Annotated in this window: 230 protein-coding genes and 1 riboswitch (2 of these 231 only partly in view); of the genes, 104 read left to right on the top strand and 126 right to left on the bottom strand. The window is 61.2% G+C overall.

Features of this window, described 5'->3' with window-relative positions:
• A protein-coding gene (gene rpe / locus ROSMUCSMR3_RS12445; RefSeq protein WP_008279475.1) for a ribulose-phosphate 3-epimerase crosses the window boundary here: on the bottom strand, positions 1-346 show its 5' portion. Its footprint begins 356 nt before the window's first position; only the first 346 of its 702 coding nucleotides appear in the window; it begins with the start codon at positions 344-346; the stop codon falls past the left edge of the window.
• A 63-nt stretch (positions 347-409) separates the two neighbouring features.
• Positions 410-1,264: a zinc-ribbon domain-containing protein gene (locus ROSMUCSMR3_RS12440; RefSeq protein ID WP_037296770.1), complete on the bottom strand. Its 855-nt coding sequence runs from the start codon at positions 1,262-1,264 to the stop codon at positions 410-412.
• Positions 1,265-1,426: 162 nt separating this feature from the next.
• Between ROSMUCSMR3_RS12440 and ROSMUCSMR3_RS12435 the strand changes: the two genes are divergently transcribed.
• The 3 genes from ROSMUCSMR3_RS12435 to ROSMUCSMR3_RS12425 are packed head-to-tail and all read left to right on the top strand — an operon-like array spanning position 1,427 to position 3,749.
• Positions 1,427-2,104: a cell division ATP-binding protein FtsE gene (locus ROSMUCSMR3_RS12435; RefSeq protein ID WP_037296773.1), complete on the top strand. Its 678-nt coding sequence runs from the start codon at positions 1,427-1,429 to the stop codon at positions 2,102-2,104.
• A complete protein-coding gene (locus ROSMUCSMR3_RS12430; protein ID WP_081507499.1) occupies positions 2,101-3,006 on the top strand; it encodes a cell division protein FtsX in 906 nt (301 codons plus the stop codon). The genes ROSMUCSMR3_RS12435 and ROSMUCSMR3_RS12430 overlap by 4 nt, the downstream gene beginning before the upstream one ends.
• Positions 3,003-3,749, top strand: coding sequence for a lysophospholipid acyltransferase family protein (locus tag ROSMUCSMR3_RS12425; RefSeq protein ID WP_081507498.1), 747 nt, complete (start codon positions 3,003-3,005; stop codon positions 3,747-3,749). Before ROSMUCSMR3_RS12430 ends, ROSMUCSMR3_RS12425 begins: the two co-directional genes overlap by 4 nt.
• 27 nt (positions 3,750-3,776) lie before the next feature.
• Here ROSMUCSMR3_RS12425 and ROSMUCSMR3_RS12420 read toward each other — a convergent pair whose 3' ends face one another.
• From ROSMUCSMR3_RS12420 to mdh, 8 genes are all read right to left on the bottom strand, one after another.
• A complete protein-coding gene (locus tag ROSMUCSMR3_RS12420) occupies positions 3,777-4,580 on the bottom strand; it encodes a glycosyltransferase family 2 protein (protein ID WP_157667297.1) in 804 nt (267 codons plus the stop codon).
• A 13-nt stretch (positions 4,581-4,593) separates the two neighbouring features.
• On the bottom strand, positions 4,594-5,982 hold the full coding sequence (gene lpdA / locus ROSMUCSMR3_RS12415; RefSeq protein ID WP_081507496.1) for a dihydrolipoyl dehydrogenase: 1,389 nt from the start codon (positions 5,980-5,982) through the stop codon (positions 4,594-4,596).
• A gap of 128 nt (positions 5,983-6,110) precedes the next feature.
• On the bottom strand, positions 6,111-6,506 hold the full coding sequence (locus tag ROSMUCSMR3_RS12410) for an MAPEG family protein (RefSeq protein ID WP_081507495.1): 396 nt from the start codon (positions 6,504-6,506) through the stop codon (positions 6,111-6,113).
• Positions 6,507-6,579: 73 nt separating this feature from the next.
• The gene (gene odhB, locus ROSMUCSMR3_RS12405; protein ID WP_081507494.1) at positions 6,580-8,094 is read right to left on the bottom strand and encodes a 2-oxoglutarate dehydrogenase complex dihydrolipoyllysine-residue succinyltransferase; all 1,515 of its coding nucleotides are present in this window, start codon (positions 8,092-8,094) and stop codon (positions 6,580-6,582) included.
• A gap of 3 nt (positions 8,095-8,097) precedes the next feature.
• On the bottom strand, positions 8,098-11,058 hold the full coding sequence (locus tag ROSMUCSMR3_RS12400) for a 2-oxoglutarate dehydrogenase E1 component (RefSeq protein ID WP_081507493.1): 2,961 nt from the start codon (positions 11,056-11,058) through the stop codon (positions 8,098-8,100).
• A 98-nt stretch (positions 11,059-11,156) separates the two neighbouring features.
• Positions 11,157-12,038: a succinate--CoA ligase subunit alpha gene (sucD, locus tag ROSMUCSMR3_RS12395; RefSeq protein WP_008279485.1), complete on the bottom strand. Its 882-nt coding sequence runs from the start codon at positions 12,036-12,038 to the stop codon at positions 11,157-11,159.
• 128 nt (positions 12,039-12,166) lie between these two features.
• The gene (gene sucC, locus ROSMUCSMR3_RS12390; protein ID WP_081507492.1) at positions 12,167-13,360 is read right to left on the bottom strand and encodes an ADP-forming succinate--CoA ligase subunit beta; all 1,194 of its coding nucleotides are present in this window, start codon (positions 13,358-13,360) and stop codon (positions 12,167-12,169) included.
• A gap of 225 nt (positions 13,361-13,585) precedes the next feature.
• Positions 13,586-14,548 (bottom strand): malate dehydrogenase, encoded by a 963-nt coding sequence (mdh, locus tag ROSMUCSMR3_RS12385; protein WP_081507491.1) that lies wholly within the window; start codon positions 14,546-14,548, stop codon positions 13,586-13,588.
• A 157-nt stretch (positions 14,549-14,705) separates the two neighbouring features.
• Between mdh and ROSMUCSMR3_RS12380 the strand changes: the two genes are divergently transcribed.
• Positions 14,706-15,452, top strand: coding sequence for a sulfite exporter TauE/SafE family protein (locus tag ROSMUCSMR3_RS12380; protein WP_008279488.1), 747 nt, complete (start codon positions 14,706-14,708; stop codon positions 15,450-15,452).
• Here ROSMUCSMR3_RS12380 and ROSMUCSMR3_RS12375 read toward each other — a convergent pair.
• A complete protein-coding gene (locus ROSMUCSMR3_RS12375) occupies positions 15,449-15,754 on the bottom strand; it encodes a hypothetical protein (protein WP_081507490.1) in 306 nt (101 codons plus the stop codon). The genes ROSMUCSMR3_RS12380 and ROSMUCSMR3_RS12375 overlap by 4 nt on opposite strands.
• A 210-nt stretch (positions 15,755-15,964) precedes the next feature.
• Between ROSMUCSMR3_RS12375 and ROSMUCSMR3_RS12370 the strand changes: the two genes are divergently transcribed.
• From ROSMUCSMR3_RS12370 to ROSMUCSMR3_RS12355, 4 genes are read left to right on the top strand one after another with little or no spacing between them, the layout of a single operon-like run.
• Entirely contained in the window at positions 15,965-16,825 is an 861-nt protein-coding gene (locus ROSMUCSMR3_RS12370) for an HpcH/HpaI aldolase/citrate lyase family protein (RefSeq protein WP_008279491.1), read from the top strand.
• 5 nt (positions 16,826-16,830) lie between these two features.
• The gene (locus tag ROSMUCSMR3_RS12365; protein ID WP_008279492.1) at positions 16,831-17,376 is read left to right on the top strand and encodes an NnrU family protein; all 546 of its coding nucleotides are present in this window, start codon (positions 16,831-16,833) and stop codon (positions 17,374-17,376) included.
• A gap of 3 nt (positions 17,377-17,379) precedes the next feature.
• A complete protein-coding gene (locus tag ROSMUCSMR3_RS12360; RefSeq protein WP_008279493.1) occupies positions 17,380-17,583 on the top strand; it encodes a DUF1737 domain-containing protein in 204 nt (67 codons plus the stop codon).
• A gap of 2 nt (positions 17,584-17,585) precedes the next feature.
• On the top strand, positions 17,586-18,617 hold the full coding sequence (locus ROSMUCSMR3_RS12355; protein ID WP_008279494.1) for a MaoC family dehydratase: 1,032 nt from the start codon (positions 17,586-17,588) through the stop codon (positions 18,615-18,617).
• 6 nt (positions 18,618-18,623) lie between these two features.
• Here ROSMUCSMR3_RS12355 and ROSMUCSMR3_RS12350 read toward each other — a convergent pair whose 3' ends face one another.
• Both ROSMUCSMR3_RS12350 and hrpB read right to left on the bottom strand, forming a co-directional pair.
• Entirely contained in the window at positions 18,624-19,085 is a 462-nt protein-coding gene (locus tag ROSMUCSMR3_RS12350) for an NUDIX hydrolase (protein WP_081507489.1), read from the bottom strand.
• 70 nt (positions 19,086-19,155) lie between these two features.
• On the bottom strand, positions 19,156-21,612 hold the full coding sequence (gene hrpB, locus ROSMUCSMR3_RS12345; protein WP_081508621.1) for an ATP-dependent helicase HrpB: 2,457 nt from the start codon (positions 21,610-21,612) through the stop codon (positions 19,156-19,158).
• 114 nt (positions 21,613-21,726) lie between these two features.
• Here hrpB and meaB point away from each other — a divergent pair, with 114 nt between their 5' ends.
• The gene (gene meaB, locus ROSMUCSMR3_RS12340; RefSeq protein WP_081507488.1) at positions 21,727-22,701 is read left to right on the top strand and encodes a methylmalonyl Co-A mutase-associated GTPase MeaB; all 975 of its coding nucleotides are present in this window, start codon (positions 21,727-21,729) and stop codon (positions 22,699-22,701) included.
• A gap of 4 nt (positions 22,702-22,705) precedes the next feature.
• Here meaB and ROSMUCSMR3_RS12335 read toward each other — a convergent pair whose 3' ends face one another.
• Positions 22,706-22,945 carry a hypothetical protein gene (locus ROSMUCSMR3_RS12335; protein WP_008279498.1) on the bottom strand — a complete coding sequence of 80 codons (240 nt, stop codon included), beginning with the start codon at positions 22,943-22,945 and terminating at the stop codon, positions 22,706-22,708.
• A gap of 123 nt (positions 22,946-23,068) precedes the next feature.
• Between ROSMUCSMR3_RS12335 and ROSMUCSMR3_RS12330 the strand changes: the two genes are divergently transcribed.
• The 3 genes from ROSMUCSMR3_RS12330 (at position 23,069) to ROSMUCSMR3_RS12320 (ending at position 24,464) form a co-directional block, all read left to right on the top strand.
• Positions 23,069-23,779: a M48 family metallopeptidase gene (locus ROSMUCSMR3_RS12330; RefSeq protein WP_008279499.1), complete on the top strand. Its 711-nt coding sequence runs from the start codon at positions 23,069-23,071 to the stop codon at positions 23,777-23,779.
• A 1-nt stretch (position 23,780) separates the two neighbouring features.
• Positions 23,781-24,137, top strand: a complete 357-nt coding sequence (locus tag ROSMUCSMR3_RS12325; RefSeq protein WP_081507487.1) for a YigZ family protein — start codon at positions 23,781-23,783, stop codon at positions 24,135-24,137.
• A 63-nt stretch (positions 24,138-24,200) separates the two neighbouring features.
• On the top strand, positions 24,201-24,464 hold the full coding sequence (locus ROSMUCSMR3_RS12320) for a DUF6455 family protein (RefSeq protein WP_037296779.1): 264 nt from the start codon (positions 24,201-24,203) through the stop codon (positions 24,462-24,464).
• Between the two features lie 43 nt (positions 24,465-24,507).
• On the opposite strand, the gene trhA is transcribed toward ROSMUCSMR3_RS12320, so the two are convergent.
• Complete coding sequence (gene trhA / locus ROSMUCSMR3_RS12315; RefSeq protein WP_081507486.1) at positions 24,508-25,158, bottom strand: PAQR family membrane homeostasis protein TrhA; 651 nt, start codon at positions 25,156-25,158, stop codon at positions 24,508-24,510.
• Between the two features lie 186 nt (positions 25,159-25,344).
• Between trhA and ROSMUCSMR3_RS12310 the strand changes: the two genes are divergently transcribed.
• Positions 25,345-25,725, top strand: coding sequence for a hypothetical protein (locus tag ROSMUCSMR3_RS12310; RefSeq protein ID WP_008279503.1), 381 nt, complete (start codon positions 25,345-25,347; stop codon positions 25,723-25,725).
• Between the two features lie 39 nt (positions 25,726-25,764).
• On the opposite strand, the gene ROSMUCSMR3_RS12305 is transcribed toward ROSMUCSMR3_RS12310, so the two are convergent.
• From ROSMUCSMR3_RS12305 to dctP, 8 genes are all read right to left on the bottom strand, one after another.
• A complete protein-coding gene (locus ROSMUCSMR3_RS12305) occupies positions 25,765-26,694 on the bottom strand; it encodes a 2-hydroxyacid dehydrogenase (RefSeq protein WP_420541232.1) in 930 nt (309 codons plus the stop codon).
• 23 nt (positions 26,695-26,717) lie between these two features.
• A complete protein-coding gene (locus ROSMUCSMR3_RS12300; RefSeq protein WP_081507484.1) occupies positions 26,718-27,056 on the bottom strand; it encodes a tRNA-binding protein in 339 nt (112 codons plus the stop codon).
• The gene (proC, locus tag ROSMUCSMR3_RS12295; protein WP_081507483.1) at positions 27,049-27,864 is read right to left on the bottom strand and encodes a pyrroline-5-carboxylate reductase; all 816 of its coding nucleotides are present in this window, start codon (positions 27,862-27,864) and stop codon (positions 27,049-27,051) included. The genes ROSMUCSMR3_RS12300 and proC overlap by 8 nt, the downstream gene beginning before the upstream one ends.
• A 42-nt stretch (positions 27,865-27,906) precedes the next feature.
• On the bottom strand, positions 27,907-28,407 hold the full coding sequence (locus ROSMUCSMR3_RS12290) for a YbjN domain-containing protein (RefSeq protein ID WP_008279507.1): 501 nt from the start codon (positions 28,405-28,407) through the stop codon (positions 27,907-27,909).
• Positions 28,408-28,607: 200 nt separating this feature from the next.
• Positions 28,608-29,393, bottom strand: coding sequence for an alpha/beta fold hydrolase (locus tag ROSMUCSMR3_RS12285; protein WP_008279508.1), 786 nt, complete (start codon positions 29,391-29,393; stop codon positions 28,608-28,610).
• On the bottom strand, positions 29,369-30,670 hold the full coding sequence (locus tag ROSMUCSMR3_RS12280) for a TRAP transporter large permease (RefSeq protein ID WP_081507482.1): 1,302 nt from the start codon (positions 30,668-30,670) through the stop codon (positions 29,369-29,371). The genes ROSMUCSMR3_RS12285 and ROSMUCSMR3_RS12280 overlap by 25 nt, the downstream gene beginning before the upstream one ends.
• 3 nt (positions 30,671-30,673) lie before the next feature.
• Positions 30,674-31,177, bottom strand: coding sequence for a TRAP transporter small permease (locus tag ROSMUCSMR3_RS12275; protein WP_081507481.1), 504 nt, complete (start codon positions 31,175-31,177; stop codon positions 30,674-30,676).
• 62 nt (positions 31,178-31,239) lie between these two features.
• Entirely contained in the window at positions 31,240-32,229 is a 990-nt protein-coding gene (gene dctP, locus ROSMUCSMR3_RS12270) for a TRAP transporter substrate-binding protein DctP (protein ID WP_081507480.1), read from the bottom strand.
• Between the two features lie 191 nt (positions 32,230-32,420).
• Between dctP and ROSMUCSMR3_RS12265 the strand changes: the two genes are divergently transcribed.
• Positions 32,421-33,305: a LysR family transcriptional regulator gene (locus ROSMUCSMR3_RS12265; RefSeq protein WP_008279514.1), complete on the top strand. Its 885-nt coding sequence runs from the start codon at positions 32,421-32,423 to the stop codon at positions 33,303-33,305.
• A 127-nt stretch (positions 33,306-33,432) separates the two neighbouring features.
• Here the strand turns inward: ROSMUCSMR3_RS12265 and ROSMUCSMR3_RS12260 are convergent, their stop codons facing one another.
• The 5 genes from ROSMUCSMR3_RS12260 to rimO form a co-directional block, all read right to left on the bottom strand.
• A complete protein-coding gene (locus ROSMUCSMR3_RS12260) occupies positions 33,433-34,692 on the bottom strand; it encodes a glycerate kinase type-2 family protein (protein WP_081507479.1) in 1,260 nt (419 codons plus the stop codon).
• 63 nt (positions 34,693-34,755) lie between these two features.
• The gene (locus ROSMUCSMR3_RS12255; RefSeq protein WP_008279516.1) at positions 34,756-35,133 is read right to left on the bottom strand and encodes a thiol-disulfide oxidoreductase DCC family protein; all 378 of its coding nucleotides are present in this window, start codon (positions 35,131-35,133) and stop codon (positions 34,756-34,758) included.
• A gap of 261 nt (positions 35,134-35,394) precedes the next feature.
• Positions 35,395-35,871, bottom strand: a complete 477-nt coding sequence (locus ROSMUCSMR3_RS12250) for a hypothetical protein (RefSeq protein ID WP_008279517.1) — start codon at positions 35,869-35,871, stop codon at positions 35,395-35,397.
• Between the two features lie 6 nt (positions 35,872-35,877).
• On the bottom strand, positions 35,878-36,081 hold the full coding sequence (locus tag ROSMUCSMR3_RS21575) for a hypothetical protein (RefSeq protein ID WP_151977135.1): 204 nt from the start codon (positions 36,079-36,081) through the stop codon (positions 35,878-35,880).
• 110 nt (positions 36,082-36,191) lie between these two features.
• On the bottom strand, positions 36,192-37,568 hold the full coding sequence (gene rimO / locus ROSMUCSMR3_RS12245) for a 30S ribosomal protein S12 methylthiotransferase RimO (protein WP_081507478.1): 1,377 nt from the start codon (positions 37,566-37,568) through the stop codon (positions 36,192-36,194).
• Positions 37,569-37,679: 111 nt separating this feature from the next.
• Here rimO and ROSMUCSMR3_RS12240 point away from each other — a divergent pair, with 111 nt between their 5' ends.
• Positions 37,680-39,617, top strand: coding sequence for an AsmA family protein (locus ROSMUCSMR3_RS12240; RefSeq protein ID WP_081507477.1), 1,938 nt, complete (start codon positions 37,680-37,682; stop codon positions 39,615-39,617).
• A 50-nt stretch (positions 39,618-39,667) separates the two neighbouring features.
• The gene (locus ROSMUCSMR3_RS12235; RefSeq protein WP_081507476.1) at positions 39,668-40,864 is read left to right on the top strand and encodes a class I SAM-dependent methyltransferase; all 1,197 of its coding nucleotides are present in this window, start codon (positions 39,668-39,670) and stop codon (positions 40,862-40,864) included.
• A gap of 55 nt (positions 40,865-40,919) precedes the next feature.
• Here ROSMUCSMR3_RS12235 and rplT read toward each other — a convergent pair whose 3' ends face one another.
• The 4 genes from rplT to pyk all read right to left on the bottom strand — a co-directional run bounded on the left by rplT (position 40,920) and on the right by pyk (position 43,348).
• Positions 40,920-41,285 carry a 50S ribosomal protein L20 gene (rplT, locus tag ROSMUCSMR3_RS12230; protein WP_081507475.1) on the bottom strand — a complete coding sequence of 122 codons (366 nt, stop codon included), beginning with the start codon at positions 41,283-41,285 and terminating at the stop codon, positions 40,920-40,922.
• A 14-nt stretch (positions 41,286-41,299) separates the two neighbouring features.
• A complete protein-coding gene (rpmI, locus tag ROSMUCSMR3_RS12225) occupies positions 41,300-41,500 on the bottom strand; it encodes a 50S ribosomal protein L35 (RefSeq protein ID WP_008279522.1) in 201 nt (66 codons plus the stop codon).
• 136 nt (positions 41,501-41,636) lie between these two features.
• On the bottom strand, positions 41,637-41,861 hold the full coding sequence (locus ROSMUCSMR3_RS12220; RefSeq protein ID WP_008279523.1) for a hypothetical protein: 225 nt from the start codon (positions 41,859-41,861) through the stop codon (positions 41,637-41,639).
• A gap of 41 nt (positions 41,862-41,902) precedes the next feature.
• Positions 41,903-43,348, bottom strand: a complete 1,446-nt coding sequence (gene pyk, locus ROSMUCSMR3_RS12215) for a pyruvate kinase (RefSeq protein WP_081507474.1) — start codon at positions 43,346-43,348, stop codon at positions 41,903-41,905.
• Between the two features lie 106 nt (positions 43,349-43,454).
• On the opposite strand from pyk, the gene ROSMUCSMR3_RS12210 reads away from it, so the two are divergent.
• The 4 genes from ROSMUCSMR3_RS12210 (at position 43,455) to ROSMUCSMR3_RS12195 (ending at position 46,776) form a co-directional block, all read left to right on the top strand.
• A complete protein-coding gene (locus ROSMUCSMR3_RS12210; RefSeq protein ID WP_087148875.1) occupies positions 43,455-44,216 on the top strand; it encodes an N-formylglutamate amidohydrolase in 762 nt (253 codons plus the stop codon).
• 23 nt (positions 44,217-44,239) lie between these two features.
• The gene (locus ROSMUCSMR3_RS12205) at positions 44,240-44,554 is read left to right on the top strand and encodes a DUF1244 domain-containing protein (RefSeq protein ID WP_081507473.1); all 315 of its coding nucleotides are present in this window, start codon (positions 44,240-44,242) and stop codon (positions 44,552-44,554) included.
• A gap of 53 nt (positions 44,555-44,607) precedes the next feature.
• On the top strand, positions 44,608-45,303 hold the full coding sequence (locus ROSMUCSMR3_RS12200; protein ID WP_081507472.1) for a glutathione S-transferase family protein: 696 nt from the start codon (positions 44,608-44,610) through the stop codon (positions 45,301-45,303).
• Between the two features lie 99 nt (positions 45,304-45,402).
• Positions 45,403-46,776 carry an L-serine ammonia-lyase gene (locus ROSMUCSMR3_RS12195; RefSeq protein ID WP_037296801.1) on the top strand — a complete coding sequence of 458 codons (1,374 nt, stop codon included), beginning with the start codon at positions 45,403-45,405 and terminating at the stop codon, positions 46,774-46,776.
• A 206-nt stretch (positions 46,777-46,982) separates the two neighbouring features.
• Here the strand turns inward: ROSMUCSMR3_RS12195 and arsC are convergent, their stop codons facing one another.
• The 3 genes from arsC to ROSMUCSMR3_RS12180 are packed head-to-tail and all read right to left on the bottom strand — an operon-like array spanning position 46,983 to position 48,714.
• Positions 46,983-47,330, bottom strand: coding sequence for an arsenate reductase (glutaredoxin) (gene arsC / locus ROSMUCSMR3_RS12190; RefSeq protein ID WP_198385519.1), 348 nt, complete (start codon positions 47,328-47,330; stop codon positions 46,983-46,985).
• Positions 47,321-48,379 (bottom strand): quinone-dependent dihydroorotate dehydrogenase, encoded by a 1,059-nt coding sequence (locus ROSMUCSMR3_RS12185; RefSeq protein WP_081507471.1) that lies wholly within the window; start codon positions 48,377-48,379, stop codon positions 47,321-47,323. The genes arsC and ROSMUCSMR3_RS12185 overlap by 10 nt, the downstream gene beginning before the upstream one ends.
• The gene (locus ROSMUCSMR3_RS12180) at positions 48,376-48,714 is read right to left on the bottom strand and encodes a DUF952 domain-containing protein (protein ID WP_008279531.1); all 339 of its coding nucleotides are present in this window, start codon (positions 48,712-48,714) and stop codon (positions 48,376-48,378) included. The genes ROSMUCSMR3_RS12185 and ROSMUCSMR3_RS12180 overlap by 4 nt, the downstream gene beginning before the upstream one ends.
• A 98-nt stretch (positions 48,715-48,812) precedes the next feature.
• Between ROSMUCSMR3_RS12180 and ROSMUCSMR3_RS12175 the strand changes: the two genes are divergently transcribed.
• From ROSMUCSMR3_RS12175 to rpsA, 4 genes are all read left to right on the top strand, one after another.
• Positions 48,813-49,421, top strand: coding sequence for a (d)CMP kinase (locus tag ROSMUCSMR3_RS12175; RefSeq protein WP_008279532.1), 609 nt, complete (start codon positions 48,813-48,815; stop codon positions 49,419-49,421).
• Positions 49,422-49,534: 113 nt separating this feature from the next.
• Positions 49,535-49,924, top strand: a complete 390-nt coding sequence (locus ROSMUCSMR3_RS12170) for a DUF4168 domain-containing protein (protein WP_008279533.1) — start codon at positions 49,535-49,537, stop codon at positions 49,922-49,924.
• Between the two features lie 72 nt (positions 49,925-49,996).
• Positions 49,997-50,425 carry a pentapeptide repeat-containing protein gene (locus ROSMUCSMR3_RS12165; RefSeq protein ID WP_008279535.1) on the top strand — a complete coding sequence of 143 codons (429 nt, stop codon included), beginning with the start codon at positions 49,997-49,999 and terminating at the stop codon, positions 50,423-50,425.
• A 226-nt stretch (positions 50,426-50,651) separates the two neighbouring features.
• Positions 50,652-52,331: a 30S ribosomal protein S1 gene (rpsA, locus tag ROSMUCSMR3_RS12160; protein ID WP_081507470.1), complete on the top strand. Its 1,680-nt coding sequence runs from the start codon at positions 50,652-50,654 to the stop codon at positions 52,329-52,331.
• Positions 52,332-52,644: 313 nt separating this feature from the next.
• On the opposite strand, the gene glmM is transcribed toward rpsA, so the two are convergent.
• Positions 52,645-53,985: a phosphoglucosamine mutase gene (gene glmM / locus ROSMUCSMR3_RS12155; protein ID WP_037296805.1), complete on the bottom strand. Its 1,341-nt coding sequence runs from the start codon at positions 53,983-53,985 to the stop codon at positions 52,645-52,647.
• A gap of 132 nt (positions 53,986-54,117) precedes the next feature.
• Between glmM and ROSMUCSMR3_RS12150 the strand changes: the two genes are divergently transcribed.
• Together ROSMUCSMR3_RS12150 and ROSMUCSMR3_RS12145 are read left to right on the top strand one after the other, a co-directional pair.
• Positions 54,118-55,458: a UDP-glucose dehydrogenase family protein gene (locus ROSMUCSMR3_RS12150; protein WP_081507469.1), complete on the top strand. Its 1,341-nt coding sequence runs from the start codon at positions 54,118-54,120 to the stop codon at positions 55,456-55,458.
• A 4-nt stretch (positions 55,459-55,462) separates the two neighbouring features.
• Positions 55,463-56,236 carry an SDR family NAD(P)-dependent oxidoreductase gene (locus ROSMUCSMR3_RS12145; RefSeq protein ID WP_081507468.1) on the top strand — a complete coding sequence of 258 codons (774 nt, stop codon included), beginning with the start codon at positions 55,463-55,465 and terminating at the stop codon, positions 56,234-56,236.
• A 157-nt stretch (positions 56,237-56,393) separates the two neighbouring features.
• Here ROSMUCSMR3_RS12145 and ROSMUCSMR3_RS12140 read toward each other — a convergent pair whose 3' ends face one another.
• From ROSMUCSMR3_RS12140 to ROSMUCSMR3_RS12120, 5 genes are all read right to left on the bottom strand, one after another.
• Positions 56,394-56,744 carry a RidA family protein gene (locus tag ROSMUCSMR3_RS12140; protein ID WP_037296808.1) on the bottom strand — a complete coding sequence of 117 codons (351 nt, stop codon included), beginning with the start codon at positions 56,742-56,744 and terminating at the stop codon, positions 56,394-56,396.
• Positions 56,745-56,812: 68 nt separating this feature from the next.
• On the bottom strand, positions 56,813-57,292 hold the full coding sequence (locus ROSMUCSMR3_RS12135; RefSeq protein WP_081507467.1) for a hypothetical protein: 480 nt from the start codon (positions 57,290-57,292) through the stop codon (positions 56,813-56,815).
• Positions 57,293-57,425: 133 nt separating this feature from the next.
• Positions 57,426-57,602, bottom strand: a complete 177-nt coding sequence (locus ROSMUCSMR3_RS21150; protein WP_157667296.1) for a hypothetical protein — start codon at positions 57,600-57,602, stop codon at positions 57,426-57,428.
• Positions 57,592-57,939 (bottom strand): antibiotic biosynthesis monooxygenase family protein, encoded by a 348-nt coding sequence (locus ROSMUCSMR3_RS12130; protein WP_008279542.1) that lies wholly within the window; start codon positions 57,937-57,939, stop codon positions 57,592-57,594. The genes ROSMUCSMR3_RS21150 and ROSMUCSMR3_RS12130 overlap by 11 nt, the downstream gene beginning before the upstream one ends.
• A 214-nt stretch (positions 57,940-58,153) precedes the next feature.
• Positions 58,154-58,465 (bottom strand): NIPSNAP family protein, encoded by a 312-nt coding sequence (locus tag ROSMUCSMR3_RS12120; RefSeq protein ID WP_081507465.1) that lies wholly within the window; start codon positions 58,463-58,465, stop codon positions 58,154-58,156.
• Positions 58,466-58,546: 81 nt separating this feature from the next.
• Between ROSMUCSMR3_RS12120 and ROSMUCSMR3_RS12115 the strand changes: the two genes are divergently transcribed.
• The 8 genes from ROSMUCSMR3_RS12115 (at position 58,547) to ROSMUCSMR3_RS12085 (ending at position 68,746) form a co-directional block, all read left to right on the top strand.
• The gene (locus ROSMUCSMR3_RS12115) at positions 58,547-59,230 is read left to right on the top strand and encodes an ArsR/SmtB family transcription factor (protein WP_081507464.1); all 684 of its coding nucleotides are present in this window, start codon (positions 58,547-58,549) and stop codon (positions 59,228-59,230) included.
• 107 nt (positions 59,231-59,337) lie between these two features.
• Complete coding sequence (locus ROSMUCSMR3_RS12110) at positions 59,338-60,813, top strand: PLP-dependent aminotransferase family protein (RefSeq protein WP_081507463.1); 1,476 nt, start codon at positions 59,338-59,340, stop codon at positions 60,811-60,813.
• Positions 60,814-61,052: 239 nt separating this feature from the next.
• A complete protein-coding gene (gene xsc, locus ROSMUCSMR3_RS12105; RefSeq protein ID WP_008279546.1) occupies positions 61,053-62,828 on the top strand; it encodes a sulfoacetaldehyde acetyltransferase in 1,776 nt (591 codons plus the stop codon).
• A gap of 3 nt (positions 62,829-62,831) precedes the next feature.
• Positions 62,832-63,992: an acetate/propionate family kinase gene (locus ROSMUCSMR3_RS12100; RefSeq protein ID WP_081507462.1), complete on the top strand. Its 1,161-nt coding sequence runs from the start codon at positions 62,832-62,834 to the stop codon at positions 63,990-63,992.
• A gap of 137 nt (positions 63,993-64,129) precedes the next feature.
• On the top strand, positions 64,130-66,949 hold the full coding sequence (locus ROSMUCSMR3_RS12095; protein WP_081507461.1) for a molybdopterin oxidoreductase family protein: 2,820 nt from the start codon (positions 64,130-64,132) through the stop codon (positions 66,947-66,949).
• Positions 66,946-67,095: a hypothetical protein gene (locus ROSMUCSMR3_RS21470; RefSeq protein WP_198133556.1), complete on the top strand. Its 150-nt coding sequence runs from the start codon at positions 66,946-66,948 to the stop codon at positions 67,093-67,095. Before ROSMUCSMR3_RS12095 ends, ROSMUCSMR3_RS21470 begins: the two co-directional genes overlap by 4 nt.
• The gene (locus tag ROSMUCSMR3_RS12090) at positions 67,092-67,874 is read left to right on the top strand and encodes a 4Fe-4S dicluster domain-containing protein (RefSeq protein WP_081507460.1); all 783 of its coding nucleotides are present in this window, start codon (positions 67,092-67,094) and stop codon (positions 67,872-67,874) included. Before ROSMUCSMR3_RS21470 ends, ROSMUCSMR3_RS12090 begins: the two co-directional genes overlap by 4 nt.
• Positions 67,874-68,746, top strand: coding sequence for a dimethyl sulfoxide reductase anchor subunit family protein (locus ROSMUCSMR3_RS12085; RefSeq protein WP_081507459.1), 873 nt, complete (start codon positions 67,874-67,876; stop codon positions 68,744-68,746). The genes ROSMUCSMR3_RS12090 and ROSMUCSMR3_RS12085 overlap by 1 nt, the downstream gene beginning before the upstream one ends.
• Positions 68,747-68,764: 18 nt before the next feature.
• On the opposite strand, the gene ROSMUCSMR3_RS12080 is transcribed toward ROSMUCSMR3_RS12085, so the two are convergent.
• Both ROSMUCSMR3_RS12080 and ROSMUCSMR3_RS12075 read right to left on the bottom strand, forming a co-directional pair.
• On the bottom strand, positions 68,765-69,346 hold the full coding sequence (locus ROSMUCSMR3_RS12080; RefSeq protein ID WP_008279552.1) for a DUF1523 family protein: 582 nt from the start codon (positions 69,344-69,346) through the stop codon (positions 68,765-68,767).
• 12 nt (positions 69,347-69,358) lie between these two features.
• Positions 69,359-69,625: a hypothetical protein gene (locus tag ROSMUCSMR3_RS12075; protein ID WP_037296811.1), complete on the bottom strand. Its 267-nt coding sequence runs from the start codon at positions 69,623-69,625 to the stop codon at positions 69,359-69,361.
• Positions 69,626-69,727: 102 nt separating this feature from the next.
• On the opposite strand from ROSMUCSMR3_RS12075, the gene ROSMUCSMR3_RS12070 reads away from it, so the two are divergent.
• Together ROSMUCSMR3_RS12070 and ROSMUCSMR3_RS12065 are read left to right on the top strand one after the other, a co-directional pair.
• On the top strand, positions 69,728-70,543 hold the full coding sequence (locus ROSMUCSMR3_RS12070) for a cyclase family protein (RefSeq protein ID WP_081507458.1): 816 nt from the start codon (positions 69,728-69,730) through the stop codon (positions 70,541-70,543).
• 107 nt (positions 70,544-70,650) lie between these two features.
• Positions 70,651-71,460, top strand: coding sequence for an alpha/beta hydrolase family esterase (locus ROSMUCSMR3_RS12065; protein ID WP_081507457.1), 810 nt, complete (start codon positions 70,651-70,653; stop codon positions 71,458-71,460).
• A 76-nt stretch (positions 71,461-71,536) separates the two neighbouring features.
• On the opposite strand, the gene ROSMUCSMR3_RS12060 is transcribed toward ROSMUCSMR3_RS12065, so the two are convergent.
• From ROSMUCSMR3_RS12060 to ROSMUCSMR3_RS12050, 3 genes are all read right to left on the bottom strand, one after another.
• The gene (locus ROSMUCSMR3_RS12060) at positions 71,537-71,779 is read right to left on the bottom strand and encodes a hypothetical protein (RefSeq protein ID WP_008279556.1); all 243 of its coding nucleotides are present in this window, start codon (positions 71,777-71,779) and stop codon (positions 71,537-71,539) included.
• 157 nt (positions 71,780-71,936) lie between these two features.
• Positions 71,937-72,794 carry a phosphotransferase gene (locus ROSMUCSMR3_RS12055; RefSeq protein WP_081507456.1) on the bottom strand — a complete coding sequence of 286 codons (858 nt, stop codon included), beginning with the start codon at positions 72,792-72,794 and terminating at the stop codon, positions 71,937-71,939.
• A gap of 155 nt (positions 72,795-72,949) precedes the next feature.
• The gene (locus tag ROSMUCSMR3_RS12050) at positions 72,950-73,909 is read right to left on the bottom strand and encodes a DUF808 domain-containing protein (RefSeq protein ID WP_081507455.1); all 960 of its coding nucleotides are present in this window, start codon (positions 73,907-73,909) and stop codon (positions 72,950-72,952) included.
• Positions 73,910-74,143: 234 nt separating this feature from the next.
• Here ROSMUCSMR3_RS12050 and ROSMUCSMR3_RS12045 point away from each other — a divergent pair, with 234 nt between their 5' ends.
• From ROSMUCSMR3_RS12045 to ROSMUCSMR3_RS12025, 5 genes are all read left to right on the top strand, one after another.
• Positions 74,144-74,635 carry an Lrp/AsnC family transcriptional regulator gene (locus tag ROSMUCSMR3_RS12045; RefSeq protein WP_037296997.1) on the top strand — a complete coding sequence of 164 codons (492 nt, stop codon included), beginning with the start codon at positions 74,144-74,146 and terminating at the stop codon, positions 74,633-74,635.
• A gap of 160 nt (positions 74,636-74,795) precedes the next feature.
• Complete coding sequence (locus ROSMUCSMR3_RS12040; RefSeq protein ID WP_081507454.1) at positions 74,796-75,938, top strand: glycine cleavage T C-terminal barrel domain-containing protein; 1,143 nt, start codon at positions 74,796-74,798, stop codon at positions 75,936-75,938.
• 28 nt (positions 75,939-75,966) lie between these two features.
• Positions 75,967-76,416 (top strand): OsmC family protein, encoded by a 450-nt coding sequence (locus ROSMUCSMR3_RS12035; RefSeq protein ID WP_081507453.1) that lies wholly within the window; start codon positions 75,967-75,969, stop codon positions 76,414-76,416.
• Between the two features lie 21 nt (positions 76,417-76,437).
• A complete protein-coding gene (locus tag ROSMUCSMR3_RS12030) occupies positions 76,438-77,238 on the top strand; it encodes an enoyl-CoA hydratase (RefSeq protein ID WP_081507452.1) in 801 nt (266 codons plus the stop codon).
• A 3-nt stretch (positions 77,239-77,241) separates the two neighbouring features.
• Entirely contained in the window at positions 77,242-78,888 is a 1,647-nt protein-coding gene (locus tag ROSMUCSMR3_RS12025; RefSeq protein WP_081507451.1) for an acyl-CoA synthetase, read from the top strand.
• Here ROSMUCSMR3_RS12025 and ROSMUCSMR3_RS12020 read toward each other — a convergent pair.
• The 10 genes from ROSMUCSMR3_RS12020 to ROSMUCSMR3_RS11975 all read right to left on the bottom strand — a co-directional run bounded on the left by ROSMUCSMR3_RS12020 (position 78,885) and on the right by ROSMUCSMR3_RS11975 (position 88,771).
• Complete coding sequence (locus ROSMUCSMR3_RS12020; RefSeq protein ID WP_008279564.1) at positions 78,885-79,736, bottom strand: ATP-binding cassette domain-containing protein; 852 nt, start codon at positions 79,734-79,736, stop codon at positions 78,885-78,887. The genes ROSMUCSMR3_RS12025 and ROSMUCSMR3_RS12020 overlap by 4 nt on opposite strands.
• Complete coding sequence (locus tag ROSMUCSMR3_RS12015) at positions 79,733-80,572, bottom strand: ABC transporter ATP-binding protein (RefSeq protein ID WP_008279565.1); 840 nt, start codon at positions 80,570-80,572, stop codon at positions 79,733-79,735. Before ROSMUCSMR3_RS12015 ends, ROSMUCSMR3_RS12020 begins: the two co-directional genes overlap by 4 nt.
• Before the next feature lie 4 nt (positions 80,573-80,576).
• Positions 80,577-81,494: an ABC transporter permease subunit gene (locus ROSMUCSMR3_RS12010; RefSeq protein ID WP_008279566.1), complete on the bottom strand. Its 918-nt coding sequence runs from the start codon at positions 81,492-81,494 to the stop codon at positions 80,577-80,579.
• Positions 81,491-82,498: an ABC transporter permease subunit gene (locus ROSMUCSMR3_RS12005; RefSeq protein WP_008279567.1), complete on the bottom strand. Its 1,008-nt coding sequence runs from the start codon at positions 82,496-82,498 to the stop codon at positions 81,491-81,493. Before ROSMUCSMR3_RS12005 ends, ROSMUCSMR3_RS12010 begins: the two co-directional genes overlap by 4 nt.
• 71 nt (positions 82,499-82,569) lie before the next feature.
• Positions 82,570-84,114, bottom strand: a complete 1,545-nt coding sequence (locus tag ROSMUCSMR3_RS12000; RefSeq protein ID WP_087148900.1) for an ABC transporter substrate-binding protein — start codon at positions 84,112-84,114, stop codon at positions 82,570-82,572.
• Positions 84,115-84,240: 126 nt separating this feature from the next.
• Positions 84,241-84,870 (bottom strand): helix-turn-helix domain-containing protein, encoded by a 630-nt coding sequence (locus ROSMUCSMR3_RS11995; protein ID WP_008279569.1) that lies wholly within the window; start codon positions 84,868-84,870, stop codon positions 84,241-84,243.
• 139 nt (positions 84,871-85,009) lie between these two features.
• Positions 85,010-86,125, bottom strand: coding sequence for a M24 family metallopeptidase (locus ROSMUCSMR3_RS11990; protein WP_081507449.1), 1,116 nt, complete (start codon positions 86,123-86,125; stop codon positions 85,010-85,012).
• Between the two features lie 128 nt (positions 86,126-86,253).
• Positions 86,254-87,054 (bottom strand): phosphonate ABC transporter, permease protein PhnE, encoded by an 801-nt coding sequence (gene phnE / locus ROSMUCSMR3_RS11985; RefSeq protein WP_087148874.1) that lies wholly within the window; start codon positions 87,052-87,054, stop codon positions 86,254-86,256.
• The gene (locus ROSMUCSMR3_RS11980) at positions 87,047-87,850 is read right to left on the bottom strand and encodes a phosphonate ABC transporter ATP-binding protein (protein WP_081507448.1); all 804 of its coding nucleotides are present in this window, start codon (positions 87,848-87,850) and stop codon (positions 87,047-87,049) included. Before ROSMUCSMR3_RS11980 ends, phnE begins: the two co-directional genes overlap by 8 nt.
• 63 nt (positions 87,851-87,913) lie before the next feature.
• Positions 87,914-88,771 carry a PhnD/SsuA/transferrin family substrate-binding protein gene (locus ROSMUCSMR3_RS11975; protein WP_008279574.1) on the bottom strand — a complete coding sequence of 286 codons (858 nt, stop codon included), beginning with the start codon at positions 88,769-88,771 and terminating at the stop codon, positions 87,914-87,916.
• A 116-nt stretch (positions 88,772-88,887) separates the two neighbouring features.
• Here ROSMUCSMR3_RS11975 and ROSMUCSMR3_RS11970 point away from each other — a divergent pair, with 116 nt between their 5' ends.
• Positions 88,888-90,012 (top strand): alpha-D-ribose 1-methylphosphonate 5-triphosphate diphosphatase, encoded by a 1,125-nt coding sequence (locus tag ROSMUCSMR3_RS11970; RefSeq protein WP_198385518.1) that lies wholly within the window; start codon positions 88,888-88,890, stop codon positions 90,010-90,012.
• A complete protein-coding gene (locus ROSMUCSMR3_RS11965) occupies positions 90,005-90,793 on the top strand; it encodes a GntR family transcriptional regulator (RefSeq protein ID WP_081507446.1) in 789 nt (262 codons plus the stop codon). The genes ROSMUCSMR3_RS11970 and ROSMUCSMR3_RS11965 overlap by 8 nt, the downstream gene beginning before the upstream one ends.
• Here ROSMUCSMR3_RS11965 and ROSMUCSMR3_RS11960 read toward each other — a convergent pair.
• Positions 90,775-91,812 carry a LacI family DNA-binding transcriptional regulator gene (locus ROSMUCSMR3_RS11960; RefSeq protein ID WP_008279577.1) on the bottom strand — a complete coding sequence of 346 codons (1,038 nt, stop codon included), beginning with the start codon at positions 91,810-91,812 and terminating at the stop codon, positions 90,775-90,777. The genes ROSMUCSMR3_RS11965 and ROSMUCSMR3_RS11960 overlap by 19 nt on opposite strands.
• 110 nt (positions 91,813-91,922) lie before the next feature.
• Here ROSMUCSMR3_RS11960 and ROSMUCSMR3_RS11955 point away from each other — a divergent pair, with 110 nt between their 5' ends.
• The 5 genes from ROSMUCSMR3_RS11955 to ROSMUCSMR3_RS11935 all read left to right on the top strand — a co-directional run bounded on the left by ROSMUCSMR3_RS11955 (position 91,923) and on the right by ROSMUCSMR3_RS11935 (position 97,898).
• Entirely contained in the window at positions 91,923-93,443 is a 1,521-nt protein-coding gene (locus ROSMUCSMR3_RS11955) for a tripartite tricarboxylate transporter permease (RefSeq protein ID WP_081507445.1), read from the top strand.
• Entirely contained in the window at positions 93,440-93,895 is a 456-nt protein-coding gene (locus ROSMUCSMR3_RS11950; protein ID WP_008279579.1) for a tripartite tricarboxylate transporter TctB family protein, read from the top strand. Before ROSMUCSMR3_RS11955 ends, ROSMUCSMR3_RS11950 begins: the two co-directional genes overlap by 4 nt.
• Before the next feature lie 47 nt (positions 93,896-93,942).
• Positions 93,943-94,902, top strand: a complete 960-nt coding sequence (locus tag ROSMUCSMR3_RS11945) for a tripartite tricarboxylate transporter substrate binding protein (RefSeq protein ID WP_081507444.1) — start codon at positions 93,943-93,945, stop codon at positions 94,900-94,902.
• A 72-nt stretch (positions 94,903-94,974) separates the two neighbouring features.
• Positions 94,975-96,384: an acylating sulfoacetaldehyde dehydrogenase gene (gene sauS, locus ROSMUCSMR3_RS11940; RefSeq protein WP_237183441.1), complete on the top strand. Its 1,410-nt coding sequence runs from the start codon at positions 94,975-94,977 to the stop codon at positions 96,382-96,384.
• The gene (locus ROSMUCSMR3_RS11935) at positions 96,381-97,898 is read left to right on the top strand and encodes an AMP-binding protein (protein ID WP_081507442.1); all 1,518 of its coding nucleotides are present in this window, start codon (positions 96,381-96,383) and stop codon (positions 97,896-97,898) included. The genes sauS and ROSMUCSMR3_RS11935 overlap by 4 nt, the downstream gene beginning before the upstream one ends.
• 17 nt (positions 97,899-97,915) lie before the next feature.
• On the opposite strand, the gene ROSMUCSMR3_RS11930 is transcribed toward ROSMUCSMR3_RS11935, so the two are convergent.
• The 7 genes from ROSMUCSMR3_RS11930 to ROSMUCSMR3_RS11900 all read right to left on the bottom strand — a co-directional run bounded on the left by ROSMUCSMR3_RS11930 (position 97,916) and on the right by ROSMUCSMR3_RS11900 (position 105,578).
• Positions 97,916-99,769 (bottom strand): heavy metal translocating P-type ATPase, encoded by a 1,854-nt coding sequence (locus ROSMUCSMR3_RS11930; RefSeq protein WP_081508617.1) that lies wholly within the window; start codon positions 99,767-99,769, stop codon positions 97,916-97,918.
• A gap of 124 nt (positions 99,770-99,893) precedes the next feature.
• Positions 99,894-100,691 carry a phosphodiesterase gene (locus ROSMUCSMR3_RS11925; RefSeq protein WP_081507441.1) on the bottom strand — a complete coding sequence of 266 codons (798 nt, stop codon included), beginning with the start codon at positions 100,689-100,691 and terminating at the stop codon, positions 99,894-99,896.
• A 2-nt stretch (positions 100,692-100,693) separates the two neighbouring features.
• Complete coding sequence (locus ROSMUCSMR3_RS11920; RefSeq protein WP_008279586.1) at positions 100,694-101,503, bottom strand: carbohydrate ABC transporter permease; 810 nt, start codon at positions 101,501-101,503, stop codon at positions 100,694-100,696.
• Positions 101,500-102,393 carry a carbohydrate ABC transporter permease gene (locus ROSMUCSMR3_RS11915; RefSeq protein ID WP_081507440.1) on the bottom strand — a complete coding sequence of 298 codons (894 nt, stop codon included), beginning with the start codon at positions 102,391-102,393 and terminating at the stop codon, positions 101,500-101,502. The genes ROSMUCSMR3_RS11920 and ROSMUCSMR3_RS11915 overlap by 4 nt, the downstream gene beginning before the upstream one ends.
• Before the next feature lie 75 nt (positions 102,394-102,468).
• Entirely contained in the window at positions 102,469-103,725 is a 1,257-nt protein-coding gene (locus tag ROSMUCSMR3_RS11910; protein ID WP_081507439.1) for an ABC transporter substrate-binding protein, read from the bottom strand.
• Positions 103,726-103,767: 42 nt separating this feature from the next.
• Positions 103,768-104,802 (bottom strand): ABC transporter ATP-binding protein, encoded by a 1,035-nt coding sequence (locus tag ROSMUCSMR3_RS11905; RefSeq protein ID WP_198385517.1) that lies wholly within the window; start codon positions 104,800-104,802, stop codon positions 103,768-103,770.
• Positions 104,802-105,578 carry a DeoR/GlpR family DNA-binding transcription regulator gene (locus tag ROSMUCSMR3_RS11900; RefSeq protein ID WP_037297008.1) on the bottom strand — a complete coding sequence of 259 codons (777 nt, stop codon included), beginning with the start codon at positions 105,576-105,578 and terminating at the stop codon, positions 104,802-104,804. The genes ROSMUCSMR3_RS11905 and ROSMUCSMR3_RS11900 overlap by 1 nt, the downstream gene beginning before the upstream one ends.
• A 300-nt stretch (positions 105,579-105,878) precedes the next feature.
• Between ROSMUCSMR3_RS11900 and ROSMUCSMR3_RS11895 the strand changes: the two genes are divergently transcribed.
• Positions 105,879-106,763, top strand: coding sequence for an HAD-IIA family hydrolase (locus tag ROSMUCSMR3_RS11895; RefSeq protein WP_081507437.1), 885 nt, complete (start codon positions 105,879-105,881; stop codon positions 106,761-106,763).
• 36 nt (positions 106,764-106,799) lie between these two features.
• Here ROSMUCSMR3_RS11895 and ROSMUCSMR3_RS11890 read toward each other — a convergent pair whose 3' ends face one another.
• Complete coding sequence (locus ROSMUCSMR3_RS11890) at positions 106,800-107,555, bottom strand: class II aldolase and adducin N-terminal domain-containing protein (protein WP_008279593.1); 756 nt, start codon at positions 107,553-107,555, stop codon at positions 106,800-106,802.
• Positions 107,552-107,995: a VOC family protein gene (locus tag ROSMUCSMR3_RS11885; protein ID WP_081507436.1), complete on the bottom strand. Its 444-nt coding sequence runs from the start codon at positions 107,993-107,995 to the stop codon at positions 107,552-107,554. Before ROSMUCSMR3_RS11885 ends, ROSMUCSMR3_RS11890 begins: the two co-directional genes overlap by 4 nt.
• Positions 107,996-108,057: 62 nt before the next feature.
• Here ROSMUCSMR3_RS11885 and ROSMUCSMR3_RS11880 point away from each other — a divergent pair, with 62 nt between their 5' ends.
• The gene (locus tag ROSMUCSMR3_RS11880) at positions 108,058-109,521 is read left to right on the top strand and encodes an AMP nucleosidase (protein ID WP_198385516.1); all 1,464 of its coding nucleotides are present in this window, start codon (positions 108,058-108,060) and stop codon (positions 109,519-109,521) included.
• 132 nt (positions 109,522-109,653) lie between these two features.
• Entirely contained in the window at positions 109,654-109,941 is a 288-nt protein-coding gene (locus ROSMUCSMR3_RS11875) for an HU family DNA-binding protein (protein WP_037270194.1), read from the top strand.
• Positions 109,942-110,044: 103 nt separating this feature from the next.
• Here ROSMUCSMR3_RS11875 and ROSMUCSMR3_RS11870 read toward each other — a convergent pair whose 3' ends face one another.
• Both ROSMUCSMR3_RS11870 and ROSMUCSMR3_RS11865 read right to left on the bottom strand, forming a co-directional pair.
• Positions 110,045-111,028, bottom strand: a complete 984-nt coding sequence (locus tag ROSMUCSMR3_RS11870; protein WP_008279597.1) for an NAD(P)H-quinone oxidoreductase — start codon at positions 111,026-111,028, stop codon at positions 110,045-110,047.
• Positions 111,029-111,044: 16 nt separating this feature from the next.
• Complete coding sequence (locus ROSMUCSMR3_RS11865) at positions 111,045-111,734, bottom strand: COQ9 family protein (protein ID WP_081507434.1); 690 nt, start codon at positions 111,732-111,734, stop codon at positions 111,045-111,047.
• 106 nt (positions 111,735-111,840) lie between these two features.
• Between ROSMUCSMR3_RS11865 and rpsU the strand changes: the two genes are divergently transcribed.
• Positions 111,841-112,047 (top strand): 30S ribosomal protein S21, encoded by a 207-nt coding sequence (rpsU, locus tag ROSMUCSMR3_RS11860; protein ID WP_008207378.1) that lies wholly within the window; start codon positions 111,841-111,843, stop codon positions 112,045-112,047.
• Between the two features lie 136 nt (positions 112,048-112,183).
• On the opposite strand, the gene ROSMUCSMR3_RS11855 is transcribed toward rpsU, so the two are convergent.
• The 8 genes from ROSMUCSMR3_RS11855 to ROSMUCSMR3_RS11820 form a co-directional block, all read right to left on the bottom strand.
• Positions 112,184-112,372, bottom strand: a complete 189-nt coding sequence (locus ROSMUCSMR3_RS11855; protein ID WP_008279599.1) for a hypothetical protein — start codon at positions 112,370-112,372, stop codon at positions 112,184-112,186.
• 105 nt (positions 112,373-112,477) lie between these two features.
• Positions 112,478-113,197 (bottom strand): gamma-glutamyl-gamma-aminobutyrate hydrolase family protein, encoded by a 720-nt coding sequence (locus tag ROSMUCSMR3_RS11850; protein WP_081507433.1) that lies wholly within the window; start codon positions 113,195-113,197, stop codon positions 112,478-112,480.
• Positions 113,194-114,147, bottom strand: a complete 954-nt coding sequence (locus ROSMUCSMR3_RS11845) for an amidoligase family protein (RefSeq protein ID WP_081507432.1) — start codon at positions 114,145-114,147, stop codon at positions 113,194-113,196. The genes ROSMUCSMR3_RS11850 and ROSMUCSMR3_RS11845 overlap by 4 nt, the downstream gene beginning before the upstream one ends.
• 4 nt (positions 114,148-114,151) lie before the next feature.
• Positions 114,152-115,330, bottom strand: a complete 1,179-nt coding sequence (rlmN, locus tag ROSMUCSMR3_RS11840; protein ID WP_081508616.1) for a 23S rRNA (adenine(2503)-C(2))-methyltransferase RlmN — start codon at positions 115,328-115,330, stop codon at positions 114,152-114,154.
• A gap of 115 nt (positions 115,331-115,445) precedes the next feature.
• Positions 115,446-116,414, bottom strand: coding sequence for an agmatinase (gene speB / locus ROSMUCSMR3_RS11835; protein WP_008279603.1), 969 nt, complete (start codon positions 116,412-116,414; stop codon positions 115,446-115,448).
• A complete protein-coding gene (locus ROSMUCSMR3_RS11830; RefSeq protein ID WP_081507431.1) occupies positions 116,411-117,160 on the bottom strand; it encodes a C40 family peptidase in 750 nt (249 codons plus the stop codon). The genes speB and ROSMUCSMR3_RS11830 overlap by 4 nt, the downstream gene beginning before the upstream one ends.
• Positions 117,157-118,536: a leucyl aminopeptidase family protein gene (locus ROSMUCSMR3_RS11825; RefSeq protein ID WP_081507430.1), complete on the bottom strand. Its 1,380-nt coding sequence runs from the start codon at positions 118,534-118,536 to the stop codon at positions 117,157-117,159. Before ROSMUCSMR3_RS11825 ends, ROSMUCSMR3_RS11830 begins: the two co-directional genes overlap by 4 nt.
• Before the next feature lie 79 nt (positions 118,537-118,615).
• A complete protein-coding gene (locus ROSMUCSMR3_RS11820; RefSeq protein WP_081508615.1) occupies positions 118,616-119,008 on the bottom strand; it encodes a hypothetical protein in 393 nt (130 codons plus the stop codon).
• Between the two features lie 146 nt (positions 119,009-119,154).
• Here ROSMUCSMR3_RS11820 and ROSMUCSMR3_RS11815 point away from each other — a divergent pair, with 146 nt between their 5' ends.
• Complete coding sequence (locus tag ROSMUCSMR3_RS11815) at positions 119,155-119,805, top strand: carbonic anhydrase (RefSeq protein ID WP_008279607.1); 651 nt, start codon at positions 119,155-119,157, stop codon at positions 119,803-119,805.
• Positions 119,806-119,917: 112 nt separating this feature from the next.
• Here ROSMUCSMR3_RS11815 and ROSMUCSMR3_RS11810 read toward each other — a convergent pair whose 3' ends face one another.
• The 9 genes from ROSMUCSMR3_RS11810 to ROSMUCSMR3_RS11770 form a co-directional block, all read right to left on the bottom strand.
• The gene (locus tag ROSMUCSMR3_RS11810) at positions 119,918-122,116 is read right to left on the bottom strand and encodes a 3-hydroxyacyl-CoA dehydrogenase NAD-binding domain-containing protein (protein ID WP_081507429.1); all 2,199 of its coding nucleotides are present in this window, start codon (positions 122,114-122,116) and stop codon (positions 119,918-119,920) included.
• Positions 122,117-122,131: 15 nt separating this feature from the next.
• Positions 122,132-123,343, bottom strand: a complete 1,212-nt coding sequence (locus tag ROSMUCSMR3_RS11805) for an acetyl-CoA C-acetyltransferase (protein WP_081507428.1) — start codon at positions 123,341-123,343, stop codon at positions 122,132-122,134.
• 15 nt (positions 123,344-123,358) lie between these two features.
• On the bottom strand, positions 123,359-123,994 hold the full coding sequence (locus tag ROSMUCSMR3_RS11800; protein ID WP_081507427.1) for a glutathione S-transferase family protein: 636 nt from the start codon (positions 123,992-123,994) through the stop codon (positions 123,359-123,361).
• Positions 123,995-124,280: 286 nt separating this feature from the next.
• On the bottom strand, positions 124,281-125,426 hold the full coding sequence (locus ROSMUCSMR3_RS11795) for an acyl-CoA dehydrogenase family protein (RefSeq protein ID WP_081507426.1): 1,146 nt from the start codon (positions 125,424-125,426) through the stop codon (positions 124,281-124,283).
• A gap of 5 nt (positions 125,427-125,431) precedes the next feature.
• Entirely contained in the window at positions 125,432-125,788 is a 357-nt protein-coding gene (locus tag ROSMUCSMR3_RS11790) for a hypothetical protein (protein WP_081507425.1), read from the bottom strand.
• A gap of 2 nt (positions 125,789-125,790) precedes the next feature.
• On the bottom strand, positions 125,791-126,003 hold the full coding sequence (locus ROSMUCSMR3_RS11785) for a hypothetical protein (protein WP_008279613.1): 213 nt from the start codon (positions 126,001-126,003) through the stop codon (positions 125,791-125,793).
• 28 nt (positions 126,004-126,031) lie between these two features.
• Positions 126,032-127,810: an acyl-CoA dehydrogenase C-terminal domain-containing protein gene (locus ROSMUCSMR3_RS11780; protein WP_081507424.1), complete on the bottom strand. Its 1,779-nt coding sequence runs from the start codon at positions 127,808-127,810 to the stop codon at positions 126,032-126,034.
• Positions 127,811-127,844: 34 nt separating this feature from the next.
• The gene (locus ROSMUCSMR3_RS11775) at positions 127,845-128,246 is read right to left on the bottom strand and encodes a MerR family transcriptional regulator (protein WP_037296838.1); all 402 of its coding nucleotides are present in this window, start codon (positions 128,244-128,246) and stop codon (positions 127,845-127,847) included.
• Between the two features lie 171 nt (positions 128,247-128,417).
• Positions 128,418-128,786: a MerR family transcriptional regulator gene (locus tag ROSMUCSMR3_RS11770; protein WP_008279617.1), complete on the bottom strand. Its 369-nt coding sequence runs from the start codon at positions 128,784-128,786 to the stop codon at positions 128,418-128,420.
• A gap of 118 nt (positions 128,787-128,904) precedes the next feature.
• On the opposite strand from ROSMUCSMR3_RS11770, the gene ROSMUCSMR3_RS11765 reads away from it, so the two are divergent.
• From ROSMUCSMR3_RS11765 to ROSMUCSMR3_RS11740, 6 genes are all read left to right on the top strand, one after another.
• Positions 128,905-129,327 (top strand): PaaI family thioesterase, encoded by a 423-nt coding sequence (locus ROSMUCSMR3_RS11765; protein WP_008279618.1) that lies wholly within the window; start codon positions 128,905-128,907, stop codon positions 129,325-129,327.
• Positions 129,327-129,836: a PaaI family thioesterase gene (locus ROSMUCSMR3_RS11760; protein ID WP_037296845.1), complete on the top strand. Its 510-nt coding sequence runs from the start codon at positions 129,327-129,329 to the stop codon at positions 129,834-129,836. The genes ROSMUCSMR3_RS11765 and ROSMUCSMR3_RS11760 overlap by 1 nt, the downstream gene beginning before the upstream one ends.
• Positions 129,829-131,181, top strand: a complete 1,353-nt coding sequence (locus ROSMUCSMR3_RS11755; protein WP_081507423.1) for an MATE family efflux transporter — start codon at positions 129,829-129,831, stop codon at positions 131,179-131,181. Before ROSMUCSMR3_RS11760 ends, ROSMUCSMR3_RS11755 begins: the two co-directional genes overlap by 8 nt.
• A gap of 55 nt (positions 131,182-131,236) precedes the next feature.
• The gene (arfB, locus tag ROSMUCSMR3_RS11750; protein WP_037296848.1) at positions 131,237-131,659 is read left to right on the top strand and encodes an alternative ribosome rescue aminoacyl-tRNA hydrolase ArfB; all 423 of its coding nucleotides are present in this window, start codon (positions 131,237-131,239) and stop codon (positions 131,657-131,659) included.
• A gap of 105 nt (positions 131,660-131,764) precedes the next feature.
• Positions 131,765-132,886, top strand: coding sequence for a beta-ketoacyl-ACP synthase III (locus tag ROSMUCSMR3_RS11745; RefSeq protein ID WP_008279622.1), 1,122 nt, complete (start codon positions 131,765-131,767; stop codon positions 132,884-132,886).
• 111 nt (positions 132,887-132,997) lie between these two features.
• Entirely contained in the window at positions 132,998-133,456 is a 459-nt protein-coding gene (locus ROSMUCSMR3_RS11740; RefSeq protein ID WP_008279623.1) for a phage regulatory CII family protein, read from the top strand.
• 16 nt (positions 133,457-133,472) lie between these two features.
• Here ROSMUCSMR3_RS11740 and ROSMUCSMR3_RS11735 read toward each other — a convergent pair whose 3' ends face one another.
• Both ROSMUCSMR3_RS11735 and ROSMUCSMR3_RS11730 read right to left on the bottom strand, forming a co-directional pair.
• Entirely contained in the window at positions 133,473-134,048 is a 576-nt protein-coding gene (locus ROSMUCSMR3_RS11735) for a HupE/UreJ family protein (protein WP_008279624.1), read from the bottom strand.
• Positions 134,049-134,187: 139 nt separating this feature from the next.
• Positions 134,188-135,585: an aspartate aminotransferase family protein gene (locus tag ROSMUCSMR3_RS11730; RefSeq protein WP_008279625.1), complete on the bottom strand. Its 1,398-nt coding sequence runs from the start codon at positions 135,583-135,585 to the stop codon at positions 134,188-134,190.
• A 427-nt stretch (positions 135,586-136,012) separates the two neighbouring features.
• On the opposite strand from ROSMUCSMR3_RS11730, the gene ROSMUCSMR3_RS11725 reads away from it, so the two are divergent.
• The 3 genes from ROSMUCSMR3_RS11725 (at position 136,013) to ROSMUCSMR3_RS11715 (ending at position 139,171) form a co-directional block, all read left to right on the top strand.
• A complete protein-coding gene (locus tag ROSMUCSMR3_RS11725; RefSeq protein WP_037296853.1) occupies positions 136,013-137,011 on the top strand; it encodes an ABC transporter substrate-binding protein in 999 nt (332 codons plus the stop codon).
• An 88-nt stretch (positions 137,012-137,099) separates the two neighbouring features.
• Positions 137,100-137,909 carry a taurine ABC transporter ATP-binding protein gene (locus tag ROSMUCSMR3_RS11720; RefSeq protein ID WP_008279627.1) on the top strand — a complete coding sequence of 270 codons (810 nt, stop codon included), beginning with the start codon at positions 137,100-137,102 and terminating at the stop codon, positions 137,907-137,909.
• Positions 137,906-139,171 carry an ABC transporter permease gene (locus ROSMUCSMR3_RS11715; RefSeq protein ID WP_081507422.1) on the top strand — a complete coding sequence of 422 codons (1,266 nt, stop codon included), beginning with the start codon at positions 137,906-137,908 and terminating at the stop codon, positions 139,169-139,171. The genes ROSMUCSMR3_RS11720 and ROSMUCSMR3_RS11715 overlap by 4 nt, the downstream gene beginning before the upstream one ends.
• 42 nt (positions 139,172-139,213) lie before the next feature.
• Here the strand turns inward: ROSMUCSMR3_RS11715 and ROSMUCSMR3_RS11710 are convergent, their stop codons facing one another.
• Genes ROSMUCSMR3_RS11710 through ROSMUCSMR3_RS11700 form a run of 3 tightly spaced genes read right to left on the bottom strand, consistent with a single transcriptional unit; the run spans position 139,214 to position 140,880 of the window.
• On the bottom strand, positions 139,214-140,059 hold the full coding sequence (locus tag ROSMUCSMR3_RS11710; protein ID WP_081507421.1) for an urea carboxylase-associated family protein: 846 nt from the start codon (positions 140,057-140,059) through the stop codon (positions 139,214-139,216).
• 1 nt (position 140,060) lies between these two features.
• Positions 140,061-140,276: a hypothetical protein gene (locus ROSMUCSMR3_RS11705; protein ID WP_008279630.1), complete on the bottom strand. Its 216-nt coding sequence runs from the start codon at positions 140,274-140,276 to the stop codon at positions 140,061-140,063.
• Between the two features lie 4 nt (positions 140,277-140,280).
• Positions 140,281-140,880, bottom strand: a complete 600-nt coding sequence (locus ROSMUCSMR3_RS11700) for a DNA-3-methyladenine glycosylase I (protein ID WP_081507420.1) — start codon at positions 140,878-140,880, stop codon at positions 140,281-140,283.
• A 108-nt stretch (positions 140,881-140,988) separates the two neighbouring features.
• Here ROSMUCSMR3_RS11700 and ROSMUCSMR3_RS11695 point away from each other — a divergent pair, with 108 nt between their 5' ends.
• From ROSMUCSMR3_RS11695 to phbB, 3 genes are all read left to right on the top strand, one after another.
• The gene (locus ROSMUCSMR3_RS11695) at positions 140,989-141,825 is read left to right on the top strand and encodes an EAL domain-containing protein (protein WP_081507419.1); all 837 of its coding nucleotides are present in this window, start codon (positions 140,989-140,991) and stop codon (positions 141,823-141,825) included.
• A 141-nt stretch (positions 141,826-141,966) separates the two neighbouring features.
• On the top strand, positions 141,967-143,142 hold the full coding sequence (locus ROSMUCSMR3_RS11690) for an acetyl-CoA C-acetyltransferase (protein ID WP_008279633.1): 1,176 nt from the start codon (positions 141,967-141,969) through the stop codon (positions 143,140-143,142).
• A gap of 170 nt (positions 143,143-143,312) precedes the next feature.
• Complete coding sequence (gene phbB, locus ROSMUCSMR3_RS11685) at positions 143,313-144,035, top strand: acetoacetyl-CoA reductase (RefSeq protein WP_008279634.1); 723 nt, start codon at positions 143,313-143,315, stop codon at positions 144,033-144,035.
• Between the two features lie 52 nt (positions 144,036-144,087).
• Here the strand turns inward: phbB and ROSMUCSMR3_RS11680 are convergent, their stop codons facing one another.
• Complete coding sequence (locus tag ROSMUCSMR3_RS11680) at positions 144,088-145,125, bottom strand: LacI family DNA-binding transcriptional regulator (protein ID WP_081507418.1); 1,038 nt, start codon at positions 145,123-145,125, stop codon at positions 144,088-144,090.
• Positions 145,126-145,261: 136 nt separating this feature from the next.
• Here ROSMUCSMR3_RS11680 and ROSMUCSMR3_RS11675 point away from each other — a divergent pair, with 136 nt between their 5' ends.
• From ROSMUCSMR3_RS11675 to ROSMUCSMR3_RS11635, 9 genes are all read left to right on the top strand, one after another.
• A complete protein-coding gene (locus ROSMUCSMR3_RS11675; RefSeq protein WP_008279636.1) occupies positions 145,262-145,441 on the top strand; it encodes a hypothetical protein in 180 nt (59 codons plus the stop codon).
• 25 nt (positions 145,442-145,466) lie between these two features.
• Positions 145,467-146,615 carry a TRAP transporter substrate-binding protein gene (locus ROSMUCSMR3_RS11670; RefSeq protein WP_008279637.1) on the top strand — a complete coding sequence of 383 codons (1,149 nt, stop codon included), beginning with the start codon at positions 145,467-145,469 and terminating at the stop codon, positions 146,613-146,615.
• 108 nt (positions 146,616-146,723) lie between these two features.
• Positions 146,724-147,230, top strand: a complete 507-nt coding sequence (locus tag ROSMUCSMR3_RS11665; protein WP_008279638.1) for a TRAP transporter small permease — start codon at positions 146,724-146,726, stop codon at positions 147,228-147,230.
• Between the two features lie 12 nt (positions 147,231-147,242).
• The gene (locus tag ROSMUCSMR3_RS11660) at positions 147,243-148,568 is read left to right on the top strand and encodes a TRAP transporter large permease (protein ID WP_008279639.1); all 1,326 of its coding nucleotides are present in this window, start codon (positions 147,243-147,245) and stop codon (positions 148,566-148,568) included.
• 9 nt (positions 148,569-148,577) lie between these two features.
• Complete coding sequence (gene hisD / locus ROSMUCSMR3_RS11655) at positions 148,578-149,885, top strand: histidinol dehydrogenase (protein WP_081507417.1); 1,308 nt, start codon at positions 148,578-148,580, stop codon at positions 149,883-149,885.
• Positions 149,878-150,636 (top strand): SDR family NAD(P)-dependent oxidoreductase, encoded by a 759-nt coding sequence (locus ROSMUCSMR3_RS11650; protein WP_081507416.1) that lies wholly within the window; start codon positions 149,878-149,880, stop codon positions 150,634-150,636. The genes hisD and ROSMUCSMR3_RS11650 overlap by 8 nt, the downstream gene beginning before the upstream one ends.
• Positions 150,633-151,616: a zinc-dependent alcohol dehydrogenase gene (locus ROSMUCSMR3_RS11645; protein ID WP_081507415.1), complete on the top strand. Its 984-nt coding sequence runs from the start codon at positions 150,633-150,635 to the stop codon at positions 151,614-151,616. Before ROSMUCSMR3_RS11650 ends, ROSMUCSMR3_RS11645 begins: the two co-directional genes overlap by 4 nt.
• A gap of 15 nt (positions 151,617-151,631) precedes the next feature.
• Positions 151,632-152,036, top strand: a complete 405-nt coding sequence (locus ROSMUCSMR3_RS11640) for a universal stress protein (protein WP_081507414.1) — start codon at positions 151,632-151,634, stop codon at positions 152,034-152,036.
• A gap of 8 nt (positions 152,037-152,044) precedes the next feature.
• Positions 152,045-153,157 carry an alpha-hydroxy acid oxidase gene (locus ROSMUCSMR3_RS11635; RefSeq protein ID WP_081507413.1) on the top strand — a complete coding sequence of 371 codons (1,113 nt, stop codon included), beginning with the start codon at positions 152,045-152,047 and terminating at the stop codon, positions 153,155-153,157.
• A 141-nt stretch (positions 153,158-153,298) separates the two neighbouring features.
• Here the strand turns inward: ROSMUCSMR3_RS11635 and ROSMUCSMR3_RS11630 are convergent, their stop codons facing one another.
• Complete coding sequence (locus ROSMUCSMR3_RS11630; protein ID WP_081507412.1) at positions 153,299-154,423, bottom strand: alpha-amylase; 1,125 nt, start codon at positions 154,421-154,423, stop codon at positions 153,299-153,301.
• A 242-nt stretch (positions 154,424-154,665) separates the two neighbouring features.
• Positions 154,666-155,094 carry a hypothetical protein gene (locus ROSMUCSMR3_RS11625; protein ID WP_237183440.1) on the bottom strand — a complete coding sequence of 143 codons (429 nt, stop codon included), beginning with the start codon at positions 155,092-155,094 and terminating at the stop codon, positions 154,666-154,668.
• A gap of 399 nt (positions 155,095-155,493) precedes the next feature.
• On the opposite strand from ROSMUCSMR3_RS11625, the gene ROSMUCSMR3_RS11620 reads away from it, so the two are divergent.
• Positions 155,494-156,258, top strand: a complete 765-nt coding sequence (locus ROSMUCSMR3_RS11620) for a Hint domain-containing protein (RefSeq protein ID WP_081507411.1) — start codon at positions 155,494-155,496, stop codon at positions 156,256-156,258.
• 2 nt (positions 156,259-156,260) lie between these two features.
• Here the strand turns inward: ROSMUCSMR3_RS11620 and ROSMUCSMR3_RS11615 are convergent, their stop codons facing one another.
• The gene (locus ROSMUCSMR3_RS11615) at positions 156,261-156,761 is read right to left on the bottom strand and encodes an Lrp/AsnC family transcriptional regulator (protein WP_008279648.1); all 501 of its coding nucleotides are present in this window, start codon (positions 156,759-156,761) and stop codon (positions 156,261-156,263) included.
• Between the two features lie 197 nt (positions 156,762-156,958).
• Between ROSMUCSMR3_RS11615 and trxB the strand changes: the two genes are divergently transcribed.
• On the top strand, positions 156,959-157,903 hold the full coding sequence (gene trxB, locus ROSMUCSMR3_RS11610; RefSeq protein WP_081507410.1) for a thioredoxin-disulfide reductase: 945 nt from the start codon (positions 156,959-156,961) through the stop codon (positions 157,901-157,903).
• Positions 157,904-157,963: 60 nt separating this feature from the next.
• Here the strand turns inward: trxB and yghU are convergent, their stop codons facing one another.
• Both yghU and ROSMUCSMR3_RS11600 read right to left on the bottom strand, forming a co-directional pair.
• Positions 157,964-158,824: a glutathione-dependent disulfide-bond oxidoreductase gene (gene yghU / locus ROSMUCSMR3_RS11605; protein WP_081507409.1), complete on the bottom strand. Its 861-nt coding sequence runs from the start codon at positions 158,822-158,824 to the stop codon at positions 157,964-157,966.
• A 112-nt stretch (positions 158,825-158,936) separates the two neighbouring features.
• Positions 158,937-160,049 (bottom strand): S-(hydroxymethyl)glutathione dehydrogenase/class III alcohol dehydrogenase, encoded by a 1,113-nt coding sequence (locus tag ROSMUCSMR3_RS11600; RefSeq protein ID WP_008279651.1) that lies wholly within the window; start codon positions 160,047-160,049, stop codon positions 158,937-158,939.
• 130 nt (positions 160,050-160,179) lie between these two features.
• Between ROSMUCSMR3_RS11600 and ROSMUCSMR3_RS11595 the strand changes: the two genes are divergently transcribed.
• The 3 genes from ROSMUCSMR3_RS11595 (at position 160,180) to ROSMUCSMR3_RS11585 (ending at position 162,797) form a co-directional block, all read left to right on the top strand.
• Positions 160,180-160,446 carry an I78 family peptidase inhibitor gene (locus tag ROSMUCSMR3_RS11595; RefSeq protein WP_008279652.1) on the top strand — a complete coding sequence of 89 codons (267 nt, stop codon included), beginning with the start codon at positions 160,180-160,182 and terminating at the stop codon, positions 160,444-160,446.
• 303 nt (positions 160,447-160,749) lie between these two features.
• A complete protein-coding gene (locus tag ROSMUCSMR3_RS11590) occupies positions 160,750-162,396 on the top strand; it encodes a Y-family DNA polymerase (protein WP_081507408.1) in 1,647 nt (548 codons plus the stop codon).
• 53 nt (positions 162,397-162,449) lie between these two features.
• Positions 162,450-162,797 (top strand): DUF2794 domain-containing protein, encoded by a 348-nt coding sequence (locus ROSMUCSMR3_RS11585; protein WP_008279654.1) that lies wholly within the window; start codon positions 162,450-162,452, stop codon positions 162,795-162,797.
• 51 nt (positions 162,798-162,848) lie between these two features.
• Here ROSMUCSMR3_RS11585 and ROSMUCSMR3_RS21145 read toward each other — a convergent pair whose 3' ends face one another.
• From ROSMUCSMR3_RS21145 to ROSMUCSMR3_RS11520, 14 genes are all read right to left on the bottom strand, one after another.
• Entirely contained in the window at positions 162,849-163,019 is a 171-nt protein-coding gene (locus tag ROSMUCSMR3_RS21145) for a hypothetical protein (RefSeq protein ID WP_157667295.1), read from the bottom strand.
• Between the two features lie 103 nt (positions 163,020-163,122).
• Positions 163,123-163,836, bottom strand: coding sequence for a ZIP family metal transporter (locus ROSMUCSMR3_RS11580; RefSeq protein ID WP_081507407.1), 714 nt, complete (start codon positions 163,834-163,836; stop codon positions 163,123-163,125).
• A 15-nt stretch (positions 163,837-163,851) separates the two neighbouring features.
• Positions 163,852-164,631, bottom strand: a complete 780-nt coding sequence (locus tag ROSMUCSMR3_RS11575) for a succinate dehydrogenase iron-sulfur subunit (RefSeq protein WP_008279657.1) — start codon at positions 164,629-164,631, stop codon at positions 163,852-163,854.
• Positions 164,632-164,645: 14 nt separating this feature from the next.
• Entirely contained in the window at positions 164,646-164,969 is a 324-nt protein-coding gene (locus tag ROSMUCSMR3_RS11570; RefSeq protein WP_081507406.1) for a succinate dehydrogenase, read from the bottom strand.
• Positions 164,970-164,973: 4 nt separating this feature from the next.
• Complete coding sequence (locus tag ROSMUCSMR3_RS11565) at positions 164,974-165,387, bottom strand: hypothetical protein (RefSeq protein WP_157667294.1); 414 nt, start codon at positions 165,385-165,387, stop codon at positions 164,974-164,976.
• A gap of 11 nt (positions 165,388-165,398) precedes the next feature.
• A complete protein-coding gene (sdhA, locus tag ROSMUCSMR3_RS11560; protein WP_081507404.1) occupies positions 165,399-167,201 on the bottom strand; it encodes a succinate dehydrogenase flavoprotein subunit in 1,803 nt (600 codons plus the stop codon).
• A gap of 12 nt (positions 167,202-167,213) precedes the next feature.
• Positions 167,214-167,585, bottom strand: a complete 372-nt coding sequence (gene sdhD / locus ROSMUCSMR3_RS11555) for a succinate dehydrogenase, hydrophobic membrane anchor protein (RefSeq protein ID WP_008279660.1) — start codon at positions 167,583-167,585, stop codon at positions 167,214-167,216.
• 10 nt (positions 167,586-167,595) lie between these two features.
• Positions 167,596-167,979 carry a succinate dehydrogenase, cytochrome b556 subunit gene (gene sdhC / locus ROSMUCSMR3_RS11550; protein WP_008279661.1) on the bottom strand — a complete coding sequence of 128 codons (384 nt, stop codon included), beginning with the start codon at positions 167,977-167,979 and terminating at the stop codon, positions 167,596-167,598.
• A 349-nt stretch (positions 167,980-168,328) separates the two neighbouring features.
• On the bottom strand, positions 168,329-168,889 hold the full coding sequence (locus ROSMUCSMR3_RS11545) for a F0F1 ATP synthase subunit B (protein WP_008279663.1): 561 nt from the start codon (positions 168,887-168,889) through the stop codon (positions 168,329-168,331).
• Positions 168,890-168,894: 5 nt separating this feature from the next.
• A complete protein-coding gene (locus ROSMUCSMR3_RS11540) occupies positions 168,895-169,428 on the bottom strand; it encodes a F0F1 ATP synthase subunit B' (RefSeq protein ID WP_008279664.1) in 534 nt (177 codons plus the stop codon).
• Between the two features lie 85 nt (positions 169,429-169,513).
• The gene (locus ROSMUCSMR3_RS11535; RefSeq protein ID WP_008279665.1) at positions 169,514-169,750 is read right to left on the bottom strand and encodes a F0F1 ATP synthase subunit C; all 237 of its coding nucleotides are present in this window, start codon (positions 169,748-169,750) and stop codon (positions 169,514-169,516) included.
• A gap of 100 nt (positions 169,751-169,850) precedes the next feature.
• On the bottom strand, positions 169,851-170,633 hold the full coding sequence (locus tag ROSMUCSMR3_RS11530; RefSeq protein ID WP_081507403.1) for a F0F1 ATP synthase subunit A: 783 nt from the start codon (positions 170,631-170,633) through the stop codon (positions 169,851-169,853).
• Positions 170,623-170,964 (bottom strand): AtpZ/AtpI family protein, encoded by a 342-nt coding sequence (locus ROSMUCSMR3_RS11525; protein ID WP_008279667.1) that lies wholly within the window; start codon positions 170,962-170,964, stop codon positions 170,623-170,625. The genes ROSMUCSMR3_RS11530 and ROSMUCSMR3_RS11525 overlap by 11 nt, the downstream gene beginning before the upstream one ends.
• 199 nt (positions 170,965-171,163) lie before the next feature.
• A complete protein-coding gene (locus ROSMUCSMR3_RS11520) occupies positions 171,164-171,577 on the bottom strand; it encodes a universal stress protein (protein ID WP_008279668.1) in 414 nt (137 codons plus the stop codon).
• Positions 171,578-171,715: 138 nt separating this feature from the next.
• Here ROSMUCSMR3_RS11520 and ROSMUCSMR3_RS11515 point away from each other — a divergent pair, with 138 nt between their 5' ends.
• Positions 171,716-172,060 (top strand): ArsR/SmtB family transcription factor, encoded by a 345-nt coding sequence (locus ROSMUCSMR3_RS11515; protein WP_375554773.1) that lies wholly within the window; start codon positions 171,716-171,718, stop codon positions 172,058-172,060.
• Positions 172,061-172,072: 12 nt separating this feature from the next.
• Here ROSMUCSMR3_RS11515 and ROSMUCSMR3_RS11510 read toward each other — a convergent pair whose 3' ends face one another.
• A complete protein-coding gene (locus ROSMUCSMR3_RS11510; RefSeq protein ID WP_081508613.1) occupies positions 172,073-172,966 on the bottom strand; it encodes a DMT family transporter in 894 nt (297 codons plus the stop codon).
• An 8-nt stretch (positions 172,967-172,974) separates the two neighbouring features.
• Positions 172,975-173,856, bottom strand: a complete 882-nt coding sequence (locus ROSMUCSMR3_RS11505) for a LysR family transcriptional regulator (protein WP_008279671.1) — start codon at positions 173,854-173,856, stop codon at positions 172,975-172,977.
• A 121-nt stretch (positions 173,857-173,977) separates the two neighbouring features.
• Here ROSMUCSMR3_RS11505 and ROSMUCSMR3_RS11500 point away from each other — a divergent pair, with 121 nt between their 5' ends.
• The 14 genes from ROSMUCSMR3_RS11500 to ROSMUCSMR3_RS11435 all read left to right on the top strand — a co-directional run bounded on the left by ROSMUCSMR3_RS11500 (position 173,978) and on the right by ROSMUCSMR3_RS11435 (position 187,374).
• Positions 173,978-174,526, top strand: a complete 549-nt coding sequence (locus ROSMUCSMR3_RS11500; RefSeq protein WP_081507402.1) for a hypothetical protein — start codon at positions 173,978-173,980, stop codon at positions 174,524-174,526.
• Between the two features lie 154 nt (positions 174,527-174,680).
• Positions 174,681-176,186 (top strand): signal recognition particle protein, encoded by a 1,506-nt coding sequence (ffh, locus tag ROSMUCSMR3_RS11495; protein ID WP_081507401.1) that lies wholly within the window; start codon positions 174,681-174,683, stop codon positions 176,184-176,186.
• A gap of 73 nt (positions 176,187-176,259) precedes the next feature.
• Positions 176,260-176,823, top strand: a complete 564-nt coding sequence (locus ROSMUCSMR3_RS11490) for a GNAT family N-acetyltransferase (protein ID WP_081507400.1) — start codon at positions 176,260-176,262, stop codon at positions 176,821-176,823.
• 34 nt (positions 176,824-176,857) lie between these two features.
• Entirely contained in the window at positions 176,858-177,154 is a 297-nt protein-coding gene (locus tag ROSMUCSMR3_RS11485; RefSeq protein ID WP_008279676.1) for a chorismate mutase, read from the top strand.
• A 49-nt stretch (positions 177,155-177,203) separates the two neighbouring features.
• Entirely contained in the window at positions 177,204-177,581 is a 378-nt protein-coding gene (gene rpsP / locus ROSMUCSMR3_RS11480; RefSeq protein ID WP_008279677.1) for a 30S ribosomal protein S16, read from the top strand.
• Positions 177,582-177,599: 18 nt separating this feature from the next.
• A complete protein-coding gene (gene bluB / locus ROSMUCSMR3_RS11475) occupies positions 177,600-178,229 on the top strand; it encodes a 5,6-dimethylbenzimidazole synthase (RefSeq protein WP_081507399.1) in 630 nt (209 codons plus the stop codon).
• A 70-nt stretch (positions 178,230-178,299) separates the two neighbouring features.
• The gene (gene rimM, locus ROSMUCSMR3_RS11470) at positions 178,300-178,809 is read left to right on the top strand and encodes a ribosome maturation factor RimM (protein WP_081507398.1); all 510 of its coding nucleotides are present in this window, start codon (positions 178,300-178,302) and stop codon (positions 178,807-178,809) included.
• Positions 178,806-179,609, top strand: a complete 804-nt coding sequence (gene trmD, locus ROSMUCSMR3_RS11465) for a tRNA (guanosine(37)-N1)-methyltransferase TrmD (RefSeq protein ID WP_081507397.1) — start codon at positions 178,806-178,808, stop codon at positions 179,607-179,609. The genes rimM and trmD overlap by 4 nt, the downstream gene beginning before the upstream one ends.
• Positions 179,610-179,856: 247 nt before the next feature.
• Entirely contained in the window at positions 179,857-180,240 is a 384-nt protein-coding gene (gene rplS / locus ROSMUCSMR3_RS11460; protein ID WP_008279681.1) for a 50S ribosomal protein L19, read from the top strand.
• Positions 180,241-180,251: 11 nt separating this feature from the next.
• Entirely contained in the window at positions 180,252-180,473 is a 222-nt protein-coding gene (gene rpmE, locus ROSMUCSMR3_RS11455; protein ID WP_008279682.1) for a 50S ribosomal protein L31, read from the top strand.
• Positions 180,474-180,928: 455 nt separating this feature from the next.
• A complete protein-coding gene (glmU, locus tag ROSMUCSMR3_RS11450; protein WP_081507396.1) occupies positions 180,929-182,284 on the top strand; it encodes a bifunctional UDP-N-acetylglucosamine diphosphorylase/glucosamine-1-phosphate N-acetyltransferase GlmU in 1,356 nt (451 codons plus the stop codon).
• Positions 182,284-184,107, top strand: a complete 1,824-nt coding sequence (gene glmS, locus ROSMUCSMR3_RS11445) for a glutamine--fructose-6-phosphate transaminase (isomerizing) (RefSeq protein ID WP_081507395.1) — start codon at positions 182,284-182,286, stop codon at positions 184,105-184,107. The genes glmU and glmS overlap by 1 nt, the downstream gene beginning before the upstream one ends.
• Positions 184,108-184,237: 130 nt before the next feature.
• A complete protein-coding gene (locus ROSMUCSMR3_RS11440; RefSeq protein ID WP_237183438.1) occupies positions 184,238-186,523 on the top strand; it encodes a glycosyltransferase in 2,286 nt (761 codons plus the stop codon).
• 11 nt (positions 186,524-186,534) lie between these two features.
• Entirely contained in the window at positions 186,535-187,374 is an 840-nt protein-coding gene (locus ROSMUCSMR3_RS11435; RefSeq protein ID WP_081507393.1) for a hypothetical protein, read from the top strand.
• Positions 187,375-187,416: 42 nt separating this feature from the next.
• Here ROSMUCSMR3_RS11435 and ROSMUCSMR3_RS11430 read toward each other — a convergent pair whose 3' ends face one another.
• Both ROSMUCSMR3_RS11430 and ROSMUCSMR3_RS11425 read right to left on the bottom strand, forming a co-directional pair.
• Complete coding sequence (locus ROSMUCSMR3_RS11430; protein ID WP_008279688.1) at positions 187,417-188,091, bottom strand: ABC transporter ATP-binding protein; 675 nt, start codon at positions 188,089-188,091, stop codon at positions 187,417-187,419.
• Positions 188,092-188,104: 13 nt separating this feature from the next.
• The gene (locus ROSMUCSMR3_RS11425; RefSeq protein ID WP_237183437.1) at positions 188,105-189,166 is read right to left on the bottom strand and encodes a sugar transporter; all 1,062 of its coding nucleotides are present in this window, start codon (positions 189,164-189,166) and stop codon (positions 188,105-188,107) included.
• A gap of 265 nt (positions 189,167-189,431) precedes the next feature.
• Here ROSMUCSMR3_RS11425 and ROSMUCSMR3_RS11420 point away from each other — a divergent pair, with 265 nt between their 5' ends.
• Entirely contained in the window at positions 189,432-190,232 is an 801-nt protein-coding gene (locus ROSMUCSMR3_RS11420) for an ABC transporter permease (RefSeq protein ID WP_008279690.1), read from the top strand.
• Here the strand turns inward: ROSMUCSMR3_RS11420 and ROSMUCSMR3_RS11415 are convergent.
• Complete coding sequence (locus ROSMUCSMR3_RS11415; RefSeq protein WP_081507392.1) at positions 190,222-191,274, bottom strand: hypothetical protein; 1,053 nt, start codon at positions 191,272-191,274, stop codon at positions 190,222-190,224. The two genes, ROSMUCSMR3_RS11420 and ROSMUCSMR3_RS11415, sit on opposite strands and share 11 nt — an antisense overlap.
• A gap of 112 nt (positions 191,275-191,386) precedes the next feature.
• On the opposite strand from ROSMUCSMR3_RS11415, the gene ROSMUCSMR3_RS11410 reads away from it, so the two are divergent.
• The gene (locus ROSMUCSMR3_RS11410) at positions 191,387-192,253 is read left to right on the top strand and encodes a sulfotransferase family 2 domain-containing protein (protein WP_081507391.1); all 867 of its coding nucleotides are present in this window, start codon (positions 191,387-191,389) and stop codon (positions 192,251-192,253) included.
• Here ROSMUCSMR3_RS11410 and ROSMUCSMR3_RS21140 read toward each other — a convergent pair.
• The 5 genes from ROSMUCSMR3_RS21140 to smc all read right to left on the bottom strand — a co-directional run bounded on the left by ROSMUCSMR3_RS21140 (position 192,240) and on the right by smc (position 204,966).
• Positions 192,240-194,627, bottom strand: coding sequence for a calcium-binding protein (locus tag ROSMUCSMR3_RS21140; RefSeq protein WP_157667293.1), 2,388 nt, complete (start codon positions 194,625-194,627; stop codon positions 192,240-192,242). The two genes, ROSMUCSMR3_RS11410 and ROSMUCSMR3_RS21140, sit on opposite strands and share 14 nt — an antisense overlap.
• Positions 194,628-194,770: 143 nt before the next feature.
• On the bottom strand, positions 194,771-196,606 hold the full coding sequence (locus ROSMUCSMR3_RS11400) for a matrixin family metalloprotease (RefSeq protein ID WP_081507390.1): 1,836 nt from the start codon (positions 196,604-196,606) through the stop codon (positions 194,771-194,773).
• A gap of 237 nt (positions 196,607-196,843) precedes the next feature.
• Positions 196,844-198,910, bottom strand: a complete 2,067-nt coding sequence (locus ROSMUCSMR3_RS21675; protein WP_237183436.1) for a calcium-binding protein — start codon at positions 198,908-198,910, stop codon at positions 196,844-196,846.
• Between the two features lie 212 nt (positions 198,911-199,122).
• Complete coding sequence (locus tag ROSMUCSMR3_RS11390; protein WP_081507389.1) at positions 199,123-201,318, bottom strand: mechanosensitive ion channel domain-containing protein; 2,196 nt, start codon at positions 201,316-201,318, stop codon at positions 199,123-199,125.
• Positions 201,319-201,510: 192 nt separating this feature from the next.
• Positions 201,511-204,966 carry a chromosome segregation protein SMC gene (gene smc / locus ROSMUCSMR3_RS11385; protein ID WP_081507388.1) on the bottom strand — a complete coding sequence of 1,152 codons (3,456 nt, stop codon included), beginning with the start codon at positions 204,964-204,966 and terminating at the stop codon, positions 201,511-201,513.
• Between the two features lie 211 nt (positions 204,967-205,177).
• Positions 205,178-205,404: riboswitch (cobalamin riboswitch) on the top strand.
• Between the two features lie 32 nt (positions 205,405-205,436).
• Here smc and ROSMUCSMR3_RS11380 point away from each other — a divergent pair.
• The 3 genes from ROSMUCSMR3_RS11380 to ROSMUCSMR3_RS11370 are packed head-to-tail and all read left to right on the top strand — an operon-like array spanning position 205,437 to position 206,832.
• Positions 205,437-205,601 (top strand): CbtB domain-containing protein, encoded by a 165-nt coding sequence (locus ROSMUCSMR3_RS11380; protein WP_008279701.1) that lies wholly within the window; start codon positions 205,437-205,439, stop codon positions 205,599-205,601.
• Positions 205,602-205,604: 3 nt separating this feature from the next.
• Entirely contained in the window at positions 205,605-206,285 is a 681-nt protein-coding gene (locus ROSMUCSMR3_RS11375; protein ID WP_008279702.1) for a CbtA family protein, read from the top strand.
• A gap of 55 nt (positions 206,286-206,340) precedes the next feature.
• Complete coding sequence (locus ROSMUCSMR3_RS11370) at positions 206,341-206,832, top strand: hypothetical protein (protein ID WP_037297028.1); 492 nt, start codon at positions 206,341-206,343, stop codon at positions 206,830-206,832.
• Positions 206,833-206,836: 4 nt separating this feature from the next.
• Here the strand turns inward: ROSMUCSMR3_RS11370 and ROSMUCSMR3_RS11365 are convergent, their stop codons facing one another.
• Complete coding sequence (locus ROSMUCSMR3_RS11365; RefSeq protein ID WP_081507387.1) at positions 206,837-207,166, bottom strand: DUF1636 family protein; 330 nt, start codon at positions 207,164-207,166, stop codon at positions 206,837-206,839.
• Between the two features lie 71 nt (positions 207,167-207,237).
• Between ROSMUCSMR3_RS11365 and cobW the strand changes: the two genes are divergently transcribed.
• Both cobW and ROSMUCSMR3_RS11355 read left to right on the top strand, forming a co-directional pair.
• Positions 207,238-208,323 carry a cobalamin biosynthesis protein CobW gene (gene cobW, locus ROSMUCSMR3_RS11360; RefSeq protein WP_081507386.1) on the top strand — a complete coding sequence of 362 codons (1,086 nt, stop codon included), beginning with the start codon at positions 207,238-207,240 and terminating at the stop codon, positions 208,321-208,323.
• Positions 208,320-208,769 (top strand): GNAT family N-acetyltransferase, encoded by a 450-nt coding sequence (locus tag ROSMUCSMR3_RS11355; RefSeq protein WP_081507385.1) that lies wholly within the window; start codon positions 208,320-208,322, stop codon positions 208,767-208,769. Before cobW ends, ROSMUCSMR3_RS11355 begins: the two co-directional genes overlap by 4 nt.
• 2 nt (positions 208,770-208,771) lie before the next feature.
• Here ROSMUCSMR3_RS11355 and ROSMUCSMR3_RS21465 read toward each other — a convergent pair whose 3' ends face one another.
• Entirely contained in the window at positions 208,772-208,933 is a 162-nt protein-coding gene (locus ROSMUCSMR3_RS21465; protein WP_008279707.1) for a hypothetical protein, read from the bottom strand.
• A 92-nt stretch (positions 208,934-209,025) separates the two neighbouring features.
• Between ROSMUCSMR3_RS21465 and cobN the strand changes: the two genes are divergently transcribed.
• Positions 209,026-212,742: a cobaltochelatase subunit CobN gene (gene cobN, locus ROSMUCSMR3_RS11350; protein ID WP_081507384.1), complete on the top strand. Its 3,717-nt coding sequence runs from the start codon at positions 209,026-209,028 to the stop codon at positions 212,740-212,742.
• A 44-nt stretch (positions 212,743-212,786) separates the two neighbouring features.
• Here cobN and ROSMUCSMR3_RS11345 read toward each other — a convergent pair whose 3' ends face one another.
• On the bottom strand, positions 212,787-213,380 hold the full coding sequence (locus ROSMUCSMR3_RS11345) for an NYN domain-containing protein (RefSeq protein WP_008279709.1): 594 nt from the start codon (positions 213,378-213,380) through the stop codon (positions 212,787-212,789).
• Positions 213,381-213,590: 210 nt separating this feature from the next.
• Between ROSMUCSMR3_RS11345 and ROSMUCSMR3_RS11340 the strand changes: the two genes are divergently transcribed.
• Complete coding sequence (locus tag ROSMUCSMR3_RS11340) at positions 213,591-214,346, top strand: DUF5131 family protein (RefSeq protein ID WP_081507383.1); 756 nt, start codon at positions 213,591-213,593, stop codon at positions 214,344-214,346.
• Positions 214,343-215,224 carry a three-Cys-motif partner protein TcmP gene (gene tcmP / locus ROSMUCSMR3_RS11335; RefSeq protein WP_157667292.1) on the top strand — a complete coding sequence of 294 codons (882 nt, stop codon included), beginning with the start codon at positions 214,343-214,345 and terminating at the stop codon, positions 215,222-215,224. The genes ROSMUCSMR3_RS11340 and tcmP overlap by 4 nt, the downstream gene beginning before the upstream one ends.
• A 77-nt stretch (positions 215,225-215,301) precedes the next feature.
• Here the strand turns inward: tcmP and hslU are convergent, their stop codons facing one another.
• From hslU to ROSMUCSMR3_RS11320, 3 genes are all read right to left on the bottom strand, one after another.
• On the bottom strand, positions 215,302-216,609 hold the full coding sequence (hslU, locus tag ROSMUCSMR3_RS11330; RefSeq protein ID WP_008279713.1) for an ATP-dependent protease ATPase subunit HslU: 1,308 nt from the start codon (positions 216,607-216,609) through the stop codon (positions 215,302-215,304).
• Positions 216,606-217,160 carry an ATP-dependent protease subunit HslV gene (gene hslV / locus ROSMUCSMR3_RS11325; protein WP_008279714.1) on the bottom strand — a complete coding sequence of 185 codons (555 nt, stop codon included), beginning with the start codon at positions 217,158-217,160 and terminating at the stop codon, positions 216,606-216,608. Before hslV ends, hslU begins: the two co-directional genes overlap by 4 nt.
• A gap of 61 nt (positions 217,161-217,221) precedes the next feature.
• Positions 217,222-217,829 carry the 3' portion of an amidohydrolase gene (locus ROSMUCSMR3_RS11320; protein ID WP_081507381.1) on the bottom strand. Its footprint extends 541 nt past the window's final position, so 608 of the gene's 1,149 nt are visible here — the last part of the coding sequence; the start codon falls outside the window, past its right edge; its stop codon occupies positions 217,222-217,224.

The raw sequence follows: 217,829 nt of genomic DNA, 5'->3' as shown, positions 1-217,829 counted from the left end.
CCGCCTTGCATCCAGCCCCACGAATGGCCTGCAAGGTGCGGTGGATATGCGGCCCCGCCTCAAGATGCGCGGTCAGCACATCAGCCCCCGCCTGCGCGAAGGCGTCGATATAGGGATCGACCGGCGAGATCATCAGATGCACGTCCATCACCGTCTTGATATGCGGGCGAATGGCGGCGCAGAGCGGCGGACCAAAGGTCAGATTGGGCACGAAATGCCCGTCCATCACATCGACATGCACCCAATCACAGCCCTCGGCCTCGATGGCGCGGATTTCAGCGCCAAAGTTGGCGAAATCCGCTGATAGGATGGACGGGGCGATCTTGATCGAACGAGTAAAGCTCATGGCAGGTCTCCACTAGGGCGCATGCACGGGACATGCGCCGCCCATAGCCAGAGGTCAAGACCCCTAGAACCAGCCTCCGACCAACTGATCAAGCCAAACCCGCGCCATATTGACCGCGCTCACGTATTGCGTCAGCGGTGCCTCGGCCGCGGGAATGGATGCGGCCAAACGCGGCGCCAGAGCATAGACAAGCGCCGCCAAGCCAAAGGTAATGATCGCCAGCCGAAAGCCGCTGCGAAAGCCGCCACGCCCAACCGGCAATTCGATATCCTCGGGCATCGGGCTTTGCGCGGGGTCTGCGCGGTCGCCGGTCGAGGTGAGCGACGAGTTGATCTCTTCGATATCAGGCAAGAGATTGCGCCGGGATGAGGGATCTATGCTGGCATGGGCATCGGGCATCTCGGGCGCGGTCGGCGCCGAAGGGCCAGAGGTGCCGCGCAGACGCTCCATCCGGGCACGGGCCTGACGCGTGCGTTCATCCTCGGTCAACTCCGGCTCTGTCAGGCCAAGGTCGGGCTGCATTTCAATGCCCCCCGGCGCGCTGCGCACCTGGCGCTCGCGCTCTGCCTCTTGCCTCAGGATATCGGCAACGCCCGGATCAATGCCACGCCGCGCAGGACGGGCGGGCGCGGGCTCTGGCTCTGCAAAATCTTCGTCCAACAGATCGTCGTCGTACTCGTCGTCCTCATAGGGCGCGTCGGATAGGTCCTCAGTGACCGGCGGCGCGGGGGGCGGCACATCTTCCTCACGCGGCGGAGGCCCCAGATCATCGTCGCCCGAGGCGTCGGGCGCATGCGACGCATGATGCTGAAACCACGTGTCCCCGCAGTTGGAGCATTGCACATCGCGCCCGCTCAACGGGATCACTTCGTCGGGCACCTCGTATTGTGCGCCGCAATTCGGGCAAATCAGCCTCATTCTGCCACCTGCTTCTTGCCGCCGTTGTCCGGCCCCTCTCGTTAGCCGTCAGCATAGGCGGTTCGCGGCTTTCGGAAAAGGCCAAAGCGAATCACGCGCAGGATCATTGCACATGTGTGGCCTCTGGGGCATTTAGGTGCTGTGAGTGACAAGGGGACAGCCGTGATCGAGCTGGAAAATGTGGCCTATAGTTATGGTGGCGGGGAATTGCTGGCAGATGTATCGCTGGCGCTCAGCCCCGGTTCGTTTCATTTCCTGACCGGACCGTCGGGATCGGGCAAAACGACGCTGCTCAAGCTGTGTTATGGGGCGCTTGTGCCCACGGCGGGACAGGTGCGCCTGTTCGGACAGGAACGGCGCACGATGGAGCGCGACGATATCGCGATGATCCGGCGACGGATCGGCGTGGTGCATCAGGATTGCCAGTTTCTCGATCATCTGAGCGTGTCCGAGAACATCGCCTTGCCGCTGGCCGTATCGGGGCGTGATCTTTTGGCTGAGGATGCCAATCTGCGCGAACTGACCGGCTGGGTCGGTCTTAAGGAACGCGCCAATGCCCTGCCGCCGGAATTGTCGGGGGGCGAACGCCAGCGCGCCGCCCTTGCGCGCGCGGTCATCATGTCGCCCGATGTGGTGCTGGCGGATGAACCGACCGGCAATGTCGATTGGGAAATGTCGCAGCGCCTCTTGCGCCTGTTGATCGAGCTGAACCGGATGGGCAAGACGATCCTGATCGCCACCCACGACCTTGCCCTGATCCGCGCCGCCAAAAGCCATGTTCAGGCCCGCGTCCTGCGGATTGCATCGCGCAAGCTGCAATTGGCGGGGGCGGATCTATGAAGCTCGATCTTACGCAGGTCAAGACCCTGCTGCGCAGCGATGGACAGGCCGACCGCGTAGTGCCGCCCACCGGCTTTACCGCTTGGCTCACGCTGTTCAGCGCGGGCGTCATGGCCTTTCTCGCGGTTTTCGCCCTTGCCTTGTCACTGGCAACCGGGCGGCTGGCGGATCGCTGGGGCGACGAGTTGGCGCGCACAGCAACGGTGCGGATTTCGGCCCCCGAAGGCCAGATGGCAGCGCAGACCGCAGCGGCGCTGCGCGTGCTTGAAACCACCGCCGGGGTGGACCGTGCCCGCGCCCTCACAGATGAAGAGCAGGCGGCGCTTTTGGCACCGTGGTTTGGCCCCGGCCTGCCCATTTCCGATCTTCCGATCCCACGCCTGATCGAGGTGATCGAAACCTCCGATGGGTTTGACGCCGAGGGCCTGCGCCTGCGCCTGAGCGCCGAGGTGCCGGGGGCGATGCTCGACGATCACACCCGCTGGCGGCAACCTCTCGTGCGCGCGGCCAGCCGGTTGCGCCTCTTGGGGTGGGTGTCGCTGATCCTGATCGGGGCGGCGGTCGGGGCGATGATCACGCTGGCGGCCAACGCGGCCCTTGCAGCCAATGCGCAGGTGATCAGCGTGCTGCGCCTTGTGGGCGCGCAGGATACCTATATCGCCCATGCCTTCGTGCGTCGTTTCACGCTTCGGGCACTCAGCGGCGCCTGCGTCGGCGTGGTTCTGGGCTGCGGCGCGATCCTGCTTTTACCCAGTGCGCAGATTGAGGGCGGTTTTTTGACTGGTCTCGGATTTCAGGGCTGGCACTGGGTCTGGCCCTTGATCATTCCGCTGCTGGCGGCGGCAGTGGCCTTTGCCGCCACCCGGCTTGCCGCGCAGCGTACCTTGAAGGATATGCCATGAGGTTTGCCGTTCAATGGGTGCGGTCGCTGCTCTTTGTGGCGCAGATGTATGTGATGCTGCCCGTGGTCGGGCTGGTTTACATGCCCGCCGCGATTGTCAGCCGCAAGGGGGCTCTGGCTGGATGCAAGGCCTATTGCCGCTGGGTCCGTTGGACCGCAGCCTGGATGGTGGGCCTGCGCACCGAAGTGCGCGGCACCCCGCCTGATGGCCAAGTTTTGATCGCCTCAAAACATCAATCCTTTCTCGATATTCTGTTGATTTTCAGCGAATTGCCCACTGGCCGCTTCATCATGAAGCGCGAAATTCTCTGGACGCCGGTGATCGGCCTTTACGGAATGCGGATCGGCTGTGTGGCTGTGGATCGCGGCAAGCGGGGCGCTGCGATCAAGAAGATGGTCGAGGATGTGGCGCGCGGGGCGCAGACCCCCGGCCAGTTGATCATCTACGCCCAAGGCACGCGCGTGGCACCGGGGGTCAAAATGCCCTACAAGATCGGCACTGCCGTGCTTTATGAGCAGATGGGAGTGTCCTGTGTGCCCGCCGCGACCAATGTCGGCGTGCTCTGGCCCAAGCGCGGCATTTATCGCAAGCCGGGGCTGGCGGTGGTGGAATTCCTGCCTCCTATCCCGCAGGGTCTGGACCGCAACAGCTTTATGGCGCGGCTGGAGCACGATATCGAAGGTGCGTCAAACGCGCTGATGCGCGAGGCGGGATTTGATCCAGAACAGCCCGCGCGCAAGTAAGGCGTTCCGGGTCGGCGCGCCCGACCTCTAGACCGCCAACCGGGTCTTCATGAATTGGTAAAAGAACTCGGCCTTGCCCGCCTGCGCATAGGCCCGGTTGAGGCGCGACTTGGCCTCAAAGGCGTGGTGCGCGGCGCGGCCATGCTGCGGCGCAATCCGGGTGCGCCCCGTCTCGATCGCGCGCATATGGTCGCGGTACGCCTGTTCAACCCGGCGGGCAAAGGCGGCCTGCGCCGTGGCACTCTGCGCGTTGAGATGCAGATTGTAGCTGGTTTGACCCAAGGGCGCGCGCCCGCCGACCAGCGAGAGGATTTCCATGGCGTGCAGCACATCCTGCGCGGGCCGATTGCGAAACGGTCCCACCAACCCGCGCCGCGCCACCGGATGAAAACTGGCCCCCGTGCGCCCCAGATCGGCAAAGCCAAGGGCGGTCTGCCCCCCGCCGGGCAAGTGCAACAGCGCCTCAGTCCCAAGCAGAATACGGGTCCGCCCAAAGGCGGCCCCATGCGACCGGGCCAAGGGCAGAAGTGTCCCCAGATAGCCCGGCTCCCATGTGTCATCCGCATCGAGAAAGGCAATCACCTGCGCCTTTGACGCCGCGATAGCACGATTGCGCGCAGGGCCCGCCCCGGTGGCCATGTGATGCGTGGCGCAGCGGGTGATGCGCAGCCCCAGATCAGGCAGATCGTCATAGCCCTGCCCATCATCCGGGGCGATCACTACCTCTATACGCTCTGGCGGCAGGCCAGAGGCCGCGATGGAGGCAAGGGCGGCGGGCAAACTGCCGCCCGCCTGAAAAGCGGGGATGACGACCGAAACGAGGGGCGTCATCGCGCCGCCCCGCTCACGCGTGGATCGCCCCATCGCCGCAAGCAAGTGCCGCTTCGCGCACCGCCTCGGAATAGGTGGGATGCGCGTGGCAGGTGAGTGCCAGATCCTGCGCAGAGGCCCCGAATTCCATCGCCACGCAAATCTCGTGGATGAGATCCCCCGCCGCTGGCCCGATGATATGCGCGCCAAGGATGCGGTCCGTTTCCTTGTCGGCGAGGATTTTCACAAAACCATCACCGGCAAAAACCGCCTTGGCGCGGCCATTGCCCATGAACGAGAATTTGCCAACCTTATAGGCACGCCCTTGGTCTTTCAGGCTTTCTTCGGTTGCGCCGACATTGGCAACCTCGGGATGCGTGTAGATCACGCCGGGAATGACGCCGTAATTCACATGCCCATGCTTGCCCGCCAGCACCTCGGCCACGGCCATGCCCTCATCCTCGGCCTTGTGGGCCAGCATCGGGCCTTCGATGGCGTCGCCAATGGCGTAGATGCCCTTGACCGAGGTCTGCCAATGGTCATCCGTGGCGATCTGGCCGCGCTTGGTTATCTCGACACCCAGATCGGCCAGCCCCAGCCCGTCCGTATAGGGTTTGCGGCCCGTAGCCAGCAGAACGGTATCGGCATCCAACTGATGCGCGCTGTCGTCCTTGCGCAGCTTGTAATGCACCTTGGCCTTGGTCTTGAGCGTCTCGACCGATTGCACGGCGGCCCCCATGACAAAGTTAATCCCTTGTTTCTTCAATATTCTCTGGAAGGTCTTTTGCACTTCAGCATCCATGCCGGGGGTGATCGCGTCAAGATATTCAACGACTGTCACCTCGGCCCCAAGACGGGCATAGACCGACCCCATTTCAAGCCCGATCACACCTGCCCCGATCACCACCAGCGATTTCGGGATTTTGCCCAGTTCCAGCGCGCCGGTGGAGGTGACAACGATCTTTTCATCAACCTCGACACCGGGCAGCGAGGCAGGCACAGAGCCGGAGGCGATGACGATATGCTTGGCCTCGTGGACATCATCACCCACCTTCACCTTGCCCGCCTCGGGGATCGAGCCCCAGCCCTTGAGCCAGTCTACCTTGTTCTTTTTGAACAGAAATTCGATGCCCTTGGTATTCTGACCGATGACGTCATCCTTATAGGCCAGCATCTGTTTCCAATCGACCGAGGGGGACTTGCCCTTGAGGCCCATGGCGGCGAAATTATGCTCGGCCTCGTGCAGCATGTGGCTCGCGTGCAAAAGCGCCTTGGAGGGGATGCAGCCCACGTTGAGACAGGTGCCGCCCAAAGTGGCCCGCCCCTCGACCACGGCGGTTTTCAGCCCCAGTTGCGCGCAGCGGATGGCACAGACATAGCCGCCGGGGCCAGCGCCGATGATGATTACGTCGTAAGAGGCCATGGGTCAGATCCTTTCGTTTTTCGCGGCGGGGCCGCGTCGGTATTCTATCGGTCTTGCGTCGGTGCGGGCCGGGCAGAGAGGGTGCGCTGCGCGCGCCTCCCCCGAGGTATTTTGAGCCAGATGAAACATCATAAGACCGCCGCCAGCAGCATAAGCAGCGTGGCCCCAAAGCCCACCGCCCAAATGAGCGAGCGCCACGGGCGCAGGCCGAAATAATAGGCGGGAATATAGGCCACACGGGCGGCAAGGTAGGTATAGGCGCAGGCGGCGGTGACGGGGCTCGATGTTGCACCGAGCGTGACGACCACAACCGCGATGGTAAAGAGGATCAGCCCCTCGAAATGGTTGGAAAGCGCGCGGCCAAGGCGGGCGGTTTTCGGCGAGAGTTGTTTGGACGGCTCGCGGTCGCGCGCGGACATGGTGTAGCCCGGCCCAAGCTCGAGATTGGCCGGGATGGCGTAAAGCACGAACTGCACGGCTTGCAGCAGAGCAGCGAGGGTGAGGGCGGTGAGTTCGGGGGTCATGAAGAGCCTCATGTGATAAGGCGCGCAATGAATGCGCGCCCTACGGGAAGGGTGCGCATGTGTTGCGCACCGATCACAAATCCATCAGCAACCGGCGGGGATCTTCGAGCGCCTCTTTGACGCGCACGAGGAAGGTGACAGCGCCTTTGCCGTCGACGATGCGGTGATCATAGCTGAGCGCCAGATACATCATCGGGCGGATCACCACCTGACCGTTGATCGCCATGGGGCGGTCCTGAATCTTGTGCATACCCAGAATGCCAGATTGCGGCGGGTTGAGGATGGGCGAGGACATCAGCGAGCCATAGACGCCACCATTCGAGATGGTGAACGTGCCGCCCTGCATTTCCGCCATGCTGAGCTTGCCATCACGGGCGCGGGCGCCTTTTTCGGCGATGGCCTTTTCAATCGCGGCAAAGCCCATCTGATCCACATCTCGGATCACCGGCACGACAAGGCCGGTGGGCGTGCCTGCGGCGACGCCCATATGCACGAAGTTCTTGTAAACGATGTCGGTGCCGTCGATCTCGGCATTGACCTCGGGTACTTCTTTGAGGGCATGCACACAGGCCTTGGTAAAGAACGACATGAAGCCAAGGCGCACGCCGTGCTTCTTGTAGAACTCGTCTTTGTACTGGTTGCGGAGCGCCATCACCTCGGTCATGTCCACCTCATTATAGGTGGTGAGCATGGCGGCGGTGTTCTGGCTGTCCTTGAGGCGGCGGGCAATGGTCTGGCGCAGGCGGGTCATCTTGACGCGCTCTTCGCGGGCCACATCCTCGGCCGGGGCGGGGGCGCGCGGCGCTTGGGCGGGGGCGGCAGCAGCGGCGGGGGCCTGTGTGGCAGCGGCTGCGGCGCGGGCCACATCCTCTTTCATCACGCGGCCATCACGGCCCGAACCCTGCACCTGATCGCGGCTAAGACCGGCCTCGGCCATGGCCTTTTTCGCGGCGGGGGCATCCTCGACATCCTTGCCACTTGCAGCGGCAGGCGCTGCGGCCTCTTCGGCCTTGGGGGCGGCGGCAGGGGCGGATGCCCCGGAACCGGACGACAGGATCGCAAGTTTGCCACCGGCCTGCACGGTCGTGCCCTCAGCGGCGAGGATTTCGGTCAGCGTGCCCGCAGCGGGGGCAGGCACCTCGACCGACACCTTGTCGGTTTCCAGCTCGCAGAGCATCTCGTCGGCGGCCACCTGATCGCCGACCTTCTTGAACCATGTCGACACGGTCGCCTCGGTCACGCTCTCGCCCAAGGTGGGCACCATCACGTCAACGCTGCTGCCGGTGTCGGCGCTGTCACTCTTGGCGGGTTTCTCGGCCTTGTCGGCCTTGGCCGGGGCGGCTTTGGCCTCGCCTGCGGAAATGGTGGCAAGCAGCGCATCGACGCCGACGGTCGTGCCCTCTTGGGCCACGATCTCGCCCATGGTGCCAGCGGCGGGGCTTGGCACCTCGACAGTTACCTTGTCGGTTTCCAATTCGCACAGCATCTCGTCGGCGGCGACGGGATCGCCGGGTTTCTTGAACCATGTGGCGACGGTCGCCTCGGTCACGGATTCGCCAAGGGTGGGGACGCGGACTTCGGTGGTCATGGGTTAGTTCCCTTCGATGGTCAGCGCGGCATCAACCAGCGCTTCTTGTTGTGCTTTGTGCTGTTTGGCGAGGCCCGTGGCGGGCGAGGCCGAGGCGGGACGCCCGGCATAGGTGGGCCGCAGATGCTTGGCCTTGATGCGGGTCAGAACCCATTCGATATTGGGCTCGATAAAGGACCAGGCCCCCTGGTTCTTGGGCTCTTCCTGACACCAGACCATTTCCGCACCTTTGAAGCGCTCCAACTCCTTGACCATGGACATGGCCGGGAACGGGTAGAACTGTTCGAGCCGCAGAAGATAGACATCGTCGATCCCGCGCGCATCGCGTTCCTCGAGCAGGTCGTAATAAACCTTGCCCGAGCACATGACGACGCGACGGATCTTGTCATCCGCCACCAGTTTGGTTTCGGAATTGCCGTATTGCGCATCATCCCAGAGCACCCGGTGAAAGGACGACCCGGTGGTGAACTCTTCGGCCTTGCTCACCGCCATCTTGTGCCGCAAAAGCGATTTCGGCGTCATCAGGATGAGCGGCTTGCGGAAGGTGCGATACATCTGGCGGCGCAGAATATGGAAGTAATTCGCAGGCGTGGTGCAATTGGCCACGATCCAGTTATCCCCGCCACACATGGTCAGGAACCGCTCGAGCCGGGCCGAGGAATGTTCCGGCCCCTGCCCCTCATAGCCATGCGGCAAGAGGCAGACGAGACCGGACATCCGCAACCATTTCGATTCCCCCGACGAGATGAACTGATCAAACATGATCTGCGCGCCATTGGCGAAATCGCCAAACTGCGCCTCCCACAGGGTCAGCGCGTTGGGTTCTGCCAGAGAGTAGCCATATTCAAAACCAAGCACCGCATATTCCGACAGCATCGAGTCGATGACTTCGTATTGCGCCTGCCCTTCACGGATATGGTTCAGCGGGTAATAGCGGTCTTCGTTGTCCTGATTGATCAGGCCGGAATGCCGCTGGCTGAAGGTGCCGCGCGTACAGTCCTGCCCCGAGAGGCGGACGCGGTAGCCCTCGGTCAGGAGCGAGCCAAAGGCCAGCGCCTCGGCGGTGGCCCAGTCAAAGCCGCTGCCCGTCTCGAACATGTTTGCCTTGGATTCAAGCAGCCGCTCAACCGTTTTATGAAGCGGTACGCCTTCGGGTGCCGTGCTGAGCGCGCGGCCCACTTCGGCCATGGTCTCGGGCTTGATCGCGGTCTCGCCGCGCTCATACTTGCCGCGATGGGCATTGAGATCGGCCCATTTGCCATCCAGCCAGTCGGCCTTGTTCGGGCGGTAATCCTTGCCCGCCTCAAACTCATCCGCGAGATAGGCCTGAAAGGCGGTCTTCATATCCTCGATCTCGCCCTCGGGGATGAGGCCATCCTTTACCAGCCGCTCGGTATAGAGGCTGAGCGTGGTTTTTTGCTGTTTGATCTTCTTATACATCACCGGGTTGGTGAACATGGGCTCGTCGCCCTCGTTATGCCCGAACCGACGATAGCAGATCATGTCGATCACCACGTCCTTGTGGAATTTCTGGCGGTATTCCGTGGCGACGCGGGCGGCATGCACACAAGCCTCGGGATCGTCCCCGTTGACATGGAAAATCGGCGCCTCGACCATCAGCGCGATATCCGTGGGATAGGGCGACGAGCGGCTGAAATGCGGCGCGGTGGTGAAACCGATCTGATTGTTCACCACGATATGAATGGTGCCGCCGGTGCGATGCCCCTTGAGGCCCGACAGGCCGAAACACTCAGCCACAACGCCCTGACCGGCAAAGGCCGCATCGCCATGCAGGAGGATCGGCAACACCTTGATGCGGTCGATGTCGCTCAACTGATCCTGCTTGGCGCGGACCTTGCCCAGAACCACCGGATTGACCGCCTCCAGGTGACTGGGGTTGGCGGTCAGCGACAGGTGCACCTTGTTGCCGTCGAATTCACGGTCCGATGACGCGCCAAGATGGTATTTCACATCGCCCGAGCCATCGACCTCTTCAGGCTTGAAACTGCCGCCCTGAAATTCGTTGAAAATCGCGCGATAGGGCTTGCCCATCACATTGGCCAACACCGACAGGCGGCCGCGATGCGGCATGCCGATCACGATATCCTGCACGCCCAATTGCCCGCCGCGCTTGATGATCTGCTCCATCGCGGGAATGAGGCTCTCGCCGCCATCCAGACCAAAGCGCTTGGTGCCCATGTATTTGACATGCAGGTATTTCTCGAAACCTTCGGCCTCGACCAGCTTGTTCAGGATCGCCTTGCGCCCGTTGCGGGTAAAGCTGATTTCCTTGTCATAGCCTTCGATCCGCTCTTTCAGCCAAGCAGACTGCTCAGGATCGGAAATATGCATGTATTGCAGCGCGAAAGTGCCGCAATAGGTGCGTTTCACAATGGCGAGAATCTCGCGCAGGCTGGCAATCTGAAGCCCCAGAACATTGTCGATAAAGATCGGGCGATCCATGTCGATCTCGGTAAACCCGTAGGATTTCGGGTCAAGCTCGGGGCGGTTCGGCGTCTCGCGCAGGCCCAGCGGATCAAGATCGGCGGCCAGATGCCCCCGGATCCGGTAGGCGCGAATAAGCATCAGCGCGCGCACGGAATCAAGCACGGCGCGTTTCACGTCTTCGTCGCTGACGTTCACACCCGTCTCAGCGGCCTTGGCGGCGATCTTCTTGCCCGCATCTTTCAACTCGGGCTCGGCGGGCCATTCCCCCGTCAGCGCCGCGGTCAGGTCATCCGACGGCATGGGGGGCCAATCGGCCCGCGCCCAAGAGGGGCCAGCGGCCTCGGCCTTTACATCGTCATCACCATCGCCCAGCGCGTCGAAAAAGCTTTTCCACGCCGCATCGACCGCGTTCGGGTCATTGGCATAGCGCGCATAAAGCTGCTCGAGATACTCGGCATTATGCCCCTGCATGAAGGAGGAGGCATGAAAGAGGTCGTTGGGGGATTGGTCGGTCATTTCAGATGTCCTTTTCGCAACATGCTCCGGGCCTGACCCGGAGCCACCCAGCCGCGCGGCGGCCCCGGGTCAGGCCCGGGGCGCGCGCGAACGGGCCTTTACCCAATCGCCTTGAGCACGGCCTCGCCGAGGCCAGCGGGGCTTTCGGCCACGGTGATGCCGGCGGATTTCATGGCTTCGATCTTGCTCTCGGCGTCGCCTTTGCCGCCCGCGACGATGGCGCCGGCGTGGCCCATGCGGCGGCCCGGCGGGGCGGTGCGCCCGGCGATAAAGCCTGCGACGGGTTTCTTGCGCCCGCGCTTGGCCTCATCCTTGAGGAATTGCGCCGCTTCTTCTTCCGCGCTGCCACCGATTTCACCGATCATGATGATCGACTGCGTTTCGTCATCCGCGAGGAACCATTCCAGGACGTCGATATGCTCGGTGCCCTTGATCGGGTCGCCGCCGATGCCCACGCAAGTCGACTGGCCAAGGCCCACATCCGAGGTCTGCTTGACCGCCTCATAGGTCAGCGTGCCCGAGCGGCTGACCACGCCGACGCTGCCGCGCCGGTGGATATGGCCGGGCATGATGCCGATCTTGCAGGCGTCGGGCGTGATGATGCCGGGGCAGTTCGGGCCGATGAGGCGCGATTTCGACCCTTCAAGCGCGCGCTTGACGCGCATCATGTCCAAAACCGGGATGCCTTCGGTGATGCAGACGATCAGCTCCATCTCGGCATCAATCGCCTCGAGGATACTATCGGCGGCGAAGGGCGGCGGCACGTAGATGACTGAGGCGTTGGCCTCTGTCACATGCTTGGCCTCATGCACCGAGTTGAACACGGGCAGGTCGAGATGCGTCGTGCCACCCTTGCCGGGGGTCACGCCGCCGACCATCTGGGTGCCATAGGCGATGGCCTGTTCAGAGTGGAATGTGCCCTGAGAGCCGGTAAGGCCCTGACAGATCACGCGGGTATGTTTGTCGACGAGGACTGCCATTTTGTTTGGCTCCTGAGTTCTGCGGCGGGGCCGCGTTATGGTATGGTCGGATGATCCGGGGCTCCGCCCGTTCGCGCCTCAAACGCTCCACCGGAGCGTTTGCCGGGGCCAAGGCCCCGGACCGGCGCTCACCCCTTGACGGCCTTAACGATCTTCTGCGCGCCGTCTTTCAGATCATCGGCGGCGATGACGTCGAGGCCGGAGGTGTTGATGATCTCCTTGCCCTTTTCGACATTGGTGCCTTCGAGACGGACCACGAGCGGCACTTTCAGCCCCACCTCTTTGACCGCAGCCACCACGCCCTCGGCGATCACATCGCAGCGCATGATGCCGCCGAAGATATTGACGAGGATGCCCTTCACTTGCGGATCAGAGGTGATGATCTTGAAGGCCTCGGTGACCTTTTCCTTGGTCGCCCCGCCGCCCACGTCGAGGAAATTGGCGGGCTCGGCGCCGTAGAGCTTGATGATATCCATCGTCGCCATCGCCAACCCCGCACCATTGACCATACAGCCAATCTCGCCATCGAGCGCGATATAGTTGAGGTCGTATTTCGACGCTTCCAGTTCCTTGGGGTCTTCTTCGGTCGTGTCGCGCAACTCGGCGATGTCCGCGTGCCGGTAAATGGCGTTGGAATCAAACCCCATCTTGGCGTCGAGGCATTTCAAATCGCCTTTGTCCGACACGATCAGCGGGTTGATCTCGAGCATCTCCATATCTTTGTCGAGAAAGAGCTTGTAGAGGATACCCATGAGGTTGACGCATTGCTTGACCTGACCGCCGGTGAGGCCAAGGTTGAACGCGATGCGGCGACCATGAAACGGCTGATAGCCGGTCGCGGGATCAACGCTGAAGGACAGGATTTTCTCAGGCGTCTTTTCGGCGACTTCCTCGATATCCATGCCGCCCTCGGTCGAGCAGACAAAAGACACGCGGCTGGTCTGGCGATCCACCAAGAGGGCCAGATACATCTCTGTCTGAATACCGGAACCATCCTCGATATAGATGCGGTTCACTTGCTTGCCCGCCGGGCCGGTCTGTTTGGTTACAAGAGTGCGGCCCAGCATGCGCTTGGCCTCTTCGGCGGCGTCTTCCACGGAACGGGCCAGACGCACACCACCGGCTTCACCGGCGCCTGCCTCTTTGAACTTGCCCTTGCCACGGCCACCAGCGTGAATCTGCGCCTTGACCACCCAGATCGGGCCATCAAGCGCACCAGCGGCGGTCTTGGCCTCTTCGGCGCGCAGAACCACACGGCCATCCGACACCGGGGCGCCGTAAGAGCGAAGCAGGGCTTTCGCCTGATACTCATGGATATTCATCAAACTGTCCCGTTTTGCTGCGATTGGGACAGGGTGTGGCATATATTCCGCGCATTTATAAATCGTTTTTTGCGGAATGACAGGTTTTGGCGCGAAAATCGTCATTTTGTGATCACACGGCTAAATCGTGTGATCACAAATCAGAAATTGGCCATAGTGCCGTGCCAGAAAGAATCAGGGCCGAACGTATGTCGGCCCTGATCCAGAAGCGTTAAAAGCAGGCGATCACACCAGCGAGGGGTCGATTTCCTTGCAGGCCTTGACCAGACCTTTGACCGCATCGACGGATTTGTCGAACATATCCTGCTCGTCCTTGGTGAGCTTGATGTTGACGATCCGCTCGATCCCGCCCGCGCCGATCACGGTCGGCACGCCGACATACATGTCCTTCAGGCCGAATTCGCCATCGCAATAGGCCGCACAGGGCAGCACGCGTTTTTGGTCCTTGAGATAGGCCTCGGCCATCTCAATCGCAGAGGTCGCGGGCGCGTAAAAGGCAGACCCGGTCTTCAAGAGACCCACGATTTCCGCGCCGCCGTCACGGGTGCGCTGCACGATGGCATCCAGCTTCTCTTGGGTGGTCCAGCCCATCTCGATCAGGTCCGGCAGGGGAATACCAGCAACGGTGGAATAGCGCACCGAGGGCACCATCGTGTCGCCATGACCGCCCAGAACAAAGGCCGTGACATCCTTCACCGAGACGTTGAATTCCACGCTGAGGAAATGGCGGAAGCGGGCGCTATCCAGCACACCGGCCATGCCACAGACCTTGCTTGCGGGCAGGCCAGAGAATTTCTGAAGTGCCCAGACCATCGCATCAAGCGGGTTGGTGATGCAGATCACAAAGGCGTCAGGTGCGTTGGCGGCAATGCCCTCGCCCACGGATTTCATGACCTTGAGGTTGATCCCCAACAGGTCATCGCGGCTCATGCCCGGCTTGCGCGGCACACCGGCGGTCACGATGCAGACATCGGCACCCGCGATATCAGCGTAGGATTGCGTGCCTTTGAGCGTCGCGTCGAACCCTTCAGAGGGGCCGGATTCCGCGATGTCGAGCGCTTTGCCCTCGGGGGTGCCTTCGGCGATGTCGAACAGGACGATATCGCCCAGTTCCTTGAGCGCGGCGAGATGGGCGAGGGTGCCGCCGATCTGTCCGGCGCCGATCAGCGCAATCTTGGGTCTGGCCATTGGATAGTCTCCATCGGTTGAAAAGTTGCGCTTGGGCGTAGTCCGAAATCTGCGCGCTTGCAAGGGTGCTGCACTGCGGCGGATTTTCGGCGTGACAGCGGGATGCGGTCGTATACCGTGAAAGTACAGGCAGAGACATAGGTTAGGAGCCGAAGCGATGAACGTCGAGGTGGTGGCAATCGGGGTGTTCGCGGCGCTGTTGGCGGGGGTGTCCAAGGGCGGTTTCGGCTCTGGTGCGTCCTTTGCGGGGGCGGCGATTCTGGCGCTCTTTGTTCCGCCGGCGATGGCTTTGGGCATCATGCTGCCAGTCCTGATGCTGATCGACGTGGCCACCCTGCGCCCCTATTGGCGGCAATGGGGACGGCTTGAGGTGACGATGCTGATCCTTGGCGGGGTGCCGGGGATCGGGCTTGGGATGCTGTTCTATCGCAGCGCCGATGCCGATCTCTTGCGCCTTTTGATCGGGGGGATCGCGCTGATCTTTGTGCTTTGGCAGACGGTTCTAAAGGCGCGGGTGATGCGCCGGGGGCAGGCCCCTTTGCCGGGGTGGAGCGGGGTTTTGGCGGGGCTGGTGGCCGGGTTCACCAGCTTTGTCAGCCATGCAGGCGGGCCGCCTGCGGCGGTGTATCTGCTGTCGCGCGGGCTGGACAAGACGCGCTATCAGGCGACCACGGTCTTGATGTTCTTTGTCTTCAACATCGTCAAAGCGGTGCCCTATGGCATGCTGGGGCTTTTCACGCGGGAAACGCTGATGATCGACCTGATCTTGGCCCCCTTTGCCCTTTTGGGGGCGTGGATCGGCGTGCGCGCGCACCGGATCATGCCGGAACGCGCGTTTTTCGCGGTGACCTATGTGTTGCTCACGATCACCGGGGCCAAGCTGATCTGGGATGGCGTATTCTAGGCCCCTTTGCCCGGTTTGGCTGCGGTGTCGGCCGTGGCCTCGAACGCCTGACCGCTGGCCACAAGGCAGGTGATGCCATCGCTGCCCGTTACCGTGATCGTCCAACTGCCAGAGGTGTCCGAGGCAAAAACCTCGACCACCATGTTATTGGCCCCAAGCCCCATGGAATGCCGCGTTTCGCCATAGGCATCGGCCAGACGCTCGACCACCCTGTCGCGCGGCGCGCATTGGCCCGATTGCGCCTGTGCCGGGGCATGTGCCAGCGCTACAGCGCTCAGACCGGCCATCACTGTCTTGATCATCCGTCACCCTTTCTCTTGGGTTGGTCCCCCGACCGTTGCAGGGCCGATCATGCCGAAACAAAGATGAACAGGGGGTTAACGGCCCCATCCGCCCCCTGTTGCGGCGGCATCGCTGCATTGCGGCGAAAAAGCGCTTGAACATTTCCGCCAAAAAATGCCATTCCTGCGCAAGATTATTACCGCAGTCAGAATCCATCAAAGGGCAGACCCATGGACAGCAGCATGCATCCCTACCGTTCGGTGCTATACATCCCCGGCTCGAAAGAGCGCGGGCTGGAAAAGGCGCGGGATCTGCCCACGGACGCGATCATCTTTGACCTTGAAGATGCGGTCGCCCCCGATGCCAAGGCAGCCGCACGCGCCACACTGGTCGAGGCCCTGCGCCAAGGCGGCTATGGCTATCGCTACAAGATCGTGCGGATCAACGCGCTGACCACCGAATGGGGGCTAGAGGATGCCCGCGCCCTGCGCGATGCCGGGGCCGATGCGATCCTCTTGCCCAAGGTCAATACACCCTCGGACATTGACAACCTGTCGGATGTGATCGGCACCGACCTGCCCGTCTGGACCATGATGGAAACCCCCGTGAGCGTGTTCAACGCCCGCGAAATCGCGGCCCACCGGCAGGTAACCGGGTTGGTGGCGGGCACCAATGACCTGATCAAGGATCTGGGCTGCCGGGTGCGCGCCGACCGGATGCCGCTCTGGGCCTCGCTTCAAATGATCGTGATGGCGGCGCGCGCGGCGCGGATCGTGGCGGTGGACGGGGTCTACAACCGCTTTCGCGATGGGGACGGGCTCAAGTTCGAATGTGAACAGGGGCGCGACCTCGGCTTTGACGGCAAGACGCTGATCCATCCCGCGCAGCTTGAAATCGCCAATACCGCCTTTGCCCCCACCAATTCCGAAATTGAACTGGCGGGACGTCAGATCGCAGCCTATGAAGAAAGCCGCGCCTCGGGTCAGGGGATTGCCGTGGTAGACGGGCAGATCGTCGAGAATTTGCACGTTGTGTCCGCGCAGCGCATCCTGGCCAAAGCACAGGCGATACGGGAAATGGCAGCGGAGTAACCCCCATGTTTTACCTCATCCTCGGGCTGATCCTTTGGATCGCGGCGCATCTCTTCAAACGGGTGGCCCCCGATCTGCGCGCAAGGATGGGGAACGCGGGCAAGGGCGTTGCCGCCCTCGGCATCCTTGCCGGTCTGGTGCTGATGGTGATCGGCTATCGGCAGGCAGATTTTATCAACGTCTGGTATCCACCCAGCTGGACCGTGCATATCAACAACCTGATGATGCTGGGCGCGGTGTTTCTCTATGGCATGAGCGCCACCAAAGGGCGGCTGCGCGGGGCCATGCGGCATCCGCAACTGACAGCGGTCAAGGTCTGGGCGGTGGCGCATCTGTTGGTCAATGGCGATCTGGCCTCGCTCATCCTCTTTGGCGGCCTGCTGCTCTGGGCGGTGCTTGAGGTGGTGGTGATCAACAAATCCGAGACGTGGAACCGCCCCAAACCGGGCGAGGCCAAGCGCGACATCATTCTCGTGGTCATTACGATCGTGCTGTTCCTCGTCATGACCGCTATTCACAACTGGCTGGGCGTCTGGCCGTTTCCGGGGTAATCCATGAAACTCTATCGTTTTCTCAGCGCCGATGACACGTCGGAGTTCTGTCACAAGGTGACGGCTGCGCTCAACAAGGGATGGGCGCTTTACGGCGATCCCACCTATGCTTTTGACGCGGCCAATGGCGTGATGCGCTGCGGGCAGGCCGTGGTCAAGGACAAGGACGGCACCTATACGCCCGACATGAAGTTGGGGGAACAGTGAGCATGGCCAAGACCAATCCGGGCCGGTTTTTCGAGGATTACACCATCGGGCAGGTGATCCGCCATGCGGTGCCGCGCACCGTATCGGGGGGCGAGCGCGCGCTCTATCACGCGCTCTATCCGGCGCGCCATGCGATCTATTCCTCGGATGAATTCGCTCAGGTCTGCGGCCTGCCTGCCAGCCCCATTGATGATCTGGCGGCGTTTCATATCGTGTTCGGCAAATCGGTGCCCGACATTTCGCTCAATGCCGTGGCCAATCTCGGCTATGCAGAGGCACGCTGGCTGCGCCCGGTCTATTCTGGCGACACGCTGCGCGCGCAATCCGAGGTGATCGGGCTCAAGCAGAATTCCTCGGGCAAGACCGGGGTCGTCTATGTGCGCACCACCGGCTTTAACCAACACGACCTGCCGGTGATGGAATTTGTCCGCTGGGTCATGGTGCGCAAGCGCGATGAGACGGCCCCGGCCCCCGCCGATACCGTGCCGCACACCGCGGCCTCAGTGGCCGCCAGTGATCTTGTCATCCCCGCAGGCCTTGATTTCACACAGTATGATTTCACCCTCGCCGGAGAGCCGCATCGCTGGGGCGATTACGAGATTGGCGAGCAGATCGATCATGTCGATGGCGTGACCATCGAGGAGGCCGAGCATATGATGGCGACGCGCCTCTGGCAGAACACCTCCAAAACGCATTTCGACGCCACACCGCGCGCCGATGGCAAGCGGCTGATCTATGGCGGGCATGTGATCTCGATGGCGCGGGCGCTGTCGTTCAATGGCCTTGCCAATGCGCAGATGATCGCGGCGATCAACGCAGGAAGCCACGCCAACCCGTGCTTTGCGGGCGATACCGTGCGCGCCTGGTCCGAGGTTCTGGACCGGGCCGACACATCCGCACCGGGGGTGGGCGCATTGCGGCTGCGGCTGGTGGCAACCAAGGGCGGCGCGCCCTTTGACCTGCGCGGCGCGGATGGCAAACATCTGCCGCATGTTCTGTTGGATCTGGATTACTGGGTCTTGATGCCGAAATAAACCGGCTCAGAACCGGCGCAAGATATCCTGCAACTCGGGCTCATCGACAAGTTTCGCCGCCTTGCGCGGCGTGACCCAAAGCCGCCGACGCTCGCGCGCTTCGGGGAAACGGTCGCGCATCTCATCGTCGCGCAGGCGCACCTTGTATAGCTCGGCCTCGACCGGCAGGGTGCGGCCATCGCGCAAACCCTTGTGATAGACAAAGCGCCCGATGAACCGCGCCTTATCGGCATCGGCGCGCACGCCCGCCTCTTCCCACGCTTCTTGCAACGCGGATTGCGCGGCGGTCAGCCCCTCGATGGGCCAGCCCTTGGGAACAACCCATCGGCCCGTGTCGCGGCTGGTGATCAGCAGAACCTCCTTGCGCCCCTTGTGCTTGCGCCAGCACAGCGCCGCCACCTGCCTGCGGGGCAGAACAGCGTCAGCATCGACCGCGCCGGGCGCGGTCTGAGGAAAGAGTTGGTTCATTGTGGTTTTGCTCTGCTCGGGCAAATTTATCTGCCTCAAGAATATAAGACATTTCACCACAGAATACAAATCACGGGATATTTCGGGGTTTGGCACGCAAGGTGGGATCAGCCTCGGTCGGGTCCTCGGGCCAGGGGTGGCGCGGATAGCGCCCGCGCATATCCTTGCGCACATCCGCATAAGAGCTGGACCAAAACCCCGGCAGATCAAGCGTGGTCTGCACCGGGCGATGTCCCGGCGACAAAAGCGTCACACGCAACGGTGTGCGCCCGACCGTGGGATGCGTGGTCTGGCCGAACATTTCCTGCAATCGCAGCGTAATTTCGGGATACTCGCCGCTATAATCAATCGGAATCTTGCGGCCCAGCGGCGTGGTGAACTGCGCCGGTGCCGCGCGGTCCAGCATCTGCATCTGGTCCCAATCCAGCCGCGCGCGCAGCGCATCAAGCATCTCGAACCGCTTCCACTCCGGCGCGCTGCGCACGTCCCGAAGATAGGGCAAGAGCCACTCGTCCAGCCCCGCCATCAGCGCCGCCTCTGACATATCCGGCAGATCCGCCCCCCCGTCGCGCACAAGCTGAACGCGCGCCACAAAACGCCGGGCGGGATCGCTCCACGCCAGCCCCAGATCGCGCACCCCGTCCAGCATGGCGCGCGCGATACGCTCCTCTGGTGCATCCAGCCAATGGCGATCATCCAGCACCAGCGCGCCAAACCGTTCCTGTTTGCGCGCGATCACCCGCCGCTCGCGCCGATCCCAGAGGCAGACATTCTGCCACGCGATCCGGTCCGCAAAAAGCCCGCGAATCTCTGCCTCGGAAATTGCGATAGCCTGCCGGATGCGCGCCTCGCGCGGGTCGCCATCCAGATCGGTGGCGACGATCAGCCGGGTCTGCGCCATCGGGTCGCCCTCGGGCAGAACAGCGCCCTTGCCCCCCGACAGCACATAGCGCGGAGCATCCCCTTTGCGGCGCAGCCCGATCCGGTCAGGATAGGCAAGGGCGGCACATTCGGCATCGCTGCGCCTGCCTTGGCCCCTGCCCTTGGCCTGCGCTGCCAGACGCCGCGCCTCGGTCTTGATCCGCTCGAGCGGACCGCGATTGACCACATGGACATAGCGCGCCTCAAAGGCGCGCAGGTCGCGCACCGCACTCAGCCGCAGCGCCAGATCAACCGGCGCACCGCGTCCCAACGGATCACGCTCGGCCAAAAGCGCCGCCAGCGCCGCCGCCTCTGGCCCGGCAGAGGCCAGCATATGCGCCAAGCGCGGATGCAGCGGCAACGCCGCCAACGCCTTGCCATGCGGGGTGATCCGGCCCGTGGCATCGAGCGCACCCAACATCTCCAAGAGCGCGCGCGCCTCGGCATAGGCGCCGGGATTGGGCGGCGTCAGCAGCGGCAAATCCTCAGGGGCAGCGCCCCAAAGCGCCAGCTCCAGCGCCAGCCCCGCCAAATCCGCCGCCTCAATCTCTGCCGGGGCAAAGGCCTGCAACGCCCCCTCTTCCCCGCGCGTCCAGAACCGGTAGCAGCGCCCCTCGGCCACACGGCCTGCGCGCCCTGTGCGCTGCGTTGCCTCGGCGCGCGTCACCGCCTCCGTCACCAAGCGCGACATGCCGGAACCGGGATCAAACCGCGCGCGCCGCGCCAACCCGCCGTCGATCACCACGCGAATATCCTCGATGGTCAGCGAGGTTTCGGCAATCGACGTTGCCAGCACGATCTTGCGCCCCTCTGAAATCGGCGCAATCGCGGCCCGTTGCGCCGCAAACTCCATCGCCCCAAAAAGTGGCCGCACCTGGCAATCACCGGGCAGGCGTGCGCGCAGCAGCGTTTCAAGGCGTCGGATTTCCCCCTCGCCGGGCAAGAACACAAGAACGCCGCCGGCTGTCTCGGCCACCGCCTCGCTCACCAGATCGGCCAACGCATCCTCGAACCGGCGCGTCTTGGGCCGGGGACGGTCGCGCCAGCAGATCTCAACCGGATAGTTGCGCCCCTCCGAGGTAATAACAGGCACATCCCCCATAAGCTGCGCCATCGGCGCGGCATCAAGCGTGGCCGACATCACCAACAGGATCAGATCGTCGCGCAGCGCCCCCGCCACCTCAAGACACAGCGCCAACCCCAGATCAGCATTGAGCGAGCGTTCGTGAAACTCGTCGAAAATCACCGCACCCACGCCGCGCAACTCGGGGTCCGATTGGACCATGCGGGTCAATATCCCCTCTGTCACCACCTCGATCCGGGTCTGCGGCCCCACTCGGGCCTCGCCGCGCACCCGGTAGCCCACGGTTTCACCGGGCTTTTCCCCAAGGCTCTGCGCCATCCGCTCGGCGGCGGCGCGGGCAGCAAGACGGCGCGGCTCCAACATCAGGATGCGCCCCTCCGTCAGGCCAGCTTGCAACATTTCAAGCGGCACCACCGTGGTCTTGCCCGCACCGGGCGGGGCCTGAAGCACGGCACGCCCCCGCGCGCGCAGCGCGTCGATAAGGGCAGGAATGGCCTCTTGAATGGGAAGATCGGGCGTCATGCCCGCGTTATCGGGCATCGGCGCGCCCTTGGCCAGAGGGTTGCCCGCCCTCACCTCTGGACAAGGGCCGGTGGCCCAAGGCATGAAGGCAGGCGACAGCAAGAAGGGCAGCGCATGGATACCGCCGACATCGCACAAAAGATCATCTCCGGCGACCGGCGGGCGCTCGCCCGCGCAATCACCCTGATCGAAAGCGCGCGGGCCGATCACAGAACGCAGGCCGCAGCCCTGATGGAGGCGTTGAAATCCGCCGGCAAGCAAGCGGTGCGTATCGGCCTCTCGGGCACGCCCGGCGTGGGCAAATCCACCTTTATCGAGAGTTTTGGCCTCATGCTGACGGCGCAGGGCCTGCGCGTGGCCGTGCTTGCGGTTGATCCGTCCTCGGCGCGCTCGGGCGGGTCGATCCTTGGCGACAAGACGCGGATGGAACGGCTCAGCCGCGATCCGGCGGCCTTTATCCGCCCCTCCCCCAGCCAGAGCCATCTGGGCGGCGTCGCACGCCGCACCCGCGAGGCGGTGGCCCTCTGCGAGGCCGCCGGGTTCGACGTGGTGCTGATCGAGACGGTGGGCGTTGGCCAATCCGAAACGGTGGTTGCGGAAATGTCCGATCTTTTTGTCCTCTTGCTTGCCCCGGCCGGTGGCGACGAGTTGCAGGGCGTCAAGCGCGGCATCATGGAAATGGCCGATCTCATCCTTGTGAACAAGGCGGATGGCGATCTCAAACCGGCGGCGATGCGAACCTGTTCGGATTACGCAGGCGCATTGCGGCTTTTGCGCAAACGACCGCAGGACCCAGAGGGCTATCCCAAGGCGATGACCGTTTCAGCCCTCCAAGACGAGGGGCTGCACAGGGCATGGGATGAGATGACCGCATTGGTGAACTGGCGGCGCGACACCGGGCATTTTGACGGTCGGCGGGCAGAACAGGCGCGCTACTGGTTCGGCCAAGAGGTGCGTCAAGGCCTTTTGGCGCGGCTCGAAACCCCGGCAGCCCGCGCCACGATGCAGGACTATGCGGCCCGTGTAGCAGCAGGCGAGATGACACCCACCATTGCCGCCGCAGAGGTCTTGCGCCAGATCGACAGCTGAATTTCTATTTGGCGTCCGGCGCTTGGATATAGACCCCCTCAGGCAGGTCCAGCGCCGCGCGCAAATCGCGCAACTGCCCCATCGACAGGGTGATTTTGTGCAGGCTATCAGTGCGCGGATCATATTGCTCGATCGTCACGCATTCCTCAAAGGCGTTGATGATCACATCCTCACCCAAGGGGGCTGCCCCCTCGTCAACAAGGGTGATCACAGTGGCGTCGAATTCGTGCTCGATGGAAAACATATCCCCAGCCTACCGCGTTGGCGGGTCTTTGCAAGCCCGGACTGGTGTGCTTGAAAAGACCTGTCAGAGGTGCGAAACCCTGCTAGAACAAGTGAATAGACGAGGGCTAGCAGAGGGTTTGGAATGCGTTGGATAACAGTGCTCGGGCTGGTCGCCTTGGTGGGCTGCGTCGAGGTGGTCGACCAAGGGCCGGTCAACAGGCCCGCACCGCAAGCAACACAACGCCCCGTGGCGGCGACCCCATCGCGCGCGCAGGTCCAGCAATTCATCACGGTTGTTCAAAGGGTTGAACCGGTGGCCGAACGCGAATGCCGCGCGCGCTCGCCGCAGTCCAATTGCGATTTCCGCATTGTCGTGGATGATCGGCCCGGGCAACCGCCCAATGCCTATCAGACCCTTGATCGCAACGGTCAGCCCATTCTGGCCTTTACCCTGCCTTTGATCGCGCAGGTGCGCAATCCGGATGAACTGGCCTTTGTCATGGGTCATGAGGCGGCGCATCACATCTCGGGGCATATCCCGCGCCAACAGCAAAACGCCGCAGCGGGCGCGATTCTTTTGGGTGGCTTGGCGGCGATCACCGGCGCAAGCCAGACAGTGGTGGATCAGGCCCTCGACATCGGTGCCGGGGTGGGCGCGCGCAGCTATTCCAAGAATTTCGAGCTTGAGGCGGATGCCCTTGGCACGGTCATCACCCATCGCGCCGGGTATAATCCGGTGCGCGGCGCAGAGTTCTTTAGCCAGCTTCCCGATCCCGGCAATCGCTTTTTGGGCACCCATCCGCCCAACGCACAGCGTATCGAAACCGTGCGCCGGGTGGCCGCCGGTCTGTGACATGCGGCAGTTAAAGGGCGTCGTCAGCGACCGGGGGTCGACCTATGCGGTCTCTGGCGGCATGGCACAGGACCGCGCGGAAGTAGACGATTTCCTCAAGGCCTTGAAGAAAGACAAGAAATTCGCCCGCGCCACGCATAACACCTGGGCTGTACTGCTCAGGGATGGCACCCCGCTCAAGGGCGACGACGGCGAGGCCGGGGCGGGGCAAGTGATCCTACGCATGTTGGAACGCGCCGATTTGCGCGATCATGTGATTGTCGTAACCCGTTGGTATGGTGGCAAGAAACTGGGCGGCGACCGGTTTCGCCACGTGCAGGACTGCGTGCGACTTTACCTTGAGGACGGGGCGATTTGATTCAGGTCAAAGCAGCCCCCCCAAACTCAGGGCACAGTGAGGGCGCAGCAAAGGGGCAATCACATGCAAAGCACTTCAACCTTGAAACGCCACGCGCAATTGGTGGATCGGATGGCCAATAGCTTGGGCGTCGATCTGGAACAGAAAATCATGGAAGGTCAGATGACCTTTGACACCTTGGGCGATGTGGTCTTGGCCTGCACCGGCTGCGTCAATCCCGAGACCTGCGAAAAATGGCTCCAGCAGAACAAGACCGCGACGGCAACGCCGGATTTTTGCCGGAACACTGATGTCTTTTCCCTGCTGATGGCGGGCAAGCACGCCTGAGCGCGCGCGCTCTGGCCCGGATCCAAAACGCCCTTGCGCCCCGTCAGAGGCGGGTCGCGAGGGCCGATGCGATGCCAAGGAAAAAGCACCCGCTGGCAAAGGCCACGAAGAGGTGCCAGATGGCATTGGCGAACCGCAGGCTCTCCCACCTGTAAAACACCACCCCAAACGTATAAAGCAGCCCTCCCGCCAGCAACAGCGCAAGGCTATGTGCCGGAAGAATCGGCGTAAGCGGGATAAACAGCGCCACGCCGATCCATCCCAGCGCCACATAGGGCAACCATCCCGTTGGCATCTGCCCGCGCTTGGCCCGGATCTTGGTCGCGGCCCCAACGATGGCCAGCACCCAGACCAACGCAAGCACCACATAGCCAAAGGCAGTGCCCAAAAGCACGCTGAGCGGCGTGAAGGTGCCCGCGATTTTCACATAGATCGCAGCATGATCCAGACGGCGCAAAATGGGCCGCGCGGCGGTATGGGCATAAAGGTGATAGGCCGCCGAGGCCCCCAGCATCATCAAAAGCGCACCGGAATAGACGATGGTCGAGGCCAGCGTCACCCCGTCCATGCGCAGCGCCCACATGGCGAATAGCACGGCAACACCGGTAAGCGCCGCCAGCAGACCAGCAATATGCACCGCCCCGTCAGCAAGACGTTCGGCACGGGAATAGGCAGGATAGGACATATCGATCATCCGGTCTGTTTGGCAGAAGAGTATTAATTTTTCTATGCGTTGTCTCACGATATGGCCGGAGTTTTCCGAAATTCTTGGCGTTTTGAGCGTGACGTTGCGGCAATCCCAAGACAGCGTGCCCTAGAATCGAGTCGCACCCCGCCGCAGGATTTGCGATACTAGCCCCCGAAATAAAGGAGTGTGATCATGCAACGCCGTCATGTTCTGGGTCTGGTGAGCGCCGGAATGCTCGCCCTTGGCTGGCCTGTCGCAGCACAGCCCACGCAGATGAACGCGGCCGAAATCACCGCGCTCTTGTCTGGCAACACCATTGTCGGAAGCTGGTCAGGCACTGACTATCAGCAGTATTTTGCTGCCGATGGCAGCACGGTCTATATGCTGGGCGATGGCCGCCGCGACGATGGACAATGGCGCGTAAACGCCGAAACCAACGACTATGAAAGCTGGTGGCGCAGCACCGGCTGGACCCCCTACGCCATGGTGCGCACCGAGGCAGGCGGCTATGCCTGGATCAATGGCGACCGGCTCGAACCCTTCGAGATTCTGAACGGGCGCCAGATCGAGTAAGCGCCCGCGCCCTAAAAGCGCGAGCGACCTTTCCCAAACTCAGTTCACCAGATTGGGCGGCGTTTCCCCGGCAAAAAAGGCGCGCAGGTTTTCGACCGCCATCAGCCCCATCGCCTCGCGCACCTCAAGCGCTGCGGTGCCCAAATGCGGCAGAAGCGCGACATTCTCCATCGCCTTGAGCGCGTCCGGCACAATCGGTTCACGCTCGTAAACATCGAGACCCGCCCCGGCGATGCCCCCCTCTTGCAAGGCCGCAATCAGCGCCGCCTCATCCACCACATCGCCCCGCGCGATATTGATGAAATGCGCGGTCGGGCGCATCGCGGCAAACACCTCGGCATTGATAAGATGCCGGGTTTCCGCCCCTCCGGGCACCGCCACAACAAGAATATCCGCCGTGGCCGCAACCTCTTCGATCGAGCCAAGCTGGCGCGCGTCGAAATCAAGCGGCTTGGCCGAGCGGTTGTGATAGACAACCGACATGCCAAACCCGAAATGGCAGCGCTTGGCAATCGCCTGCCCGATGCGGCCCATACCGATGATCCCCACCGTCTTGCCACTCACATGCAGGCCCAGCATCTGCGTCGGGTTCCAACCCGGCCATTTGCCAGCGCGCACCAGCCGCTCGCCCTCGCCCGCGCGGCGCGCGGTCATCAGCATCAGCGTCATGGCGATATCGGCGGTGGCATCGGTCACAGCACCGGGCGTGTTGCTGACCGCGATGCCCATGGCACGGGCGGCGGCGACGTCGATATGGTTATAGCCCACGCCAAAGTTGGCGAGGATACGACAGCGAGAATTCTCAGCCTCGGTAAAGACATCGGCCTGAAACATATCGCCCAGCGTCGGCAAGATGCCATCATAAAGCGCCAGCGCGCCCCGCATCTGGCCCGGCTTGAGAGGAGTATTGTCGTCGCGTATTTCTACGTCGAAATGGCGGCGGGCCTCTTCAAGCACGCGGTCGGGCATGGGGCGGGTGACAAGTATCCGTTTCAATGCAGTCTCTCTCCGATGGGAACATCTTGGTCAGGGCGTATCAGAACGATATCGCCATTGCTATCGCTCAGCCCCAGCACAAGGATTTCCGACCGGAACTTGCCGATCTGACGGGGCGGGAAATTGACCACCGCCAGCACCTGACGGCCAATCAGCTCCTCTGGCGTGTAATGCGCGGTGATCTGGGCGCTTGATTTCTTCTCACCGATCTCGGGGCCGAAATCGACCCAGAGCTTAATCGCAGGCTTGCGCGCCTCGGGATAGGGTTCGGCGCGGGTGACGCGGCCCACTCGAATATCGACGGCAAGAAAATCGTCAAAACTGATCTCAGCCATTGCGCAGCGCCTTGGACCGGTCGGTTGCGGCGGCAACGGTTTTAAGCATCAGGGGCGGCAGGCCCGTGTCAGGATGCATCAGCACCTCTAGCCCCGCCTGCGTCGTGCCATTGGGGCTGGTGACGTTCTGGCGCAACTGCGCCGGGGTTTCCTCGGCGGCCTCGGCCAAGGCACCGGCACCGGCCACGGTGGCCTGCGCCAATTGCATCGCCAACTCGCGCGCAAGCCCCTGCGCCTCGCCGGCCTTGGCCATACATTCGATCATATGGAACACATAGGCCGGACCAGAGCCAGAAAGGCCGGTCACGGCATCCATCTGATCCTCATGGTCAAGTCGCACTACTTGCCCCACCGCGCGCAACAACGCTTCGGCAAGGTCGAGATGCGCGGCGCTGGTTTGGGTATTGCCGATGATGGCGGTGATCCCGCGCGCCACGGCGGCGGGGGTGTTGGGCATGGCACGGATGATCGGGGTCTTGGCCCCCAGCACGGTTTCAAACCCCGCAATCGGCGTGCCTGCGGCCACCGAGATGAACAGCGTCGTGCCATTGCCCATCGCGGCAAGGCTGGGCAGGGCCGCGCCCATCATCTGCGGCTTGACCGCGACAAGAACGATAGCGGGTTGGCCGGGCAGGTCGGTGTTAAGATGCACGCCGGTGCCGCGCAGCCAGTCAGAGGGGTTGGGGTCACTCACCCAAACCGACGCGGGCGGCAGCCCGCCCGCGAGCCAGCCTTGCAACATGGCGCTGCCCATCTTGCCACAGCCCAGTAAAACAAGGCCTTTTTCGGCCAGATCGTCCATCGTCATGGTGGTGCCCCCGCTCATTCCCGTGGTTTGCGGGGGACAGTGTTACGCGCGACCGAAGGCCTCTGCAATGGCGACCTGCATCGCATCGCGGGGCGATTGATCGCCCCAGATCGCAAGTTGCAGCGCCGGGTAATAGCGCTCGGCGCTCGACACGGCGGCATGCAGCATCGTGTCGATCTGCTCGGGGCTGGCCACCTGCCCACCGGCAAGCACGAGGCCATAGCGATAGACCATAAGTTTCTGTTCGGCCCACCAGGTAAAGGCACCGGCCCAGCACTCATCATTGATTTCATTGAGGATTTCAAAGAGCACGGGCAGTTTCTCGGCGGGCGGCTCCATATCGAAGGTGCAGACAAGACGCAGGGTCTCGTCATAGCCGGACCACGCGAGGGTCAAGGAATAGGTGCGCCACTGGCCTTCAACAGCCATGGCAATCTGATCGTCGCCGATGCGGTCGAACTCCCAGTCATGGTGCTCTGCAATATGTTCAACAATATCAATGGGGTGTATGTCGTCATGCAAGAACTGCTCGGAAAGTGCCATGGCGCCGCCTCATTTGCTGTAGCGCGGGGGTGGCGTTGCACCCCTAGCGCTAGGTGCCTGCTCTACGGACGGGGGCCATTCCCCTCGTCCATACAATATATGGTGCGAGGTTTAGCGCCGCCTGTAAAGCTATTTGTTGAGGGGGGAAGCAATATATTGTGGATGGAATGGGAGGGTGCCGCAAGGGAGGGCAGTGCGTGTCACCCCCCAACGAAATCCTCGACCAGCGCGTGAAAGAGGCTCGGCTTTTCCAGATGCACCGCATGGGCGGTGCCCGGCACCACGGCCAGCACGGCATCGGGCAGCCCCTGCCAGAGGGTTTCGACCTGCGGCCAGCGATAGGACCGATCGCCGTCACCCCAAAGCACGAGGGTCGGCATGGTCAGGCGGCCAAGCGCGCCGCGCCCATCCCAATCGCTCATCGCGTCAAGCCCCGCCAGCGCTGCGGCCTCGGTGGCCTGCGCGCCCAGTTCGGCCACAATCTCGAACCCCTGCGCCGCGGCCCCTTTGCGAAACCACGTGGCCCCGATCCGCCGGATCGTCTGGGCCACACCATCGCAGCGGATCCGTGCCCGCGAGGTGTCGAGCGGCTCGAACCGATCCGGCATGGCCCCCAAGGGCCCTGTGCCATAGAGGATCAGCCGCGCGATCCGGTCAGGATGGGTGGCGGCTATTTCCTGCACGATCATACCGCCCATGGAATGCCCCAAAAGAGTGATCTGCCCCAGCCCCAGCTCGTCCAAAAGCTCGACCACCGCCGCGCCGAATGTGGCGATACGTTTCGCAGGCGGCAGGCCCGCTGACCCGGCATAGCCCGGCAGATCAGGGGCAATCACATCAAAGCGGTCGGAAAAGCGGGCAATCTCGGCCTGCCATTGCGCCGACCCGCCCAGATAGCCATGCACCAACACCAGCGGCGTGCCCGCCCCCGCCCGCCGATAGCTAAGGCCGTTGCGCGCAATCAGCGCATCTGTTCGGGCAACCACAACGCAATCTCCGGCATGAGGATGAGAAGGACAATCAAGAGAACAAGCGCCCCGATGAACGGCAGGCAGCCAATGATCACATCGCCAATGCTGACCTGCCCGCGCCCAATCCCTTGGATGACATAGAGATTGAGCCCCACAGGTGGCGTGAGCACCGCAATCTCCATGGTGATCGTATAGACCACCCCAAACCAGATAAGGTCGAACCCGGCGGCGGCCATCAGCGGAAAGATCGTGGGCAGGGTGATGAAGGTCATCGAGACAGGTTCAAGGAACATCCCCAGCACGATGTAAAAGATCAACACAATGGTCAGCACCACATAGGGCGAAAGATCGAAGCTCAGAAAAAGCTCGGTGAATTGCTGCGGCACGCGGTAGTAGGTCAGCACAAAGCCAAAAAGCACCCCCGCCGATAGAAGCAAGCCCAGATACCCCATGGTCCGCATGGTGGCAAAGAGCGAGTCCTTGAACCCCTGCCATGTCAGCCCCCCCACGCCAAAGGCGAGGATCACGGTCAAGAGCGCCGCCACCGCCGCCGCCTCTGTCGGCGTGGCGATACCGGCGTAGATCGCCACAGTGATCACTAGACCGATCAGGCCAATGGGCGCGATAGTGGCGGCAATCTGAAGGATTCCCATTTTCACCGCATCCTCGCGGTCGGGAATATCGCCCGGCTTCAAAATACCCCAGACCAACACCACAATCGAAAAACAGGTCACAAGGATCAATCCGGGAATAACGCCCGCGATGAAAAGATCCCCAATGCTCTGATCGGTGACGATGCCGTAAAACAACAGGATCAGCGATGGCGGCAACAGCACGCTCAGCGTGCCCCCCGCCGCCAGCACGCCAGACGACAGCCGCTTGCCATAGCCCAGCCGGAGCATCTCCGGCAAAGCCACGCCGCCAATGGTCAGCGCGCCGACCATGGACGAGCCACAGACCGCGCCAAACCCCGCGCAGGCCCCGATAGAGCCATAGGCAGCAGAGCCGCGCACGCGCACACCTTGATGCAGGAATTGATAGAGATTGGGGCCGATATTGGATTTGCCGATCAACTCGCCCAAGAACACAAACAGCGGCACCGCAAGCAGGATATAGTCGATCCAAACACCCCAGAGCTTCAACTCTGCCGATGCGATCGAGGTCTCAAAGGTCTGGATTTGCCACAGAAACGGCAGCGAGGCCGCCGCCAGCGCAAAGGGGATCGGCACCCCCGTTGCGATCAGAAACATCAAAAGACCCAAAAGGCCGAGGCCGACTTCATACCATTCCATCGTTCAGACCTCCGCCGCCGGGGTGCGCAACAGCCGCACCAGCCGCAGCACCGCGTAAATTGAGAAAAGCACCAGCGCCAAGGCCCCCGGTGCCCAGAACGCATAACGCGGCCAAAGCAGGATTTCCGACGACGCCCCCGAATTGAATGACCGGATCGTGGCGCTCACGCCCGCCAAAGAGAAAAACAGCCCCACCCCCAACATCACGCACAGATTGAACACCGCCACCGCCTTGCGCAGACCGGCGGGCAGGGTATCGGTCAGCATCGTGACCTTGGGATAAGCATCCTCGCGCATCGCATAGGCAAGGCCCGCAAAGGCCACCGGGAAAAGCAAAAGCGCTGTCGCCTCTGTCACCATCCGGTCCGGCGCGTTCAGCACATAGCGGGTAAAGACGCCGTAGCTGATCCACACCATCTGCACGAGCACCACCACGGCCCCCGCCCCCGCGAGCCAGATAACCGCGCGCTCCACATGGCCAATCCATCGGTCAAGACCGCTTTGCATGGCGTGCCTCCCTGTGCAAAAAAGGTGGACCCCCGCATGGATGACGCGGGGGGCCTGTCAGATCACGGCGCGTGCTGCGCAAAGAGGTCGCGGATCTTGCCAGCCAATTCCGGCCCGCAGGCCGCATCAACGGTCTCGTCCCACTTGCCCTGCACGCTCTCGATCAGCGCCATCCGCTTGTCTTCGGGGATCGCCACCGCCGCACCGCCGCCTTTCATCACCGCATTGCCAACGCGCTGATCCACCCAATCCTCATAACGGGGCTTGAGCCATTCCTCGGTTTCCTTGGCGGCAGCCATCACAGCGGCTTGTTCGTCGGCGGTCATGCCGTCGAACTTTTCCTTATTCATCATGTATTGGATATTGCCGTAAAACAGGCTCGCCTTGACCATATAGGGCATCACATCCCACAGCTTCCAACTGGAATAGGTGGCAACCCCCATGTTGATCCCATCAACCACACCACGCTCGGCGGATTGAAAAACTTCCTTGGGGGCCACAAACACCGGCGCGCCGCCCCATGTCTCGATCATCAGGCTGACCAGCGGCCCGATGGACCGAACCTGCTTGCCCGCAAGATTGCCCAGATCGTCAATCGCCTCTTCAAACCACCATTCTTGATCATAGGAATAATTCGAGTTGAACACCGGCACGAGGTTGATCGCCGCCGCCTCATCGCGCACCAGATCGGCATAGGCAGCGTCCATCTCGATCTGCCCCTCCAAATCCACCGCCACCGGATAGAGCGAGGTCACACGGTAACAAGGCAACCGCTCATCGGCAGGCATCCAGCTCATGTCCGACACACCGCCCTGCACCGCATCCACACCCTCAGACCAGCCATGCAGCGTGGCAGATGGGAAAATCTGCACCTCAACGCTGCCGCCGGTCTTTTCCGCGACCAATTCGGCAAAATGCACAAAGCCGTCATAGCGGATATCGGACTCGTTCACATAGGTGGATAGCCGGATCGTGGTCTCGGCCATGGCAGGCATCGCCACCGTCAGCCCAAGCGCTGTGGTGGCAATCAGTGCTTTCAACGAAGTTCTCATGTCTTTCTCCTTGTTGGATGCATCTTTTTTGGTGCAGCGCGAGACCGTTCTTGCGGTCTTCGTCCTTTGGTCTTGGCTGAAATGCTAGGACAGACCCCCACGAGTCGGCCAATTCAAACATCTCATAAAACTATTCCGATCTTGCATGGTTACCTCGACTGGCGCAGTCTGGCGACAAAAAGGGGGCGGAAATGGATATCAACTGGCTGCGCGATTTCGTCTGTCTGGGGCGCACACTGAATTTCACCCGCGCCGCAGAGGAACGCAACATCACGCAATCCGCCTTTAGCCGCCGCATCAAATCGCTCGAGGCGTGGATCGGCGTGCCGCTGATCGACCGCGCCAGCTATCCGGTGCAATTGTCCGAGGCGGGGCGGCAATTCCTGCCAGTGGCGCAACAAACGGTGGCGGATCTCACCGATACCCGTCAGGCAATCCGCGAACGCGCGCGGGGCCATGCCAGCTTTCAACGCTTTGCGGCATTACACGCCATTTCGGTCAATTTCCTGCAACCGCGCATGGCGGCATTGGAACGCGAGTATCCCGAAATGCGCACGCGCGTCATTTCCGACAGCCTGACCGCCTGCTGCCAGTTGCTCAGCGAAGGCGGCTGCGAATTCCTGCTCTATTACCGGCATCAGGACGTGGCCCCGATCCTTGACGAGACCCGCTTCAAGCGCAAGGACATCTGCGAAGAGCGTCTGATCCCGGTGGCCCAGCACGAGGCCGCCGCGCGCAACGGCTGGTCCCTGCCACCGCGCGCGGGGCAAGAGCTTCCGTATCTCAGCTATGATCCCAACACCTTCCTTGGCACCGTGGTCGATCAAACCATCGGCAACCGCCGCCCGGCGCTCGACCTGCGTTACATGGATGCCTTGGCCGAGGCATTGAAGCGGCGCACGCTTGCGGGCGCTGGGCTGGCGTGGCTGCCAGAGTTTTCGATCCGTCAGGAACTGGCCGACGGCACGCTGGTCCGCCTTGGCGGGCGCGACTGGACGGCGACGATGACGATCTCGCTCTTTTGCTCGCCCGAGCGGCTGGATAATCTGGGCCGCACGATCTGGGATCAGTTTTAGGGCCTGTCGCGCCCCATCGAAATCCCGCCCGTCCCGGGCTTGACCCGGGACCTCACCGAGACCGCGCAGAGGCACCGGCTCGAGGGCCGAGGCGATATGCACCCGATCAGACGCAAGGCGCTGTAACCTAAACAGGCGCAATCAGGATGGCGCGGAAATCGTTGACATTGGTCAGCGTTGGCCCTGTCACCACCTGCCCGCCAATCGCCCCGAAAAACCCATGCGCATCATTGATCGCCAGGGCCTGCGCGGGATCAACCCCGGCGGATTGGGCCTCAGCCAGCGTGTCCGGCCCGATCACCGCCCCCGCCACCTCGGCGGCCCCATCAACGCCATCGGTGTCACAGGCCAGCGCGTGAATGCCCGCCGCCCCCTCCAAGGCCAGCGCCAAGGCCAGCGCATATTCCGCATTGGGCCCACCCACACCATCGCCCCGCCGCGTCACCGTCAACTCACCGCCCGACAGCAGCAGCATAGGTGCCGCCCCCGGAGCCAAACCCGCCTGCACCTCACGCGCCAGCGCGGCATGATCGCGCGCCACATCGCGCGCCTCACCCTCCAGCGCATCGCCAAGGATTTGCACGCTGATCCCTTGGGCGCGCGCCACCTCTGCCGCAGCCTCCAGCGATTGCACCGGGGCGGCATAGATCACATTCTCAACCCGGCTCAGCCGTGTATCTCCCGGCGGCACCGCGCCGCTCTGCCCGGCCAACACCGCCCGCGCCGACGCGGGCAGATCAATGCCATAGCGCGCCACGATCTTCAGCGCATCATCGCCTGTGCTGCCCTCGCCCACCGTCGGCCCCGATCCGATCATCGCCGGATCATCCCCCGGCACATCGGAAATCAGCAGCGCATGCAGCCGCGCCGGATAGGCCGCCGCCGCCAATTGCCCGCCCTTGACCCGGCTCAGATGTTTGCGCAGCACGTTCATCTGCCCAATCGGCGCGCCCGAGGCCAAAAGCGCGGCATTGACCGCCTGCTTATCCTCCAGCGTCATCTCGCCCGCAGGCTGCACCAATAGCGACGACGCCCCGCCAGAGATCAGCGCCAGCACCATATCGCCCTCGCCCAATCCCTCCAGCAGATCAAGCATCCGCGCCGTGGCGCGCATCCCCGCCGCATCCGGCACCGGATGCGCCGCCTCGACAATCTCGATGCCCTGACAGGGGCGCGCATAGCCATAGCGCGTGATCACCAGCCCCTCGCACGGCCCCCATTCCGCCTCGACCGCCTCGGCCATGCGCGCGCTCGCCTTGCCCGCGCCAATCACCACGACACGGCCCTCGGGGCGCGCGGGCAGATAGGGGGCAAGGCTTTGCATCGGGTCGGCTACGGCCACCGCCCGGTCAAACAGGCGGCGCAACAGGGTCTGGGGATCGGTCATGTTTCTGGGGTCTCCGCGTCTCTCGCGCGCACCCTATCGCGGGGCGCGACCCTGCGAAAGCCCTCAGGACGCGGCGCGCTTGGCTTCTCGTGCCAGATGCTTGGCATAAAGACGCGGTGCCAGAACCCGCTCGTAAATGAGCGAGGCCACCTGCCGCAATCCCGGCAAGGCCACGATCCGCGCCGCCCAACGATAGCGCGGCAAAGCAGCCCAGAGCGCCGCAAACGCCTCGACACCAGAGAGCACGCGCCCATCCTGCCGCACATGCAACCGCCGCGCCGCCTGATCCGGGTCAATCCCCCACTGCTCCAACCCGCCCGCGTTGAGATCCTGAAAAGTCACAGGCAATCCCTTCGCCTCCACATACCCCGCATAATGCGCAATCTCCGCCCGGCAGACGGGACAGCGGGCATTATAAAGCACTTGGGTGTGTTGGGTCATCGCGGGCCTCCTATGGAGGGGAGGTAGGGTGACACGCAGGCAGGGGAAGAGGCGCAGAATGTCGCGCTTGCGAGCACAACCCTTTCACACGTCATTCCCGCGAAAGCGGGACTCTCCAGCCTCGCAAGAGATCCTCGGGTCAAGCCCGAGGATGACGGGGGCGAAGGGTGCGGGGTGATGACGCGCGCTCGGCGGGCCGCAGTCTGGCGAAGCAGCCCTGATAGAGCTACGAATTTTTCAGCACCCGGTTGCAAACTTCTGTCATGGCGAATGGACAGGCAGCAGTTCGCGCACGCCATCTATGACATCAATCCCGAACAATCGAATACCTATTGCCAAAAGTATCAATGCCGCTGTCGTTATCAGAGTTGATATCAGGCCGGAAACGATCTGCTGTTTAAAGGAGCTTTGTTGCTCAATGGATGCCGCCGCTTTCTCAATTCGCGTGGTAATGGCCCCAACTTCAATCTGCGGCGTTGCATCTTCGATCGACTGATTTGCGAAGGCAATCAATATATCCTGAGCGTCTTTCCTGTATCTTGCAAGCTGATCTGTGGTGCAAACGGCACGCGCGAACTGTGCATCATCCTCAGGAGTCGGTGGTTTACCATTTTCGGCCTCGAAGTCCTTGGCCCACATCCGCTTATGACGCTTATACAGCCCATAAGCCGCAAGAGCTTCAATGTCATCCTCACCATCCTGAGTGAGCAGGTCAAAGACCTTGTTCTTGAATGACATAAGGTATCATGCAGGCTGCTTGGCTTTGCTAAAAGCAGAAGCTGCCGCCCTTTTAGCTGATGCATAACTCCGCTTGCTCATTGAAACGACGATTTTACCTGACGGCGCCGTCCTACGAACGAATGTGCCATCTGTCGCATGACCAGTTTTTTGAACGCGGAAAACGGGAGTATCTGATTGTCGCTTTTTCATTTTGAAACTGCCCATCATGGATGCTCATGTAGATAATGTAGCGTCTGAATTACATGATTACACTTGAATTATTATCAAACACTTAATTGCCGAAAAGAATATCCCAGAACTGCCTACCCTCAGGCTCCCTACTCCCCCAACCGCCCCCACAAATCATACTCCCCCGCCTCATCGACCACGACCGAAACGATATCCCCGACCGACACCCCCTCTGTCCCCTCATCAATAAACAGGTTCCCGTCGATCTCCGGCGCATCCGCCTTGGTGCGGCAGGTGGCGATGCCGTCGGCGTCGATCTCGTCCACGATCACCTCCATACGCTGCCCCACCTTGGCCGCCAGCTTGGCCTCGGAAATCGCCTGCGCTTTGGCCATGAACCGATCCCAGCGCTCTTGCTTGACCTCAGCCGCCACATGATCGGGCAAGGCATTTGACCGGGCGCCGGCGACGTTCTCATATTGAAAACAGCCCACCCGGTCCAACTGCGCCTCATCCAACCAGTCCAGAAGCGTCTGAAACTCCGCCTCGGTCTCGCCCGGATAGCCCACGATAAAGGTCGAGCGCAGCGCAATTTCGGGGCAGTCCCGCCGCCATGCCGCGATTTCGTCCAATGTCTTGGCCGCCGCCGCAGGCCGCGCCATGCGCCGCAGCACCTCGGGATGGGCATGCTGGAACGGAATATCCAGATACGGCAGCACCAGCCCTTCGGCCATCAGCGGAATGAGATCGCGCACATGCGGGTAGGGATAGACATAATGCAACCGCACCCATGCGCCCAATCCCCCCAGATCCCGCGCCAGATCGGTGATATGCGCCCGGTGCCCCCGCTCTTCGGCGTGGCGGATATCAACGCCATAGGCCGAGGTATCCTGCGAAATCACCAAAAGTTCCTTGACGCCGCTCTCCACCAGCTTGGCCGCCTCTCGGATCACCGCATGGGCCGGGCGGCTCTGCAATTTGCCGCGCATATCGGGGATGATGCAGAATTTGCACTTGTGGTTACAGCCCTCGGAAATCTTGAGATAGCTGTAATGCCGCGGCGTCAGGCTGACACCAGAGGCAGGCAAAAGATCAATGAAAGGATCAGGGCTGGGCGGCACCGCCAGATGCACGGCATCCAACACCTGCTCATATTGATGCGGGCCGGTCACAGCCAGCACGCGCGGATGCACCCCGGTGATATACTCGGGCTCTGCCCCCAAGCAGCCCGTCACAATCACCCGGCCATTCTCGGCCAACGCCTCGCCAATCGCCTCAAGGCTTTCGGCCTTGGCGCTATCAAGAAACCCGCAGGTATTGACGATCACGGCATCCGCCCCGGTGTAATCGGGCGAAATGCCATAGCCCTCGGCGCGCAACCGCGTCAAAATCCGCTCACTGTCCACCAGCGCCTTGGGACAGCCAAGGCTGACCATGCCGATGGTCGGCTGGCCTGCGCGGGGCGTGTCAGTCAAACGCGCACGCGGCGCAAGATCGGGGCGGAGGGTGGGAGGGTTCTGAGCCATGGGCGCGATATAGCTTGCCCCCGCCCGCCCGCAAAGCCCAAAAGCGGTTGCCCCGCCCCATGCCACACGCCTAGACTATGCCCGAGACAAGCAGGCAAAGGGGGCGATGCCATGCGCTGGATATTCCGGGCCTTGGGGCTGGTCATGGTCATGCTGGCCATCGTCCTTGGTGCGCTCTTTTTCCTGCCGGGCGAGCGGATCGCGCGCATCGCCGCCGATCAGATCACCAAGGCAACCGGTCGTCAGGTCACAATGTCCGGCGACACCAAGATCAGCTTTTATCCCATCCTCGGCGTGTCCACCGGCGCGGTTGAAATCGCCAATGCCGATTGGTCCGACGCAGGCCCGATGCTGCGCGCCGACAGCCTCAAGATCGGGGTGGAACCACAGGCGCTCTTTGGCGGCGATATCCGCATCACGGGGCTAGAGGCGGTCAATCCCGCGATCCGTCTGGAACGCGCCCGCGACGGGCAGGTGAATTGGGAACTGGGGGTCGAGGGCGTGGCCCCCTCGGGGCAATCCGATGGCCCCCTTGCCACCTCCAACCGCCTCGCGCTCACGCTTGACCGCGCGCTCATCACCGGTGCCAGCCTCAGCTATACCGATCACGCCACGGGCACGGTGCAGGCCTTCTCGAACTTGGATTTCGACCTGCGCTGGCCTGATTACGATGGCACCGCCACCTTTGAGGCGGTGCTGCGTCAGGGCAGCGCCCCCGTCACCCTCGCGGGCCATCTCGATCAGGTGGGGCAATTCATCGACGGGGCTGTCACCGGCCTCTCGGCACGGCTATCGGGGCCGGGGGGCAGCGTGGGGTTTGCCGGGCGCGGCGGGGCACAACCGCAACTCCAGGGGCGGCTCGACATTGACCTTGGCGATACCGATGCCTTTCTGGCGGCCCTTGGCCTTGACCGGCTGGAATTGCCCCCCAGCCTTGGGGCCAGCATCAAGGGCGGCACGGATCTCACCCTCACTGATGCGCTCGATCTCTCGCTGCGCAATCTAACGCTGAACCTCGGCGGCAATGCCATTGCCGGGGCCGCCGATATTGCGCTTGGCGGTGACGTGCCACGCATCAACGCCCAGATCAACGCAGGCGCGCTTGACCTCTCACGCTTTGCCGGGGCCGACAGCACTGGATCGGCCAGCCCCGACAGCGGCTGGTCCACCAGCCCGATTGACGCCAGCGCCCTTGCCCTCGCCAATGGCGAAATCGCCCTCGTCGCCGATAGCGTCAATCTGGGCGATCTGAAACTGGGCAAGACCCGCAGCCTGATGACACTGGACCGCGCCCGCGCCGTGTTCGAATTGCGCGAATTGCGCGCCTATGACGGGCTCATCACCGGGCAATTCGTGGCCAATAACCGCTCTGGCCTTTCGGTCGGGGGCACGCTCAATGTGAGCGACCTCAACCTCGAACGGTTCTTGACCGATGCCGCAGGCATCACCCGCTTTGCCGCTGCCGGCAACGGCGAGGTAGAGTTTCTGGGCGTTGGCAATTCGGTGGATGCGATCATGCGCTCGCTTTCGGGCAAGGGCAGCTTGCGCACCGGGCGCGGCGTGATCTCGGGCATCGACCTTGACCGGCTTATGCGCGCGGGCGATGTGACGGGCGGCACCACGATCTTTGACGCCATGACCGCCAGCTTTACGATGGCGGACGGTAATCTCATCAACCAAGACCTCGCCATGAAATTGCCGCTCGCCCGCGCCTCGGGCCAAGGGCGTATCGGGCTTGGCGCGCGCGATATCGACTATCTCTTTACCCCCGTCCTGCTCGAGGGCGAGAACACGCGCGGCCTTGCCATCCCGGTGCGGATCGAGGGGCCTTGGGCCAATCCGCGCATCAAACCGGATCTGGAAAAGGCGGTGCGTATGAACCTCAAGGCCGAGCGCGACAAGCTGGAGCAAGAGGCCAAGGACCGGCTGGAACGCGAACTGCAAGAACGCCTCGACCTCGCCCCGCAAGAGGGCCAGAACCTTGAAGATGCCTTGCGTCAAAAGATCGAGGATAAGGCCGCGCGTCAATTGCGCAAGCTCTTCGAATGAGGCGCGCGCAGAATTGAGTATTTTTGCCAAGAAGAACGGGGGCCGCGCCCATGAGTGAGGTCAAGGCGCAATACGAAGCCTTCCCCTATCCCGCCCGCGATCCGGCGGATGAGGCCAAGCGCCTGATCACCGGCTCGCCCTCGCATGTGCTGGAAATTGACCATTTCCTGTTTCAGGGGCGGCGCGATTGGCGCAAACCGTTGCGCGCCTTGGTGGCAGGCGGCGGCACCGGCGACGGGCTGATCCAACTGGCGCAGCAACTGAAAAACGCAGGTCGCGCCGCCGAAATCACCTATCTCGATCTCTCAACCGCCTCGCGCGCCATTGCCGAAGAGCGCGCCCGCGTGCGTGGCTTGAGTGGCCTGCGCTTTGTCACCGGCAGCCTGCTAGAGGCCGCAACCCTCGGAGAATTCGACTATATCGACTGCTGCGGCGTGCTGCATCACCTGCCCGACCCGGCGGCAGGGTTTGCAGCACTTCTGGCGGCGCTGGCGCCCGGCGGCGGCTTGGGGTTCATGGTCTATGCCCCCTATGGGCGCGCGGGCGTCTACCCGCTGCAAGAGGCATTCGGCGCGCTCTATGCGGGCCTGCCGCCCGAGGCACGGCTGAAGGCCGCCAAAGAGGTGGTGGCCACCCTGCCCGAGGGGCATCCCTTCCGATCAAACCCCAACCTTGGCGATCACAAGGACAGCGACGCAGGCTTTTACGATCTGCTTCTGCATTCGCAGGACCGCGCCTTTGATGTGACAACACTGGTGGAGACACTCGATCAAACCGGCTGGGCGCTCTCAGGCTTTGCTCTACCGGTGCTCTATGACCTCAGCCGCATCACCACCGCGCCCGATCACCTGAGCGCCACCGCGCGCATGGCTTTGGCCGAAAAACTGCGCGGCACGATCAAAACCCATGTGGGCTATGCCACCCGCGCGAGCGAGGCGCGCAGCCCTGCAAGGGGCCAAGACCGCGCGCTGATCCCGCATCTCAAGGGCCTGCGCGCCCCGGATCTCGCGCGTGCCATCGCCCAAGGCCAGACGCCCAAACTCAGCTTCAACGGCATCGAGGCGCGGCTCAGCCTGCCAAAACACGCCGCCCCCCTTCTTGCCGCCATCGACGGGCGGCGCAGCCTCTCAGAAATTGCTCAGGCAACCGGCACCGATCCCATTGCCTTTGGCAGCCTCTGGGCGCGGATCGAGCGCGACTTGGCCGATCACGGCCTTCTGCTCTATTCCGGCATCCTGCGCACATGAAAAAACCGCCGCCCGGGCCAACCGGACGGCGGTTTCAATCACGATGTGAACCGGCTCAGGCGGCCAGCGCACCCTTGGCTTGCTCGACGATGGCCCCGAAAGCGGCGGGCTCATGCACGGCCAGATCGGCCAGAACCTTACGGTCCACTTCGACCCCGGCCAATGCCAGACCGTTGATGAAGCGCGAGTAGGTCAGCGATCCATCATGCGCGCGCACAGCCGCGTTGATCCGCTGAATCCACAGCGCGCGGAAATTGCGCTTGCGGTTCTTGCGGTCGCGGGTCGCGTATTGGTTGGCCTTGTCGACGGCCTGCGCGGCCACCTTGAAGGTGTTCTTGCGGCGGCCATAGTAACCTTTGGCGGCCTTGATGACTTTCTTGTGACGGGCGTGGGTAACTACCCCACCTTTGACGCGTGACATATCCTAAATCCTCCTTAGCGCGCGTAGGGCATCATTGGCTTGATGATACCTTCATCAGCCTTTGACAACGTGGTCGTACCGCGAGCGTTACGAAGGAATTTATTGCTGCGTTTGATCATGCCATGGCGCTTGCCGGCCTGTGCGGCCACCACGCGGCCCGAGGCCGTCACTTTGAACCGCTTTTTGCAGCTCGACTTGGTCTTCATCTTGGGCATTTCCGGCTCCTCTATTAGGTCGGTAGAACCGCACGACTCGGCATGCCACATCTGGCCGGTCCTGCGGGATGAGCGCGCCGTATACGCGGCACCGCTCAATTGTTCAAGAGGGTTTGGCAGGTAGAGTTTGCGCGCCTCAACTCACGTAGCGCGCAATCACCCGCACCAACACTTCGGGCAGATCACCAAAGCTGTAGCCACCCGGCTTGGTGCTGATCGCCCAGACCATCAGCCCCCCCGATGCCATAAGCGTAAACGTCGCCACACGCGGCGGATGTCCCTCGGAAAAGGCGGAAATGATCGAAGGTATGGAAAACACCCCCAACACCATTCCAATGGCCATCGCCAGATCAGGGTCCATCACATACCTCCGGGAAATACCTTGAACTCAACAGTCCAAGTTTAACCCGGATCGGTCGCGTAAATCAAACTTTCCTGACAAGGGGCGACGCGCAGGATATTGGTCGTGCCCGGTATGTTAAAGGGCACGCCCGCCGTGACCACGATCTGATCGCTCTCGGTCGCATAGCCATGCGCCCGCGCCGCCCGCGCGGCATTGATCACCGCCATCTTGAATCGCGTCAATTCGCCGGTCATGACGCAGGTCACACCCCAGGTCAACGCCAGCCGCCGCGCCGTGCCCAAAAGGCTGGTCAGCGCCAGAATCGGCACGCGCGGACGCTCGCGCGCAGTCAAGAGTGCGGTGGTCCCGGATTCGGTATAGCAACAAATCACCTTGATATCGGCGGTCTCGGCAATCTCGCGCGCGGCGGCAACGATCCCGTCCGCCACACTCTGCCGGTTCACACGCCGACTGGCCTCGATCACCTCGCGATAGGTCGGATCGCTCTCAACCTCGATCGCCACATTGTCCATCGTGCGCACCGCCTCGACAGGGTAATGCCCCGCCGCCGATTCCGCCGAAAGCATGATCGCATCCGATCCTTCGTAAATCGCCGTGGCCACGTCCGACACTTCGGCGCGCGTCGGCATCGGGCTGTCGATCATCGACTCGAGCATCTGCGTCGCCACGATCACCGGCTTGGCCGCAGCCCGGCAGCGCCGGATCAACCGTTTCTGGATCGGCGGCACGTTCTGCACCGGCAATTCCACGCCCAGATCGCCCCGCGCCACCATGATCCCGTCGCTGACCGCGAGGATTTCGTCAAACCGCTTCACCCCTGCCGGCTTTTCGATTTTTGACATGATCGCGGCCCGGCCGCGGACCAATTCACGCGCCTCGGTCACATCTTCGGGGCGCTGCACGAAACTCAGCGCCAGCCAGTCCACGCCCAACTCGCAGATGAATTCCAGATCCGACAGATCCTTTTCCGACAGCGCCGCCAAGGGCAGCACCACATCAGGCACATTCACGCCCTTACGATTCGAAATCGTGCCCCCGGCAATCACCTCGCAATCGGCAAACTCGGGTCCGCACGCGGTCACGCGCAGGCGGATCTTGCCATCATTCACCAGCAGGTTCGCCCCCGGTTCCAGCGCCGCGAAAATCTCGGGATGCGGCAGGCAGACACGGGTCGCATCCCCCTCTGCTTCGTCCAGGTCAAGCCGGAACGCCGCCCCGGCAACCAGATCCTCTTCGCCCTTGGCAAACACCCCAACCCGCAGCTTTGGCCCCTGCAAATCCCCCAGGATCGCAATCGGGCTGTCCAGATCCTCTTCGACCTGCCGGATGATCCGGTGCCGCTCGGCAATATCGGCCTGCGTGCCATGGCTCATATTGAGGCGAAACACATCCGCCCCCGCCTCGTGCAACGCCCGGATCGTATCATAATCGGACGAAGCCGGGCCCAGCGTGGCCACGATCTTCACATTGCGGTTGCGTCTCATCTCATGCGTCCTTCATCTTTGACATCACGGGTTATGTTAACGCTAACATCCCCCTTTTGCGCCTTATCGCGCAATTCACATTATCCCGCAACTGTTCTAAAGGACGATGACAGGAAAAACCAAGCCAATGATGTATCACCCCTTTCAGATTGTCGGCCAGGACCGCCCCGAACGCTGGCTCGTGACCTGCGATCACGCCAGCAATTGCGTACCGGACTTCGTCAACGGCGGCTGTCTTGGCGTAGCCCCTCAGGATATGGCCCGCCATATCGCCTATGATGTGGGCGCCGCCGGTGTGACGCGCGCGCTTGCCGAGGCCTTGGGTGGCCCCGCCATCCTCAGCAATTTCTCGCGCCTCGTGATCGACCCAAACCGGGGCGAGGATGACCCGACCCTCGTGATGCGCCTGTATGACGGCACGATCATTCCCGGCAATCGCCACGCGAAACCCGAGGATATAGACCGCCGCCTCAACCGGCTCTATCGCCCCTATCACACCGCCTTGGCCGAACTCGCCGCACGCCGCGCCGATACCGTCATTGTCTCGGTCCACAGCTTTACGCCGCAACTGCGCGGACGCCCGCCGCGCCCTTGGCATATCGGCCTGCTCTACGCCGCCGACCAACGCTTGGCCAAGCCGCTCATCGCCCGCCTCGCCCAAGAGCCCGACCTGTGCGTCGGCGATAATGAGCCTTACACCGGCCACCTGCCCGGCGATGCCATCGCCCGCCACGCCATCGCCTATGAGCGGCCCAATGTCCTCATTGAACTGCGCAACGACCTGATCGAAACCCCCGCGCAACAGACCGCTTGGGCGCTTCGCCTCGCCCCCATCCTGCAAGAGGTCGCCGCCCAAACCGGCCTTTGACCCCACCAACAAGGAGTATGATCATGGACGACCAGATCCGCATTGAACTCGAGGCCGCCGCCTTTCGCACCCTGCGTGCGCATCTGATGGAAAAACGCGCGGATGTGCAGAACATCGACATGATGAATCTCGCCGGATTTTGCCGCAACTGCCTCAGCCGCTGGATGCAAGAGGCCGCCAATGATCGCGGCATCGAGATGTCCAAAGACGCCGCCCGCGAACTCTTCTACGGCATGCCCTATGACGACTGGAAAGCGCAGAACCAGACCGAGGCCAGCGCCGAGCAAAAAACCGCCTTCACCAAATCCTTCGCCGAAAACGTCGACCCCAAGGACTGAGCCCGCCTTTCATCGTTCTCTAAATACTCAAATTCCCCGCCCAAGAGGACAGGATGACCACGCCCTATCGCCTGCATTACGCCCCCGACAACGCCTCGGTGATCATCCGCCTGACGCTCGAGGAATTGGGCATACCCTATGACACAGTCTTGCTCGAACGCTCCAAACAGGCCCATGCCGCCCCCGCGTATCTGGCGCTCAACCCCGGCGGGCTGATCCCCACGCTGGAAACACCCGAAGGGCCTATTTTCGAAACCGGCGCGATCCTGCTCTGGCTTGCAGACCGGCACGCCCGGCTTGCGCCTGCGCCGCAATCGCCCGACCGTGGCGATTTTCTCAAATGGCTGTTCTTCCTTGCGAACACCGCCCATACCGCCCTGCGCATAAGCTTTTATCCCGAGAAATACGTGGGGCCAGATCCCGCCGCACAGGGCCTTTTGCGCGCCACGATGCAGGCGCGCTTTGCAGATCATCTCGATATTCTGGAAACTCGCGCTGCCCCTTGGTTCTCCCCCGAAACCCCCTCGGTGCTGGATTACTATCTCGCCTGCCTGATGCGTTGGCGCGCGCTCTATCCCGAGGGCACGCGCGGCAGCTATGACGCAGGCGCTTGGCCACGTCTGCACGCGCTCTTGACGCATCTTGAAACCCGCCCCGCCACAAGCCGCGTGGCCACCGCCGAAGGGCTGGGCCCCCACCCCTTCACAGCCCCCCAGTATTGCAATCCGCCCGAGGGCAGCGCCACCTGATCCGATCACATGGCAAGGAGCCACCCTTGAAGCGTCGCTTTCGGACAAGTAGATCAAGGGTTAAGCAGCGATAAGACCCGCGATCAGGGAGCGCGCCACATGTTTCTATCCGTCTTCGATATGTTCAAGGTGGGCATCGGCCCCTCCTCCTCGCATACCATGGGGCCGATGGTCGCCGCCGCGCGCTTTTTGGACAAAATGCGCGCCTCCCCCTTCCATTATGCCGGATTGCGCGGCTCGCTGCATGGCAGCCTTGCCTTTACCGGCGTGGGCCACGCCACCGACCGCGCCACCATCCTTGGCCTCGCAGGCTTTCTTCCCGACACCTATGACAATGACAAGGCCGAGGCGACGCTAGAGCATATCCGCGACAGCCATAGCGTCACGCCCCCCGGCCTGCCCACGCTCAAATTCCATCCCAAAGAAGATCTGGTCTTTGATTTCGGCCCCAACCTGCCCGGCCATGCCAATGGCATGATCCTGATGGCAACAGACGCCCAAGGCGACGTGATCCTGCAGGAAACCTATTATTCCATCGGCGGCGGCTTTGTGCTGACCGACGCGGAATTGGCCGCAGGCAAGGCCACCGACGACGGCACGCCCATCCCCTACCCGTTCAAATCCGCCGCCGAGATGCTGGAAATGGCCGAACGCTCGGGCAAGAGCATCGCCCAGATGAAGCGCGCCAACGAAATCGCCCGTGGCGGCCCGGAAAACCTGCGCTCTGGCGTGGCCCGCATCTGGCAGGTGATGAACGACTGCATCGAACGCGGCCTCAACGCCGAAGGCATCCTGCCCGGCGGCCTCAAGGTCAAACGCCGTGCCAAGGGCATCCGCGACGCGCTCGTGGCCGAACGCGGCACCAACCTCACCGCCCCGCACAAGATCAACGACTGGATGAGCGCCTATGCCATGGCAGTGAACGAGGAAAACGCCGCTGGCGGGCAGGTTGTAACCGCGCCCACCAACGGTGCCGCTGGCGTGGTGCCTGCGGTGATCAAATACTGGCTCGAGCATGTGCCGGGCGCGCATGAGACCCAGATCGAAGAATTTCTGCTCACAGCCGCCGCCATCGGTGGTCTGGTGAAATACAACGCCTCCATCTCGGGCGCCGAGGCAGGCTGTCAGGCCGAGGTGGGCAGCGCCGCCGCCATGGGCGCGGCTGGCCTTGCCGCCGTCTTGGGCGGCACCCCCGCCCAGATTGAAAACGCCGCCGAAATCGCGCTGGAACACCACCTTGGCATGACCTGCGACCCGGTGCGCGGCCTCGTGCAGGTGCCCTGCATCGAGCGCAATGGCTTGGGCGCGATCAAGGCGGTCTCTGCCGCCTCCCTCGCCCTGCGCGGCGATGGCACCCACCTCGTGCCGCTCGACGCCTGTATCGAGACCATGCGCCAGACCGGCCTCGACATGAGCGAGAAATACAAGGAAACCTCGCTCGGTGGTCTCGCGGTCAATATCCCGAATTGTTGAAGGGGTAAGTCGCCCCACAGCCCCCGCGCGAATAGCACCGAAGGTGCCGCGCGGATCGCTGGGCCGTCCCGCGGCCTAGCGATTTTGAGAGGGCGCGCAATTCAGATGGGCCACACGGACTTGGCTGGCATAAACTGGCATCCACGTCCGTTGTTTCGCTAGTCCCCGGCCCAGCGACCGCGCGGCTCACCGCTTGGCGCAAATAGTCACAAAACCCCCAGCACCGCCTCCGGTGGCCGCCCGATCACCGCACGCGCGGCCCCGATCGCAATCGGACGCTCAATGAGGATCGGATGCGCCACCATCGCCGCCAGCAGATCCTCCGCCGCACTTTCACGCCCCAATCCCAGCGCCTTGAACTGCGGCTCACAGGGGCGCATCATCTCAATCGGCGCACAGCCCAACAGCACCAAAACAGCCCGCAATTCTGCCACAGCCGGCGCATCCTCCAGATAGCGCCGCACAACCACCTCTGCCCCATGCTCCTCCAACAGCGCCAATCCAGCGCGCGATTTGGAACAGCGCGGATTGTGCCAATAGGTGATCACAGCCATGCGTCCCGCCCGGTGCCCACGGCCTCTGCCACGCTGCCAAACCCATCCCGCTGCAACAACCGCTCCAGACCCCGGGCAATCTCTGCGACCAAAGACATCCCCTGATAGACCAGCGCCGAATAAAGCTGCACGGCACTCGCCCCGGCGCGGATCTTGGCATAGGCCTGCTCTGCGCTGGCAATCCCCCCCACACCAATCAGCGGCATTTCCCCGCCCGTCAGTTGCGACAGCCGCGCCAATACCCGCGTTGATTTCTCGAACAATGGCTGCCCCGACAGCCCCCCCGCCTCACCCTTCGCGGCACTCATCAGCCCCTCACGGCCCAGCGTCGTATTGGTGGCAATGATGCCATTCAGGCCCGAGGCCCGCGCCACATCGGCAATCTCGCTCAATTCCGCATCGCTCAGATCCGGCGCAATCTTGAGGAAAATGGGGATCGGCTGCGGCAACCAATCGCGCGCCTCCATGACCCCTTTCAAGAGACCCATCAGCGCCTCCGCCCCCTGCAACTCGCGCAGCTTCTCGGTGTTGGGGCTGCTAACATTGACCGTTGCAAAATCAAGATGCGCCCCGCAATGCGCCAGCACGCGGGCAAAATCCTCGGCCCGGTCGGCGCTGTCCTTGTTGGCCCCAAGGTTAAGACCGATCACCGCGTCGCGTGGCCGCGCCGCCAACCGCGCCGCCGCCGCTTCCATGCCTGCATTGTTGAACCCGAATCGGTTGATCACCGCCCGGTCTTCACTCAGCCTGAACAGGCGCGGGCGCGGGTTGCCCGGCTGTGCGCGCGGCGTTACCGCCCCCACCTCGATAAATCCAAATCCGGCACGGGCAAGCGGTGCCAGCGCCTCGGCGTTCTTGTCAAACCCCGCCGCCAATCCCACCGGATTGGGCAGGCGCAGCCCCGCCAGATTGGTCCGCAGCCGCGCGCTCGTATAGGCCCCCGGTGCGGGCACCAATCCAAGTTGCAACGCCCGGAGCGCCAGACCATGCGCCCGCTCCGGATCAACCCGGTGCAAAAGGCTGAGGCCAAGACGCTCCATCCCGCTCATTCCAGACCTGCCGGAAACTGATGCACGCCGTCCACCAGCGGCAAAGGCTGTGCCCAGGCCACATCCGAAAGGCGCATCTCGCGGTAGAGATGCGGGAATAGCGCGCCACCGCGCGACACCTCCCATTTCAGCGCCTCGCCCAGCCGGTCCACGGCAACCGCCACCAGCATCAGGCCCTCGGCCCCGGCAAAATGCTTGGCCGCCGTTTCCGCCGCCTGTTCAGCGGTGGAAAAATGCACATAGCCATCGGCCAGATCGACCGGCGCGCCAGCACTCTCGCCCGCCGCCCGCAGTTGGGCCCATTCCGGCCCACGCAATATCTTGTATATCATCATAGAGGCGTGATGCCTTGGCCCTGCGCGCACGTCAAGCGATGCTTGAGGCCCGCGCCCCAATCGGCTAGTCAGAGGGTCCGATCACGAAAGGGCAGCCCATGGCATTCACCATCGCAATCGACGGCCCCGCAGCGGCGGGCAAAGGCACCATTGGCCGCGCTTTGGCCGCGCATTTCGGCTTTGCTCATCTGGACACTGGGCTGCTCTACCGCGCCACCGGGCGGCGGATGCTCACCGGGCTCGATCCGGTCGAGGCCGCCCAATCCCTGCGCGCCGAGGATCTCGACGCCGATGATCTGCGCACCCCGGATGTCAGCCAGGCCGCCAGCCGTGTGGCCGCCATCCCCGAGGTGCGCCAAGCGCTGCTCGACTTCCAACGCGCCTTTGCTCGGCGTGCAGGCGGGGCCGTGCTAGACGGGCGCGACATCGGCACCGTCATCTGCCCCGAGGCCGAGGTCAAACTCTACGTCACCGCCGCCGATGCCGAGCGCGCCCGCCGCCGCCACGTTGAACTAACCGGCAAGGGCCATGACGTGACCCTCGAAGAGGTGGCCCAAGACCTGCGCGACCGCGACGCCCGCGACAGCGCTCGCGCCACCGCCCCCCTCAAACCCGCCGAAGACGCGGTGCTGCTCGACACCTCCGAAATGACCATCGAAGAGGCCACAGCCCGCGCCATCGCCATCGTGACCGCCGCCCAAGGGTGAGGCCCCTTCCGGCGAGATGCCGCCCATCCGGTTGCATGCCCGGCCATGGTCCTTAAGTTTGTGTGCAACAGGCCCATCCTGTTGCACTTGAACCAGACCAGAAAGGAGGCAGCATGTCCTTCCACAAGACACTGACCGCATCCACCGCCGCCCTCGCCTTGGCGCTTGCCGCGGCCCCGATGACCGTGTTCACCGCCCAGAGTGCGGTGGCGCAAGAGGCCGCAGAGTATTCCGGGGACCAGCTTGACGCCTTCACCAGCGCCCTGATCGAAGTGGCCAGCGTGCGCGAGAAATACACCCCCCTCCTCCAGAGCGCCGAAACCGAGGATCAGCAAACTGCCATCATTAAAGAGGCCAATGCCGAGATCACCGACGTGATCGAGACAACGGACGGCATTACCATGGACAGCTATCTCGAAATCGCGCAGGCCGCGAGCCAGGATCAGGCGCTGAACCAACGCATCATCAAGCGCGTTCAAGCCCAGAACGAAACCCTCCAGTAACCTATGAGCACCGGGGGCACCCCGCCCCCGGTTCTTTCAGCCTGTGACTGGACCACCCCGGAGACCTATGCGATGACCCGCCCCCTCGCCTTGGCCGCCTGCCTCATGGCATTGGCAACCCCCACTTTCAGCGATTCGACCGAACTCAGCGACACCGGCTCTTGCCCCGGTTGCGATCTGACAAAGGCGGCTTTTGCCGGTCAGGCCTTCGTCGGGGCCAACCTCATCGGGGCCACGCTCGAGGATAGCGATTTTTCCACCACCGACCTCTTTCTTGCCCAGTTGGACGAGGCCCGCGCCGACCGCATCAACCTGCGCAATGCCTCGCTCAAGGCCGCAACCTTTGTTGGGGCCTCCCTGCGCGACGCCGACTTTCGCGGCGCGGACCTGTCCGGGGCCAGGCTCAAGGACGCTGACATCACCAACGCCCGCTTTGACGGGGCGATCCTGTGCAACACCGTGATGCCTGACGGCGAACTCAGCCGTGAAACCTGCCGATAAAGACCGGCCCCGGCCTCCGCCCCCGACAGGCTTGATTATCCCGCCAAGCCCCTGTATATGCGCGCCTGTCACCAAAGGCGAATAAGGCCACAGGACACAAGAGATCGAGCAGGGTCGGAACCACCGGCCCTCTTTGTTTTGTGACCCGCCCGACCAACGAAACCCTGAAAGACCGGCGGAGACAACCGCTCGGCCAGAAAACCGTTAAAAGGAAACCAGAGACCACATGGCTCAACATACATCTATGGAGGAATTCGAAGCCCTCTTGAACGAAAGCTTCGAAATGGACACACCCGAGGAAGGGTCTGTTGTCAAAGGCAAGGTCATCGCAATCGAAGCGGGCCAAGCCATCATCGACGTCGGCTACAAAATGGAAGGCCGCGTTGATCTGAAAGAATTCGCAAATCCCGGCGAGACCCCCAACATCTCCGTTGGCGATGAGGTCGAAGTGTTCCTGCGGTCCGCCGAGAACGCCAAGGGCGAAGCCGTGATCAGCCGCGAGATGGCCCGCCGCGAAGAGGCATGGGACCGTCTTGAAAAGGCCTATGCCGACGAAGAGCGCGTTGATGGGGCCATCTTTGGCCGCGTCAAAGGTGGCTTCACCGTCGATCTGGGCGGTGCCGTGGCCTTCCTGCCCGGCTCTCAGGTCGATGTCCGCCCCGTGCGTGACGCTGGCCCGCTGATGGGTCTCAAGCAGCCGTTCCAGATCCTCAAGATGGACCGTCGCCGCGGCAATATCGTCGTGTCGCGCCGTGCCATCCTCGAAGAATCGCGCGCCGAACAGCGCGCCGAGGTGATCGGCAACCTGACCGAAGGCCAGACCGTTGACGGTGTGGTCAAGAACATCACCGAATACGGCGCCTTCGTCGATCTGGGCGGTGTGGACGGCCTCTTGCATGTCACCGACATGGCATGGCGTCGCGTCAACCACCCCTCCGAGATCCTGACAATCGGCGAAACCGTCAAGGTGCAGGTCATCAAGATCAACAAAGACACGCACCGCATCTCGCTGGGCATGAAGCAACTCCAAGAAGATCCGTGGGATCTGGTTGCCGCCAAATACCCGCTGGAATCGACCCATACGGGCCGCGTGACCAACATCACCGACTACGGCGCATTTGTTGAGCTGGAGCCGGGCGTCGAAGGTCTGGTGCACGTTTCGGAAATGTCCTGGACCAAGAAAAACGTCCACCCCGGCAAGATCGTGTCGACCTCGCAAGAAGTCGAAGTCATGGTGCTGGAAATCGACGGGGCCAAGCGCCGCGTGTCGCTCGGTCTCAAGCAGACCATGCGCAACCCGTGGGAAGTGTTTGCAGAAACACACCCCGAGGGCACCGAGGTCGAGGGCGAAGTCAAGAACATCACCGAATTCGGTCTCTTCATCGGTCTCGAAGGCGAGATCGACGGCATGGTCCACCTCTCGGACCTCAGCTGGGACGAGCGCGGCGAAGATGCCATCCAGAGCTACAAAAAGGGTGACATGGTTCATGCCGTTGTATCCGAAGTCGACATCGAGAAAGAGCGTATCTCGCTCTCGATCAAGGCTCTGGGCGGCGACAAGTTCTCCGAGGCCGTCGGTGGCGTCAAGCGTGGCTCGGTGATCACCGTTGCCGTGACCGCGATCGAGGATGGTGGCATCGAAGTGGAATACGAGGGCATGAAGTCCTTTATCCGCCGCTCCGACCTCAGCCGTGACCGTGCCGATCAGCGCCCCGAGCGTTTCTCGGTCGGCGACAAGCTCGACGTGCGCGTCACCAATGTCGACGCCAAGACCCGCCGTCTGGGTCTGTCGATCAAGGCCCGCGAAATCGCCGAAGAAAAAGAAGCCGTCGAACAGTATGGCTCCTCCGATTCGGGTGCGTCGCTCGGCGACATCCTCGGCGCAGCCCTCAAGGGCGACCGCTAAGCAAACCGCAACCGGCCTCGCGCCGGTTGCAATGCGCCAGACACGAAGCGGCCCCACCGATCCGGCGGGGCCGTTTTGCATTTGGGGGGGAAAGGTTTTTAACTCTATTCAGCCCTCGGAATGTCCCCGCGCGGAACAAGGCGCGGCACGCGCCGCCGCGCGGATCGCTGGGCCGTCCCGCGGCCTAGCGATGCTGAGGCGTTGCGCGACACTTCGAAGCCATACGGATTTTGCTGGCATAAATTGCCAGTTACAGATGTTGCGTCGCTAGTCCCCGGCCCAGCAATCCACGCAGCTCATCTCGTGATACCCCTCAGCTCTCCTGCCGCACCGCACCCACCACCGAGTCCATCACCTGATCCAGAACCCCCGGATTAAGCGCCTCTGCCATCACCCGGATCATCGGCTCGGTCCCCGAGGGCCGCACCAAGAGCCGCCCATCGCCCCCCAACAGCTTCTCCGCCGCCGCCACGGCGCTTTGCACCGCATCGGTCGCCATCGGGTTCTTGCCCTTGGCAAAGCGCACATTGATCAACTTCTGCGGCACCGGCTCGAACACCTGCGCCAGACTGCTGGCCTTTTCGCCCGTCTCGACCATCGCCGCCAGAAACTGCAACGCGCCGATCAAACCGTCACCAGTGGTGGCATAATCGGTCATCACGATATGGCCTGACTGCTCTCCACCAAGGTTATGACCGCCCGCGCGCATCTCTTCGACCACATAGCGATCCCCCACCGCCGTGCGCTTGAGCGCAATGCCCTGCGCCTCCAGATGCCGCTCCAGCCCCAGATTGGACATCACGGTCGCCACCAGAGTATTGCCCGCCAGACGCCCCTCACGTGCCCAGCGCGTGGCAATCAGCCCCATGAACTGATCCCCATCCGCGATCCGCCCCTGTTCGTCGATCAACACCACCCGATCGGCATCGCCATCCAGACAAATCCCCAGATCGGCCCGCGTCTCAAGCACCCGGCGCGCAGCGGCCTGCGGCTTGGTCGATCCACAATCGAGGTTGATGTTGAACCCGTCCGGCTCCACCCCCATCGGGATCACCTCAGCCCCCAATTCCCAGAGCACCTCCGGCGCCGTGCGATACGCCGCGCCATTGGCACAATCGAGCACGATCCGCAGCCCCTCCAGCCGCCGGCGATGCGGAAAGGTGGTCTTGGCATATTCCACATAGCGCCCGCGCGCATCCTCGATCCGCTTGGCCCGGCCGATCTTCTCCGGTGCCGCCAGCCGCGCGCCCTCATCCAGCAGCCGCGCAATCCCCGCCTCCGCCTCATCGCTCAGCTTGTAACCATCCGGCCCAAACAGCTTGATCCCATTGTCCGAGGCCGGGTTGTGACTGGCAGAAATCATCACCCCCACATCGGCGCGCAAACTATGGGTCAGATACCCAATCGCCGGCGTCGGCACCGGCCCCAGCAGAAACACGTTCATACCGGTCGAGGTGAATCCCGCCGTCAGCGCATATTCGATCATATAGCCCGACAACCGCGTATCCTTGCCGATCACCACGCGGTGCTCTTGCTTGTCGCGGCGAAAATATCCCCCCGCCGCCGCCCCAAGACGCAGCGCCACATCCGCTGTCATCGGCCAGCTATTCGCCTGCCCCCGAACCCCGTCCGTCCCAAACAGCTTTGCCGCCATCGTCTCTCTCCTTATCCACCCAACGCCACAGGCATACCTGTTTTCCCCTACAGGACACCACAGCGCGTTGACACACCCGAGTCGACCCCCAATACAGTCTAATCCAGAGGTTTGCGTCAAAGGGCATGTAACATGAAAATTGCGATGATCGGAACGGGCTACGTGGGCCTTGTCTCGGGGGTATGTTTTTCCGATTTCGGCCATGACGTGACCTGCGTCGATAAAAACCCCGACAAGATCGCCATGCTCCTGCGCGGCGAGGTGCCGATCTTCGAGCCGGGTCTTGACGCGCTCATGTCCAAGAATGTCGAGGCGGGCCGCCTCCGCTTTACCACCGACCTGGCCGAGGCCATCACCGGGGCCGAGGCCGTGTTCATCGCCGTGGGCACCCCAACCCGGCGCGGCGATGGCCACGCCGACCTCACCTATGTCATGGCCGCCGCCGAGGAAATCGCCCGCGCCGCCTCAGAGTATGTGGTGATCGTCACCAAATCCACCGTCCCCGTCGGCACCAACCGCGCGGTCAAGAAGGTGATCAAAAAGGCCAACCCGAACCTTGATTTCGATGTCGCCTCCAACCCCGAATTCCTGCGCGAAGGGGCGGCCATCGACGATTTCATGAAACCCGACCGCGTCGTCGTCGGCGTCCAGACCGACCGCGCCGCCGATGTCATGGCCGCGATCTACCGCCCCCTCTACCTGCGTGATTTTCCCATCGTCACCACCGATCTCGAATCCGCCGAGATGATCAAATACGCCGCCAACGCCTTTCTCGCGACCAAGATCACCTTCATCAACGAAATCGCGGCGCTGTGCGAACGCACCGGCGCGGATGTGAAACAGGTCAGCCACGGCATCGGCCTCGATGGCCGCATCGGCAACAAATTCCTGCACGCAGGCCCCGGCTATGGCGGCTCCTGCTTTCCCAAGGACACCCGCGCCTTGGCCCGCATCGGTCAGGATCACGGCCTGCCCATGCAGATCACCGAAAAAGTCATCACCGTGAACGAAGAAATGAAACGCCGCATGATCGACAAACTGCTCGATCTTTGCGACGGATCTTTCAACGGCAAGACCATCGCAATCCTTGGCGTCACCTTCAAACCCAATACCGATGATATGCGCGATGCCCCCGCGCTCACCATCATTCCCGCCCTTGTGGGCGGCGGTGCGCGCGTCCGCGTCACCGACCCACAAGGCCAGCGCGAGGGCGAGGCGCTCTTGCCCGGCGTGTCTTGGCAAGAAGACCCCTATAAATGCGCCAACAAGGCCGATCTTTTGGTCCTACTCACCGAATGGAACGAATTCCGCGCCCTCGACCTCAAGCGTCTGGCGCGCAAGATGACCAGCCCCCGCATGGCCGACCTGCGCAACATTTACTCGGTCAAGGATGCCAAACGCGCCGGCTTCATCGCCTATGACAGCATCGGCCGCCCCGCCTATCGCCACGACGCCACCCCGCAACAGGACTAAGCCCATGACCGACAGCCCAAAAACCGCCGCCCCGAAAACCGCTGTCGTCACCGGGGCCGCGCGCGGCATCGGCCTGGCCACCACCCGGCAATTTCTGGCCATGGGCTGGCGCGTGGTGATGATCGACCGCGACGCCGCAGCCCTGCAAAAGGCGGCAAGCCCGCTCTCGGGCGTTGATCCGGTGCTCTGCGATGTCTCGCAGCCCGATCAGGTGGCGCAGATGGCCGCCCATGTCACCGCCACCGCCCCCTCGGTTGACGCCCTCGTTAACAACGCGGGCGTGGCCGATTTCGGCCCCCTCGCCGAAACCGATTTCGCCCGTTGGCGCACCGTGATGGACACCAATCTCGACGGTGTGTTCCTGATGAGCCAAGCACTGCGCCCGGCGCTCTGTGACGCCCGCGGTGCCATCGTCAACATCGCCTCCATCTCTGGCCTGCGTGCCTCGACCCTGCGCGTGGCCTATGGCACCTCCAAGGCTGCCGTCAAACACCTGACCCTGCAACAGGCGGCGGAATTGGGCGAATTCGGCGTGCGCGCCAATTGCGTCTGCCCCGGCCCGGTCGCGACCAAACTCGCCATGGCCGTGCATACCCCCGACATCATCGCCGCCTACCACGATGCGATCCCCCTCAACCGCTACGGCAGCGAGGATGAAATCGCATCGGTCATCACCTTCCTCTGCTCACCCGCCGCCAGCTACGTGACCGGCCAGATCATCGCCGTCGATGGCGGGTTCGAGGCGACGGGCATCGGCCTGCCCGCCCTGCGCAACTGAGGGTTTGAAACAGAAAACCCGCCCCGGATCACTCCAAGGCGGGTTCTAATTCGTGGTTCACGCCCCGGGCCTGACCCGGGGCCTCTCGCCCAGCAAAGCAAAGATCCCAAGTCAAACCCGGGACACGCATCACAAGACGCAAAGACGGGGCAAGCCCTTACGCCTGCGCCGCCGTCACGATGAATTCGACCAGATAATCCGGCGTCGCAAGCTTCGCCTCACCCGCCGCGCGCGCGGGCGTGTGGCCCTGCGGCACCCAGGCATCCCAAACCGCGTTCATCTCGGCAAAATCCTTCATATCCGCCAGCCACACGATGGTTTGCAGAATGCGCGTCTTGTCGCTTCCGGTTTCGGCCAACAAGGCATCGACCTGCGCCAGACAGCTTTTGGTCTGCTCGGTCACATTGTCACCGGGCTTGCCAACCTGCCCTGCCAGATAGACGATGCCGTTATGCACAACCGCTTGGCTCATGCGGGGGCCGGTATGAAGACGGGTAATCTCACTCATGGGATGTCCTTTCAGATGTGGTCCTGCCCCTTTTAGGCAGCCCATCCCGCCCGCGCCAGTGCCAATCTCTACATCCACCACCGCGCCCGGTCGTGCCGGGCCAACCAGCCGCCCACGCTAAAATGATCCCGGCGGATCAGCAGCACCAAGGCGATCAACGCCGCCAGAACCGCCAGATCAATCACCTGATTGCGGTTTACCGGGAACCCCCGCTCATTGACGGCAAAGGGATCAAAAAACCCCTCCCAGCGCCGCGTCACGGTAAAGAAATGCATGATCAACAGGCTGCCATAGGAAAAATACCGCAGCACCCCCAGCGCCACCAACAGGCAGAGCGCGATCTGCGCGCCCCCCGCAAGGTACACTTGGCTCAGGCTCACCTCGACCCCGTCGAAATTGCGCGCAAGATCCTGATACTGCCCCGGCGTGATGATCTTATGCGCCGCCCACAGGAAAATGAACCACGCCAATCCCAACCGCAGCACCAACAGCGCCACAGCATCCATCTTGTCCTGCGATGACAGAGTAATCTTTTCGTGAAATGCCATATGCACCGATCCCCGTTCCAAACACCCATTGGCTAACGGCATCACCGCATGGGTACAAATCACAGCTTGGCGAAGATTGTGTCAGCCCCCTGCACCTTGCTCCCTTTCTACCGCATCCCTGCGCCCCTCACCATCACGCCCGCGCCCTGCGCCTAGCCGGGTCATGCCAGTCAAATCCTTGGCGCTCGTAATCCTTACCCGAAACCCAGCCACAGCGCCCTTGCGCGCCTGATCCCGCCAGCCCCGTGCAGCGTTCTGCCAGACCTCTGGCGTCAACATCCGCCACCGTGCAGCCAAGCTCAGCCGCCATGCGCCGCACGACTGTCTTCGGGGGCTTCATCCCGCTCATGCATGCCGTAATCCCGGATCACGCTGACCACCCGCAAACGGTAGTCGTCAAACATCACCTGACGCCCCGCCCTTTGCGCCCCGCGATGTTCCGCCAGTTGTCGCCACCGGATCACCGCCGCCTCATCCTCCCAAAACGACAGCGACAAAAGCTTGCCGGGTTGGGTCAGGCTCTCAAACCGCTCGACGCTGATAAAGCCGGGAATCGCCTCGGCCAGCGGGCGCATCTTGGCCGCCATCTCCAGATACGGCTCCTTTTGCCCCTCACCGGGGATCACCTCGAATATCACTGCAATCATCTCACACCCTCCCGCTTGCCTGCGCCGTTTGCCATTACTGCGGTCCTTGGCTGCATACTGTGACCGCTTGCCTTGGCTCTCTGCTCTAGCCTATGGCCTCGGCTCTCTTCCACGGCTTTTTGCCTCGGCTTTCCGCTTGGGCGGCACTCCTCCACCATGGCCGCTTGCCCCCGTCTGCCGCCTGCGCACCACCGCGCCAGCCCGACAGTTTCCATCATCCCCCTCCGCTCACCAGCTTCAGGAAAATGCGGTCCTCACGCAACAAGAACCTCTCGCGCTGCGCAAACTCATAGTTCTCGCGCCCCAGCGGATCATCGGCCAGCCGCCCGCGATAGGCCTCATAAGCTGCCAAAGAGGGGATGTTGTAAATGCCATAGGCCAGCGTGCTGCTGCCTTCATGCGGGGCATAATATCCGATCAGATCCGCCCCACAGCGCGGGATCGCCTCACCCCAGTTGCGGGCATAGTGTGCAAACTCCTCTCTCTTGGTTGGGTCGATATGATAGCGAATCACACATGTCAGCATGGCACGGCACTCCTTTCCAAATGGTTGCAGCCCCAGATCTACCCGATTGCGCGGCGTTAATGCTTCGGCTACCATCGAACTATGAAAACAGGCCCCGACATCGCCCGCATCGCCGCCCTCATCGGCGACCCGGCCCGCGCCAACATCCTGACCGCTTTGATGAGCGGCAAGGCCCTCACCGCCACCGAACTGGCGGCAGAGGCGGGCGTGACCGCGCAAACCGCCTCTGCCCATCTGGCCCGTCTCGAAGCCGGCGGCCTTGTCACCCAAGCGCGACAGGGGCGGCACAAATACACCCGCCTCGCCTCGGATGAGGTGGCGCATCTTATTGAGGCCCTGATGGGCATCGCGGCAGGCGCGGGCCACCTGCGCACCCGCCCCGGTCCGCGCGACCCGGCTTTGCGCCGCGCCCGCGTATGTTACAACCACCTCGCAGGCGACATGGGCACCCGGATGTATGACAGCCTGCGCGCACGTGGCTTTCTCCAGCAGGACGACACAACCCTCACGCTCACCGACAGCGGCCACCGCTTCATCACCTCCCTCGGGCTTGACCCAGACCACCTCCCATCGCCCCGCACAGCCATGTGCCGCGACTGTCTTGACTGGTCCGAACGGCGCGCCCATCTGGCCGGGCGCCTGGGGCGTGGCCTGCTCGCGCATATCGAGGCTCTGGGTTGGGCGCACCGCGTCCCCGGCACCCGGATCGTCCGATTCACCCCAAAGGGCGACACGGCCTTCAACGCCGCCTTTCCCACGTCATGACCGACCTTACAAAATCCCCTTACGGACCTTACACAGCTTACGATCCCCAGACGCGCGCCACACCAGACCAGATTGCACACACCATAAGTCCAGTCTAATCTGTCCCTATGGCGATTCCGGTCGAAACCTTTTTTCTCGCCCCCGAGGCTGAGGGCACGCTTCAGGCGCAGATCCAGCAGATGATCGCGCAGGGCATCCTGTCAGGCCGCTTTCGCAAGGGCGAGAAACTGCCCTCTTCCCGCAAACTCGCCGCACATCTGGGTGTCAGCCGCATCACCGTGACCCTGGCCTTGACCGAATTGCAGGCCAATGATTACCTCGCCTCGCGCGACCGTTCCGGCTACTATGTCTCTGAAAACGCACCAGAACCTCCGGCCTTCACAGCCCCCGCACCACGCGGCGACACGATTGATTGGTCCCGCGCACTTGGCCGCCGCTTCACCGGCGGCGATACGCCCGAAAAGCCGCAGGATTGGGCGCGTTACCCCTATCCCTTCATCTACGGCCAGACCGATCCCGCGCTCTTCGATCACGCCAACTGGCGTCATTGCGCGCTACAGGCGCTTGGTGCCAAGGATTTTCAGGCCCTCACCGCAGATTACTACGATCAGGACGATCCCAAACTGATCGAGTTTATCGCCCGCCACACTTTGCCGCGTCGCGGCATCATCGCGCAACCCGATGAAATCCTTGTCACAATGGGCGCGCAGAACGCTTTATGGCTCACCGCGCAGGTGCTCTTGACCCAACGCCGCACCGCCGCGATCGAAAACCCCTGCTATCACGCTCTGCGCGACATTCTCATGCAATCGCGTTGTCACCTCATGCCGGTGGACGTCGATCGCGACGGTCTGCCGCCGGAAAACCTGCCCGATCAGGCCGACGTGATCTTTACCACGCCCAGCCATCAGGCCCCGACCAACGCCACAATGCCCCTTGCGCGGCGCAAGGCGCTGCTCACCCGCGCCGCCGAGATGGAGGCGCTGATCGTTGAGGATGACTACGAGTTCGAGGTCTCCTTTCTCCGCGCACCCCTTCCGGCCCTGAAATCCCTCGATACCGAGGGGCGGGTGATCTATGTGGGTTCCTTCTCCAAGTCGATCTTTCCGGGCCTAAGGCTTGGTTATCTTGTTGGTTCCAAATCATTTATTCGAGAGTGTCGCGCCCTGCGCGCCTCGGTTCTGCGCCATCCGCCGGGCCATATTCAGCGCACAGCGGCCTATTTCCTCTCGCTTGGTCACTACGACAGCCTCGTGCGCCGCATGGGTCAGGTCTTTGCGCGCCGCCGCAGCGTGATGGAGAGCGCCTTGGCTGATCACGGTCTTGACGTCGCCGGGCGTGGCGTTTTTGGCGGCTCCTCTATCTGGATGCAGGCCCCGGATCACATCGACATGGGCCAGATTGATAACGCCCTCCGGCAGTCGGGCGTGTTGATCGAGCCGGGGCATCCTTTCTTTCACGGCACCGACAGACCACGCAATTTCTATCGTCTCGCTTATTCCTCGATCCCTTCAGACCGCATCCCCCAAGGAATTGCCCATATCGCGCGGGAATTGGCCTCGGCCTTCGGACAGTGCTCTTAGGAGATGAATTCAAATATTATTGACTATAATCAACATATTAAAAGATTTCGCCATTCATCCATCAGAGCAGCCAGAAAACTATAACTTCCAATTTTTGATACCGTTATTCTCATTTTTAAAATCTTCTGGCCTTACCCTACGTTGCCTTCTGGCCCTAGAAGTAACCCCCACACACCGCTAGTTTCGCTTCAGATATCCCTTTAACCGCCACTGCGCGCCCGATCCAGAGGACCCAGCCGATGAAGATGACCACCGAAGAGGCCTTTGTCAAAACCCTGCAACTGCATGGAATCCAACACGCTTTTGGGATCATTGGCTCTGCCATGATGCCGATCTCGGATATTTTCCCCAAGGCCGGGATCACGTTTTGGGACTGCGCGCATGAGGGCTCTGCCGGCATGATGGCCGATGGCTACACGCGTGCCACCGGCAAGATGTCGATGATGATCGCTCAGAACGGTCCCGGCATCACAAATTTCGTGACCGCCGTCAAAACCGCCTATTGGAACCATACCCCCTTGCTGCTCGTGACCCCGCAAGCCGCCAACAAGACCATTGGTCAGGGCGGCTTCCAAGAGGTCGAACAAATGAAACTGTTCGAAGATATGGTCGCCTATCAGGAAGAGGTGCGCGACCCTACCCGCATCGCCGAAACCCTTAACCGTGTGATTCTCAAAGCAAAACGTGCATCCGCACCAGCCCAGATCAACATCCCCCGCGATTTCTGGACCCAAGTCATCGACATCGAATTGCCCGCAATTGTCGAGTTTGAGCGCCCCTCGGGTGGCGAAGGCGCGATTGCCGATGCTGCCAAACTGCTGACCGAGGCCAAGTTTCCCGTCATCCTCAACGGCGCGGGCGTGGTGCTCGCGGATGGTATCGACGCCTCGCGCCAACTGGCCGAGCGTCTCGATGCCCCGGTCTGCGTCGGCTATCAGCACAATGACGCCTTCCCCGGCTCTCACCCGCTTTTCGCCGGGCCTTTGGGCTATAACGGTTCAAAAGCAGGGATGGAGCTGATCTCGCGCGCCGATGTCGTGCTCTGCCTTGGCACCCGCCTCAACCCGTTCTCGACCCTGCCGGGATACGGCATCGACTATTGGCCCAAAGAGGCCAAAATCATTCAGGTCGATATCAACCCCGACCGTATCGGCCTCACCAAGAAAGTAACCGTGGGCATCGTCGGCGACGCCAAGAAAGTCGCCACTTCGATCCTCGCCCATTTGGGTGAAAGCGCGGGCGACACCGACCGCGCCGACCGCAAAGCCTTGATCGCACAGACAAAATCGACATGGGCACAACAGCTCAGCTCGATGGACCACGAGGATGACGATCCCGGCACAAGCTGGAACGAGCGCGCCCGCGCTGACAAACCCGATTGGATGAGCCCCCGTATGGCTTGGCGCGCGATCCAATCCGCCCTGCCGCGCGAAGCGATCATTTCCTCCGATATTGGCAACAACTGCGCCATCGGCAATGCCTACCCATCGTTTGAAGAGGGCCGCAAATATCTCGCCCCCGGCCTCTTTGGCCCCTGCGGTTATGGCCTGCCCTCCATCGTTGGTGCAAAAATCGGCCAGCCCGATGTGCCGGTTGTGGGCTTTGCCGGCGACGGTGCCTTTGGCATCGCGGTCAACGAACTGACCGCCATCGGTCGCGGCGAATGGCCCGCCGTAACGCAGATCGTGTTCCGCAACTACCAGTGGGGCGCCGAAAAGCGCAACTCAACCCTTTGGTTCGACGACAACTTCGTCGGAACAGAGCTGGATCAACAGGTTAGCTATGCCGGTATCGCGCAGGCCTGTGGCCTCAAGGGCGTCATCGCCCGCACGATGGAGGAACTGACCGACGCGCTCAACACCGCGATCAAGGATCAGATGGAACACGGCAAGACCACGCTTATCGAGGCCATGATCAATCAGGAACTGGGCGAGCCCTTCCGCCGCGACGCGATGAAGAAACCCGTGGCCGTCGCCGGGATCGACCCCGCCGACATGCGCGAGCAGCAGGTCTGACCCATGTCGAAACCCGGCAACAGCGATCTTGTTCTGGTCCTGAATGCCGGGTCATCCTCGATCAAGCTCGCCGTTTTTGACGGCCAGCTCACCCAAGTATTGACCGGGATCGCCGATGGTATCGGCGGCCCCGGCACGCTCAAACTGGGCGACGTAAAAACGACCCAAGCCTTCCCAGACCATGCAACCGCCCTGCACGCTATCCTACAAGCGCTTGAAACCAAAGGTTTTCCAATCAGTCGCTTTGCCGCCGCCGCGCATCGCGTGGTGCATGGGGGCACGACACTGACACAGCCCACGCGCATCACCCCCGAGGTGCTCCGCGCGATCAAATCCTGCACGCCGCTCGCGCCCCTGCACAACCCCCACAATATCGCTGCAATCGAGACATTGGCCGCCCTCGCCCCCGACTTGCCGCAGGTGGCCGCGTTCGACACCGCCTTTCACGCGAGCAACCCCGAGGTCGCCACCCGCTATGCCCTGCCGCCTCAGATCGAGGCGCGCGGCATCCGGCGCTATGGCTTTCATGGCATTTCCTATGCCTCTCTCGTTGACAGCCTGCCCGGTTTGACCGGCACGCCCCTGCCCTCTCGTCTCTTGGCCTTTCACCTTGGCAACGGCGCGTCGATCTGCGCCATCCGTGACGGGGAATCTATCGCAACATCAATGGGCTACTCACCTCTTGAGGGGCTGACAATGGGCACCCGCACCGGCATGATCGACGGCAACGCGGTGCTGCGATTGGCCGAGGAAGATGGCATCGCTGCCACCCATCACCTTCTGAACAAGGAAAGCGGGCTGCGCGGCCTCTCGGGCGGCCTCTCAGACATGCGCGCCCTGCTCACAGACCCATCCCCGGCAAGCACCTTCGCGGTAGAGCATTTTTGCTATTGGGCCATCCGGCACGCCGGATCGCTCATCGCCGCAATGCAGGGGCTGGATGCCGTGGCCTTTACCGGCGGCATCGGCGAAAACGCCGCCCCCGTGCGCGCCCGGATCATGGATGGGCTCTCTTGGCTCGGGGCACAGATCGACGCGCGCGCCAATGCAGCGGGTGACACCCGCTTGCACGCCCACAGCTCTGGCATCGCCTGCTGGATCATTCCCGCCCAAGAGGAACGCATGATTGCAGGGGATGCGCAACGCCTGCTGTCTGACGACTGAGGTGAAAATTGGGAAAAAAGACCGTTAAATTCAGAATTTCCGAGATATGTTTTCAGGAAATGAAAATAATCAAGAAGATGGTCGCGATTGGGTTTCATCTGCCATAACGTGACGCCGACAGAGGACAAAGGCCAGCCATGACACATCAGCCACGCATCAACACCTCGCCGCATGTCTCGGATGAGGTGCGCAAAACCACCTGTTACATGTGCGCCTGTCGTTGTGGGATCAATGTGCATCTCAAGGGCGGCACAGTCGCGTATATCGAGGGCAACCGCGATCACCCCGTGAACAAAGGCGTGCTCTGCGCCAAGGGATCTGCCGGCATCATGCAGGTCAACGCCCCCTCGCGCCTGCGCGCCCCCCTGAAACGTGTCGGCCCCCGAGGCTCGGGCGAGTTTCAGGAAATCTCTTGGGACGAAGCGCTGCAAATCGCTTGTGATTGGCTGGAACCGATCCGCAAATCCGATCCTTCAAAGCTCGCGTTTTTCACCGGACGCGATCAATCGCAGTCTTTCACCAGCTTTTGGGCGCAGAATTTCGGCACGCCGAACTACGCAGCACACGGCGGCTTTTGCTCGGTCAACATGGCGGCGGCGGGCATCTACACCATGGGCGGTGCCTTCTGGGAATTTGGCCAGCCAGATTGGGACCATACCAAGCTTTTCATCCTTTTTGGCGTAGCCGAAGACCATGACAGCAATCCGATCAAGATGGGCATTGGCCGGATCAAGGCGCGCGGCGCGCGCGTCATTGGCGTGAACCCAATCCGCTCGGGTTACAATGCCGTGGCCGATGATTGGGTCGGCATAACCCCCGGAACTGATGGGCTTTTCATCCTGTCTCTCATTCACGAACTGATGCAGGCAGGCAAGATCGACCTCGATTACCTCGCCCGCTACACCAATGCGCCAGTGCTGGTGAATGCCGACCCCAAATCGCCCGAACACGGCCTTTTCCTGCGCGACGCCGATGGCAAACCGCTGGTGATCGACCGGGCCACCGGCGCGCTTACCGCCTTTGATAAACCCGGTGTGCGCCCCGACCTCAGCGCCACACACGTGGCCGATGGCATCACCCACCGTCCCGTCATGCACCTGATGGCAGAGCGCTACCTCGATCCGCAATACGCCCCCGAAGCGGTGGCCGCGCGCTGCGGCGTCACGCCGGATAAAATCCGACGCATCGCCGCCGAGATTGCTCGCGTGGCGTTCGAAGAGGAAATCACCCTAAATCACGAATGGACCGATTTCCGGGGCGAGACGCATCAGACCATGACAGGTCGCCCGGTCAGCTTTCACGCCATGCGGGGGATTTCGGCCCATTCCAATGGCTTTCAGACGGCACGCGCCCTGCACGTCCTGCAAATCCTGCTCGGGACTGTCGAAGTGCCCGGCGGTTTCCGCTTTAAGCCGCCCTATCCAAAGCCCGTCAGCGCCCATCCCAAACCGCATTGCGGCGTGCAACCCGATTGCCCGCTCGACGGCCCGCATCTGGGCTTTGTGCGCGGCCCCGAAGATCTCGCGCTCAAGCCCGACGGCACGCCCGCCCGCATCGACAAGGCGTTTACATGGGAAAATCCGATGTCCGCGCATGGGTTGATGCATATGGTCATCTCCAACGCCCATGCCGGCGATCCCTACAAGATCGACACGCTGTTCATGTACATGGCCAATATGTCGTGGAACTCCTCGATGAACACGCGCGGCGTGATCGAGATGCTGACGGACAAGGATGAGAGCGGCGATTATGTCATTCCCCGTATCATCTATTCGGATGCCTATAGCTCTGAAATGGTGGCCTATGCCGATCTGATCCTGCCCGATACGACCTATCTGGAACGCCACGATTGTATCTCGCTGCTGGATCGCCCGATTTGCGAGGCGGATGCCGCCGCCGATGCCATTCGCTGGCCGGTGATCGAACCTGACCGAAATGTGCGCGGCTTTCAAACCGTGCTGGTGCAACTGGCCAACAAGATGAAGCTGCCCGGCTTCACCGCCGAGGATGGCGCAGCGAAATACACCGATTACGCCGATTACATCGTCAATCACGAGCGCAAGCCCGGCATCGGTCCGCTTTCAGGCTTTCGCGGCGATGGTTCTGATACCGGGCGCGGTGCGCCTAACCCCGAACAGCTGAACCGCTACATCGAGAACGGCGGCTTTTTCGTCAGCCACATCCCAGACGGCGCGAATTACTATAAACCATGGAACATGGCCTATCAGAACTGGGCCGTTGGCATGGGTCTCTTTGACACGCCACAGCCCTATGTCTTTGATCTCTATGTCGAAACCATGCGAAAATTCCAACTGGCCGCCGAGGGGCACGGCACCCGCCAACCCCCAGACCATCTGCGCGCGCGGATCAAGGCCACGATGGACCCGCTGCCGATCTGGTATCCGCCGTTCGAGGATGCGCATGTCGATCCCGATGAATTCCCCCTTCACGCGCTGACACAGCGCCCGATGGCGATGTATCACTCTTGGGGCACCCAAAACGCATGGCTCCGCCAGATCCACGGCCATAATCCGCTCTATCTGCCAACCAAGCTCTGGGAGAAACATGGGTTTAGCGACGGCGATTGGGCGTGTGTCACCTCTGCCCATGGCGAGATTACCGTGCCGGTGGCCCATATGGCAGCACTCAATGAGAACACGGTCTGGACTTGGAACGCTATCGGCAAGCGCAAGGGCGCTTGGGCGCTCTCTGACGATGCCCCCGAGGCGACGCGCGGCTTCCTGCTCAACCATCTCATCCACGAGCTTTTGCCACCCAAGGGTGATGGCCTCAGATGGTCCAACTCTGACCCGATCACCGGACAGGCGGCGTGGTTCGACCTGCGCGTCAAGATCGCCAAGGCCACCGCGCCATCAGAGGCGCAGCCCGCCTTTGCCCCGATCAAATCGCCGGTCGGACACGGCCCTGACCATCTGGAATGGAAGGTCGGGAAATGAGCGGAAAAACCCTGACATTGCTGGCCATTCTGGCCTTTGTCGCCTTCAGTGTCGGTTCGTTCATCTGGTTCATCGCCACATGGGACAAGAGCCGCGAAGAACCGGTGAGCATCCGGCCCCATATCAATGAGGAGCGCCGCGCATGACAACGCTTCCCGCATCCACCACCCGCAAACTGGGCCTTGTGATTGATCTTGACACCTGCGTCGGCTGTCACGCCTGCGTGGTGTCCTGCAAGGGCTGGAACACCGAAAACTACGGTGCGCCACTGTCGGATCAGCAGCCCTACGGTGCCGATCCGTCCGGCACCTTCTTGAACCGCGTTCACAGCTATGAGGTGCAGCCGCTGGCAACCTATGACATGCCGCACCCCGCTGCACAACTGATCCATTTCCCCAAATCCTGCTTGCATTGCGACGATGCGCCCTGCGTCACCGTCTGCCCCACCGGGGCCAGCTACAAGCGGGTGGAGGATGGGATCGTTCTGGTCAACGAGACCGATTGCATCGGCTGTGGTCTCTGTGCCTGGGCCTGCCCCTACGGCGCGCGAGAGATGGATCAAGCCGAAGGTGTCATGAAGAAATGCACCCTTTGCGTGGATCGCATCTATAACGAGAACCTTCCAGAGGTAGACCGCGTTCCCGCCTGCGTTCGGACCTGCCCCGCCGGTGCGCGCCATTTCGGCGATTTTGCCGATCCCGAAAGCAATGTCTCAAAGCTGACCGCCGAACGCGGCGGCCTAGACCTTATGCCGGAACAGGGCACCAAACCCGTCAACAAATACCTGCCGCCGCGCCCCAAGGACCGGCTCGATCAACCCAAACCAGTGGGCGAGATCGACATTCTGGCACCGTTCCTGGCCCCCGTGATTGAGGAACCCAAGGGCTTCCTTGGCTGGCTCGACAAGACCTTGGAGAAGCTCTGATGCATCCCGCCCCTTCCGTCATCGTCTTCACCACGCTTTCAGGTTTGGGTTTCGGCCTGCTTTTCTGGCTGGGTCTTGGCCTGCCTGCGGTCACGGGCTGGGTTGCCTTTGCCTTTTTCGCCATCGGCTATGCACTGGCTGTGGGCGGGCTCATGGCTTCGACCTTTCACCTCGGGCATCCCGAACGCGCATGGAAGGCGTTTAGCCAATGGCGGTCAAGCTGGCTCAGCCGCGAAGGCGTGTGCGCGGTTGCTGCACTTGTGTTGATGGCGCTCTATGGTGCGGGGCTCGTGTTTTTCGATGAGCGCTTGGCGCTCCTCGGCTGGCTTGGTTCAGCGCTCTCGCTTGCTACCGTGTTCACGACCTCGATGATTTATGCCCAACTCAAAACCGTGCCACGCTGGAAGACCCCGCTCACCCCCGCGCTCTTGATCGCGATTTCCTTGGCTGGGGGCGCACTTCTGGCGGGACAGGTCAGCACAGCGCTCATCCTGATCCCGATTGCGGGCGTTCTGCAAATCCTCTGGTGGGTGCGGGGCGATGGTGCGTTTAAAGCCTCGGGCACGGATATGGCGACAGCAACGGGCCTCGGGCATATCGGCGCGGTCCGCGCCTTCGAGCCACCCCATACCGGGCCGAATTACCTCTTGCGTGAACTGGTCTTTCAGGTTGGGCGCAAACATGCTCTGAAACTGCGCGGCATTGCCTTTGGCCTTGGCTACGCTGCGCCTGTCCTGCTGTTGCTGGTGCCGTTCAGCCATGCATTGGCTGTGATCGCAGTCATCGCCCATGTCGCCGGGATTGCCGCCTCACGCTGGCTGTTCTTTGCAGAGGCCGAGCATGTCGTGGGCCTCTACTACGGCAAACGCTGAAAGGTCGGGGCGCGGTTTTCACCCGCGCCCGACGCTCCATTCGGTGTCATCCTTTTCCTGTCGTCCTTGCCAAAACCGCCGCCAACGCACCCGGATCGCCCATGCCGCAGCAGCGAGCATCAGAAGAACCACGATCTTGACCCAAGGAATGATCCGCACATCCGGCCCCTCGACGGGCCAAATGCTGATGGCATTGGGAAAAATCGAAAAGAACTCAATCCTCCAGCCATAATGGCGCACGACGACCCATTGAGCATTCCCGGCAGCTTTCTTCGACATCATATCCGAGGCTTCGGCCTGTAGGTTCGAGGTGTCGAACTTGAAATAGGGCGGCCAGCCCCAACCCGTATCCTCGTTGCGATAGATCATCGGCTTTTCATTGGCCCGGAACGTCTGGATGAAGAACACATCACGCTCGGTCGCCGAAGGGTCCTCGCCGGTATTGGCATTCGACCAGAACAGCGCATTGTCACCCGGATTGACCCGCTTTTCATAGGTATCCGTAATCCGCACCACGTCATGCTGCGGCAATGTGTAATGCAGAAACGCAATTACACCGGACCAGAACAGCCCCCAGAAAACCCATTTGACATAGACCATCGCGCGGCCCCCTTACATGAAGTTCGTCAGATATATAATGACCACCACCGCCGTCACCGGAACAATATAGACCAGCCAGATCAGCCGTTTGCGCAAAGAGCGCTCATACTGCACCATCCCAGCCTCTATATAGGTAGTCCTGTCGCCGGGACGACCCGCTTCTTCCCAATCAAGCTCCATTTTCCGCCGCCGGGCAGAGCGCGAATACCACGAAATCGCGAGATAGATCACCGTCAGGGCGATCAATCCAAAGATCAGCAACCGCATCAGTGCCACCATGGCATGCCCCTGTTTCCTCTTTGCGACCAAAGCCGCCCCTTGCATAGCGCAGAATCATGCTAGGCTGCACCCCATATGCGCCAAAACCCGAAAGGACATGCCATGTGTGACGCCTGCATCATCAACGCGGTCAAGGACAGGATGCTGTCGCGCCGTAACTTTTTCACCGCTGCAGCGGGGGCCGGGGCGGCGGCCGCCTTCTCGCCTCTCGGCGGCACGCCTGCTCTGGCGCATGGCCACGCCAAGGTCGAGGACCTGACCCATACCTATGACGCCGATTTCCCCACCTATTTCGGCGCACCCGGCATTTCGACCGAGCAGAATTTCAACTTTGCCGAAAACGGCTTTAACCTGATGACGCTGACGGTCAACGAACACACCGGCACCCATGTAGATGCGCCCCTGCATTTCTCTGCGGATGGCGCATCAGTGGATGAAATCGCTGTGGGTGATCTGGTGGCGCCGCTCTGTGTCGTGGATATCGCTGCCCGGGCCGCACAGGATGCCGATACAATGCTGACCCCCGATGACCTCAAGGCTTGGATTGCCGCCCATGGCCCGATCCCCGACGGAGCCTGCGTCGCACTCCATTCCGGCTGGGGTTCCAAGACTGGCACAGAGGCGTTTCGCGGTTTTGACGGCGAGAAACAGCACTATCCCGGCTTTCACATCGAGGCGGCGCAAATGCTGATCGAGGAAACCGGCGCCCGCTCGATTGCCAGCGATACGCTGTCACTTGATCATGGCCCATCGGCCGATTTCGCCACGCATTACGCTTGGTTGCCGACGGGCCGGTTCGGCATCGAATGTCTGGCCAATCTCGACAAGGTGCCCGCCTCTGGCGCGACCATCGTTATCGGCGCGCCCAAACATCGGGGCGGCTCTGGCGGGCCTGCCCGTATCTTTGCGCTGATCTAACCTATAGGGCCCCGGTGCGTTGGAACCGGGGCTCATTCTGACACCTTTGTGAGATGACATCTCAGGCACGGTGGTTAGGCTGACCGCAAGGTATGGGCAGGCGTAGTATGCGTAATTTGGTGGTGATCCTGTGTATGTTCTGGGCTGATCTGGCAGTCGCAACCGAGGGCGCAATTGGCCAATGTCATGCCGAGGTGCCCTGTACGCTTGGGGATCGATCATATCATGTGCTCGAGCCGGATGGGTGGGACGGCAAGACACCACTGCCAGTAGTTTTGCATTTTCACGGCTGGATGCGGCAAGGCACGGTCGTGGTGAAACATCCCCGCGTCGCAGGGGCCACCCGACGCCGAGGCGTGCTGTTACTGGCCCCCAATGGCGAGGGCAAAACATGGGATTTCTGGACGTCCCAAACGGATGACGTCGCCTTTGCCACCGCCGTGATCGAGGATGCCGCCCTGCGTTATCCGATAGACCGCGAGCGTCTCTTTGTTTCTGGCTATTCCTTCGGGTCTGCAATGGCTTGGCGCTACGTGTGCGAGAACGGCAACCGCGTTGCTGCCCTGCTGGCGATATCAGGAACACTTCGGCAATCAGAAACCTGTCACCAAGCCCCGCAAGAGATTCGCCACGTGCATGGGACCGCTGATACCGTCATGGACTTTCCGTTTGGCCCCAACGGCGAGAGCACATGGCCGGTCAAACTCTGGCGGGACAGGCTGGGATGTGCCGAACCGGGTGAGGAGCGCGGAGACTGGAGCGTGACAGAGATTTTAAGCTTTCAGCGCATCGCGTGGGAGGACTGCACCGAAGGCCGCGTTCTGCTTGATGTGCATAACCGCGGCCATTTCATCCCGCGCGGCTGGATTGGCAGACAGCTGGACGAGCTTTTGGCCCTGCCATCATCCTATCCTTAAAACGGCAAAAAACGGGCACTTATGCCCGTTTTCTGTATTACGTTTCTCAAATCCAGCCAGAAAAGCTGGAATGATCTTAGTTTGTGGTCGTCGTGGAGGACGAACCGTCGCCGCCCGAAGCTGCAACTGCACCCACGATGACTGCGCCCGCGACCACAGCAACCGCTGTGCCGGTGGTAATACCCAGACCCAGACCAGCGCCCGCACCTTGTGTCGAGACAAACGGATCAGCATTCGTTTTGGCCTCTTCTGCAAGCACAGGAGCGGCAGCAGAAACAGCCAGAGCGGCAGCGGCGACAAAAGTCGTAATCTTGTTCATTTTATTCTCCTATCCATTATGGACCATGACATCCCAAAAGGACTTAGAGTTGCTTATGCCATAGCTCAAGGCTCAATGGAACCTGAAATTTCGCCATGCGCCTAATCTCGCCCGTAAGAGATATAGTTGCAACGGCAAGATTAATTTTTGTGCAATTTCAGGAAAGTGTCGTGCTCATTGCAGCGATTTCCGCCTCTGCACCTTCGGCAGCAGCGGCATCACCACGCGAATCGAGCCAGAGACAATAGGCGGCCATGCGCCAGTGATAGAAGGCCGCTAGCGACTGGTAACGCCGGATGATCCCCTGCTCTGGATAGGCCGCGAGAAACCTCTGGCGTTCGCTCTCTGATAACGAGGAGCCGCGATAGGCCATTTGCATCGCGGGGGACAGAAACAGGGCGATATCCTCACACGGATCGCCATATGCCGGACATTGCCAGTCTATCAATCGCCAGTCACCCGGATGTCCCACGATATTTCCGGGCACCGGATCGCCATGCAGAAAACAGGAGCGACCCAAAGGCGCAATCACACCAGAGGGACGAAGGCTCATAAAAGATTTGGCTTTGCCCGGGGAACAGCGGGACAGAATATCTTCTGTTTGACGTAGCAGAGCGTCACTCCCATCAGGTACCGCGCGCAGATGCACAGGCCCGCCCATGCCGTGAACCCGGTGCAAAAGCGTGGCAATCTCTGACACGCCCGTCTGCCAGGTTTGGCCAGGAACATGGTCGTAGATCACACAATGTCCCTCAGCGAAGGCAAAGTCATCCAACCATCTTGGGGCAAGGTTTAGACTGTCCAGATACCGAAGACTGGCCACCTCAGCGCTTGCATCATTGGGGAACAAGGGATTGTCAGAGCCCTTCCCAAAAAGTTTGACAACGAGGGAGAGGCCCCCGGCCTCGACCTTCCAACTCTGATTGGTGCGCCCACCCAAAAGGCGGGTCCACAAGGCATCGGATACGGCAAACCCGCGCTGCAAGAGCGCGGCACGCAACCCGGATTGCATCATCTTTGCCGAGTCACTTTTCAAAGGTTGCCACCGTGTCGCCAAGGAAATTTACGCGAAGCTAGAAGGAAGCGGGTGATCCCACAAGAGACGGAGTTTTGAACACCTAGCAAGATAGGAATAGCCATCGCTCTGCCGTTGATAGCCACGGAACGAAATCACAACTTCTCAGGAAAGAGCCAGCCGGACACCGGAACAATGGCGCGCGTGACCACCGGGATCAGTGCAAGGCCAGCCGCTAGCCCGACTATTCCGTCCAGCCCCGCCGTCACACCCCAAGTGACAAAGCCGGGCATCGCCCCGACTGCCTCTGCCGCCCATGTCGCGGCATGTTTGATCTGCTCATAAGGCAGATGCCAGCCAAGGTCATGCAAACCGTGCACAAGAATGCTCCCCCCGACCCACAGCATCGCAACCGTACCGATAGCCCCGATTCCCGCCAATACACCCGGCATAGACCGGACAATTCCACGCCCCAGCGCGCGTGTTGGGGCAAAGTGCCCGGTCGTGCTGAGATGCAGGCCGACATCATCGGCCTTCACAAGCAAAGCCACGGCCCCATAAACCAAGACGGTGATGCCGATGGCCACCAAGGCCAAGGCAGCAGCCTGTATCCAAAAGGTACCAATGTCGATCTGTGACAAGGCGATGGTCATGATCTCTGCGGACAAGATGAAATCGGTTTTGATCGCCCCTTTGACACGCTGTTCTTCAAGATGCGCGGCCTCAAGGGTTTCGGCCTCCTGCGGGCCATGGTCCTTGTGTGGCACGATCAGATGCCAGACCTTCTCGGCGCCTTCGAAACACAGATAGGCACCGCCAATCATCAAAAGCGGCGTCAACATCCACGGCAGAAACGCATTCAACAAAAGCGCTGCGGGCAGCAGGATCACCAGCTTGTTGAAAAACGAGGCCCGCGCGATTTTCCAGACAATAGGCAATTCCCGCGCGGCAGGCAGACCAGTTGCATATTTCGGCGTGACAGCGGCATCGTCGATGATCACACCTGCGGCCTTTGTCCCTGCCTTGCTCGCCTGCGCCGCAACATCATCGAGTTGCGTCGCAGCCAGCTTGGCGATGGCAGCCACATCGTCGAACAAAGCCAGTAATCCGCTCATGACTTTCTCCGCCTTGGTTTTGGCCGCTCGCCCTAGACCTCTAGCAAGGAAACCACCCCATATTCAACGATCTCTCGCCAAGACTTGGTTGGCCCACGACGATCACCGTCGTTTTTTGAGCAAAAGATGTTGCAATAGGACGACGGGGCGCGGATATGCGCGATACACTCTACAGGGCTTGCGCGGCGCGGCGCGATGACCAATGGCAACCCGGTGGCAAGGGGTTTGAATGGGATGAAACGGCTTGGGCTTGATGCAACAGATATCCGCATTCTCAATGCCGTCCAACAGCATGGCCCCCTGAGCAAGACACGGCTGGCCGAAATTGCCAACATCTCTCCTACACCGTGTTGGGCACGGCTGGACAGGCTCAAAGCGGCTGGATTTATCCGTGGTTATCACGCTGACATTGTTCTCGAAAAGATCTGTGATTTCACCGAAGTGGTCGTGACCGTCTCGCTCACGCATCACCGCAAAGTGGATTTCGATCGGTTCGAGGGGTTCGTGCGTGGCCGGAACGAAATCACAGAATGCATCGCGACCGGCGGCGGAATGGATTATGTCATGCGGGTCATCTGCCCCAGCCTTGCGCGGTTCCAGACCGTGATGGAGGCCATGCTTGCCGCTGAGTTGGGCATCGACCGCTACATGACCTATATCGCCACGCGACGGGTCAAATCCGGTCAGCCGAACCTCGCGATTCTCACGGCCAAAGACGGCAAGTGATCGTTACGACTGCGCAGTCCATACCTGCCCAAAAATCAGGCTGTTCAGCCTGCGCGGATCGTTTTTTCAGACCAAATTGCAGCACTGAATGGCCCTAGAAGATCGCCAGTTTCAGACAGTCCGCCGCTTGTGGCGCGACGGGACAGCAAGGGCGAAAACCATGATGCAAGCAGACGACTTCGGCTTCGGCACCCAGATCCGCAAATCCCCTTATTTCGACGCCACCGTGCGGTGGGGCGCCAAGGGATTTTCGGTTTACAATCATATGTATATCCCCCGCGATTTCGGTGATCCCGAACAGAATTTCTGGAACCTCGTGAATGATGCCATCCTCTGCGATGTGGCGGTTGAGCGTCAGGTCGAAATCACGGGACCGGACGCCGCGCGCTTCGTGCAAATGCTCACCCCGCGCGACCTGTCCAAGATGGCGGTAGGCCAGTGCAAATACATCCTGATCACCAATGCGGACGGTGGCATTCTCAACGATCCGATCCTGCTACGTCTGGCCGAAAACCACTTTTGGATTTCGCTGGCAGATAGCGACATTCTTCTGTGGGCGCAGGGCGTGGCGGTACATTCCGGTATGGACGTCACCATTGGCGAACCCGATGTGTCGCCGCTGCAATTGCAGGGGCCGAAATCGGGCCTGATCATGCAAGAGCTTTTTGGCGAGAGCATCATGGAGTTGAAATACTACTGGCTGCGTGAGCTTGAACTGGATGGCATTCCCCTGCTTGTGTCGCGCACCGGCTGGTCAAGCGAGTTGGGCTACGAGATTTACCTGCGGGATAGCGCCCATGGCGATGCTCTGTGGGAGCGGATCATGGCGGCAGGTATGCCGTTTGGCCTCAAGCCCGGTCACACCTCTTCGATCCGCCGGATCGAGGGCGGGATGCTCTCCTATCATGCTGATGCCGACATCAAAACCAACCCCTATGAGTTGGGGCTGGACCGTCTGGTCAACGTCGATATTGAGGCCGAATTCATCGGCAAGGCCGCGCTGCGTCATATCAAGGCGCAAGGGCCGAGCCGCAAACAGATCGGCCTGATCATTGACGGCGCACCGCTCAAGGGGCCGAACACCACTTTCTGGGCGATAAATGTCGCTGGTGTGCAGGTGGGCAAGGTCACATCAGCCGTCTATTCGCCGCGTCTGGAGCGCAATATCGCACTGGCCATGGTCGCGGCAGAGCATGCCAACATCGGTGCCGAGGTCGAGGTCGTGACCAGCCAAGGGCCAGTGCGCGCCGTGATGGTGGAACGCCCCTTCTACGACCCCAACAAGAAAATTGCCGCTGCCTAAGCGCGCCCAACCAAACGAGACCTGATAGATGTCTGACCTCGCAATCGAGCTGCATTGGCAGCGCGCCGAACCTGTGCTGCACACCGGCAAATACTCCAACGCCCATACCGTGCAGTTCAACAACCACCATGATGTGCAAGTGGATGCCGCCCCGGATTGGGGCGGCGATCCCGCCCACACCAATCCTGAACAGGCGCTCGCCTCGGCGCTGTCCAGTTGCCACATGATGACCTTTCTGGCGCTCGCGGCCAAGGCCGGCTGGCCAGTCGCGAGCTATCATGACTATGCCGTGGCCCATCTGGGCAAAAATCCCAAGGGACAGATGTCGGTCACGCGCATTGATTTGCATCCGGTGGTTCGGTTCGACACCGGCTTTACTGTGGATGACACGCACTTGGCCGAAATGCAGGACCGCGCGCACCGCTACTGCTTTATCGCCAACACGCTCGCCGAAAGCGTGGAGATCAACATTCTCTGACCTCTGAAAGGACGAGACCCCATGCAGAAAAGCGACATCCTTCTTTGTGACCTCGACGGCGCAGGTATCCTGCGCCTGACGCTCAATGACGTGGGACGGCGCAATGCGCTGTCCGAGGCGATGCTGGCGGAACTGGGTCGGGTCTTTCGAGAGGCCGGGAATGATCCTGCGGTGCGGGTCATCATTTTGGCGGCAAACGGGCCCGCGTTCTGCGCGGGCCACGATCTCAAGGAAATGACGGCTGGGCGCGCCAACCCTGACCGGGGGCGCGCCTATTTCACCACGGTGATGGCACTTTGTTCCGGCGTGATGCAATCCATCGTCACTTGCCCCAAGCCGGTGATTGCCGAGGTGACAGGCATCGCCACCGCTGCGGGATGTCAGTTGGTCGCAAGCTGCGATCTGGCGGTTGCGGCGGAAACCGCCCAATTCAGCACGCCCGGCGTGCATATCGGCCTTTTCTGCTCGACACCGATGGTGGCCTTGTCGCGCAATGTGGCGGGCAAACATGCGATGGAACTGTTGCTCACCGGCGATATGATCCCGGCACCGCGGGCGGCGGAAATGGGCCTCATCAACCATGCGGTTTCCCCCGAGGACTTGCAGGCCGCTACGATGGCCATGGCCCGCAAGATCGCGTCGAAATCAAGCATGACCCTCGCGACCGGCAAGCGCGCCTTTTACGCACAGCGCGAGATGACCCTTTCGGATGCCTATGCCTATGCCTCTGCCGTGATGGTGGACAATATGCTGGCGCACGACGCCCAAGAGGGCATCGGTGCCTTTATCGAGAAACGCGCCCCCCAATGGCAGGATGCCTGACCCATGACACCGAACCCCTATAACTCTGATCTCGACCGCAACCCCGCAAACCACCAACCCTTGACGCCACTCAGTTTTCTGGAGCGTGCGGCGACCGTGTTCCCGGATCATACCGCGATTGTGCATGGGCCCCTGCGGCGCAGCTATGGGGCCTTCTATAACCGTTCACGCCAATTGGCCTCGGCGCTGAGCGTGCATGGATTGGAGCGCGGCGATACTGTCTCGGTGATGCTGGCAAACACACCCGCGATGCTGGAATGTCATTACGGTGTGCCGATGTGCGGCGCGGTGCTGCATTCGATCAACACCCGGCTTGATGCCGGGATCATCGCGTTTCAACTTGATCACGCGATGGCGCGGGTGGTGATCGTGGACCGCGAATTCATGCCGCTGATGCAAGAGGCTCTATCGCTCGCCAAAGTCACCCCACTCCTGATCCAATATGACGATTCCGAATTCAGCGGGCCAGAAATCGCAGCCACAGCACAAGATTACGAAGCGTTCCTGTCAGCGGGCGATCCGTCGTTCGACTGGCTGATGCCAGAGGATGAATGGGACGCGATTTCCATCAATTACACATCCGGCACCACCGGCGACCCCAAGGGAGTGGTGTCACATCACCGCGGGGCGTATCTTTTGGCGCAGGGCAATGCCCTGACGACGTCGATGGCCAAGCATGCGGTCTATCTCTGGACCCTGCCGATGTTTCACTGCAATGGCTGGTGTTTCCCCTGGACCCTCTCTGCCATCATCGGCACACACATTTGCCTGCGCCAAGTGCGGGCAGAACCAATCTGGGAGGCGCTTGCGCAAGAGCGGGTAACACATCTCTGCGGCGCGCCGATTGTGATGTCGCTTATGATCTCTGCCCCCGAGACGGTTAAACGTTCCTTGGATCACACGGTGCAATTCTTTACCGCTGCGGCACCACCGCCTGAAAAGCTATTGGCGGATATGAAGGATGCCGGTTTTGACGTGACCCATCTTTATGGGCTGACAGAAACCTATGGGCCTGCCGTGGTGAATGACTGGCATGACAGTTGGTCGACGTTGCCCGCCTCAGAGCAAGCCCGCCTGAAATCACGACAGGGGGTGCGCTATCTGGCACTTGAAGGGCTCGATGTTCTGGACCCAGAGACCATGAACCCTGTGCCCCGCGACGGCACGACCATGGGCGAGGTCATGTTTCGCGGCAATGTCGTGATGAAGGGCTATTTCCGCAATCCCAAGGCCACGCAAGAGGCCTTTGCCGGGGGCTGGTTTCATTCCGGCGATCTCGGCGTGCGGCACCCGGACGGATACATCCAGCTCAAGGACCGCTCCAAGGATGTGATCATTTCAGGGGGCGAGAATATATCGTCTATCGAGGTCGAAGAGGCGCTCTATCGTCATCCGGCGGTGGCCGTGACAGCCGTTGTCGCCATGCCGCATGAGAAATGGGGCGAAACCCCTTGCGCCTTTGTCGAACTGGCTGACGGGCAGGCGGCGGATGCGGAAGCCCTGCGGGCGTGGTGCCGCGATCATCTGGCACCCTACAAGGTGCCGGGGCGGTTCGTCTTTACTGAAATACCGCGCACCTCGACCGGCAAGATCCAGAAATTCCTGTTGCGCACACGCGCCAAGGAAATGACAGAACCCGAGGCCGTTTAACCCTGCCTTGCGGCCTGACGCCGCGCGACACGCGCGCGGATAGCCGCGACATCGGTGATAGGTGTCGCGGCGAACAAGGCACGGGTATAGGGGTGCTGCGGATCGGCAAAAAGCGCCTCTCGGCTGCCCTGCTCGACCGCCTCACCTTTTGAGATCACCATCACATCGTCAGCAATGTATCGCACAACCGAAAGGTCGTGGCTGACAAAGACGTAAGTTAGCTCAAACTCTTCCTGCAAATCCGCCAGAAGGTTGAGCACCTGTGCTTGCACCGAGAGATCAAGCGCCGACACCGGTTCATCAAGCACCAGCAGCGAAGGATTGAGCATGAGCGCGCGCGCAATCGCGATACGCTGCCGCTGCCCACCCGAGAACATATGCGGATAGCGGTTAAAATGCTCGGGCTGCAAGCCGACCTTCTTGATCATCGCCTCGGCGCGGTCGCGGCGCTCGGATGCGGGCATATCGGTGTTGATCACCAGTGGTTCCATCAGCACATTGCCGATTTTCTGGCGGGGATTGAGGCTACCGTAGGGGTTCTGAAACACCATCTGCACCTTGGAACGCAGGGCCGGGCTGGGGCGTTTGCGGGCAATATCAACGGGGTGATCGTCAATCCGCAATTCGCCGCTCGAGGGGGCATCAATCAGCGCGATAATCCGCGCGAGGGTAGACTTGCCAGAACCGCTTTCACCAACGATGGCCAGGGTCTTGCCCTTCTCGACAGCAAAGTCGATGCCGTTGAGTGCGCGCACCTTGCCCGCACGGGCAAAGAGGCTGCCCGGCACGGCGTAGTCCTGAACAATGCCCCGACCTTCGACAACGGGAGAGTGGGCGTCAGCGGTCATCGTGCTGCCTCCTGCGCGAAGAAGTCAGAGACAGTGGGCAGCCGGTCGCCGGTTGCATTCTCGGGCAGGGCCGAAAGCAGAGCGCGAGTATAGGGGTGCTGCGGTGCCTCGAAGAGCGAAAGGACGTCAGCCTCTTCCATCTTTTTCCCCTGATATTGCACCACCACCCGGTCGGCGGTTTCAGCCACGACGCCCATGTCATGGGTGATCAGGATCAGCGCCATGCCGTAATCCTCTTGCAGTTTCATCAACAGATCGAGGATCTGTTTCTGGATGGTCACATCAAGGGCTGTTGTCGGTTCGTCCGCGATCAAAAGGCGCGGGTTCGACGCAATAGCGATGGCGATCATCACCCGCTGGCATTGGCCGCCTGACATCTGATGCGGATAGGCGTTGATCTTGGTCTCGGGCTCGGGGATGCCGACGGCCCGAAAGAGATCAAGCGCACGGGCGCGGGCATCGTCCCGCGAGAGCCCAAGGTTGAGACGCAGCACCTCTTCAATCTGAAAGCCCACGGTGAACGAGGGGTTGAGCGACGCCACCGGTTCTTGGAAAATCATGGTAATCTCGCGGCCAATCAGGTGGCGGCGCTCCGACGCAGAGAGGTTCGAGATGTCGCGCCCGTCATAGGTCATCTCATCAGCGGTGATGGTGGCGGTATCAGGCAAGAGACCCATAACCGCCAGCATCGACACCGATTTGCCAGAGCCGCTCTCACCCACGATGGCCAATACCTCACCTCGGTCGACATGCACGTCGATCCCATCCACGGCGGTAAAGCTACCGGTGGCGGTGGCGAATTTGACGGTCAGGTTCTTGATGTTCAAAAGTGCCATATCGTCAACTCCGCTTCAGCTTGGGGTCAAGCGCATCGCGCAGCCCGTCGCCCATCAAGTTGATGGCCAGCACCGAAACCAGAATGGCAAGGCCGGGAAAGGTAACAACCCACCACGCGCGCAATATGAATTCGCGCGCCTCTGCCAGCATGGTCCCCCATTCGGGTGCAGGTGGCTGTGCACCCATGCCGAGAAAGCCCAAAGCGGCGGAATCGAGCACCGCCGAGGAAAACGACAGCGTGGCCTGCACAATCAGCGGCCCAAGGCAGTTGGGCAGGATCGTCTTGAACATCAGGCGCAGGTTGCCCGCCCCCGCCACGCGAGCAGCAGTGACATATTCGCGCTTCATCTCGGTCATCACGGCAGCGCGGGTCAGGCGGGCGAAATGCGGCTGATAGACAATGGCAATCGCGATCATCGCATTGGTCAGCCCCGGCCCAAGCACCGCCACCAGCACAAGCGCCAAGAGAAGCGACGGAAAGGCAAGGATCACATCCATCATCCGCATGATGACATTGTCGATCCAACCGCCAAAAAACCCAGCCAAGAGCCCAATGATGATCCCGCCCACAAGCGCGATAGAGACCACGACAATGCCGATAAAGAGCGAATACTGCGCCCCAAAGATCAGACGCGAAAGCATATCGCGCCCAACCGCATCCGTGCCCAGCAGGAATTGCGCACTGCCGCCTTCGGCCCAGACGGGGGGCACAAGCAACGCTTCGCGGTATTGCGTGGTAGGGTCGTGCGGGGCGATAATTCCGGCAAAGACCGCTGTTAGGACCAGCAGCACGAACACCACCAGACCGATCACAGCGCCCCGGTTCTGGCTGAAGTAGAACCAGAATTCGGCCAGCATGCGGCGGCGGATCGCGGCGTCGGACAGCTTTACCGGGGCAGCAAGGTTGGATGTATCGCTCATTTCACACGAATCCTCGGGTTGATGAGGCCATAGGTCAGATCAACCAATAGGTTGACGATCATCACCAGCGCCGCGATGAGCAGAAGGCCAGACTGCACGACGGGATAGTCGCGCCGGGAAATGGAATCGATCATCCATTTGCCGATACCGGGCCACGAAAAGATAGTTTCCGTCAGGATTGCACCCGCCATCAGCACACCGATTTGCAGGCCGATAGTCGTGACCACCGGCACCATGGCGTTGCGCAGCGCGTGAATGCCGATGACACGGTATTGTGGCATGCCCTTTGCCCTTGCGGTGCGAACATAATCCTCGCCCATCACTTCGAGCATGGCAGACCGGGTCTGGCGGGCGATGACCGCGAGCGGGATCGTGGCCAACACCAAAGACGGCAGGATGAGATGGCTCAGCGCCGAGGTGAACGCCCCCTTTTGCCCCGAGAGCAGGCTGTCGATTAACATGAAGCCCGTCACATTGGGGAAATAATAAAGCAGGCTGATACGCCCCGACACCGGCGTCCAACCCAGAATGCCCGAGAAAAAGATGATAAGCAGCAACCCCCACCAAAAGATCGGCATGGAAAAACCCACAAGGGCAAGCGTCATGGAAATCTGATCAAACCAACTACCGCGACGGATGGCGGCAAACACGCCCACGGTGACGCCAATAACTGTGGCGATGATGATGGCGCAAAGGCCCAATTCCACGGTCGCGGGAAAGAGGGTGAGGAATTCGTCCAGCACGGGCTTCTTGGTCACAAGCGAATTGCCCATATCGCCCTGCAAAAGGCGCCCGAGAAAATCGAAATACTGAAGCACAATAGGCTGGTCATAGCCCAGTTGTGCGCTGAGTTCGGCATGCCGTTCCGGGGTAACGCCACGCTCTCCGGCCATCAGCAGCACCGGATCACCGGGCAGGATACGCACAAAGCTGAAGGCAATGATCGTGATCCCGATAAAGGTCGGGACCAAGTAGAGCAGTTTGGACAGGATAAATCGGATCATGCGCCGCTTTCCTTTGAAAACGCGCGAGGGCTGTGCCCCCGCGCGTCCGGTTTCATACCAAGGCGATCTGGTTATTCGGCAATATCGACAGTCTCAAAGGTGAAGTCGCCCAAGGGGCTCATCACAAACCCCGAAACCTTGTTCGACATCGGCACGTATTGGGTGGAATGCGCGATGGTGAACCAAGGGGCCTGATCCTTGAAGATCACTTGCGCCTGTTCGTACAGCGCGGTCCGCTCTGCCGGGTCCGCAGTGATTTTGGCATCCTTCAGCAGCTTGGAAAAATCCTCGTTGCACCAGAAGGCACGGTTGGCACCGCCTTCACCAGCAGAATCGCAGGACAAGAGCACCGACAGGAAGTTGTCGGGATCACCATTGTCCCCGGTCCAGCCCAGCATCACCGCGCCGTCACGGCCTGCTTCCATCGACTTTTGCAGATACTCACCCCACTCGTAGGACACGATCTCGACCGAAACACCAACCTTGGACAGATCCTCTTGCATCAACTCCGCCGAGCGGCGGGCATTTGGCATATAGGGCCGCTGTACCGGCATGGCCCAGATTTTCATCGAGAGGTCAGTCACGCCCTCTTCCTCCAGCATCTTCTTAGAGGCCTCGGGATCATAGGGATCATCGACGATCGACTCGTTATAGGACCACATCGTTGGCGGGATCGGGTTCTTGGCGGGTGCGGCAGCCCCTTGGAACACAGCCTCAACGATGGCGTCCTTGTTGATCGCCATGTTCAGCGCCTTGCGGACGCGGGCGTTGTCAAACGGTGCGACGGTGGTGTTATAGGCCAGATAGCCCACGTTCAGACCGGCCTGCTCATCAAGTTTTAGGTTGGGATCAGCTTTGATCGTCTCAATGTCAGCAGGGGCCGGATAGGGCATCAGGTGGCATTCGCCCGCCTTCAGTTTTTGCAGGCGCACGGCCGCATCGGGGGTGATGGCAAAGACCAGATCGTCAATGATTGCCCCATCGCCCCAATAGTCGGCATTCTTGGTGTAGCGGATCACCGCGTCCTTTTGATAGGCCAAGAACTTGAACGGGCCGGTGCCGATGGGCAGGTTGTTGAGATCTTCTTTGGTGCCTGCCGCATCCAGCGTATCGGCATATTCCTTGGACACGATCGAGGCAAAGGGCATCGCGATATTGGCAAGGAACGGGGCCTCGGGCTGGTTCAGGGTGAACTTGACCGTGTAGTCGTCGATCTTTTCGATGGATTTGATCAGCTCGGGCATCGCCATCGAGGTGTAGTATTCATAGGTCACACCGGCGATATACTGGTGCCACGGATGATCGGCCGAACCCTGACGCTCGTAGGAAAAGATCACGTCATCGGCGTTAAAATCGCGGCTTGGCGTGAAGTTGTCGTTGGAGTGCCATTTGACACCCTCGCGCAGATGAAACGTGTATTCGGTCCCATCCTCAGACACATCCCAGCTTGTCGCAAGACCTGGTTCGACCTCGGTCGTACCCTTCTTGAATTCAGTCAGGCGGTTGTAGATTGGATGCGCAGAGGCATCAAAGGTGCCACCCGCAGTAAAGGGGGCGGGATCAAAACCCTCGGGCGAGGCTTCGGAGCAGTAAACAAATGTTTTGGCCTCAGACATCGTGGCGGTCAGCGCCAGTGCCGAAGCGCAGAGCAGTAGGTGTTTCACGGGTTATTCTCCTTGTTGGATTTGGAAAGGTGCGCCGGTTAACCCGGCTGATACCTGCGCGACATGCTGTGGCGTCGTTCAGGGGATGTCAGGTTGTTGGGTCTCCGCGCCTGTGCGCGGCACATAGGAAGAAGGGGTTGCCCCATGCAGCATCTTGCCTGTCCATAGCAGGCGCGCCCAACGTTCGCTAACGTTGGACCAAGAATGCGGATGCTGACCGAGGTAATGCATACTATCGCCGGTCCGCAGTAGAAACTGTTGACCGTTCACCACTTGCAGCACCTCACCATCGAGCACGAAAATCAACTCTTCGCCGGAATGTTGCACGGTTTCAGATTCGTAGCCGGGCGGGACATTGAGGATAAACGATGTGAGCTCATGCCCCGGAAATTCGGCGCCGATCTGTTCGTAGATGATCGAGGTACCCGAAATGGAAAACTGCGGGCGCGTCTCTGCGCGTGTCACGCTATCTGCCTGTCGCGGGGTCGCGATAAAGTGGTCGATGCTGACATCGAGCGCCGCCGCAATCTCGGCTAGGGTGCCCAAGGTGGGCACCGCATTATCGCGCTCGATTTGGCTAAGATAGCTCACAGATACTCCACATCCGTTGCTGAGATCCTGCAAGGTCATCGACATGAGCTGCCGGCGTTTTCTTATGCGGCGCCCCAAGGCGAGCGGCGCACCGGCAGGTGTATGAGTCATCGGCATCCTTGGGTCAGAAGGCTTTCGTGAGGCCCACATCAGACGAAATGGAAAAGCATTGCAACAAAAATTTTTCCATCTGGAAAATTTTTTGTCACCGAAGCGGACCTATATTGCCCCACACGCATAGGATGTTTCCGCCTGATCACCCAACCGATGGGCGCACGATCAAATCACGTGGCATGTTGGAAAACACCTCTGGACCTTGGGGCCGCAGGATCACGATTTCCTCAAGCCGCAGCCCAAAGCGACCCTCGAGATAGATGCCCGGCTCGATGGAAAAGACATTGCCAACCGACAGCGGCGTCTCAGACGTTGCGGTAATGTAGGGCGGCTCGTGGATGTCGATGCCAAGCCCGTGACCAGTGCGGTGCAAGAAACGGTCGCCATATCCAGCGGCGGTGATCACATCGCGCGCCGCCTTGTCGACGTCACGCGCCAATGCGCCGGGGCGCGCCGCAGCGAGAGCGGCGCGCACAGCCTGATCCACCACCGCGAATACTTCAGTATAGGTGGCATCGGGCGTTCCAAAATAGCCGCATCGCGTCATATCAGATGGATACCCATTGAGACGGCAGCCCGTATCGAGCAACACGGGCATGTCGCGCTCCAACCGCGTCGCGCCGGGCGTATGGTGCGGAAAGGACCCCGATGGGCCAAAGCAGACCGAGCAGAATTCCAGCGTCGCGCCATTTGCCCCATAGAAATCCTGAATAATCTGAACCAATTCGCGCTCGGTCATGCCCAAGCGGAGCGCGTCAAAAGCGGCCTCAACCGCCCGATCATTGAGCAGGTGCGCAGCCTTGATCGCGTCGAATTCTGCGGCGTCTTTGCAGGCTCGCAGCGCACCGACCGTATCGTCGGTAAAACGTCGGTTCGGGGCCTGAAGATGATCCAGCAGCAACAGCGAAAAATCCGTACGCATGGTTTCATCGAGCACGACCGATAGGCCCGGGCGGTTTGCCTGACAGGTGCTCAGGATGTCTTGGAGCGCCGCATGCGGACCTTCGTCATCCCGCCACAAATGAAATGGTAAATCCGTTGATTGCCGCGCTGAGGCGGCATTGAGTGAGGGCATGAGAAACCCGGCATAATCGCGCGTGACCAACAGCATCACGGGCCGCTCGTCGCCATGCGGATGCACGCCCGAGAGCCATGCCATATGGCTCGACGGTCCAAGTGCCACAAGATCAGTCCCCGTAGCTTCCATACGGGTGCGTAGGTCTGCAAGGCGGGATTGGAGACGGGGAAAGGCGGTCATGACGGCTCCTGCCGATTAAAGGTTCCGGTCGACAGGTGGAGTCGCGGACACCATGCCCGGCGAATCGTCGCGGTTGGCCTTGACCATAGAAGACAATTTGAGGCCTCACACCCGTCTTCTGTGGGCGATCACTGCAGGCGGGCGCGCAATTTGTCTGTGCAAACTTCCATCAGCAGAACAATCACAAAGATCGCCAGAATGATCATCGAGGCATTGCGATACTGAAAAAGATCAAAGGCAACCTTGAGTTCCTGACCAATGCCCCCTGCCCCGACCAGCCCCAACACGACGGAAGAACGGACCGCCTTTTCCAATGCAAACAGCGAGGAGTTGATCAGTGACGGCATGATATCGGGCAGGATGGCCCCGATCAGGATTGACGGTCTGTTTGCACCGATGGCCGCGAGCGCCTCTTGCGGCTCCTTCTCGGCATCCTCCATCGCCTCGGCAAAGAAACGCCCGCAAAACCCGATGGTATCGACCATGATGGTCATCGTCCCCGCCACAGCCCCAAGCCCGATCGAAGCCACGAAGATTAGCGCCCAGACCAGATCAGGCACCGTGCGCAAGAACGAGATAGCCGCCTTGACCAAAACATTGCCGCGCCCGAGCGGGGACACACCCCGCGCTGCGCACCACGCAATAGGCAGGCTGAGGGCAATACCGATGGCTGCGCCGACCAAGGCAATCTGAAAGGTTTCGACCATCCTCACCGCGATACGCGCCAGAAAATCCGGTTCTGTGTTGGGTGGCAGCATCCGACCGACCAAGTTTGCCATACCGGGTAACCCGTCAGCCAGCTGCTTGGGCGAGGGGGCGACTTGCTCCATGGAGGTAAGGAGGATCGCCGCAAGTGCGACGATCAAGACAAAGTTCAGCGTTGAAAACCGTCGAAACCTGTCAGGGGCCTGAACCCGGCGATCAATCATCGAACGTGTCCTTGAGATCAGCAGGCGCAACCTTGGTCACAGGTCGGTCAAAGAATACCTTTCCGCGCTTTAGCGCGACAATCCGGTCAGCATAATCCATGGCATGCGCCATATCATGCGAGGTATAAATCAACGTAATGCCCTGCGTGCGGCACAGATGGGTAAAAAGCTCCATCACGTTGTGGCCGGACAGCGGATCAAGGCTGGCTGCTGGTTCATCGGCAATCAACAGCCTCGGTCTGCGCACAATCGCGCGGGCGATGGCAACACGCTGTTGCTGTCCACCTGAGAGGGCATCCGCACGGTGCAACGCCTTATGCTCTAGATCGACATCTGCAAGCGCCTGCATGGCGCGGTTGCGCCACTCGAGCGGCGCAAGGCTATGAGAAAAAGCGCGCCAACTTCCCGGCTCGCCGAACAGGCCATGGATCACATTCGACAGCACCGAGCGGCGTCGCACGAGGCAATGTTTCTGAAAAACAAAGCCGGTCTGACGCCGCATGCGCAATCGCTGAGCGCGCCCTGCCTCTGGGCCGACCGGATGACCAAAACAGCTAAGCGTACCATCAGAAATCGAATGCAGCCCAATCAAGCTCTTGAGGAGGGTGGATTTCCCCGAACCGTTGGCACCAATCAGGGCGACACGCTCGCCCTCTTGGATTTCGAGATCAATTCCCTGAAGCACGGTTGCGCGAGTGTCATAGGCCTTGGTCAGGCCACGTGCGACGATCAGCGGTGCGACATCGGCCGCACGACCCTCGGGCGCGCTTGTAGTGGTCCGCTCTAGAACCTGCATCACCAGTCTCCGGAGTGCGTAAGGCCGTGGGCACACACCCCGGCCTTGTGGAATGAAGCCCTGTCAGTTTCCGACAAAGGATTTGGTATCCACGCCAATGGTGCCATACATGGAGCGGACATAGTCATAGTCGCTGTCCTGCACATTGGTCAGAAAGAACCCACCCTTGAATTTCTGGTTGTCCTCTCCGGTCAGGATCGCTGACATCAACTCTTCTGCGTGGTCCACAAACGCTGATTTGACGGCGGCAACAGCGTCCGCGTCGATGCCAGACCGTGCAACAAGAATATCATTGGGCAGATCTCGACCACGGGCGACGACGGTAAAGGACACATCTGGAAAGGCTTCGCGAATGCGGCCAAGGTGGCTTTCGTTCATGCCGACCGCCGCAACATCCCCCCGGATCAGCGCCTCGATCGCCGTGTTACGGGAAATGATCTGTGGCTGGTAATCCTTGTTATACACAAGACCGAAATCAGCCAGAACCTGCGCAGGCCCAAGGTGCTGCGATGTCGAACCGACAGACCCAAAGGTCACGACCTTATCCTTGAGGTCCTGCACCGATTTGATCGGCCCGTCCGAAAGGGTGACGATCTGCGCAAAGTAATTCGGGCGCTGCCATGCGGTTACGATCTGTGCATCCGTCAACTCCTTGATGACGACATATTCAGCCGGGCCAGTTAGAACCAGATCCACCTGTTCCTGATTGAGCGCTTCTACGGCCGCAGTGCGCGAACTGACCGGGAAAAGCTCGATTTCCTGACCTGTCATCTCTTCGAGTTTTGCCTCGAACGCACCAAACTCCTGTTGCAGGGCTTCGAGCCCCTCAATGTCAGTCACGGCGAATTTCAGCGGCTCTGCAAAGGCAGGCAAAGTGCTGGCAAGGGATACCGCAGCAGCGGCGAGCAGGGAACGGATCATGAGAGGTCTCCGGTGGGTTCGGGGCAAATCAGGGTTGCTGTGTATACAGGATCGTCACACAACCGAGGCATACGGGATTCGGTTGACACTTTCGTGACATGGAGATTTGCGACGACATGACGAATAACTGGACACTCACCGGCGGTCAGATGCTCTTGGGCGGAACTTTTGCGGCGCAGCCCCTGCATGTGACCAACGGTCGGATCACGCAAGAACCGGCACCAGAGGCCGAATCCTACAACGCAGCCGGCCGGTTGATCCTGCCCGGTATCATTGACCTGCACGGCGATGGGTTCGAGGCCCTGGTTCAGCCGCGTCCGGGGGTGCATTTTCCCTACGATCTTGCGTATCGCGAGGCGGATGCGCAGCTCATCTCCAACGGCATCACAACCGCCTATCACGGGCTGACGGTGTCGTGGGAGCCGGGATTGCGTGATATAGAGATCACGCGCGCCCTCCTATCGGCGCTGGAGCGCGTCGCGCCGACGCTCGACTGCGACACTCGGCTGAATATCCGGTGGGAGACTTTTGCACTCGACCATATAGACGAAGTTCTGGGTTGGTTGGCACGGCGGTCGGGCGACATCCTATCGCTCAATGATCACACAAGTGCCAATCACAAGCTGAGCGAGGAGAGCGCCAAACTCAAGCGGATGGCGGTGCGCATGGGCCTTGCGCCCACCGATGCCAAGGCTGCGATTGCGGCGGTTCTCGCCCGTCGGGATGAGGTGCCCGAAGCGATAGATCGGATATGCGCAGAGGCCGTCCAACTGGGCCGCCCGGTGCTGTCGCATGATGATATGACGCAAGAGGATCGTCGCACGGGACGCGCGCGCGGCGTGACATTGGCAGAGTTCCCGATGACCCAAGAGGCGGCGCAAGAGGCGCGCATCGCGGATGAGCCAGTGATCCTCGGCGGGCCCAACGCGCTGCGCGGCGAAAGTCACAATGGCGCACTCTGTGCGACCGAGGCGGTTCGGGCAGGTCTTTGCACGGTATTGGCGTCTGACTATTATTATCCCGCACCATTTCATGCCGTTTGGCGGCTGCACGATGCTGATGTTCTGCCACTTGCGCAGGCTTGGGCCTTGGTCTCGGCCAATCCTGCTGAGGCTGTCGGGCTGCGGGACCGCGGCACATTGGACGTTGGCAAACGAGCGGATATCCTTGTGGTAAACCCGGACACACGTAGGATCGAGGCGGTGTTCGTCCAAGGTAGAAAGGTGTTAGCCCGTGGCTGACCTGTCTGATCTCTCACGCGCCGAGGCCGGACTCGCGGCGCTTGCGTGCACGGCCTATGATGCCCGGTCCACACGCCCAATCTGGCTGCAAATCTATGATCGTCTGGCTCAAGCGATTGAGGGGGCTGTCGTGACCCCCGGCAGCCGCCTGCCCGGTGAGGTCCAGTTGGCCGATATGTTTCAGGTTAACCGTGTCACCATGCGCCGCGCTCTGGCGCTCTTGCAAAGCGAGGGCAAATTGCAGGCGCGTAAAGGTGTAGGCATTTTCGTACGACAGGTGCCACGCGCCTTTGTGATCCGCAACGATATGCGCTTTGCCGACTCGCTGATTGATTGCGACGCCGAGGTGACATCGCGCACCCTCCGATTGGAACGCGCCTGCCCCAGCCCCGAGGCCGCGCGTCTCTTTGATCTGGAACCAACCGATCGGGTGATCGTGTTGCACCGGATGCGCCTGCTGGACGGCGCGCCGATCTATTTCACGCGCAAGGAATTACCCGCACACCGCTTCCCGGAGTTTGAGAAGATCTACCAAATCGGCCAATCGGTCAGCGCGGTTTACAAAGCGGCAGGCATCCCTTGGTTTCGCCGCGCCGAAACCCGTGTAAGCGGTGGGTTCGCACAACACGATGAGGCCGAAATCCTGTGTCTGAACGAAAACACCCCGGTGCAATATGTCACCGCCATTAACCGCGCCCCAGATGGAACGGCAATCGAGTTCAACAGGGGCTGCTGGCCAATGACCGGCGTGGAATTCGTGTTTCAGTCACCCATTGAGTGAACCGCGCGCGACGTGCCGCGCACGATGCATTCCAGCGGACAACGGATGCGGAAGTGATCTTCGCTTGCTCCGGTGATCAGGTCTGTGAACCGCTCACCTGCAATTTCGCCGATGCTGCGGGCGGGAATACGGATGGTGGTCAGGCCTGGCTCCATCTCGCTTGAGCCTTTGAAATCGCCGATTCCGATCACCGAGAGATCTTCGGGAACCCGCAAGCCACAGCTTTGCGCGCCATAGATCACCCCTTGGGCAATCACGTCATTGCCACACAAAAGCGCAGTGGGACGATGGGCGCGGCGCAAGAGATCCTGCGCCACCTGCTTGGCCTGCGCAATGCTATAGGGTGCCTCCCACTGCCAATCCGCAATCAGGGGCACGCCGGCCGCCAAGAGCCGGTCACGCGCGCCAGAGAGTCGGGCACTTGCGCGGTCATTGCCCTCGGGGCGGGGGAAAACCAACCCGATATCCCGATGACCAAGGCTGAGAAGATGATCAGCAGCACTGCGCCCCGCCTCGTGGTTGTCTGCCCCGACACAGGGCAAGGCTGAATCGGCAGCGTAGTTCCAAAGCGCCATCGCCGGGGTGCGATGGTGCTCCAAAAGTCGCAGGCTGGCATCTGAGTGTTCCAACCCAACAAGAGCAATGCCATCGACGCGATGCTCCATCAGTTTGCGCATCATCGCATATTCACGATCAAGGTCATAGGAATGCGACGCGATGAGCAGGGTGAAACCCGCCCGGTCGATAGAATCGGAAAAGGATTGAATCACCTCGGCAAAGATTGCGTGATCAATTGTCGGCACAATCAAACCGATGGTCGCGTTACGCCGTCCGTGCATCGACTGCGCTGCGCGATTGCGGATATAGCCCAGCTTTTCCACCGCACGGGTGATGCGTTTGCGGGTAGCTGGACTGACAAGGCTGGGATGATTGAAACTGCGTGACACGGTCGATGGCGACACGCGCGCAGCCTTTGCAACAGCCACAATATCCACTTTTTCATTATATTTATCAGACACCTAAACCACCATTTCGGGGATTTTATGAAAACATTTGCATTACTATTTTCATCACTTACCGTAGAAGATCAACCGGCGTTTTCGTCGGAGACCGCAACGGGAGGTGCGCGTTGGAATTCATCTACTACTTCGGAGAGGTCTTTACGCCTATGGCCTTCATGCTGCTTTTAGGCGGCACGATCGGCGGGCTGATCCTTGGGGCCACTCCGGGCCTCTCGCCGACCATGGCGGTAGCCTTGCTCATTCCGTTCACCTTTCGACTTGAGCCAGCTCATGGTCTCATTCTGCTTGGGGCGGCCTATACCTCAACCGTTGCGGGCGGTGCGGTCAGTGCCATCCTGCTCAAGATCCCCGGTGCGCCCGCCAATATCGCAACGACACTGGACGGGCATACAATGGCCACGCAGGGCCGTGGGGCAGAAGCGTTGCAACTTTCGTTTTTATCCTCGGCGGCGGGCGGCATTTTTGGTGTTCTACTGCTGATCTTTCTCACGCCGATGCTGGCGAAATGGGCGCTCGCCTTTGGGCCATCGCATCTCTTTTGGCTGGCCATACTTGGCGTGACCGTGATCGGCACGCTGGATACCAACTCGGTCGTCAAAGGGCTGCTTTCGGGCTGCATGGGCATGTGGCTCGCAACTATCGGCTTTGACGATATCATGGGCGCACAGCGCTTTATCGTTCATCCTTCGCTGGCAGGTGGGATCAGCATTGTGCCCGCGCTGATCGGGCTCTTTGCCATTCCCCAAGTGCTGGCGATGTTCGCGCGAGGGCGTCAGCCAGCTGGGAGCGATGTGATCGCTGTACAAAAACACCCCATCGGCAAGGCAATGCGTGAAGTCATCCGCCGCTGGCGCGCGCTGAGCATCGGGACAGCTATAGGATCTATAATCGGTCTCATTCCGGGTATCGGAGGACAGATCGCCGGGCTGGTGGCCTATGATCAGGCCAAGAAGTTTAGCCCGGAGCGGCAAAAGTTTGGCAAGGGTCACTCTGAAGGCGTGATCGCCGCAGAAAGCGCCAACAACGCCATGGTCGGACCATCGCTGGTGCCACTCCTGACGCTCTCCGTGCCCGGTAGCCCGACAGCGGCGGTGCTCTTGGGGGGCTTGCTTATCCACGGGATTTTTCCGGGTAGCGACCTTTTCGACAATCACCCGGATGTGGCCTGGACCTTTATCAACTCGATGCTGATCGGGCAGGTGTTGATGTGCATCTTTGGCCTTTACGTGGCAGGTCTTGCCGCGCGGGTGGCGCAGGTGCCGCAATATGTCATGGCCGCAGTGGTGCTGGGATTGGCTGTCTTTGGCTCTTACTCAGTTCAAAACTCGATGGGCGATGTCTATGTTATGGCCGCATTGGGCATCGGCATGTTCTTTCTAGAGCGGTTCGGCTTTACCGCCGCACCGCTTGTGCTGGGTCTTATTCTGGGACCAATCGCCGAGGCCAATTTCACGCAAGGTTCGATGATCGCCGACGCGACCGATGGACGGTTCAGTTACTTCTTTAGCGGAACGCTGAATATCGCGCTGATCCTGATCGTGATCGCCTCTGTCGCCTATTCGGCCTGGATGGAGGTTCTGCAACGTCGTCAGGACCGCGCCGATCAGGCCAAGGAGGCAAAGGCATGAGACAGTGGCAACATGTCATCCCGTCCGGGGCTATCGCCGCCCTTGGCCTCTGGGTCTGCTATGTCAGCTTTACGCAGCAACCGGCACAGGCGTTCCTGTTTCCAAGGCTGATTTCAAGCGTTTTTGTCGTGCTGGCACTCTGGACCTTTGGTCGTGCGGTTATGGGCCTGTCGCGCGCCGGAACAGGAATTGGCCGCACGATGTTTCTCAACATCCTGCCGGGGCTGGTCGTGGCAAGTGTCTATATCTTCTGGGCCGCTGAAACGCTCGGATTTTACAGCGGCAGCGCACTGGCCTTCTTTGCACTGCTCAGCCTCTACGATCCTGCCCCGCATCGCGACATCAAAAGCTGGATGCGCAGAGCGGTAATCACATCGGGGTTCATCCTCGTGATGTATCTGCTCTTTGCAAAGCTGCTCAGCGTGTTCACGCCACGCGGCCTGTTTTTCTAGAACTGCCGGAGCGATCCGGAAAATCAAAACCAAGGGAGGAGAAGACCATGACCAAGATACTCAAAGGGTTGGCAACGGCCCTATTGCTCGCGGCGTCCCCCGCCGTGGCACAGGACTATCCAGACCGCCCCGTGATGATGATGGTGAGTTATGGTGCCGGGGGAGCCACCGATTTTCAGGCCCGAATCGTGACGATGACGGCGGGAAATGAAGACACGCTTGGCCAACCTATCGCCATCATAAACAAACCCGGCGCAGGCGGGCGTGTCGGCTGGAATTGGCTGGCAACGCAGGCAGAGGCGGATGGCTACGCGCTTGGCGTTTACAACATCCCGCATTTCATCGCGCAGTCCATCGAAGGTGGGGTCGAATACAGCGTCGACAGTTTTGAGCCGATTGCCAATTGGGGTGCTGATCCGGCAGTTTTCATCGTGGGTGCCGACAGTGAATTCAACTCGATGCAAGACGTGGTGGCCTGGGCCAAAGAGAACCCTGGCAAACTGACCTTTTCGGGGGCAGGCCTGTTTGTGGGGCACCATATCGCAGCGCTCCAACTCGAAGCAGCCGCCGAGGTCAAACTGGCCTATATTCCCAACAATTCTGGCGGTGCCGGTGCCATGAAGGCCGTGATCGCCGGAGAGGTCATGGGCGGCATCAACAACCTGTCGGACGCCTTTCGTGCCGCCGATGCGGGCAGTGTGAAGATTTTGGGTGTGTTCGACACCGAGCGCAGCAGCTTCCTGCCCGATGTGCCCACCTTGCAAGAGGCGGGCTATGACATCGACGATTCCAGCGTGAATTATCGTGGCATCATGGCCCCCAAAGGCACCCCTCAAGAGGCAATAGACAAGCTGGCAGCCGTGATGCCAGCCATGTTCGCCGATCCCAATGTCATGAAACAAATGGAGGCGGGCGGATCGCCGATCAAGATCATGACGCGGCAAGAGGTGATCGAGATGTGGGCTGCCCGTCAGAAGACACTCGAGAAACTCTTGGCCGGGCTTTGATCCCGAAGCAAAGCCTACCTAAGCAGGGCAGCCCCCGGCATGCCCTGCATCCACCCCAATAAGGAACACCAAATGAGCGCTGAAGGTGATATCGCCGCTGTCGAAAACGTTATGGCCAAGGCTCGGGCCGCGCAAAGTTCCTATGAGGCGGGCGGGTCGCAAGAGCGCTATGACCGCGCCGCGCAAGCCGTAGCCTGGGCGATCATGGAACCGACCCGCAACCGTGCCTTGGCGGAATTGTCAGTGGCCACCACCGGCATCGGCAATGTGCCGGACAAGATCACCAAAAACCACCGCAAGACGCTTGGGCTCATGCGCGACATTTCCGGGGTTAAGACCTTCGGTGTGATCCGTGACGATCCGACAACAGGGATTACCGAAATCGCGCGTCCCATCGGGGTCGTCGGTGCCGTGGTGCCCTCGACCAATCCGGGGGCCACCCCGGCCAACAACATCATCAATGCGCTCAAATGTGGCAATGCCATAGTGCTGTCGCCCTCACCCAAAGGGGTGCCGACCTGCGAGCGCTTGCTAGAGCATATCCATGCCGAGTTTGCCAAGATCGGGGCAAACCCCGATCTGGTGCAGATGGTGCCCGCTCCGGGCTCCAAGGCCAAAACGCAGCGGATGCTGGAATTGTCCGATCTGGTGGTTGTGACCGGAAGTCAGGACAATGTGCGCCGCGCCTATACCTGCGGCACGCCTGCAATTGGCGTCGGTGCTGGCAATGTATGTGTCATCGTGGATGAAACCGCCGATCTGACGGCAGCGGCAGCCAAGATTGCAGCCTCCAAGACGTTTGACAACGCAACCTCCTGTTCCTCGGAAAATGCGGTGGTGGTGGTGGATGCGGTCTATGACGCCTTTGTCGCAGCTTTGGCACGCGAAGGCGGCGCATTGATCCCCGAAAGCAATTCGCATGAAATCGTTGCGCGTCTCTGGCCCGATGGCCATCTCAACCGCGCAGTGATTGCACAGGACGCCCCCCGCATGATTGAGGCGCTTGGCCTTTCGGGGCGGGTACCAGAGGGAACCCGCTTTGTTGCGGTGGAAACACGGGATATCGGGCCCGATCACCCCCTTTCGGGCGAGAAGCTGAGCCTTGTTCTCGCGCTCTATCGCGCCTCGGATTTCGAAGATGCAGCCACTCTTGTTGAGCGCATCCTTACCCATCAGGGAGCGGGTCATTCCGTTGGCCTGCACAGCGCTGATGACAGCCGCGCACGCCATCTTGGGACCACGCTGCCCACCTGCCGGGTGATCGTCAATCAGGCGCATTGCTTTGCAACAGGTGGTGCCTTTAACAACGGCATGCCCTTCTCACTCTCGATGGGCTGTGGAGGCTGGGGCGGCAATTCCATCGACGATAACCTCAACTGGCGACATTTCCTGCAAACCACCAAGATCGTGCGTGAAATCCCCCCAAGAGAGCCGACACTCGACGAGATTTTCGCTGATTACTGGCTGGTGGCAGGCCAATGAGGCTGTGCCGCGACACACCGCCCAAGGGCACGCTACGGGACTGGGTCGATGCCCGCGCCGAGGTGGGCGGCCCGGCACTGTCCTTTCCTGATGAAGGCACGGCGCTGGATTGGCCCGGTCTGCGTGACCGGGCCCGCGCCATCGCTGGCATGTTGACCGCACAGGGCATCGCCAAGGGCGAAAGCGTTGCGATCATGCAGCCCAACGGACAGGCGGCGATCGAAGCGATCTATGGTGCCCTCTACGGCGGATTTCGCGCCACGATGATAAACCTCGTCGCCGGGGCAGAGGCGATTGGCTATGCGCTCGACCATTCCGGGGCGCGCGTGGCTCTGGTGCATCCCTCCCAACAGGCGGTCTTCCAGAGCGTCAATCCCTGCGGGCGCATTGCCGCCCTCAGCCTGACTGCGGCCGCGCCAGACACTGTCCTGCATCCCGTCACACCCGACGACCACGCCTTGCTTATGTATACTTCGGGTACGACCGGGCGCCCCAAAGGGGTCGTGCACACCCAAGCCAGCCTTTTGGCCGGGGGGTGGACCACCGCCATCGCCCATAATCTCGGGCCAGAGGATACTGGGCTATGTGTCTTGCCTGTCTATCATATCAACGGCCTCTGCGTATCGGTGATGGGATCGCTTGTGTCGGGGGGACAGTTGGCCATGTGCGCACGGTTCTCTGCAAGCCGGTTCTGGGCGCAGGCAGCCGAAACACGGGCCACTTGGTTTTCGGTCGTGCCCACCATTGTATCGCATCTGTTACATGGGGAAACAGGACCAGACCCAGAGACGCGCAAACGGCTTCGGTTCGGGCGCTCTGCCTCCTCTCCGCTTCCGGTCGAGGTACATACGGCTTTTGAAGCTCGGTTCGATGTGCCCATTGTCGAGACGATGGGCCTCACAGAGACGGCGGCGCAAATCCTGTCGAACCCCCTTCCACCCGGCACGCGCAAGATTGGCTCTCCGGGTATCGCCTATGGCAATCAGGCCGAGGTCGCGGGGCCGGATATGCGCCCACTTCCCGCCGGCCAAGAAGGTGAAATCATCGTCAAAGGCCCCAATGTGATGCTGGAATACCTCCGCAATTCCGAGGCCACACGCGCCAGCTTCACACCCGATGGCTGGCTGCGCACAGGCGATCTGGGGCGCAAAGACGCCGAGGGGTATTTCTTTGTTACCGGACGCCTCAAGGAGTTGATCATCAAGGGCGGTGAGAATATTGCGCCGCGTGAAATCGACGAGGTGCTCTATGCGCATCCCGATGTGGTCGAGGCGGCGGCCTTCTCTTGTCCTTGCCCGCGCTACGGCGAGCGGGTCGAGGCGGCAGTCGCCCTAAGGCCCGGCTCGACACTGACGGCTGAGACCCTTTTGACACTGTGCAAAGACCGGCTTGGGGCATTCAAAAGCCCGGATCACATATATTTTCTTGGCGAGTTACCCAAAGGGCCGTCGGGCAAAATTCAACGTGTCAGGCTCAAGGACTTGTTGGCCGGAGACCTCGAACCCAACCCATGAATTTGGACGGCCCACGGTCACGCACGGGGCGCGTCAACAGGGGAAATGCGCAGCGCGCGCAGGGCGTTCAAAATGACGGCAACATCAATCGCCTCTTGCAACAGGGCACCCTGCACCGGGCTGAGATAGCCAAAGGCCGCGGCGATCATGCCAAGCACCGATAGGCCGATCCCGGCAACAACGCTTTCCACTGCGATCCGGCGAGCCGCGCGGGCAATCTCGATCCCCGGCACCAGCCGGTCGATACGATCCACTAGAAGCACCACATCTGCCGCCTCGGCAGATGCGGCCGCACCCCGCGCCCCCATGGCGACACCCACATCCGCGGCGCTGAGCGCCGGCGCGTCATTAACGCCGTCCCCCACCATCATCACCGGGCCGCGCTTGCGCTCGGAAAGAACAAGCAGCACCTTTTGATCAGGCGTGAGACCCGCCCGCAGACCATCTAGCCCAAGCCCCTCGGTCACACGCTCGGCCACATCGGCGCGGTCGCCCGTTGCAAGCAGAATACGCTCAACCCCTTCTCGCCGCAGCCTGTCGAGCATCGCGCCCGTGCCTTCGCGCAGCGGATCGGACATCACCAGATGCCCGGCCAAACGTCCGTCAATCGCCACAGCGACAAGAACAGCCCCAGCGGCCAAGCTGGACGGGACCCCCGATTGCCCCGCGATGCGCGACGCAACAAAGCCATCCCCACCCACAATAACCCGGCACCCCGCGACATGGCCAATTAGCCCTTCACCGGGCAGCTCCACCACCTCTGAGGGCACAGGCAAGCTGAGACCGCGCGCCTTTGCCGCCGCAACGATGGCCTGCGCCACAGGATGTTTCGACGCCTGATCTAGCGCTGCGGCCAAGCGCAGGATTTCATCCTCGCTCTTGTCACTGTGACAGGCGATGGACACGATTTGCGGGCGACCATCCGTCAGGGTGCCGGTTTTATCCAGGATCAGCGTGTGGATACGTGCCATTGTCTCAAGCGGTCCCGCACCCTTGATCAGCACCCCGAAATGCGCAGCACGAGAGAGGCCCGCCACCAGTGCCACCGGCACAGCAAGAATTAACGGACAAGGCGTGGCCACAACCAGAACTGCGACCGCCCGGATCGGATCCCTGGTGAACCACCACGCGGCAAAGGCAATTGCAACCGTCACCACAAGAAACCCAAGCGACCAGCGGTCCGCCAGCCGGGACATCGGCGCCTTGGATGCCTGTGCCTCGGCAACCAACCGGACGATCCCGGCATAGGTACTATCTTTGGCGGGGCGCAAGGCTATGAGGTCAAAGGCCTCGCCTGCATTGGTCGCGCCGCTCATGGTCTCGGCCCCGCGCACAAGCCGCACCGGCAGGGATTCGCCCGTCAGCGCCGATGTGTCAACAAAACCAGTCTCTGACGCCAGAGTGCCATCAACCGGCACCACATCCCCCTGCCGGATCAACAGCCTGTCACCCGGTATGATCTCGTCCAGAGGTATATCCTCTAGCCCACCCCTTCGGTGTCTCGTCGCTGTGCGCGGAACGCGGGACAGCAAAGCGTGCATTTCTCGCCGCGCACGGCCTTCTGCAAAGGACTCTAGAAATGTGCCGCCCGAATACATCACCGCGACGACCGCGGCTGCCAGTGTCTCGCCAAAGGCAAGCGCCGCCGACATAGAAAGGGCGGCAACGATATCGAGCCCGACCTCACCCCGGCGCAAGCTGCGGAGGATCTCGATGACAAGTGCGACGAGCGCGGGCGCAACCCCGGCAATCCAGAGGAATTTGGCTAAGCGGACCTCGCCCATAAAATAGAGCGCAAGCCCCAACAGCAGACCGGCCACCGCCAGCAGCAGAAGCACGATCTTGAGGCGGTCAGATCCGGTTTGTTCCATGCGACCGTGCTCTCCATGGTCACGCACAGGGTTCGCGTGATCCGCATCATCGCGCAGGCGCGACAAAGGGTCGAGTCCGCGTTTTACCGCAGGCTAACCAGCTTCGCGCCGGTGCGGATGCGCCTCAGAACGCAAAAGGCCCATCCCCATGGCGCAGCGGCAGTTCTGTCCAGACGCCGCCTGGGCCCGTATCGATCAGCCCGCAACCGGTAGGACCTGTCATAAAGCCGACTGGCGCCTCCTGACGCAGGTCCAGTGCAAATGCACTGCAACAGGATGGTGCCGTCACGACCGGATGCCGCCCTAAAAGGCCATGATAAACACCGTGCACATGCCCCGACAAAACCCAGATCGGAGCTTGATGCCGCTCCAGAACAAGGCGCAGGGCGTCGGGGTTTTCAAGCCCTATGGCATCCATGAACCGGATACCCGTGCGGAGCGGCGGGTGATGCAATGCCACCACCACCTGCCTTCCGCCCGTCTCTGCAAGCGCTTGGTCAAGGAACGCAAGACTTTCGGCCCGCAAGATGCCGCCGCCCTTGCCCTCTATCAACGTATCAAGACCAATGACGCGCGTGTCTGCGATATCTGAAACCCAGTCGATCAGGCCGGTCGGCCTTATTTCGGGCAGGTCGGAAAACGCAGATCTGAACGTCTCTCGACCATCGTGATTGCCGGGCACCACAAGCATCCTTTGTCCTAGTCGCTCGAGCTCCCGGCGCGCAATCGCGTAGCTCTCGGCGCTGCCATCCTCACTGAGATCGCCAGTGACAAGGATCGCATCTAGCGGCCCAATCGCATCTAGCCGTGTGCGGAGCGTGTCCACAGCCTCTTGCAGCAAGCGGCCCGTGTCGAGCCGACCAGAGACCAACTGCCCCTCGGGGACGACATGAAGATCGGACAGATGGAGAAACCGCGCCATGTTTACTTGATCCCTGTGCGCAAAAAGGCCTGTACGAACTGGCGTTGAAAGACAAGGAATGCCACGAGCAAGGGGGCCACTGACAGGATTGTCGCTGCGGAAATCACGCTGATATTCACCCCATTCTCAGGTGCGCCAAAGATCGACAACCCCACGGTCAGAGGCCGAGTATCCGGCGAGTTGGTGACAATCAGCGGCCAGAGAAAATTGTTCCAATGGGTCGAGACCGAGACCAGTGCATAGGCAAGGTAAGTGGGCCGCGCGAGGGGCACATAGACCCGCCACAAGATGCCGAACCAGCCGCAGCCCTCGACACGTGCCGCCTCATGCAGCTCAATAGGCACACCCTTAAAGGCCTGCCGCATCAGAAAGATTCCAAACGCAGATGCCATATAGGGCATACCCACCCCAAGGATCGTGTCGAACAGACCAAGCCGCGAAACCATCACATAATTCTCGACGATCAACACCTCTGGCAGGATGAAGAGCTGCATCAAGACCAGAAGAAACACCACGTCCCGCCCCGGAAACCGCACCTGTGCAAAGGCGAACCCGGCCAATGTCGTGACAAAAAACTGTCCGATCAGGATGACCGTCACCAAAAGAAATGTGTTGAGGAAATACTTCAGCCACGGCGCACCCGCCCAAGCGGTGCGAAAGTTGTCCAGAGTCCATGGCGCGGTCAGGTTGAAATTGACCGCATCCGAGGTTGTGTGAAACGCCGCCCAAAAAGCGAAGACCAGCGGCGAGATCCAGATCACGGCCAGCAAAAGCGCGCCAAAAGTCTCAAGATGTCGGGACAGGACGCTCATTGGTAATGTGTCCGCTTATCAAGAATGGTGAACTTGATCCCCGCCACGATGCCAAGAACGAGCAAAATAAGAATAGTCATCGCCGCCGCCTGCGGCGCATCGAAAAAGGCGAACGCCATTTCCCAGATGTAATAGAGGATCAGCTTCGAGGCGTCGTTTGGGCCGCCCTTGGTCAGAATAAAGAGGTGGTCGATCAGCTTGACCGAGTTGATCAGGGCGTTGACCATGATGAAAAGCGTGGTCGGCATCAAAAGCGGCAGCACGATCCGGCGCGTATAGGTAAAGCGACTGGCCCCTTCGATATCAGCAGCTTCCTTGAGGTCTTCGGGGATGGTCTGAAGCGCGGCAAGGTAGAAGATCATAAAGAACCCCGCCTCCTTCCAGATCGTCACGATAATCACCGCCCAAAGCGCAGTTTCCGGCTGGCCCAGCCAATTGACCGACGGCAAGCCAAAGAGCGCCCCAATTTGATCCAGAACGCCCAATCCCGGCGTGTAAAAGAAGAGCCACAGGTTTGCGGCGGCAATCATCGGTAGCACGGTCGGCGTGAAATAGGCGGTACGCACGAATCCGCGTGCCGGGATCTTGGAATTGGCCCAAAGCGCCATGCCAAGAGCAATCGCTATGGAAATCGGAATTGTTGCGCCAGCATAGATCAGGTTGTTCGTCACCACCTTCCAAAAAGTCGGATCGGCGAAAAGATCCGTGTAATTCTCTGTGCCTACGAATTCACTGGGTTTGCGCCGCGTTTCGCGGCTGAACAGGCTTGTCCACAACGTCGCCATAGAGGGATAAAACGCAAAAGCCGTAAGCAGGATTGCGGCGGGGGATAGCAAAAGCCATCCGTATATCGCCTGTCTGCGGCGTTCTATATTCACGTGCTGCGCCATGTTCGGCCTTTTATACAGTCAATGTCGACGCCAGACCTAAGCCCGACGTCGACAAAAGGATCACCGGGCGACAAATTACCGGTAGTCTTTCAACAGCCGCTCGGCAGCCTCCTGCGCCTCGGCCAGTGCATCGGCGGGCGATTTGCCGCCCGTCAAGGCCGCCTGAATGGCGTTATTGAGCCCATCACGCACGCGCGCCGTCTCGAAAGTTGAGAATTCGGCAATCGCGTTCTCAAGCTGATTGCGCGCAACCAGAGCCGGTGGGAACTCTGCGGTATAGGCCTTGAGCGCCTCCGTTTCGTAGGACGCAGGCGACACGCCCATATAACCGGTGGCAATCGACCATTCCGCCGCCTGTTCGGGTGCAGTCATGAACGCGATCAGTTTGAGGGCTGCGGCGCGCTCTTCTGTGGTTGTGTCCTCGAAGACATAGAAATTGCCACCGCCGGTGGGCGAGCCGGGCCGCACATTCGCCGGAAGCACCGACACCCCGAAATCAAAGCTGGCTTCGTTCTTGACCGCCGTCAGGTTGCCGGTGGAATGCCACATCATTGCGGTCTGCCCTTCGAGAAAGGCTTGACGCAATGTGCCCCATTCAACTGTGCCAGTCGGCATGATGCCATGCTCGGTCGAGAGTGATTTCCAGAACTCCAGCGTTTCGACGACTGCCGGGTCGTCAAAATAGGTTTCCAGCCCGTCGCCGGACATCAGCTCCTTGCCGTTCTGGATGGCGAGCGCCTGAAACATCCAATAGGGATAGCCGGTCGAGGGGATCATCAGCCCATAGGTGCCATCCTTGGTCAGGGCCTTGCCCATGCTCACCATCTCGTCCCAACTGGCCGGCGGGGCCTCTGGATCAAGACCTGCAGCGCGGAACATGTCCTTGTTGTAATAGGCCACGATGGTCGAGCGTTGGAACGGGATGCCCCATGTCTTGCCCTCGATCCGGCCATTGGCCATCAGCGCGGGATAAAAGCTATCGAGCCAGCCTTGGTCCACACCTTCGATATCCTCAAAGGCCACAATCTGGCCCTGCTCGATCAGGTCATAGGCGTCGATGGAAAACATCACCGCCAATTGCGCAGACTCCCCCGAGGCAATGGCCGAGAGCGCACGCACGCGCGTGTCGTCGTAATTGCCCGAATAGATCGCGTTGACCTTGATATCCGGATTGGCCTCTTCGAACTTGGCGACGATGCCATCGACAACCTCGGTCAGCGCGCCGCCAACCGCAATCGGGTAATACATCGTCAATTCGTTTTGCGCAGCCACCGGCGCGGCAGTCAATGTCGCCAACGCGGTGGCCAGAGTGATCTTTCTGATGGTGTTCATGATGTCCTCCCAAGAATTAAACACGGTATTTCCAACGTGACCTCACGCCGTCACGCCATTCGGATGCCGAAGCCTGTTTCCTTCTGTGTCGAAGAAGTGCAGATCATCATCGGCAAAATCTATGTCGAGCACGTCTCCGGCTGGGATGTTCCGCAATCCCGGCATAGCGATCACCAACCCATTCGCACCGGGATGTGTCAGCCCTACGAAGGTCTCTGACCCGAGGAATTCACATTCGGAGACGCGGCATTTCAGGCGCCCCTTGCCCGGACCGGCCAAACGCAAACTTTCTGCGCGCAGGCCAATTTTATCAGCCCCCTCAAAACCGGGCAGCGTCGCGCTATCAATCAATGCCATCGGCGGAGAGCCGACAAATTCCGCGACGAATGTATTGGCAGGGCGGTAATACAGGTCCTCGGGTGCGCCGGTTTGCTGGATGCGCCCGTCCTTCATCAACACAACGATATCGGCCATGCTCATGGCTTCGGTCTGATCATGGGTCACGTAGATGACGGTGATACCCAGATCGACCTGTAGTTTCTTGATATCCTTGCGGACCGACGCCCGCAGCTTGGCATCAAGGTTCGACAGAGGCTCATCCATCAAGCAAAGCGGCTGGTTCGCCACAATGGCACGGGCAAGCGCCACGCGCTGCCGCTGGCCCCCGGACAACTCACCCGGCTTACGTGCCTCGTACCCCAACAATCCGGTAATCTCGAGGGCGCGTTGCAACTTCTCCCGCCGCTCAGCCGCAGGCACCCGGCGCACCTTGAGCCCGAAAACCACATTCTCCGCGACACTGAGATGTGGAAAGAGCGCGTAGGACTGAAACACCATCGACAGATTTCGCTCAGACGGCGCGGCCGTGGTCACGTCCCGTCCATCAATCAAGATCTGCCCCTCATCCGGCAGTTCCAGCCCCGAGAGCAGGCGCAAAGTGGTCGACTTTCCGCAACCAGATGGCCCAAGCAGGGCCACAAACGATCCGCGCGGGATCGACAAGGAAACCCGCTCGACGCCAAGCTGCCCCTTCCAACGCTTTGCGACCTCTCGCACGTCTACAAACGCATCCGACATCAGCCAATGTCCTCTGCAAATGTGATCCGGCCTCCCAGACGCTCGACCAGTTGGTCAAACGGCGCGGCTGGCGCGCGGTCACAGATTATATGGTCGATCTGAGCAATATTGCCGCCAACGGCGGGGGCCAGACGCCCGAATTTGCTACGATCTATCACAAGGATGGATGTTCGCGCGTTCTGCCACATGCGGTCGGTGGCCCGCACCTCGGCTTGATGGAACTCCAGCAACTCGCCCTCCGCTCCGATCCCCGCCGTTCCAAAGAGGGCGAATTCGGCGCGGTAACGACCAAAGAACTCGACCACCTCCTCGCCGACAAAATCGCGGTCTGGCAACCGGAGTTCCCCACCCGGAACGATGATGCGATTGGAAATCTCTTCGCTCAGCGCCATGGCAGCGCTGAGGTTGTTGGTGACGACGGTCAATTCCCTTTTGCGATGCAGCGCCCGCGCCACGCTGAGCACGGTAGAGCCGATGGAGATAAAGACCGTTGCCCCATTGGGGATCATCGCCGCCGCCGCATTGGCAATAGCGCGCTTTCCTACAAGATTGGTGCCCGCCCGCTGGTCAAACGGTGTATTGCGACGGCCCTCGGCAAGCTCGATGCGCCCATGCGCGCGGTGGAGGGTTTCACCATCACAAAGCAGATCAAGATCGCGCCGGATCGTCTGCATCGAGACGCCGAACATGTCGGCGAGCGCGCCCACACTCACGCCTCCCTGTTCTTGAACAACCTGTTGAATAAGGTCGTGTCGCCGACTTTTCTTGGACGCCATGTGAGTTTCCATAACTTTGCGCGATTGTTGGTCACGAAATGCAACAAAGCAACATTTTTTTGCTTGGTTTCCCTCTAGTCTCAGGGCCAAAAAATTAAGATCATCACAGCAATCGCGAATACTTTCCAAATTAAACCCCTTTTACAGGCCTAACTCGAAAATATGACACCTATGTGAAATGTCGCTTTGTTGTTTTGTACTTTCAATTTCTTCTCTGCACTGTAAGTTTTCCTGAGCTGGGTCTATTCTGCGGCCTTGCGGCACACGCAGTTCGACCAAGTCGGAGGCTTCACCAAACTGATGGACACTGTCGCGACTATTTTCGACCGCTACGAGGCCGTGCGCCACCGCTTGCCAAGGGTTCACTCGCCAACACGGACGCGGGAAATCAGCTCTCTGCATGACATCGCAGCACAAGCAGATGCCTTTGTCTTTGACGCTTACGGTGTGCTGAATATCGGCGAGGCGGCCATACCCGGCGCCGCGCAACGTTTGAGAGAGTTGAGAGAAATCGGATGCCAGATTCGCATTCTCTCCAACGCGGCCAGCTACACCCATGCCGGCGCCATGACCAAGTTTCAAAATCTGGGCATGGGGGTCAGGGATCACGAGATCATCACCAGCCGAGATGCCACATTGGCGCATCTGGATGACAGGCTTTGGGGATGTATCGCCGCGCCACAGGACAATCTGTCCGATATTTCCGCCCCTACCCGGCGACTGGTGGATGATCCCATCAGCTATGATCAGGTCGAAGGCTTTGTTTTTCTCTCTACCGAGGTCTGGTCGCTGGATCGCCAAGCGCTGCTCGAAACCGCACTGTTAAAGCGCCCGAGGCCAGTGATCATCGCCAACGCCGATCTGGTTGCCCCGCGCGAACACGGCTTTTCGCTAGAGCCCGGTTATTTCGGGCATCAACTTGCGGATCGCGGCATTCCAGACGTGCGGTTCTTTGGCAAACCGTTTCCTGCCGTCTACGAAATGGTTGAGGCGTCCTTGCCTAGCCTACCGCGCAATCGAATTGTCATGTGCGGCGACACGCTTCACACAGATATTCTGGGGGCTGCGGCGCGGGATTGGCAAACGGTCCTTGTGGAACAAGACGGCCTCTTCTCTGGTCAGGACACCAGCGTCTATCTCAGTCAAGCGACCCTTTTCCCAACGTGGCGCCTGTCCCGCATCTGAGACAGGCGCGCCGCACGTGGCTGCAACGGCAAGACACTATTGCGCGTAGTCCGAACCTTCAGCGTCCAAAATGGCCTTGAGTTCCGACAGATGCCGATCTGCCTGGCCCGGGTAATCATCAAGTTCCTGCGCCGTCTTTTCCGCAACCGCATCCGACAGAACCCGCAGGGGGCGCCCGGTTTGCAACGCCCGGATATAAGTCTCGGCGGCACGCTCGAAATAATAGAGGCGGTTGAACGTGTCCGCGACACTATCGCCAATCACCATCACCCCGTGGTTGCCCATGATCAGCACCTTCTTCTTGGGGTCGGTCAAAAGCCGTGCACAGCGCGCGCCCTCATCCTCGAACGCCAGCCCGCCATAGCCCTCATCGACCACATGCCGGTTATAAAACGTGGCACAGTTCTGGTCGATGGGCGGCAGGCGGCTATCGGCAAGGCTGGCCAACACAGTGGCATGAATAGAATGCACATGCATGGCGCAGCGGGCATGGGCGCAGTGCCGGTGCAACCCCCCATGCAGGCCCCAGGCGGTGGGATCAGGCGCATTTGGCCCCTCTAGCGTTTCGGGATCATTGGCATCCACAACGATCAGATCGCTGGCGCGGATACGGGCGAAATGCATCTGGTTGGGGTTCATCAGGAACCGCGTGCCATCATCATTGATCGAGAGGCTAAAATGATTGGCAACCGCTTCGTGCATGTTCAGGCGCGCGGTCCAACGAAAGGCCGCGGCAAGATCCACGCGCTCTTGCCAGTGGTCCATGTTGGGGCGCAGGTTTGTCACATTCATTTCGCTTTCCTTTCAATCTCGGTCAGGGGCCGGGAGGCGACCCACGCATAACCATTGGGGCACAGGATGCAGCATTCGCGCAGCCCGTGGGGTTTGTTGGTGGGCGGTTGCAGGATCATGCCGCCTGCACCTTCGGCGCGGGCGGCAACCGTGTCGGGATCGCTGTCGAAAAGGTGCAAAGACGCCCCGGCCCCGCGCGGCGGGCTCTCAGGCACAAGGCCAAGGATCGGGTTGGCGGCGTAGGTATGATCGGCATGCAGTTGCATCACCTGATCGCCATAGACCATGATCGCAAAATCCGCGCTCAGACGGTGGGCCGCCATGCCGAAAACGCTGACAAGAAAAGCCGCCTCAACCCGCACATCGCGCACCAAGAGGTTGAGGCCAAGCCCGCGCAGGCTGGCCCCGAATTCCTCAGGCGTAATCGTTTCGTAATCCATGGCCTCAGCTTGATCATGCCCCCGGCACGTGTCAACCTGAGAGCATGCCGCAGGAGACACGCATGAACATCAGCACCCCCGACAAGATCGCCCCAGAGGCGTTCACAGAGGCGCGCGCGGCGGTGGATCGGCTTTGTCAGCTTTATGCGGCAAGCACAGAGTTTCTCTGCACAGCCTTTGCAAAGGCTTTGGCCGGGCACCTGCCGATGGGCCGGGTGCGCGCCTTTTATCCCGAAATACGTTTGACCACGACGACCTATGCCAAGGTCGACAGTCGGCTCAGCTTTGGCCATGTCTCGAACCCCGGCACCTATGCCGCAACGATCACGCGCCCCATCCTGTTCCGCGCCTATCTGGAGCAACAACTGGGCCTCTTGATGGACAATCACGGTGTCGGGGTCATGATCGGCCTCTCTGACACGCCTATTCCTGTGCATTTCGCGGTGGCGGGGGATGCAAACCTCAGCGTGCCACAAGAAGGTGCCGCAGAATTCACCCTGCGCGATTACTTTGACGTGCCGGATCTGGCGACCACCAATGACGATATCGTCAATGGCACATGGCTGCCGGGGCTGGACGGGGCAGCCCCTTTGGCACCGTTCACTGCGCAGCGGGTGGATTATTCGCTGGCACGCCTCACGCATTACACGGCAACCGATCCCTGCCATTTCCAGAATTACGTGCTCTTCACCAACTATCAATTCTATGTCTCGGAATTCGAGACCTACGCCCGGCGCATGCTGGGGGACGCGAACAGCGGCTATTCGGCTTTTGTCAGCACCGGAAATGCCGAGATCACCGGGCCGGATGATATCTTGCCTGCGCCCGAACGATTGCCGCAGATGCCCGCCTATCACCTCAAGCGGGCGGATGGATCGGGGATCACCTTGGTCAATATTGGGGTGGGTCCGTCCAACGCAAAGACCGCGACCGATCATATCGCCGTGCTGCGCCCGCATGCTTGGGTGATGGTCGGCCATTGCGCGGGGCTGCGCAATTCGCAATCCTTGGGCGATTTCGTGCTGGCCCATGCCTATCTGCGCGAAGATCGCGTGCTTGACGCCGATCTGCCCGCATGGGTGCCCATCCCCGCGCTTGCCGAAATACAGATCGCACTGCAAGAGGCGGTGGCCGCCGAGACGCAGCTTGAGGGGTTCGACCTCAAGCGCGTCATGCGCACCGGCACAGTCGCCAGCGTAGACAACCGCAACTGGGAACTGCGCGAGCAATCGGGGCCAGTGCAACGCCTCAGCCAGTCGCGCGCCGTCGCGCTGGACATGGAGAGCGCCACGATTGCCGCCAACGGGTTCCGCTTCCGTGTGCCCTATGGCACGCTGCTTTGCGTTTCGGACAAGCCGTTGCAGGGCGAATTGAAGCTGCCCGGCATGGCCTCGGATTTTTACAAATCCCAAGTTTCACGTCACCTCATGATTGGGATTCGCGCCATGGAATCATTGCGCCGCATGCCCCTTGAACGCATCCACAGCCGCAAATTGCGCAGTTTTGAAGAGACAGCTTTCCTCTGACCCGACGGAAATCCGCACAAAATCCAGCAAAAGGGCTTGCTTTTGCCCACTAGCCGTTGTGTTTAGCCACATCATGGCGTTTAATCACGCGCATGAGGCCCAAGGGACGGGCAGTTGTAAGGAGACCATAAAATGGCAAAACCCATGACCAAGACCCAACTCGTCGCCGCTCTGGCCGATGATATGGGCAGTGACAAGAAGACCGCTGGCGCAGCTCTGGACGCCGTGATCGCGATCATCACCCGTGAAGTATCCGCCGGCGGTGCCGTGACCCTGCCCGGCATCGGCAAGATTTATTGCCGTGAGCGCCCCGAGCGTATGGTGCGCAACCCCGCGACAGGCGAGCAGATGAAGAAAGAGGCCGACAAGGTGGTCAAGATGACCATTGCAAAGGCACTCAAGGACAGCGTGAACGGCTGATCTGCGGCCCGCTGGCGCAGAATTCGCGCCGCCAGCCTGCACCAGAGATCAAAAGGGCCGCCCAATGGGGCGGCTTTTTATTTGTCTCGATCGTTGACCCGGGTCACGCAACCTTGAGGACGATTTTGCCGATGTGCCCGCTCGACTCCATCCGCGCATGCGCAGCAGCAGCCTTGGCCAGCGGATATTCGGAATCCATTACAGGCGCGATTTTACCCGCCTCCAGCAGCGGCCAGACATGGGTGCGCAGGCTTTCGGCAATCCGCGCCTTGGCGAGATCGCTTTGCGGGCGCAGCGTGCTGCCGGTGATCGTCAGGCGACGCATCATCACCTGAGAGAAATTCAGCTCGATCTTGGGGCCTTGGAGAAAGGCGATCTGCACGAGGCGTCCATCATCGGCCAGCGCCTTGACGTTGCGGGGCAGGTAATCGCCGCCAACCATGTCAAGGATAAGATCTGCGCCGCCCTCGGCAGACAACACCTCGGTGAAATCCTCTTCGCGGTAGTTGATCGCGCGTTCGGCCCCAAGATCCATGCAGACCTGGCATTTCTCGGCAGAGCCTGCCGTGGTAAACACCCGCGCGCCGAAGGTGTGGGCGAGTTGAATGGCCGTGGTGCCGATCCCGGATGAACCGCCATGCACAAGAAACCGCTCGCCCCCCTTGAGTGCGCCGCGCTGAAACACGTTAGACCAGACGGTGAAGAAGGTTTCCGGCAGACAGGCGGCCTGTTCGAGGCTAAGGCCATGCGGCACCGGCAAGCAATGCGCTGCGGGCGTGGCCACATATTCGGCATAACCGCCACCGGGCAATAGCGCGCAGACCTGATCGCCAAGCGTCCAATGCGTGACGCCCGCACCAAGCGCCACGATTTCCCCTGCCCCTTCAAGCCCCGGAAGGTCAGAGGCCGTGGGCGGCGGCGCATAGAGCCCGGCACGCTGCAAGGCATCCGGGCGGTTGACACCGGCATAGGCCAGCCGGATCACGACCTCGCCTGCGCGTGGCGCGGGAATGGGGCGAGTGGTCAGTTGCAATACTTCGGGGCCACCCGCCTGCGTGATTTCGACGGCCTGCATCGTCTTGGTCATTCATCTGTCCTTATATTCAGTTCGGGCCATTCCAGCGGCCCGGCATACCCGTCTGTGCGCCCGGCTGCGGCGCACGGATACGGCTCAAAAAACTGAGCGGTCCCGCCATGAGGCCCGACACCAAACGGTTGTCACGGGCCTGCGCCTTGAGCTTTTCGATCTGCATTACACCCTCGATGCGGCGATCAAGAAAGTCCCATGTACGGGTTTGGCCGTCACTGTCGTCACCCAACCAATAAAGAACGGTCGCGCCATAGACACCCGAGAGCGTTGCGCGTTTGGTGTACCAATTCACATCCTGCGATGTGTCCCCAAGAGCGGTCCAGATGTGATCAGCCGTTTGCCAGAGGGCGCGCGCACCATCGGCAGCATAGGGCGGCAAGGAAAAGAGGGTCATCCCCCGACGTACCAGTTCTCGATCCTCGACCGCCTCAAGCCGGACACGCACGGCAAACGCCACGCGATCCCGAAAACGCAGGGCGCTCAGGTCGGTCTCGGCCAGTCGTTTGAGCATCGCGGCATCGCCTGCCGCATGATAGGCAAGCGCCAAATCGACCGCGCCGCGCGGACAAATCGCGGACACAAGGCCGGGGGCAATCCCAGCATCCTCAGCGGCAAGACGCAGGGTGGTTTCGCTCCAGCCATCGAAGGGCACATGGAGCGCTGCGGCATCCAGCAAACGGGTCATCAGATCGGGTTCGGACATCGAAAATCCTCCTTGCGGCGCACCCTAGACAAATCCAAGATGCTTTGCTATACGGCGCCTTCCTGCAATCTATTGCAACTTTAACTTAGGAAGGTGGTGACACCACATGCAGGTTAGTGTTCGCGACAACAATGTCGATCAGGCGCTCCGCGCTCTGAAGAAAAAACTGCAGCGCGAAGGCGTTTTTCGTGAAATGAAGCTCAAGCAACATTTCGAAAAGCCGTCCGAGAAGAAAGCGCGCGAGAAGGCCGAAGCGATTCGCCGTGCCCGGAAACTGGCGCGCAAGAAAGCGCAGCGCGAAGGCATGCTCTAAGAGCGCTCTCCGCAGGTTTTTGCGGCACATTTGACGACCCCCGGGCAGATGCTTCGGGGGTTTGTCGTTTTTGGGGCTTAGCCCCATCAGCCAAAGGGCCGGTCGCCTGTAAATTTCAGCCAGAAACAGGCCGCGGTCAGCTCAGTTGGCAGAGCGGTGCATCCTGACGGATCGAGGTGACAAAACGCCCCTCGGCGGTGTCGCGGATCGCATAGCCATACCCGCGCAGGCGGTGCTTCCATTCCCGCTCGGAAACGGCGAGATGACGCTCGCGCATCACGAGATTGCGAATTTCGGTGCTGCTTTCATTCTGGTTCAGGTTCATTGTTTCTATCCCTGTTAAAATTTGCCTCTGACTTTAGGGATAGGTGACGGATGTGGCGGTAATCGTGCCGGATTATGGCAGGGTCGGGGAATTATCGCGACAGGGTCAACGTGCCACGGCATCCACGCCGGGCAGTTGCGCCGCATGATCGCGCCGCGCCGCAGCCGCTGCGATGAGCGCACGAAAGATGCCCATTTGCCGATGCGCATAAAAAAGATGCTCGGGGTGCCATTGCACGCCCAAGGCAAAGGGTTCCTTGACCCGCTCGACAGCCTGAATCATGCCAGCACTATCCCGCGCAGCGATGCGCAAACCGTCCCCCAAGCGATTAACGGCCTGGGTATGCAGGGCGTTCACCTTCATCGGTTGGGTGCCCGCAAGCTGTGCCAGACGGGTGCCGGCGGTGATCCGAACGGTCTTACGCGGCAGCACGGTGCGAATGTGATCGCTGGCGGCATAGGTCTCATACGCGTCTTGATGCAATGTGCCCCCAAGAGCGATGTTGAGCATCTGACTACCCCGGCAGATACCCAAAACCGGCTTGTCATGCGCAAAGGCGGCCAAGACCAGCCCACGTTCCAGCGCGTCCCGGTCGGGATCTAGTCGCGCGGATTTAACCAGCCGCCCGCCATAGAGATCCGGCGAGATGTCATCGCCACCGCCGATGATGAGCCCATCCACCGACTCTATGTCAGCCGCGCGGCCCGCTTGCCACCGCAGGGCGCGCCCCCCCGCCAACCACACATTAAGCGCGATAAGCGGAAAGATACGCCACCCTGACCGGCGCGAAACTGTGACCCCGATCACGGGGCGGCGTGCGGTCATACTCGATCAAGCCCCGCCGATTGCAGGATACGACCTGCGCGATTGGCCCAGCTTTGACGCGACAGCGTGAGCAGGCCGTGATCGTCCTGCCAGGCCTGCGACAGGCGCTTGAGCAGCGCGATATCGGCGGCCACCCGTTCCACAGTCAACCAGCGTTGCCATTCATCGGCAATCGACCAAGCGGCCTCGTCTATCCGGCAGTCGGGCAAACGAAAATGAAAGGTCGGGCGTGCCGATGTCTTGTCGGAAATGGCCGCCTTGATCCGATCCGCGTCGAAATGCGCAAAGAGGGGCAGCATATCAAGACCGCGATTGCGGCTTGGCGTCAGTTCGAGATAGCTGCCGATCACCCTCTCACGCGCGGCCTCTGGCCCCATTTCGATCAGCGCACGGGTAAAATCAATCGGGTATGGGTCTGTAAAGGGTAAGAGACGGCGGGCCTCGTCAATAGGATTGGCGGCGCGCAGCCAGTCCTCGATCAGCGCATAGGCAAGCAAAGGGCGAACCGTGTCGGCATCAGCATCGCTGGCCATCTCAATGTTAAGATGCAGGCCAAACCCAAAGAACCAGCCCGCGCCGCTGCCCAAAGCCCCTGCATCCCGAAGCGTCATCCGCAAATCATCAAGACGGGCAAGGCCATCCATATCAAGCGGTTTGGTGACGATTTCCACCGGCACCACTTCGCGCCCCAGATCTAGCGCCAGATCGCGCAGTTTGCTGTGTTCCGCGTTGCGCAGAAAGATGTCGAGATAGATGTCGATCTGTCCGATCTGGCTATTCTCAACCCGCCAGATATGGCTGTCCACCTGTTGCGCCGTGCCCCCCAGTTTGGATGCACACAGGTCCGCCACGCGCGATTCCGGCAAGCCGCCAAGCTCGATTTCGACACCGACAAGGCGGGGATCACCCGTAGCGTTGAATGGCTGCGGCAGGGGGGCAAAGGCGGTCATTGGGCTAAAGCCCTGCCTCGGCCTCGATCTGCGCGCGGGATTTGCGGGAGCGTTCGGTGGCGGATTTCAACTGGCCGCAGGCGGCCATGATATCCTCGCCACGGGGCGTTCGGATCGGGCTGGCATACCCAGCCTTGTAGATGATGTCGGCAAAGCGTTCGATCCGCTCCCAATCGCTGCGTTGATAGGGGCTGCCGGGCCACTCGTTGAATGGGATAAGGTTGATCTTAGCCGGAATGCCCTTGATCAGTTGAACAAGGCGGCGGGCATCGGCATCACTGTCATTGACACCTTTGAGCATGACATATTCAAAGGTGATACGCTCGGAATTGCTCAGGCGCGGATATTCGCGCAGCGTGTCCAGCAGCGTGGCGATGTTCCATCGCTTGTTGATCGGCACCAGAGTATCGCGCACCTCATCCGTAGTGGCGTGAAAGCTGACAGCCAGCAAACATCCGATTTCCTCAGCCGTCTTGGCGATCTCGGGCACAACACCAGAGGTCGAGAGCGTGATACGACGGCGTGACAGGGAAATCCCTTCACCATCCATGGCGATTTTCATGGCATCGCGCACATTGTCGAAATTATAGAGCGGCTCGCCCATGCCCATCAGGACAATGTTGCTGATAAGGCGGGGGCGCTCGCCTGCAGGCTCGCCCGGTTTGGGCCATTCGTTCAAGTCATCGCGCGCCAGCATCACCTGACCGATGATCTCACCCGCCGTCAGGTTGCGCACCAGTTTCTGCGTGCCGGTGTGGCAAAACGAACAGGTGAGCGTACAGCCCACTTGAGAGGAAATGCACAGCGTCCCGCGATCGGTTTCGGGGATATAGACCACCTCGACCTCATGGCCGCCCGCGATCCTTACCAGATACTTGCGCGTACCATCGGCACTGACCTGCTTGCTCACGACTTCCGGGATTGTCACCACAAAGTTTTCGGCCAATTGGGCACGATAGGCTTTGGCCAGATTGGTCATGGCATGAAAATCACGCACACCCCATTGATAGATCCACTGCCAGATCTGATTGACCCGCATCTTGGCCTGCTTTTCGGGCGTGCCATGCGCGATCAGCACCTCACGCAGCGCATTGCGCGTTAACCCCACCAGGTTGATCGGCCCGTCGGGCAGCTTGCGGGGGATGGTCAGCACATCCTGTGTAATGGGGGCAGTTTGGGTCATGGGCCTGTCGCGGTTCGGGCTGGGATATGATCCCATATAGGATTCGCGCACGGATTCCAAAGGGTTTGGCGGAGCGCGCCGCCAAACCATGCGTCATGTGTGATCTGTTGGGGCCTTACCCCTCGGCGTGTTGCCCCGCCATGACGCAGAGCAGCTCAAACATGATCGACGCGCCTAGAAATGCCGTGCCGCCAGAGGCGTCAAACGGCGGCGACACTTCGACCAGATCAGCGCCGATGATGTTGACCCCGTGAAGCCCGCGCACGACCTGCAATGCCTGATAGCTGTTCGGCCCCCCCACCTCTGGCGTGCCGGTGCCGGGGGCAAAGGTTGGATCAACAAAGTCGATGTCATAGCTGACGTAGGTGTCACCATCGCCTGCAATTTCACGCGCCTCGGCCATCACATCTTCAGGGCCGCGGGCGTGGAATTCCTCGATCAGGATCAGGCGGATACCCTCAGCTGCGGCGAAATCGCGATCTTCGGTGTCATACATCGTGCCGCGCAACCCGATCATCACGACGCGTTTTGGATCAAGCAGCCCCTCTTCGACTGCGCGACGGAACGGCGTGCCATGAGTATACATCGTGCCACCGAAGTAGGAGTGATAGAGGTCTGTATGGCTGTCGAAATGGATCATGCCCACAGGCGCGCGGCGGGCCAGCGACCGCAGCACCGGCAGGGTCGTGAGGTGATCCCCGCCTGCGGTCAACGGGATGATCCCCGCACCGGTGACCGTATCGTAGAACTCGGAAATCCGGCGCATACTGTCGATGATATCCGCAGGGTTTGGCCCCACATCCCCCAGATCGGCGCAATTCACCGCCTCGAACGGGCGCATGCCGGATGTCGGATGCTGCGCGCGGATCATGGTCGAGGCATCGCGCAATTGGCGGGGGCCATGGCGGGGGCCGGGCCGGTTGGTGGTGCCGCTATCCCAGGGCACGCCGATCAGGCCAATTTGCACATCCTTGTAGCGCTCATGCCCATTGGGCACATAGGGCAGCCGCATGAATGTGGGCACACCGGCAAAGCGCGGCAGCTCAAACCCCGAAATCGGGTGAAAGAAGGGATCAGAGGTCATGACAGTCCTTTCAGGCGTTTGCGAGAGGTGACGGGGCCGCCCCTCTGCGCGGTGATGCGGGCAATGGCATCCGCTATGGGTTCATAGGCCACGGCCATGTGATGCGCGTTGGCATGGAGGAGCGTGGCGGGATCAGACACCCATGCGACATGACCACGCCAGAAGAGGAGGTCGCCGCGTTGGAGGGGGGCGGATTCAGACAAAGGCGCGCCAAGGCTGCGCTCTTGCGGTCCGCTGTCGCCCGGGCAGGCAATGCCACACGCAAGACACCCCGCCTGCACCAACCCCGAACAATCAATTCCAAAGCTGGAATTTCCACCCCAGAGATAGGGCGTGCCCAGCAGGGTTTCGGCGACGGTGACAGGATCAGTGTCGAGCACGTCCAGCGATGACAGATGGGCGTGCGGGACGTATCCCTGCGGCGTTTCGGCAAATCGGCCTTGTTGGGAAAGCACCTGAAGCCGCGCACCATGGCTAAGGCTGAAGCGCTCGCGGGTCTTGAAATCCGGCGCGGGATAAAGATGCGTGGCGCGGGCGCTGACGCGGTGGGTAACTGTCCCCTCAGTCAGCGCCGAGTCAGGCACAAAACCCGAATAGCCGTCGCGGATGGCTGTAACCTCTGCCCATTCATCAGCGATCGACTGCACCGTGACACCCTCACCCATCAGAAGTTGTCGATCGCGCGGGCCGTCGGGGCCGCGCAATAGGTCAACGAGAGGCAAGGCAATCAAGCAGGGTGTGGTCACAGCCCCAGCACCTCTGGCAGCGCCTCCAAAAGCGCACGCGCGCCCATGCCGACACCACCCTTGGGGCGTGCGGGGGCGGCGGAGGGCGTCCAGCCGTAGATGTCGAAATGGCTGTAGTTCAGCCCACCCGCAAAGCGGCGCAGAAAGAGCGCAGCGGTGATCGAGCCTGCAAATCCGCCCGAGGGCGCATTGTCGAGATCGGCGATGCCCGGCTCGATCATCGCCTCATAAGGCGTATGAAACGGCAGACGCCAAACCGGATCGGCCACGCGCGCGGCGGCGGCCTCGAGTGCCCCGGCAAAGCGAGTATCGTCAGTGTAATAGGGCGCAAGGTCCGGCCCAAGCGCCACGCGCGCTGCCCCGGTGAGGGTGGCCATGGAGATCATCAGATCGGGTGCATCCTCGGCCCCATAGGATAGCGCGTCCGCCAGCACCAATCGACCCTCGGCATCGGTGTTGTTGACCTCGACCGTCAGACCATTGCGCGCGGTCAGGATATCGCCGGGGCGAAAGGCATTGCCCGCAACCGCGTTTTCCACCGCCGGAATGAGCACACGCAACTGCACCGGCAAACCGAGCGCCATGATCATATGCGCCAGCCCCAGCACCGTAGCAGCCCCGCCCATGTCCTTTTTCATCAGGCCCATGGAAGAGCCGGGTTTGAGATTGAGCCCGCCCGTGTCGAAACAAACGCCTTTGCCCACCAGTGTCAGTTTCGGGCCACTCTGCCCCCACCGCATGTCCATGAGGCGCGGGGCCACAGCCGAGGCGCGCCCAACCGTGTGGATCAGCGGAAAGTTCTGCGCGAGCAGATCTTCGCCCCGCACGCAGGTCACGCGCGCGCCCTGCTGATCGGCGATGGCGGCACATGCCGCCTCAAGCGCATCGGGGCCAAGATCATTCGCGGGGGTATTGATGAGGTCGCGGGTCAGCGCCTCGCCCGCCGCGATGATTTCCAACCGTGCCGCATCGACGCCTTCGGGCGCAACAAGCCTTGCCTTGGCCGGGGATTGGTCGCGATAGCGCTCATAGGCATAGTGCGACAAGAGCCAGCCAAGCGCCTCGGTCTCGGCCTGATCCTCGGGCAGGCCTGCAACGCGGTAGGTGCCCGCAGGCAAGGCCGCGGCAATCCCGGCAAGATGAAACCGCCCCCGTGCGCGCGACGTCGCCGATCCGTAACCGCCCAAACCCATGGCAATCCCACCCGCCGCATCGGGCACAACCAGCACGCGCCCAAGGGCACCCGTGAACCCCATGGCGCGCACCCATGCCGCAACTTCGGGCGCTTGCCCTGTAAGCCACCCCTCAAGGGCCTCCTCAGCTACAAGATGCAGCGGCAGGGCGGGCGTGTCGGGAGCAGCGAATCTGAGGCTCATTCTGGCAGACCTTTTGGCAGGAGTATTGCGCGCCAGCCTAGCCACGATTACGCCGCCTGCAACCCGTCAATTGATCCCGCTAATTGAGCGGGTCCGCCATATCCCAGATTTCGCAGAGCGAGCCTTCGCCAATCCGCAAAAGCCGTGCAAAGGTCGCGGCAAGTGCGTTGGCATCGCCCGCATCGATAGAACCCGTCACATCCCCCGCCACCCGTGCCAGATGCAGCATGCCGATTTGATCCGCAATTGCGATCAGGCTACGCACACATTTACGCAGATCGGCCATTTGCCCCTCGCGGTAAAGCCGCTCAGCATGCGTGAGCCGCGCCGCCAGTTCCTCAAGCGCACGGCACACGACATCCTCGGCATTCCTATCGCCCAGTTGCAAATAGAGGGCCGCAAGCCGATACGCGTCGAGCCGCACCTGCTCTTGTTGTTTCAGCAATGTCACCTGTTCCACATTCTCACCCACGTTGTCATGTTCACTCTGCCCCCACGGCGCGGGCAGAATGACATTGTCGCGGTTCCCAAATGGTTTCCGGCAGCGCAAATTGTCCCTCGAATTCGAGGCGAATCCCGACTATTGACCAGTCGATTGCCCAAACCCCGGGAGAGACCATGGAACACGCCCGCCCCCTGCCCGCTTATCTGGTGCACCGCTTTCATGGCTGGAAGGCCACAAGCTATACCGAGAACCAGTCGTGGTATCGGCATCTGGCGCAGCAGGGTCAGCACCCGCGCGCCATGGTGATTTCGTGTTGTGACAGCCGGGTGCACGTGACCTCGATCTTTGGCGCAGATCAGGGAGAGTTCTTTATTCATCGCAATATCGCCAACCTTGTCCCGCCCTATGTGAGTGATGGTGCGCAGCACGGCACTTCGGCGGCTGTGGAATATGCGGTGACAGCGCTCAAGGTGGCGCATGTGATCGTGATTGGTCATTCCGCCTGCGGCGGGGTCAAGGGATGTCTTGATATGTGCTCGGGCCATGCGCCGGAACTGGACAAGCAGACCAGCTTTGTCGGTCGGTGGCTTGATATCCTGCGGCCAGGCTATGAGCGGGTCAAGGATATGGCTGACGCCGATGCCCAGATGAATGCGCTGGAAAAGCAGGCGGTGGTGATCTCGCTTGAGAACCTGATGACGTTTCCGTTTGTCGCCAAAGCCGTGTCAGAGGGCGCGCTGACGCTGCATGGGCTCTGGCACGAAATAGGTTCTGGTGCACTGGAGCAATATAGCGGCAATCAGGATGCCTTTGTGCCACTCTGAGCGCATAGCCTTGTGCGCCTCTCTGGGATCAGCCAAAGAAAAGATTATGAGTATTTGATCCAAGAAGAAGCCCGGCGCGCTCGAACAAGGCGCGCCGGGCTTTTTGTTATGGTCAGGCTGCCGCCGCCTGTCCACCAAAGCGCCCATAGAAACTCTGGGTCTTGTCGGCCATCTCACGCAGCAATTTGGGGGTTGCGAAACGCGGGCCGAATTGCTCGGCCAACTGATCGCACCGCTCTGCGGCATAGGGCGTGCCAATGATGTCGAGCCAAGCAAACGGTCCGCCCGACCACGGCGCAAAACCCCAAGCGAGGATCGCCCCCACATCGCCTTCGCGGATGTCCTCAAGAACACCCTCCTCAAGCGCGCGGACCGCTTCGAGCACCTGAGCGAACATCAAACGCTGCTGAACCTCGTGCAGGTCAGGCTGTTCGGCGGCGCGGGGGTATTGGGCGGCCAGCCCCGGCCAATACCCAAGACGCTTGCCCTTGTCGTCATAGTCAAAGAAGCCAGCCTTGGATTTGCGCCCCAGACGCCCCTCGCCCTCCATGTAAAAGATGACCTCATCCACGGCGGCATCCGGATAGGCGTCGCCCATCGCGGCCTTGGTGGCGCGGGCGATCTTGGCACCCAGATCAATCGAGGTCTCATCGACCAGTTGCAGCGGCCCCACCGGAAAGCCAAGCTGCCGCGCGGCATTGTCGATAAGCGCGGGGACCACACCTTCGGCCACCATGCGTAGACCCTCGTTGATATAGGGAATGATGCAGCGGTTGCAGTAAAAGAAGCGGGCATCATTGACCACGATCGGCGTCTTGCGGATTTGCCGGACATAGTCGAGCGCCTTGGCGACGGCGCGGGGGCCGGTTTTCTGACCTTTGATGATCTCGACCAGCATCATCTTTTCCACCGGCGAGAAGAAATGGATGCCAATGAAATTCTCAGCGTTGTCAGATGCCTTGGCCAGTTCCGAAATCGGCAGGGTCGAGGTGTTGGTGGCAAAGATACAGTCCTCACCCACAACCTTGAGCACCTCTTTGGTGACTGCGGCCTTGACGGCAGGGTCCTCGAACACCGCCTCGATGATCAAATCGCACCCTTTGAGCGCTGCGTAATCCGTAGTGGCGGTGATAAGATCAAGCGTCGCCGCCTTCTTCTCGGCTGTGGCCTTGCCGCGCTTGATCCCCTGATCCATGAAATCGGCGGTGTAGGATTTGCCCTTGTCCGCGGCCTCCTGTTTCTGGTCGATCAGGACCACTTGCATGCCCGCCATGGCAGAGACAAGCGCGATGCCCGCGCCCATCATGCCGGCCCCCATGACGCCAACTTTCTTCACGCGCTGATCGGGCACATCGGGGCGGTTGGCACCCTTTTCCAACGCTTCCTTGTTGATGAAGAGCGAGCGGATCATCGCACTGGACGAGGGGTTCATCAGCACATTGACGAACCAGCGCGCCTCGATCTTGAGAGCGGTGTCAAAGGGCACGAGCGCGCCTTCATAAACCGCAGAGAGCAGCGCCTTGGCCGCCGGAAACGCACCTTGGGTCTTGCCATTGACCATGGCAGAGGCCCCGACAAAGGTCATGAAGCCCGCCGGGTGATAGGGCGCGCCGCCGGGCATTTTATAGCCCTTGTCATCCCAGGGTTTGACGATTTCGGGATTGCTCAGCACCCATTCGCGGGCCTTTTCGATCAGGTGATCGGCGGGCACCACCTCATCCACCACACCGGCGGCTTTGGCTTTTTTCGGGTCGTTGAGCTTGCCCTCGAGCAGGAGCGGCGAGGCGGCCATCGCGCCCAGCTTGCGCACAAGCCGCGTAGTGCCACCCGCCCCGGGAAAAATCCCCACCATGATCTCGGGCAGGCCAATCTTGGCAGACGGATTGTCAGCGGCAAAGATCCGGTGGCAGGCGAGCGGAATCTCAAGCCCGATGCCAAGTGCCGTGCCAGGCAGCGCCGCCGCAATCGGCTTGCCACCCTTGTTGGTCTTGGGGTCCATGCCCGCGCGCTCGATCTTGCGCAGGATGGCGTGCATCCCCATCACCCCGTCAAAAAGCCCCTTTGCAGGGTTGTCGCCCGCGTCATCGCGCATCTTGGCAATGATATTGAGGTCCATACCGCCCGCAAACGAGCCCGGCTTGCCCGAGGTGAGGATCACGCCCTTGACGGCATCATCCGCAAGCGCGTCATCAATCAGCGCCTCAAGGTCGAGAAACCCTTGCGCGTTCATCACGTTCATCGACTTGCCCTGCGTGTCCCAGGTGATGATCGCGACACCATCGGCGTGTTTTTGAATTGTGAAATCAGTCATCTTGGTCAGCTCCTCTTACACGCGTTCGATGATGGTGGCGGCACCCATGCCAGAGGCGATGCAAAGCGTGGCAAGGCCGGTGCCCTTGCCCGTGCGCTCCAACTCATCCAGCAGCGTGCCGATGATGATCGCGCCCGTCGCCCCCAGCGGATGGCCCATGGCGATGGATCCACCGTTTACGTTCACAAGGTTTGGGTCGACATTGAACGCCTGCTGAAACCGCAGAACCACCGATGCAAAGGCCTCGTTCACCTCGAATAGCTCGATGTCGGAAATCGACATGCCACTGTCGGCAAGAATTTTCTGCGTGGCCGGTACGGGGCCGGTCAGCATGATCGTTGGGTCCGTGCCGATCTTGCAGGTCTGCACGATCCGCGCGCGCGGCTTAAGGCCCCATTTCTCGCCAAATTCCTTAGACCCGATCAGCACCCCTGCCGCACCATCGACGATGCCGGATGAATTGCCCGCGTGGTGAACATGATTGATCCGCTCCAGATGGGGATATTTCATCTTGGCGATCGTATCAAAGCCCGGCATCACCTCGCCCATTGCCTGAAAGGCCGGGGTGAGCGCGCCCAGTGTCTGCATATCGGTGCCCGGGCGCATATACTCATCATGGTCAAGAATGGTCAGGCCGTTCTGATCCTGCACCTCGATGATGGATTTCGCAAAGCGATTGTCATCCCAGGCCGCCTTGGCCCGGCGTTGGGATTCCATGGCAAGCGCATCTGCCTCGTCACGGGTAAAGCCATATTCGGTTGCGATGATATCGGCACTGATGCCTTGCGGCACGAAATAGGTGTCCATCGCAATCGACGGGTCCACGGCAATCGCCGCCCCGTCGCTGCCCATGGCAACGCGGCCCATCATCTCGACCCCGCCAGCGATATAGGCCTCACCGGCCCCGCCCTTGATCTGGTTGGCGGCAAGGTTCACCGCCTCCATGCCAGAGGCGCAAAAGCGGTTGATGGCAAGGCCGGGGATGCTCTCGTCCAGATCAGAGGCGAGAACGGCAGTCCGCGCAAGGCAGCCGCCCTGCTCCATCACCTGCGTGACATTGCCCCAGATTACGTCCTCGACGGCGTGACCATCAAGACCGTTGCGGGATTTCAGCGCATTGAGCACCTGTGCGCTTAGGCGCGCAGCCGTCACCTCGTGCAGCGCGCCATCTTTGCGGCCCTTGCCGCGTGGGGTGCGCACGGTGTCATAGATATAAGCGTCAGACATATCGGTCTCCTTCTTTCAAGCGCGGTCAGCGGGGCTGCCGGGCATCAGGTCATAGGGGTGTTTCCAGCCGGGCGCGGCACTGATGTTGTCCAGCCACCGGTCGATATTGGGCCAATCCTTGCGGTCAAAGCCGAAGGGTTCGGGGTAATAGAGATAGCCGCAGCAGGAGAAATCGGCATTGGTGATCGCGTCGCCCACGATCCAGTCGCGCCCCGCAAGATGGGTGTCGAGCGTCGTGTAGGCGGCCTTGAGCCGGGCTTGGGTAAAGGGGATGACGCCTTCGGGGCGCTTATCCTCGGGCAAGAAGTTCATCAAAAACCGCGTCATGCCAGCCGGGCTGCTGAGCTTGTGATTGTCCCAGAACATCCAGCGCATGACCTCGCGCGCCTCTTCCGGTGTGGTCCCGCCGAATTTGCCGGTTTTCTCAGTGATATACATCTGCATGACGCCCGATTGGGTCAGTGTCACGTCGCGATCGACCAACACCGGCACCTCGCCCATGATGTTGATCTCGCGAAACGCGGGTTGCCGCGTCTCGCCCCCGAAGAAATCGACATAGACCGCCGTCCAGTCGAGACCGGAAAGCTCAAGCGCCAGCGCCGCCTTGTAGGCATTGCCGCTCTCGCCAAAGCAGTAGAGTTTGATGGTCATATGTTGGGCTCCTGTTGCGATGTCGAATTTGAGTATTTTTGGCAAGATGAAGCGGGTCCGGATTTACCTTGTATTAACTGAGATGTGGCTTGATCGGCGATGCGGTACAGGCTGGAGAGCCGATGACCGCGCAAGGTGAAGCCCTGTTCCGGTGACTGATGCCAAATGGCCCGCGCACCGGGCAGGGTGAACCTGCGCCTTTCATCTTGCCGCAAATACTCCACGGGGGTCTGGGGGTGTGAAACCCCCGGCTTCGACTGTGCCATGCTGACCGCCGCCCCAATCCTCACAGCGCCCTCGCGATCAGTTCTTTCATGATCTCGTTGGTGCCGCCGTAGATGCGTTGTACGCGGGCATCTGCCCACATTTCGGCGATGTCATATTCCTGCATATAGCCATAGCCGCCATGCAGTTGCAGGCACTCATCCAGCACCTCGCCCTGAGTATCGGTCAGCCAGTATTTCGCCATCGCAGCCTTTTCAACGCTAAGGTCGCCGCGCATGTGTTCCGTGATGCACGCATCGAGAAAGGCGCGGCAGACGGCGGTTTTGGTCTGGCATTCCGCCAGTTTGAAGCGGGTGTTCTGGAATTGCAGGATCGGGCCGCCAAAGGCTTGGCGTTCCTTGCAATAGGTGATGGTGCGTTCCACTGCACCCTCCATCGCCCCCTGCGCGCCACAGGCGATAATCAGACGTTCCTGCGGCAGTTGCTGCATCATCTGATAAAACCCGCGCCCTTCTTCGCCGCCAAGGATGTTCTCCGGCGGGATTTCGACATTGTCGAAAAACAACTCGGACGTATCCCCCGCATGCATCCCGACCTTTTCGAGATTGCGCCCGCGCGCAAAGCCCTGCGCGTCTTCGGTTTCCACAACCACCAAGGAGATGCCCTTGGCCCCTTCCTTGGGGTCGGTCTTGGCCGCAACGATGATCAACTCGGCGTGTTGCCCGTTGGTGATAAAGGTCTTTTGCCCCGAAAGACGATAGGCGTTGCCGTCCCGAATGGCGCGGGTCTTGATGCCCTGCACATCCGACCCGGCACCCGGCTCTGTCATGGCAAGCGCACCGACCATCTCGCCCGACACCATTTTGGGCAGCCATTTCTGCTTTTGCGCCTCCGAACCATAGGCGAGGATATAATGCGCGACGATGCCGGAATGGATGGGATTTCCCCAGCTTGCCAGATTGGCGCGGCCCTGTTCGATGCAGATTACGGCCTCGTGGCCGAAATCGCCGCCAGCCCCGCCGTATTCCTCGGGGATAGAGGGGCAGAGCAGGCCCAAAGCCCCCGCCTCGAGCCAGCAGTCGCGGTCCATGATGCCTGCCTTGCGCCAGCGCTCGAAATGCGGGCGCCATTCATCGGTGATGAATCTGGCCGTCATTTCGGAGAGCATCTGATGCTCGTTTGTCATCCAGGCTGATGTCTGGGTCATTTAAGTTACCAAAACCTCCTGATTATCGCCGTTGCGATGCCCGCAGCAAAAAGCAGGACAAGTCCAATAGTGGCCCAAAGGATTGCAAAACCCGCCGCATAACCCGTGCCTACGAACCCCCTTGCTCTGCCGTTAACCGGCCATAGGCCGAGAAATTCTCCACAAGTTAGTGCGCCAGACGGCTCCAGTCTGCATTCGGCGCCCCACTGGATGATGAACTCAAAGCCGAGCAAAATAATAACGAGCGCAAGTGGTCCTAAAAGCACTCCGGCGATAACAAATGGTGCGGTGCGAGCGTTAAAGCGCCCGAACAGAAGAGCCGCCAGAATGGGTATCCCTGCACCGATTACGATAAAACCCATTGCTATTTCTTTCGAGCCTCAAGCTCGGAATTGAAGAGCCTGAGGCGATGCGCAAAGGTTTCTTCATTGATCACGCTATCGAAATTCTCGAAGAGAAAGGACAGTGCCTCGCCCTCGTCGAGCCCCGAGTCCTGCGCAAAGCGGCGCAGGCGGCGGTAGCCATCCTCGGTCATCGCCGCGTTGAAGCGGCGCGTGAGGCGAAAGCGTTTCGGCATCTGTCCCTCCTCCCCTAGCGATCTCTCCTCAGAACGCTTCGGCCTCGAGCGCCATGACCGTATCGGCACCGCTCTGGATGCGGGCCAGATGCAGGGCCGTCGCAGGCAGGCGGCGCTTCATGTAGAAGCGGCCGGTCGCCAGCTTGGTCTTGTAAAACGCCTCGTCCGACGTTCCCGCCTCTAGCGCAGCATGGGCCGATTTCGCCATCCTTGCCCACATCAGGCCAAGGCAGACATGGCCAAAGAGGTGCATGAAGTCATAAGAGCCGGACAGCGCCGCGTTGGGGTTCTTCATCCCATTCTGCATGAAGAACATGGCCGAGGCTTGCAGGTCCTTAGAGGCCGCCTTGAGTGGATCGAGGAAATCAGCCTTCAGCGCCTCATTGCCTTCGTTTTCCTTGAGGAAGGTTTTGACCAGTTCGAAGAAGGCCATGACATGCTTGCCGCCATCCTGCGCGAGCTTGCGCCCCACCAGATCGAGCGCCTGAACGCCGTTGGCACCTTCGTAGATCATGGCGATGCGGGCGTCGCGGGTGAACTGCGACATGCCCCATTCCTCGATATAGCCGTGGCCGCCGTAAATCTGCTGCGCGAGCACGGTCATGTCATAGCCTTCGTCGGTGAGAAAGCCCTTGATCACCGGCGTCATCAGCGAAATCAGACCTTCCGCGGCGGCGTCATTGCCACGATGCGAGCGGTCGATCAGCTCCGCGCCCCAGAGCATGAAAGCGCGCGCGCCCTCGATAAAGCTCTTTTGATCCATCAGCGAGCGACGGATGTCAGGATGCACGATCAGCGGATCGGCGGGGCCATTGGGGTTTTCGGTGCCGGTCACCGCACGGCCCTGAAGCCGGTCCTTGGCATAGGCGAGCGCGTTTTGATAGGCGACCTCGGCCTGTGCAAGACCCTGCATGCCCACACCGATCCGCGCCTCGTTCATCATGGTGAACATGGCGCGCATGCCCTTGTGCTCTTCACCTAAAAGCCAACCGGTCGCCCCGTCATAGTTCATCACGCAGGTGGAATTGCCATGAATCCCCATTTTTTCTTCGATCTTGCCGCAAGTCACGCCATTGCGGTCGCCAAGGCTACCGTCTTCTTTGACGATGAATTTCGGCACGATGAAAAGCGACACGCCCTTGATCCCCTCGGGGCCACCAGGGATTTTGGCAAGCACCAGGTGGATGATGTTGTCGGCCATGTCATGCTCGCCCGACGAGATAAAGATCTTCTGTCCGGTGATTTTATAACTACCGTCGCCCTGCGGCTCGGCCTTGGTGCGCATCAGGCCCAGATCGGTGCCGCAATGCGGCTCGGTCAGGTTCATGGTGCCGGTCCACTCGCAATTGGCCATTTTCGGCAGGTAGGTGGCCTTTTGATCCTCGGACCCATGCACAAGGATCGCAGAGGCCGCGCCGTGGGTCAGACCTTGATACATGGTAAAGGCCTGATTGGCGGCCGAGAACATCTCGCCCACTGCTGTGCCAAGGATATAGGGCATGTATTGCCCGCCGAATTCCTCGGGCAGGTCGAGCGCGGTCCAGCCGCCCTCTTTCATCTGCTCGAACGCCTCTTTGAACCCTTTGGGCGTGCGCACCACACCGTTTTCCAACACGCAACCCTCGGTATCGCCCACGGCGTTGAGCGGCATCAGCACCTCAGAGGCAATCTTGCCCGCCTCTTCCAACACAGCCTTGGTAAAGTCGGGCTCAAGCTCGGCATAGCCGGGCGTGGTCTGCTCAGACACGTTCAGCACCTCGTGCAACACGAATTGCATGTCGCGGGTGGGGGCGGTGTAGCTTGGCATATGTCTCTCTCCCTAAAACAGGTGCCGGACCGGATTACTCGGCGGCTTTTTGGCTAGTCTTGAGCGAGGCCAGCATACGCTCGCCCCATGTCATCTGTTCGCGCAGCTCAGAGATTGCAGCCTCCAGCTCGTCGCGCTGTTTCTCCATTTCGGCCAGACGCATCCGTGCCACATCATAGGCGCGGGCAATCTGGCTGTGTTGCTGATCCCCTTTGTCGTAGAGGTCGAGCAACTGGCGCAGGTCCTCGAGGCTGAACCCGAAACGCTTGCCGCGTTGGATCAGTTTCAGCCGCGCCCGGTCGCGCCGGGTAAAGAGCCGTTTCTGCCCAACCCGGCGGGGCGAGAGCAGTTCTTTGGCCTCGTAGAAGCGTAGAGTGCGGGGCGTTACATCGAACGCTTCGCACATCTGGCGAATGGTCATCATATCGTCGGTCATCAGTTTACCCATGTCACAGCACATTTGCCGACAATCTGCGGATCATGGAGTATGGTTACAACAGCCGGATGGCTTTACGTAACCACTACGTCGCGTCACTTTCAAGTTGACGTAAGATAAGGCAAGGTAAGCGGGGCAAAGTGGAAATATTCTTGCCCCGACGTCACCCGCTCAGCCAAGGCTCGCGGCGGTGTCGTCGCGCAATTTCTTCAATTCGGCCATCGCTTCGTCAATCTGACGACGTTGTTCGGCTAGTCCCGCAAGCTGACGATCGGCCAATTCAATCCAGCTGCGCATCTGCGCATCAGTGCCTTCTTTCTCGTAGATCAAAAGCCATTGCCGAATCTCTTCCAAGGCAAATCCGAATTTGCGGCCGCGCAGGATCAGCGTCATGCGCGCGCATTCACGCGGGCCGTAATATCGTGCGCGCCCATCGCGCTCTGGCTCCAAAAGCTCGATGTATTCGTAATATCGCAGGGTGCGCGGTGTAACATCATAGGTCGCACACATCTCCTTGAAGGATAGTTTCTTATCCGACATGGCAAGCCCTCCTGTTGCTCAGACGTTAGGACCAAGACGCAGCCCTTGCAACCGGTGCTCTTGCAGCTTGTGTGGATTAGGGATCATAAAGACGACAGCACGATCCGTGAGGGATACCATGACCGACGCCAAAACCAAAATCGCACAGCAATTCATGCAGGCCCTGCCGCATGCGCGTGCGCTTGGCATGCGGCTCGTGTCCATGGGTGACGGACAGGCCGAGATCGAGATGGACTATGATCCGCGCTTTGTCGGCGATCCCGAGACGGGGGTAATCCATGGTGGGGCGGTTTCGGCCCTGATGGACACCTGTTGCGGAGCGGCGGCGATGAGCCATCCAGCATCGCCCGGCGGCACGGCGACAATTGATCTGCGCATTGACTATATGCGCCCGGCAACACCGGGGCAGCGCATTCGCGCGCATGCGGAATGCTATCATATCACGCGTTCTGTGGCGTTTGTGCGGGCGCGTGCGATGGATGAGGATGAGGCGCGCCCGGTGGCGACGGCCACTGGCACCTTTACCGTGGAGGGCAAATGATGGCCCGTGCCCGTCCCGAACCTGTGCAGGTTGTCAAACAGCGGCGTGATGCGGCGCTGAAAGCCTTGGTTGCGGGGGTTCCCTATATCGGATTTCTTGGGGTGCAGTTTGATCGGCGGGGGGATGAGTTGACCGCCGTGATGCCGTTTGAAGAAAAGTTGATTGGCAACCCCCTTTTGCCCGCGCTGCATGGTGGCGCGACAGCGGCGTTTCTAGAGATCACGGCGATTATTGGATTGAGCTGGGGGATGCTGTGGGAAGAGATCGAAAGTGGTGCGTTCGACCCCGAGGCGATTGTCGGCGGCAAGCTGCCCCGACTGCCAAAAACCATTGATTTCACAGTGGATTACCTAAGATCCGGCCTGCCGCGTGATGCCTATGCACGGGCACAGGTCAATCGCTCTGGCCGTCGCTATGCCAGCGTCCACGTCGAAGCGTGGCAGGACAATCGCAGCCGTCCCTTTGCCCAAGCCACCGGGCATTTCTTGATGCCGCGCCGCGATGGCTGAGGTCGCGCGGGCGGTCACGCATGCCCGTGTTCTGAAAATCGCCCTACCCATTGTGATTTCCAATGCCACGGTGCCCATCCTTGGTGCGGTGGATACTGGCGTTGTCGGGCAGATGGGCGCGGCAGCACCGATTGGTGCAGTGGGCATTGGTGCGGTCATAATTACCGGAATTTATTGGCTTTTCGGCTTTTTGCGGATGGGCACCACGGGGCTGACCAGTCAGGCCCAAGGGGCAGGACAGGTGGGCGAGGTGGCAGCCCTTCTGACGCGGGCGCTGATGATCGGCTTTGCCGGGGGTATCGCGCTCATTGCCCTGCAAGTCCCTGTTTTCTGCGCCGCTTTTCAGATTTCACCAGCCAGCGAAGAGGTCGAATCCCTTGCCCGGCAGTACATGGCGATCCGGGTCTGGAGCGCGCCGGCGATGATTGCGCTGTTCGGCATGACCGGATGGCTGATCGCGCAGGAACGCACGCGGGCGGTTTTGCTGCTGCAAGTTGCCATGAACGGCATAAATATCCTTTTGGATCTGTGGTTTGTGCTGGGGCTCGACTGGGGAGTTGCGGGCGTGGCGCGGGCAACGGTGATTGCAGAATGGGGCGGTCTGGCGCTGGGGTTCTGGTTTTGCCGCGATGCCTTTGCGGTGCCCGCGTGGTGCGACTGGCCGCGGGTGTTTGATCGTGAGCGGCTGAAGAACATGGCGTCGGTGAACGGCGACATTCTTCTTAGATCATTGATGTTGCAGATTATTTTCATCTCATTCCTGTTTTGGGGCAGCGATTTTGGCGATGTCACGCTGGCGGCAAATCAGGTGCTGTTGCAGTTCCTGAGCATCACCGCGCATGCCTTGGATGGGTTTGCCTTTGCCGCCGAGGCGCTGGTGGGGCAGGCGTTTGGGGCGCGGTCCGTGGCCCATTTGCGGCGCGGGGCGCTGTTGACGAGCGTCTGGGGTGTGGTGGTCTGTGTGGCCCTCGCAGTTATCTTTGCCAGCTTTGGCGGGGCGTTGATCGACCTGATGGCCAAGGCACCAGAGGTGCAGCTAGAGGCGCGTAAATACTTGATATATATGGCGCTTGCGCCCGTTCTTGGGCTGGCGGCCTATATGCTTGATGGGGTTTTCATTGGGGCTACACGCACCCGCGACATGCGCAACATGATGGCGTTGAGCCTTTTGGTCTATATCGTTGCGGCGCTAGTGTTGGCCCCGTCGATGGGCAATCACGGCCTGTGGCTGGCGTTGTTGATCAGTTTTGTGGCGCGCGGCATCACGTTGGGGCTGCGCTATCCGGCATTGGAACGGGCCGCGAGCCCCCTTACAGACCTTACAAAACCCCCCTCGATTTTGTAAGGTCGTGGCACCGGTTTGCAGCGCCTGCCGGATGCTGAATCACGGAGCAGGGATCATGCTGCATATCACCGATCAGATCGCCATCGAAGACTGGGAATTGACCGAGCAGTTCATGCGCGCCTCGGGGCCGGGGGGGCAGAATGTCAACAAGGTGTCGAGCGCTGTCGAATTGCGGTTCGAGGCGGAGCGGTCGCCCAACCTGCCCTTGCCGGTCAAGACACGGCTGCGGCGATTGGCCGGGCGACGCTGGACCAAGGAGGGGGCGGTCGTGCTGCAATGCGACGAGACCCGCAGCCAGACCCGCAACCGCGAGATTGTGCGGGACCGTTTGGCCGATTTGATCCGCCAAGCCTTGATCGCGCCCAAGCGGCGGGTGGCGACCAAACCGACGCTCGGATCGAAGAAACGCCGCCTTGCCGCCAAAAAGCAGCGCGGAGAGGTCAAGGCGCTGCGCGGTCAGGTGGAGGGCGAGGACTGAGCCGTAACGCGATCACGCCAAAACCTGCAAGACGGTGGCGCGACGTTGGGCTTGACCCGGCGGCGGGACTGAGGTGATCTGATCAAATCTTTGAGGAGAATGAGAATGGGTTTGCCCGCAATCACGGGAACGGGGGTGTTCACGCCGTCCGAGGTGATCACCAATGAGGAACTGGTCCTAGCCTTTAACGCCTATGCAGAGGCGTTCAACGCGCGCCATGCGTCTGAGATTGCGGCGGGAGAGATCGAAGCCAAGGGGCTATCCTCGCCCGAGTTCATCGTGAGTGCCTCTGGCATCGAGCAGCGGCATGTGATGGACAAGACCGGTGTGTTAAATCCCGAGGTGATGCACCCGCTGTTGCGGCAGCGTCGGGATGACGAACCGGGGATCATGGCCGAAATGGCGATGGACGCCTGCGCGCAGGCGCTTGCACAAGCGGGGCGGGCGGCGTCTGAGGTGGATCTGATCATTTGCGCTGCCTCGAACCACGAGCGGCCCTACCCGGCCATTGCCATCGAGATTCAGCAGCTTTTGGGCGCGGGCGGCTTTGCCTTTGACATGAATGTCGCCTGTTCCTCGGCGACGTTCGGGATTCAGGCCGCCGCGGACATGATCCGGGGGGGATCGGCGCGCCGCGCGCTGGTGGTCAGCCCTGAAATCTGCTCGGGGCATCTGGAATGGCGCGACCGCGACTGTCATTTCATTTTTGGCGATGTCTGCACCGCCGTTCTGATCGAGGCGGCGGACGAGGCCAAGGGCCCGCATTTTGTGATCCGTTCGACCCGCTGTGCGACGCAGTTTTCCAACAATATCCGCAATAACAACGGGTTTCTGCGCCGAACGCGCCCCGATGGTGTGGCCGACCGCCGGGATATGCAATTCGTGCAGGAGGGGCGAAAGGTGTTCAAGGAGGTGTTGCCGATGGTCTCGGCGCATATTCTGGGGCATCTTGCGGAGGAAGGTGTTGCACCGGATGACCTGCGGCGGTTGTGGCTGCATCAGGCGAACAAGGCGATGAATGATTTTATCGGGCGCAAGGTGCTGGGCCGGGTGCCAGAGGCGCATGAGCAACCGAATATCCTCCAAGATTATGCCAATACGTCCTCTGCCGGATCAATCATCGCCTTTTCCAAATATTCCGAGGATCTGATGCCCGGCGACCAAGGGCTGATCTGTTCGTTCGGCGCGGGCTATTCGGTGGGATCGGTTCTGGTGGAACGCGGCTAACGGCGGCGCAAACCCTTGGATCAGTTTGGAAATGACATCGGGCGGCAAAGTCAGTAAGGGAAAATTGAGCAAGGGTAGCCCTCGGGACAAGGGCTCTATTGGGGAAAGCGTATGTCGACGACGGGAAGTTACCTGAAAAAGCACACCGAAGCCTTGGTCAAGGATGTAGGAATCGAGGCCGCCTGTCAGTTGACGGGCAAGTCCAAGGCGACGCTTGGCCGCTATTATTCAGACCATGAGGAACACGCCGACAGGTTCATGCCGGTGGACACTGTTGCAGCACTTGAGGCAGCCGCGAGCTATCCGCATGTGACGAGCGCCTTGGCAGAGTTGGGCGGCGTCAGTCTGAGCCTGATCGCAGAGCGGCGCAACGCGCAGGAGCGGGCAAATGTGAACAGCGACGTGATCGCGCTGTCGCAGCGGTTCGCGATGCTCATGGCCGAGTATCAGCAGAGCATCGCGGATGGGCGTATCACCGTGAACGAAGCCAAGCGGCTATTGCGCGAAACGACGCAATTGCAGCAGGTTTTGATCGAAATGAAGCTGCATCTTGAGGAAGAAGTAACCTGACGCCAGTGTCAGGGCGTCAGATGAAGGCGATATAGGCCCCGGCGAGTGCGGTGGCCCCGCCCATCAAGCGGAGCGGCACGGCGCTGGCGTGGCGGGTTTCGCGCGCAGCGGTGAAGGCGATAACGAGGCCCGCCGCGTGCAGAAGGGCCGTGGCGATGGCAAAGCCCGCGCCAAATTGCAGCGCCTGCGCCTGCCCCAATTCGCCGCCATGGGCGTGACCGTGAAAGAGTGCAAAGACCGCCACCAGCACCATCGCCAGCCCCGGCGCGGGGCGCAGGGCGAGCGCCACGACAAGGCCAAGGGCCATGATGGAGGCCAAGATCATCGGCTCAACCATCGGCAGGGGCAGACCGATTATGGCCGCCAGAAACCCCACGATCATCGCCAGAACAAAGGCGCTTGGCACAGTCCAGAGCGCGCGGCCGCCGATTTGCGCAGCCCAGAGGCCGACGGCGATCATCGCCAGCACATGATCAAGGCCAAAGAGCGGATGCGTCACACCCGCGAGGAAAGAGCCGTATTCGCCCTCAGGCAGATGCGCCGCAGCGGGGCTGGCGGCGAGAATTAGGAGCGGGGCGAGAAGGTGTTTCATCAAGGGTTCCTTATGGGGTCAACCGGCGCCTCGGGGTGAGTCGCGCCTGAGCCGCAGCATGGGGAAGGCAAAGGCGCAACGCAACAAAAAACCCGGCACGCGGGTGCGTGCCGGGTCAGGTGGGGAAACCCGTTTTGGATCAGCCAAACACGCGGGTCAGGGCCGCATCGGTGGCGGCGATCAGGTGGTTGATATCGTCCTTGGTGGCGATCAACGCGGGCGAATAGCACAGCGTGTTGTTGAAGCCGGGAATCGAGCGGTTGGTGGCCCCGATGATGACGCCCTGCGCCATGCAATCGGCGACAACGGCCTGAACCCGCTTTTCATCCATCGGTTCCTTGGTGGCGCGGTCGGCAACAAGTTCGGCCCCAAGAAACAGCCCCTTGCCGCGCACATCGCCGATGACGGCGTGCTTGTCCTTGAGGGCCGCCAGTTGATCGAGCATGTAATCGCCCATGGCGACGGTATTGCCCAAGAGGTCTTCTTCCTCGATGATCGCCATGTTTTCCAGCGCCGCTGCCGGACCAGCGGTGCAGCCCCCAAAAGTCGAGATGTCGCGGAAATAGTTCATCGGATCGGTGGTATCGTCCTTGAACATATCGAACACACGCTCGTTGGTGACGCAGCAGGCGATGGCGGCATAGCCCGAGGCCACGCCCTTGGCCATGGTCACGAAATCGGGTTCGACCCCGTAATGCTGATAGCCAAACCAAGTGCCGGTGCGCCCGATGCCGCAGACAACCTCGTCGATATGCAGGAGGATGTCGTATTTGCGGCAAATCTCTTGCACGCGGGGCCAGTAGCCGACGGGCGGGACAATCACACCGCCACCGGCGGTCACGGGTTCAAGGCAGAGCGCGCCGATGGTGTCGGGGCCTTCGGCCAAGATCACCTCTTCAATCGCGTTGGCGGCGGCGATGCCGTATTCCTCGCCCTCCAGATCCCATTGCGCGCGGTATTCAAGGCAATGCGGCACGCGCACGAAACCGGGGGTATAGGGGCCATATTGCGCGTTGCGCTGATCCTGACCGCCCGCCGAGAGACAGGCAATCGTGGTGCCGTGATAATCGCGGTCACGGTAGAGGATCTTGTGCTTTTTGCCGCCGTAACGCTTGTGCGCGATCTGGCGGACCATTTTGAAGGCTTTCTCATTCGCCTCGGAACCGGAGTTGGTGTAATACACGCGGCTCATTCCGGGCATTTTCGAGATCAGTTTCTCGGAAAACAGTGCGCCGGGGATCGAGCCTGCGGAACCTGCGAAATAGGGCAGTTTGATGAGCTGGTCGCGTACGGCATTGGCGATGCGTTCACGCCCGTAACCCACGTTCACGGTCCAGACGCCGCCCGACACGCCGTCGAGATGCTCTTTGCCCTTTTGGTCCCAGACGCGCATGCCGCGCCCCTCGACGATAATGCGGGGATCCGCCTTGGGGTCTGTGCCGCTCCAGGGCGCGTGCTGAATCAGGTGATGCCAGACATGCGCGCGGTCGGCCTCGACCACGTGAGAAATGTCGTTGTCGCGAAGTTTGCCGTCCATGGGGATGCTCCATCAGGTTGAGGCCCGGCGCGGGGCTCAGGCCGTCTTTATATATCATGGGTTGTTCTGTCCGCATATCAGCCGAGAATCCGGGCAGATCGTTAGGGCCAGAGTATACCATTAAATAGGTCCAGAATGGCCCGCCACCTTCTGAGTCTGGCTGTAACTTTCTGGCAAATTTCGGTTTTTCACCCAAAGGAGCGGAAGGGGCGGCTGTCTAAGGCTATCCGAAAACCCCTTTTCGGAAATACTGAAATGATCTTAGCTCTGCTATAATTGCGTTGATCAGTGCCTGTGGATCGGGTTCACTCTTGGCTGTTGCCTGTTTCGGAGTGCGTATGATCCACAAGACACTGACGCAGGAGAAACCCGCCGATACGTGCGGTGTAAGACAGAAAAACGACTGTAACCAACGGGAGAAGACAAGATGAGTATGAAAAGCAAACTGATGTCGGCAGTGGCTGGCGCGGCGTTTCTGGCGGGGGCCGGAGCGGCCAGCGCAGAGGAAATCACCGTTGCCTATTTCCTCGAATGGCCGATGCCGTTCCAGTATGCCAAGGAAATGGGCACCTATGACAAGGAAATGGGCGTCAAGGTTAACTGGCGCGCGTTCGACACCGGCACCGCGATGAGTGCTGCGATGGCATCCGGCGATGTGCATCTGTCGGTCAGCCAAGGCGTTCCGCCCTTCGTTGTGGCGACAAGCGCCGGGCAGGATTTGCAGACGCTCGACGTGGCCGTCAGCTATGCTGACAACGACAACTGTGTCGTCGCCTCGGCGCTGGAGATCGACAAGACCAATGCGGGCGAATTGGCCGGCAAGAAGGTTGCCGTGCCGCTGGGCACCGCTGCGCATTACGGGTTCCTCAAGCAGATGAACCATTTCGGCGTGGATATTTCCAGCATGGACGTGGTCAACATGGCCCCGCCAGAAGGGGCCGCCGCCATCGCGCAGGGCGCGGTTGATATGTTCTGCGGCTGGGGCGGTTCGCTGCGTCGCGCGCTGGAACATGGCAATGTGCTGTTGACCGGTGCGGAAAAGGAAGAGTTGGGCATTCTGGTGTTTGACGTGACATCCGGCCCGGCTGCTTTTGTCGCGGAAAACCCCGATCTGGTTGCCAAGTTCCTGAAAGTGACGGCTGATGCCAATGCGATGTGGGCCGATCCGGCCAATCGCGACACGATGCTGCCGGTCATTGCCAAGGATAGCGGCATGGATGTCGAGGCCACGGCAGCAACGATCGACACCTTTGTGTTCCCCTCTGCCGAAGAGCAGTTGACCGCCAAATGGCTGGGCGGCGGCGCGCAGGAATTCATGAAGGGCGTGGCTGAGGTGTTCGTCGAGGCAGGCAGCATCGATTCGGCGCTGGCCACCTATGAGAACAACGTCAACACCGGACCGCTGGCCGCTGCCAACGGCATGTAAGCCCGGCTGACGGACTGAAACGAGGCCCGCCCCGCACAAACGGGCGGGCCTTTGCCCAACAATCCCAAAAAAACAACAGGGGGTGGGGATGTCGACACTTACCATTGATAACATCTCGATGCGGTTCGATCTGCCGAATGGCAGCCATGTGCAGGCGCTTAAAAATGTCTCGCTAGAGATCAAGACCGGCGAGTTGATGAGCGTGCTGGGGCCGTCGGGCTGTGGCAAGACCACGCTTTTGAACATCCTTGCCGGATTTCTGGCCCCAAGTGAGGGGCAGATCACGCTGAACGGGCACCGTGTCACCGGCCCGGATGCCGAGCGCGGCATGGTATTTCAGCAAGGCGCGCTGTTTGAATGGATGAGCGTGCGCGACAACGTGAGTTTTGGCCCCCGTATGGCGGGCAAGCGGGAAAAGGAATGGGCGGGCACGGTCGATCATTTGCTCGATGTCGTGGGCCTGCGCGATTTCAAGGAAAAGGCGGTTTATGAGCTGTCAGGCGGGATGCAGCAGCGCGTGGCGCTGGCGCGCTGTCTGGCGAATGACCCCGATGTGATTCTGATGGACGAGCCACTTGGGGCGCTGGATGCGCTGACGCGTGAAAAGATGCAGGGTCTGGTGCTGAAGCTGTGGAAAGAAACCGGCAAGACCATCATCCTGATCACCCATTCGGTGGAAGAGGCGCTGCTTTTGGGCGAGCGGCTCTTGGTGATGGCCCCACGACCGGGGCGGGTGCACAAGGAATACCGCCTGCCCTTTGCCGAGATGGGCGCGGGCCGCGATCTGCGCGAGGTCAAGAAAGTTCCTGATTTCGCCGCCAAGCGAGAGGAAATCCTGACGATGATCTGGGACATGGAAGAAGAGATCATGGGCCGGGCAGAGGAGGCGGGCGCATGATCATCCTGATTATCTATGTGGCGATTTTCGCGGCATCGTTCTTCGTCGTGCGCTTTGGCGTGCGCAAGTTTCGGCAGATGAACGATTTTACCTCGCTCAAGACGGTGACATTCGGGGATGAAAGCGCTGTGCGCCCGGATCGCTGGGCGAGCGTGATTTCAATCGTGACGATCTTTTTGATCTGGGGCGCATTTACCGGCAGCAAATGGGTGCCGATCCATGCGCCGGGGCCGTTCATGGGCGATACAGAATTCACCTATACGCTAGAGGCCCCCGACGGCACGCGCGACGATGCGACGGTGACGGTGCGAGTGTTTACCGTGGGCGAGACGGTTGAAGAGCCGGTGATCGAGCCGGGCGATGGGATTGCCAAGAATGACGTGCTGACAGTGGGCGCGTGGCGGTCGCAGCTGTTGTTGATGGACAAGAACGACGAGGTGACGCGTGATCAGGGCGCGCGGGTTGTCGCGATTGATGGCAAGCCGGTGAGCGAAGGCCAGACCGTTTCCGTGGCCGATGGCACCGTGGCCGTGACCGCCAAGGGATCGCTGAATTTCGCCCCCGCCAAGGGCATGCAGATGGAGCCTATCTGGCTTCCGGCGCCTGAAGCGGTGGTGTCGCGACTGATCGAAGTGTCAAAGCAGGGGTATCAGAATTTCACCCTGTGGGAGCATCTTTATTGGTCGCTGTTCCGGGTGATCGTGGGCTTTGCCCTTGGTGCGCTGGTGGGGATTCCGCTGGGCTATGCCATGGGGCTGAGTGATTGGTTTCGCGGCTGGTTCGATCCGATTGTCGAATTCATGCGCCCGGTGCCGCCCTTGGCGCTGATCCCCTTGGTGATCATCTGGGCGGGCATTGGCGAGAGCGGCAAGATCATTCTGCTGTTTTTGGCCGCGCTCTGGATCATGACGATTTCGGCGCGCGCAGGTGTGTCGGGCGTGGCGATTTCCAAGGTGCATGCCGCCTATTCGCTGGGGGCAAGTAAATGGCAGTTGATGCGCCATGTCATTGTGCCCAACAGCCTGCCCGAGATTTTCACCGGCGCCCGCGTTGCGATGGGGGTCTGTTGGGGCACGGTGGTGGCCGCCGAACTGGTCGCGGCGGAAAAGGGCGCAGGCATGATGATCATGGTCGCAAGCCGCTTTCAGCTTACCGATATCGTGCTGATGGGGATCATCCTGATCGGGATCATCGGCTATGGCATCGACATCCTGATGCGCAAGGCCGAAAACTGGCTGGTGCCGTGGAAGGGCCGCGTCTGAGGTAAGGTGCGGGCAGGGCCAACGCGCCCTGCCCTGCCCTGTTTACCGCCCGTGGCTGCCGTTATAGCCATTGCGCGCGGGGCTTTGCCAGCTGTTGAGTGTGCCCGGTGCGGGTGCAAAAACCTCGACCAGCATCGGGTAACAGGCGGCTGTGTCGCTGGTATGCTCAGAGGAGCAATCGCCGCCGGGGCAGGCGCTGAGACATCCCAGAATGTCGATCTCGGCAAAGAACTCCAGATAGTCGCCGGGGCGCACGGGGCTGGCTTTCATGAAATACTGGCCGGTGTCGCGGGTGAAGCCGGTGCACATGAAGACGTTGAGCACATCATGAATATGGGGTTCTGCCTCGGCCAGTGCCACGCCCAATTCATCCGCCAAAGCGCGCGTGAGGTTGGAGTGACAACAGTGGTGATACTGCACACCTGACAAGAGGTTGCCGGTATAGGGATCGCAGCGCGTGCCGATCACGTCATGCACCGAGCCGCCGAAAGCGTCGATGCCATACCAGCCCAAGCTGTCGCCGGTGATCGTGGCCATCGGGCGCAGGTGCGGGAAGGACGACCAGAGCCGTTCACCGGTGGTCACATGGGTGCCGTGGAGCGCGCGGGTCTTGCCGGAATAGAACCGCTCTGTGAGGTCATGCGCGTTCCAAAGGTTGAGATCGCCCACTTGCGGGCCATCCACGCTGGTGATGCGAAAGAATTGCCCCGCCTCGGCGCGAAAGCAGGCCGCCTCGCGCGCAGGCACGAGAACCTCTGACACTTTGGTCGTACTGGCGCGCGCGGCGGCATAGAGCGCCAGATCCGGCACCGGCAGCGTATCATTGGGGTAGCAGATCACGGGCGGCACGGCGCGACGGGCGGCTGCATCGGCGGGGGCGTTGGTCATCTTAGTCCTCTTGGGTGTCGCGGGGATTTACCGCGCAATCCAAAGGCGGTTTGCCGTTGGATGTAAAGACCTGCGCGCCGCAAGCCATGCAGCGGTAATAGGATTGCCCATCGCGGTCTTGTCGCCGGTCCGCGCGCCAGCGGCAGGAGCGTGTCCGCCGGTTGGACAGGATCAACACCAGCACGAAGGCGATGACCAACCCCGCGACGACGAGCATGAAGCTATCCCTTGGCCATGGTGCCAAAGCGGCGGTCAGGGGCGGCCTGTCGCACCGGCGCATGACAGGGGCAGGTGACGAGGTGATCGTTGACCATCCCCACCGCCTGCATGAAGGCATAGGTGATGGTGGGACCGCAGAACTTGAAGCCGCGCTTTTTCAAATCCTTGGAAAGTTTTACAGAAATATCGGTTTGCGCTGGCACCTCTGCAAGCGTCTGCCATTCGTTCTGAATGGGCTGCCCGCCGACGAAATCCCAGAGGTAGCGATCAAAGCCCTCGTTGGCCTCAATCACCGCCCAAGCGCGGGCGTTACCGATGGTTGCCTCGATCTTGCCGCGGTGGCGAATGATGCCGGGATTGGCCAAGAGGCGCGTGACCTCAGCCTCGCCCCAAGTAGCGATGACATGGGGATCAAACCCTTGGAATGCCGCGCGAAAACTCTCGCGTTTGCGCAGGATGGTGATCCAGCTCAGCCCCGCCTGAAACCCGTCGAGAATGAGCTTTTCCCAGAGGGCGCGGCTGTCATAGTCGGGCACGCCCCATTCGGTATCGTGGTAGGACAGGTAAAGCGGATCGTCACTGACCCAGCCACAACGCTCCATGCAATTTCCCCTCTAGCCCGGCGCGCAGGCGGTTTCGTTCAAATGCGCGCTTTAAGCCATCCTTAAGCCATCTGCCCCAGTTTGAGAACAGGCGTTCCGGAGGGGCAAATGGGACAGAAACACAAATGGGCCGATATTCCAGCGGGATTCGATACTCCGCTGTCCTATGCCGTTTCGGCGCGGGACCGATCCGTGCTCGATATGGTCAATCAGGCGGTGCATCACAAACAGGTGCTGTTGGCCTATCAGGCGGTGGTGCCTGCGCGCCAGCAGGATCGGCCTGCGTTCTACGAAGGGCTGATTCGTGTGCTCGATGCCACCGGACGGGTGATCCCCGCCAAGGATTTCATCACCCAGATTGAGGTGACGGAAACCGGGCGGATCATCGACTGTCTGGCGCTGGAAAAGGGGCTGCGCACGCTGATCAACTATCCTGATCTGCGGCTGGCCATAAATATGTCGGCGCGCTCGATCGGCTATTCCCGCTGGATACGGACGCTGAAAAAGGGGCTGAGCGATGATCCCACCATTGGCGAGCGGCTGATTCTGGAGATCACGGAAAGCTCGGCGATGCTGGTGCCCGAACTGGTGACAGGCTTTATGAAAGAGTTGCAGGCCAAGGGAATCAGCTTTGCGCTTGATGATTTCGGGGCGGGCTATACCTCGTTCCGGTTTCTCAAGGAGTTCTATTTCGACATCCTCAAGATCGACGGGCAATTCGTGCGCGGCATCGCTACGGACCCGGATAATCAGGTGCTGACCGCCGCCTTGGCCAGCATCGGCCAGCAATTTGACATGGTGACAGTGGCCGAAAGCGTCGAGAAGCCAGAGGATGCCGCCTATCTTGCGGCGCTGGGGATCGACTGTTTGCAAGGGTATTACTTTGGGGCCCCTACGGTGCGGCCACCTTGGATTGACAGCGCCCTTGACCGCGCCACCGCTTGAATGTGACACTCCGTCCGTTGCCGCAGTGCGGCATCTACGATATGACGCCGCGTAACGGCGGAGGTGACAGACAGGGTGTGCATGAAAATGTGACACTGTCGTGCCATGCTCTGGCCCGGCAAATCCTGGTGGAGGACATAGATGACCAATGTAGTAATCGCATCCGCAGCGCGCACCGCTGTCGGATCTTTTGGCGGCGCTTTCGCCAATACGCCGGCGCATGATCTGGGCGCAGCCGTGCTTGAGGCAGTGGTTGCCCGTGCAGGCATCGAAAAGGGCGAAGTGTCCGAGACGATCCTCGGTCAGGTGCTGACCGCAGCGCAGGGCCAAAACCCCGCGCGTCAGGCGCATATCAACGCCGGTTTGCCGATTGAATCCGCCGCCTGGAGCATCAATCAGGTTTGCGGCTCTGGTTTGCGGGCCGTGGCGCTGGGCGCGCAGCACATCCAGTTGGGCGATGCCGCCATCGTCTGCGCCGGGGGTCAGGAAAACATGACACTCAGCCCCCATGCCGCCTATTTGCGCGCCGGGCACAAGATGGGCGATATGACCTATATCGACACGATGATTCGCGATGGTCTGTGGGATGCGTTCAACGGCTATCACATGGGGCAGACCGCCGAGAACGTCGCCGACCAGTGGCAGATCACCCGCGACGTGCAGGACGAATTCGCCGTGGCCAGCCAGAACAAGGCCGAAGCCGCGCAGAAGGCGGGCAAGTTTGACGAAGAAGTGATCGCCTTTGCCGTCAAGACGCGCAAGGGCGACATCATCGTCGACAAGGATGAATACATCCGCCACGGCGCGACAATTGACGCCATGCAGAAGCTGCGCCCCGCCTTTACCAAGGATGGCTCGGTCACGGCCGCCAATGCGAGCGGTCTGAATGACGGTGCGGCCGCGACATTGCTGATGAGCGCCGATGAGGCCGAGCGGCGCGGGATCGAACCGCTGGCGCGCATTGCGTCCTATGCAACCGCTGGGCTGGACCCGTCGATCATGGGCGTGGGTCCGATCCATGCCAGCCGCAAGGCGCTGGCCAAGGCCGGTTGGACTGTCGCCGATCTGGATCTGGTCGAAGCGAATGAGGCCTTTGCCGCGCAGGCCTGTGCGGTCAACAAGGAAATGGGCTGGGATCCGGCCATCGTCAACGTGAACGGCGGCGCGATTGCCATTGGCCACCCGATTGGGGCCTCGGGCTGTCGCGTGCTCAACACGCTGTTGTTCGAGATGAAGCGCCGCGGTGCCAAGCGTGGTCTGGCCACGCTCTGCATCGGTGGCGGCATGGGCGTTGCGCTCTGCGTCGAGCGTCCGTGAGGCGCGCTGGCGCGGTCTGATACAGGATCAAGGGCACCTCAGACGGTGCCCTTTTTCTTGATCCCTTCGGCGCAAGCTGCATCGCAGAAAATTTATTGCGCAACAATATTGCGCAATTCAATTCAAACCGATAACCAAGTTTCAACGCACCAGCCAGATTGGAGGATATCATGGCAAGAACCGCACTCGTGACCGGGGGCTCTCGTGGAATCGGCGCCGCCATTTCCAGGGCGCTCAAGGAGGAGGGCTATACTGTCGCCGCGACCTATGCCGGCAATGATGAGGCCGCCGCCAAGTTCACCGAGGAAACCGGCATCAAGACCTACAAATGGAACGTGGCGGACTATGACAGCTCCAAGGACGGCATCGCGCAGGTCGAAGCGGAATTGGGCCCGATTGACATCGTGATCGCCAACGCGGGCATCACCCGCGATGCACCGTTCCACAAGATGACGCCGCAGCAGTGGAAAGAGGTGATCGACACCAACCTTACGGGCGTGTTCAACACGGTTCACCCGGTCTGGTCGGGCATGCGCGACCGTGGCTTTGGCCGGATTGTGGTGATTTCCTCGATCAACGGGCAAAAGGGCCAATTTGGTCAGGTCAACTATGCCGCGACCAAGGCGGGCGATCTGGGCATCATCAAATCGCTGGCGCAAGAGGGTGCCGCCAAGGGCATCACCGCGAATGCGATCTGCCCCGGCTATATCGCCACGGAAATGGTCATGGCCGTGCCGGAAGCGGTGCGTGAAAAGATCATCGGCATGATTCCGGCGGGCCGTTTGGGCGAGCCAGAGGAAATCGCGCGCTGCGTGACCTTCCTCGTGTCCGAGGATGCCAGCTTTATCAACGGGTCGACGATTTCGGCCAATGGTGCGCAGTTCTTTGTCTAACTGACTTGTGTGATGTTCAAGGCCCGCCCCGGTGATCCGGTGGCGGGCTTTGTCATGTCTTGGGGGCGGCGAGCGTGCCCCGAAAACAAAGGTTCGTGTCAAGGCAGACGGGGGTGGGGGCCACACCATCGCCAACCATATCGACCAAGAGGCGCGCCGCGGCGCGGCCCATGTCGCGGTGCGGGACATGCACGGTGGTGAGCGCCGGATCAACCACGGTTGCCAGTTCGATATCGTCAAAGCCGGTGATCGAGACATCCTGCGGCACGCTGAGGCCAAGCTGACGCGCCATTTGCAAGGCACCGACCGCGAGCACATCATTGCCGCAGACCACGGCAGTGGGCGGGGTTGGCAATGCCATAAGCTGCGCCATTCCCTCGGCCCCGTTGGCGATGCTGTAGGGCGTTTCGATCAGGTGCAACGTGGCGGGGTCTAATCCATGGCCGCGCAAAGCATCGTGAACCCCGGCAATCCGGTCGCGAGCACGGTCATTGCCCGCCGCGAGCGCGGAAATCATGCCGATATGCCGATGTCCGAGGCGCAGCACCTCATCGGCCAAACCTGCCATGGCGCGGCGGTTGTCAAAGCCTATCGAGGCGCGCGCCTGTGTGGGATCATAGGCCCAAGCTATCAACACGGGCACGCCGCGCTGCGCGAGAAAGTCATAAATTCCGGGATCGCGGTCATGGCCGATGAGCAAGAGCGCATCCGCCCCACGCGCCACCAAGGTACGAATCTGATCCGCCTCGATTTCAGGGCTGTAAGAGGACGAGGCCACCAGAAGGGTCAGGCCGCTGAGATGCAATTCTTCTTGAAAGGCCTGAATGGCGCGGGCAAAGATCGCGTTTTCCATCGTCGGAATGATTGCGCCGATGATGCCGGTCCGCCGTGCGGCAAGGGCGCGGGCGCCGAAATTGGGGGAATAACCAAGCGTTGCGACCGCGCTCAGCACCCGGTCGCGCGTGGCGGTCTGCACCTGCGCCGGCGAATTCAGGCAGCGGGAAACGGTGGCAGTCGAAACCCCCGCCACGCGGGCGACATCCGCCAGCGTGGGCAGGTTCGGAGCGGTGTCGGAGAGGCGTCGGTTCATCCTGTGGCCCGGTGTCTGCGTGATGGAATCTATCCGTCTGTAAGGACATTGGAGAAATATAACAGCTTGCGTGAAAATATGTAAGCGCTTACATTTCTCTCGAATCGTCGGCAATTCCGGCGAGAGGGAGGGCCGCATGTTCCTGATCGCAGCACTGATCCTGTTCGGCGCCTTTGGCGTGAATGTGGCGTTGGGGGCCTTTGCTAATGCAGCGTTTCTGACAGGTGTGGGGGAAATGCTGCTGCTTTTGGCGGCGGTTGTGACCTTTGTCGTTGCCACGTTGAGGAGCGAGGCGGCGCGCAAGCGCGGAAAATAAATCAGATCTCAGGGAGGAGACAAGAATGACTGAAGAAGCAAAAGAACTTGCGTCCGAAGAGCGGCGCAATTTTCTGAAACTGGCCACCACCGGCAGCTTTACCGCGGCGGTTGTCGCGGCGGCGGCGGGCACGCTCTGGTCATCCGAAGCGAGCGCACAGACCGCCAATGAAGAGCGCGAGCGCGAAGCGGCGGCAGAGCATGTGATGACGCTGGCCACGGAATATGTGATCGGCACCACGCGCAGCTATCCGATGATGCAGCTCGATGTGAAAGAGAACCTGCAAAACGCCTCGAACGGCAAGATCTATGTCAAGCTCGCGCCCGGCGGGCAGTTGGGTGTGGGGTCGGCGCTGGCGCAAAAGGTGCAGGGCGGCACGATCAATGCGGGGCAATTCTCGCTTTCGAATTTTGCCCCCTTCGCCCCGGCGGTGGATCTGATCAACATGCCCTATTTCTGCGGGGCCAATCAGCGGTTCGTCAATCTTGTGACCTCTGACATCTGGAAGACCGAGGTGAATGCGCTGGTCGAGGCGCGTGGCTTTAAGCCGATGTTCTATTTCTGCATCGACCCGCGTGTGATGGCCGTGCGTAAGGGCGGCGGTGGCCCGATCATGACGCCTGCGGATTTGCAGGGGGTCAAGTTCCGGGTGCCCGGTTCGCAGATGCTGCAACAGTTCTATCGCATGGGCGGGGCCAATCCGACGCCGGTCGCGTGGGGTGAAACGCCTTCGGCGATCAAACAGGGTGTGGCCGATGCGCTCGACCCGGCGGTGGGCGCGCTCTATGCCTTTGGCTTCAAGGATATTCTGAGCCACGTCACCTTTACCCAAGCGGTGCCGGACAGCCAAACCTATGCCTGCAACCTCGAATGGTACAACACCCTGTCCAGCGATGTGCAGGAGGCGATTGAATGGGCCTCTGAAATGAGCTTCCATCAGAACCTTGCCAAGGTGCCGTCGTCGCGGACCTTTGCCATGGCTGAAATGGCCAAGTCGGGTGTGGAATTCCATTCGCTGAGCGCCGATCAACTGGCGGAATGGCAGGACACGGTGGGCTATCAGCGCTCTGAGTGGGACAGCTTCAAGACCGAGTTGGCCGGGTCGATGGAGACCTTTGACAAGCTGGTCGAAGCCGCTGGCACGCAGGGCAAATTCTACGTCCACGACGCCTGAGCCGTGACCGACCGGGCGCGCGCGTGACCGCCGCGCCCGGCCTTTGCAACGACGCTAACGATAGGGACAGGGCCGCTACCTGCGTGCGCTGAACCGGAGAGGTTTGACATGCTCAGCACACTGGACCGCAATCTGGAGCGATGGGCGCTTCTGATCTTTTACATGATGCTTGTCGTCACCATGGCGATCGAGGTGATCCGGCGCGAGGTATTCGCCTATTCCTCGGTCTGGGGCGAAGAGATCGTGCGCTATGCTTTCATCTATCTGGCGTGGATCGGGGCGGCGGCGGCGGTGCGCGAGCGCGCGCATATCCGCATCGACGTGATCATGCATTACGTGGGGCCACGCCTAAAGGCGGCGCTGTATATCTTGGGCGATCTGGTGATGGCAGCGGTGGCAGTTGTCGCGCTTTACTGGTCGTGGGAGACGGTGCTGGTTTCGGCCAAGTTCGGCTCGGTCAGTGCCGGGTTGCGGGTGTCGATGGTGTGGTTCCTCTTGGCGGTGCCGGTGGGCTTTGGCCTGATGCTTTTGCGGCTCGTGCAATCCTTCTTGCGCGACGTGCGCGCCCTTCGTGACGGAACACCCGTTCACGAAGGCAATCAGCTGTTTGATTGAGGGGCGCGCGTCATGTGGAATACATTCTCGCAAACCGTCGATCTGGGCTGGGATTTTTACGGGCCGGTGATCCTATTCGTGGTGCTGGTGGCGCTGGCTGTGCCGGTCTGGGCGGCGATTGGATCGGCGGCGATTGTCATGCTGATGTGGTCGGGCGCGCTTCCGCTCAGCCTTGTGGGGGAGAGCCTGTTTGACGGGATCGACGCCTTTGCGCTGACGGCGGTACCGCTCTTTATCCTGACGGGTGATGTGCTGGTGCGAACCGGGCTCAGTCGCAAGTTTCTGAATGTGGCGGAGGCGCTGACACAGTTTGCCAAGGGCGGTTTCGGCTCTGCCACGGTGCTTGTCTGCGGCATGTTCTCGGCCATCTCGGGATCGGATGCGGCGGGCGCTGCAGCGGTGGGGCGGATGACCATCGACCGGCTGGTGGAATCGGGCTATCCGCGCCCCTATGCCTGTGCGCTGGTGGCGGCGGGGGCCTGTACCGGCATCCTTATCCCACCGTCGATTGCCTATATCATCATCGGTCTGGTCTTGGGCATCTCGGCCTCGACGCTCTTTATGGCGGCGCTTATTCCGGGGATGCTGATCCTTGTGTCGATCCTGATCACCAATATCGTGGTCAATCGTATCTATGGCTATGAGGGCGGCGGCAATGTCGGGTTTGGCGAGTATTTCGCCAATCTGGGCCGTGCGCTGGCGTCGGGCTGGTATGCCTTTATCGTGCCGGGGATCATCTTTTACGGCATCTTTTCGGGGCGGCTGACGCCGACCGAGGCGGGCGCGACTGCGGTCATTGTCACGGTGATCCTTGGCTTTATCCTTGGCACGCTCAAGCTGGCGGATTTTCCGGCCATGCTGATCAGTTCGGCCAAGGTCAACGGGGTGATCCTGCCCATCATCGCCTTTTCCCTGCCCTTGGCGCAGGCATTGGCGATCATGGGCGTGCCGCAGGGGTTTGTAACGGCGGTGACGGGATTGACCGATGATCCGGCCACGCTCATTCTTTTGATGATCCTGATCCTGATCGCGGCGGGCTGCGTGATGGAGACGACGCCCAATATCGTCATCCTCGCGCCCATTCTGAAACCGCTGGCCGACAATATCGGCATGAACGAGATTCAGTTCTGCATCATGATGATCACCGCCTTGGGTGTGGGATTCATCACGCCGCCGCTTGGCCTCAACCTCTTTGTCGTGTCGGGCATCACCGGCGAATCCATCCTGCGGATTGCATGGCGTGCCGTGCCGTTCGTGTTCTTCATGCTCATCGTGGTGCTGCTGATTGCCTATGTCCCGGCGATTTCGACCACGATGCTTCCCGATGTCTACAAATAGGACCCTACCATGACCCGTGAATACCTGAAGAAAGCAACCCTGACCTCAACCTCGCACGCCAGTGACGTGCATGAGACCGTGCAAGGGATTCTGGCCGATATCGAAGCGGGCGGTGACAAGGTCGCGATGGACTATGCCGCCAAATTTGACCGCTATGAGGGCAATATCATCCTGACACCGGAAGAGATTGCCGCTGCGACAGCGCTCGTGCCGGACAAGCTCAAGCGGGATATCGAGTTTGCCCATGCCAATGTGCGCCGCTTTGCAGAGGCCCAGCGCGAAACCTTGCGTGACATCGAGATCGAAGTGGTGCCGGGGCTGATTGCCGGGCAAAAGAGCATTCCGGTCCATGCGGCAGGCTGTTACGTGCCGGGCGGGCGCTATAGCCATATCGCGAGCGCGATCATGACCGTGACCACCGCCAAGGTGGCAGGGTGCCAGCATATCGTGGCCTGTTCCCCACCCCGTCCCGGTGTGGGCGTGGCCCCGGCCATTATCTATGCGGCGCATGTCTGCGGCGCGGATGTGATCATGGCCATGGGCGGCGTGCAGGGTGTTGCGGCGATGACATTCGGCCTCTTTGGGCTTCCTAAGGCGAACATCCTTGTCGGCCCCGGCAATCAGTTCGTGGCCGAGGCCAAGCGCATCCTTTTTGGCCGCGTTGGCATCGACATGATCGCTGGGCCGACCGACAGCCTTGTTCTGGCGGATGCGACGGCTGATGCAATGGTGGTGGCGACCGATCTGGTCGGGCAAGCGGAGCATGGCTATAACTCGCCCGTCTGGCTGGTGACGGATCATCGCCCGCTGGCGGAAGAGGTCATGCGCCTTGTGCCGGACCTGATCGCCGATCTGCCCGAGGTCAATCGCGATAATGCCGCCGCCGCGTGGCGTGACTATGCCGAGGTGATCCTCTGCGCGGATCGCGAGGAAATGGCGGCCACCTCGGACGATTACGCGCCCGAGCATCTGACGGTGCAGGCCGAGGATCTGGATTGGTGGCTGGGGCGGTTGACCTGTTATGGGTCTTTGTTCCTTGGCGAAGAAACCACGGTCGCCTTTGGCGACAAGGCATCGGGCACCAATCACGTGCTGCCTACCTCTGGCGCGGCCAGCTATACCGGCGGTCTGAGCGTGCATAAATACATGAAGATTGTCACTTGGCAGCGCGCCACCCGCGAGGGGGCTAAGCCCGTGGCCGAGGCCACCGCGCGCATTTCGCGGCTGGAAGGGATGGAGGGGCATGCCCGCACCGCCGATATTCGCCTGCGCAAGTATTTCCCCGATGAAACCTTTGACCTGACCGCCAATGGCTGAACGGGGGCTATTTGACATCGCGGGGCGCGTGGCGCTGGTGACCGGGGCGAGTGCTGGCCTTGGGCGGCGCGCGGCGACGGTGCTGGCGATGCGCGGCGCGCGCGTGGTGGGTGTGGCCCGCCGTGCCGATGCGCTGGCGGGATGGCAGGCAGAGGTGGGCGCAAATGGGGCCGTGATCGCGCATGATCTGGCGGATCGCGACGGTCTGGCCGATCTGGCGCGGCGCGCATCAGAGCCGTTTGGCGCGCCCGACATTGTGATCCACGCGGCGGGCATCAACACGCGGCAGGTGGCAGATGACGTGACGCCCGAAGGCTGGGATGTGACATTGGCGCTTAACCTCACCGCGCCGTTTTTCCTGAGCCAGCACCTTGTGCCCGCGATGCGCGCGCGCGGCTGGGGAAGGATTGTCAATTTCGCGTCGCTGCAATCTTTCCGCGCCTTTCCGGGGGGCATCGCCTATGGGGCCAGCAAGGGCGGCGTGGCGCAGATGACCCGCGCTATGGCCGAGGCATGGTCGCCGGGGGGCATCAACGTCAACGCGCTGGCCCCCGGCTTTGTGCGCACAGAGCTGACAGCGCCGGTGTTCAATGACCCAGAGCGCGCCGCGCGCAATGCGGCGCAGACCTGCATCGGGCGCAATGGCGAGCCGGAGGATATGGATGGGCCGCTGCTGTTCCTGTGCTCGGATGCATCGAATTATGTCACCGGCCAAATCCTGATGCTGGACGGAGGATTCACCGCAAAATGAAGGCTTTAGTCTATACCGGGCCAGAGGCGCTCGACTATCGCGAGATGGCGGACCCGGTGCCGCAGGAGGGTGAGGCGCTGATCCGGGTTGAGAGCGTGGGCATTTGCGGATCAGATATGCACGCCTATCTGGGCCATGATGACCGCCGCCCCGCGCCGCTGGTGCTGGGGCATGAGGCGGCGGGTGTGGTGCTGAGCGGGGCCATGACGGGCGCGCGCGTGACAGTCAATCCGCTGGTGACATGCGGCACCTGCCCTGCCTGCCGGTCGGGGCGCGATAACCTGTGCAGCACACGCCAGATCATTTCCATGCCACCGCGCGAGGGGGCGTTTGCCGGGCTTTTGGCGATGCCAGAGCGCAATCTTGTGGCGGTGCCCGAGCATATGACCACGCATCAAGCGGCGCTGGCCGAACCGATTGCCTGCGGCTGGCATGGCGTGCGGCTGGGCCGTGCAGTTTTGGGTGAGGGTGCGCAGCGCGCGTTGGTGCTGGGCGGTGGTGCGATTGGTCTGGGTGCCGCGCTGAGCCTTACGGCGCAGGGCATTGCGGATGTCACGATGGTTGAGCCGCATGCCGCACGGCGGGCGTTTCTGGACCTGCGATGCGACCAAAAGGCGATTGCGCCCGATGCGCTGGACCCGTCCGAACAGTTCGACATCGTGGTCGATGGCGTGGGCTATGAGGCCACGCGCGCGCAGGCCTCTGCCCATGCGCGGCCCGGTGGGGTGATCGCGCATATCGGTTTGGGGCAATCCACCGGCGGCCTCGATATCCGGCGCATGACGCTGCAAGAGATCACCTTTATCGGCACCTATACCTATACCGCGCAGGATTTCCGCGATTGTGCGCAGGCGATGTTCGACGGGCGTCTGGGCGCGCTCGACTGGGTGGAGGAGCGTGCGCTGAGCGATGGCGCGCGCGCCTTTGCCGATATTCGTGGTGGGCGCGTGACCAGCCCCAAGATCATCCTTGTCCCATGAAGAGGAGTGAGCGTCATGTATCGCAAAATCATTGTCGGCCTGTCGCTGGAACACGGGATCAGCGAAAGCGCGTTGGAGGTTGCCCGCGCGCTGCGTGCTGACGGGGGCGAGATCATCGCCCTGCACGCCTATGAGCCGGTCCAAGGCTCGGTGCGGGCCTATCTGGATGAAGAGGTGGTCGAAGGTGCCTATAAGCGCGCGCAGGCGCAATTGGCCGAGCGGGTGGCGGGGGCGCCCGACGTGACGCCTGTGATGCTGCGCGGTCATTCGGGACGGGCGATTACAGATTATGCCGAAAAGCAGGGTGCGGATTGCATCATCGTCGGGTCGCACAAACCGGGGCTGAGCGACTTTCTCTTGGGCTCGACGGCGGCGCGGGTGGTGCGGCATGCGCCCTGCGCCGTGCATGTGCTGCGCTAGGTAAGGCGATGGGGGCCGATGCCATTCATTCCGCCGAGGATGCGCGCCGTTTGGCGCGGCGACGTCTGCCGTGGATGGTGTTCGATTATATCGACGGCGCTGCGGGGGAAGAACATGGTGAGGCGCTCAATCGTGCGGCGCTGCGGGATTTGCGGCTGAAGCCGCGTGTTCTGTGCAATGTGGCCAAGCGGGATTTGTCGCTGAATGTGTTCGGGCACGCGGCGCGCGTGCCCTTTGGCATCACGCCAATGGGGATGTGCAACCTGAGCACGCCGGGGGCCGATCTCATGCTGGCGCGGCTGGCGGCGCGGGATCGCGTGCCTTTGGGCGTTTCAACCGTCGCCTCGACCCCGCTGGAGCAGATGATCGAGGTGGCCGAGGGGCATGCGTGGTTTCAGCTCTATTTCAGTGGTGATGGCAGCGGCACCATGGCGCTGGTCGAGCGGGCGCGGGCGGCGGGCTATCAAACCCTTGTCGTCACGCTGGATGTGCCTGAGGTGGGGCGACGCCCGCGCGAATTGCGCCACGGCTTCAAGATGCCGTTCAAGATCGGACCACGGCAATTCGTTGATTTCGCGCTGCATCCGCGCTGGTCGCTGGGCACGCTGCTGCATGGCAAGCCAGAGATGGCAAATTTCCGGCAGGGTGGTTTTGACCGCACCGCCAGCCGGGCGGCGGCGGATTGGTCCTATCTTGACCGGCTGCGCGCGGCCTGGCCCGGCAAGCTGGTGATCAAGGGCGTGCTGGACGTGGAGGATTCCGTGCGGCTGTGTGCGGCTGGGGTGGATGCGATACAGGTTTCCAGCCATGGCGGGCGGCAGTTGGATGGCGCACCGGAGCCTATTTTGATGCTGGCAGAGATGCGCGCGGCGCTTGGGCCGGAATTTCCGCTGTTTTTCGATTCCGGGCTGCGGTCGGGCGAGGATATCGTCAAGGCACATGCCATGGGGGCGAATTTTGCCTTTCTCGGGCGGCCCCTGCTTTTTGCCATGGCGGCGGGAGGCGAGCGGGGGCTGCACCGGCTCTGGGAGGTGATGACCGAAGAGGTGAGCCTGACGCTGGCGCAACTGGGGCGCAAGAGCATGTCAGGCCTGCAAGAGTGTGTGCGGCGCGCGGCCTGAACCGCGCACCGCGTTACTTGGAGCTGGAGCGTCTGATCGGGGTCACATCGCCCCGGGCCTGACTAGGGGCCTCTACGCAGGATCGGCGAGGTCCCGGGTCAAGCCCGGGGCGGGTGTCGTTTCGATGACAGGCAACACAGCTTAGAAAGCGTATTGCCAGCCCAGTGTCGTGGTCCAATCCGTCTCAAGCTGAAGCCCGTTCAGATCCTGATAGACCGGCGCGCCGACCTCGAGCGCCAGACGATGCCCGCGCAGCGCGCCCTTTTGCGCCACAAGGTTGACGCCCGCATAGAGCGTTACCGTTTCGCCGCCGTAGTTATCGGGATTGAGAGTGGGCGACGGGCCGACCATGCGCGAATCGCGCCCGCTGATGTCGCCCACGCTTTTGGCCTCGATGCGGCCCGACAGGCTGATCCACGGCTTGGGCTGATAGCTGGCCCATGTGGTCATCGCCATCTCGTTGCCCAGATGGTAGCCGTTGTTCTTGCCGGTGCGGATCACACCAGTCAGTTGCGCGCCCCAGCCGGTATTGCCCGACCGCGCGCTATAGGTGATGCCGGGCAAGAGATCGAAGGTGCCAGAACCCAACTGCATCCCGTAGGGCATGCGCATTGTCGCGAACGCCCCTGTTGGGGTGAGGACTGTTGCCTGCTCCGTGGTAGAGCCAGTGGGCAGGCTGGCACCGAAATTCAGGTGCAGCTTGTGATTGCCCCAAGTCCCAAGCCCGTAGAGCGCGGAGACCTTGAGATCGCCCCAACCTTCGGATTGGCTCTTGAATGTGCCCAGACGGGTGGTGCCGGCGGGGCCTGCAAAAGTGATGTGGTTCATCTGCTTGGTGATATAGGGCAGCATGGCCATCAGAGTCAGTCGATCATTCGGCGCATACATCGCGCCAAACATATGCATATCCATGGTCATGCTGGTGGGCGCGACGCGGATGTTGGGCGGCTGGCCCGGCAGACCGAAAAACGTATTGGGCGTCATGGCCACCTGTTCGGGGCTAAGCCGGTTGGTGCCGCTGCGATAGCCCTCCATGTCCATATGCATGAAGCGGTAGGACAGCATCACTTCGCCGGTCTTGTGGCGGTGTTCGCCCATCACACCAATGGGGGCATGGCCATCGGCGCGCAACGGCGGCAGATCGGTCACGCTGACGCGCAGCCCGTCCTTGGGGGCTGTGGTGCCGTCATGCGCCATAGCAGGCGCAGTCAGCCATAGGGCAAGCGCGGCGCAAAGAGCACCGGCCGTCAGAGAAGTCTGTGTCATGGTCTTAGAGTCTCTTGTTCTTGGGGATGCACGTCGGACCGGGCGCAAAAGAGCCCGCAACAGTCGCGACGGCGATCAATTGAAAATCAGGGTTTCATTCCGATGTCAGTTTGGGCCAAAGGGGGCTGGCATGGGTCACGCGGGCGCGATGCAATGTGCTTAGCCCGCCATCTGGCCCGCTCGAGCGACCGCTTGCCACGCAACGGCAAGCGCAGGAGCGTGCCGGGTGGCACCTATACCAGCTATCCCAAGGCAACCACGGGCGGCGCGCGCGGGCTATAGGCGATGGGCAGATCGCCCACTGCTGCGCGCATGTCATCGTAAACGCGCACAACCCGCGAAAAGCTATGCTCTCGCGCAATGAGCGCGATGATCACATCCGTCAGCACCACCGGCGACTTGAAGAAGGGACAGGGTGTATTCAGATGCGGGCTGTCATGCTTGGCCTCGGCGGGGGGTGCAACAAGCGCGCCGGGATTCTCTTCGACCAGACACAGCGCACCGCCAAGCGCGATGGCCTCGATCTTGAGGAGGTCTTGGGCGTGGTGATGGGCCTGCGCGGCATCGGCCAATTCGTGTTGGCAATCGACGGCGGCGGCTGTGGCGACCCGAACGCTGAGCAACAAGACGAGCAGCGCCGGCGCAAAGCCAACCCTCTTTCGTCTGCGCATCCAGCGTCCAAAAATCATGATCATCAATCCCACAAGCTCAGGGCCTGCGCCACGTTATCTGATGCGTTTCGGGTCTGGGCGATCCGCAATCCCAAGAGGGGTTTAAACATTCCAAATTCAGAATACATCCCGAATGATCACTGCGTCAAGCAGGACAGGCAGGGGTTAGGTGATTCGCGAATATGGCTTTGAATTGTGGCAAGCCGATTGAGCGAAGCAGGGACAATCGCGCCGGATTGCCGCCACTTGTCACGGGCTGCGAACAATTACCCTGAAAGTTTGACTTAAAGCCCGCAACGCCCGCATATTGACCCCACTATACAAACAGATTTGTCCATCTGTCGTTGTCGGTGGGGGCCGACGCGGTTGTGACATCCTTGAATTCGAGGTGACACAGCAATGAGTATCCCCCGCCTGACGGCAAATGCCGCCTATGCGACGCCTGTGCGCCGCATTCTTGCGAATCCTGAAACACCTCGCCTGCCGATGCGGCATTATACCAACCTCTGGCTAAAGGCCGATGGTGGCATTGAGGAACGCGAGCATATGGCCCCGGCCCTGCCGCTGTTTGATGCAGCACATTCTGCCTTCGCGCGCGGCACGCTGATCACCACCACGCGCGGGCCGATTGCAATCGAAGACCTGCTGCCCGGTGATCTCTTGCAGACCTCGGCGCATGGCCCACTGCCGGTGCTCTGGATTGGTCGCATGACCCTGCGCCCCGAGGATCTTGCCAGCCGTTCGGTGAAGCTGACGCGCATCATGGCCGATGCCTTTGGCATTGCGCGGCCAATGGCCGATTTGCTGGCCGGTCCCGGCGCGCGCATTCTGACGCGCCCACGCAACATGCGCGCAAGCATTGGATCGGATCACGTGTTGAGCCCGGCGCATGTGCTGGCGGATGGGCTACACGCCTTTGGTGTCACACCGCCGCGTGCGGTGACATTCTATCACCTCTGGCTGCGGCGACATGCGCTGATTACGGCCAATGGGCTTGAGGTCGAGAGCTTTCACCCCGGTGCCGGGTTCGAGCGTGACGTGGGGCCGAGCATGCTGTCGCTCTTCCTATCCCTTTTTCCGCAGATTCAAGAGCCGCATCAATTTGGCCCTCTGGCCCATCTGCGTCTGCCGCTTGATGCGCCTGATACGCTGAGCGTTTCCTGACCTCAGGCTGACTGGCTGAGCCGCGCCTCAAGGATCTCGAACGGCACGCCGGGTTCGTCCTTGGCCCCGCGAATGACCAGCGATGTCTTGACGCTGGCGACATTGTCGGCGGCTGTCAGTTCCTCGGTCAAAAAGCGCTGAAAGGTGCTGAGATCGGGGGCCACGCATTTGAGGATGAAATCCACCTCGCCGTTGAGCATGTGGCATTCACGCACCAAGGGCCATGCGCGGCAGCGCGCCTCAAAGGCGCTCAGATCTGCCTCGGCCTGACTTTGCAGCCCGACCATGGCGAACACCTGCACCTCAAACCCGAGTTCGCGGGGGTCCACATCGGCGTGATAGCCGCGAATATAGCCCTGCTCTTCGAGCGTGCGGACCCGGCGCAGGCAAGGCGGGGCCGAAATACCCACGCGCTTGGCCAGTTCCACGTTGGTCATCCGGCCATCGGCCTGCAACTCCGCCAGAATCTTGCGATCTATGGGATCAAGACGGGACGCGGCCATGGGGGACTCCTTATTGAATTTCGCAATTGTTATAGCATCATGGGTCACATGCGCAATTATGTTTCGCTATTGCGCAAGATCATTTCCCGAATAGACCCCCCAGCGCCCTGTGCATATCCGCCCTGCAAGGGGTTACATGCCCCGCGCCAGAGGGCTATATCATGCGCCAAATCCGCAGATCACATGAGAGAGCCCCCATGCCCGACACCCGTCACACCAAATGCCTGATCATCGGTTCTGGCCCTGCTGGCTATACCGCAGGCGTCTATGCCAGCCGTGCCATGCTCTCGCCCATTCTGGTGCAAGGGATCGAGCCGGGCGGCCAGTTGACCACCACGACCGAGGTCGAGAACTGGCCCGGCGATACCGAAGTTCAGGGGCCAGACCTGATGGTTCGGATGGAGGCGCATGCCAAGGCGATGGGCTGTGACATCGTGGGCGATATCATCTCTTCGCTTGATCTGGATGTCCGTCCGTTTGTGGCAAAGGGCGACAGCGGCACAACCTATACCGCCGATGCGGTGATCCTCGCCACCGGGGCGCGGGCCAAATGGCTGGGCCTGCCGTCGGAAGAGGCGTTCAAGGGGTTTGGCGTATCGGCCTGTGCCACCTGCGACGGGTTTTTCTATCGCGGTCAGGAAATCGTGGTGATCGGCGGGGGCAATACGGCGGTGGAAGAGGCGCTGTTCCTGACCAATTTCGCCTCAAAGGTCACGCTTATTCACCGCCGCGACACCCTGCGCGCCGAAAAGATCCTGCAAGACCGGCTGATGAAGAACCCCAAGATCGAAACCCTGTGGTTTCACACGCTGGACGAGGTCTTTGGCAGCGACAATCCCAAAGGTGTCGAGGGCGTGCGAGTGCGTCATGTCGAAACCGGTGCTATCATGGAAATCCCGTGCAAGGGCGTGTTCATCGCCATCGGTCACGCCCCTGCCAGCGAATTGGTCAAGGACCGGCTGGAGCTGCACAATGGCGGGTATGTCAAGGTTGTGCCGGGCAGCACCCGCACATCTGTTCCCGGCGTCTTTGCCGCAGGCGATCTGACCGACCATGTCTATCGTCAGGCGGTCACATCGGCGGGCATGGGCTGTATGGCAGCACTTGATGCCGAGCGCTGGCTGGCGGAACACGAGGGCTGAGGCCAGTTCAGAAGAAATGCGCCACGACCCCGCCCATGCAGGGCCGTGGCACCATCCGAGTTAGCCGATCTTGTCTTGGGTCCGCGTGTCGAAATCCGTGGCCGCGTGGCGCTCGCGCAGTTGCTCCTTCGGCTCGCCAAAGCTGCGGTTGACCATGCGGCCCCGCTTCACCGCGGGGCGCGCGTCAATCTTTTCCGCCCAGGCCATGACGTGTTTATAGCTGGCAACATCCAGAAACGTCGCCGCATTATAAAGCCGCCCAAGGCAAAGCTGGCCATACCACGGCCAGATCGCCATATCGGCAATGGTATACTCGTCGCCTGCAATAAAGGACCGCTTGGCCAATTGACGGTCGAGCACGTCAAGTTGCCGCTTCACCTCCATCGCGAAACGGTCGATCGGATATTGCCATTTCTCGGGCGCATAGGCGTAGAAATGGCCAAAGCCGCCCCCCAGATAGGGCGCGCTGCCCATCTGCCAGAAAAGCCAATTCAGGGTTTCGGTGCGCGCAGGGCCACTCTTGGGCAAGAAGGCGCCAAATTTCTCGGCCAGATGCATCAGGATCGAGGCGCTTTCGAACACGCGCAGGGGCGTGTCGCCGGTGTGGTCCAGCAGCGCCGGGATCTTGGAATTGGGATTGACCGCGACAAAGCCCGAGCCGAATTGATCACCCTCGCTGATATTGATGAGCCAGGCGTCATACTCGGCGTCATGGCCTGCGGCGAGCAACTCTTCGAACATCACCGTGACCTTGACCCCATTGGGCGTGGCCAGTGAATAGAGTTGAAAGGGATGCGCGCCCTTGGGGAGTTCCTTGTCATGGGTCGCGCCCGAGATGGGGCGGTTGATCGAGGCGAATTGCCCGCCAGAGGGGGCCTCCCATGTCCAGACATCGGGCGGGGTATAGGTCGTGTCGCTCATCTTGTGATCCTCCATCGGGTTTGGCGGCAAATCTAATCGCTGGCGTGCCGCCCGCAATGCAAAACGCCGCACAGGGGGCTGTGCGGCGTTGCATGGGGTCTTGGGATAGCACTTAGTAAATCACCACGCTGCGGATGCTTTCGCCGGCGTGCATGAGCTCGAACCCTTTGTTGATATCCTCGAGCGGCATGGTGTGGGTGATCATCGGGTCGATCTCGATCTTGCCCTGCATGTACCAATCGACAATCTTGGGCACATCCGTGCGCCCGCGCGCGCCGCCAAAGGCCGTGCCGCGCCAGCTGCGCCCCGTGACCAATTGGAACGGCCGCGTGCTGATTTCCGCGCCCGCCGGGGCCACGCCGATGATGATGCTCTCGCCCCAGCCCTTATGCGCCGCCTCGAGCGCCGTGCGCATCACGCCCACATTGCCGGTGGCATCGAATGTGTAATCCGCCCCCCCGCCGGTCAGCGCCACAAGATGCGCCACCAGATCGCCCGAAACCTCTTTGGGGTTGACGAAATCGGTCATGCCAAAGCGCGTCGCCATCTCGATCCGGCCCGGGTTGATATCGACGCCGACGATCTGATCCGCCCCCGCCAGCCGCAGCCCCTGCAGCACGTTGAGGCCGATGCCGCCCAGACCGAACACAATCGCCCGGCTGCCGATCTCGACCTTGGCGGTGTTGATCACCGCGCCGACGCCCGTGGTGACGCCGCAGCCGATGTAGCAAATCTTGTCAAAGGGGGCATCCTTGCGCACCTTCGCGAGCGCAATCTCGGGCAGGACCGTGTGATTGGCAAAGGTCGAGCAGCCCATGTAATGCAGGATTGGCGTGCCATCCAGCATCGAGAACCGGCTGGTGCCGTCGGGCATCACACCCTGGCCTTGGGTCGAGCGGATTTTCTGGCACAGGTTGGTTTTCGGGTTGAGGCAGTATTCGCATTCGCGGCATTCGGGCGTGTAAAGCGGAATGACGTGATCGCCCGGTTGCAGGCTGGTCACACCGGGGCCCACCTCGAGCACGACGCCCGCGCCCTCATGCCCCAGAATGGCCGGAAACGCCCCCTCGGGATCGGCCCCCGACAGGGTGAAATCATCGGTGTGGCACAGGCCCGTCGCCTTGATCTCCACCAGAACCTCGCCCGCCTTCGGACCCTCAAGGTTCACCTCCATGATCTCCATCGGGCGGCCTGCCTCAACCGCAACCGCAGCACGTGTGCGCATGTGTTATCCTTTCCTTTGCAATTTGCCGCAGTCTTGCGTCATGCGGCGCGGTGATTCAATATCGAGAGCGTCACGCAGACCCCGGACTGCGGCACTTTTTGCGGCAATTTCCGGCAAGAGAGGCGAAACCATGAAGAAAATCCTTAGCACAGCCCTGATGATCGGGGCATTGGCGGGGTGTGTTGGCCCACAGGACAAGGCGCCTGAGGGCGATGCCTGCGGTGCGGCGCAGATGCAGGCGCTGATCGGCACGCCGGTTGCGGCGCAGGATTTCAGCGGGCGCGCTGCGGTGCGCATTCTGCCACCGGGGGCGATGGTAACGATGGATTACCGCCCCGATCGGCTGAATGTCGAGCATGACGCGGACGGGGTGATCACGCGGATCGCCTGTGGGTGAGGGGGCACCACGTCGAAATTCGATGTGACAGCTTTGAACAGCGCGGTGCGGCGGTTTCGGATATCCCCCGCGCGGAACAAGGCGCGGCACGCGCCGCCGCGCGGATCGCTGGGCCGTCCCGCGGCCTAGCGATTTGGAGAGGGAGCGCTATGCTGTGGGATCACACGAACTTTGCGTGCATAAAGTGCCAGACGGTGCCGCTGCTTCGCTAGTCCCCGGCCCAGCAATCCGCGCGGCTGCTGACTCGACTCCGCCTATCCCCCGCTCTATTTGATATGGAACAAATAGAGAACGAAACCCGCCATGCCCACCCGCCGCATCCTGTCGATCTGGTTTCCCCGGCTTGGGGCCGAGCGCCTGTTGCGGCGGGTGACGGACCCGGACACGCGGCTTTTTGCGGTGGTCAGTGCCGAGGCGCAGGATCAGGTGCTGACCTCTGTGTCACTGCGCGCCGAGGCGCTGGGGCTGAAACCGGGGCAGCCGCTGCGCACCGCGCAGGCGCTCTGCCCGGACCTGATCACCCGCCCCCGCAACCGTGCGGCGGAGGCGGCATTTCTGGCCGCATTGGGGCGTTGGGCCGGGCGGTTCTCGCCCTTGGTGGGGATCGAGGGCACGGCGGGCCTGCTCTTGGATGTCACGGGCTGTGCGCATCTCTTTGGCGGCGAAGCGGGGCTGATCGCCACGCTGCGCGCCGAAGCCGGGGATCTGGGCCTCAGCCTGCGCTGTGGGCTGGCGGATACGGTGGGGGGCGCATGGGCATTGGCGCGCTATGCCGGGCAAGGGGTGGCGGCGCAGCGTTCGGGCGATGCCATCGACCAAGAGGCCCGCGCCACCCGGTCGCGTGCCGCCAAGCGGCGGCATTGGGAGCGCGGCGGCGCGGCCCCTGTGGTGCCGGTGGGCGCTGAGGCGGATGAGATTGCCCCGCCGGGGCATCTGCCCGACAGGCTGGCACCTTTGCCAGTCGCGGCGCTGCGGCTGCCCCCTGTGGTGGTGGCGGATCTGGCGCGGCTGGGGCTGCGGCGGATCGGGGACTTGGCGGCGCAACCACGCGCCAGCCTTGCCCGCCGCTTTGGCCCCGAGGTGATGTTGCGGCTGGATCAGGCCTTGGGCCATGTACCAGAGCCGATGTCGCCCTCGGCCCCGGCCCCGCGCTTTGCCACCCGGCTGAGCCTGCCGGACCCGATCGGATTGCGCGGTGATCTGGAGGCCGCAGTGTGCCGATTGACCGAGCGGCTCTGCCTTCTGTTGCAGGGCAAGGGACAGGGCGCGCGGCATCTGCGGCTGGAGGCTTACCGCGCCGATGGTGGGCTGCAAGCGGTCGAGGTGCGGCTGGCACGCGCGGTGGACCAGCCAGAGGCGATGCGCCCACTTCTGGAGATGCAGCTTGACAGGATCGACGCCGGGTTTGGGATCGACATGCTGCGGCTAGAGACGATTGTGACCGCGCGAATGGAAACCCGGCAGGGCGAAAGCGGTTTGGGCCGTGGGCGGGGGCCCGGTGCGCAAGAGGCAGCGCTGGCTGATCTGATCACGCGGCTGGGCGGGCGTATCGGGCTGGAGGCGATCACCCGCCGCCATCCCGCCGAGAGCCATATTCCCGAGAAATCGGCGCTGACCCTTGCCGCCGCCTGGTCAGAGCCTGCCACCGCGCCTTGGCCCACACCCGAGGCGCGCCGCCCGTTGCTGATCTGGTCGCCCGAAGCTATAACGCGGCCCGAGACGGGGGATATCACGCTGCCGTTTCGCTGGCGCGGGCGGGTGCATGAGGTGGCCGGGGCCAGCGGACCAGAGCGGATTGCGCCGGAATGGTGGCTGGAGGACCCGGCGTGGCGCAGCGGGGTGCGCGACTACTGGCAGGTGGTGACGACGCGCGGCGAGCGGCTGTGGCTGTTTCGTGCCCATGGCGGGCAAATCTCGGGCGGGTGGTTCTGTCAGGGGCGGTTTGCCTGAGGCCGGTCAGGAAAGCGCTTGATTTGGCGCAGGATTGGCGCAACTCTGGAGGTATGAGTTTGCAAAGCCTCGGCCCGATTGCGGGCGCGCATCCCTCAACCACTCAGGTGGCGTTCCAACGCACTGAACTGGGCGTGATCCTGTCGCTCTATGGGCGCATGGTCGCGGCGGGAGAGTGGCGCGACTACGGTATTTCCTGTCTGCGCGAGGTGGCGGTGTTTTCGATCTTTCGGCGCACGGCGGAACATCCGCTCTACCGGATTGAAAAGCGGCCAAAATTGCAGGGCAAGCAAGGGCAATATGCGGTGATTGGCATGGATGGTCAGGTGCTCAAGCGCGGGCATGACCTGAAGACCGTGCTGCGGGTGCTAGAGCGCAAACTGATCCGGGCGGTAGAGTGAGGCAAGGCCGGGGCAAGGCATAAGGCCCTGCCCCAATTTGTGCCGGGGCGTTCAAGCCTCGTAATAGGCATACATCTGTTCGAGTGCGTCCAGACCGGGGGTTTGGGGCGCTTGCGGCAGGTTTGCGGGGGCCTCGGGCGTGTAATAGACGGCGACCCAATCTGGGGTGATTGGGGCCGATTTCACAGCCGGGGCGACAGGGGTTTTGACCGGGTAAGCCATGGGTTTATCTCCATATTTCCATGGCACTTACATAATCTTCTGCGCTGCGGCATAAACCACCAAGCGCGCAGTCTTGCCATGCGTCTGATGCAAGGCACGGATTTTAGCCGATCAGCATATCCCCGGCCAAACCCAGCGTGAAGCCAAAGACCGCCCCCAAAGGCGGCAACCAACTGTGGCGCGCACGGGCGGCGGGGGCGATATCCTGAAAAATCAGGTAGAGAATGCCGCCCGCCGCAAACATCATGATAACCCCCAGAACCTGCGGCATCTCGGAGAGAAAAGAAAAGCCGATGGCTGCGCAGACCGGCCCAAGCAGGGCAAGCCCGGCAAAGAGCAAGACGATCCGATGCCCCCGGACCGCACCACCACGCATGATGTCGCGAAAGGCGGCAAAGCCCTCGGGCAGATTTTGCAGGAAAATGAGGCCGGCCAGCAAGAGTGCGCGTTCGGCCTGCGCGGTCAGCATGGCCCCGATGGCCATGGCCTCGGGCAGAAAATCGAGCAGCATCGCCATAAGCTGCGCGCCGCGCCCGCCGTGCGATTCAAGAAAGCGGTCGATGGCAAAAAAGGCGATCCCGCCGCCAGCAAAGGCAGCAAGCGCCACGGGCGCGGAAAGCGTATCGCGCGCATGAGGCACCAGCACCAGCGCAATCGCCGCCAAAAGCGCGCCACCGCCAAAGGCAACGATGCCATGGGTCGCAGGCGCAGGCAGCCGCCTAAAGGTTGCGGAGAGCGCGAGCGCCGCCCCAAGGGGCATGGCCGCGCCCGCGATCAGGGCCAAGAGCAGCGCAAACCATAAGCCCTCGCTTGCCATTGTCCCTGTGTCCGATCAGACGTGCCGCTCGACCATCATCTTTTTGATCTCAGCGATGGCCTTGGCGGGGTTGAGGCCCTTGGGGCAGGTTTTCGTGCAGTTCATGATGGTATGGCAGCGATAAAGCTTGAACGGGTCTTCGAGATCATCAAGCCGCTCGCCTGTTGCCTCGTCCCGGCTGTCGATGATCCAGCGATAGGCATGCAAAAGTGCGGCCGGTCCAAGGTATTTGTCGCCATTCCACCAATAGGATGGGCAAGAGGTAGAGCAGGACGCGCACATCACGCATTCATAAAGCCCATCGAGTTTCTCGCGGTCCTCGATGCTCTGCCGCCACTCTTTTGCGGGGCGGTTGGTTTTGGTTTCCAGCCACGGCATGATGCTGGCGTGCTGCGCGTAGAAATGCGTAAGGTCGGGGATCAGATCCTTGACCACCGGCATATGCGGCAGCGGGTAGATTTTCACATCGCCCTTGATTTCATCCATACCGTAGATGCAGGCCAGCGTGTTGATCCCGTCGATATTCATCGCGCAAGAGCCGCAAATCCCCTCGCGGCAAGAGCGGCGGAAGGTGAGCGTGGGATCAATCTCGTTCTTGATCTTGATCAGCGCATCCAGAACCATCGGGCCGCAGGTGTCCATATCCACGAAATAGGTGTCCACCCGCGGGTTTTTGCCATCGTCCGGGTTCCAGCGGTAAATCTGGAACTTGCGCACGGTCTTGGCACCCTCGGGCTTGGGCCATGTCTTGCCCGTGGTCATGCGCGAATTCTTGGGGAGTGTGAGTTGAACCATCTTGCTACTCCTTGTCAGCCGCCCAAGAGGGTCAGGCTATTTTGGGCAATACATTGCACGGCCTCGGGGCGCTGTGCGATTGCGATCACTTGCTGCGTGGTTTCAGGTGTTACGCCTGACACGCTGGCGCTTGCGATCTGAATGATCTCTCCGGCAGAGGCGGCATCAATCACGCAATCGGTGATCGGGGCAGCGTTGAGGCCCGGAAAGCGCTGTGCGACGACTGTGTTGACCACGCCCTTGGCCCGCTCGCGCGCGAGGGTGTCGGCGACCTGATTGGTCGCCTCGCAGGCGCTGAGGGCCATTATTGCGGTGAAAGCCAATACAGGTCGGGTCATCAGGTCAGTTACCCCTGAGACAATAGGTTGACCCGCCAAACAGCACGGGGGCATGTGACGGGCAGGACCCGCGCACGCGAACGCTCTGTCTCTGCGTCTGGGTCGCGAAGCGCGGGGTCGGTGCCCGCCCCAGCCTTTGATCGGCACATTCGTTGATCCTGTCCGCCTGCGCCGGGCTTAGGTTTGTTCCGGGGACGATCCAGCTCACGGTGCTGCCACCGGGCGGCAGTTCCGACCATGTCGCGCCAAAACGAGCAGGTCCGCGAATGCCCATTTCGTAGCGACAATCAAGGATCGCCTTGCGCTGTTCCTGCACCGGTATGCGTGGACCCGGATTGGCAAACGCGGGCGTCGAAATAAACGCCACCATCAGCACGGCGAAAACCCCTTTGCTTAACGACGATGAAAGCTGTGACATGCTTCTCTCCCTTAGAACGTCCGTTCCTTTGGCGCGATCTTTTTGAGGCTGATGCCGCCCTGATCCTCGGTTGTCAGAGGATCGGTGACGATCGGGCGATAGCTGAGATCGACGGAATTGCCGTCGACCCGCGCTATCGTGTGAACGCGCCATTTCTCGTCGTCGCGGGTGCTGAAATCTTCATGCGCATGCGCGCCGCGGCTTTCTTGCCGGGCCTCGGCCCCAAAGATCGTGGCGAGCGCATTGGGCATGAGATTGGTCAGCTCCAGCGTTTCCATCAGGTCGCTGTTCCACACAAGGCTACGGTCCGTGACCTTGATGTCGTCCATCTTGGCGGCGACGGCCTTCATCTTGTCCACGCCTTCGGCCAGCGTTTTCGAGGTGCGGAACACGGCGGCATCGGCCTGCATCGTGCGCTGCATTTCGAGCCGCAATTCGGCGGTGGGCACAGCGCCGGTGGCATGGCGCAGCCCGTCAAAGCGGCTGAGCGCCTTGTCCACCTCGGCCTTGTTGGTGGCGGGCACCGCCGAGTCGCGATCCACCACCTTGCCTGCGCGAATGGCAGCAGCGCGGCCAAAGACCACAAGGTCAATGAGCGAGTTGGAGCCAAGCCGGTTCGCGCCATGCACAGAGGCGCAGCCCGCCTCGCCCACGGCCATGAGGCCGGGGACGACGGCATGGGGATTGTCCTGAGTGGGATTGACCACCTCGCCCCAATAATTCGTCGGCACGCCGCCCATGTTGTAATGCACGGTGGGCAAAACCGGGATCGGTTCCTTGGTCACGTCAACGCCGGCAAAGATGCGGGCAGACTCGGAAATACCGGGCAGGCGCAGATGCAGCGCCTCAGGCGGCAGGTGGCTGAGGTTGAGGTGGATGTGATCGCCATCCGCGCCCACGCCGCGCCCTTCGCGGATTTCCATCGTCATGCAGCGACTGACATAGTCGCGTGGCGCGAGATCCTTGTAATTGGGCGCGTAGCGTTCCATGAAACGCTCGCCCTCGGAATTGGTGAGGTATCCGCCCTCGCCACGCGCACCCTCGGTAATCAGGCACCCGGCGCCGAAAATGCCGGTGGGGTGGAATTGCACGAATTCCATGTCTTGCAGCGGCAGACCGGCGCGCGCCACCATGCCGCCACCGTCGCCGGTGCAGGTATGGGCAGAGGTCGCCGAAAAATAGGCGCGGCCATAGCCGCCGGTGGCCAGTACGACCATCTTGGCGTTGAAGACGTGGATGGTGCCATCGTCGAGTTTCCAGCAAACGACGCCGGTGCAGGCCCCATCGGTCATCACCAGATCAATGGCGAAATATTCGATGTAGAACTCGGCCTTTTGCTTGAGGCTTTGACCATAGAGCGTGTGAAGGATGGCATGGCCGGTGCGGTCAGCGGCGGCACATGTGCGCTGCACCGGCGGGCCTTCGCCAAATTCGGTGGTGTGGCCGCCAAAGGGGCGCTGATAGATCTTGCCCTCTTCGGTGCGCGAGAACGGCACGCCGTAATGTTCCAGCTCATAGACCGCTTTGGGGGCCTCGCGCGCGAGATATTCCATTGCGTCGGTATCGCCCAGCCAATCCGAACCCTTGACCGTGTCATACATATGCCACTGCCAGCTATCGGGGCCCATATTGCCAAGCGATGCGGCAATGCCGCCCTGTGCCGCAACCGTGTGCGAGCGGGTCGGGAAAACCTTGGTCACGCAGGCCGTACGGAGGCCCTGTTCGGCCATGCCGAGTGTCGCCCGCAGGCCCGCGCCGCCCGCGCCGACAACCACGACGTCATAATCATGCGTCTCGTATTCATAAGCAGCCATTTGTTCAGGTCCTCACAGCGCGATCTTGGCAAGGGCGAAAAGCCCGGTGGCGATCAGCCCGTAACTTAGAACGGTCACGGCAATAATCAGGCCCCGGCGCGTGCTGCCGTGGCTGTAATCCTCGATCATGGTCTGCGCGCCGCTTGCGTAGTGGCGCAGGCCAAAGAAAATCACGAGGCCGGTGAGAATGGCCATGGCCGGATGCGAAAAGGCGGCCAGCACCTCGGCGCGGTCACCGCCAAGGGCGCGGCCAAAGGCCACCAGAAACACCGGGATGATCAGGGCAAGGCCAACACCCGAAAGTTTCATATACCAAAAATGTTCGGTCCCGGTGCCAGCGGCCCCTTTGCCCTCGGCGCGTTTGCGTGCGGTCAGATAACGCATGATGCTCTCCTCAGACCAGAAGCAGGGTGATGACGGTCAGCACGACCGAGCCGATGATGCAGCCCCAACCGAGTTTCTCGGCGGTGGGAATGTCCATTCCCTTGCCCGCGTCAAAATAGAGATGCCGCAGCCCCGCGAGGTAGTGATACCACACCGCCCAAGCCGAGAGGGACAGAACCAGATCGCCAAACCAAGAGGTCAGCACCGCATCGGCCATGGCAAAATAGGCGTCAGAGGTAGAGGCCGCCAAAAGCCACCACACGATCAGAAGCGCCGCCACGATCAGGGCATTGCCGGTGATCCGTGTCAGGATCGAGGTGATCGAGGTCAGTTGTGGGCGATAAATTTGCAGGTGGGGCGAAAGCGGGCGTTCAACCGGTTTGGTTTCAGCCATGGAGCAACTCCTTTGCAGATGGCGGGCGGCGCGACAGCCGTCTTTTGCTGGGTTTCTTGTTATACTTTTTCTCGGCGCTGTCACCTGTCCCGCGCGCCAAAACCCCTGTTTTGAGGCAATTGGCCGCAAAAATATTGCTTTTGTGATCACGTAAATAATCGTGTGATCACAAATTAGGCCAATGGGAATCAGGTTTTCCCTGATGGTTTCCCTGAGTCTCTGGGCTGGTGCGGGAAACTCTCTTAGGACTCGCCCGGACAGCGCATGTTTTTGTGATCACAAAAGTCAAGCAGACAAGAAAAAGCCCGGGGCGCTTACGACCCGGGCCTATTCTGTGCCATGGCGCTGTTTAGTGCAGCTTGGCTTCTACATCCGCGATGGCCGCGTCGATCAATGCATTTCCATCAGCGGCGGTCATCTGCTTGGCGATCACGTCACGTGCGGCGGCAACCGCCACGACAACAGCCTGATCGCGTACGTCGCGGATGGCCCGTGCCTCGGCGCTGGCGATCTGTTCTTCGGCGGCCTGCATGCGGCGGGCAATCGAAGCCTTGATCTCTTCCTTAGCCTCTTCGGCGGCGGCGTTCGCCTCTTCCTTGGCTTGCGCCACGATCCGGTCGGCTTGTGCCTGCACGTCTTTTTGCTTGCGCTCGTAGCTGGCCAGCAGGGTCTGTGCCTCTTCGCGCAGGGCGCGCGCCTCGTCGAGTTCGCCCTTGATATTGGCGGCACGCTCGTCGAGTTTTTTGCCCAAGAGTGTCGGCACCTTGACGTAAATCAGGAAGCCAACAAAGAGCAGGAAGGCGAGCAGGACCACGAAATTCGTGTTGGAGAGCGAAAAGAACGGACCCGAAGCCGCCAGCGCGGGGCTGGCGAAGACGGCGGCAACCATGGTCAAAAGCATCTTTTGCATGGCGATTATCCTTTCATCCGGTCGGCAACAGCGGCCCCGACGGTTTTCTCGTCGGCCTTGCCACCCATGACGGCAACGATCTCGGCAGCGGCTGCAACGGCCACTTCTTTGACGCTGTCCATCGCAGTGGCCCGGATATCGGCAATCTTCTTTTCGCCTTCTGCCGCGCGCGCGGCAATCTCGGCATCCGCCTTGGCGGTTGCGGCGTCCAGCTCTGCCTTGATCTCGGCCTTGGCCTGACCCACGATGGTCTGCGCCTCGGTGCGGGCATCGGCCAGCGCCTTGAGATAGGCTTGTTCGGCCTCGACAGCCTTGACCTTGAGATCTTCGGCAGCGGCGAGGTCGTTGGTAATGGCCCCCTGACGCTCTGCCAGCACGGCCGCAATGCGCGGCAGCGCAATGCGCGACAGGACAAAGTAAATCACGACCAGCGTGACGAGGAGCCAGAAAATCTGGTTGCCAAAGGTCGTAAAATCCAGCTGGGGCAAGCCCGGCGTGGATGCGGCTTGACCAGCGGCGTCATGCGTTTCGCTTGCCATGTCGTCCTCCTAGGGGAAAGTTCCGTGTCACCGAGGGGCGGCGTTGCGCCACCCCCCAGCCGTAAGGATCAGCTACCCGAGAGACTTAGACAGCGAACATCAGCAGAAGGGCGACGAGGAACGAGAAAATCCCCAGCGCTTCTGCGAAGGCGATGCCGATGAACAGCGTCGCGGTCTGGCCAGCAGCGGCCGAAGGGTTGCGCAGCGCGCCAGCGAGGAAGTTGCCGGCAACATTGCCCACACCCATCGCAGCCCCGCCCATGCCCATGCAGGCCAGGCCAGCGCCGATATATGCACCCATTTGAACGATATCGCCTTCCATAGTGATGTCTCCTTACGTTGGAATTGGCATTGATCGGTTGGTCGTGGGGCGGGCGAACCCGCCGTCGTTTCGGAAGGTGGGGGAAACCCACCGCATCCTGTTAGTGGCTCGGGTGCAGAGCATCCTTGAGATACACACAGGTCAGGATGGTAAAGACATAGGCCTGAATGAAGGCCACCAGCACCTCGAGCGCATAGATGGTCGAGATGGCAAGGATCGAGAGCGGCGTCACCACGATGCCGATCCCGGTCGAGATCAGGATCATCGGCGCGAAGGCGGCGAACACTTTGACCACGGCGTGACCGGCCATCATGTTACCGGCAAGACGGATGGAGTGGCTGACGGGGCGCACGAAGTAGGAAATCACCTCGATCAGCGCCAGCACCGGGCGCAGCGCGAGCGGCGCGGAACTGACCCAGAAGAGCCCCAGAAAACCCGCACCATGTTTCACAAAACCGACAACGGTCACGGTCAGGAACACCATCATCGCCATCACTGCCGTCACCGCGATATGGCTGGTGGTGGTAAAGGCCATCGGCAAGAGGCCCAAGAAGTTGGCGAAGAGGATGAAGAGAAACAGCGTCATGATATAGGGGAAGAACACCAGCGCATCCTTGCCCGCCACATCCTCGACCATCTTGCGGATGAAATCATAGAGCAGCTCGACCACGGATTGCGTGCGGCTTGGGATCGTTGCCCGGCGCGATGTGCCCATGACCATGAGCGCAATGATCGCGAGCACTGTGAGCGCCATCCACAACGTGACGTTGGTCAGTGTGAACACGCCCACGGCACCCTCGCCAAAGAGCGGCTTGACCATGAACTGATCCATCGGGTGGAAAACCAGACCGGGTTCCCCGGCACCGTGCGCTTCAGTCGCCATTCTTTGCCCTCTCATCCCCGCCTTGCGCGGGCTTGTCCATGCCTTGCTGGATTTCGGCGGCGCTGCGCATCATCGTTTTGACGCCCGCGGCCACCCCCAGCAACGTGAAGATGACAAGGAATACCGGCATCGTCCCCAAGAGAACATCAAGCCCGTATCCCATGCCGAAACCGATCAAAAGACCGGCCACCAGCTCGATCACCATTCGCCAAGCCATCTGGGCCTGAGAATAATGCTCTTCCTGATGGGGCCGTGGTGCGTCCTTGGCCTTGAGCCTCGCTATCTTCGCTTCCAGCTCTGCCAGTTGCGCGCGCTGCTCGGGATCGGTCACGGGAGCCCCCTCAGGATGTTGCGCATGTGCTACGTCCTGAGCACGCCTGAGTCAAGCGCCAGAGACCCCTGCGTGGCGCTAGGTTAAAGTGTTGTTTTATTGAGTATTTTTACCAAGAAGATGCAGGGCGGTCATTCCGTCGCAACCGCCCCAAAGGCGATCTGGGGCGGTTTGGTATATTCAACCGTTTGGTTGAGTTTCAGCGCACGACAAAGACCGAGACCTTGGCGTGTTGCGCGATATAGCCCCCATGCGAGGCAAAGATATGCTCGAGAAAGCCGGGCACATGGCTGGCCACGACCACCAGATCGGCACCGCTTCGCTCGATTGCCTGCATCAGCGCCGAGGTTGTTTCGACCTCGGGGTCATGGCTGATGATCGGCTCGGCCTCGACCGTGACGGCGTATTTGTTGCGCAGGTTTTCGGCAAAGCTGTGGAGGGTCTGCGTGAATTCGGCAGCGTTATGGCCAAGCTCATTGGGCAGTTCACCGCCCACGCCCGCCACGATGATACGCGCCCCATGCCGCTTGGCGAGATCCCCCGCCACGTCGAGCGCTTTGGCCAATGTGTCCTTGTGGAGCAGATCGACCGGAACCAGGATTGTCGAGAACATCGTCTTTCCTTTCGTGTTTCCGTTTTGCGTCCGCCCAGCCTAATGGCTGGTGCGCCGCCCGACCTTGTCACAGATCAAGGGCGGTTTCAGCCCACCCGGCATGGATCAGCCGTTGACGCGGGGCGCGCGCTTGGGCTTATGAAGGGCATGCAGAATGCGCTCGCCCTTGATATGGTCTTTGCCGCCCTCGCCGACCCCACCCGGCGCGCGATCCTGTCGATGCTGCTGGAGGATGACATGGCGGTCACGGATGTGGCGGAGCCATTCGAGATGAGCCTTGCCGCGATTTCCAAGCATCTGGGCATTCTGGGCCGCGCCGGGCTGATCACTCAGGAACGCCGGGGCCGCGTGACATGGTGCAAGCTGGAACCGGACGCGCTGCGCGATGCCTCGATCTGGATGCAGAGCTTTGGGCAGTTCGAGGCGGTCAATCTTGATGCGTTCGAGCGGTTTCTCAAGGCGGAACTGCCGGATGAGGGCTGAGATGTGAGGCCGCTAGGTGATCGCGGCACTTTCATCCTTTAGCAACAGCACCAGCGCAACCACCGTCAGCCCCACCCCCATGAGCACCACCGGCTGTGGCAAGGGATGCCCCAACGCCGTCTGCCAGAGCGTGACCCAAGTGGGGGTGAGATAGGTATAGGCCATCACCTTGGCACTGGGCAGGTTGAGGCTGGCGTATTGCAGGCAGACAAAGGTTATCGCCGTGGCAAAGACCGCCGTGTAGACAATGGTGATCCAGACGATGGCGGGCAAGCTTGACCAATCGGTCGCGCGCAGGTCGCCCCAACCTGCGGCTGTCACCAAGAGCGCCGCCCCAAGCATCGTTCCAAAGGAAAACACCACCGGACGCTCGCCGCGATTGAGGCGGCGCACCAGCGGCGTATAGATGGCATGGGCCGCGCAGCCGAAGAAATAGATCGCCTCGCCGCGCCCGACCTCGAACGCCATGAGCGCAGAGACATCAGCGCGAAAGATGACCCAAAGCGCGCCCATCGCCCCGACACCCAAGGCAACCGCCATGCGCGGCGTTGTGATCTGGCGCAAGAGCAGATAGCCGGCGATGCCCGCCATGATCGGCGTAAGCGTAAAGACCGCCGCTGCCGAAACTGGCGCTGCGGTCTTGAGCCCCTCGAACATCATCACGAAATAGAGGCCCATCGCGCCACCCAGCAGGAGGTAGCGCCATGGGGCAGACCATGTGGTGCGCGGAATGCCTCGGCCCAGCATCGCCCCTGTGCCAAGGATCACGGCGGCCAGCAAGAAACGCGGCGCATTGAGGGCGGCGGGGGCGATATGCTGCGCCGCCATGGACCCAAGCGCGAATGATCCCGCCACCAGCCCAGAGAAACAGAGCATCGCCAGATGCCCCTTGAGCGCAGGCGTCATGCCCGCGCTCACGTCACTGGCCATGCCGCCGCGCGCTCTTTGAGATGGTTCAGGAACGCTTGCACTTTGGTAGTGCGGTGCAGGTCCATATGAGTGACCAGCCAAAGGGGGGCCGCCCATTCAGGACGGGGCGGCGTCACCTGGATAAGCCCCGGCATTTCTGCGGCCTGCAAGACTGAGGTGAACCCGATCCCGGCCCCGGCTAGGATGGCGTTGCGTTGTGCATGCACATCGCCCGAGCGAAACACGATTGCCTCGCCCGGCACATTGTCCTGCAACCAGCGCAGGAACGGCGCGCGTGTCTTGGGATCATCCGCGCCGACAAAGCGGTGATGCGGCAGATCCTCGGGCCCTTTGGGCAGGCCATGGCGCGCGACGTAGCTTTCACTGGCATAAAGCGTGAACTGTTGCTGAAAGAACGGCTGTACCACGTTATCGGGCTGATCCGGCACAGCGCCTGCCCGGATCGCAACATGCGCCTCGCCGTATTCGAGCCGAAACAGGCGGTCGCCGGTCAAATAACGCACCACCAATGCCGGATACATCTCTTGAAACGCGGCCAGCACCGGCACAAGCAGATGGCTGAGCCCGCCAACCGAGGTCACGACCAACTCGCCCGAGACATCGTTGCCCTGCCCCTTGATCCGCCCGGCCAACTGATTGAACTGGTCATCGGTTGCCTGCGCCACGCGCAACAGGTCTTCGCCCGCCTCGGTCGGGGTATAGCCCCGCGCATGGCGCTGAAAGAGCTTGACGCCCAGCCTCTCTTCGAGCGCGTCGATGTGGCGGATAACGGTGGCATGATGCACGCCCAGCACCTCGGCCGCGCCGCTCACGGTGCCGATCCGCGCCACATTATAGGCGGTCCGCACCTCGTCCCAATTCTCCATCACGCCGATCACCCTGCCCAGCTATCCCGTTCGCCTAGCAACTATGCGGCGGCGACGCGGCGGTTGCAATCACCCGTAATGCGCGTAGCCTGTACGCGTCTCTCACAGCAGCGGCCAACCGATGAAAGTCACGCACAGCAGCCCAGATCTTTTGATGATCGAGGACATGCCTTGGTTCATGGCGATCATGCTGGGCCTGTTCACAGTTTTGTTTGCAGGTGTCGGCCTTTTGGTTATGCCGCAGACCCTTGTTGGCGGGCTGGTCTTTTTGATCGGCGGCGGCGGGTTGGGCTTTGCAGGTGTGTGTATTTTTGTTGAACGTCTGCAAGTGATCTTGGATGCGCGCGCGGGCACCGCGATTTTGCGCAGCCGAACCATCCTGCGTCACCGCGAGACGGTCTTTGACCTCTCGGACGTGATCCGAGCCACGGGCGAGAGCACGCTATCGGGCGGCGAGACAAGCACCGATCCGTCGCGCGTGCGCCGCCCCGTGCATCGCCCCACGCTTGTTCTGCGGGATGGGGCGGGCGGCGCGCCGCTCTTGCATCCGATCACCGAGATCTATGACAGCAGCCGCGCCTCGGCGGAGGTGGTGCGCGCGATCAATCACTGGTTGGCCGAGTTGCGCGGTCCTGACCCCATGCTTGACTCTGCCCCACCCGCGCGCTAAACGCCCACGCAATCCCGGAGGCCCATGCTTCCGGTCCCGGCCCTGTGTCGGGATCGCCCCCCGTCAGCGCGTTGCGCCCACGGGGGCGTTTATCGTTTGAACCGTTGCCCCTATATGGGGTGACATGGCAGCAACCGGCAAAGGAGCCTGAGCGATGTTTGAAAATCTATCCGAACGCCTCTCCGGTGTCTTTGACCGGCTGACCAAACAGGGGTCGCTGTCTGAAGAGGATGTGAAAACCGCCCTGCGCGAGGTGCGTGTCGCCCTGCTGGAGGCCGACGTTTCCCTGCCCGTCGCGCGTGATTTCATCAAGACGGTTGAGAGCCGCGCCACTGGGCAGGCTGTTACCAAATCCGTGACCCCCGGCCAGCAGGTCGTAAAGATCGTACATGACGCGCTGGTCGAGACATTGCGCGGCGAAGGCGATCCCGGCGCGCTCAAGATCGACAACCCGCCTGCGCCGATTCTGATGGTCGGTCTGCAAGGCTCGGGGAAGACCACCACCACCGCCAAACTGGCCAAGCGGCTGAAGGACCGCGAAGGCAAGCGGGTGCTGATGGCCTCGCTTGACACCAACCGCCCGGCGGCGATGGAACAACTGGCCATTCTGGGCAAACAGATTGGCGTCGATACCCTGCCCATCGTCAAGGGCGAAGACCCGGTTCAGATCGCCAAACGCGCCAAGACCCAAGCGGCCTTGGGCGGCTATGATGTCTACATGCTCGACACCGCAGGGCGGCTGCATATCGACGCAGAGTTGATCGCGCAGGCGGCGGCGGTGCGGGATGTGGCCAACCCCCGCGAAACCCTGCTCGTGGTCGATGGCCTGACTGGTCAGGATGCCGTCAACGTCGCCACCGAGTTTGACGACAAGATCGGCGTGACCGGCGTTGTTCTTACCCGGATGGACGGGGACGGGCGCGGCGGTGCGGCGCTCTCGATGCGCGCGATTACCGGCAAGCCCATTCGCTTTGTCGGCCTTGGCGAAAAGATGGATGCGCTCGAAACCTTTGAGCCGGACCGTATCGCAGGCCGCATTCTGGGCATGGGCGATATCGTGGCCCTTGTGGAAAAGGCACAGGAGACCATCGAGGCGGCTGAGGCCGAAAAGATGATGCGCCGCATGGCCAAGGGTCAGTTCAACATGAACGACCTCAAGGGTCAGCTTGAGCAGATGCAAAAGATGGGTGGCATGCAGGGGCTGATGGGCATGATGCCCGGCATGGGCAAGATGGCCAAACAGGTCGAAGATGCCGGGTTTGACGACAAGATGCTCACCCGCCAGATCGCCATGATCCAGTCGATGACCAAGAAAGAGCGCGCCAATCCTGCGCTGCTTCAGGCCAGCCGCAAAAAACGGATCGCTGCCGGATCGGGCATGGATGTGTCTGACCTCAACAAGCTGCTCAAGATGCACCGCCAGATGGCGGATATGATGAAGAAAATGGGCAAGATGGGCAAAGGCGGCATGCTGAAACAGGCGATGAAAGGCATGTTTGGCAAGGGCGGCATGCCCGATATGAACGACCCGCAGGCCATGGAAGAAGCGGCCAAGGCATTGGGCGGCAAGCTGCCCGGCGGTATGGGTGGCAAATTGCCGGGCCTCGGCGGCGGCATGGGCCTGCCCCCCGGCCTCTCTGGCTTTGGCAAGAAGAAGTGACCATGGCTTCTTCTTGGCATAAATACTCATATCCGACCCAGCAACCGGCACCTCGCCAGAGGGGGGCCCGGCCATGACCCTCACCCAGGCCCCCGTGCTGGAAACCCCGCGCCTCATCCTGCGCGGGCCGGAGCCGCGGGATCTTGAGCCCACCATCACCTTTCTGCTCGACCGCGACCGGTCCGAGGGCTTTGGGTCATCACCCAACCGGGGCGAGGCGTGGCGGTGGTTCGCGCTCAACGTCGGGCATTGGCATATCCACGGCTATGGGTATTTCACCATCGAGATGAAGGACACCGGCGAGACCGCAGGGATCGCGGGCATCTGGAACCCCGAAGGCTGGCCCGAACCGGAATTGGGCTGGGCGCTCTATGCCGGGTTCGAGGGGCGAGGCATCGCCTATGAGGCGGCCGCGCGCGCGCGCCGCTATGCCTATGAAGATCTGGGCTTTGATACGCTGACCTCGAATATCGTGCCGGGCAATACCCGCTCTGTCGCGCTGGCCGAACGGCTGGGCGCGTGGTTCGAGCGGGAATATGACAACATCCACATGGGCCGCGACCTGCTTTATCGCCACCCCGGACCCGATGCCGCCTCTGGCCGCGATGATGACGGCTCGGTTGAGGCCTACGCATGACCCACGCTTTTTCTTTCAGCCGCCGGAGTCTCGCATGACTGACGCAACCGCCCTTGCCGCGCAGCTTCTCAAGGAGCATCGCCAAAGCATTGATCGGCTCGACGCGATCCTCGTCTTTACGCTGGCCGAGCGTTTCAAGCACACGCAGGCCGTGGGGAAACTCAAGGCTGAATACGACCTTCCCCCGTCCGATCCCGCGCGCGAGGCGCAACAGATCGAACGGCTCGAAGAATTGGCAAAAGCGGCTGATCTCGACCCCGCCTTTGCCAAGGAGTTTCTGAACTTCATCATCGCCGAGGTGATCCGACATCACCAGAAGCACCAATCGTAAGGTGGGCCTGAGCCCCGCCAAACCCACGCCATTATAAGGAGAATATCAAATGGCCATGAAAATCCGTCTCGCCCGTGGTGGCAGCAAAAAGCGTCCTTTCTACCGCATCGTCGCGGCCGACAGCCGCATGCCGCGCGATGGCCGCTTTATCGAGAAGCTGGGCACCTATAACCCGCTCCTGCCGAAAGACAGCGAAGATCGCGTCAAGATGGACATCGAGCGCGTTCAGCACTGGCTGGCACAGGGCGCACAGCCGACCGACCGCATCAGCCGCATGCTGGAAGCCGCAGGTATTGTTGCCAAGAAAGAGCGTGCCAACCTGAAAAAGGCCGTTCCGGGCAAGAAAGCGCAAGAGCGCGCTGCCGAGAAAGCCGCCAAGGCCGAGGCCGCCAACGCCCCTGCCGAAGAGGCAGCCGCCGAGGAATAAGACTGGAAAGGCGCTGGAATGTCGCAATTTTCCAAGGACTTCCAGACCGGTCTGCGCGATCTCATGCGATGGCGGCGCGATGTGCGCCGCTTTCGCCGGGACGCGGTGGAAGAGGCTGTCTTGCAAGACTGCCTCGACACCTTTCTTCTATCGCCCTCTGTGGGGCTGAGCGAACCATGGCGCGTGATCCGGGTGCAATCGCCCGGCGCGCGCGCTGCGGCGCTAGAGAATTTCACCACAGCCAATGCGCAGGCGTTGGCGGGCTATGAGAGCGACAAGGCGCGCGTTTACGCGGGCTTGAAGCTATCGGGGATGCAAGACGCCCCGGTGCAACTGGCGATTTATTGCGAAGAGGCAACCGACAAGGGCGCGGGTCTGGGGGCGGGCACCATGCCAGAGATGCGCCGCTATTCGGTGGTGGGCGCGATCACGCATTTCTGGCTGGCGGCGCGCGCGCAGGGCCTGGGCGTGGGTTGGGTGTCGATCCTCGATCCTGAGCAGTTGTCGCGCGATCTTGAAGTGCCCGCTGACTGGGCGCTGGTGGCCTATCTGTGCGTCGGCTGGCCCGAGACCGCGAGCGACACACCCGAATTAGAGCTGGCCGGATGGGAAACCCGCCGTCCCACCCTGCCAACCGAGGTGCGCTGAGCATGACCCTGTTGCGCATCAAGGGAATTGAGCGGATCATCCCCCTATCCGCACAACCGGAGACAACCCCATGAGCGACAGTGACCGCATTTGCGTAGGCGCCATCGGCGGCGCATTCGGCGTGCGTGGCGAGGTGCGGCTCAAGAGCTTTACCGCCATGCCCGAAGACATCGCGGCCTATAGCCCGCTGAGCACCGAGGATGGCGCACGCGCCTTTGACGTGACCCTGACGGGCCAGACCACCAACGGTTTGACCGCGCAACTTTCTGGCATCAGCACCAAAGAGGCCGCCGATGCGCTGCGCGGCATTCGGCTCTATGCGCTGCGCGCGCAATTGCCCAATCTGCCGGATGATGAGTTCTATCACGCTGATCTGATCGGGCTTGAGGTGTATGACACCGGCGGCGCGGTATTGGGGCGGGTCAAGGCCGTGCTCAACCACGGCGCGTCCGACATTCTGGAAATCCATGCGCCGGGGATGTCTGCAACCATCCTGTTGCCCTTTACCACCGAAGCGGTGCCGACCGTCGATCTGGCCGCAGGGCGCATCATCGCCGATCCGCCCGAAGGCCTGATATGAGCGGCACACCCCGCTCGCACGGGCGCAAATCCATCCGTGCCACCATGACCCCGCGTGAATTGATCACGCCCACGCCGGAACTGGCGGGGGTTTGGACAGCGCGGGTGATTACCCTTGTCCCACAAGCCTTTCCCGGTGTGTTGGGCGAGAGCCTGACAGGACGTGCGCTGCAAAACGGTCTCTGGGCGCTCGATGCCATTGACTTGCGCCCCTATGGCGAGGGCAAACATCGCAATGTCGATGATACGCCCGCCGGGGGTGGCGCGGGCATGGTGATCCGCGCCGATGTGATGGGGCGTGCGATTGACGAGGTGATGGCGGGCACCCCGCCCGGCTGGCCGCTGATTTACCTGAGCCCGCGTGGTCGTAGGTTTGATCAGGCCATGGCACAAGACCTGTCGCAACGCCCCGGTGTCACCCTTATTTGTGGCCGGTTCGAGGGGCTGGATGAGCGCGTGATCGAGCATTATGGCATCCAAGAGGTGTCCTTGGGCGATTTCGTAATGACCGGCGGTGAAATAGCCGCGCAGGCGATGATCGACGCCTGTGTGCGCCTGTTGCCCGGTGTTCTGGGCAATGCCGAGAGCACGGAAGAAGAAAGTCATTCCAACGGGTTGCTGGAGCATCCGCACTATACCCGCCCCGCCGAATGGATGGGCCGGGTCATCCCCGAGGTATTGACCTCTGGCGATCACGCCAAGGTGGCGGAATGGCGGCGCGCGATGTCCGAGCGGCTGACCGCCGAACGACGCCCCGATCTGTGGGAAAAACACCGCAGAACCCATCCTGACAAGGCTTGATCCAGCCCACGCTTGCGCCTATACACCGCCTTGCTTGGAATCGGTTGCGGCTCCGGGTGCGTTTGTTATTGGCTAAATCTCCCGCCAGACTTTCTTCGGTCGCCTGCGGCAGCCCCGGCAAACGGATCACAGACAAGGACGACCTGAACTCTGGCGGGCGCATCTGCGGACCCGGAAGAAGACCAAGAGCTCTGAGGACGCGAGACATCTTTGCGGGAAAAACCGCAAGCAAATCAGGAGAGAAGCGATGGATATTATCGCTCAGTTGGAGGCGGAACAGATTGCCGCCCTCGGGAAGACCATTCCCGATTTCAAAGCCGGCGACACGATCCGCGTCGGTTACAAAGTGACCGAAGGCACCCGTAGCCGCGTTCAGAACTTTGAAGGCGTCTGCATCAGCCGGAAGAATGGCAAGGGCATCGCCGGTTCATTCACAGTCCGCAAGATTTCCTTTGGCGAAGGTGTGGAACGTATGTTCCCGCTCTATTCGACCAACATCGACAACATCGAGGTTGTTCGCCGTGGTCGCGTACGTCGCGCCAAGCTGTATTACCTGCGCTCGCGTCGCGGCAAGTCTGCGCGTATTGCAGAGGATTCCAACTACAAGGCCCAATCGGGCGCTTCCGCGTAAGGATTGGTACGATGAAAAAAGACATCCACCCCGATTATCACGTCATCGACGTCAAGATGACCGACGGCACCATCGTTCAGATGCGCTCGACCTATGGCAAAGAGGGCGACACGCTGTCGCTTGACATCGACCCCACGGTGCACCCCGCCTGGACCGGTGGCAGCTCGCGTCTGATGGATGCCGGTGGCCGTGTGTCCAAGTTCAAGAACAAATACGCTGGCCTCGGGTTCTAAACCCTGTTTCCAGCCGGATACGACAAACGCCGCCCTTTGGGGCGGCGTTTTGCATGGGGCACCGGCGCAGCTTTACTTTTTGGTAAGGATTGGGGTATAAGCAGGACATCCGAAAATCGGTTTTCAGTGTCCTCACCGAAAACGTGACCCTGCGGAGCTGCTACTCCGCAGGGTCTTTTCTTTCAGGGGGTTAGATCCCCATCAAGAGCCGGATGATCCCAACGAGCAGCGTGCCCGCTGCAAGTAAAACCATCCATTTCCGAAAGTCGGGTTCTCTCAGTTTCCTCACCTCCTTGCGCTGCAATGGGTTGCAGCAGGACTACAGCACCCGGTTGGCGTGAAGGAGAGGTTAAAATTGTCGATAATCTTGGCGATTTTTAGCTGAGCCAGCCCCCACCCTTGCACCTGTGCCGCAACCGGATAAAACGGACAGGCATACGGGCAAAGGGCGCACAATGGCGACGGCACTGATCATATTGGCAGCAGGTCAGGGGACGCGGATGAATTCCGACCTTCCCAAAGTGCTGCATCCTATCGGCGGCGCGCCGATGCTAGGGCATGCCATGCAGGCGGGTGCGACGCTGGAGCCAGATCAAGTGATCGTGGTGGCCGGGCACGGGGCCGAGGCGGTGCGTGCAGCGGCCCATGACTTTGACGAGACCGCAGAGATCGTGATCCAGTCCGAGCAACTGGGCACCGCGCATGCGGTGGCGCAAGCCGCGCCGCGTCTGGTGGATTATCCGGGCGATGCGCTGGTGCTCTATGGCGACACACCCTTTGTTCAGCCTGAAACGCTGGAACGGATGCAAGCGGCGCGCAGCGCCCATGACATTGTTGTGCTGGGGTTCAAGGCGGCTGATCCGGGCCGCTATGGCCGGTTGGTGATGCAGGGACAAGACCTTGTTAAAATTGTCGAATTCAAGGATGCGACCGAGGCCGAGCGCGCGATCACGCTCTGCAATAGCGGCGTGGTTCTGGCACCGGCAGCGCTACTTTTCGATCTGATTTCAGAGGTGGGCAATGCGAATGCGGCGGGCGAGTATTACCTGACCGACATCGTGGGTCTGGCGCGGGCGCGGGGGTTATCGGCAACCGTTGTCACCTGCGACGAGGCCGAGACGATGGGCATCAATTCCCGCGCCGAACTCGCACGGGCCGAGGCCGCGTTTCAGACGCGCAAACGGGCAGAGGCGCTGGAAACCGGCGTGACGCTTGTCGCGCCCGATACGGTGCAGTTTGCCTATGACACATGGCTGGGCCGCGATAGTCTGGTCGAGCCTTATGTGGTCTTTGGCCCCGGCGTCACGGTCGAGACGGGCGCGCATATCCGCGCCTTTTCACATCTTGAGGGCTGTCATGTTGCGCGTGGCGCGGTGGTGGGCCCCTATGCCCGCCTGCGCCCCGGCACCGAATTGGCGGAACATGCCCGCATTGGCAATTTCGTTGAGGTGAAGAATGCGCTGATCGGCGAGGGGGCCAAGGTCAATCACCTGAGCTACATCGGCGATGCGCGTGTAGGCGACGAGAGCAATATCGGCGCGGGCACCATCACCTGCAATTACGACGGTGTAAGCAAGCATGAAACGGTGATCGGTGCGCGGGTTTTCGTGGGCTCGAACACGATGCTGGTGGCCCCGGTGACACTGGGGGACGGGGCGATGACCGGCTCGGGATCGGTGATTACGCGCGATGTGGCCCCGGACGCGCTGGCCATTGCACGCGCACCGCAGGTGGACATGCCGGGGCGCGCGCGCAAGCTGTTCGATATGTTGAAAGCACGCGCCGGAAAACGCGACAAAGGATCAAACTGATGTGTGGGATTGTCGGAGTTCTGGGGGATCACGAGGCGGCACCGCTGCTGGTTGAAGCGCTCAAGCGGCTGGAATATCGCGGCTATGACAGCGCCGGGATCGCCACGATCAACGACGGGCGCCTAGATCGCCGCCGCGCGGTGGGCAAGCTGGTGAATCTGGCCGATCTGCTGGTCCATCATCCCTTGGCGGGCAAGGCGGGGATTGGCCATACCCGCTGGGCCACACATGGCGCACCCACCGAGGCCAATGCGCATCCGCACCGTTCTGGCCCGGTGGCCGTGGTGCATAATGGCATTATCGAGAATTTCCGGGCGCTGCGGGCAGAACTGGCCTCGCATGGTATCGCCCATGAGACTGAAACCGACACCGAGACCGTGGCCCTTCTTGCGCATCATTTCATGCAGCAGGGCATGGGCCCGGTCGAAGCGGCACGCGCCACAATCGCGAGGCTAGAGGGGGCCTATGCGCTTTGTTTTCTGTTTGAAGGCGAGGCTGATCTTTTGGTCGCGGCGCGACGCGGCAGCCCGTTGGCCGTGGGCCATGGCGACGGTGAGATGTTCGTGGGCTCAGACGCCATCGCTCTGGCCCCGATGACCGACCGGATCACCTATCTGGAAGAGGGTGACATTGCCGTCGTAACGCGCGACAGCCTTGTGATCACAGACGTCAATGGCCATCTGGCCAACCGCCCGATCAAGACCATCGAGATCGAGGCCGCCCGCGTTGACAAGGCCGGGCACAGGCATTTCATGGCCAAGGAAATCGCCGAACAACCTTCGGTGATCGGCGCGGCGCTTGGGCATTACCTGAGCAGCGATGGAACCTGCCTGACCCTGCCAGAAGGCGTGCCGGACTTTGCAAAAGTGGAGCGGCTGACGCTGGTGGCCTGCGGTACCGCCTATTACGCCTGTCTCACTGCGAAATACTGGTTCGAACAATTGGCACGCCTGCCGGTCGAGGTCGATATCGCCTCTGAGTTCCGCTATCGTGAGCCGCCCGTGAGCCCCGGCACAACCGCGCTCTTTGTCAGCCAATCCGGCGAGACCGCCGATACGCTGGCAGCACTGCGCTATATGCAGGGGCGCGCGGCAAAAATCGTGTCCGTGGTCAATGTGCCCGAGAGTTCCATCGCCCGCGAAAGCGATCTGGCGCTATCGATTCATGCCGGGGCCGAGATTGGCGTGGCCTCGACCAAGGCCTTTACCTGTCAGTTGACCGTGCTCCTGCTTTTGGCGCTCAAGGCGGCCCAGGACCGGGGCCATGTCGGGGCGGAACGTCTGGCGGATCTCTTGTCCGGGCTGCGCGCCTTGCCCGCCACGTTCAATACCGCGATGGAGCGCAACGAACAGATCAGAGCCATCGCGCGCCAGCTTGCGACTGCACCTAGTGCGCTGTTTCTCGGGCGTGGATTGATGTATCCACTGGCGCTGGAGGGTGCGCTGAAGCTCAAGGAAATCAGTTATATTCATGCCGAGGCCTATGCCTCGGGCGAGTTGAAGCATGGACCAATTGCGCTGATCGACGAGACGATGCCGGTGGTTGTTATGGCACCCTGCGATGCGCTGTTCGACAAGACCGTTTCCAACATGCAAGAGGTTATGGCGCGCGGCGGTCGTATCCTTCTGGTGTCGGATGCGCGGGGTGTGACGCAGGCAGGCGATTGCGTGTGGCAGACCATCACCCTGCCCGATACCGATCCCATTCTGGCACCCATCCTCTATGCCCTGCCCGCACAGTTGATCGCCTATCACACCGCCGTGGCCAAAGGGACCGATGTGGATCAGCCCAGAAACCTTGCAAAATCTGTTACGGTCGAATGACAAGAGAGGTAAGGCAAGCCGAACCACCCATGTCGGACGTGCGCAGCTTGCATTGGCAGGAGGGCTCGGTTAGAGCGCAGAGACTATTTCGATCACTCAGGACATGATGACGCCGCGCATTTTCATCATAATGGCTGTATTTCAGCCGGAGCCTGAGTATCTGGCGGCGCAGATCCAGTCGCTTGTGGCGCAGACTCATACCGACTGTCATTTGGTGGCCGTTATCGCGGACACCTGTTCCAAGGATCTGGTCCTCGAGACGGCGATGGCTGTAGCACCGGGCCTGCCGCTGACGATGGTTTCCGGCGATGTCGCGCTAGATTCTGTGCGCGCCTTTGAGGCGGGGCTAAGCGAGGCGCTACGCCTGATCGACGCCGAGGGACTGGGCGAAGACGCAGCGCTCATCGCCCTTTGCGATCAGGATGACATCTGGCATGCGGATCGTCTGGAGCGCGGCGTTGCAGCCCTGGTCAAAAGCGGTGCCGATCTTGTGCATAGCGATGCGCGCCTCGTCGGGCCGGATGGCACAACCGTGCTGCACCGCTCGATGTTCGCCTTTGAGCGGCGCAAGAAAAACCCCGGTCTGCGCGGCCTGCTCTATCGCAATAACATCACTGGCATGACCACGCTGATGCGGCCCCGGCTGGTGCGGTTGGCGCTACCCTTTCCGCCGCAAAGCGGGGTGCATTTTTACCATGACCTCTGGCTTGGCCTGTTGGCCGCGGCAACGGGCGGCGTGCATCTGATCGACACGCCCTTGGTTGATTATCGCCAGCATCAGAGCAATGTGATGGGCGCGATTGACCGCACCCAGCCCCGAGGACCGCGCTGGAAGCGCCCCGATGCCATGTGGATGCGCAAGGAGGCGACTGCCTATGCGCTGGCGCGATACCTTGGGCAATCGACCTATAACCGGCTGAGCGATGCCGTTACCGATGGCAGCCTGAGCCATGGCGAGGCCAAAACCGCGCCGCTGCGCCCCTATCTGCGGCGGATGCGCGGCATGGGGACACATTTGCGCGATGCGGTTGTGTTGGGCCTGCAGGGGCATGCGGGGTTAGCACGGATCGCAGCGGGATTTGCCGTGGTCAGTATCGGCCGTGCCGTCTGGACGCTGCGGGAAGCGTTTGGGCCAGGCCTCAAGAGCGCGATCGACGGATTTGACACACGGCTTTATTCGCTCTCGCCGGGGATGTCACCGCGACCGCCGCGCAACCTGACAGCACCGGCAAAGCCACCGGTCAAGCACGAGAGCATTGTTGATCTGCGCAAGGAACCGCGCTTTGTGCCGGAGTTCTCGGCACCCCATGCCGCGCTGAACATTCTGGTGCCAACGCTCAATCCTACGGAAATCTTTGCCGGGATCGCCACAGCGTTGGACATCGGGCTGGGTCTTGCGGTGCGGGGTTATCCTGTGCGCTTCATTGCCACCGATCTCCCGATGTCCTCTCCGGGCACCACGCAGCTTTTTTTGGGGCGCCTTGGGCAGGGGCAGGACCGGGAAGCGACAGCCGCGCGCATCAGCCTGCTCTGCGGCGTGCAGAACGAAACCCTACCGCTCCATTCCGGGGATATGTTCATGGCCACGGCATGGTGGAGCGCGCATGTCGCCGAAAGGTTGATCCGGCGGCATGAGATGGCGCAAACCCGGTTTCTCTATCTCATTCAGGATTACGAGCCGCATTTCTATGCCTGGGGCCCGGAATTCGCCGATGCCATGGCCAGCTATCACTTTGATTTCGAGCCGGTGTTCAACACCACCCTGTTGCGCGACTGGTTTTCCGAGCAGGGGTTCGGCTTTGCCACCGGGGATGTTCTGGCGTTTCACCCGTCGATCGACATTGAACGCTATAGCCATGTTGCGCGCCGAGCAGCGGGCAAGGGGCCGCGCCGTCTGGCGCTCTATGGGCGGCCAGATGTGCCGCGCAATATGTATGCCACCGCAATCGAGGCGCTTGCGCGGTTTGTCAGCAAAGAGAATTTGGGCCCTGAGGATATCGAGCTTGTATCCATCGGCCAGCATCACAGTGATGTCGCCCTGCCGGGCGGGCATATTTTGCGGAGCCTCGGTAAGTTGCCTTGGGAAGATTATCCCGACTATTTAGGTACCGTCGATGTGGGATTGTCGCTGATGTATTCGCCTCATCCCAGCCATCCACCGCTGGAAATGGCTGCGGCCGGGGTACGGGTTGTGACCAATGGATTTGGCCCAAAGGACCTGAGCCGGTTGAGCCCTGCCATCCTGTCGGTGCCTGCCACGGCACCGGATTTGGCCGACGCACTTGGCCTCGCATGGCACGCAGCACCCGTGAGCCAATCTGAACGCGAGATTGATCTGCGCGATCTAGGCAGTCATCCCGAAGACATGATCGACGATCTTGCCAATCGGCTTGCCACACAGCTTGCACGAATCTAGATATCTGCACCATGGCACAAAAGATCATTCTGCACATCGGCTCGCCCAAATGTGGCTCGACCTACCTCCAGCGCGTGATGGTGCAGAATTCTGAGACGCTCTTGCGGCAGGGCATTCACTATCCTGCGCCTGAGGGCTCGCATCCGGGCAATGCTGCGCATCTGGCAGAGATCAGCCAAGCCGAGATCGACGCCATGTTCGCAGAGGGGGCGCATACGGTGGTGCTGAGTCATGAGGATCTCTATTCGCTGTCAAAGCGGGGCACTGCGCTTGCCGAGATCACCAAAAAGGCCGGGATTGCTGTGCAACTGCTGGTCTTCCTGCGCCCATTCAGTGATTTCGTGTTTGGTGACTATTCGCAATTCATGAAGCAGTTTTTCGATACCTTTCTGGCAGAGCGCAAACCTTATGGGGGCCGCGATTTCGAGACCTTTGCCAAACGTCGGATCGACACGATGAAGCCCGCCGCCTATCTGACGAATTGGAGCAAGCTGTTTCCCGAGCTGCCGATCATTCTGGACAGCCATCGCAACATCAAATCTGTTCTCGATACCGTTCTGGGCCAGCCTCAAGATATGGTCTGGGACGTTCCGCATCACGAGACCAACCCCTCTTTAAGGATGCAGGACTGCGATATCATCGCGGCATCCATGCTGGATCCGGCCTGTGCTGATGACGACATTAAGCAAATGTTTCTTAATGCGTTTCACCACACGCAGGAACCGGATATGGGCCGCAATCCAGAACGGGTCGCTTGGCTGGAAGAGCAGTTTAGACCGCATAACGAGGCTCTTCTGGCGCAATTCGGCTTTGACAACCGCGCCCCCGTGCCCCGTGACACGGACGCCTGAAAACGCCGGTGTAACAGAAACGTTTGCGCGGTCAGGGCATAATCAGCCCGAAGCCGCCTTGTCGCTTTTCATCAATTCCTGATGGTGCGCGATGGCCGCGTCGACATCGTCATAAAGGCTGAGATGCCCATCCTCGAGCACACCGGCAAGCGAGCAGAGGCGTTTAACCTGCCCCATGTTATGCGTCACCATGATCGCCCCGCTCTGCGTGATCCGCTCAGCAAAAAGCAATTCGGATTTTTCACGAAAGGCAGCATCGCCGACCGCTGTCACCTCGTCCACGAGATAGGTTTCAAAGTGGATGCCCATCGACACCCCAAACGCGAGGCGCGAGCGCATGCCCGAGGAATAGGTGCGCACCGGCAAGTTGAAATGCTGGCCCAGCCCCGCGAAATCAGCGACGAAATCGACAAGTTCCGCAGTATCGACGCCATATACCCGGGCAATGAAGCGGACATTCTGTAGCCCGGTCATCTCAGGATGGAAGCTACCGGCAAAGCCCACTGGCCAAGAAATCGTGCCGGTGCTGATCACCTCTCCGCTGTCGGGGTCCATGGACCCCGACAACATCTTGAGCAGGCTCGACTTGCCCGCACCATTACGACCGAGAATGGCCACCGCCGTGCGATCCGGGAAAACCGCGGAAATGTTGTCAGCAACCACCTTGCGCCGCCCGTTGAGCACGAAGGTCTTGCACAGGTTGCGTATCTCGATCATCGGACGTGTCCGCTCAGCGCCTGTCGCGCAGGGAGTAATAGACCATCACCAGGACCGACCAAGACAAGAGCAGGAAGCCTGAGATCATCAGCAACAGCAATTCGCGCTGTGGATACTCGGCGGTTTCGGCCAAGGTCGGGGAAATATGGGTGGCCAGATAGCGCGATTGCCGCTGCGCTTCGGCCAAGGCAACGTCGCGCGCGGCAAGCGCAGAAAGATAGCTCTTTTCGGCGAATTGCCGCTCGAGTTCGAGAGCCTGATACTCTTCGATCAATTCGGAATACTGCTGAACCCCGGACACACCAGAAGCGCCACCGAAAGCCGACCGCTCTTCGTTGATCAGTTTCTGGATCGCCGCAATCTTGCGGTTGGCCTGATTGACGCGCGGGTCGCTTTCGTTGGCATTATCGAGCAAAAGCTCGAGCTCGATTTGTGCCTCAGCCATCTGTGCGCTGAGCGAATTCAGCAGACCCATTTGCCCCTGAACATCGGCCGCCGGATCGACGATCTGTGTCCGGTTGCGGAAACTGGTGAGCGACCGGTTGGATACTTTGAGCCGATCCTCGGCGCGCGCCAGTTCTTCTTCGGCGTAGCGCATGGCGTCGGCGCGGGCGATGGCCGACAGCTGGTTGATCATGTTGCTGCTCTCGGCAAACACAACCTCTGCCACGGCTCTGGCATCTTGCGGCTCAAAGGCGAGCACGCGGATTTCCACAAGACCACTGCTGCGGTCATAGAAAATCTTGACCATGCGCTGCCAATAGGACAGCAACGCCTCGATCCTTGTATCGTCGCCGAGCGTGAAAACCGGATCGCCGGAGCGCTGGTAAATCCGTGCCATATCAAGTTGATCGTGGACGGCGCGCACGATTTGCGGGCTCTGGATGAATTCGTAGAGAATATCCGTGTCCGAAGAGCTGGACCCCGACAATTCGGTGATGCCGCCCAAGAGCTCGATGGCAGAACCGATTTCCTCTGTGCGCACCGAAAAGCCGACATGGCTTGCGTATTGGTCACGTGCGACTGTGTAGAGATACCCGCCCGACACTACGACTGGCAGAATCACCCAAATCACAAAGCTGAGGGCAATGAGAACATGCCGCGTGCGAATTCCCGCCGGCCTTGCAGGCGGACGCAAGGACGTCTTGGCGGAAGGGGCCTGAACCACGTTCGGACCCGGCCCAGTCTTGGGGGCGGCACCCTGTTCAGAGGGTTGAGCCGCTTTTTCCGCAGGAGAATTGGACTGGTTCAAATCTTGCTCTTTGGTCTGTTGTTGTCCGATCACATCTGTCGGATGGGGATTTTCTATCAAAGGACAGGGTGATACACCATCCGTCAAGATGACAAATGTAACCTTTGCCCCGGCCCTGCCGCGCAAGCGCACGGGCACCGTTCAGACCGTGATTGCGTTGATGCTGCGCGAGATGTCGGCGACCTATGGGCGTTCGGCGCTTGGATACCTATGGGCGGTGCTTGAGCCGGTGGCAGGAATTTTCCTTCTGACCTTCATCTTTTCCCTAGGATTCAAAAGCCCAAGTCTCGGCACCAATTTTCCCTTGTTCTTTGCAACCGGCATTCTGCCGTTCATGGCCTATATGGACATCAGCAATAAAATGTCGGTCTCGCTGCGCTTTTCCAAGCAGTTGTTGTTCTATCCCGGTGTGACCTACACCGATGCCCTGATTGCGCGGTTCATTCTGAACGTCATAACCAGCATCATGATCGCGGTGATCCTGTTGCCTCTGATTATCATTGTTTATGATCTCAATGTTATCGTCGACATGAGGGCTATTGCGTGGGGCTATACGCTTACCTTTGCGCTTGGGGCCGGGGTTGGCACGCTCAACTGCTTTTTGTTGTCGGTGTTTCCAATCTGGGAACGGGCTTGGGCTGTGTTGAACCGCCCCCTTTTGATCATTTCCGGTGTGATTTTTCTCTTCGATACCGTCCCGCTGCCCTATCGGGATTGGATGTGGTGGAATCCGCTGATCCATCCTATCGGGCTGGTGCGCAAGGGCATCTACAGCACCTATGACGCCACCTATGTCTCTTCGGTGTTCGTGATGGCCGTATCGGGCATAACACTGGCGCTTGGTCTACTGCTGCTCCGCCGGTATCACCGGGATATCATCAATTTCTGACGCGCAGTGCCGTCACAGAGCGCTTGAGCAGACCCAATCCACGCTCGATGGTCCCGCGCGCGCGCAGGTTATTTTGGCTGTCCACGTGATAGGCTGCAAGGATGCCGGCCGCCTCTGCGCCTAGCGGAATTTCGCTTGGCGCGTCCTCCTCTGGCACCATGTCAAAGGCTGGTATGCCCCCGAGAAAATTGCGTGCGAGCGCGGCATTCGAGGTCTCGCAATTTCGCAACAAGCGTTGCCGACGAATATGGGTCAGCAGGAACCGGCGCTGAGGTACGCGGACCAGCCGTGGGGCCACGTCAAAGAAGCGATCCACCTCTTGCTGGACCAGCGATAGTGATACGCCCCGATCCAGCATCGCACGTTTGAGATAGCGCGCAGGCTCTATCAGGCCGGTCGGCGGGCTGACATTGTGATGCTTTGGACCGGCAGACCCCTGCGGCAGCATATCCGCAACATCGAGCGCTTCAAGAAAGCGGCGCACCGCATAGTCAGGCCCCTGCTCTGGTCGCAAGGGCACCGCGAGCACATTGTCATGCCCCACGAAGCGCGCCCAGTTCATCAGCATCGCGTTGTAGTTGAGCACCTGTTTTTCGACCCGCTCGTTCAGAAGGGCCACGATTCCCCGACGCCAGTCTGCACCGCTTTTGACATGCTGCTTGTAGTCGGATTCGATCCACAGATCTTGTCGGCGGAAATAACAGATCACGCAGACGTCGAAACCGGCCTGACGGATGCGCGCAATCAACTCTTCCGCGACGGCCCCGCGCGAGACCCCAAAAAGATACTCGGAACTGAGGATCACATTGCCCTCGGGCCGCAGAAAGTAATCCAGCAGTTCCCAGCCGCGCCGCGTGTCGCCCGTGATGAGGGCATTGGCCAGATGGCTGGCATTACCCTGCTCTGGAATTTGCTCTCCGGGTGCGAATGTATAATTCAGGCCGCGCGCGGCCAGATCGTCTGCATGAGCCGCGAGATAGGCCTGAATCGACGTCGTCGCGCATTTTGGCATCCCGACATGCAGAAAAAGGCGCTTGGCCATGATGAACGAAGCCCTCCAATCGGTCTGGCGCAACCTAGAGACCCATGCCACGCGAGACAAGGCGCAAAAACCCCACCCGCGCGTTGCCAAGGCAGGCCCCGCGCATTAAGCCATGGGGGACGACCCTTGGCCAAAGGCGGAGCGCATGGGCTGGCGCGGCTATATTCATGATGACAGCAAAACGGTGTTCTTTTGGTCGCAAAAGGCGGCCTGTACCACGCTGTTCAACTTTTTGGCCGATAACATGCCGTCACGCCCGGCCCGCAAGCAGTACTTCCACACCAACAGCGCCCCTTTTCGTGGCTGCGCCGAGGCGCTATCGGCGCGCAACTATCGCTCGGTGATTCTGGTTCGGCATCCGGTGACACGGATCATCAGCGCCTATTTCAACAAATTCTGCATCTATCGCGGCCGGCAATTGCTCTGTCGTGCGGATCTGGAGCCTTTTGCTCAGGAGTTGCATGACCTCTACTGCGCGCGCACCGGTGCCGACCCCCACGATAACAGCATGTCCTTTGAGGCGTTTCTGGACACGGTCGCGCATCTGCATGCAAGCCGACCACGCCCTGAGAACCTGATCAACGGGCATTGGGAAACGCAGGTGCCTGCGTTCTACAAAGAGGTCGGCATCCATTATGATTTTGTCGTGCATGTCGAGCGGTTGGACGTGGAATTGCCCCGGGTCGCGCGAAAGCTGGGGCTGAACTATACACCGCGCGTGCTGAATCGCACCCGCCTGCCCGAAAGCCCGGTCGCGGGGTATCTGGGCAATCTGCCTGCCCGCGCGCTGAGCGAGATGAATTTCAATTATGACAATTTCATCACTCCCGAAACGCTGGCGACAATTCAAAGCATTTATGACATTGATTTCAGAACCCTCGACTATCCGCTAGATCCGAGGGATGGCTTTCATGGCAGCGGATGGGTGGGTGTTTTAAACCGCACTTTCCCAGCCTTGGGCCGCCTTACAGGAAGATGAAATCGTCACGTGAAAGGCTGGATGCCGTCACGTCTTCGAGCAATATCTCATGGCCCGCATAGCGCAGGACAGCGCCTGCGTCGGTGTCTTGAATGTCGAGCGCGAGAAAGCGGCCTGTTGGCCCCTGCCCCTCGATGCCGGTCAGACGGATGCGATCCTCTCCGAATTGAAAATCTACAATCACGTCGCGCTCGCCAGCCGTGAAATCGTTGAAGACAAAGATATCGGCCCCCTCGCCACCGATCAGCCGGTCATGGCCTGCGCCAGCGTTCAGCGTATCGTTGCCGGTGCCGCCATCAAGCAGGTCGTTCCGGCCACCACCGGCCAGAAAATCATCCCCGGCACCGCCCAACACGGTATCGTCGGCCTCGCCACCGCCAAGCTCATCATTGCCCTCACCGCCGTCGAGCAGGTCGCGCCCCGGACCGCCGCCGATGCGGTCATCGCCAAGACCGCCGCGCACCGTGTCGTGATCAAAGCTACCGGCAAGGCGGTCATTGCCCGCCCCGCCCTCAAGCAGGTCATTGCCCGGCCCGCCACTCAGGATATCGGCACCGTTGCCGCCAAAGAGCATATCGTCCCCCGCGCCGCCGCCGATCGTGTCATCCCCCGCCTGCCCGTAGAGCCGGTCTGCCCCCAGACCACCCCCGATATTGTCATGGCCTGCGCCACCGTCGATCTGATCACGCCCATCACCCCCAGCCAGACGGTCGTTGCCCGCATTACCGCGCAACGTGTCATTGCCCGCATTGCCTGCAAGCGTGTCGTCCTCGGGTCCGCCCTCAAGCAGGTCATCGCCCGCGCCCCCCACCCGCAGGAGGGCGGCGACCTCGGGCAGAACAGGCGGGGGCAGCGGCAAGGGAGGCAGGCGCACCGAAGGGGGTGCCACCTGCAGCGGCCCCAGAACTACGTCGAAATGCGAGACCAATGGCAAAAGCAGACCGGGCAGATCCGTGGCAACAAAGGCCCCGCCTGCGGCATTGCGCAAGTCCACCTCTTCAAGCCCAAAGCGCAAAAGGGCCCCCGTAGCTGTCGGAGTAAACGCCAACTGCCCAAGATTGCGCAGCATTGGCCAGAGCGAGAGGTCGAGCCGATCCTCACCCAAGGTGAAATCGGCAATGACATCGCGTTGCCCATCGGCCCGCAGGACAAAGACATCGGCCCCCGTGCCGCCCACAAGCGTATCCGCGCCGGGACCATCGCTGAGCGTATCGTCCCCCTCTGCGCCGTCAAGCACCCCATTGCCGCCGCTGCGCGACAAGAGGTCATCGCGCATGCCGCCTTCGATCCGTGCAGCATTGCCGTGCAAGACCAGCCCCAAAGGACCAAGATCGACACGAAAGAGGCTTAGCCCCGCCTCGCCCGCCGCAGTGACCAGAATGTCGATCCCGCCCGCCCGGACCTGTGCCGCAAGGCCTGAGACACCGTTGAGGGCAAAGGCCACCTCATCCGCGAGCGTATCAATATGCAAGAGCCGCCCCTCGGCGGTCAGGCGCAAAAGGCTAAGCCCCGCATCCCGGCCTGCGACCAGCAGGAAAACATGCCCGTCTACGGACACCACTTCGAGATGCGATACCCCGGCGAACCGGGTCGCAAGCCCGTCGATAAGGTGATCCGCGACATCAAGCGTGCCCGCGTCACCGACGCGAAGCACGGTCAGGCTGGAACTGTCCGCCGCAGCGACAATCAGAAACGCACGCCCGGCGATGTCTGCCGGGGCAAGCGCCGTGATCGTCTGGACCGGCAGGCTGTCATTGCGCCCAAGGCTGGCAACAGGCTCTAGCCCGCCCTCTTCCAAGAGGCGCAGGACCGTTATGCCACTCTCTTGCGCAGAGGCGGCAAAGACAAGCACTTCACCGGGCCGCTCGATGACCGCGATGTCGGAAATGGCGCGCAGATAGTGGCTGTCGCTGTCCATCATGGTCGTCACCGCCGCGATGCTTTGATCCGGACCAAACGACAGGACGGACAAACCCTGACCATCAGCGGCGGCAGCAATCACAACATCGCGCCCCGCAAGCCGCGCAGCAAGCAGGGTTGCGGCCTGCGGCTGCACCCCGCCTTGGCCCAGAAACCCCGGCACAGCGCTGCGCAATCCGGCATCCCAAGCCACGCGCAGATCGGACAAGAGCAGCGGTGGCAACGCGCCCTGCATATCGCCGACCGTCACGGCGATGCGTGGCGTTGCCTCGTGAAACCACGGCGCTTCAAGCAGTGGACCGGCGGCGGTGGCGCGCACCACGCGGCTTTGACCGGCGGCGAAGTCGGCCAGTATAAACCCCCCGTCCGGCAAGGGCGTGATCGCCACCACCGCACGCGCGACCTCGAAATTCGCCGCACGATTCGTCCCGACATGCGTCAGCCTGACTGCCATGTATATCCACCCGTTTCCCGCGTCCCCACGCAAGACCCAAGGTGGCAAAGCAAGGCTGCCATGCGCTTAACAAATCATGGCAGCCTTGCGGCATTTACCGAAAGTTAAAGGGAAATCGGTGATGCCCAAAGTCGGGTCATCACTCAGATAAAGGTGAAATCATCCACTGTGAGTTGCGCGGCGGAGATGCCTTCGACGAGGATGGTGTTACCGCCCACCGTCATTTGCGCGCCCAAGGCGGTGTCAACGATGTTCATCGCAGCAACAAAGCCCGCCAGACCATTGCCGCCGTTGTTGATGTTTTCAACGCCGGTATCGGGATCAAAGCGGCGGATCAGGAAGCTGTCGATGCCGTCTTCGAAATCGGTGATGACATCCGCCTCGCCGTCAAAGAAGGACGAAAAGACGAACAAATCGGCATCCGCACCGCCAGTGATCGTGTCATTTCCAGCGCCCGCGTTGATCGTGTCATTGCCCGCGCCGCCGTCGATCACATCGTTACGCCCGCCACCAGCGAGGAAGTCATCGCCGTCGCCGCCAAAGATGCTGTCATTGCCCTCGCCGCCGCCAACCCGGTCATCGCCCGCGCCTGCGTTGATGGTGTCCTGACCGGTGCCGCCACCGATATCATCCGCGCCCTCACCGCCATCAATGCTGTCATTGCCAAAGCTGCCGGACACGCTGTCATTGCCATCGCCGCCAGACAGGGTGTCATTGTCCGCCCCGCCCGCGATCACGTCATTGCCAGCGCCGCCCGTGATGCTATCCGCGCCAAAGCCGCCGCCGATGATGTCGTCACCAGCCCCGCCGTCGATAGTGTCATTGCCCTGACCCCCGCCGATGTTGTCGTTGCCAAGGCCGCCAAACACGATGTCATTGCCATCGGAGGCAGAAATCCGATCATTGCCATCGCCCCCGTCAAGCGAGTCATTCCCCAGACCGCCTGCCAGCACATCATCGCCAGCACCCCCACTGAGGGTGTCATTGTCATCAGTGCCCATCAGGCTGTCCGAGAGACCGCTGCCAATCAGTTGAAGCCCAATCGGACCGCTGATCGCTGTGATCACCTCGGCCACGCGGATCGACTCGTCCAGAAACTGGATCCATTCGATGTCAATCAGCGTGTCAGTGCCAAGAGACGAGACCACCTGTAGCCCGTTCTCAACGACACTGAACGCAGCCGCAGAGCGGGCGATTGCGCTGAACTCGGCCCAGTCGTTTCCGACACCGCCAATCAGCAGGTCGTCGCCCGCGCCACCATCGAGGGTGTCATTGCCCACCAGCCCATTCAGGGTCTCATCCGCATCGGTTCCGGTAATGCGGTTGCCAAAGTTGTTTCCCAGAACGGTCAAATCTTCGGGATTGTGCAGCAAGGTCAGATCCCGAAGCCCCGTCGGCATAGTATAGACCACCGCCGCACCATCCTGCGCCCCATAGATTTGGCGGATACCGGAGATGTCATCGGCGAGAATATCAGGCTGAGTCAGGATCGGGTTCATGATCGCAGCGACGGTTTCGATATGCTCAAGCCCGAGCGAATGGCCGATTTCGTGGATTGCCAGCCCCTCGAAGAGCGGCACATCGAAATTCAGCGATGCATCCACATCGAGAAGGATGTCTCCGGCGATGGGCACCTCTAGGGGCGAGGGAAAGAACGCGAACCCCAATGTATTGCCGGGAATCGGAGCAAAGAAGATACGAATATCGGGGTCTATCTGACCTCCGGCGGCACCACCGGGATCTTGGACCTGCAAAAATTCGATATCGCCATAGCGCGACCATTCAGCAAAGGCGAGACGCAACGCGGCCTCGACATCGAAGGTGTAGACAGAGGCAGGATCAACGGAAAAACTGGTGCCGGGATCTTCGTCAGTGAACCAATAGATATCCTGACCACTGGGCGCGATGCTCCATGTCACGACGCCACCTGCCGTGCCCAGCAGGTGCGAGCCCCATTTTGTGCCGCTCAGCTCCGGCATGGCATTGTTCTCCGATTCCTAGTCTCGGTTGTGTTCAAAGGCGCAAGATACACGCCAGAGGCATCTCGCGAAAAGATATCCTTTCGAGACTAAAGATTAGTGTAAAATGAGATGCTCAGAGAAGCCAAAAGCGCCAGCTGCGCAGGGCTGCGACAGCATGTATCAGAATAGGCGGGACGGGGTTTGGCCCAAAATGCAATGGCCCGCCCGGTTCTGGGCGAGCCATGCCTTTTCGTGTTAGAGGAACGTGAAATCATCCACTGTGAGTTGCGCGGCGGTGATGCCTTGGACGAGGATCGTATTGCCGCCCACAGTCATCTGCGCGCCGCCCGCCACATCGAGGATGTTCATCGCGGCAACAAAGCCCGCCAGACCATTGCCGCCATTGTTGATATTCTCAACGCCGGTATCGGGATCAAAGCGGCGGATCAGGAAACTGTCTGAACCATCCTCGAAATCGGTGATGATATCGGCCTCGCCGTCAAAGAAGGACGAAAAGACGAACAAATCGGCATCCGCACCGCCAGTGATCGTGTCATTTCCAGCGCCCGCGTTGATCGTGTCACTGCCTGCGCCGCCGTCGATCAGATCGTTACGCCCGCCACCAGCGAGGAAGTCATCGCCGTCACCGCCAAGGATACTGTCATCGCCTTCGCCACCGCCCACGCGATCATCCCCTGCGCCTGCGTCAATCGTATCGCGCCCGGTGCCGCCGCCGATATCATCCGCGCCCTCACCGCCATCAATGCTGTCATTGCCGAAGCTGCCCGACATGCTGTCATTGCCGTCGCCGCCGGACAGGGTGTCATTGTCCGCCCCGCCTGCAACAACGTCATTGCCCGTGCCGCCCATGATGCTATCGGCGCCAAAGCCACCGCCGATGATGTCGTCACCGGCCCCGCCGTCGATGGTGTCATCGCCCTGGCCCCCGCCGATATTGTCGTTGCCAGCACCGCCAATGGCCTGATCGTTGCCATCGGAGGACGAGATCGAGTCATTTCCCGCCCCACCGTCGATACTGTCATTGCCTGCCCCTGCGGCGATCTGATCGTCGCCATCCGTGCCCGCGAGCGTGTCATCGCCATCGGTGCCGGTGATCACATCGGTGGGTTCCGGCTCTACAACGGTGCCGACTGCCAGTTGACCGAGCAAGGCCGCATCGCCGGAGACACCAAAGAACAGAATATCGCCATTGGGATTGACATGCAGTTCCACGATATCGGGATCAAAGCCACCCACAATGCCGCCGTCCACCACCACGATCTCTTCTTGAAACACACCATCTGCGCTGAAGCGGCGCACATGCAAATCAATACTGAAAACAAATTCATTGCCTGTCTGATAGGCCAATGCAAAGCCGCCATCCGACAACAGGAACAATTCCGGCTCAAATTGACGCGCCGCGCGTTCACCGCCGCCGTTGGCCCTGAAGGCGGGCGTGTTCACCGTGCCATCCGGGTTGAGGATCAGCAGCGTCATCTCACTGACACGGCTGAGCGCATCGGCGGAATCGTAGGTGTTGACGGCAATCGCGATACGGCCATTGGGCAGCCGCAGAATGGCGTAGTCATCCAACTCGCCAAAAATCGCCTCGGGAAAGAAAGTATCATCCAGAAGAACGATGGGATCGCCGACGGCGGCAAGGTCCGCATCAACAAAGCTGCCATATAGGAAATTGCCGGTGCTGGCACGGGCCGACGGATCGGTGTAGCCAATGGCGAAAAAGCCACCATCGGGCAAGGCTACGGCCCCGGTGTTGATGATCGTGCCAGCGGTCATCTCTGCAGGATCGATCTGAAAGAAGACATCTCCCACGGTGCCATCCGCCGAGACTTTCGCCAAGACATTGTGGACGATAAGGCCCGAGCCATCTGATAAGGAAATGACCGTGCCCGGATCACGAAAAAAGCCGCGTAGTGCCAAGCTTTCCGACAGCGGCGCGACACTGGAAATCACACCCTGTGCATCAAGCCTGACAATAAAGTCGCTGAATGTGCTGGAGACCAAAAAAGTGTTGGCTTCAAAATCGAATATACCGTCAGTCGTCTCATTAAGATAAATCACCGCACCGCCATCCGGCTGGGCAATCGAGAACTCGACGCTGTTGCGATAGAGCCCCACCTCAGCTTCGGGCAACTCGCCGACACGCAGACGCAGCGGATCGCCGATCTGAGAACCGTCAACCCCATGAAGCGTCACAGTGAGAACCTGCTCAAACGCGGCACCCGGTGAGGGCGCAGCGAAGACGGTCTCAAAGCTGAAGAAGTTTCCGTTAGACAGGCGCAGGACTTCGGTGGAATTCATTTTCGCTCCAATTTATTCAATCAAAGAAGTCGCTGCGAAAAAGCCGCCGCGACCACAGGTTTCAACATTGTTTTCAACAATGCCACAGGTCTGCATTACGTCACGCGGCGGGATCCCGCCGCGTGTCCTGGTTGGAATTTCTCTGGTCTGCGCGATAAGTCAACAGGGATTAACACGCTTTCGTGATCGGCGTGTGATCCATGGCAAGCGGATCACGCCTTGGCGCGCTCTGCATCCATGTCGACCCTCAGACTTTGTGTGCGGCCTGTCTTGCTTTCGCCGAAATAGATCGTCTGATGCGGAAAGGGGATTTCGATGTTGCGAGCGTCGAACACCTTTTTCAACACGCCATTATAGGCGCGTCCAATGCCCCATTGCCGACCCGGCACGCATTTGATCCGGGCGCGCAGCATCACGGCATTGTCGCCAAAGCTGTTGACGCCGAACCATTCCAATTCATCCAGAATGCCATCTGCCTGATCGGGATCCCCCATCAGTTCGGCGAAGGCATCGAGCATCGCTTGCTTCACCTCATCCACATTCTCGCGATAGGCCACGCCCATGTCGCAGACGAAATAGCCATAATCACGCACATAGTTTGACACCATATCGACCGAAGAAAACGGAATGATGTGATAGACACCCTGCACATCACGCAGGCTGACCGAGCGGATCGTCAGCCGCTCGACGGTGCCGGTGACACCGCCCACTGTCACCACATCGCCGACATTCATCGCGTTCTCGAACTGAATGAAAATACCGGTGATAATGTCCTGCACCATCTTTTGCGCACCGAAACCGATGGCAAGACCTAGAACCCCGGCAGAGGCCAGAAGCGGCGCGATATCAAGGCCGATTTCGGCCAGAACAAACATCAGCGTCACAACGACAAGCGCAATCGTGGCGGCATTGCGCAAAAGCGTCAGAAGCGTCTGTTCCCGCGCGGTGGCCACTTTGCCAAACTCGGGATTGAGCCGGTAATCGACCCAAGAGGTCAAGGCCAGCCAGAGACCAAAGGCCACCAGCAGCACCAGCGACACCGACAGGATCATACCGGTAAGGCGGAGGCCAAACTGGCTGACCATCCAGCCGCGCAGGTCAATAAGGCCAATCGCGTTCAGGGCCAAAAGCACGACCAGAACAAAGATCACCGCGCGCAGGACAAAAAGTGTCTTGGGCACAAAGGAATTGAGCCGCCCCTGCAAAAGCGGCACCCGTGCCGAAATGCCCGGCGGCAGCGCCACACCGCGCACCATCATGCGGCTGAGAAATGTCGCAACGGAAAATCCGACAAGCCCCACAACAAGCACCTGACCAGAGGCCAGAAAGGTCTGAAAGACCGCATTGCCGGGCCGCACAAGCACGACCACGAACATCGCCAAAAGATAGGTCAACGCGGGCCAGTGCCAGTGACGCGCCAGATAGGCCAATGCGCCCTTGGGCGGCGTTGCACTGTCCACTTGCGCGCCCAAAAGCCAGTCGGACACCGCCCGCCGGTTGCGCAGCACCAGCCCAATCGCCAGCGCCAGAACCGCCACGGCAATCAGCGTCGAAACCGCCCGACCGGCGGCAAAGGACACATTGCCGTTGATGATCGGCACGACCAGAAGTTGCCCATATCCCACAATCCCGACAATGAGGTTGATGCGAGAGCACAGATAGGCCGACGCGCGATCACTGATCGGCAGCGGGCGCAGCGCAGTCGCCGAAGGCGAAAGCACCAGCCTGACCGCGACTTTGGCCATTTCCACCAGCAGAAAGGCGTTGAGATAGAGGGTTTGGCGAATACCAATCTGGCCAAACTCGCCCAAGGCAAGGATTGCCAGCGCATAGCCCGCCGCCCAAGCGATAAGCACGATCACCCCATCCGTGATGGCAGAGGCGAGAAAGAGCAGGACGGTCCGCGCGAGGCCGCCATCGCGGGCAGAGGCGCTCATGCGGGCGTAGAGCGTTTTGCCAAGCCCGCGCAGAACCAGAAAGGCCACAACAGTGCCCACGATCACCACAGCAAGATCCGCCAAAGCCGTAAGCAGCACGGCGACCTCTCCACCGCTGAGGCCGTCAAGCACATTGGGCGCGCGGGTGATCTGGCGGGCGACATGCGCAACCCAATCAGCGACATCTTCGGCGGCGGCTTGCGTGATCTCGGCCACCCTACGGCCAAAGGACACGTCCGAGGGCGGTGGAGCGGCGGGAACCACCGCCTCGACCGCCTCAGGCAGACCGGCGGAGCGCAGCCGCTCGACCAGTTCCGCGCGCGCGGCCTCATCCTCGATCACCTCGATCAGCACATCGACGCTGGAACGCCCGGTATCGGGATCAGCCGCAGGCTCTTGTGAAGTTTGAGCTGTGGCGGTGGTGATGGTCAAAAAAAGGGCGGCAAGAAACTGCACAAAAAATCGTAGCATGACAAAGGCTCTCCATGTCCCGTTTGAATTTTGGGCACATGGACGCGCCCGTGATGGCGCGCAGGGATGTGAAAAGCGCGCCGCGCCATTCGGCGTCAGGGGCGTAAAATCTATTGGAATATCACCTGGGGTCAAGCCCGGGGTTGGATGACGCCACGCAAAGGCGCGCATGCATCCGCCGCCTTACGTCGCTCAGGCGACCATTGCTTCCGCCTTCTTGAGATCGACCGAAACCAGTTGGCTTACGCCTTGTTCGGCCATGGTAACGCCAAAAAGCCGATCCATCCGGCTCATGGTCACGGCGTGATGGGTGATGATGAGAAAGCGGGTTTCCGTGCGGCGGCACATCTCGTCTAAGAGATCACAGAAGCGGGTGACATTGGCATCGTCAAGGGGCGCGTCCACCTCATCCAGCACGCAGATTGGCGCGGGATTGGCGAGAAACACCGCAAAGATCAGCGCCAGCGCGGTCAGGGTCTGTTCTCCGCCCGACAAGAGGCTGAGTGTCGAGAGCTTCTTGCCCGGCGGTTGGCACATTATTTCAAGCCCCGCCTCCAATGGGTCTTCGCTCTCGACCAGCACAAGACTGGCTTCGCCGCCGCCAAAAAGGTGACGAAAGAGCAGGCTAAAATTGGAATTGACCGTCTCGAACGCGGTCAAAAGCCGCTCGCGCCCTTCGCGGTTGAGGCTGGCGATACCACTGCGCAGGGTCTTGATCGCCTCTTCAAGATCGGTCTTTTCCTTGATCAGACTGTCATGCTCGGCCTCGACCTCTTTGGCGTCTTCTTCGGCGCGCAGGTTCACGGCCCCCAGTGCGTCGCGCTGTCGTTTAAGGCGGTTCACATCAGCCTCGATTGCATCAGAGGCGGGCATGGTGTCGGGATCGACCGCGAGGCTCTGCAAGAGGGCCTCGGGGGTTTGCTCCAGCGTCTCGTTGATCCGCTCGGCGGCGTAATCTCGGGTCTCGCGCGCGGCATCCAGCCGGGCCTCGGCCCGGGCACGCATTTCGCGAGCCTCTGAGGCCAGGCGTTCGGAGTCGCGCTCGTCCAGCGCGGCTTGGCGCGCGGCCCCTTCGGCAGTTGAGAGCGCATCGGCAGCGGCGGCGCGACGGGCCTCGCTGCGGGTGATTTCCTCGCCCAGTTCGGCGCGCTTGGCAGCAAGAAGTTCGGGTGCAGCACTGGCATCAGCGAGGGCCTCTTCGGACTCTTCCTTGCGCTCTGCCAGTTCCGCGATCCGACGCTCGGCAGTGTCGAGCCGGTGCCGCCAGCCGCTGACTTCCTTGGTGATTTCCTGACTGCGGCGCGTCCGGCGCTCGCCCTCGCGGCGCAGTTCGTCGGCCCCTGACCGTTTGGTCATCATGGTCATGCGCGCGGCCTCGACCGCCATCTTGATATCTTCGAGATCGGCGCGGGTGGCATCCAGATCGCCAAGTCCTGCCAGACCCTTTTCCGCCTCAGACAGGCTCTGACGGGCGGTCATCGCCTCTTCGTCATGGCGGGTGACGGCGAGACCCAATGATTCCAGCCGCGATCCGGCAAGGTTGCGATCCGCCTCAGCGCGGCTGAGGGCGCGATTGGTCTCGTTGACGGCGGCATCGGCAGAGCGGCGGGCCTCACGGGCGGCGCGATCCTCTTCGGTGCGACGGATCAGCGCCTCGCGCAGCGCCTCGTGGCCGCGAACGGCCCCCTCTGCGCGCGCTGTGGTGTGTTCAAGCTGTTGCTTGAGTTCCTCAAGCCGGTTGAGCTGTTGCAGACGCAGGGCGGCGGCAGAGGGGGCATCCTCGGCCCATGCGCGAAATCCGTCCCAGCGCCATAGATCACCCTCGGTGCTGACCAGACGCTGACCGGGTTTCAAAAGGGGTTGCAGACGGGCGGCATCCTCGGGATCGATCAACCCGATCTGCGACATGCGCCGGGCCAGCACCTCGGGGACCGAGACATGGCGGCTGAGCGCGGTCACCCCCTCGGGCAGGGGTTGCGGCGTGTGATAGGCAGGCAGCACGGTCCAGCCAGAGGGGCCATCGGCCTCGACTTCGGGGGCGCGCAGATCATCGGCAAGGGCGGCGCCCAGCGCCTTCTCAAAGCCCTGTTGCACCTGAAGGCGGTCCATCACCTGCCCGCCCTCGGCCGTGTCGCGCTGCACCAGCTTGGCCAAGGCCGTGACCTCGGCGCGCAAGGCCCCCAATTCGCCCTCGGCCTCAGAGCGCGCGGCACGCGCCTCGGCCTCTTGGGCCTGAGCCTCGGCGCGCGCCTCGTCAGCGGCGAACAGGGCGGATTCCGCCGCCTCTGCGCGGGCGACCGCCTCGGCCTCGGCCTCTTGGGCGGCGGTGTGGTCGGCCTCGGCGCGCGTTAGGGCCGCGCGCAAATCGGCTTGTGCGGCGCGGGCACGTTCGGCCTCGGCCTCGCTCTTGATCAAGGTCTTGCGGCTATCCTCTAGAAGGCGTTGTGCAGATTGGTGGCGGGCGGCAAGGCGCGCCATATCCTCGGTCATCTGGCTGAGATCATTTTCCCGCTGTTGCAGGATTTGCGCAGCCTCGCGCGCCTCGGTTTGGGCCGCTTCAAGCCGGGCATCGTGGCCCTCGGCCCCTTTGGCAAGTTCGCCGGCCTCCCATTCCAGACGCGCGATGGTCTCGCCTGCGTCGCGGTTCAACCCCGCCTCGCGCTCCATGTCGCGGGCGAGTTGCTCGATCCGGCTGCGCAGCGTGGCAATGCGGTCGCGGGCGGACGCCTCTTGTTCGGTCAGGGTGTCACGCTGCACGCTCAGGCGTTGCAGGATTGCCGCCGCGATGGCCTCTTCTTCGCGCAGCTTGGGCAGGGCATCTTCGGCGCGGGCGCGCACCTTGGCCGCCTCGCGTGCAGCCAACTCTGCGCGGGCGGCGACTGTGGTGCGCTCGCGCAAGTCATCCTCGGCACGAGCACGGGCCAAATCGGCCTCTTTCCAGCGGCGATAGAGCAACAGCCCCTCAGCCAAGCGCAGTTCTTCACCAATTTGGCGATAGCGTGCCGCCTGCTTGGCCTGTCGTGCCAATTGCGCCAGTTGGTTTGCCAGTTGCTCGACCACGTCATCGACACGGGTCAAATTGGCCTCGGCCCCGCGCAGCTTCAATTCGGCCTCGTGGCGGCGCTGATAGAGGCCGGAAATGCCAGCGGCCTCTTCCAGGATCCGCCGCCGCGATTTCGGCTTGGCGTTGATCAGCTCCGAGATTTGCCCCTGACGCACCAAAGCGGGCGAATGCGCGCCGGTTGAGGCATCGGCAAAGAGCATCTGCACGTCGCGGGCGCGCACGTCCTTACCGTTGACTTTATAGGCGCTGCCCACATCGCGGGTGATGCGGCGGGTGATCTCAAGCTGATCGGCCTCGTTGAACCCGGCGGGCGCCAGACGGTCGGAATTGTCGAGGTGAATCACCACCTCGGCAAAGTTGCGGGCAGACCGGGTTGCGGCCCCGGCAAAGATCACATCCTCCATCCCGTCGCCGCGCATCGCAGTGGGACGGTTTTCACCCATCACCCAGCGCAGCGCCTCAAGCAGGTTGGATTTGCCACAGCCATTGGGACCGACAACACCGGTAAGACCGCGCGCGATGATCAGATCGGTCGGGTCGACAAAGCTTTTGAAGCCGGTCAATCTGAGTTTCGAGAACTGCACCTGCGCGCGCGCCCTTCGTGTCCGGTGATTCCGTTGTCGTAGAATTGTGATGTCTGAGGGGCGGGCCTGTCAACGACCAACCACATGATATGGGGCGGTCACAGCATTTATCCACATGATATTGGGCGAACCGCCGCCAAGCCCCGCAGAAAGAATGCCGCGGATTGCCAAAAAGCGGTCGCAATCCTCCTTGACGGGTCGCAGAACAGCCTGCATACCGGACGTGCAAGGTTCCTCGTTTGGGTGCAAAGCGCCTCGGGGATGAAATGGGAATGACGTGCCGGTGGACCCAATTAGGGCGCCTATGCGTCAGCCGCCCCCGCGACTGTAAGCGGCGAGCCCCTGCCAGATGCCACTGAGGTGCCTATGACCTTGGGAAGGCGGCAGACAGGCGACGACCCGCGAGCCAGGAGACCAGCCCTGCGTTCGTCAATCCCGCCTCGGGTGAGAGGCGCAAAGGAGATATCGCCATGACCACATTGGTTCAAACTGCTGCAAAATCTACCGTCCTGCCGTTCGTTGCCGCGCTCTTTCTGGGCTTGGGCATCGTGACCGTCGCAGGCCATGTGCAAGCCTCGGCACTGCATGACGCAGCGCACGATGTGCGCCACGCAACCGGCTTTCCCTGCCACTAACCTATGTTCTCAAAAATTGCGACCAGCGCGTTGTTCGCTGGTTTCTGTGCAGGGCTGATAGCCGCCCTGTTGCAGATGGTGTTCATTCAGCCCGTGCTTTTGCATGCCGAGCTGTATGAAGGGGGCACTCTTGTGCATTTTGGGGCAGAGGCGATCAGCGCCACGCCCGAATTGCCGGGGTTTGACGTGATGCGCGACGGGCTAAGCATCCTGTTTGCGGCGCTGATCTACGTGGGCTACGGGCTGGTTCTGGTGGCCTGTATGGGGATGGCGGCGGAATATGGCGTGCGCATCGACGCGCGCCGCGGTGTGATGTGGGGTTTGGCGGGATTTGTCGCGCTGCATTTCGCACCCGCTGTGTCGCTGCCGCCGGAAGTGCCGGGCGTGGCCTATACCGACATCACCGCACGACAAATCTGGTGGTGGGGCACAGTGATTGCCACGGCGGTGGGGCTTGGCTTGATGGCCTTTGGCAAAGGGCCGGTGATGCTGGCGGTTGCGATCGCGCTGTTGGCGGCACCGCATCTGATCGGTGCGCCTGAACCCGAAAGCTTTACCGGGCCGGTGCCACCGGAACTGGCCGCGCTCTTTGCTGCGCGTGCGCTTGGCGTCGGGATGGCGGCTTGGGTCTGTCTTGGCGCGCTTGCCGGGTATTTCTGGCAACGTGAAAGCGCCACCGCCTGACATGACATCACCCCGGCATCACGGTGCCGGGGCCATCCGCAAGGAGAGCGATATTATGGCAAAACCATTTGCCTTTCTCGGCATCGGCCTTTTTTTCGGAACAGGTCTGGGGTTTTTGATTGCCGCTACATCGGGCGCGCAGCTTGAGGGGCATGACCACGATCACGGCGCGGCAGTGCACGACCACAGCGCGCATGATCATGGGGGCAGCGCTCATGCCACACTGACCGAAGCGGGCACGCCTGCCCCGATGCTGGACCTGACGTTGCACGCTGATGGAGCGCAGAGCCGCAACCTGCATATCGGGGTAGAGAACTTTACCTTTGATCCCGAGGGGGTGAATGGCCCGCATATGCCGGGGCATGGGCATGCGCATCTTTATCTCAACGGGATCAAGATCGCGCGTGCTTACGGCCCATGGATGCAGCTGGATGCGTTGCCTGTCGGCAGCCATGAGCTGCGCGTGACTTTGAATGCCAATGACCATACGCAACTGGCCGTGGGCGGCGTACCCATAGAGGCCACGATTGCGGTGGTGATCGAATGATCCCTCAGCCCGGCACGCGCCCGATCAGGCAATGCCGGAGCCGTCCGGCAGGACGTGCATCCTCGATCCAACCATCGGCGCACTCGGCATATAGCGCGGCAAAGGCCAGCGTATCCTCAAGATCGCCTGCGGGGTCTATATCGCCAAACAGATACGTGGCCTTGCCCGGCGCGGAAAAGGCCACGCTGAGCGGACGGGCGCAATTGGACATGCAGTCATGGTCCTGCACCGTGAACTCCATACCCCGTTCGCTGAAAGCCGCGCGCAACCGGGCCGCAAAGCCCTTGCCATCCGTGCGCTCGCACGTAGAACAGACCACAATCCGGTGCATCATGCCCGATCCCCTTTTCCACCGGGCTTAGGCCAGCCGCCCCGCCCGATGCAAGCCCCTGAAGGAGCCAAGACATGAAAGCCAAGATTCCCGCCACCGTCGTCACAGGATTTCTCGGGGCCGGCAAGACTACGTTGATCCGGCATATGCTCGAGAATGCGGGCGGCAAGCGCATTGCGCTCATCATCAACGAATTCGGCGATCTGGGCGTTGATGGCGACATCCTCAAGGGCTGCGGGATCGAGACCTGTTCAGACGAGGATGTGATGGAATTGTCGAACGGTTGCATCTGCTGCACCGTGGCAGAGGATTTCATTCCCACGCTGCAAAAACTTTTGGACCGCGAGCGCGCGCCCGATCACATCGTGATCGAAACCTCTGGTCTGGCGCTGCCGCAGCCGCTGGTGCGGGCCTTTAACTGGCCCGAGATTTCCACGCGGGTGACGGTTGATGGCGTGGTGACAGTGGTCGATGGCAAGGCCGTCACCGAAGGACGCTTTGCGCATGATGTGGCGGCGGTCGATGCCCAGCGCAAGCTTGATGAAAACCTTGACCACGAAACGCCGCTATCGGAACTCTTCGAGGATCAGATGGCCTGTGCCGATATGATCGTGATCAACAAATCCGATCTGCTGACCGAGGAGGAGCGCATCGCGCTTACAACGCGGCTGCGCGCAGACTCGCGTGATGGTGTGCAGGTCGTGACCGCGACGATGGGCGCGCTGCCGGTCGAGGTGCTGCTTGGACAGGGTATCGGCGCCGAGGCGGATATGGAGGCGCGGCATGAACTGCACCATCATCACCATGACCATGACGACGAAGATGATCATCACGACGACGACGATGATGACCATGATCACCATCATGACCATGGCCATGACGCCTTTGAGAGCTTTGTGGTGACGCGGCCCGAGATCACCGATCCGGCCAGCTTTGCCCGTCAGATCACAGAAGTGATCCGCGCGCATGATATCCTGAGGCTCAAGGGCTTTGCCGCCGTGGCGGGCAAGCCGATGCGTCTGACGATTCAGGCGGTTGGGCCGCGTGTCGACAGCTATTTCGACCAACCCTTTGGGTCCGGTCCGCGCCAAACGCGGCTGGTCGTGATCGGTCAGGCCGGGATGGACCGGGCGGCGATCACCTCCGCGCTCTTGGCATGATCATCGTCGAGGCGGCAGACCCAAGGCATCCAGAGGCCAGCGCGCTCTTGCGCGCAAGCCATGCCCTGATGGAATCGCTGTTTCCGCCCGAGGATAACTTCTTTCTCGATATCGACGCGCTCTGCGCGCCCGATATCCGCTTTTTTGCTGCGCGCATCGGCACCACAATCCTTGGCACCGGCGCGCTTGCATTGCGCGATGGCTATGGCGAGGTGAAATCCATGTTTGTGGCCGAGACAGCGCGTGGACAGGGCGTAGCAGACGCCCTGTTGCGCCAGATCGAGGACGAGGCGCGCACCCACGCCCTGCCCTGCCTGCGACTGGAAACCGGCAATTTGCTAACCGCAGCCCACAAGCTCTATGCCCGGCACGGTTTTATGCCGAGGGGCCCGTTCGGCGATTATCCCAACGCGCCCTCGTCCATTTTCATGGAAAAGCGGCTATGAGGCTATTTCGACGACTTCTCGGCCTTCGCCTTGAGGCGCGCGATCAGCTCTTCCTTGGAGGGGCGCTTGCCAAACGGGTTCTTGTCCGTACCCGGTGCGTTATGCTCCTTGTGGCGGGGAATCTTGCCGCCTTTCTTGGAGGCGCCCAATGCGTTGTAATCCATGTCGTTGCCCTTTCGGCCCGGCCCCCCAGATGGCGCCGCTCTGACGCCGCTATTGCCGCAAATTACCGCCCCGTTCAAGCTGGAACCGTCTGATGCATCTTCTCGCCGCCACCCCCGGGGCCATCGAGGATGGCAAGGAGCCCGTCGATCTGGGCCAAACCCCCGCCGATGTGGTCTTTGTCTCGGCTGCCGATACCGAGCTTGCGGTACTAAGCGAGGCGCGCGGCGAAATGGCAGACCCACCCAGTCTTCGGCTGGCCAATCTCAGCCATTTGCAGCACCCGATGTCCGTCGACTTGCATCTCGATCACTGCGCCACGAAATCGCGGCTGGTGATCGCGCGGGTTCTGGGCGGTGTGGGCTATTGGAAATACGGGGCCGAACAATATGCCGCGCGTCTGCATGAGGCCGGCGTGCCAGTGGCGCTCTTGCCCGGCGATGACAAGCCAGACGCAGAATTGCGCGGCCTGTCCACGGTGTCGGATGCGGATTACGATGCGCTTTGGTCCTATCTTGTGGAAGGTGGGCCGGAGAATGCCGGGAATTTCCTGCGCTATGCGCAGACCATGCTGGAGGGCGGCGACCCCCCTGCCACCGCCAGCCCGCTGCTGCGCGCGGGCGTCTATTGGCCGGGTGCGGGTGTCGCAGGCCTAAGCGCCGCGCAAGAGGCTTGGGGTACCGGCCAGCCGGTGGTGCCCGTTATCTTTTACCGTGCGCTGGTGCAGGGGGCCGGGCTTCATCCGATCAACCGGCTGGTGAAATCGCTGTTGCGCGCCGGGCTTAATCCGTTGCCGGTCTTTGTCGCCTCGCTCAAAGATCCGGTATCGGTGGCAACGCTGGAGCATCTGTTCAGCGTGGCACCACCTGCAGTGATCCTGAACTGCACCGCCTTTGCCGTAGGCTCGCCACATGCGGGCGACGAAAGCCCAGAGAATCCGCTGGCCATGCCCGCCGCCAATAGCGCCCCGGTGTTTCAGGTGGTATTGGCAGGATCGACCGAAGAGGCGTGGGCCAAGGGGCTCACGGGCCTTTCAGGCCGCGACATCGCCATGAACGTGGCCCTGCCCGAGGTCGATGGCCGCATTCTTGCCCGTGCCATCAGTTTCAAGGGCGAGGCGTTTTTCGACGCAGCCACAGAATGCGCCATCGCCACGTATCGCGCGGTTGGCGACCGGGTAGATTTTGTGGCGCAGCTGGCCGCCAATTGGGCCAAACTGCGCCAGACGCCTGCGCCCAAGCGGCGGGTGGCGCTGATCCTTGCCAATTACCCAAACAAGGATGGACGGCTGGCCAATGGTGTGGGTCTTGATACGCCTGCGGCCACGGTGCACACGCTGCGCCTGATGGCCGAGGCGGGCTATACCGTCGCCAATCCGCCAGAAGATAGCGACGCCCTGATGCGCGCGGTGATGGCGGGGCCGACCAACTGGCTCACGGATCGCGCATCGCGCGACGGCGGTGAAACCCTGCCGCTGGATATCTATCTGGAGCATTTCAACGCCCTGCCGTGGGATCTGCGCGAGGCGATGACGACCCGTTGGGGCGCGCCTGAGACGGACCCTTTCATTGTTCCCCAAATTCTCAAATCCGACGGCAGCACCGGTGCAGGCTTTGCCCTGTCAATCCTGACCTTCGGGCATGTCGTGGTCGGGCTACAGCCCGCACGGGGCTATAACATCGACCCGACCGAGACCTATCATGCCCCCGATCTGGTGCCGCCGCACAATTACCTCGCCTTCTACATCTGGCTGCGGCACCATTTCGGCGCCCACGCGATCGTGCATATGGGCAAGCATGGCAATCTTGAATGGTTGCCGGGCAAGGCGCTGGCGCTGAGCGCCGAATGTTGGCCTGAAGCGGTGCTAGGACCGATGCCGCATGTCTACCCGTTCATCGTCAACGATCCCGGCGAGGGCACGCAGGCCAAACGCCGCGCGCAGGCGGTGATCATCGACCACCTTACCCCGCCTCTGACCCGCGCCGAAACCTATGGCCCGCTGCGCGATCTCGAGGCGCTGGTGGATGAGTATTACGAGGCCGCCGGGGTCGATCCACGCCGCATCGCCCATCTGCGGCGCGAGATCCTGACACTGAGTTCTGCCACCGGGCTCGATAAGGATGTCGGCATGTCCGGGGCGGATGAAGAGTCTGATCTGGCGCAGCTTGATGCCTATCTCTGCGAGTTGAAAGAGGCGCAGATCCGCGATGGGCTGCATGTATTCGGTCAATCGCCCACAGGGCAGCAAGAGATTGATCTGGCCATTGCCTTGGCCCGGGTGCCGCGCGGCGATGGTCAAGGTGGAGACGCCTCGCTGATCCGCGCGCTGGCGCGTGATTTCGGGCTGGGCATTGATCCGCTTGATTGCGATATGGCCGAGGCCGCCACTGAAAAGCCGCAGGCCCTGGGCGGTCTCTGCGCCGATCCATGGCGCAGCAATGGCGACACTGTGGAACGCTTGGAGCTTATGGCGCAGCGCCTCTTGAGGGAGGGCGGCCAAGAGATCGGACCGCATACGTCGGCGGTTTTGGCAGAGATGGCGGCGCGCATTCGCCCCGCTATTGCCGCCTGTGGGCCGGACGAGGGCGCGGGTCTGTTGCGCGCGCTGAACGGGCGGGCGATTGCCCCCGGACCCTCGGGCGCACCCACGCGCGGGCGGCTTGATACCCTGCCAACGGGGCGCAATTTCTACAGCGTAGACAGCCGCGCCGTGCCCACGCCGACCGCTTGGGCCTTGGGCTGGAAATCTGCCAACCTCTTGATTGAAAAGCATTTGCAAACCCATGGTGATTGGCCGCGCGCCTTGCTGATCACCGCCTGGGGCACGGCCAATATGCGCACCGGCGGCGATGACATCGCGCAGGCGCTGGCGCTGATGGGGGTCAAGCCAAAATGGGATGCCGCCAACCGGCGCGTGACCGGGTTCGAGATTCTGCCCGAGGGCGTGCTGGGGCGGCCGCGGGTGGATGTGACACTGCGCATCTCGGGGTTTTTCCGCGATGCGTTTCCGCAGCTTATCGCGCTGTTTGACAGTGCGGCGCGGGCGGTGCAGGGGCTGGACGAGGCCGAGGACAGCAATCCCGCCGCCGCGAGGGCGCGGAGCGAGGGGATTGGCCCGCGTATTTATGGCGCAAAACCCGGGGCTTATGGCGCGGGCCTGCAAGCGATGATCGACGAGCGGCTCTGGGCGGACAAGGCCGATCTGGCAGAGGCTTACCTGACTTGGGGCAGCTATGCCTATGGGGCCAAAGAGGCGGGCACGCCGGACCGGGCGGGGTTTGAAACCCGGCTGCGGCAGACTGAGGCGATTGTGCAGAACCAAGACAACCGCGAGCATGATCTTCTTGATTCTGACGACTATTATCAGTTCGAGGGGGGCGCGGCGGCGGCGGTCAGCACCTTGCAGGGGCGCGACCGGCCGGTTTACCATAACGATCATTCACGCCCCGAACGCCCGGTGATCCGCACGCTCGAGGATGAGATCGGGCGGGTGGTGCGATCCCGCGTGGTCAATCCGAAATGGATCGAAGGGGTCAAGCGGCACGGCTATAAAGGCGCGTTCGAGATTGCCGCGACGGTGGACTATCTCTTTGCTTTTGCTGCCACAACTGGCGCTGTGCGGGGGCATCACTTTGATCTGGTAGAGGCCGCGTTCCTAGAGGATGAGGATACGCGGGCCTTCATCGCGGAGCATAACCCATCGGCCCTGCGCGAGTTGGCGGAGCGGCTGGCAGAGGCCATTGACCGGGGGCTGTGGATGCCGCGCTCCAATTCCGCGCGGGCGCGGATCGACGGGGCGCGGGGGCGGTAGTGCGCTGAAAACATGGGGAAATCCGCGTCGGTATCGTGTCGGTCTTACGTCGGTATGTCCATGCCTTCGAACCAGAGCGCCCCGTCACGATAGCCTCCCCGGATCAGACGCCCCGACTGTTTGATTTCGGGATAGTCAGCGGCCCAATCGCGGTAACGGTCATTGGTGACGATGGGCGCGCCGACATCGCGCGCAACGGTCAGAAGGTAGCGATCGGCAACGGTGCCCTTGGGCACGACCATCACCCAATCCTCGGCCAGCCCCAGATAGCCGGCCATGGCATCATCATGTTTGTATTTGCCGGTCAGCAGATAGCCCGCATTGGCATCAAACACGACCCCCGGCGCAAAGCCGATGCGGCGCAGCTGCCCGATGACCTCGCGCAGCGTTTCGATCCTTGGGGTGTTGTCGCGCCAATACATGACGTTGGAACCGTCGATCAGGATGCGGTTCGGCTCTGTCTCGGGCTCGGGCGCGGCCGGGGCCGTGATCCGCAGAAAAAGGGCGCGCCAAAGCAGGATCAAAGCCGCGATGGTGCAAGGCCCCGCCAGCAGGATCAGATCGCCATAGCCGGGCAACAAAAGCGCCACGGCAACACCGATGAGAGAGAGGGCAAGAAGGAGAACCGGAACAACCATAAGGGGTGTTTAGCGCGGGGAATGCGGAGGGGGAAGTGGGGGATTTGGGGGGTGGGCGCAAGTACCTACCCTACGCTTGCTTTGCAAAAGGGGTAATTCGCTGCGCTCTAGGTGCGTGTCCGCTTTCACATTCAAAGTAAGCCAATGAATACTTGTTCACTGTTTGTTTAACTTGTTGTAGCATTTTTCGAAAAACAGAGGTCGCGCAGAATGGCACAGAAATCTGAAATCGAATGGACCGACGCTACGTGGAATCCCGTGACAGGATGCACGAAGATCGGCCCCGGTTGCGACAACTGTTACGCTGAAAGGTTCGCGGAACGTTGGCGCGGCATTGAGGGGCATCCATATGAGCAGGGCTTCGATATGCGCCTCTGGCCATCGCGTCTTGGGCAGCCAGCGTTGTGGAAGAAACCGCGCATGATTTTCGTCAACTCTATGAGTGACCTGTTCCACAAGGACGTTCCGCGTGAGTTCATAGACTGCGTGTTCGAGGCGATGGAATCCGCAGACTGGCATGTCTATCAGGTGTTGACCAAGCGATCGTCATTGATGCGCAACTATGTCCGTCACCGTTATGGTGGCGGGCGAGTGCCGACACATATCTGGCTTGGTGTATCCGTAGAAGACGCTGCCCACAAAGGGCGTATCGAACACCTCCGGCAAATCAACTCGGACGCACGGTTTATCTCTTTCGAACCACTGCTCGGCCCGATTGGTGTGGTCGACCTGACGGGCATCGCATGGGCGATAGTTGGAGGCGAGAGTGGGCCCGGAGCGCGACCTATGGAAGCCGCATGGGCGACCGCATTGCGTATCGCATGTGAGCAATACGAAGTGGCGTTCTTCTTCAAACAATGGGGCGGTGCGCGTCCGAAATCCGGCGGCCGCCTGCTCGAAGGCGAAGAATGGAACGGGTTCCCTTGGCCGATCGTGCCAAAGTCGATAATAGCGGAGCTTGCATGAAGAAGGATCACCGCGAAAACACGGTCGGGCCGTGGGCCGCGGCGAAACTCGACGCTCTGGAAGCATACCTGAAGTTCTACGGAACGGCGCTAAGCAAGCAGTCGTTCACAAGAGTCTATATAGACGCTTTTGCAGGAGCCTGCGTAACCAAGGTGCGCACCTCAAATCTCTCGGTGGAGCATTCACCGTTTTTCGACGAAGCAGACGACACCGAAGCGCAAGAGGAATTTATCCTTGGCTCTCCAGTGCGAGCGCTGCACGTGCCGTACGGCTTTCACCGGCACTATTTCTTCGACCTCGACGAGACTCGCGCGGAGACGTTGCGCGCTGTCACCGAAGGAAGGAAGGACGTGACCATTCAGGTGGGTGATTGCAATCCGCTGATCCGAAACCTCGCGCCCTCACTGAAGGCACGCAACGTTCGCGGTGTCGCTTTCCTCGACCCCTACGGGGCTCATCTAGAGTGGTCGACCGTTGAAGCGCTGGCTGAAACTGGAACCATGGAAGTGGTGATCAATTTCCCCCTCGCGATGGCAATTAATCGCCTGATCACCCGTTCTGGTGACGTGCCGGAACGGTGGGCCGATCAGTTGACCGCTTGTTTCGGAACCGATGAATGGCGCAAAATCGCGTATAGTCGAAAACTTGATCTGTTTGGCAATGAGGTCACTACCAAGAACGGCAACGTAGCGGAAAGACTACTTGATCTTTACTTCGGACGACTCAAAAAGCTTTTCCCTTATGTCGCCAAGCCCCACTTGATCCGCAACACGCGCAAAGCACCCCTTTATTACCTTATCTGGGCTGGACCTAACAAACTCGGATTGACAGGTGCCGACTACATCCTGCGCCAAGGAGAGACAGTTCACAAACGCTGAGCGTCAATGATTAAGAGTAGTAGGATTTACAAAGCGGAAAGTTGCCATTCGCACGTTCTACCTCCACTCTAGCCCCCCTACAAAACATACCTGCTCAAATCCGCGGACCGCATCAGCTCGCCCAAGTTCGCCTCGACGAAGCCTGCATCGACCGTCACGGTCTCGCCGGCGCGGTCGGGGGCGGTGAAGGACAGTTCTTCGAACACCCGTTCCATGACGGTGTAGAGCCGCCGCGCGCCGATGTTTTCGACCGATTGATTGACCTCTGCCGCGATATGGGCGAGGGCGGCGATGCCATCCTCAGTAAAGCTGACCGTCACCTCTTCGGTGCCCATGAGGGCGGTGTATTGCAGGGTGAGGGCATTGTCCGTCTCGGTCAGGATGCGGACGAAATCACCTTCGGTCAGCGCGCGCAGCTCAACCCGGATGGGCAGGCGGCCTTGCAACTCCGGCAAGAGGTCTGACGGTTTGGCGATGTGAAAGGCCCCAGACGCGATGAAGAGGATATGGTCGGTCTTGACCGCGCCATATTTGGTCGAAACGGTCGTGCCCTCGATCAGCGGCAAGAGATCACGCTGCACGCCTTCGCGGCTGACATCGGCACCGCGCGCGTCCGAACGGGCGCAGACCTTGTCGATCTCATCAAGGAAAACGATGCCGTTCTGTTCGACCGCCTCGAGTGCGGTGCGGTGGACAGTTTCATCATCAAGAAGTTTGTCGGCCTCTTCGCCAATCAGAAGCGCGTAGCTGTCGGCGACACTGACACGCTTGGTCGTGGTGCGCTGGCCGAACGCTTTGCCAAAGATATCACCGAGGTTCATCATGCCCATCTGGCTGCCGGGCTGGCCGGGAATATCCATCATGCCCAAGGGGCTAGAGGTATCGGCCACCTCGATGTCGATCATGGTGTCGTCAAGCAGCCCCTCGCGCAGCTTCTTGCGGAACATATCGCGGGTGCCTTGGCGGGCATCCTCGCCAGCGATAGCGGTGATCACGCGCTCTTCGGCGGCCTGTTCGGCGCGGGTCTTGACGTCGTCGCGCATCCAATCGCGGGTCTGGGCAATGGCACTGTCGACAAGATCGCGGATGATCTGTTCGACGTCACGGCCGACATAGCCGACTTCTGTGAATTTGGTCGCCTCGACCTTGATAAAGGGCGCGCGGGCGAGTTTGGCGAGACGGCGGGAGATTTCGGTTTTGCCAACGCCGGTGGGGCCGATCATGAGGATATTCTTGGGATACACCTCGTCGCGCAGATCATCGGAGAGCTGCTTGCGCCGCCAACGGTTGCGCAGGGCGACGGCAACGGCGCGCTTGGCCTCTTTCTGGCCGATGATGTAGCGGTCAAGCTCCGAGACAATCTCGCGCGGGGTCAGGTCGGTCATTTGGAAATCCTTTCCACCGTCAGCTTGCCATTGGTGTAGACGCAGATATCGGCGGCGATGGCCATGGCGCGGCGGGCGATATCCTCGGCGCTCAGGTCGGGATTTTCGGCCAGACCGCGCGCCGCAGCGAGAGCGAAGTTGCCGCCCGAGCCGATGGCGGCCACGTCATGCTCTGGCTCGAGCACGTCGCCCGCTCCGGTGATGACATAGAGCTGATCGCCATCGGTGACGATGAGCATCGCCTCGAGCTTTTGCAGGTATTTATCCGTGCGCCAATCCTTGGCCAATTCCACGCAGGCGCGTTGCAATTGGCCCGGTGTCGCCTCAAGTTTGGTTTCCAGCCGTTCGAGCAGGGTAAAGGCATCCGCCGTAGACCCGGCAAAGCCCGCGACCACCGGATGCCCCCCGGGCGACAGGCGGCGCACCTTGCGGGCGGTACCCTTGATCACCGTCTGTCCAAGGCTGACCTGCCCATCCCCGGCAACGACAACCTCGCCGCCGCGCCGCACACCGATGATGGTGGTGCCGTGCCACCCGGGAAAATCGCTCATTTGGGCCTCCTTATTCTGTGTCCCCTATATGGAAGGGGTCGGGAGAGGGCGCAAGGGCAGGCTAACCCAGCATGTCGCGGGCGACCTGATGAAAGATGCGCGCCCCAATGGGAATGAGGTCGTCGGGAAAATCGTAGTCTGGATTGTGCAGCGCGGCATGGGTGGAACCTGCGCCAAGAAAGAGCATGGCAGCGCGGGCGCGTTGACCAAAGCGGCCAAAATCCTCGGACGCGCGCATTGGCAAGCCGCGCGCGTCATGGGGCACGTGCAGCGCATCGAGCGCCTTGCGCAAAATCAGAGTCGCATCGGGATCATTTGCGCAATGCGTGAAAATATCGTGATAGCTGATTTCAACACTGATGTCGTGCGCCGCTGCGGTGTTTGTCACCAGCGTTTCAGCACGATCACACAGCGCCTGCATCTGAGCGTCAACGAGAGTGCGCAGCGTAACGTAGAGCGTGGCCTCGCCCGGTGCGATGCCAAAGGCAGGTGCGCCCATGCTGGTATGGGTGACGGTGGCCAGAGTGAAATCGTGATCTTGCGGTATGCCCCGGCTGAGGGCGGTCAGCGCGGGCATAAGATGCGACAGCGCTTGCATCGGCGAACGGCCATTCTCTGGCTCTGACGCATGGGCGGATTTTCCGCTGAGGGTAATGGACATACCGCGCG

This window comes from Roseovarius mucosus, from assembly GCF_002080415.1.
GTDB lineage: Bacteria > Pseudomonadota > Alphaproteobacteria > Rhodobacterales > Rhodobacteraceae > Roseovarius > Roseovarius mucosus_A.
This window is presented reverse-complemented; position numbering and strand designations above follow the sequence as displayed.

Coding starts and splice junctions, on each gene's coding strand:
- ROSMUCSMR3_RS12035 (WP_081507453.1), top strand. CDS start 75,967: ATGTCTGACCTCGCAATCGAGCTGCATTGGCAGCGCGCCGAACCTGTG.
- ROSMUCSMR3_RS11370 (WP_037297028.1), top strand. CDS start 206,341: ATGGCAAAACCATTTGCCTTTCTCGGCATCGGCCTTTTTTTCGGAACA.
- rpsA (WP_081507470.1), top strand. CDS start 50,652: ATGGCTCAACATACATCTATGGAGGAATTCGAAGCCCTCTTGAACGAA.
- ROSMUCSMR3_RS11890 (WP_008279593.1), bottom strand. CDS start 107,555: ATGAATGTGACAAACCTGCGCCCCAACATGGACCACTGGCAAGAGCGC.
- ROSMUCSMR3_RS12015 (WP_008279565.1), bottom strand. CDS start 80,572: ATGGCACTTTTGAACATCAAGAACCTGACCGTCAAATTCGCCACCGCC.
- ROSMUCSMR3_RS12240 (WP_081507477.1), top strand. CDS start 37,680: ATGCGCTGGATATTCCGGGCCTTGGGGCTGGTCATGGTCATGCTGGCC.
- cobN (WP_081507384.1), top strand. CDS start 209,026: ATGCATCTTCTCGCCGCCACCCCCGGGGCCATCGAGGATGGCAAGGAG.
- ROSMUCSMR3_RS12135 (WP_081507467.1), bottom strand. CDS start 57,292: ATGGCATTTCACGAAAAGATTACTCTGTCATCGCAGGACAAGATGGAT.
- ROSMUCSMR3_RS11740 (WP_008279623.1), top strand. CDS start 132,998: ATGTCGACGACGGGAAGTTACCTGAAAAAGCACACCGAAGCCTTGGTC.
- ROSMUCSMR3_RS11735 (WP_008279624.1), bottom strand. CDS start 134,048: ATGAAACACCTTCTCGCCCCGCTCCTAATTCTCGCCGCCAGCCCCGCT.
- ROSMUCSMR3_RS11945 (WP_081507444.1), top strand. CDS start 93,943: ATGACCAAGATACTCAAAGGGTTGGCAACGGCCCTATTGCTCGCGGCG.
- ROSMUCSMR3_RS11810 (WP_081507429.1), bottom strand. CDS start 122,116: ATGACTGATTTCACAATTCAAAAACACGCCGATGGTGTCGCGATCATC.
- hslU (WP_008279713.1), bottom strand. CDS start 216,609: ATGACCGACCTGACCCCGCGCGAGATTGTCTCGGAGCTTGACCGCTAC.
- rlmN (WP_081508616.1), bottom strand. CDS start 115,330: ATGACCCAAACTGCCCCCATTACACAGGATGTGCTGACCATCCCCCGC.
- lpdA (WP_081507496.1), bottom strand. CDS start 5,982: ATGGCCTCTTACGACGTAATCATCATCGGCGCTGGCCCCGGCGGCTAT.
- sdhA (WP_081507404.1), bottom strand. CDS start 167,201: ATGGCTGCTTATGAATACGAGACGCATGATTATGACGTCGTGGTTGTC.
- bluB (WP_081507399.1), top strand. CDS start 177,600: ATGTCGCAATTTTCCAAGGACTTCCAGACCGGTCTGCGCGATCTCATG.
- ROSMUCSMR3_RS11865 (WP_081507434.1), bottom strand. CDS start 111,734: ATGTCCGAACCCGATCTGATGACCCGTTTGCTGGATGCCGCAGCGCTC.
- ROSMUCSMR3_RS11375 (WP_008279702.1), top strand. CDS start 205,605: ATGTTCTCAAAAATTGCGACCAGCGCGTTGTTCGCTGGTTTCTGTGCA.
- arsC (WP_198385519.1), bottom strand. CDS start 47,330: ATGGCTGTGATCACCTATTGGCACAATCCGCGCTGTTCCAAATCGCGC.
- hrpB (WP_081508621.1), bottom strand. CDS start 21,612: ATGACGCCCGATCTTCCCATTCAAGAGGCCATTCCTGCCCTTATCGAC.
- ROSMUCSMR3_RS11975 (WP_008279574.1), bottom strand. CDS start 88,771: ATGATCCGTTCCCTGCTCGCCGCTGCTGCGGTATCCCTTGCCAGCACT.
- ROSMUCSMR3_RS12095 (WP_081507461.1), top strand. CDS start 64,130: ATGACACATCAGCCACGCATCAACACCTCGCCGCATGTCTCGGATGAG.
- ROSMUCSMR3_RS11825 (WP_081507430.1), bottom strand. CDS start 118,536: ATGAGCCTCAGATTCGCTGCTCCCGACACGCCCGCCCTGCCGCTGCAT.
- ROSMUCSMR3_RS12255 (WP_008279516.1), bottom strand. CDS start 35,133: ATGACCCAACACACCCAAGTGCTTTATAATGCCCGCTGTCCCGTCTGC.
- ROSMUCSMR3_RS11675 (WP_008279636.1), top strand. CDS start 145,262: ATGTTCCTGATCGCAGCACTGATCCTGTTCGGCGCCTTTGGCGTGAAT.
- ROSMUCSMR3_RS12175 (WP_008279532.1), top strand. CDS start 48,813: ATGGCATTCACCATCGCAATCGACGGCCCCGCAGCGGCGGGCAAAGGC.
- ROSMUCSMR3_RS12180 (WP_008279531.1), bottom strand. CDS start 48,714: ATGATGATATACAAGATATTGCGTGGGCCGGAATGGGCCCAACTGCGG.
- ROSMUCSMR3_RS12115 (WP_081507464.1), top strand. CDS start 58,547: ATGAAAACAGGCCCCGACATCGCCCGCATCGCCGCCCTCATCGGCGAC.
- ROSMUCSMR3_RS11730 (WP_008279625.1), bottom strand. CDS start 135,585: ATGGACGGCAAACTTCGCGACAACGACATTTCTCACGTGGTCGAGGCC.
- ROSMUCSMR3_RS11695 (WP_081507419.1), top strand. CDS start 140,989: ATGGGACAGAAACACAAATGGGCCGATATTCCAGCGGGATTCGATACT.
- ROSMUCSMR3_RS11690 (WP_008279633.1), top strand. CDS start 141,967: ATGACCAATGTAGTAATCGCATCCGCAGCGCGCACCGCTGTCGGATCT.
- ROSMUCSMR3_RS12305 (WP_420541232.1), bottom strand. CDS start 26,694: ATGCCCGACCGCGTGCTTGAAGAGGCCCGCCGCCATTTCGACGTAGAA.
- ROSMUCSMR3_RS11545 (WP_008279663.1), bottom strand. CDS start 168,889: ATGCAAAAGATGCTTTTGACCATGGTTGCCGCCGTCTTCGCCAGCCCC.
- ROSMUCSMR3_RS12045 (WP_037296997.1), top strand. CDS start 74,144: ATGAAACGGCTTGGGCTTGATGCAACAGATATCCGCATTCTCAATGCC.
- ROSMUCSMR3_RS11765 (WP_008279618.1), top strand. CDS start 128,905: ATGACCGACGCCAAAACCAAAATCGCACAGCAATTCATGCAGGCCCTG.
- ROSMUCSMR3_RS21150 (WP_157667296.1), bottom strand. CDS start 57,602: ATGGCGGCTGAGCTTGGCTGCACGGTGGCGGATGTTGACGCCAGAGGT.
- proC (WP_081507483.1), bottom strand. CDS start 27,864: ATGACGATGGACGATCTGGCCGAAAAAGGCCTTGTTTTACTGGGCTGT.
- ROSMUCSMR3_RS11775 (WP_037296838.1), bottom strand. CDS start 128,246: ATGACCGACGATATGATGACCATTCGCCAGATGTGCGAAGCGTTCGAT.
- ROSMUCSMR3_RS21470 (WP_198133556.1), top strand. CDS start 66,946: ATGAGCGGAAAAACCCTGACATTGCTGGCCATTCTGGCCTTTGTCGCC.
- ROSMUCSMR3_RS11490 (WP_081507400.1), top strand. CDS start 176,260: ATGACCCTCACCCAGGCCCCCGTGCTGGAAACCCCGCGCCTCATCCTG.
- ROSMUCSMR3_RS12250 (WP_008279517.1), bottom strand. CDS start 35,871: ATGTCATTCAAGAACAAGGTCTTTGACCTGCTCACTCAGGATGGTGAG.
- ROSMUCSMR3_RS11845 (WP_081507432.1), bottom strand. CDS start 114,147: ATGACCGCCTTTGCCCCCCTGCCGCAGCCATTCAACGCTACGGGTGAT.
- ROSMUCSMR3_RS12425 (WP_081507498.1), top strand. CDS start 3,003: ATGAGGTTTGCCGTTCAATGGGTGCGGTCGCTGCTCTTTGTGGCGCAG.
- sucD (WP_008279485.1), bottom strand. CDS start 12,038: ATGGCAGTCCTCGTCGACAAACATACCCGCGTGATCTGTCAGGGCCTT.
- ROSMUCSMR3_RS21145 (WP_157667295.1), bottom strand. CDS start 163,019: ATGGCTTACCCGGTCAAAACCCCTGTCGCCCCGGCTGTGAAATCGGCC.
- ROSMUCSMR3_RS11600 (WP_008279651.1), bottom strand. CDS start 160,049: ATGCGCACACGTGCTGCGGTTGCGGTTGAGGCAGGCCGCCCGATGGAG.
- ROSMUCSMR3_RS11485 (WP_008279676.1), top strand. CDS start 176,858: ATGACTGACGCAACCGCCCTTGCCGCGCAGCTTCTCAAGGAGCATCGC.
- ROSMUCSMR3_RS11720 (WP_008279627.1), top strand. CDS start 137,100: ATGTCGACACTTACCATTGATAACATCTCGATGCGGTTCGATCTGCCG.
- cobW (WP_081507386.1), top strand. CDS start 207,238: ATGAAAGCCAAGATTCCCGCCACCGTCGTCACAGGATTTCTCGGGGCC.
- ROSMUCSMR3_RS11795 (WP_081507426.1), bottom strand. CDS start 125,426: ATGACCCAGACATCAGCCTGGATGACAAACGAGCATCAGATGCTCTCC.
- ROSMUCSMR3_RS11640 (WP_081507414.1), top strand. CDS start 151,632: ATGTATCGCAAAATCATTGTCGGCCTGTCGCTGGAACACGGGATCAGC.
- ROSMUCSMR3_RS11870 (WP_008279597.1), bottom strand. CDS start 111,028: ATGACCAAGACGATGCAGGCCGTCGAAATCACGCAGGCGGGTGGCCCC.
- ROSMUCSMR3_RS12380 (WP_008279488.1), top strand. CDS start 14,706: ATGAACGTCGAGGTGGTGGCAATCGGGGTGTTCGCGGCGCTGTTGGCG.
- ROSMUCSMR3_RS11670 (WP_008279637.1), top strand. CDS start 145,467: ATGACTGAAGAAGCAAAAGAACTTGCGTCCGAAGAGCGGCGCAATTTT.
- ROSMUCSMR3_RS11570 (WP_081507406.1), bottom strand. CDS start 164,969: ATGACCCGACCTGTATTGGCTTTCACCGCAATAATGGCCCTCAGCGCC.
- sdhC (WP_008279661.1), bottom strand. CDS start 167,979: ATGGCTGAAACCAAACCGGTTGAACGCCCGCTTTCGCCCCACCTGCAA.
- hslV (WP_008279714.1), bottom strand. CDS start 217,160: ATGAGCGATTTTCCCGGGTGGCACGGCACCACCATCATCGGTGTGCGG.
- ROSMUCSMR3_RS11705 (WP_008279630.1), bottom strand. CDS start 140,276: ATGCTCGTCGTCGCGGGGTTGGTCATCGCCTTCGTGCTGGTGTTGATC.
- ROSMUCSMR3_RS11565 (WP_157667294.1), bottom strand. CDS start 165,387: ATGTCACAGCTTTCATCGTCGTTAAGCAAAGGGGTTTTCGCCGTGCTG.
- ROSMUCSMR3_RS11515 (WP_375554773.1), top strand. CDS start 171,716: ATGAAGGGCATGCAGAATGCGCTCGCCCTTGATATGGTCTTTGCCGCC.
- dctP (WP_081507480.1), bottom strand. CDS start 32,229: ATGAGAACTTCGTTGAAAGCACTGATTGCCACCACAGCGCTTGGGCTG.
- ROSMUCSMR3_RS12360 (WP_008279493.1), top strand. CDS start 17,380: ATGAAACTCTATCGTTTTCTCAGCGCCGATGACACGTCGGAGTTCTGT.
- ROSMUCSMR3_RS12005 (WP_008279567.1), bottom strand. CDS start 82,498: ATGATCCGATTTATCCTGTCCAAACTGCTCTACTTGGTCCCGACCTTT.
- ROSMUCSMR3_RS12290 (WP_008279507.1), bottom strand. CDS start 28,407: ATGGCACTTTCCGAGCAGTTCTTGCATGACGACATACACCCCATTGAT.
- sauS (WP_237183441.1), top strand. CDS start 94,975: ATGAGCGCTGAAGGTGATATCGCCGCTGTCGAAAACGTTATGGCCAAG.
- ROSMUCSMR3_RS12020 (WP_008279564.1), bottom strand. CDS start 79,736: ATGACCGCTGACGCCCACTCTCCCGTTGTCGAAGGTCGGGGCATTGTT.
- rplS (WP_008279681.1), top strand. CDS start 179,857: ATGGATATTATCGCTCAGTTGGAGGCGGAACAGATTGCCGCCCTCGGG.
- ROSMUCSMR3_RS12165 (WP_008279535.1), top strand. CDS start 49,997: ATGACCCGCCCCCTCGCCTTGGCCGCCTGCCTCATGGCATTGGCAACC.
- ROSMUCSMR3_RS12235 (WP_081507476.1), top strand. CDS start 39,668: ATGAGTGAGGTCAAGGCGCAATACGAAGCCTTCCCCTATCCCGCCCGC.
- ROSMUCSMR3_RS11715 (WP_081507422.1), top strand. CDS start 137,906: ATGATCATCCTGATTATCTATGTGGCGATTTTCGCGGCATCGTTCTTC.
- ROSMUCSMR3_RS12370 (WP_008279491.1), top strand. CDS start 15,965: ATGGACAGCAGCATGCATCCCTACCGTTCGGTGCTATACATCCCCGGC.
- ROSMUCSMR3_RS12355 (WP_008279494.1), top strand. CDS start 17,586: ATGGCCAAGACCAATCCGGGCCGGTTTTTCGAGGATTACACCATCGGG.
- ROSMUCSMR3_RS12350 (WP_081507489.1), bottom strand. CDS start 19,085: ATGAACCAACTCTTTCCTCAGACCGCGCCCGGCGCGGTCGATGCTGAC.
- ROSMUCSMR3_RS12055 (WP_081507456.1), bottom strand. CDS start 72,794: ATGATGCAATCCGGGTTGCGTGCCGCGCTCTTGCAGCGCGGGTTTGCC.
- ROSMUCSMR3_RS12335 (WP_008279498.1), bottom strand. CDS start 22,945: ATGTTTTCCATCGAGCACGAATTCGACGCCACTGTGATCACCCTTGTT.
- trxB (WP_081507410.1), top strand. CDS start 156,959: ATGCCCGACACCCGTCACACCAAATGCCTGATCATCGGTTCTGGCCCT.
- ROSMUCSMR3_RS11915 (WP_081507440.1), bottom strand. CDS start 102,393: ATGGCGCAGCACGTGAATATAGAACGCCGCAGACAGGCGATATACGGA.
- ROSMUCSMR3_RS12170 (WP_008279533.1), top strand. CDS start 49,535: ATGTCCTTCCACAAGACACTGACCGCATCCACCGCCGCCCTCGCCTTG.
- ROSMUCSMR3_RS11900 (WP_037297008.1), bottom strand. CDS start 105,578: ATGGCGTCCAAGAAAAGTCGGCGACACGACCTTATTCAACAGGTTGTT.
- ROSMUCSMR3_RS12200 (WP_081507472.1), top strand. CDS start 44,608: ATGACCACGCCCTATCGCCTGCATTACGCCCCCGACAACGCCTCGGTG.
- ROSMUCSMR3_RS12150 (WP_081507469.1), top strand. CDS start 54,118: ATGAAAATTGCGATGATCGGAACGGGCTACGTGGGCCTTGTCTCGGGG.
- sdhD (WP_008279660.1), bottom strand. CDS start 167,585: ATGCGTTATCTGACCGCACGCAAACGCGCCGAGGGCAAAGGGGCCGCT.
- ROSMUCSMR3_RS11760 (WP_037296845.1), top strand. CDS start 129,327: ATGGCCCGTGCCCGTCCCGAACCTGTGCAGGTTGTCAAACAGCGGCGT.
- ROSMUCSMR3_RS11700 (WP_081507420.1), bottom strand. CDS start 140,880: ATGGAGCGTTGTGGCTGGGTCAGTGACGATCCGCTTTACCTGTCCTAC.
- ROSMUCSMR3_RS11345 (WP_008279709.1), bottom strand. CDS start 213,380: ATGGTTGTTCCGGTTCTCCTTCTTGCCCTCTCTCTCATCGGTGTTGCC.
- ROSMUCSMR3_RS11680 (WP_081507418.1), bottom strand. CDS start 145,125: ATGAACCGACGCCTCTCCGACACCGCTCCGAACCTGCCCACGCTGGCG.
- ffh (WP_081507401.1), top strand. CDS start 174,681: ATGTTTGAAAATCTATCCGAACGCCTCTCCGGTGTCTTTGACCGGCTG.
- ROSMUCSMR3_RS12010 (WP_008279566.1), bottom strand. CDS start 81,494: ATGAGCGATACATCCAACCTTGCTGCCCCGGTAAAGCTGTCCGACGCC.
- ROSMUCSMR3_RS11615 (WP_008279648.1), bottom strand. CDS start 156,761: ATGGCCGCGTCCCGTCTTGATCCCATAGATCGCAAGATTCTGGCGGAG.
- rpmE (WP_008279682.1), top strand. CDS start 180,252: ATGAAAAAAGACATCCACCCCGATTATCACGTCATCGACGTCAAGATG.
- ROSMUCSMR3_RS11875 (WP_037270194.1), top strand. CDS start 109,654: ATGGCAAAACCCATGACCAAGACCCAACTCGTCGCCGCTCTGGCCGAT.
- rpmI (WP_008279522.1), bottom strand. CDS start 41,500: ATGCCCAAGATGAAGACCAAGTCGAGCTGCAAAAAGCGGTTCAAAGTG.
- ROSMUCSMR3_RS12120 (WP_081507465.1), bottom strand. CDS start 58,465: ATGCTGACATGTGTGATTCGCTATCATATCGACCCAACCAAGAGAGAG.
- ROSMUCSMR3_RS11885 (WP_081507436.1), bottom strand. CDS start 107,995: ATGGATTACGAAACGATTACGCCTGAGGAATTCGGGGCCAGCCTGCGC.
- arfB (WP_037296848.1), top strand. CDS start 131,237: ATGCTGCATATCACCGATCAGATCGCCATCGAAGACTGGGAATTGACC.
- ROSMUCSMR3_RS11905 (WP_198385517.1), bottom strand. CDS start 104,802: ATGTCGGATGCGTTTGTAGACGTGCGAGAGGTCGCAAAGCGTTGGAAG.
- ROSMUCSMR3_RS12070 (WP_081507458.1), top strand. CDS start 69,728: ATGTGTGACGCCTGCATCATCAACGCGGTCAAGGACAGGATGCTGTCG.
- tcmP (WP_157667292.1), top strand. CDS start 214,343: ATGAAGAAGGATCACCGCGAAAACACGGTCGGGCCGTGGGCCGCGGCG.
- ROSMUCSMR3_RS11440 (WP_237183438.1), top strand. CDS start 184,238: ATGGCTGTATTTCAGCCGGAGCCTGAGTATCTGGCGGCGCAGATCCAG.
- trhA (WP_081507486.1), bottom strand. CDS start 25,158: ATGATCGATATGTCCTATCCTGCCTATTCCCGTGCCGAACGTCTTGCT.
- ROSMUCSMR3_RS11390 (WP_081507389.1), bottom strand. CDS start 201,318: ATGCTACGATTTTTTGTGCAGTTTCTTGCCGCCCTTTTTTTGACCATC.
- ROSMUCSMR3_RS11930 (WP_081508617.1), bottom strand. CDS start 99,769: ATGGAACAAACCGGATCTGACCGCCTCAAGATCGTGCTTCTGCTGCTG.
- ROSMUCSMR3_RS12000 (WP_087148900.1), bottom strand. CDS start 84,114: ATGTCTGAGGCCAAAACATTTGTTTACTGCTCCGAAGCCTCGCCCGAG.
- ROSMUCSMR3_RS12220 (WP_008279523.1), bottom strand. CDS start 41,861: ATGGACCCTGATCTGGCGATGGCCATTGGAATGGTGTTGGGGGTGTTT.
- ROSMUCSMR3_RS11970 (WP_198385518.1), top strand. CDS start 88,888: ATGACGAATAACTGGACACTCACCGGCGGTCAGATGCTCTTGGGCGGA.
- ROSMUCSMR3_RS11935 (WP_081507442.1), top strand. CDS start 96,381: ATGAGGCTGTGCCGCGACACACCGCCCAAGGGCACGCTACGGGACTGG.
- ROSMUCSMR3_RS11355 (WP_081507385.1), top strand. CDS start 208,320: ATGATCATCGTCGAGGCGGCAGACCCAAGGCATCCAGAGGCCAGCGCG.
- glmU (WP_081507396.1), top strand. CDS start 180,929: ATGGCGACGGCACTGATCATATTGGCAGCAGGTCAGGGGACGCGGATG.
- ROSMUCSMR3_RS12410 (WP_081507495.1), bottom strand. CDS start 6,506: ATGACCCCCGAACTCACCGCCCTCACCCTCGCTGCTCTGCTGCAAGCC.
- rimO (WP_081507478.1), bottom strand. CDS start 37,568: ATGGCTCAGAACCCTCCCACCCTCCGCCCCGATCTTGCGCCGCGTGCG.
- ROSMUCSMR3_RS12080 (WP_008279552.1), bottom strand. CDS start 69,346: ATGGTCTATGTCAAATGGGTTTTCTGGGGGCTGTTCTGGTCCGGTGTA.
- rpsU (WP_008207378.1), top strand. CDS start 111,841: ATGCAGGTTAGTGTTCGCGACAACAATGTCGATCAGGCGCTCCGCGCT.
- meaB (WP_081507488.1), top strand. CDS start 21,727: ATGGATACCGCCGACATCGCACAAAAGATCATCTCCGGCGACCGGCGG.
- yghU (WP_081507409.1), bottom strand. CDS start 158,824: ATGAGCGACACGACCTATACCCCGCCCGATGTCTGGACATGGGAGGCC.
- ROSMUCSMR3_RS12110 (WP_081507463.1), top strand. CDS start 59,338: ATGGCGATTCCGGTCGAAACCTTTTTTCTCGCCCCCGAGGCTGAGGGC.
- ROSMUCSMR3_RS11785 (WP_008279613.1), bottom strand. CDS start 126,003: ATGCCGAAACGCTTTCGCCTCACGCGCCGCTTCAACGCGGCGATGACC.
- ROSMUCSMR3_RS11520 (WP_008279668.1), bottom strand. CDS start 171,577: ATGTTCTCGACAATCCTGGTTCCGGTCGATCTGCTCCACAAGGACACA.
- ROSMUCSMR3_RS12365 (WP_008279492.1), top strand. CDS start 16,831: ATGTTTTACCTCATCCTCGGGCTGATCCTTTGGATCGCGGCGCATCTC.
- ROSMUCSMR3_RS11505 (WP_008279671.1), bottom strand. CDS start 173,856: ATGGAGAATTGGGACGAGGTGCGGACCGCCTATAATGTGGCGCGGATC.
- ROSMUCSMR3_RS11510 (WP_081508613.1), bottom strand. CDS start 172,966: ATGACGCCTGCGCTCAAGGGGCATCTGGCGATGCTCTGTTTCTCTGGG.
- ROSMUCSMR3_RS11575 (WP_008279657.1), bottom strand. CDS start 164,631: ATGGTTCAACTCACACTCCCCAAGAATTCGCGCATGACCACGGGCAAG.
- ROSMUCSMR3_RS11595 (WP_008279652.1), top strand. CDS start 160,180: ATGAAGAAAATCCTTAGCACAGCCCTGATGATCGGGGCATTGGCGGGG.
- ROSMUCSMR3_RS11995 (WP_008279569.1), bottom strand. CDS start 84,870: ATGCCGATGACTCATACACCTGCCGGTGCGCCGCTCGCCTTGGGGCGC.
- rpsP (WP_008279677.1), top strand. CDS start 177,204: ATGGCCATGAAAATCCGTCTCGCCCGTGGTGGCAGCAAAAAGCGTCCT.
- ROSMUCSMR3_RS12375 (WP_081507490.1), bottom strand. CDS start 15,754: ATGATCAAGACAGTGATGGCCGGTCTGAGCGCTGTAGCGCTGGCACAT.
- ROSMUCSMR3_RS11635 (WP_081507413.1), top strand. CDS start 152,045: ATGGGGGCCGATGCCATTCATTCCGCCGAGGATGCGCGCCGTTTGGCG.
- ROSMUCSMR3_RS12205 (WP_081507473.1), top strand. CDS start 44,240: ATGGACGACCAGATCCGCATTGAACTCGAGGCCGCCGCCTTTCGCACC.
- ROSMUCSMR3_RS12280 (WP_081507482.1), bottom strand. CDS start 30,670: ATGGAATGGTATGAAGTCGGCCTCGGCCTTTTGGGTCTTTTGATGTTT.
- ROSMUCSMR3_RS12330 (WP_008279499.1), top strand. CDS start 23,069: ATGCGTTGGATAACAGTGCTCGGGCTGGTCGCCTTGGTGGGCTGCGTC.
- ROSMUCSMR3_RS11990 (WP_081507449.1), bottom strand. CDS start 86,125: ATGACCGCCTTTCCCCGTCTCCAATCCCGCCTTGCAGACCTACGCACC.
- ROSMUCSMR3_RS11895 (WP_081507437.1), top strand. CDS start 105,879: ATGGACACTGTCGCGACTATTTTCGACCGCTACGAGGCCGTGCGCCAC.
- ROSMUCSMR3_RS11540 (WP_008279664.1), bottom strand. CDS start 169,428: ATGGCAAGCGAAACGCATGACGCCGCTGGTCAAGCCGCATCCACGCCG.
- ROSMUCSMR3_RS12100 (WP_081507462.1), top strand. CDS start 62,832: ATGTCGAAACCCGGCAACAGCGATCTTGTTCTGGTCCTGAATGCCGGG.
- ROSMUCSMR3_RS12300 (WP_081507484.1), bottom strand. CDS start 27,056: ATGGCTGAGATCAGTTTTGACGATTTTCTTGCCGTCGATATTCGAGTG.
- ROSMUCSMR3_RS11500 (WP_081507402.1), top strand. CDS start 173,978: ATGAAAGTCACGCACAGCAGCCCAGATCTTTTGATGATCGAGGACATG.
- pyk (WP_081507474.1), bottom strand. CDS start 43,348: ATGAGACGCAACCGCAATGTGAAGATCGTGGCCACGCTGGGCCCGGCT.
- ROSMUCSMR3_RS11415 (WP_081507392.1), bottom strand. CDS start 191,274: ATGGCCAAGCGCCTTTTTCTGCATGTCGGGATGCCAAAATGCGCGACG.
- glmM (WP_037296805.1), bottom strand. CDS start 53,985: ATGGCGGCAAAGCTGTTTGGGACGGACGGGGTTCGGGGGCAGGCGAAT.
- ROSMUCSMR3_RS11815 (WP_008279607.1), top strand. CDS start 119,155: ATGGAACACGCCCGCCCCCTGCCCGCTTATCTGGTGCACCGCTTTCAT.
- ROSMUCSMR3_RS12265 (WP_008279514.1), top strand. CDS start 32,421: ATGGATATCAACTGGCTGCGCGATTTCGTCTGTCTGGGGCGCACACTG.
- ROSMUCSMR3_RS11530 (WP_081507403.1), bottom strand. CDS start 170,633: ATGGCGACTGAAGCGCACGGTGCCGGGGAACCCGGTCTGGTTTTCCAC.
- ROSMUCSMR3_RS11435 (WP_081507393.1), top strand. CDS start 186,535: ATGGCACAAAAGATCATTCTGCACATCGGCTCGCCCAAATGTGGCTCG.
- ROSMUCSMR3_RS21675 (WP_237183436.1), bottom strand. CDS start 198,910: ATGAATTCCACCGAAGTCCTGCGCCTGTCTAACGGAAACTTCTTCAGC.
- speB (WP_008279603.1), bottom strand. CDS start 116,414: ATGACCTCTGATCCCTTCTTTCACCCGATTTCGGGGTTTGAGCTGCCG.
- ROSMUCSMR3_RS12140 (WP_037296808.1), bottom strand. CDS start 56,744: ATGAGTGAGATTACCCGTCTTCATACCGGCCCCCGCATGAGCCAAGCG.
- ROSMUCSMR3_RS11910 (WP_081507439.1), bottom strand. CDS start 103,725: ATGAACACCATCAGAAAGATCACTCTGGCCACCGCGTTGGCGACATTG.
- ROSMUCSMR3_RS12420 (WP_157667297.1), bottom strand. CDS start 4,580: ATGACGCCCCTCGTTTCGGTCGTCATCCCCGCTTTTCAGGCGGGCGGC.
- ROSMUCSMR3_RS11625 (WP_237183440.1), bottom strand. CDS start 155,094: ATGCGCAGACGAAAGAGGGTTGGCTTTGCGCCGGCGCTGCTCGTCTTG.
- hisD (WP_081507417.1), top strand. CDS start 148,578: ATGACCCGTGAATACCTGAAGAAAGCAACCCTGACCTCAACCTCGCAC.
- ROSMUCSMR3_RS11400 (WP_081507390.1), bottom strand. CDS start 196,606: ATGCCGGAGCTGAGCGGCACAAAATGGGGCTCGCACCTGCTGGGCACG.
- ROSMUCSMR3_RS11805 (WP_081507428.1), bottom strand. CDS start 123,343: ATGTCTGACGCTTATATCTATGACACCGTGCGCACCCCACGCGGCAAG.
- ROSMUCSMR3_RS11580 (WP_081507407.1), bottom strand. CDS start 163,836: ATGGCAAGCGAGGGCTTATGGTTTGCGCTGCTCTTGGCCCTGATCGCG.
- ROSMUCSMR3_RS11645 (WP_081507415.1), top strand. CDS start 150,633: ATGAAGGCTTTAGTCTATACCGGGCCAGAGGCGCTCGACTATCGCGAG.
- trmD (WP_081507397.1), top strand. CDS start 178,806: ATGAGCGGCACACCCCGCTCGCACGGGCGCAAATCCATCCGTGCCACC.
- ROSMUCSMR3_RS11745 (WP_008279622.1), top strand. CDS start 131,765: ATGGGTTTGCCCGCAATCACGGGAACGGGGGTGTTCACGCCGTCCGAG.
- ROSMUCSMR3_RS11980 (WP_081507448.1), bottom strand. CDS start 87,850: ATGCAGGTTCTAGAGCGGACCACTACAAGCGCGCCCGAGGGTCGTGCG.
- ROSMUCSMR3_RS12260 (WP_081507479.1), bottom strand. CDS start 34,692: ATGACCGATCCCCAGACCCTGTTGCGCCGCCTGTTTGACCGGGCGGTG.
- rimM (WP_081507398.1), top strand. CDS start 178,300: ATGAGCGACAGTGACCGCATTTGCGTAGGCGCCATCGGCGGCGCATTC.
- ROSMUCSMR3_RS11850 (WP_081507433.1), bottom strand. CDS start 113,197: ATGACCGCACGCCGCCCCGTGATCGGGGTCACAGTTTCGCGCCGGTCA.
- ROSMUCSMR3_RS12440 (WP_037296770.1), bottom strand. CDS start 1,264: ATGAGGCTGATTTGCCCGAATTGCGGCGCACAATACGAGGTGCCCGAC.
- ROSMUCSMR3_RS21465 (WP_008279707.1), bottom strand. CDS start 208,933: ATGGATTACAACGCATTGGGCGCCTCCAAGAAAGGCGGCAAGATTCCC.
- ROSMUCSMR3_RS12065 (WP_081507457.1), top strand. CDS start 70,651: ATGCGTAATTTGGTGGTGATCCTGTGTATGTTCTGGGCTGATCTGGCA.
- ROSMUCSMR3_RS12040 (WP_081507454.1), top strand. CDS start 74,796: ATGATGCAAGCAGACGACTTCGGCTTCGGCACCCAGATCCGCAAATCC.
- rplT (WP_081507475.1), bottom strand. CDS start 41,285: ATGTCACGCGTCAAAGGTGGGGTAGTTACCCACGCCCGTCACAAGAAA.
- ROSMUCSMR3_RS11725 (WP_037296853.1), top strand. CDS start 136,013: ATGAGTATGAAAAGCAAACTGATGTCGGCAGTGGCTGGCGCGGCGTTT.
- ROSMUCSMR3_RS11790 (WP_081507425.1), bottom strand. CDS start 125,788: ATGGGTTTTATCGTAATCGGTGCAGGGATACCCATTCTGGCGGCTCTT.
- xsc (WP_008279546.1), top strand. CDS start 61,053: ATGAAGATGACCACCGAAGAGGCCTTTGTCAAAACCCTGCAACTGCAT.
- ROSMUCSMR3_RS12090 (WP_081507460.1), top strand. CDS start 67,092: ATGACAACGCTTCCCGCATCCACCACCCGCAAACTGGGCCTTGTGATT.
- ROSMUCSMR3_RS11855 (WP_008279599.1), bottom strand. CDS start 112,372: ATGAACCTGAACCAGAATGAAAGCAGCACCGAAATTCGCAATCTCGTG.
- ROSMUCSMR3_RS11650 (WP_081507416.1), top strand. CDS start 149,878: ATGGCTGAACGGGGGCTATTTGACATCGCGGGGCGCGTGGCGCTGGTG.
- ROSMUCSMR3_RS12185 (WP_081507471.1), bottom strand. CDS start 48,379: ATGAGCGGGATGGAGCGTCTTGGCCTCAGCCTTTTGCACCGGGTTGAT.
- ROSMUCSMR3_RS12060 (WP_008279556.1), bottom strand. CDS start 71,779: ATGAACAAGATTACGACTTTTGTCGCCGCTGCCGCTCTGGCTGTTTCT.
- ROSMUCSMR3_RS11630 (WP_081507412.1), bottom strand. CDS start 154,423: ATGACACAGACTTCTCTGACGGCCGGTGCTCTTTGCGCCGCGCTTGCC.
- ROSMUCSMR3_RS12310 (WP_008279503.1), top strand. CDS start 25,345: ATGCAACGCCGTCATGTTCTGGGTCTGGTGAGCGCCGGAATGCTCGCC.
- ROSMUCSMR3_RS11880 (WP_198385516.1), top strand. CDS start 108,058: ATGAACATCAGCACCCCCGACAAGATCGCCCCAGAGGCGTTCACAGAG.
- ROSMUCSMR3_RS12075 (WP_037296811.1), bottom strand. CDS start 69,625: ATGGTGGCACTGATGCGGTTGCTGATCTTTGGATTGATCGCCCTGACG.
- ROSMUCSMR3_RS11590 (WP_081507408.1), top strand. CDS start 160,750: ATGCCCACCCGCCGCATCCTGTCGATCTGGTTTCCCCGGCTTGGGGCC.
- ROSMUCSMR3_RS11780 (WP_081507424.1), bottom strand. CDS start 127,810: ATGCCAAGCTACACCGCCCCCACCCGCGACATGCAATTCGTGTTGCAC.
- ROSMUCSMR3_RS11950 (WP_008279579.1), top strand. CDS start 93,440: ATGAGACAGTGGCAACATGTCATCCCGTCCGGGGCTATCGCCGCCCTT.
- ROSMUCSMR3_RS12275 (WP_081507481.1), bottom strand. CDS start 31,177: ATGCAAAGCGGTCTTGACCGATGGATTGGCCATGTGGAGCGCGCGGTT.
- mdh (WP_081507491.1), bottom strand. CDS start 14,548: ATGGCCAGACCCAAGATTGCGCTGATCGGCGCCGGACAGATCGGCGGC.
- phbB (WP_008279634.1), top strand. CDS start 143,313: ATGGCAAGAACCGCACTCGTGACCGGGGGCTCTCGTGGAATCGGCGCC.
- ROSMUCSMR3_RS11430 (WP_008279688.1), bottom strand. CDS start 188,091: ATGATCGAGATACGCAACCTGTGCAAGACCTTCGTGCTCAACGGGCGG.
- ROSMUCSMR3_RS12145 (WP_081507468.1), top strand. CDS start 55,463: ATGACCGACAGCCCAAAAACCGCCGCCCCGAAAACCGCTGTCGTCACC.
- ROSMUCSMR3_RS11660 (WP_008279639.1), top strand. CDS start 147,243: ATGTGGAATACATTCTCGCAAACCGTCGATCTGGGCTGGGATTTTTAC.
- ROSMUCSMR3_RS21575 (WP_151977135.1), bottom strand. CDS start 36,081: ATGATGGGCAGTTTCAAAATGAAAAAGCGACAATCAGATACTCCCGTT.
- ROSMUCSMR3_RS11585 (WP_008279654.1), top strand. CDS start 162,450: ATGAGTTTGCAAAGCCTCGGCCCGATTGCGGGCGCGCATCCCTCAACC.
- ROSMUCSMR3_RS12430 (WP_081507499.1), top strand. CDS start 2,101: ATGAAGCTCGATCTTACGCAGGTCAAGACCCTGCTGCGCAGCGATGGA.
- ROSMUCSMR3_RS11380 (WP_008279701.1), top strand. CDS start 205,437: ATGACCACATTGGTTCAAACTGCTGCAAAATCTACCGTCCTGCCGTTC.
- ROSMUCSMR3_RS12050 (WP_081507455.1), bottom strand. CDS start 73,909: ATGAGCGGATTACTGGCTTTGTTCGACGATGTGGCTGCCATCGCCAAG.
- ROSMUCSMR3_RS12025 (WP_081507451.1), top strand. CDS start 77,242: ATGACACCGAACCCCTATAACTCTGATCTCGACCGCAACCCCGCAAAC.
- ROSMUCSMR3_RS12210 (WP_087148875.1), top strand. CDS start 43,455: ATGACAGGAAAAACCAAGCCAATGATGTATCACCCCTTTCAGATTGTC.
- ROSMUCSMR3_RS11800 (WP_081507427.1), bottom strand. CDS start 123,994: ATGACCATCAAACTCTACTGCTTTGGCGAGAGCGGCAATGCCTACAAG.
- ROSMUCSMR3_RS12320 (WP_037296779.1), top strand. CDS start 24,201: ATGCAAAGCACTTCAACCTTGAAACGCCACGCGCAATTGGTGGATCGG.
- ROSMUCSMR3_RS12325 (WP_081507487.1), top strand. CDS start 23,781: ATGCGGCAGTTAAAGGGCGTCGTCAGCGACCGGGGGTCGACCTATGCG.
- ROSMUCSMR3_RS11925 (WP_081507441.1), bottom strand. CDS start 100,691: ATGGCGCGGTTTCTCCATCTGTCCGATCTTCATGTCGTCCCCGAGGGG.
- ROSMUCSMR3_RS11770 (WP_008279617.1), bottom strand. CDS start 128,786: ATGTCGGATAAGAAACTATCCTTCAAGGAGATGTGTGCGACCTATGAT.
- ROSMUCSMR3_RS11620 (WP_081507411.1), top strand. CDS start 155,494: ATGAGTATCCCCCGCCTGACGGCAAATGCCGCCTATGCGACGCCTGTG.
- ROSMUCSMR3_RS11920 (WP_008279586.1), bottom strand. CDS start 101,503: ATGAGCGTCCTGTCCCGACATCTTGAGACTTTTGGCGCGCTTTTGCTG.
- ROSMUCSMR3_RS12130 (WP_008279542.1), bottom strand. CDS start 57,939: ATGATTGCAGTGATATTCGAGGTGATCCCCGGTGAGGGGCAAAAGGAG.
- ROSMUCSMR3_RS11755 (WP_081507423.1), top strand. CDS start 129,829: ATGGCTGAGGTCGCGCGGGCGGTCACGCATGCCCGTGTTCTGAAAATC.
- odhB (WP_081507494.1), bottom strand. CDS start 8,094: ATGACCACCGAAGTCCGCGTCCCCACCCTTGGCGAATCCGTGACCGAG.
- sucC (WP_081507492.1), bottom strand. CDS start 13,360: ATGAATATCCATGAGTATCAGGCGAAAGCCCTGCTTCGCTCTTACGGC.
- ROSMUCSMR3_RS12400 (WP_081507493.1), bottom strand. CDS start 11,058: ATGACCGACCAATCCCCCAACGACCTCTTTCATGCCTCCTCCTTCATG.
- ROSMUCSMR3_RS11365 (WP_081507387.1), bottom strand. CDS start 207,166: ATGATGCACCGGATTGTGGTCTGTTCTACGTGCGAGCGCACGGATGGC.
- ROSMUCSMR3_RS12195 (WP_037296801.1), top strand. CDS start 45,403: ATGTTTCTATCCGTCTTCGATATGTTCAAGGTGGGCATCGGCCCCTCC.
- ROSMUCSMR3_RS11410 (WP_081507391.1), top strand. CDS start 191,387: ATGGGGGACGACCCTTGGCCAAAGGCGGAGCGCATGGGCTGGCGCGGC.
- ROSMUCSMR3_RS11340 (WP_081507383.1), top strand. CDS start 213,591: ATGGCACAGAAATCTGAAATCGAATGGACCGACGCTACGTGGAATCCC.
- ROSMUCSMR3_RS11420 (WP_008279690.1), top strand. CDS start 189,432: ATGACAAATGTAACCTTTGCCCCGGCCCTGCCGCGCAAGCGCACGGGC.
- ROSMUCSMR3_RS11535 (WP_008279665.1), bottom strand. CDS start 169,750: ATGGAAGGCGATATCGTTCAAATGGGTGCATATATCGGCGCTGGCCTG.
- phnE (WP_087148874.1), bottom strand. CDS start 87,054: ATGATTGATCGCCGGGTTCAGGCCCCTGACAGGTTTCGACGGTTTTCA.
- ROSMUCSMR3_RS12030 (WP_081507452.1), top strand. CDS start 76,438: ATGCAGAAAAGCGACATCCTTCTTTGTGACCTCGACGGCGCAGGTATC.
- ROSMUCSMR3_RS11710 (WP_081507421.1), bottom strand. CDS start 140,059: ATGACCAACGCCCCCGCCGATGCAGCCGCCCGTCGCGCCGTGCCGCCC.
- ROSMUCSMR3_RS12085 (WP_081507459.1), top strand. CDS start 67,874: ATGCATCCCGCCCCTTCCGTCATCGTCTTCACCACGCTTTCAGGTTTG.
- glmS (WP_081507395.1), top strand. CDS start 182,284: ATGTGTGGGATTGTCGGAGTTCTGGGGGATCACGAGGCGGCACCGCTG.
- ROSMUCSMR3_RS11665 (WP_008279638.1), top strand. CDS start 146,724: ATGCTCAGCACACTGGACCGCAATCTGGAGCGATGGGCGCTTCTGATC.
- ROSMUCSMR3_RS21140 (WP_157667293.1), bottom strand. CDS start 194,627: ATGGCAGTCAGGCTGACGCATGTCGGGACGAATCGTGCGGCGAATTTC.